Raw genomic sequence first — 230686 nt, 5'->3', positions numbered from 1 at the left:
TGCTCGGCAATTCGCTCGGGACTGATCGGCGACTGTGGAACGCCACGGTCGCAGCGCTCGGCGCGGACTTTCATATCGTCCGCTTCGATCCCCCCGGCCATGGCGGGCAGGCCGCGCTTGCCTTGACGTCGCTCGGCGATCTCGCGGCGGCATTGCTCGCCGCACTCGACGCCGCCGGCATCGACACCTTCCGCTACGTCGGCGTCTCGATGGGAGCGGCCATCGGCATCGAACTCGCGCTGGCGGCACCGCACCGGCTCGCCGCACTCGTGCTGTCGAATACCGCGGCGCAGTTCGCCCCGGATGCGGCAGCGCGGCAGTTCTGGCAGGGACGCATCGATCAGGCGCGCGCCACCGGCACGGCCGCGCTGGCCGAAGCCACGGTGGTGCGTTGGCTCACACCCGCGCATGCGGCAGCCAACCCCACGCTGCACCTCTGGCTCATCGATATGTTCGCCAGCACCACGGCGTCGGGCTACGTCGCGTGCGCCGGCGCGGTGATGCAATTCGACCGCACCGCCGCACTCGCGGACATCCGCGTACCGACGCTCGTCATCGCCGGCACCGACGACCTGGCCACCCCGCCCGCGCGCGGACAGGCCTTGCATCGGGCAATTGCGGGCAGCCGCTACCTCGAACTGCCCGCCGCTCACCTCGCACCTCTCGGCGCGCCCGATGCCTTCCATGGCGCGGTGCGCGCCTTTTTCTCTCATTCCACCACCTGACCCTGATATGGCAGACGAACGAACCGAAATTGACGCGGCGTGCCGCGACGTGCTGGACCGCTTTATGGACGCGCTGAATGCGCACGATGCCGACGCGATGGACGCGTGCATGCACTTTCCGCATGTGCGCTTCGCCGGCGGCAACATCAAGGTGTACGAAGCCGCCGGCAGCAATCCGATGGACCTGTTCCAGAAGTTGCGCGACGAAGACGACTGGCGCTACAGCACCTGGCGTGAACGTGAACTGGTGCAGTTCAACGGCAATAAGGCACACGTGGCGCTCAGCTACACGCGCTTTCGCGGCAATGGCTCGGTGATCGGCATCTATGAATCGCTGTACGTGCTGACGCGCATCGATGGCCGCTGGGGCATCCAGATTCGCTCGAGCTTCGGCCCCTGAAACTTCAATTCCCGAGGAGACATATCGTGAAAACATTGATCAAGACCACCGTGCTCGCGGCCTCGCTGCTGGCCGCCACGCTCATGGGCGCCGCCCCGGCCCGCGCCGAATTCCCCAACGGACCGGTACGGCTGGTCGTGCCCTTCCCGGCCGGCGCCGCGTCCGACGTGATTGCGCGCGCGCTCGCGCGCAGCGCCGCGGCCAAGCTCGGGCAGCCGATGATCGTCGACAACAAGGCGGGCGCGGACGGCATGATTTCCGCATCGGAAGTAGCACGCGCCAAACCCGATGGCCAGACCCTGCTGTTCGGTACCAACAGCGCGCTGTCGGCCTCGCCGGCACTGCGCGTCAAGGTGCCGTACGACCCGGTCAAGAGCTTTGCGCCGATCACCGAACTCGGCCGCTACACGTTCTTCCTGTATGTCAACGCGGCCAGCCCGGCCAAGACCCTGCCGGAGTTCATCGCCTACGCCAAGGCGCATCCGGGCAAGCTCAATTACGCCACCGGCAACACCACGGCGCTGGTGTCATCGCTGCAGTTCAATGCGATCTCGAAAATCGATCTGGTCCCGGTGGCCTACAAGGGCGAGCCCGCGGCGATCATCGATCTGCTCGATGACCGCGTGCAGATGATGTTCGGCAACCCGACGCTGGGCATTACGCATCTTTCTTCGGGCAAGCTGCGCGTGTTGGCCACCACCTCGGAAGCGCGCAGTCCGCTGCTGCCCGAAGTGCCGACCATGAAAGAAGCAGGCGTCAACGGCTTCAACATTACTTCGTGGGCCGGACTGTTTGCGCCCGCCGGTACGCCGGAGCCGGTGCTCGCGAAGATCCGCGAGGCCTTCACCGCTGCCCTGAAAGACCCCGAGGTGATCGCCGCGCTGGAGAAGCAGGGCTTTACCCCGACGCCGTCGACGTCGGCCACGCTGGCCAAACTCGTCGAGGAGCAACTGGTGCGCTATCGCACGACGATTCGCGCGGCGGGAATTCAGGCCGAGTGAGCTGGACGAGGAGGGACGGCGGCGATGAAGGCGTGCGCTAGAATAGCCGCGTCATCCCCCCTCTCCTCATCCCCTCCGCTTCAATGCATAAGCCACCCGATTCGCCACCCGACTCGCCACCCGACTCGGCCCGCGTCACGGATCCCGACAACGCCATCGGCCCCAACAACTTCGTGGACTCGTTCGCGCGCGGTCTCGCCGTGATCGAGGCGTTCGGCGACGATCGCGCCGAACTCACGCTGTCGGAGGTGGCCGAGCTGGCCAACGTCAGCCGCGCGGCCGCGCGGCGCCTGCTGCTGACGCTGTGCCACCTGGGCTATGCCACGCAGCAGGGCCGCATCTTCCGGCTCACGCCCAAGGTCATGCGGCTCGGCTATTCCTATCTGTCGGGCCTGACCGTGGCCGAGATCGTGGAACCGTACGTGGTGGCGGTCGCGGAGAAGACCGGCGAGTCGTGCTCGGTGTGCGTGCTGGACGATCTCGACGTGGTCTACGTGGCGCGCGCCTCGACGCGGCGCGTGATGTCGCTGAATCTATCGGTCGGCACGCGGCTGCCCGCGTGGGCCACCGCGCACGGGCGCCTGCTGCTGGCGGCGCTCGACGATGCCACGCTCGAGGACCGTCTGCGCCGCAGCGACCTGCGCGAATACACGCCGCACAGTACCGTCGACCGGGCAGAGCTGATGAAGTTGATCGTGCAGACCCGCACGCAGGGATATTGCTTCGTGAATCAGGAGCTCGAATCGAGCCTGGTCGCATTGGCGATGCCGCTGCGCAATCGCGCCGGCGATGTCGTCGCCGCCATCAACCTGGCCGGCCACGCGCAACGACTGTCGGAGGCGCAGATGATGGACGCGTTCTTCCCGATTCTCGAGTCCGCCGCGCGCGATATCAACGACGCATTGCGGGCGCGTCAGTAACGCCCGCAGCCGCGATAGCGTTAGCTGGCGTCTTCCCCATAGCGCTGGCCGAGCCGGCGCTCGATCTCGCGCACGGTCTCCAGCAGTTTCGGACGAATCTCGTCGCGCAGGCGCGCCTCGGGAAAGTACTGCGCCGCACCGGCCGCGCTCAGTGCCATCAGCGGCAGGCCACGACCCGGGTTCAGCGCGGTGGCCACCGCGTGGACCTCGCGCACCCAATCCCCCACCGAATACGCGCACTGGCCGCGCTGGAACTCGGCATTGGCCGCGTCGATGCCGCGCTGGACCTGCGGCCAGTTGCCTTCGTCGAGCGCGCGCAGGCGTTCCATCAGGCCGGTCCGCTCGCTCGGCGCCACCGCCGCCAGCAACGCGCGCCCCGCCGCCGAGGTGCCGAGCGGAATGCGCGAGCCGACGTCGAGGCTCAGCGTGACAATCGACGTGCTGCGGCAGCATTCCAGATACAGCATCGAGAGCTGGTCGCGCGCGGAGAGTGCGATGACCGCCCCGGTTTCCGCGGCCAGCGCCTGCATCAGGGGCCGCGCCACCTGACGGACGTCGAGGTTGGCGAGCATCGCGCTGCCCAGTGCCCCGGTGGCGGTGCCGAGCCGGTACTTGCCGCTCTCGGGCACCACGTGCAGATAGCCAAGCTTTGTCAGCGTATAGGTCAGGCGCGTGACGGTGGACTTGGGCAGACGCGTGCGGTCGGCCAGCTCGTGGTTGGCCAGGAAACTGTCGCCACTGCGAAACGCGCTGAGAACTTCGAGGCCGCGCGCCAGCGCAGTCACGAAATGCCGGTCCTGCGCGGAGTCTGCAAGAAGATCTCCCGCATCGTCGTCATCCTGCTGATCCTGCTGATCCCGCGCGTGAGACCGGTCATTGCGTCGTGTCATGCTGGCGAAGTCCATGGCGGCGTGTCATGAAGGAAATGCGGGCGCCGGCCGTGCCGCCGCGGCCAGCGCCCTGAGTTCGTGTTTGCGTATTTTACCCGTGGGGGCGGCCGGCAACTGCGCGAGGAAGCGAATCTCCGACGGCACCTTGTATGGCGACAGCCTTTCGCGCAGAAAGGCTTCCAGTTCTCCGACCCCGAGCGCCGCATTGGCGGCCAGTTCCACGAATGCGACCACCTCCTCGTTGTCCTGCACGTCGCGACCGACTACCGCGGACTGCACCACTGCCGGATGGCAGTTGATCGCCTGCTCCACCTCCACCGGATACACGTTGAAGCCCGACCGAATGATCAGCTCCTTGGTCCGCCCGACCACAAACAAGGCATCGTCGTCGTCCTGGCGCGCGAGGTCGCCCGTATTGAACCAGCCATCGCCGTCGATGACCGCATCGGTGAGTTCCGGCGCGCGATAGTAGCCACGCATCAGGCTGGCGCCGCGCACCCATAGCTCGCCCACCTCGCCGCGTGGCAGCGGCTGGCCGGTCGGATCGACGATGCGCACCTCGACGCCGGGTACCGGCTGGCCGACTGAGCAATCGGTGCGCGGGGCATCAAACAGCGTCTGCGCGACGGTCGGCGCCATCTCGGTCAGGCCATAGCCGTTGTGCAGCGGCTGATGCAGCAGGGCCTCGGTGTTGGCCTTGAGCTCGGGCGTCAGCGGCGCGCCCGCGGTGCCGGCAAAGCGCAGTCGCGTCTGTACCAGCGACACCGCATGACGGCGGCAATGATCGACGAGCCGCGCATAGATGGCGGGCACGCCGAGCAGGATCGTCACGCCGTCTTCCTGCAACGCGCGCACCAGGCTGTCCGGTTGATATCGTTCCTCGAACACGATCGAGGCACCGCTCGACAGCGCGCCGAGCAGTTGCGACGACAGCCCGACGATATGGGCCATTGGCAGCACGCCGTAAAAGCGGTCGGCCGGACCCAGCTGGCGCAGGCGCCGCGACAGCTCGGCCACGTGCAGCAGGTTTTCATGCGTGAGCATCACGCCCTTGGGATCGCCCGATGTGCCCGAGGTATAGATCAGCGCCGCCACCTGCTCGCGCGGATCGTCATGCACGGGCTCCGCCACCGCCTCGATGTTGAGCGGGCCCACGCCGATCCGGCCCAGCGCGTGCCACGGTTGGTCATCGGCGTGCACCCGCGCCGCATGCGCGCGCGCCTCGGCCGAGACTTCCGTCAGATAAAGCACGCGGCGCGCGCCCGAGTGCGCAATGAAGTTGTCGATCTCGCGCGGCGACAGTCGCGCGTTGACCACCGCCACCCACGCATCGATGGCGCTCGCCGCCAGCACCAGCACGCCCACCGCCACGCAGTTCTCCGCCACCAGCAGCACGCGATCACCACCGCGCACGCCCAGCGCGCGCAACTGGCTAGCGCCCTGCGCGACGGCCAGCGCCAGCTCGCCGTACGATAGACGCCCGCGCCGGTCTTCCAGCGCGGGGGCTGCCGGGTTGCGCTTGACCCACGGCAGGATGACTTCGTGGATACGGCGGGCGCGCACGTCGGTGGGGGATGCTGTCATCGAGGTCTCCGGATTGGTTGGATTGGTCGCAGCTCTGCGGACTGCTATGCAAATCAATATACTGCATAGCAGTCCAATACACCAAATTGTGACGGATAACACGTTGACTAGGCTGTAACTCCACCCCATACTGAACCGATATGCAGTTCATTATTCCAAAATCGGAGACCTCAATGGCTGACAAGAAAGCGGTGCTGGTGATTGGCGCGGGTGACGCGACCGGGGGCGCGATCGCCCGGCGCTTTGCGCGCGAGGGCTATATCGCCTGCGTGACGCGCCGCAGCGCGGATAAGCTCGCCCCGCTGGTGGCGCAGATCGAAGCCGAGGGCGGCGTCGCCCATGCGTTCGGCTCCGACGCGCGCAAGGAAGACGAGGTGGCCGAGCTGTTCCGCAAGATCGAGACCGAGATCGCGCCAATCGAGGTGGCGGTGTTCAATATCGGCGCGAACGTACGTTTCGATATCGTCGATACCACCGCGCGTGTTTACTACAAGGTGTGGGAGATGGCCTGCTTCGCGGGCTTTCTGATGGGGCGAGAATCCGCGCGCGTGATGTTGTCTCGAACGCCAAATCCTCGCGGCTCGATATTCTTTACCGGTGCCACCGCGAGCCTGCGCGGCCGCGCGGGCTATGCAGCCTTTGCCGGTGCCAAGCACGGCCTGCGTGCGCTGGCGCAATCGATGGCGCGCGAGCTCGGGCCCAAGGGTATCCACGTGGCGCAACTGATCGTGGACGGCGCGATCGACACCGAATTTATCCGCGAGACCTTCCCCGAGCGCTACAAGCTCAAGGAACAGGAGGGCATCGTCAATCCCGAGCACATTGCGGATACCTACTGGATGCTGCATAACCAGCCGCGCGACGCCTGGACGCACGAACTCGATATTCGTCCGTGGCTGGAGTCGTTCTAAACCACGCCGCACCTCAACGCGGGAAACTCAGCGCGGGAAGATCAACCGGAAGCGCGTCATTCCGTTCGGTTCCGACTCCACCTGCACGCTGCCGCGGTGCAGGTCCATAATGGTCTTGACGATCGCCAGCCCGATGCCCGACGACTCGCCCGAGTTCGAGCGGGCCGGGTCGCCGCGGAAAAAGCGGTCGAAGATCTTTGGCAGGTCCTCCGGCGGAATACCGGGCCCCGGGTTGGCCACCTCGATGCGCGTGGTGGTCGCATCCTGCGTCCCGGTCAGGAAGATGCGCTGCCCTGACGGCGTGTGACGGACCGCATTCGAGATCAGGTTGCTTACCGCGCGGCGCAGCAGCATGGAGTCCGCGGTAACCGCCCCCTTCGCATCCACGTTGAACGTGATCTGCTTGGCATCGGCCAGCAGCTCGAAATAGTCCGCCTGGCGGCTCAGTTCCGCGGCCAGATCGAGTTCCACCTCAGTGAGCGCCACGCGCGCATTGTCGGCCCGCGCGAGGAACAGCATGTTCTCGATCATGCGCGACAGCCGCTCGTACTCCTCCACATTCGACGCCAGTAGCGCCTCGTATTCCTCGACGGTGCGCTCGCTCGACAGCGCCACCTGTGTCTGTCCGAGCAGGTTGCCAATCGGCGTGCGGAAGTCGTGCGCCAGATCCGACGAGAAGCGCGACAACCGGTCATACGCTTCCTGCAGCCGCACGATCATCTGCTGCAGCGCGATCGCCAGTTCCTCGAGTTCGCGTGGCAGTTGTGCCGGGTCGATCGGCAACGCTACGCTCGAGAACGTGACCGACTCGGTGCCTGCCGCCATGCGGCGTAGCGGCGCCATGCCCGCGCGCAGCGCGACAAAGCCGAGCAACCCCACCGCCAGCGCGCCGATCCCGGCCGCAGCCAGCAGCTTCCACCGGTACGCGCGCATCAATTGCACACGCGAGCGCGCCACCTGATAGACCGTCACGCGCACCGTGGGCCCCTGGTCGGCCACCGCCGCATTCAGCGCCAGCCCTCGCACCGGATAGTCGTGCATGCTGCGCCAGAGATAGATCGCGTCGCGCGTAACGGGCGTGCCGAGCGGCACCGGCGTCATCTCGGGAAACTGGCTGCCGTCGGGATTGGCCTCGACCATCAGCACGCCTTCGCTGTCGCGGATATCGAGCCCGAACTCGTCGTTGCCGGACATCACGCCGCTGACCTCGCGCCAGCGATCGACCGGTGAAGTATGGTGAATCGCCAGTTCGGCGCGCACCCGCACGGCCTTGCGCATCAGTTCGGCGTCGTCACGATCGATGATCTGCGTGGCCAGCGCACGATAGAGATACGCCCCCACGCAGGCAAAGGCCACGCCGCCCACGAGCGAGAACACCAGCGCGAGGCGTAGCGTCAGCGAATGTCCGCGCCTCACGATCGGCGACTTTCGAGCACGTAGCCGATGCCGCGCACGCTGTGGATCAGCTTGGGCGCGAACTGATCGTCCATCTTCGCGCGCAGGCGGCGGATGGCGACGTCCACCACGTTGGTATCACTGTCGAAGTTCATGTCCCACACATGGGAGGCGATCTGCGTGCGGCTGAGCACCTCGCCGTGACGGCGCGCGAGGAAATGCAGCAGCGCGAATTCGCGCGGTGTCAGATCGATGCGCTGGCCGGCGCGCAGCACGCGATGGCGAATCAGGTCGATCTCGAGATCCTCGATCTCGATGCGCTCGGACTCGCGCACCGGACCGCGGCGCAACAGCGTACGCACGCGGGCCAGCAGTTCGACGAACGCGAATGGCTTGGCCAGGTAATCATCGCCGCCGAGCTCGAGGCCGCGCACGCGGTCGTCCACATCGTCCCGCGCGGTCAGGAACAGCACCGGCGTGTCCTTGCTCTCGCGGAGATTTTTGAGCACGTCCCAACCATTCATGCCGGGCAGCATCACATCCAGGATGACGAGGTCATAGTCGGTCTCGACTGCCTGGTGCAGCCCATCGCGGCCGGTCACGGCCAGATCCACCACGAACGCGGACTCGGTCAGTCCCTTGCGCAGGTACTCCGCCGTCTTCGGTTCGTCTTCCACCACCAGGATTCTCATCGCGCATCCGCCTTCGTTGCTTGGTACTGGCCGGTTCGCCGGCCCGCTGTTCAGGTTGACTCGATGATAGGGGTCGTGCACCCCAAAGTGCATGACAGAACTGTAATGGTTTTGTTCCCGAACGGCGAGGGGGCCGGTCACTAGACTCGCTTCCGGGCCTCCCCTCCGAGGCTCGCCCCCCGTCAAGACCCTCTCCCACCAGAGAGGTACGTAACTCACCGTTCGGAGTCCCCCGCATGTGGATCGTCCGGCTCGCCCTGGCGCGGCCTTATACCTTCGTAGTGCTCGCCATCTGCCTGCTGATCGCCGGGCCGCTGGCACTGCTGCGCACGCCGACCGATATCCTGCCCGCCATCGACATCCCGGTGGTCAGCATCGTGTGGAACTACAACGGGCTGTCCGCGGAAGACATGTCGCGGCGCATCGTCACGGTCTACGAGCGCTCACTCACAACCGATGTGGACGATATCGAGCATATCGAGTCGCAGACGGTGGCCGGCGTGGCGGTGGTCAAGGTGTTCTTCCACCCGGGCGCGGACGTGACACGCGCGATCGCGCAGGCCTCGTCGGGCGCGCAATCCATCCTGCGGCTGCTGCCACCGGGCACCACGCCGCCGCTGGTGCTCAGCTATAGCGCGTCCACCGTGCCGATCCTGCGGCTCGCGCTCGGCAGCAAGACGTTGCCCGAGCAGACCCTGTACGACCTCGGCAACAACTTCATTCGCACGCAGCTATCCACGGTGCAGGGCGCGGCGATCCCGCTGCCCTATGGCGGCAAGGTGCGCCAGATCATGGTGGACATCAACAACCCGGCGCTGCAGGCGCGCGGGCTGGCGCCGCTCGATGTGGTCAACGCCATCAACGCACAGAGTCTGATCCTGCCGGGCGGCACCGCGAAGATCGGCGCGCTCGAATATCGCGTCGATCTCAACGGCAGCACCGCCACCGTCGATGCGCTGAACGACCTGCCGATCAAGTCCGGGCCCGATGGCACGATCTATGTGCGCGACGTCGCGCACGTGCGGGACGGCTACGCGCCGCAGACCAATATCGTGCGGCGCGATGGCCACCGCGCCGCGCTGCTCGAGGTCGAGAAGAGCGGCAATACCTCCACGCTATCGATCATCGCCAATATCAAGACGCTGTTGCCGCGTATCACTGCGGGACTGCCGAAGGCGCTCGAGGTGCAGCCGATCGCGGACCAGTCGGTCTTCGTCCTCGCCGCGATCGATGGCGTGTTGCACGAAGCGCTGATCGCGGCCTGCCTCACCGCGACCATGATCCTGCTGTTCCTCGGTAGCTGGCGCTCGACGCTGATCATCGGCATCACCATCCCGCTGTCGGTGCTGGCCGCGTTGATCGCGCTCTCCGCGCTTGGCCAGACACTGAACATCATGACGCTTGGCGGCCTCGCGCTGGCGGTGGGCGTGCTGGTGGACGATGCCACCGTGGCCATCGAGAACATCACGCATCATCGCGAGATGGGCAAGCCGCTCGAGCAGGCCATCCTCGACGGTTCCGCGCAGATCGCGCTGCCGACGCTGGTCTCGACGCTGTGCATCTGCATCGTGTTCCTGCCGATGTTCCTGCTCAGCGGCGTGGCACGCTACCTGTTCGTGCCGCTGGCGGAGTCGGTGGTGTTCGCGATGATGGCGTCCTACTTCCTCTCGCGCACGCTGCTGCCCACCCTCGCCCACTACATCCTGCGGGGCGAGGGCAACCGGGCGCCATCGGGGTGGCATCAGCGCTTCGAGCGCGGCTTCGAGGCGGTGCGCGCGCGCTACACGGCCGTTTTGACTCTTGTTCTTTCCGCTCCCCGTCGCGCGGTCATCGGATTCGCGCTCGCGTGCGCGGCGTCACTCACGCTGGTGCCGTGGCTCGGGCAGGACTTCTTCCCAGCGGTTGACAGCGGCGAGATCCGCATCCACATGCGCGCACGCACCGGCACGCGCATCGAGGAAACCGCGCGCATCGCCGATCTCGTCGAAACCAAGATCCGCGGCGTGGTGGGCCCCACGCGCGTCGCCGGCATCGTCGACAACATCGGCCTGCCGGTCAGCGGCATCAACCTGACCTACGACTCGACGCTGCCGATCGGCACCGGCGATGCCGAGATTCTCGTCACGATGAAGCCCGGCAGCGGCGCCACCGCGCCCGATGTGGAGCGGCTGGCCGCGGCGTTGCCCAAGGCGTTTCCGGGCGTGAGCTTCTCGTTCCTGCCCGCCGATATCGTGAGCCAGATCCTCAACTTCGGCCTGCCCTCGCCAATCGATGTACAGATCGTCGGCAACAACCTGGACGCCAATCGCGTGATTGCCGAGCGGCTCGCGACGATGATGACGCGCGTGCCGGGCCTGGCCGACGTGCATATCCAGCAGCCAGCAGACCAGCCCGCGCTGACCGTCGACGTCGATCGCACGCGCGCCTCGCAGGCCGGCCTGACGCAACGGGAAGTCGCGCAGAACCTGCTGATCGCGCTGTCCGGCAGCAGTCAGACCACGCCGAACTTCTGGCTCAATCCCGCCAACGGCGTCAGCTATCCGCTGGTGGTGTCGGTGCCGCAAGCCGCCATGGGCTCGCTGCAGACGCTGGGCAATATTCCCGTCAACCTCGGCCCGAATACGGGTGCGAATGGCGGTGCCGCCGAGATCGGCCTGTTCGGCAACATCTCGCGCACCAACGAACAGGGCGTGGTCTCGCACTACAACGTGCAGCCAGTGCTCGATATCTTTGGCGCGGTGCGCGGGCGCGATCTCGGCTCCGTCGCGCGCGAGATCGATGGCATGGTCAACCAGATCCGCAAGGATCTGCCGCCCGGCTCGACCATCGTGGTACGCGGGCAGGTCAGCACCATGCAGCAGTCGTTCATTGGGCTGCTCACCGGCCTGGCAGGGGCGATCGTGCTGGTCTACTTGCTGATGGTCGTCAACTTCCAGTCCTGGCGCGATCCGGTCGCGATTGTCGGCGGTCTGCCCGTGGCGATGTCCGGCATGGCCTGGATGCTGTTCGTGACCGGCACCACCATCAGCGTGCCCGCGCTGACGGGCGCGATCATGTGTATCGGCATTGCCACCGCCAACAGCATTCTCGTGGTGAGCCGCGCGCGCGAACTGCTGACCGAAGGCACCGCGCCGCTGCAGGCCGCGTTGCAGGCCGGTATCGCGCGCTTCCGGCCGGTGGTGATGACCGCGCTCGCGATGCTGTTCGGCATGATCCCGATGGCGCTCGGTTCCGGCGGTGCCGGCGCCCAGAACGCGCCGCTCGGCCGCGCCGTCATCGGCGGGCTGGCCTTCGGCACCGTGGCCACGCTGGTGCTGGTCCCCGTACTGTTCGCGCTGCTGCATGGCGTGCGGGCCGGCGGTAACTCGTCCCCTGCTGCATCCCTCCCTGTTGCTCCTCAGAAAGGTCTCGCATGAACGCGCCCATCCACGACACGTCCAACGCGACGCCAACTCAACCGGCGGCGCCCGCGCGACGCAGCCACCGAGCCGCGTTCGCGGTCGGTGCCGTCGCCATCCTCGCGCTGATCGGCGTAGCGCTCGCCGTCGGTATCGTGCCGCGCCTGCGCGAGAAGACCGTGCTTGACGCGCGCACCGCGCTCAATGCCGCGCCAGTCGTCGCAGTCGTCACACCCCGCAAGGCGCCCGCCACCACCGACCTCACGCTGCCCGGCAACGTCCAGGCGTACGAGGACGCCGCCGTGCGCGCGCGCATCAGCGGCTATCTGCGGCGCTGGTACGTGGACATCGGCACGCCCGTCAAGGCGGGACAGCTGCTGGCGGACATCGATGCGCCCGAGATCACGGACCAGTTGCGTCAGGCACGCGCCGACGAGGCGACCGCCGCGGCCAATTATGCGATCGCGCGGCAGACCGCCACGCGCTGGCAGGACATGCTTGCCGCGCACTCGGTCGCGCAGCAGGATGCGGACCAGAAGACCGCCGAGATGGAAGCCGCGCAGGCACTGCTTGCCGCCGCGCACGCCAACAGCGCGCGGCTCGCGCAGTTGATCGACTACACGCATGTGCGTGCGCCGTTCGATGGCGTGATCACGGCGCGCAACGTCGACATCGGCGCGCTGGTCGATGCCGGCAGCAGCAACAACACGAGCTCGAGTACGAGCCAGAACCTGACGCAGGGTCAGGGCCATGGCGGCGAGCTGTTCCATCTGTCGCAGGGCGACCGGCTGCGGATCTATGTCCAGGTGCCGCAGGGCGACAGCGCGTTGCTCGATGGGAAGACCGAGGCATGGCTCACCTTGCCGCAATGGCCCGGCCAGAAGTTTCCCGCCACGGTCGCCCGCAACGCGGACGCGATCGACCCGGTCACGCGCACGCTACGCGTGGAACTCGATGCCGATGGGCAGCACGGCAGCATCCTGCCCGGCGCCTATGCCGAGGCCCATCTGTCGCTGCATGCGGCACAACCCGGCTTCGACCTGCCAGCGAGCACGCTGGTATTCCTGCCACGCGGCACGTTCGTCGCGGTGGTCGATGCCGCGTCGACGCTGCGTCTGCTGCCGGTCTCGCTCGGCCGCGACTTCGGCTCGCATATCGAAATTCGCAGCGGCCTGAAGGGCGACGAGCGCGTGGTGCTCAACCCCGGAGATGCGGTGGTCAATGGCACCGCCGTACGCGTGGCCGCCGATGGCGCGCGAGGAGGCTGAGATGCCAGCACGCACACTGCATGTTGCCGCGCGACTCGCGCCGCTGCTGGCGGCCGCACTGGCCACCATGATCGCCGGGTGCTCGACCGCACCGGTCTACCAGCGCCCCGCCATCGACCTGCCAATGGCCTATCGCCAGACGTATGCGGGCGCCCACGACAGCTATGCCGCAGCCGGTGCCACGCCCGCGCACCCGGGCGGCCCATCGAATATCGCACCCGACTGGTGGCGCGCCTATGGCGACGCCGACCTCGACGCGCTGGAAGCAGGCGTCGACGTGTCGAGCCAGACCGTGCTCAAGGCAGTCGCGCTGCTGCAGGACGCGCGCACGCAGGTGAGCGCCGCGCGCTCGCAGTACTACCCGACCATCGGCGCCGGTGCGAGCGTGACCAGCAATCATCTGTCCGCCAACGCGCGCGGCCACTCGCTCGCGGGACACACGGTGCCCGACCACGCGCTCGGCATCGCCGCCTCGTGGGAGCCAGATCTTTTTGGCCGTATTCACAACGAGGTGGATGCCGCGCAGGCCCGCGTCGATGCCAGTGCCGACGACGTGGCGGCGGTACGGCTCGGCGTGCAGGCCGATGTGGCCATCGACTACCTCGCCATTCGCTCGCTCGATCGAGAGGCTGAGCTGCTCACACGTACCGTCGACGCCTATCAGGCGGTGCTCGACCTTGTCACCAACCGCTATCGCAATGGCATCGCCATCGAGGGTGAAGTGGCACAGGCGCAGGCACAGCTCGACACCACGCGCGCGCAACTGGCGGAGCTGCAACTGTCGCGCACGCGGCTCGAGCATGCGCTGGCGACCCTGCTCGGCAAGCCCGCGAGTACGTTCACCGTGCCGGCACGCGTGGGTACAACTGACACGCAGACCGGCAGCACCGCTGGCTGCGATGGTAAAAATTGCAACGGCTACGATGCGGCGGCGGGACTCGCCGACATCCCACTCGAGGCCGGTGCGCGCATGCCCGCGGCGCCGCGCGCGGTTCCGTCGCAGCTGCTCGAACGGCGCCCCGATATCGCGGCCGCGGAACGGCGCGTGGCCGCCGCCAACGCGGACATTGGCGTGGCACGCGCGGCGTTCTTCCCCGATCTGATGCTGAATCTCGGCCTCGGCTTCGAAAGCTCGGGGCTCGCTGGGTGGCTCAGTGCACCGAGCCGCTTCTGGGCCGTGGGACCCGCGCTGGCCGGCACACTGTTCGACGGCGGACGCCGGCAAGCCGGCGAAGACAGCGCGCACGCGCGCTTCGATGCGAGCGCCGCCGACTATCGCCAGGCCGTACTGCACGCCATCCAGGACGTCGAAGACGGCTACGCCTCGGTGCAGGCCCTCCACGATGCGGAGGCGAGCGAACGCAGCGCGGCCGCGGCGTCCGCGCTTGCACTGCACGCCGGGCTCGATCGCTATCGCAAGGGCGCGGTGTCGTATCTCGAGGTCAGCGTGCTGCAGACCAACGCGCTCGCCGACGCGCGCGCACTCGAGGCCGTGCGGCGGCGCGCATGGACCGCCAACGTTGGACTCGTGAAGGCGTTGGGCGGCGGTTGGCTCAGCGATGACACACAACCATCGTCACCCTCGATGGCACCGGAGACGGCACAACGCGGACAGTAACCGCACGGTTTTTGTGGAAAGCACCTGCCGGCGCAAGCGTTTTGCATTACAGTCAAACGCTGTTCACGTGTATCTGCAGGAGTTCCGCCGATGTCCCCCGCCTCCCACGCCCCCGCTTCGTCTTCTTCCTCCGATGCGCCCCGCCTGCTGGCCGATCATCCCGCGCTGGATCTGTTGAACACGCTCGAGCGCGCGTTCGACGCACCAGTCGACCGCTGGCAGACCGATGACGATGTGTGGCGATGGCTCGAGCGCGTTGCGTTGCTGCCCAATGGCGAGTTACCCGCTGAGCGGCCCAAGGGCATGCTTGCCGCCGCGACCTCGCTACGCGAGTCGCTGCGTCAGGCCGTGAGCCTGCGCAAGGCAGGCGGCACTGTCGACGTGACATTGCTCAATGAATACCTCGCCGCCGACGCGTGCCGCACGTCGCTCGCGCCTGCGGACGATGGCAAGATCCGGCTTGCTCGTGTCTATCCGACCGATACGCCAATGCAATGCCTGGTGCCGCTAACGCTTGCCGCGGCAGAGTTGCTCGCGCACGGCGACTTCTCGCTGATCCGCAAATGCGAAAGCGAGACCTGCTCGATGTGGTTCTACGACCGCACACGCGCGCATCGCCGCCGCTGGTGCAGCATGGCGCTCTGTGGCAATCGTCACAAGGTGGCAGCCTATCGCCGCCGTGAGGCCAGCGCGAGCGCCGCGGCCGCCAATGGGTCGAACGAATCGAACACCGGCGGCGCAACGACCGCCAGCAACGCGAGCAACGCCAGCGACGCGGCCTGACCGAAGTCCCCCTCTCGCCCTCCTGAACCGTCTATCCCTGCATCGATCCCCACGCGCTCACGACTCAGCGAGCGCGTGCCGCTTGCGATAGTCGGCAGGCGTCACGCCCACCACACGCAGAAACGCGCGTCGCAGCGTGTCGACACTCGAGAATCCACATTCGGCCGCCACCTGCTTTGGCGCGAGGTCGCCCTGCTCCAGCAGCTGTCGCGCCGCGGCCACGCGTGCGGCCTCGACCCAACTGGCTGGCGTGATGCCAATCTCCTCGCGAAACAAACGCGTCAGATGACGAGCGCTCACACCGATGCGTTCAGCCAGTGCGGGCACATCGTGCCGCTCCGCCGGATGCGCCGCGACCCAACGTTGTAATTCCTGCAAGGCCGAGCGATTCTCCGCGGCCGGTGCCGCGCGCCGGCTGAACTGCGCCTGCCCGCCCGGCCGCTTGAAATACATCACGAGCTGGCTCGCCACGCGCATCGCCACCTCGCGGCCGAGATCCTCTTCCACCAGCGCCAGCGCGAGATCGAGCCCCGCGGTCACGCCAGCGGCCGTACGTAACTTGCCGTCGCGCACATGAATCGCATCGACGTCGATGGTCACCTCGGGATATCGACGCGCGAGCTCGTCCGCGACTGCCCAATGCGTTGTCAGTCGTTTGCCGTCCAGTAGCCCTGCGCCTGCCAGTATGAATGCGCCGCTGCAGACGGAGCCATAGCGCCGCACCGACGGCACCACATTGCGGAGCCAGCCGTCGAGCATGGCATCGGGGGGCGCTTCCGCGATATGCGGCGCGCCGGCAACGAGCATCGTGTGGACGCGCGGCAGGCGGCGTGCCTGCGGGTCGTCCTCGATTACCAGGTCCGGGAGCAGTCGTACCCGCGAAGACGCCTCGATCGGCCCGCGCCGGACGCCGATCACCTGCAGTCGATAGGCGTCGGTGCCGGACTGCGTGTTGGCCTCCGCAAAGACGTCGAGCGGCCCCGATACGTCGAGTAACTGCACCCCCTGCGTGGCGACGATGGCGATGGTGCGTGATGACATGACAACTCCCGGCGAGCGTCGCTGGGGCCTCGGTCCGCCCCTGACGCGTATGTCCCAATCAGTCGTATCACGACGATTGCAGCCATCTTACCCGGACTCCTACACTCGACTCAACCCCCAACACACATGACGCACCAAGGAGTCAGCCATGCAATTCTCAGTCAGCGGCATCGCCATCCCCGACAGCAAGCTCGCACGCGAGATTACCGAGCTGGTACGCGACACCGAGTCCACGCTGCTGTTCAATCATTCGAGCCGCGTGTACTACTGGGCCGCGCTCACGGGCAAGCGCATGGGCCTGCAATACGATGCCGAACTGCTTTATGCGGGCGCGATGTTCCACGATATGGGCCTGACCGAGCAGCACAGTAGTGCGGACAAGCGCTTTGAGGTCGACGGCGCCAATGTCGCGGCGGCGTTCCTGCGTAGCCGCGGTATCGACCAGCACGACGTCGACACGGTGTGGACGGCGATCGCGCTGCATACCACGCCCGGTGTTCCCGAGTTCATGCACCCGGTGGTGGCGTTGCTCACCACGGGCGTGGAGATGGACGTGCTCGGCATTCGCTACGATCAGTTCGGTGACCACGATCGCGAGACCGTGGTGCACCAATACCCGCGCACCGAGCACTTCAAGGAAGACATCATCCAGGCCTTCTACAACGGCATCAAGCACAAGCCCGATACCACGTTCGGCAACGTCAAGGCCGACGTCATCGCGGACAAGGAGCCGCATTTCCATCGCGGCAACTTCTGCAGCGTGATCCGCCAATCGGCGTGGAAGGGCTGAGCCGGCGACGTCGTCAGGTGAGATAAAGCTTGATCATGCCCGCGAGCGTGTCGAATTCGAGTGGCTTGACATGCAATTCGTCGAAGCCGGCATCCACGCAATGCACACGCTGCGTGGGCGTGCACGACGCCGTGAGCGCGACGATCGCGGTGCGGCGGTCCAGAGCGCCTTCGAACGCGCGGATGGTGCGCGCGAGCGTGATGCCATCCATGCCCGGCAGATCGAGATCGGTAATCACCAGCGAGGTCGGCGCATGCCGCCAGGCGCGCCACGCTTCCACACCGGACGCGCAGGTCACGAGGTCGAATTGACCGAGCGCGGCGAGATGGTGCTGCAGGACTAGCGAGCAGACGGGATGATCCTCCGCCACCACGATGCGCGGCGGCTGGGTGGCGGAGGAAGCGAAGTTGGTGGCGGGCTGGCGGAGGTGACGGGGTTCGGTGGACACGTGATGAGCAAGATCGGTTGGTAGTGGCTTCGATCATGCCAACACGCGCAGCGTCTGACTTGAGGAAATTTCCGCAGGAGCTGTAGGCTGCGTCTTCGTCTTGTGTAGGAAATTTCCGCAGCGCTAATTTGCCGCTCAGTTCACGACATTACGCATCGCCTCCCCACGGCTCCAGTTGCGCAGGTTGTCGAGGAAAATATCGACCACACGTGCGGCATTGCCATCGGAGAAGCCCGCGCTGTGGGGTGTGGCGATGACGCTCGGCAGCGTCCACAGCGGCGACGTTTCAGGCAGCGGCTCGTGCGCGAAAACGTCCAGATAGGCGCCGGCAAGACGGCCCGACTGCAGCGCGTCGATCAGCGCGGGTTCATCGACCACTTCGCCGCGCGACACGTTGACGAGCCGCGCGCCGTCGGCCAGGCCTTGTAACGCCGCGGCATCGACCAGCCCGCGCGTGTCGGGCGTCAGCGGGCACGCCAGGATCAGCCAATCGGTGCGTGGCAGCACCTTGCCGAAATCCGCGAACGTCACGGTCTCGCAGCCGGGGCCCGCCGAGGTGGCGCGCTGACGCACCACGATCAGCTTCATGCCGAACAGTTGCAGCACCGCGCCGATCTGCTGGCCGATCGGCCCCCATCCAACGATGGTTGCGGTCTGCCCCTGCAGATCGCGCGGCATGCCCGAGCGCATCAGCGGCGCCCAGCGGCGTTCGCGCTGGGCGTCGTACAGCAACGGCAGATGCCGCGCCAGCGCCAGCAATCCAGCCAACGCGGTCTGCGCGACCACGCCGGCATTGGCGCCCGATGACGTGGTGAGCGTCACGCCGCGCTCGCGCAATTGCACGAACACCGCACGGTCTGCCCCTGCCGAATGCACATGAGTCCAGCGCAGCGAAGGCGCTTCGAGCATCGCGGTATAGAAGCGGCCAGTGACCGGCTTGATCTCGTGCTTGGTTGACAGCCCGGTGACATCGCGCGAGACGAAGGCCACATCGGCATCGACCACGGTGCGATCATCCACCGCCGGCGCCAGCACCGGCACCCATGCGCGGCCGGCCAGCGCGGCATCGATGGCCGCGGCATACTGGCCGTGCGCGGCCTCGGACATCAGAATCCGCAGCGGCGCGGCATCAGACATGCTCTGTTCCTTTCCTCAATCGACTTAATCGACGGACGCGCCCGACGCGCGCACCACGTCCTTCCACTTCACGTATTCCTTCTGCGTGAACTTGCCGAACTGCTCGGCAGAGCCGCCCACCGGATCGGCGCCTTCACGGATCATCTGCGCCTGCAGCGAAGGCAGCGCTTCGTTGACGGCCTGATTGACCTTGGTGATCACCGCCTGCGGCGTGCCCTTGGGAGCGAAGATACCAAACCATGAGCCGGCCTCGAAACCGGGGAAGCCCTTCTCGGCCACGGTCGGCACATCGGGCATCGAGCGCGAGCGCTTGCCGCTGCTGACCGCGATCGCGCGCAGCTTGCCAGCCTGGATATGCGCCATTACCGACGGAATCGTCGCGAACATGAATTGCACGCGGCCCGTAAGCAGATCGTTGAGCGCATCCGCGCCCTTGTACGGGATATGCGTGGCCTGCGCGCCGATGCGCTCGGTCAGCATAAAGCCCGACAGGTGCGACGATGTGCCGACGCCGGTGGAACTGTAGTTGAGCTTGCCCGGGTTGGCCTTGGCGTAGGCCACGAACTCCTCGAAGTTCTTCACCGGCAACGACGGATGCACAACCAGCACGTTCGGTACATCGGCGATCTGCACCACCGGCACCAGATCCTTGAGCGGGTCATAGTTCAGCCGCTTGTACAGCGTCTGGTTGATGGCGATCGGGCCGACCGAATCGACCAGCAGCGTGTAGCCGTCGGCGGGCGAACGTACCACGAACTCGGTGCCGATATTGCCGCCCGCACCGGGGCGGTTGTCGATCACGAACGACTGCTTGAGCTTCTGCGACAGGTGCTGGCTGACGCTACGCGCGAGCATGTCGGTGGTACCGCCGGCGGTGAAGGCCACGATCATGCGCACAGGCTTGGTCGGATATTCATCGGCGGCGTGCGCCGCGACGGAAGTTGCCGCGACGGCAATCGCAAACGCCTGCAGCAGGCGCTGGGTAATTCGGGGCATGGAGTGTCTCCTGTATGTTTTTATCGAGGGCGCTGCCGTCAGAAGTCGTACAGCCTCGCCGGGTTCGTGACCAGCACACGCTCGCGCAGCGCCGCGTCGGGCAACCACCGCGCCAGCAGGTTGAACAGCACGCCGTCATCGGGCATATGCGCGGGATCGAAGTAGTTGATATGCGGCCAGTCCGAGCCCCACACCACCTGATCCGGATTGGCCGCGAGCAGCGCCGTGGCAAATGGATCGACCGAAGCGTATGGCGTAGCACCGGTACCGGCACCGGGCGCCAGCCGGTCGGCGCCGGAGATCTTGGTCCATGCGGCGCCTTCCGCGAGCAACGCGCACAAGGCCTGGAAGCCCGGATCATTTACGCCACGCGTGGTGGCCATGCGGCCCATATGGTCCACGACCAGCGGGATGCCGAGCTTCTTCAGGCGCGGGCCCATCTCCACGAGGTCTGGCGCATGAATCCAGATCTGCGCATGCCAGCCCCGCTCGCGCAGACGTGGCGCGATGGCTTCCAGCACGTCGATGCCGGCGCCATTGCGATAGACCGCGTGGCCATCCACCTGATACAGGTTGAAGCGCGCGCCGCGGACACCGGCCGCGTGCCAGGCGTCGAGGTCCTTGTCCGTCGTGTCCGGCGCGGGTACCGCAATCCCGCGCAGACGCGTTGGATACTTGCGCAGCGCGTCGAGCACCACCGCATTGCCAACGCCAGTGCCGCTCGCACTCGCGGTCACCAGCACGCCGCGTTCAAGGCCGAGCTGGTCCAGATGCGCAACGAACGCGTCGGCCGGATACGCGGCCGGCGTGTAGCTGCGATCGTCGGCCAGCGGAAAGCGGTGGTATGGGCCGAACACATGCGCATGGCTGTCGCAGGCACCAGCCGGCGCGCGGAAGGCGGGGGCGGTGAGGTGTTCCGGTACGGGCAGGCAGGGGCGTGTCATGAAAAGGTATCCGTATGCAAATGCGTGTGGCTCACTCGGCGGCCTTCAGGCGGCCGGAAGCGGCCAGCGTCTGCGCGCGCGCGTCTTCCTGCGCAAGCCGGTCCGCCACTTCCTTCGACGTCGAGGATCGCGCAATGCTGCCCACGGTCAGCAGGCGTTTCTTGACCTGCTCCTCGGCCAGCGCCTTGCGCAGCGCCGTATTGATGGTCTCCACCACGGCCGCGGGCGTGCCGGACGGCGCGAGCAGCGTGGTCGCCGTGGTCGCATCGAAATTGGCCAGACCCGATTCACGCAGCGTCGGCACGTTGGCCAACGAAGGATCGCGATCGCGCGACATCACCGCGATGGCGCGCAGCGCGCCCGACTGGATATGCGGCGCCGAACTCGTCAGCTGGTCCACCACCATGTCGATCTGGCCACCGAGCAGGTCCACCAGCGCGGGCGCCGAGCCCTTGTACGGCACCTGATTCAGCTTGATGCCGGCAGCGTCCTCGAGCTGCAGCGTGGCCATATGGTTGGTCGTGCCCGGACCCGCGTGACCCGAGGCCACTTTGCCCGGATTGGCCTTGGCGAAGTCGAGCAACGCGCGTACGTCCTTGAAGCGCGTATCGTTACCCTTGACCACGATCACCAGCGCGGTGGTCGACACCAGACCGACCGGGGCGAAGCTCGCGAGCTTGTAGTTGGTCTTGGTCATGCGTGGCAGCACGACGATCGCGTTGGGCGTGGTCACCAGCAGCATCGAGCCATCGGCATCGGCACGCGCCACCGCGCTCGCGCCAATCACGCCGCCCGCGCCGGGGCGGTTGTCGACGATCACGTTGCGGCCAAGATGCTGCTCGAGCGCGGGCGCGACGGCGCGCGCCACCACGTCGAGGTTGCCTCCCGGCGCGAACGGCACGATCAGCGTGAACGGCTTGTTGGGCAGTCCCTGCGCGCGCGCAGAGGTCATGATCATGGGGGCTGCGCCGATTGCCAGCATCTGCGCCAGCATGCGTCTTCTGTTCATTGCTTGTCTCTCGTATTTGTATTTACCCGTTCCCGCGACTTCGCTCCCGTGAGGGAGCGAGGAACCTCAATCCCGATAGCTAGGGTCGAGGCGGTCGAGCTTGCGCAGCAGCGCGGGCCACTCCATCACGCCGTACGGACGGCGCGTGCCGGGCTGGTAGTTGTTCCACGTGGCTTCCAGCACGTCCTGCGGAACCTTCTGCAGAGGCGAACCGCACGCCAGCGCGCCAATCTGCGCGCGGCACGACAGCTCCAGCCGATGCATCCAGTTGAACGCTTCGCCAACGGTGTTGCCGACGGTCAGCGCGCCGTGGTTGCGCAGGATCAGCGCCTCGCCGGTGCCAAGGTCGGCGATCAGCGATTCCTGCTCGGCGGTGTCCAGCACCACGCCCTGATAGTCGTGGTAGCCAATCTTCAGAAAGCGCATCGCGGTCTGCGTCAGCGGCTGCAGGCCATGCTCGAGCGAGGAGATCGCCATCGAGGCCCAGCTATGCGTGTGGATCACGCAGGCCACTTCGGGGCGCGCGTGGTGCACGGCGCTGTGAATCACGTAGCCCGCCTTGTTGACGCCGTAGTTCAGATCGCCGAAGTCCGGCTTCGACAGGATCGTGCCCGCGTGGTCCACCTTGATCAGGCTCGACGCGGTAATCTCCTCGTACATCATGCCGTACGCATTGATCAGGAACGCGCCATCTTCATCGGGCACGCGCGCCGAGATATGGTTGGCCATCATGTCGGCCATGCCATACAGCTCCACGAGCCGGTAGCAGGCGGCCAGGTCCACGCGCGCTTTCCATTCCGCCTCGGTGCAGCGGTCGCGCATCGACGGGATGTTCAGTACGCCGGGTTTCGTCATGGTGGATCTCCTTTGGTTTCTATCTAGTTCAATCAGAGCCAAGCGCCAGATCGCTGGGCCGGCGCTTCTCGATATTCCACTTGAGCAGCGCGGCGCTACGGAAGATGCCGTGCGCGAATTTGCCATACGGCAGCGTCAGGAACAGCGCCATGACAATGCCAAGGTGGATTGCCAGCAGCGCGGCCATCGCCGAGGTATCGCGGAACGCGAGCAGCGCGAGACCGCTCGCGCTGGTCAGCAGCAGCAGCGCGATAAAGCCACGGTCCATCGGGCGTTGTTCGAGATCCATCGTGCGCGGGTCGCGGCGCATGTTCAGCCACAGCAGTCCGGCCGGGCCGATCAGCAGGCCAATGCCGCCCGCGGTGCCCAGCAACACTGGCAAACTGAAGAACGGATACGGCGCGTGCAGGTCCAGCAGATAGTGATACAGCGTGGCCACCGCGGTGGCCGCGAAGCACAGCATGAAGCCGTAGAACGTGAAATGGTGAAACTTGCGGCGCGCGAGCGTGAATGCGTCGTCGTCATTGTTGCAGCCTTGGCCGTGCCCGCCGTCCAGGTACTTCAAGCGCAGCGCGTCATGAGCGGCACCACCGATCGCGGCGCCGCGCGCATCGTCCGGACGCTCGCCCGGCGAGACCTGTCGCCAGAAGCGCGTGACACCGATGCCAAGCGCCAGCACCGCGAACCCGAACACCACGCCGAACATCGCGGCCAGCAGGTTGTGCGGGAAGATCGCATAGAAATTGCCGGCCAGCGGCTCGTGCAGCAGCGTGCCGCGCATGCCGAGCACCATCAGCAGGAACAACGCGAGCCCCACCGCCAGCGCGAGCGCGGTGGTCAGGCCCGCGCGGCGATAGAGGCCGCCGAGCGCCGCCGGAAACGCGTAGTCGCCGTACGTCTGCACGCGCACCTTGGCCATGGCCTGCGGGATATTGACCGCGAATTCGTGCGGTGGTGCGTACTGGCACGCGTGGAAGCACGCGCCGCAGTTGTGGCACAGGTTGGACAGATAGTGAAGGTCGGCCTTGCCGAACTCCAGGCGACGCGTCATCGCGGGGAACACCGCGCAGAAGCCTTCGCAGTAGCGGCACGCGTTGCAGATCTGCAGCGTGCGGGCGACTTCGCTCTCGTCGGCGGTCAGGGTGCCGGCCAGCGTCAGCGCGCCCTCGCCCAGCGCCGCGGCCTCGCGCGTCAGCGCTTCAAGATGTTGCATGCTCGATGTCCTGTGATGCTTTGCTGGAGCGGGCAGTCGTGTTGCCTGCCTTCCCTGCCTTTACCGCCGCCGCTGCGTGAGCGGCTTCCGTGCCGGCGATGCGGCCAAACGTGGTGCCGATCGACATGCCGACCCCGGCCGTATAGCCCTTGCCGAGCACGTTGCCGGCCATCATTTCCCCGGCGACAAACAGGTTCTGGCTCGGCTGGCCGTCAAAGTGCACGGCGGCGCGGTCGTTGACCTTGAGGCCCAGATACGTGAACGTGATGCCGGGACGAAGCGCGTAGCCGTAGAACGGCGCGGTGTCGAGCGGGCGTGCCCAGTGCGTCTTGGCCGGCGTGACGCCTTCGGTATGGCAGTCGTCGAGCACCGTGTGGTCGAACTTGCCGACGCGGCAGGCGGCGTTGTATTCGTTGATGGTGCGCATGAACGTGGCCTCGTCGAGGCCAAGCTTGCGCGCGAGTTCGGGCAGCGTGTTGGCGGTGACGCCCGGGAACACCGGTGGCATAAAGCGGCCAACCGCCTTGGCGTCGATGATCGAGTAGCCGATCTGGTTCGGCTGCTGTGCCACCAGACGCCCCCAGATCGCGTAGCGCTTGGGCCAGAAGTCCTCGCCCTCGTCGTAGAAGCGCTCCGCCTTGTTGTTGAGCACCACGCCCAGCGACACGCAGTCGATGCGCGTACAGATGCCGCCGTCATACAACGGCGCGCGCGCGTCGATCGCCACGCAGTGGGACTGCGATGGATCGCCGATCGCATCGGCGCCGGCCTCGATCATGTACTTGAGCAGCACGCCCATATTGAAACGCGTGCCGCGGATCAGGAAGTTGTCGGCCGGCCATTCGCCGCGCTCGTTCTGGCCCCAGGCCTCGCGCAGCCATTCGCGGTTCGATTCGAAGCCGCCTGCGGCCAGCACGCAGGCGCGTGCCTCGATGCGCTCGCCCCCGATGCGCGCGGCCACGAAGCGGTCGCCATCGAGCTCGATCGCATCGACCGGCGCGTTGTAGCGAATCTGCACGCCGAGGTCTTCGGCGCTGCGATAGTACGCATTGACCAGCGCCTTGCCGCCACCCATGAAGAACGCATTGGTGCGCGCCACATGCAGCGCGCCCGACAGCGGCGGCTGGAAGTGCACGCCGTGCTTGCGCATCCAGTCGCGACAGTTCGACGACGCGCGGATCACGAGCCGTGCCAGATGTTCGTTGGTAATGCCGCCGGTGACCTTGAGCAGGTCCTGCCAGAATTCCTCTTCCGGATAGGCGTCGATCAGCACGTCCTGCGGCGCGTCATGCATGCAGCGCAGATTGCGCGTGTGCTGCGAATTGCCGCCGCGCCATTCGCGCGGTGCGGACTCCAGCAGCATCACGCTGGCACCAGCCTCGCGGGCCATCAGGGCCGCGCACAATGCGGCGTTACCGCCGCCAATGACAAGAACGTCGATCATGGCCGGACGTCCTTCATGGCTTGAGTGGGGATTGGGAACACAGTTCTAATCTTATGGAAGCGTGCCGGAACTGTACCGGTCACGCTTCCCCGTGCTAATCCCCTGCCCGGCATGGGGGCATCACGATTTGTGATACCCAGGCGGCCCTAAGCTTGTGGCTGCGATCGACCTCAAGAAAACGCTATGCGTCCAGCAGGCGGGCGCCGTGCCAGCCGCCGGAGCGGACCAGGCTGCGGGCGGTGTCGGCCAGCACCACGCGCAGGGCGAGCGCGGCCGGGGAGAGTTCGTCGTCGGAGAGGCTGCAGAGCAGGTTCTGGCGACCGACGTTGGGGTCGTCGATCTGCGCGAGGTGGAAGCGTTGTTCCGCGTCGGGGTAGCGACCGACCGCGGCCCATGGTTGCAGCGTGGCGCCGAAGCCCATGTCCACCGCATCCATCAGCATCGCAAGCGAGTCCACTTCCTGCACCACGCTCGGCACCACCTGCGCGCGCGCGAACGCGCCATCGAGCGTGCTGCGCAGGCCGTGCAGACCGGTAGGCATGATCAGCGGGATCTCGGCGAGGTCGACGATCGAAAGGCGTGTCGGCGGGTCAGCGCGGCCCTGTGGCAACGCCGCGCGCGAGCGGATCAGGAACAAGGTTTCCTCGAGCAGCGGCATCACGGTCCAGCGTCGCGCGGCGTTGGTGTCGAACAGCACCGCGAGGTCGAGCTGGCGCGCGTTGAGCATCGCGGTCAGATGGCCGGAGAGACTTTCCACCATGTGCAGGCGCACATCGGGATAGCGCTCGCGCATCGCGCGCATCAGCGGTACGCCGATCACCGATGCGGTGGTGGGCGCAAGCCCCACGCTGACGGTACCGGACAGTCGCGCCTGGTGCGCGGCACGCTTGGCCTGTTCCGCATGCCTGAGCGTGAGCTGCGCTTCGTGAAAAAACGCGAGCCCCGCCTCGGTCGGCGTCACGCCATGTGGCGCACGGCGCAGCAGGCGTGTGGACAATTCACTCTCGAGCCGGCTGATCTGCTGGCTGATGGCCGATTGCACCATGTCGAGCTCGAGCGCTGCCCGGCTCATGCTGCCGAGTTCGACGACGCGTACGAAGTATTGAAGCTGGCGCAGTTCCATGTCTCTCCCCTGTGCGCCACCTTATACCAGATCAGGCAGGGGGCACCGGGGGAGAGGCCACCTCAGGCTTCGTCAGCGCCGCTGTACCAATCCACCGTGTGGTCCGAATAAACCAGGCCCTTCGCGGCCAGCGCCGGGCGCATGTCGTACATATCCAGGCCCAGTACTCCGGAGGCCAGCATGTCGCGCTTCGATGCCTCCAGCGCCTCGCGTGCCGCCGCCTTCTTCGCGATATCTTCCGCCGCCGGCCGCGCCACCACCACCACACCGTCGTCGTCCGCCACGATCACATCGCCCGGCCGCACGTTCGCGCCCGCGCAAACCACTGGCACGTTGACCGCACCCACGGTCTCCTTGACCGCACCCTGCGCGGAGATCGCACGCGACCACACCGGGAAGCCCATCTGGTTCAGCACCGACACATCGCGCACCCCACCCTCGATGATCAGCCCGCGCGCGCCGCGCGCCTTCAGCGACGTCGCCAGCAGGTCACCAAAAAAGCCGTCCGTGCAGTCGCTGGTCAGCGCCACCACGAGCACGTCGCCCGGCTGAATCATCTCTACCGCGACGTGAATCATCCAGTTGTCGCCGGGATGCATCAGCGCGGTCACCGCGCTGCCCGCGATCGCCACACCCGATTGAATCGGTCGCATATACGGCTTCATCAAACCGGTACGACGCTGCGCCTCGTGCACGGTGGCCACGCCAGCCGCACCCAGCACTTCGATATGACGCGCCTCGGCACGCAGGATATTGCGATAGGCAATCGTCTTCATGCCAGCACCTCGCTAACCATCGGAAACACGCGGGCATAGCCTTCGCCATACTGGATCTTGCGATCGGAGTTGCGCGTGGCCTGCGCCCCACGCTGCAGTGCGACCCGCGTGTAGTACTCCCACAGATGCTCCTGCGCGGCCATTGTCGTGAACGCGCGCTGCTTCTTCTCCCATACCGACGAGATATCCAGCAGCACATCGGGCTTCCAGTTGCACTGCTCGGGCTGATGCGGCTCGAACAGAAACACTGGCGGCGCGCCGATCACCGGCACTTCGGGCTTGTAGCCATGTGCCTGCGCAATGACCCGCGCTTCCTGCGCTACATGCGTCGCCAGCGGGTGATCGAAGTTGTAGATGTCTTCGCGCGAATGGCTCAACACGAATTCCGGGCGCAACTCGCGATAGATATCCGCCAGCCGCAGCAGCGCTTCATCGGGAACCCGCATCGGATAGTCGCCGAGGTCGAAGCACTCGAGCGTGCCGCCGAGGATCGTGGCCGCGCGCTCCGCTTCCTCGCGACGTGCAGCCTTGACGCGATCCATCGTCATACCGGTCTGGCGCCACATCTTGGCGGACTCACCGCGCTCGCCAAACGACAGGCAAACAATGCGCACGTGATAACCACGCTCGGCATACAGCGCCACGGCGCCACCCGCGCGCCAGACAAAGTCTGCCGCGTGTGCGCTCACAACAAGGATGGAAGGCTTGGCTTGGATCTTGGACATGCTCGGAACGGATTGGGTACGGATAAGGGACGCGCGCCTGGCACCAGCCAACGCGCGCGCATGACGCTCGGCGGATAATCAGTCGGCCGTGATGTTGGCCTTGCGGATCACGCCAGCCCAGGTCGTCGTCTCGCTGCGGATGAACTGGCCGAACGCCTCGGGCGTACCGGACACGATCGTCACGCCCAGCTGCTCGAGCTGCTTGCGCACTTCGGCGTCGGCCAGCGCCGCATTGGCCGCGGCGTTCAGCTGCTTGACGATCGGTGCCGGCGTCTTGGCCGGCGCGATCAGGCCCCACCACACCGACGCGTTGAAGTTCGGCACGCCTTCCTCGCGCGAGGTCGGCACGTTCGGCAACTGGGCCGAGCGCTTGCCGCTGGCCACCGCGAGCGGACGCAGCGTGCCGGCCTTGATATGCGTGATCACTTCAAGCGGGTTGATCGGCATGAAGTTGATGCGCTCGCCGAGCAGATCGGTAATCGCGGGCGAACCGCCCTTGTACGGTACGTGCAGCACGTCGATGCCGGCCACTTCCTTGAACTGCTCGCCTGCCAGATGGCCCGAGCTACCGTTGCCGGCCGACGCGTACGCGAGCTTGCCCGGCTGTGCCTTGGCCTGCGCGATCAGTTCCTTGAGCGACTGGATCTTCGACTTGCCCGGCACCACGATCACCAGCGAGGCCTCGCCGATGCGCGCCACCGGCGCAAAGTCCGTGGCCGGGTTGAACGACAGCTTGCTGAACAGCGCGGCGTTGGTGGCCAGGCTGTTCGACGCCATCAGGATCGTGTAGCCATCCGCCGGGGCCTTCGCGGCCATATCGAGCCCGATATTGGTGCTTGCGCCGGGACGGTTGTCCACGATGATCGGCTGCTTGAGCGTCTCGCTCATCTTGTGGCCCACGGCACGGGCCACGATATCCACCGCGCCGCCCGCGGCGTAAGGCACGATCAGGCGAATCGGGTGATTGGGGTAAGCGTCCTGGGCCTGTGCGGCCACGCCGGTGAACGACAGCGCGGCGGCAAGGCCTGCCATCAGACCGGCCACGATGGTGCGGCGGGCTTGCGAAGGTGCGTGGGAACTGCTGCGTTGCATGATGGGATGCCTCATTGTTGTGCTTGTGCATGCATTCTCGGCACCGATCGTGATAGTGTCTAATATGTTTTCGACGTGCTGGTTATTGCGATTCGCTATAACCAACCAACCGCTCGGCCCTCACCGGCCTGCAAGCCGCCCCCATCATGGATTTCCGCCAACTGCGTTATTTCGTTGCCGTCGCCGAGGCGCTCAGCTTTAGTGAAGCCGCACGCAAGCTGCACGTCAGCCAGCCGCCACTTTCGATTCAAATCAAGGCGTTAGAGGACGAGTTGGGCAGTCCGCTGCTGGAACGCACGCGGCATAAAGTCTCGCTGACCGCCGCGGGCAGCCTGTTTCTGGAGAAGGCGCGCGCGGCCCTGGCCAACCTCGACGAGGCGCGCGATGTGGTGAAGCAGGTGGCCAGCGGCGAGACCGGCGAGATCCGCGTGGCGTTCACCGCGTCGGTGCCGATGCACGACGCGTTTCCGCGCGCGTTCCAGCGCTTTCGCGAAGCGCATCGCAACGCGATGCTGGAGCTCGTGCATATGTCCACGGGCCAGCAACTGCAGCAGATCGAACAAGGGGAGATCGACGTCGGCTTCCTGCGGCCCTCGCCACAGTTCCGGCCGCCGCCCACGATCGCCGTCAGAGAGGTGCTGGCCGACCGCCTTGTGGTGGTGGTGCCAACGTGGCACCCGCTCGCACGCGATACCGGGCATGCGGGGGGACCCGCGCAGGGAATCGCGGGGGGGATTGATATCGCCGACCTGTCGGGCGAGTCCTTCCTGCTGTTTCCCCGCGGGCTGGGCTGCGGTCTGTTCGACCATGTGACCACGCTCTGCAACCGCGCGGGCTTTGCGCCCCGCACGGTGCAGGAAGCCCGCGAAGCCACCACGATCATCGGCCTCGTGGCCAGCGGCGCGGGCGTGGCGGTACTGCCCGAGATCTATGCGCGCACCGGCATTCCGGGCGTGACGTACCTACCGCTGATCGGCCCCGACGCGGACAGCCGCGTATTGATGGCGCATCGCGCGGGGATGCTGTCGCCGATCATGGGCAGGTTTATGGGGTTCTTTTGACGCCGAGATGGCTGCTGCCTCAGCCCACCCTCACCACACAGTCCACGCCCACCACACCGTCCTCGCGCACGAACAGCGGATTCACTTCCGCTTCGGCGATTGTCACCTCCGTGACCGCCGAGAGGTTGGAGAACGCCACGATGGTTCGCGCCAGTGCATCCACATCGCCACGCGGCAGTCCGCGGAAGCCGCGGATCAACTGGGTCGAGCGGACCTCGCCGATCATCTCGTGGGCTTCGGCCAGCGTGACCGGCGCGGGACGCAGGCTCACGTCGCGATGCAGCTCCGCGGTCACGCCGCCGGCACTCAACATCACGATCGGGCCAACCAGCGGATCGTTGCGGTAGCCGAGCATCAACTCCAGCAGCCGGCTCTCCATGCGCTGCACGAGAATGCCGTCGATGCGCGCCTCGGGCACCGCGCCGCGTACGTTGGCGAACAGCTGGTCCGCCGCGCTCTCGAGCTCGGCGTTGTCGCGCACGCCGACCTTCACGCCGCCGACCTCGGTCTTGTGCAGAATGTCGCGCGAGCAGATCTTGGCCACCACCGGATACGGCACCGCATGCGCGAGCGAGGTCTCGCTGACGAGCGCCATCGGTGCGATCGGCACGCCTGCCGCCGCAAACACCTTCGCGGCCTCGAACTCGGACAAATCACCGGTGGTCGGCAACCCCCGCGGCCACACGATCGGTGCGGGCGTGGCCGTCACGGCATCGCGTGACCGCGCCGCGCGGAACAGACATGCCAGCGCATCGGCGCAGCTCTCGGGTGTGCGGAACGCCGGCACGCCCGCGGCCTGCAGCAGATCGAGCGACTGCGTGGCCTCCGGCGCGAGAAACGCCAGCAACGGCTTGCCAGTGCGATGCGACACCGCCGACGCCTCTACGATCGGACGCACCGCCAATTGTGGATGGAACTGCGCGGACGAACCCGCCACGCACAGCACCGCATCGCACCAGTCGCTCTCGAGGATCTGCTCGACCAGATCCTGGTATTGCGCGCTGGTCGCCGCCAGCGTGAGGTCGATGATCGGGGTCTGGCGAATCTTGACGTCGCGCGCGGCCATCTGCGCGATAAACGCATCGGGCGGCGCCACGGCATCCACATTGGCCAGACCGAGCCGATCGACCACGGTCGCGGCACCGCCGCCAGTGGTCGTGACCACCGCAATGCGCGGATGGCGGTCGAGCACGGGCACCGTCTTTGCATAACGGCGCGCCAGTGGCGCCAGTTCGAACAGCGCCTCCAGAAACTCCACGCGCATCGCGCCATGCTTGCGCAGGAATGCATCAACGGCGGCGTCGTTGCCCGCCAGCGCACCCGTATGCGATTGCGCCAATGCTTCGCCCTGCGCCGAACGGCCCAGCTTGTAGACCAGCACCGGCTTGCCCGCGGCCCGCGCACGACGCAGCGCGGGACCCAGCACGGCAGCATCGCGAATGGTTTCGAGAAACAGCAGGATGACTTCCGTGGCCGCGTCGTCCACCAGCACATCGACGAGCTCGCCCACGCCGATATCGCTCTCATTGCCCACCGACACCAGCTTGGCAAAACCGAGCCCACGCGCGGCGCCGCGCGACAGCAACGCGCCGAGCATCGAGCCGCTCTGCGACACCACGCTGATGCCCCCGGCGCGCAGGGAATCCATCTCGAGCACAGCATTGACCGAAAGAATCGCGCCGCTGTGCACATCGACCACGCCGATGCTGTTCGGCCCGAGCAGGCGCACGCCAAGCTCGCGCGCGCGTGCCGCCAATGCGGCCTGCGCGGCCACGCCGTCGCCACCGAGCTCGGCAAAACCATCCGAGAACACCGTCACCACGCTTGCCCCGCGCTCGGCGCACTGCTCGAGCACTTCAGGCACCTGGCGTCCGGGCACCATCACGAACGCGTGGTCGATGGTCTCGGGAAGGTCAGCAACGCGCGGATAGGCCTGTAGGCCCATGACCTCCGCGCGACCTGCATTGATCGGATAAATCGTGCCCTGATAGCCATGCTTGCGCATAAAGCGCAGCGGGCGCGCGGTGTTCTTGCTCTCATCGGCGGAGGCACCGACCAGCGCAATGCGCTGGGGCGTGAACAGGGCTTGGGCTAGCGCGGCGCCGGTGGCGTAAGGAGTCGTCTTGGTCATGAAGAAATGGTGTTCGGAGTGCGGGCGTGAGTTGCCCTCAACCCCGCCCCTCTCCCGAAGGAAGATGGGTGCAGGGTGGAGGGGAGCAGGCGTGAGGGAGAGCGCTCAGCCGGCTTTCAGGGCGGACAGCCCGAGCGCGCGCACGGGACGGTCGTCGAGCTGCCACAACGCATCGAGCAGCCGTGCGGCCGGACCGGCGCCAAGCACCGGCGCGCTCAACTCCATGAACTTGTCAGCCAGCGTCGCGTCGTCGAGCGGCGCTTCGGGATCGCCCTTGCGATACGGTGCGAAGTACGTGTGACACGCGCCGTCGACCATCTCGATCTCCACGCGCGCGGCGCGCTGACGCGGAAACGCGGCGGTCAGCTCCGCATCGGCCGTCAGCGAGACCTTCGTCATCAACTGACGAATCTGCGCGTCGACCATGCGCTCGGGCTGGAACGCATCGAGCCGCACTGCACCACGCAGGATGCCGTGCGCCACCACGTAAGGCAGGCTGAAGCGCGCCTCGAACGCGGTGGTAGGGTTGAAATTGCCGGTAACGTCGAGGGCCACCTGATACGTGGCCACGCGCACCGCCGCGATGCGGGCGGGATCGAGCGCGTGGTCGCGCACCAATTGCTGGGCCGCATCGATCGCGGCAAACGTATGCCCGCAGCAACCGTGATTCTTCTGCGTGATGCGCGTCACGTTGTAGTCGGTGCCAAGCCCTTGCGTCACGCCATCCCAGTCCGGCTTGCCACACAGCGCGGCGCCGAAGCCGGCATCGCCCTCGAGGATGTTGTACACACCGTTGACGCCATGCGCGGCGGCCTGCGCGGCCTGCACGCCCACTTGCGCGGCATGGCCGGCATGCAGCGCCTTGGTCATGGCATCGGAGCGGAACGCCTGTTGCAGCCCCGAGGCGAACGTTGCCGCCGTGGCCATCGCGTCGGCTGCCACGCGCGCATTGCCGGGCGCCACCAGCAATGCGCCGGCCGCGGCCGCGCCGAAGCAGCCGACCGTGCCGGTGGTGTGGAAGAAGCGATAGTGCGCGGGTTGAATCGCGGCGCCGATGCGCGTCGACACTTCATAGCCCGCGATCACCGCGCGCAGAAAGTCGGTGCCGGTCGCATCCACCTGTTCGGCCAACGCCAGAGCCGCCGCGATGGTCGGGCAGCCCGGGTGATACACCGCGTCGCGGAAGATGTCGTCGAACTCGGCCGCATGCGAGGTGCTGCCGTTGATCCATGCCGCCAGCGCGGGAAACGCATGCGTGCCGTGACCGATGATGGTCGAGCGGCCCACGCCGAGTTCTTCGCGATGCGCGGCCACCAATTGCTGACCCGGCGCGATCTGCACGCCGGCCAACAGCGCGGCGAACCAGTCGACGACCGCGCGGCGCGCATGATGCAGTGCGGCATCCGGCAATCGCGACGACGCTTCGCGTCCAACATAAGCGGCAAAATCTTCGATGATCATGGGTGGTGCTCCTCGTGGTGCGGGCGTCTGCGGCGCCCGTCGGCTAGCTGGAATGCTTCCCATGTTAGGCACGCCGCACGGGCCAGCTTTGACTTTTGGAGAAAGCTCGCGAGATTCCGCGGGATTCCATCAGTTCGGCCACAAGGTGCATACTGCGCACGCTGCCACCGTTACTGTCGCTCTCCCCCATGGACATTCCCTCGCTCCTGATCCTGATTGCCGCCGTCGAGGAGAAAAGCCTCTCGCGCGCGGCCGAACGCGAGAACCTCGTGACGTCCGCAGCCAGCAAGCGCATTGCCGAGCTCGAACGCCGCGCCGGCACCGCCCTGCTGCGCCGCCACGGCCGCGGCGTGGAACCCACGCCCGCCGGCGCGATGCTCTACCAACGCGCCAAGGCCATCGTGCGCAGCGTACAGCTGGCCCAGGACGCGCTCACGAGCTTTTCCACCGACGGCACGGCCAAGATTCGGTTGGCGTCGAACCGCTCTACCGTGCTGCAATTCCTGCCCACCGATATCAGCGGCTTTCTCAAGCGGGTACCTGAGGCGCGCATCGACCTGATGGAAGCGTTCAGCTTCGATATCCCACGCATGGTGTCCAACGGAGACGCCGATATCGGCATCTATCATGCGCGCAGCCCGAGCCCCGGTGTGTATTCGCTGCCCTATCGCAAGGATCGCGTGGGCCTGGTGGTGCCGCGCGGCCATCCGCTCGAGGCCAAAGGCTCGCTGCGGCTGGAAGAGGCGCTCGACTACGATTTTCTCGGCTATTTCCCGCGCCATACGTTCGATCAGTTCCTGACGCTGGTGTCGGGCACGATCTCGCGCCCGCTCACGATCAAGACACAGGTCTCGAACTTCGAGGCGCGTTGCCGCATGGTGCGCGAAGGCCTTGGTATCGCGGTGGTGCCCGAGGGGATCGCCAAGAACTATCTGCAGATGATGGGGCTGTCGCTGCTGACGCTCAACGACGAATGGGCCGTGCGCGAGTTCCACGTATGCGTGCGCGATCGCGACAGCCTGCCCGGGGCCACCGCGCAATTGCTCGAGTACCTCGCGCACTGCGCCGCGATGGAGCAGCATTTCCAGCGTCCGCGCTGAGGGCATGCACAGCGAGAGACCGCGGGATTACCCGCATCAGTTTGCCGCCTTGTTGGATACATTGCACGCGACGACACCATGAACGCAGCGTTTCTCTTTTTTCATAGCTGAGGCCGCATGTCTCCTTATGATGTTCATTAGAAAATTTCGAACATCGGAGACAACCTCATGCATACGATCATACGGCGCGTCGCCGTTGGCACGCTGCTTTGCTGCGCCGCAACGGCGGCCCTCGCACAAGGCAGCTTCCCCACCAAACCCATTCGCATGGTCGTCGCGTTCACCGCGGGCGGCACCACCGACATCCTCGCGCGCGAGGTCGCCGCCGAAATGTCGCTGACGCTCGGCCAGAGCGTGGTGGTCGAGAATCGCCCCGGCGCGGGCGGCAACATCGGCACGGAAATCGTCAGCCGCACCGAGCCGGATGGCTACACGCTGCTGGCCACGTCGGTCGGTCCGATCGCCATCAATCCCTCGCTGTATAGCAAGCTCAAGGTCAATCCGCTGACCGAACTCACGCCGGTGGCGCCGATGGCCGATGTGCCCAACGTGCTGGTGGTACCGACTTCGCTGCCGGTCAAATCGGTGAAGGAACTGGTCGCCTACGCGAAGGCGCATCCGAACACGCTGAACTTCAGCTCCACTGGCGTCGGCACGGCCGCGCATTTGTCCGGCGTGCTGTTCAACGAGCGCGCCGGCGTGCAGACCACGCACGTGCCGTACAAGGGCGCGGATGCGCTCAACGATCTGCTGGCCGGACGCGTGCAGTTCATGTTCGCGACACTGCCGTCGGTGATCTCCCACATCCGCGGCGGTACCCTGCGCGTGCTGGCCGTGGCCTCGAAGCAGCGCACTGGCACGCTGCCCGATGTACCGACCATGGCCGAGGCCGGCGTGTCCGGCGTGGAGACCGGCGCATGGTTTGGCCTGTTCGCGGCCAAGGGTGTGCCGAAGGACGTGCTGGCCAAGCTCAACGGCGCCGTCGTCACCGCGCTCGGCAAGGCCGAGGTCAAGAGCAAGCTCGCGCAGCAGGGTGCCGATGCCATGCGGCTCTCGCCCGATGCCTTCAGCAAGTTCGTGCTCAGCGAGAATCAACGGTGGAAGCCCGTGGTCGTGAGTTCCGGCGCGCGTATCGACTGAACGCCGCTGTCCCCTCCTGTCGCGCAACGCCCCGCCCCTCCGGCGGGGCGTTGTGCTTTTCGCATCCATGCTCGCGCCCATGCGGCATGCGCGGGGCCGCGTATCATTACGCTTTCGACCCGCACAACCTGGCGCGGCCGCTTCCCGAGCGCCCGCTGCCGCTGCTATCCGAGGACGTAACGCCGATGTCGGCTCCGCTCGCCCTGCTGGTCATCACCGCGGCGCTTGGCGCCATGATGCTGGCCATCGTCTGGTCGCTGCGTCGCTGCGGCCTGCCTGGCGTGCGCGACTGGTGTCAGGCCAACCTCATCGCCACCGTGGCACTGGTGCTGTTCGCACTGCGCGGGATGGTTCCGGACGTGCTGACGGTCGTCGTGGCCAATGCCGCGCTGGCCTGGGCACTCTGCATGTTCTACGCGGGCACCGAGCGGTTCTGCGGGACCACGCCGCCATGGCGCTGGTTGATCGTTGGTACCGTCGGCGTGGCGGTGGGCATCGCCGCACTGCGCTACGTCGTCGATGATTTCTCCGCGCGCGTGGCACTGGTCTCCGTGTTCCATGCGCTGCTCTGCGCGGGCATCAGTCTTACTTTGATCCGGCATCGTCCGCGCGACCGCGCCGCCAGCCATTTCCTGACCACCGCCACGTTCGCGCTGGGCTTTGCACTCGCGCATGCCACGCGCGGTGTGCTGGCGGCCATGTCGATGCTCGGTGACAGTCTTTCCGCGCCAGGTCTCAACGTGGTGTTTCTCACGCTCGGCGCACTGGTGATGCCCGCGCTGACGATGGGCGCGGTGCTGATGATCCATGACAGCCTGGTACGCCGGCTCGAGGCCATTGCCAATACCGACGCGCTCACCGGTGTGGCCTCGCGCAAGGCGTATGAAGACGAGGCCGCGCGCGAACTCGCGCGCGCGGTGCGCGGTGGTCCCTCGCCCGCGCTCGTCATCATCGATATCGATCGCTTCAAGAGCGTCAACGATACGTGGGGCCATGCGGCCGGCGATGCGGTGCTGCGAGAGTTTGCGCGCGTCGCGGCCGAGGAGATTCGCGCGACCGATCGGCTGGCGCGACTCGGCGGTGAAGAGTTCGTGATCCTGCTGCCCGCTACCGGCGAAGCCGAGGCGCGCCATGTGGCCGAGCGCATCCGCGCGCGCGCCGCGGCCAATCCGGTCGAGACCTTGCTCGGCAGCACCGTGCATTACACGGTGAGCGGAGGCGTGGCGACGTGGCGGGCCGGTGAAACGCTGGCGCAACTGTCCGCGCGCGCCGATGCCGCGCTCTATCGCGCCAAGCTCGACGGCCGCAATCGGACCGTCGGGCAGAGCGAACTTGCCGGCGGCGCGATGGGTGCGTCCGCCGCGGCCCGCACCACCGCGCCCAATACCACCACGGTCTGACGACGCGCCGACCGCTACCCGGTTTAAAGCTCGCGTTACGTCCAAACGTTACGACCGACGTTACGAGGTAACGATGTCGTAACGGCGCAAGGCGCGCTCGCGCGTGCTCGCACGCCCGCTTCAAGCGCCGACGATCTCCCTGCAAGCCAGCCGCGACGCGGCCCGCGCGTCCATCGCGGGCCATCGCGCGACCTCGCTTCCGGCCTGCCCGCGCACGGGCATGGCCGTTGCGGTTGTGAGGTGCTGCACTCGCAGAACATCACAAAGGAGAGGTCATCGTGCGCAATTCAAACTACTTGCTCGGGCTCGCGTTGGGAAGCCTGTTGCTGATGGGCGGCTGTTCCCATCATCACACCGGGCCGATCGGCCCGGCAGGTGCAACGGGTCCCACCGGGGAGACCGGTACCGCTGGCGCAACCGGCGCTACGGGTTCGACGGGGGCCACCGGCTCCACTGGGGCCACGGGCTCCGCAGGGGCCACCGGGGCCACGGGAGCGACCGGCGCCACCGGTGCGACAGGTTCCACGGGCGCAACCGGCGCTACCGGCGCGCAAGGTCCGGCGGGGCAGACCGGCGCGACCGGTCCCACTGGCCCTGCGGGTCCTGATGGCGCCACTGGCCCGCAAGGCCCTCAGGGTCCGCAAGGACCGACCGGCTCGACCGGATCCCAAGGTCCGCAAGGGCCGACCGGCCCTGCTGGCGCCGCGGGTCCGACCGTGCTGGAGCAGGTCGGCGGTGCGGTCAGCAGCGTCGGCAATACCGTGAGCGGTCTCGGCACCGGTCCGCTGGCCGCGGTCACCGCGCCGGTTGGCTCCGTCGTCAATCAGGCTGGCAACCTCGTCGGCAACCTCACACCGCAGCTTGCGGCCGATCCGGTCAATCAGATCCTGACCACGGCAAACCGGGCCATCGTGCCGTTGACCGCCGCGCTCGGCAACGCCACGCAAACGATTGGCGGCGCGACTGGACTTGGCGCCACGCTCAACAACCTGCTCGTCACGGTCGGCGGCGCGGTCAACAACGTGGGCGGTACGCTCAAGCAGACGCAGGCACCGGTGATCACGGAAGTCGGCGGCATCGTGCAGACCACGGGCACCGCGGTGGCCGCGCTCGGCGGCGCGTTGACTCCCGCCGGCGGCACGCCGGGTACCAACCCGCTGGCGCCCATCACGAATCTCGTGGGTGGTCTGACGGGTGGCCTCGGTGGCGGCACGGGCGGCACCAATCCGCTGGCACCGGTGACGAATCTGGTGAGCGGACTGACGGGTGCGCTGCCCGGTGGCGGCAGCGGTGGCACCAGCCCGCTGGCGCCGGTGACGAATCTTGTGAGCGGACTGACCGGTGGTCTCACCGGCGGCGGCACCGGTGGTACAAACCCGCTGGCACCCGTGACCAACCTCGTGGGTGGCTTGACTGGCGGCCTGACCGGCCAGCGCTAGCGTAGTAAACCTTGCGCCCCTCTCCCGAAGGGAGAGGGGCAACTCAAACCGCGACGCTTACGGCGTCGTCGGCTTGATCAAGCCATCGGCGCGGAACATCGCCTTGATGCCACGCACAGCCTGCCGAATGCGCGATTCGTTCTCGATCAGCGCAAAGCGCACGTGCTCATCGCCATAGTCGCCAAACCCAATCCCCGGCGATACCGACACCTTGGCCTTCGCGAGCAGCTGCTTGGCAAATTCAAGCGAACCCATCGCGCGATACGCCTCTGGAATCCGCGCCCAGATATACATCGACGCTTTCGGAATCTCCACGGGCCAGCCCGCCTCGATCAGCCCACGCGCCAGCACGTCGCGCCGCGACTGGTACTGCGCGGCAATCTCCTTCACGCATTGCTGATCGCCCTCGAGCGCGCTGATCGCGGCCACCTGCAACGGCGTGAACGTGCCGTAGTCGTGATAGCTCTTGATGCGCGTCAACGCGGCCACAAGGTCCGGATTGCCGACCATGAAACCAATGCGCCAGCCCGCCATGTTGTAGCTCTTGGACAGCGTGAAAAACTCCACCGCGATTTCCTTCGCCCTCGGCACCTGCATGATCGACGGCGCCTTCCAGCCATCGAACACGATGTCCGCATACGCCAGGTCATGCACGACAAAGATGTCATGCTTGAGCGCCAGCGCAATCACGCGCTCGAAGAAGTCCAGCTCCACGCAGGCCGCCGTCGGATTTGACGGAAAGCCCAGCACAATCATCTTCGGCTTGGGATAACTGCCGCGAATCGCCCGCTCGAGCTCGGCGAAGAAATCGATGTCCGTGGTCAGCGGCACCGAACGGATATCGGCCCCGGCGATCACCGCCCCGTAGATATGAATCGGATAGCTCGGGTCCGGCACCAGCACGGTATCGCCGCGATCGAGCGTGGCCAGCATCAGATGCGCGAGCCCTTCCTTGGAACCGATAGTCGCGATGGCCTCGGTGTCGGGATCGATCTCCACGCCATAGCGGTCGTGATACCAGTGAGAAATCGCGCGACGCAGGCGCGGAATCCCCTTCGACGCCGAATAGCCATGCGTGTCGGGCCGCTGCGCCGCGTCCACGAGCTTGGCCACGATATGCGGCGGTGTCGCGCCATCGGGATTGCCCATGCTCATGTCGATGATGTCCTCGCCACGGCGGCGGGCGGCCATCTTGAGCTCGGCGGTGATATTGAAGACGTACGGGGGGAGACGATCGATGCGCGCAAAGCGGCGCTTGCCAGAGGAAGTGGCAGTCATGAAGGTGGTGTCCTAAACGTAAGCGCCCGGATCCGTCCGAGCGACGTCGGTGGCCGTTGTCTCAGCCACCGTGGAGCGATATTACGCAGCCATCAGAATTTCCACAACTCCCACTTTCACCAGAACACGCCCGACGGCCGATATGGCCGATCGGCCGGCAACAACTTCACGATGCAATTGAGCGCGTCGGCGTTGACCTTGTCGCCGCCCATCGCGGCCTCGATCGAGGAACGGTACTCCGGCACGCTGATGCGCTGGTAATACAGTCGCGAGGTCTGGTCCAGCCAGTACACATACTCGCTATCGCTGTCGTCGCTGCCCGAGCGCAGCCATTCGCCGAGAACATGCGTGCCGAGCGTCGCGTCGGCGCAGCTGTTCTGGATCTTGTCCACATATTGGTTAAAGCCCTTGGCCTCGAAGTTGCGCACCGAGTCCGGCGCGCATGCGGCCAGACCCATCACGGTGGTGACAATCAAAGCGGCAACCAAGGCAAGCGGCAAGCGGGTGGCACGGGGAAAGCGCTGCAGCGGCATGGCATCTCCAGTCGAAGGGCGTGCTGCCAGTGTAGCCGCACGCCATCGCCATTGCGCTGCAAACGTACCCGAATCAATCGTCGATGGTTTCGTGCACGGCCGCGTTGCCGCGCTTCCAGTACGCCGATGCGCGGATACGCGACTTGTCGATGCCGCGCTCCTCCACCAGGTACTTGCGCACGTCGCGCATCGCCGCGCCCTCGCCGGCCGCCCACACGTATCCATCGCCCTCGGGCAGGCTGACCCAGCGCAGCGTGGACAGCAGCATGCTGCCTTCGGGACGTTCCTCGCGATAGACCCAGTGCACCTCGATGTCCGGACCGTTCACGAGCGGGATGCGCGAGCCCGCATCGCTGACCTCGAGCACGACCACCGCGCGTGCGCCGGCACCGAGTTCTTCGAGCCGGCGCCCGATGGCCGGCAGCGCGGTGTCATCGCCGATCAGCAGATGCCAGTCGTATTCGCGCGGAATCACGAACGAGCCACGCGGGCCGCCCACTCCGAGATACTTGCCCGGCTGCGCCTGCGCGGCCCACGTGGATGCGGGCCCATCGCCGTGCAGCACGAACTCGATATCGAGTTCCTGCGCCACCGGATCGAAGCGGCGCGGCGTGTAGTCACGCGCCTGCGGCCGCGTGGCACCTTCAGGGAAGGTAATGCCTTCCGGTCCGACCTGCGGCAGCACTGGCTGCTCCTGCCCCGGCGCGGGGAAGAACACCTTGATATGGTCGTCGAACGATGCCGACACAAAGTCCGCCAGGTCCGGGCCACCCAGCGTCACGCGCAGCAGCTGCGACGACATCTTGCGCACACGCAGCACCTGCAACAGGCGCATGCGCAGCGTATGGCGAACACGTTGAACCGTCAGATCTCGCATTGCATTCATGTAGGAATCTCTTTCAATGATGGGCTGGACCACGGCGCCTCAGCCCTTGTTCGCGATCTCGCGCGCGGCACGATCCAGGATCGCGATGATGCGGCGCTGCTCGTCGGGGCTGGCATCGGTTGCCAGCGCGAGCGCCTGCTTGATGCGCATGCGCGCTTCGACGAACTCGGGGAGCCAGCCGCCCTGCTCCGGGTCCTGTTGCGGCATGCCGCTCATCGCCCGACGCATCCAGTCCATCTTCCTGGCGACGTGGCGCAGCTTGCCGACCATCAGCGCCACGCGCTCGCGGTGCGTTTCCAGATAGGCAACGCCGGTATCGGTAATCCGATACAGCTTCTTGTTGCCGTCGGCATCGACGCTGGCGTAGCCCAGGTCTTCCAGGAACGTCAGCGCGGGATAGACCACGCCGGGGCTCGGCTTGTAGAACCCATTGGTGCGCGTCTCAAGCGCCTTGATCAACTCGTAACCATGCGACGGCTTTTCTTCGAGCAGCGACAGCAGCAGCAACTGCAGGTCTTCCGCACTGAACTTGCGCCCACGCCGCCAGCCATCATCGCCAAAGCCCTCACCACCGTCGGCGCCATCCCAATCGCTGCGGCCCCCGCCGCCGCTCCAGAAACCGCCATGGCGATGCATCATGTGCGCGCGCAGTTTGTGAAGGTGAGCATGTAAATGGTGACGCATTCGCCACTCCATATATCGTAAAACATATCTTACGATATACGCAGTGACGAAAAAGGTCAAGGCGACCGCGTCGGGAAGAGGATAGGAAAGGGGGAATCCCTCTCCGGACGGAGAGGGATAAAGACGTCTTAAGCGGCCAGCTTGAACGTCATCACCGCGGACGACAGTTGGTTGGCCTGGGCTTCGAGCGAGTCCGCGGCTGCGGCGGCCTGTTCCACCAGCGCGGCGTTCTGCTGGTTGACCTGTTCCATCTGCGACACCGCCGAGCTGACCTGCGCGATGCCCGACGACTGTTCGCCCGAGGCGGCCGAGATCTCGTTGACGAGGTCGGCCAGGCGGCGGACTTCGGACACGATCTCGCCGATCGTATTGCCGGCCTGCTCCACCTGCACGCTACCCGCATCGACCTTGCCGACCGACGAATCGATCAGCGCCTTGATCTCCTTGGCAGCACCGGCGCTACGCTGCGCCAGCGCGCGCACTTCGCCAGCCACCACCGCAAAGCCACGGCCCTGCTCGCCCGCGCGGGCCGCTTCGACGGCCGCGTTCAGCGCGAGGATATTGGTCTGGAACGCGATGCCGTCGATCACGCCGATGATATCGACGATCTTCTGCGAACTCGTATTGATCTCGCTCATGGTCTGCACCACGCCGCGCACCACGTCACCACCACGCGTGGCCAGTTGTGCCGCGCTGCTGGCCAGCTCGCTCGCGCGCGAGGCGCTGTCGGCATTGTTGCTCACGGTCGAGGTCAACTCCTCCATGCTCGCCGCGGTCTGCTCGAGCGCCGACGATTGCTGCTCGGTCCGCGACGACAGATCCGTATTGCCCGCCGCAATCTCGCGCGCGCCGATCGTCACCGCATCGGAACTCGCGCGCACCTTCAGCACGGTTTCGGTCAGGCCATGCTGCATGCGTGCGAGCGCGTCGAGCACCTGCCCGATCTCGTTGCTGCCTGCCTTCGGCACGTTCATCGTCAGGTCGCCCTCCGCCACGCGCATCAACAGGTCGGAGGCCTTGGTCAGCGGCGCCACCACGAGGCTGCGCAGCGCAAGGTGGACCGCCACGATCAGCGCGCCCGACAGCGTCAGGCCGATGATCACGAGCACGATCACGCGTTGATAGCGTTTCTGGCCCGTGGCCAGTTCCTCGTCATTGAGGCGCAGGGCCAGTTGCTGAAACCGCTCGACACCGGTCGAATGCTTGGTGCCGAAGCCGATGATGTCCTTGGCATTGATCGCGGTGTAAGCCGCGGTGTCATCCTTGCGCAATGCCTCCACCGCGCGCTGGCCGGCGTCGATATGCCCGCGCGCCACCGCGATGATCTCCTCGCGCGTGCTGGCGTCCTGCCCAGCGAACGGCGCCGCCTTCTCGAACGCGTCCAGTTCTTCCTTCGACTTGGCGATGAACTTCTCCGCGCTGCCGATGGCTTCGGTGCTCACGGTGCCGGTCTCCTTGCTGGCCGTGTACGCCCGCGTCAGCGCCGAACGTGCGCGCATCATGTCCTTGTAGGCGTCATTGAGCAGCAGCGCACGCGATGCCACCAGGTGTGCCCGTTCCAGAGAGGTGCGCGACTCGCGCAGTTCGAGCACGCCAAGGGCGGCTCCGAGAATCAGCATAAGGCCGAATATCGCCAGCGTTGCCAGCAGGCCGTGGCGGATGCTTACGTTTTGCATGGAAGTGTCAGAATCGATCGATCAGTCGGTACCGGCTTAACGACCGATCACCTCGAACCTTGAGGGACCATGCGCCATCATTTGCGTTACATCAAACTTCTGCGAATTGGCACTTGACGGCGTTAGCTACATATAGGCAATCAGCCGACCCGCGCAGATCACCAGTATCCACGTCGACAGCGAGATCCACGCACATGCACGCGCGCCCGCTGGGGGCCTGCCGCCCGCCTCCCAATCGCTGCCGGGGCGCAGCAGTTGACGATAGGGTCCGACGTGGAACCATGCCGCGTTGGCGAGTCCGAGCAGCACGAGCGCGGTCTTGGCAAGGAAGGCCCGATTGCCGATCAGTTCATCGGCATGCGCCATGAATAGCAGTACGCCGCTCGCCGCGATCAACAGAAAGCCGATGATCGAGAGCGGCAGCGCATGTCGCAGCAATATCGTGACCGGCAGTTGCCTGCCGAAGCCGGCCAGACGCATATCGACGACAACGATCGAACCGAACAGCAGCGCCATGCCAGCCAGATGGAAGATCTCGACGATGGGATAGGCCCATGCCGAGGCACGCAGCGCTGCCGACAGCGGCAACGCCGATAGCTGGGCCGCCCAGTCCGCTACCTCGGCAAAGACCGCCACCGTTAGCGCAACTCGACCGTCTTGCCGTCGAGCGTAATGCGCTCGACCCGCATTTCATCGGCCTTTTCCTTACTGGCGTAGCCCACCAACGTCACCTGCCGGCCAACGGCCACCTTCTCGGCGGTGGCGCCGCGCGACTCCATGCGCGAGATCGGCGCGAGCACCGCGAACCAGCGTTTGCCATCGGCTTCCACGCGGATGGTCGCGTGCGGGTTCTCGTAATGGCTCTCGACGACCTTGCCGGTGACGGTAATGGGCTTGGTGTCGTCATAGGTAGACCAGCCATGATGGGCCATGGCTGACAGGCTGACCGCCAGCATCAGCGCGGGAACCGAACGGACAATCAGACGACGGGCATGGTGCATGCAAACTCTCCTTGTCGAAACGAAAATGATTCGGTCAGGCATCGGGTGAGACATCGGGTGAAGCATCAAAGCCCGGCGATTCCGGTGACGGGCGAGGCCGCGGATCCGCCGTGGACATGCCACCGGGCTCACGCAACGCCCGTGCGCGCGACATCATCGTGCCGAGCGCGGGATTCATCGCCTTGAGCGCGGCACGTTCGGCCAGCAACGCATCGGCGAGGTTGACGCGCCCGGCCCGCAGCGCGGCCTCGATCAGCGTCAATGTGAACACGTCGCGCTGCGCATGGCTGCCACCGAAGCGATGACAAATCATGCGCGTTGGCATCAGTCGCGCGATCGACGCTTCATAGTCGCCGCGCTCGAAGGCAATCAACCCCTCCGCCATCGGCAGGCCTACTTCAGCCGTCATGGTGCCATTGGTACCGCCGCCCCCATGATTCGCCCTGCCCGCCGCCGCCGCACCCTGCATCGCCGCGCCCTGCATTGCCCCGTAAACCGCCGCCACATCGTCGATGCGGCCAGCGCCCAGGCACGCCATGATCGCATGCACATCGTTGAACGCATAGTAGCCCGCGGCCCCGCGCGACTGCCAATCGTCGGCCACATCGATCCAGCGATTGCCAACATCCACGCCGCGCAGATGCAGGCGCCACAGCAGCGCGGCCGCATCAACGAGGTCGAGCGCGATCGCTGGCGCGGGGCGCGCGACATGATCGTCATAGAGCGCAAGCACCGCGTCGTGCTGTTCGCGCTCGAGCAGCAGCAGCGCGAGATGCCACCAGTTGTGAACCGCCAGCATATTGTCTTCGGCCCAGTCTTCGCGGCGCGCGGTCAGCCAGTCGACGCCGGCATCGAGGCGCCCCTGCATCTCCATCACATGTGCCACCGCGTGAATCGCCCACGGATCGCGCGGGTTGAGCGCGACCGCTTCGCGGCCCCGCGCCTCGGCATCTTCATAGCGCTGCATCTCCTCAAGCCCAAACGCGTGCATGCCGAGCAGATAGCTGTAGCCGGGCAGGCTCGCATTCCAATGCGGCAATACCTGCGCGATGCGGTCGCGCAGCATGCTCGAATGTCCGAGCAGAAAGTCGCCGATATGCGCCACCTGAATCGCGAGGATATCGTGCGGATAGTCGACGACGATATCGCCATAGGCCTGTATCGATTGCGCAAACCTTCCGTCGAGCCAGGCCCGTGCCGCCGCGAAATGGCGGCGCTCACGCTCGTTGGCGCGCGCGCCCAGCGCCTCGCCGGCTTCCACGCTCTGCCGTAGCATCGGCTCGGCGGTGCCGTCGCCGGACGTCACCATCAGGCCCGCGCGCAGCGCGTGGCCCATTGCGAAGTCGGGGTCGTCGACGAGCGCGCCGTCGATCACGGACAGCGGATCGCCGTAGTAGCCATGCAGCAGATTGAGCGCGGCCTCGTAACGTTCGAGCGAGTGCGCGCTCGCGGGCGATACCTGCAAGCCCCTGAAGTCCGTCTGTGCCATCGCGTCCCCTCATTGTTATCCGCGCCGGATATTGCCCGCCGGACATCCCCGCAGTTCACCTGACATCGTAGTCAACGCGCGCGCCGACGCAAGCAAGGCGCCGCGTAACACACATGCGTGCGCGCGCATGCTACGCTCCCCGCTCGTCCACGCCACTGCCCTGTCCATGCGCTCCGTTGCCGCCCCCGCCGTGACCCTCACCCTCCCCGTCGCCGCCTGCCCCGGCCAATCCGTGGCCGACGTCGATACCCCCTCGCTGATGCTGGACCTCGATGCGTTCGAAGCCAACCTCGACCGCATGCAGGCCGCCGCCGACGCGGCCGGCGTCAAACTGCGTCCGCACGCCAAGGCGCACAAGTGCCCCGATATCGCGCTCGCGCAAATTGCGCGCGGCGCGGTGGGCGTGTGCTGCCAGAAGGTCAGCGAGGCCCTGCCGTTCGTCGCGGCCGGCGTGGCCGATATCCATATCAGCAACGAGATCGCCCTCAACCCGGCCAGCCCGGCCAAGGCGGACCTGCTCGCGCAACTCGCCCGCCATGCGCGCCTGAGCGTCTGCGTCGACGACCTGGCGCAGATCGACGTGCTGGCGGCGGCATGCGAACGCGCCGACAGCAAGCTCGATGTATTTATCGAAATCGACGTGGGACAAAACCGCTGCGGCGTGGCCGATGCCCCCGCCGCGCTGCGCCTGGCCGAACGTATTGCTACATTCGACCATCTGCATCTGCGCGGGTTGCAGGCGTATCACGGTGGCATTCAACATCTGCGCGACTGGAACGAACGCCGCGAGGCTGCGGCCGGCGCGGCATCGCGCACGGCCGCGGTGGTCGCCGCGCTGCGCGATGCGGGCGTGACCTGTGAAGTGGTGACCGGTGGCGGCAGCGGCAGCGTCGAGTTCGACCTGCAGAGCGGGGTCTACACCGAGATCCAGCCGGGCTCGTATGTGTTCATGGATGCCGACTACGGTAGCAATGCCTACACGGGCACGATGCGCTTTACGCACGGCCTGTTCATCGCCAGCACGGTAATGAGCGTGGCCGCGGGAGATCGCGTGGTGGTGGATGCGGGGCTCAAATCGATGGCTGTCGACTCGGGTCTGCCGTGGGTATGGGAAGAAAAGACGGCGGACGGTGCGCCATCGTCATCGTTGCAATATGTGGCGGCGAACGACGAGCATGGCATCGTCAAGCCAACCGGCGCCAATAGCGCGCTGCCGGCGCTCGGCAGCCGCGTGCTGCTGGTGCCGGGGCATTGCGACCCCACGCTGAATCTCTACGATGAGTTGGTCTGCGTGCGCGCGGGCGTGGTAGAGGCCGTGTGGCCGATCGCCGCGCGCGGGTTCAGCCGCTAGTTTTATTCGTCAGTTTCAGCGACTAGGCGAGCTGAGCCGCCAGTTCATGCAGGTCCGCGGCAATCCAGCCGCGGCCATTCCAGGCCTCGAACACGAGCTCGTCCACCGGTACGTCGGTGAGCGAACCGATCCAATCGGTGGGCGCCGCGCCACAGCGCAGCCCGCTCGCGACCATCGTCATGGCATCGGGTACGTCGATATCCGCCACGCGCGTGACGGTTGGCCACGGTAACAACCGGCGGTCGTCAGCCCGTAATCCGAATCGATAAAGTCCAAAGCGCGCATGCAGCGCCGCACGCGTGAGTCCACGCGCGTCCGCGCGCAGCTTGTCGTCCTTGCTGGCCGACGGATCCCATTGCTGGTTGCGTGAGAACCACAGAATTCCGTGGCAGACCTCGGCCGTGTGCTCGCAGGTGCCCCCGGCGCCGGGCACGAGTCGCCCCGAACGCGCAATGGCCGCCAGTGGCGTGCCTACGGTGTAGTGCCAAACAAAAGGTGAATCAGCATCCATATTCAGGCAGCTCCCTGCAAACGTCCCTTCCATAGCCACATTGGTATCAAAGGGCGTGTTTACAAGCAGGGCCCGGAGCGCGTCGCGCGCGTGCCGAATGTGCAGATATGCGGCTGCGATGCCACGTTCCAGACCCCTTTATCGCCCGCAAACCCAGTCCCGGCGCGGAATTTCAGACCGTAGGGCAAGACCTTATCCGATCTGCGCTCGTGCCGCGCCTGGCCCGTGTAGAGGGCGAAGTCTAAAAACCATAGCACAGGCATTGCTGCGTCGCAGCAGTTCATTTCATTTGACGGCGAGCTTTCCCACAAAAGCGCATCGCTCGTGTGTTTCTTGCATCACAAAAAACAACTCTCAAAAGCGCGAATACCGACATCGGTTTTCTTGGGGTGAATGTCATTGCGGCGAAAACGCCCCTTCGTACGCTCTGCGTCGTACGTCCCGTCCTCCGCCAGAGAGAGATCCACACCATGAGCCACGTTCTTCACACCCTTAGCCGCGCGCGCCCGCTCGCATCGCTGGCCGCCCTGCTGCTTTGCGCGACGCTCGCTGCCTGCGGCGGCGACTCCGACAGCAGCGCCAACCCTTCCACGCCGCCAGCCGGCGGTGGCAACACCCCGGACACGCCAACCGTCACGCCCCAGATGAAATGCGCGCCTTGATCGGCCGCAGCGTCCGGAATTCCCGGATCGCTCCGCGCGCTCTCCCGCTTATCGCACGCACTTCCACCCCATGCCTACCGGCAAGCAATCACATCGACTCGCCATGAACTCGAACAGCCGACGCAACTTTCTGAAGATGGCAGGCTCCGGCGTTGCCGCCACCGCCGCGCTCTCCGCATTTCCGCCGGCGATCCGCCGCGCGCTCGCCATTCCCGCCAACAACGCCACGAAGTCGATCCGCGACGTGGAATACGTGGTGGTCCTGATGCAGGAAAACCGCTCCTTCGACAACTACTTTGGCGCGCTGAAGGGCGTGCGCGGCTTCGGCGACCGTTTCCCGATCCCGCTCTCGGGCGGCCGCAACGTGTTCCAGCAGACGTATATCAACGCCAGCACCGGCGTCAATCGTACGCTCACGCCGTACCACCTGGACAGCAAGGTCGGCAACGCCCAGCGCGTCAGCGGTACGCCGCATAGCTTCCCCGACGCGCAGAACGCATGGGATCTCGGCCGCATGGGCCGCTGGCCCACGTTCAAGGCGCCCCAGTCGATGGGCTACTACACGGAGCAGGAAGTCGGGTTCCAGTACGCGCTCGCCAATGCCTTCACGCTCTGCGACGCCTACCACTGCAGCTTCCACGGCGGCACCAACACCAACCGTCTGTTCCACTGGACCGGCACCAACGATCCGACCGGCGCCAATGGCGGCCCGGTGATCGACAACAGCGGCGACTCGCTCGACGCCCTCGGTATCAATTACAAGTGGAAGACCTACCCCGAGCGCCTGCAGGCCGCCGGCGTGAGCTGGAAGGTCTACCAGAATCTGCCGGACAACTTCACCGACAATCCGCTGGCGGGCTTTCAACAGTATCGCGCGGCCAACACCGCGCGCGGCAATCAGCCTGACGGCGCGCCCTATCCCGCGTACACGCCGGCCGATGAAGCGGTGAGCCCGCTCATCAAGGGCATCGGCAACACCATGCCCGATGGCGGCTTCCTGCAGGCGCTGCGCGACGACATCGCCGCGGGCACGTTGCCGCAGGTGTCGTGGATCGTCGCCCCGGAAACGTACTCGGAGCACCCGGGACCGTCGAGCCCAGTGCAGGGCGCGTGGTACACGCAGCAGGTTCTCGATGCGCTCACGGCCAATCCGGACATCTGGGCACGCACCGTGCTGTTTATCAACTTCGACGAGAACGACGGCTTCTACGACCACGTGCCTCCGCCCGCGGTGCCCGCGCTCGATGCGAGCGGCCAGCCGATCGGCGCCGCCACCATGAGCACCGATGGCGAGTACCACACCACGAAGCTGCCGTATGGTCCCGGTCCGCGCGTGCCGATGTACGTGGTCTCCCCGTGGAGCCGCGGCGGCTGGGTCAACTCGCAGGTGTTCGACCATACGTCGGTGCTGCGCTTCCTCGAAGCCCGCTTTGGCGTGGCGGAAACCAACATCAGCGCGTACCGTCGCGCGGTGATGGGCGATCTGACCAGCGCGTTCGACTTCGTCAACCCGAACGCCACCGCGTTGCCCACGCTGCCGTCCATGCTGAAGGCCGATGCGGACAACCTGCGCGCTGCGCAGGCACTCCTGCCGCAGGTCGCGCAACCGACGGAAGCCGCACAGGTGCTGCCGAAGCAGGCCGCCGGTACGCGTCCGTCGCGCAAGCTGCCGTACACGCTGCACGTGAGTGGCCAGGAAGATCCGGTCAATCGCGCGATGTGGCTCAAGTTCAAGAACGACGGCACGCAGGCGGCGGTGTTCCACGTCTACGACAAGCTGCACCTCGACAGCGTGCCGCGTCGCTATGCCGTCGATCCGGGCAAGGAGATCGACGGCAAGTGGGACGTGTTCACGCTGCTGAACGGTCGCTACGATCTGTGGGTGGTCGGTCCCAATGGCTTCCACCGCTCGTTCTCGGGCGATGCCAGCACGCCGTCGGCATCGGGCGCATCGGCACCGGAGATTCGCGTCTGCTACGACGAGGCCAACGCCAACATCTACCTGACGCTGATCAACCGCGGCGCCAATGCGTGCACCTTCACGGTGACGCCTAACGCGTACCCGGGCTTCACGCCCGTGACCGTGGCAGTGCCTGCCGGCAAGTCCGTGGACAAGAACTGGGCGCTGGCCGCGCAGGGCAACTGGTACGACTTCACCGTGACCACGCCGCAAGGCGGCTTCACCCGCCGCTTTGCGGGTCGCCTCGAGAACGGCAAGGACGGTGTGTCCGATCCGGCGATGGGTGGTTAAGTACGACAGCGCCGGCCACAAGCTGACGCTCGACTGACGACGGATGCCCCGCTTTTCTCTTTCGGGAAAAGCGGGGCATCATGTCGCCTCGAAATTGTCATAATCGCGCGCTAAGCTCGGCGGCCGTCCCGCTTAGGATCAGACCATCATGCTTGGCGACCTGCTGGTGACCTTCTTTGAAGTCGCGCGCCAGGGCAGTATTACCACCGCTGCCCGTCAGCTTCGTATCAGCCAGCCCACCGTCACGGGCCGCATCCGTCAGCTCGAGGACATCTATGGTGTCGAGCTGTTTCATCGTCGCGCAAGCCGCGTTGACCTCAGCGACGTTGGCATCGCGCTGATGCCCCTCGCCGAACAGATGATGCAGCAGGAAGGCGATGCCGACTTCCTGTTGCGCAATGCCGGCAACCTGCGCTTCGGCAAACTGCGCATCGGCGCTACCGGTCCGTTCTATATCCTGCGTAGCATTGCCGCGTTTCGGCAACGCTATCCCGATATCGCCGTCACACTCGAGACCGGCAACTCCAAGACCGTGCTCGATGCACTGTTCGACTATCGCATCGATGCCGCGGTGTCCTCGCACGCGGTGGACGACGACCGCCTGACGCGCGTGACACTTGCCGCCGATGCCACAGTTGTCGTCGCGCATCCCGACCATGCGTTGGCGCGCGAAGCGCGCGTCGATATCGCCGAACTCGCGCGCCATCACCTGTTAGTACGCGAGCGCGGTTCGATGACGCGCGAGGCGACCGAGACCGCATTGGCCGGTGTGGGCCTGGAACTGCCGGCGCATACCGTGATCGGCAGCCGCGAGGCCATCTGCGAGGCCATTCGCCATAACCTTGGCGTGAGCGTGATGCCGGTGGGCGAGGTGCCCAAGGACAGCGCGTTGCGCGCGATTCCATTCGCCGGCCCCGCGCCGGTCATTCACGAGTATCTCTACTGTCTGCAGGCGCGCCGCGCCACCCGACTCGTCACCGCGCTGCTCGATTGCGTGGTGCTGCCCACGCCTGGGACGCCTATATTGAACGGATTGCGCGATCGAACGGTACCGCACAGTCCATGACCGCCACGGGCCCTGCCGGCTTTCCCGAGTATGACCAATTGATGACACTGCTGGAGCTGGGCGCGCCTTGGTTCGAGACGCGCGTGGCCTGCAGTGTGGATGTTGGCGAGCGCGCATTTGGCGTGCATGTGGCCACGCTCGGCACATCCGCGCCCGACGCGCCGGCCATCGGCATCTTTGGCGGCATTCATGGGCTCGAACGCATCGGCACACAACTGGTGCTCGACTATATGCGCGCGTTGCTGTGCCGTCTGCAATGGGACGAGCTGTTGCATCGCGAATTGCAGGCGGTGCGGCTGGTGTTTATGCCGATCGTCAATCCGGGTGGCATGTGGGCTGGCACGCGTGCCAATCCGCACGGCGTCGACCTCATGCGCAATGCACCGCAGAATGCCGATGCACGCGTACCCTTTCTTGCGGGAGGCCAGCGCATCGGGCCGTGGCTGCCATGGTTTCGTGGACGCGCGGGGGCGCCAATGGAGGCCGAAAGCGCGGCGCTGCTCGAGGTGGTCGAACGCGAGCTGTTGCCGCGGCCGCTGAGCTTCGCGGTCGATTGCCACTCCGGCTATGGCTGGCGTGACAGTATCTGGTTTCCCTATGCCCGCACGCGCGCGCATATGCCGAATCTGCCGGAGATGTACCTGCTGAAGACGATGTTCGAGCAAGCGCATCCGCACCACGGATACGCATTCGAGCCGCAGAGTCATCAGTACCTGCTGCATGGCGATCTGTGGGACTACGCGTACGATCGCACGCCTGCGCGGCACCTGTTCCTGCCGATGACGCTCGAGCTGGGCTCGTGGATGTGGATCAAGAAAAATCCGCGCCAGTTGTTCACGCGCGCGGGCATATTCAATCCGATCAAGGCGCACCGCACCGCGCGCGTGTTGCGGCGGCATGTCAGCCTGTTCGATTTTCTCGGGCGGATTGCGTTCTCGCCCGAACGCTGGCTGCCGGAGGGCGAGCGCCGCGCGCTGCTGCATGAGCAGGCACGCCGGCACTGGCAGGGGCCATCCGCGCCATGACCTCCTGGATCTTTTTGCGAGGCCTCACGCGCGAGGCACGCCATTGGGGCGAACTGCCGGCGCTGTGGCAGCAGCACGGGCTGGGGCGCCCGCTGACCCTCGATCTGCCCGGCAATGGCACGCAGCACGCGATGCCCGTGCCCGCCACGGTAAGCGGCATGCGAGACGCGGCGCGGAAGCTTGCAGCGGAAAGCGTGCAAGGCCCCTATCGCATCCTCGCCATGTCGCTCGGCGCCATGGTCGCCACCGACTGGGCACAGACATACCCCGAGGAAGTGGCAGGCCTGGTGCTGATCAACACAAGCATGCGGCCCTTCTGCGCGATCACCGAGCGCCTGCGCCCGGACACGTGGGCCGCGCTGCTCGGCATGGCAAGACACTGGCACGATCGCGTGCGCTGCGAACGCACGATCCATCGCCTCACTTGCGAGCGGCTCGACACCCGCGACACCGACCTCGCCGAATGGGTCACCATCGCGCAATCCGCCCCCGTCTCGCGCAGCGCGGCAACACGCCAGCTGGTGGCCGCCGCGCGCTTCCAGGCCCAACCCACCCGCCCCGCCTGCCCCACCCTGCTGATCTCCTCGACCACCGACCGTCTGGTCAACCCGATCTGCTCACACCACCTGCAATCCGCCTGGCAAGTCCCCCACACCCAACACCCCTGGGCCGGCCACGACCTCCCCCACGACGACCCACAGTGGCTCTGCGAAACCGTGGCGAAGCTCGACTGGGCTAGCGAAGCAACGCCTTAAAGAAAAACCCCCGCATGGCGCAGCGCCATGCGGGGGGTTTTGTTGTCTTGCCGGTCTGACTGTACTCAGGCTACCGCGTTGGGGCACTTGACGTTTTCAAGCGCGCCGAGCAGCGTGTGTGCGGCAGCTTCCACGCGTTCCTGGTTGCCGAACAGTCGTGCCGCGATCAGACCGCTTTGCAGCGCGCCGTAGACCACCTGCGCAAGCATGGCGGGCGGCACCGGGTAGGGCATGTCGCGTTCCGACTGGCCCTTCTCGAGCAACTGCGTCAGCCACGCCTCGTTGATCGCGTAGAAATCTTTCAGCACCTTGTGCACGCACTCGGGCAGGCTCAGCACTTCGGTGGAAAGCATGCCCGCGAGGCAGATCTGGTCCGACCCGCATGTGGCACGGATCGGCTCCAGATACTGGCGCGCCTGCTCCATCAGCGGCAGCTCCGTGCTGATGTTGCGCATGCGTTCGGTAATTCGCGCACTGTATTCCTTCACCGCTTCCAGGACCAGATCGTCCTTTGACGGGAAGTAATAGTGGATGCTCGAGGTCTTGACCCCGACCAGTTCAGCCAGATCGCGGTAGCTGAAGCCGTTGAACCCGCGGCGGCGAATCAGTACCAGCGTGTGTTCGAGCAGTTGCTCGCGAACAGGTTGCGTTTTCATAGGCGCGATAAAGCTGAAGTCATGCCGCGAAGTTTATCTACACGAAGATAGATAGACAACCGGGAATTTCCCGAATCTGCCTGATAAACCTCAGGCCGGCAGCGTTTGTGCCACCAGCATGACGGCCGAGCCACTGATCAGGCTGAGGGCTACCCACCCGCCAAGGATCAAAGCGCTGTTCCGGATACTTCTCATGATGAAACTCCTTTTGTTTTTCTGCTTTTAACAAGTGAAGCAGGAGCCCTCATGAGGCCCCTGCCAGATCTGCCGGAATCGTTGGGAAACATCGCTGCGCGAGGAGAGAGGGTTCGCGCAGCGGATGTGTCCTTACGGCTTCGGCGTTTCAGGCAGGGGACCGGATACGTTCCCTGCCGTCAAATCTTGCCCTCAGGCATTGGCACCATCGGTGAACACGTCGAACTTGCGCGACGGTTCGGCCGACACGCCAGTGCGGTCCAGCCCAGCTACCGTACGAGCACCGTCGCTGTAGACATCGCGCTGACGCGCACCGTCGTAGAACGGGCTGCGTTGGTCGCGGACGTCACGGGCACCGTCGAGGTACGGATCAACCTTGCGGCTCGGTTCGGCCGAGACACCGGTGCGATCCAGACCAGCCACGATGCGCGCACCGTCGGTGAAGGGATCGGCCTTGCCGACACGGGCGCCGTCGGTGAACGTGTCGAACGTGCGATCGGTGTAGCCATCGCGGTTGCTGATACGGGCACCGTCGGTGTACGTGCTGCGCGGTTCGCTGATGGTGCGGGCACCGTCCAGGTACGGGTCACGCGAACCTTGTGCGGCTTGGGCAGCACCACCAATGAAGGCGGCGGCAAGGGCGGCGGCGGTGAGGATGGTCTTGGCGTTCATGATCTAGCTCCGTTTCGTTTGGGCGCTTTACGATCGCCCGCAATCTGTTGTGTGCGGTCTTTTTTACCGTTTCTACCTACATCTACTGGTAGGTAGAGATCAGGTGCTAAAAAAAAGACCGGCTCCCGGTACTGATTGACTGCTGTGCTGCTGGTCTCTTACCGCGTTTGCCGGGGCTTTCTTTGCTTGCCGGTTCACTGCGTTGCGACCATGGACCGAATAATATCTACTACTAGATAGATAAGCAAGGCGTTTTTTGTGATGCCGCACTAAATTGTTTCTATCGATGCGATAGCATCGGCCTACAACACTTCCCCGCTCCTGGCATCCACCATGGTTTCGACCGATTCGCGCCCATCACCGTCCCCGCCCGGGCCCGGCAAACGGGGCTTGCCCGCCGGTCGCGCCGCGGCCTGGCTGGCGCTGCTGGCCGCCGCCGCGGTCGGACGGCAACTGCTGCTCCGCTCGGTGGAGCGGGCCGCGTTCAATACGTGCCCCGACCTGGCGGTGACACCTGAGCAGATGGGGGCGCCCTCGGTATCCCTCAAGTTCGCCAGCGAAGATCGCACGCTGCATGGCTGTTTCGTGCAGGCCACGGCCCTCGACGCGCCGGCGCTATGCGTGTTTCACGGCAATTCGGAATGCCTGTCCGACTGGGCGCCGGTGCAGGCTTTGCTGCATGCGGCCGGCATTTCATCGTTTGTATTCGACTACAGCGGCTATGGCTCCAGTACCGGTCGGCCGACCGTGCGCAACCTGCGCGCCGACGCGAAGACGGCCTACGCGCACTTCCGCGCGGCCACGCCGCGCGCGGCGCGCCATTACGTACTGGGGTACTCGCTGGGGTCGGGGATTCTGCTCGACGTGCTGCATCGGCTGCAGCCGGCACCGGTGGGCGCGGTGATTGGCGCCGGATTCTCGTCGGCGCGCGCGGCGGCGGTGGCCACCGGCCGCGTACCGGGATGGATGGCGTGGATGCTGCCCGACCCTTGGGATAACGCGGCGCGGGTCTGCCGGCTGCGCATGCCGCTGATGCTATTGCACAGCCGCATTGACGCGACCATTCCTTATAGCCACGCGCAGCAGCTGGCGCGCGTGGCGCGCTGTGCCAACCGACTGATCACGTTCGAGGATCTGCCACACGACGCCGCGACCAATCCGGACTGGCTCGCGGCGTTCTGGGCGCCGGTGATACCGTATCTGCGTTCGGACCAGCTTGAGGAACCGCCCGCTTCGGCCTGAGCGGGCTCAGGCTCGGGCTTGATATCAGGCGTGTGCCAGCGCGTGCCGTGGCCGCCTGGCTTCTGGCTCATCCTCGAGCTTGAACTCGCCCACCACGCTCTGCAGTTGCTGCGCCTGACCGGCCAGCGCCGCCGACGCGGCCGCCGCCTGCTCCACGAGCGCGGCATTCTGTTGCGTGACCGCGTCCATCTGCGCCACGGCTTCGTTGACCTGCGCGATACCGGCGCTCTGGTGATCGGACGCGGTGGCGATCTCGCTCAGGATCTGGGTCACGCGGCGCACGGCCTGGACGATCTCCTGCATGGTGTCGCCAGCCTGGCCGACCAGCGTCGAGCCGCTTTCCACCTGACGCGCCGAATCGCTGATCAGCACGTTGATTTCCTTGGCGGCGGCGGCGCTACGCTGCGCGAGGGTGCGCACCTCGCCGGCCACCACGGCAAAACCGCGGCCCTGCTCGCCCGCGCGCGCCGCTTCCACGGCCGCGTTCAGCGCAAGAATATTGGTCTGGAACGCGATGCCTTCGATCACGGCGATGATGTCCGTGACCTTGCGCGAGCTCGTGTTGATCGCCTCCATGGTCTTGACCACGCTGCCGACCAACGCGCCGCCGCGCTCCGCGATGCCCGAGGCGTCGCCTGCGAGGGTGTTGGCGGTACGGGCGCGATCGGTGTTCAGCTTCACCATCGAGGTGAGTTCGCTCATGCTCGACGCGGTCTCCTCGAGCGTGGCGGCCTGCTCCTCGGTGCGCTGGGACAGATCGGTGTTGCCGGCGGCGATCTCGTGCGATGCCACCGAGATCGCATCCGTTGACGCCTTGATGCGCGTGACGAGGTCGGTCAGCATGTCTTCCATCTCGCCCATCCCGCCCAGCAGCCGGCCGAATTCCCCGCCACGATCGGTTTCGAATTCCTTGCTGAGGTCGCCGGCTGCGACGGTTTCCGCGATATAGACCGCTTCCGCGAGCGGCGACTCGATGCCGCGCACGATGCTGATGGCGGCCACCACACTGATAAGCAGCGCGAGCACGCCGAGACTGTAGACGATGGTGCGTGTACTGTCGTCGGCTGCGGTGCTGACCGTTTGCGAAGCGGGAGGTTGCGCGGCCAGCTTGTCCTCGAGCTGTGCCACGCGGCTCAGCGCCACGGCCATCGTGATCGCCATCACGATCAATAGCGCGCCAAAGGCAATGCCTATGCGCGCGCGAATGCTCAAGTTCGTCAAAGCCATGGTGCTCCCGCTCCTCTGTTGCCCTCGCGTGGGGGATCCCGCGGGGCTTTCGTCGTTTGATCACTGCCCTAACGGCAACCATGGGGCGAACCTTTAGCGCAATCGATCGTGCGGCGCGGCAAATCGTCAGCCACGGTTACGCGGGCCACGTACGCGTGCCATCATTGTGGTTTTTCACGCGACCATTCCCCCTCGAGGACCCCAGCGATGAGCACCCCCATCCGATACGACTTCCGCAGCGATACCGTGACCCGCCCGACGCCCGCGATGCGCGCGGCCATCGCCGAGGCGGTGGTCGGCGACGACGTATTTGGCGACGATCCGACCGTCAAGCAACTCGAGGCGCGCGCGGCCGCGATGCTCGGCAAGGAAGCCGCGCTGTTCGTGCCGACTGGCACGCAGTCGAACCTGATCGCGTTGATGGCGCATTGCGAGCGCGGTGACGAATATATCGTCGGGCAGATGGCTCACTGCTATCGCTGGGAGGCCGGTGGCGCCGCGGTGCTGGGCAGCATCCAGCCGCAGCCGCTGGTGAATCAGCCTGACGGCACGCTGGCACTGGGCGATATCGAAGCGGCGATCAAGCCCGACGATTCGCACTTTGCGCGCACGCGCCTGCTGGCGCTGGAGAACACGATCGGGGGACGGATTCTGCCGCAGGACTATGTGGTGGCGGCCACCACGCTGGCACGCGAGCGTGGGCTGGCGTGTCACCTCGATGGGGCGCGGTTGTTCAATGCCGCGGTCGCATCGGGAGTATCCGCGGAAGTGCTGGCGCGACCGTTCGATACGGTGTCGGTGTGTTTGTCGAAGGGGTTGGGGGCGCCGGTGGGTTCGGTGCTGGTGGGGTCTTCGGCACTGATTGCCAAGGGGCGCCGTCTGCGCAAGATGCTGGGGGGTGGAATGCGGCAGGCCGGCATTCTCGCAGCGGCTGGCGTCTATGCGCTCGAGCATAACGTCGCGCGGCTGGCGGACGATCATGAGAATGCGCGGCGTCTTGCTGAAGGCTTTGCTCAGGTAGCGGCGTTGAAGGTGGTGCGGCCTGATACCAATATCGTATTCGTGACAGTGCCGGCGGAGCATGCGGCGGCGCTGGCGGCTCACGTTGCGGCGCAAGGGCTTGGCGCGACTTCGGCGTATGGGGCTACGCAACAGCGTTGGGTAACCCACCTCGACGTTGACCGCGCGGCGGTGGAGATGGCGGTGGAGGTAGTGCAGGGATTTTTTGCCGGGCGTTGAACGACCGCGCGATTGGATACGCAGTAGACCCTCACCCCCGGCCCCTCTCCCTAAGGGAGAGGGGAGCAAGCAATAGGTAGGCTTAGTTGCACCCTCTCCCCCGACCCCTCTCCCTCAAGGGAGAGGGGGGCACACCATCCCCATTTGCTGTGCCATCGGTTTGCTCCCCCTCACACTCGAGGGAGCGGGGGGCACACCATCCCCATTTGCTGCGCCATCGCTTTGCTCCCCCTCGCACTCGAGGGGGGGCGGGGAGCACACCATCCCCATTTGCTGTGCCATCGGTTTGCTCCCCCTCGCACTCGAGGGAGCGGGGGGCACACCATCCCCATTTGCTGCGCCACCGGTTTGCTCCCCCTCGCACTCGAGGGAGCGGGGAGCACACCATCCCCATTTGCTGCGCCATCGCTTTGCTCCCCCTCGCACTCGAGGGAGCGGGGGGCACACCATCCCCCATTTGCTGCGCCACCGGTTTGCTCCCCCTCGCATTCGAGGGAGCGGGGGGCACACCATCCCCATTTGCTGCGCCACCGGTTTGCTCCCCTCTCCCCGGCGGGGAGAGGGGCTGGGGGAGAGGGGGGATAAGACATACCTCTTGTTTTCTCCCCTCTCCCTCGGGGAGAGGGACCGGGGGTGAGGGCATGCGGCGCTTGAACTTGCCCTCTACGGTGCCGGCAGGTATTCCGCGTCCCAGCTAGTTGCCAGCATGCGGCAGCGACCCAGTGGCAGGGCGTGGCGTTCCATGTCGACGACCACCACGTGGTCGGCCCACGCAGGGCGCGGAGGTGCGTCGTTGGTGCGGCCATCAGTCAGCACCCACAACCAGCGCTGCTGGGCCGGGGCATGTTGCGCGTGACGGGCAAGCAGTTGGTCTGCGCGTGCCATACCGAGGGTCAGCGGCGTGCCCCCGCCGCCCCGGATCGGGCGGATCCAGTCTTCGTTCCATGGCCGCGCGCGGGACGGTTGCAGGCGCACTTCGGCGCGGCCTGCCGCGAAGCACAGTAGCGCGACGTCGCTGCGCGACTGATATGCGCGTTCCAGCAACCGCAGCAATACGCCCTTGGCGAATGCCAGTTGTCGCGCCTGCAGCATCGAGCCGGAGCAATCGAGCGCGAAACAGTGCAGCACGCCCGCGCGCGCATCGGTGTGGCGATAGCGCAGGTGTTCCGCGGCGAGCGCGTGCTGCTGCTTGCGCGCAAGGGTGCGGGGCCAATGCACCCGAGCGCTCGGTTGAAGGCCGCGCGCGTCGGCGCCGCGCTGGGCATGCCACCGCTTGCCGCCGCGCCGCGCGGCTGTGGTGGCGCGGGGCGACAAGCGGTGGCCTAGGCTTTTTTTGGCGGTGGCTTCCCGAATGGCCGCAGCGGTTTGACGTGCGCCACAGCGGTGGCCTGCGCGGACGGGGGCGGTAGCGCACCCCAGGACTCGTCCGAGGCGTCGGCGGACGACGCGGCCGGCGCACTGCCAGACCACGGGCCCGACGATATGCCTGGACGCGAGTGCGAGGCACCCGACGCACCCGATGCGCCCGACGAACGATTCTCCTCGCCGGTCCCTGCGCCATCTTGCGGTGGCATCAACGCGTCCGTCGGTGCGTGCCGCCGGTGGTACAGCACAAGGTCCGCCACCGCGTCCACGTGCGCCGTGGTCAGCGCCGGTGCCATGTCCCACGCAGCGAGCGCGCGTGCCGCGCGCAGCATCACGAGGTCAGCGCGGACGCCGTCCACGGCGGCCTCGATGCACAGCGTGCTGACATGTGCATGCACGGCGTCGTCGAACGTCAGCGACGCCAAGACAGCGCGGGAGCGCACCACGCGCTCCGCAAGCGCGCGCTGCGGTTCGACTACGCTCGCGCGGAATGCCTGTGGGTCGGCGTCGAACGCGAGCCGCGCACGCACGATGGCCTGCCGCGCGGCGGGGTCATCGTAGTTGCCGATGGCAAGCGCGAGGCCAAAGCGGTCCAGCAGCTGCGGCCGCAGGTCGCCCTCTTCCGGATTCATCGTCCCGACCAGCACAAACCGCGCATCATGCTGATGCGACACGCCATCGCGTTCGACCACATTGACACCACTCGATGCAACATCGAGCAACTGATCGACCAGCGGATCGGGCAACAGGTTGACCTCGTCCACATACAACACCCCCTCATGCGCACGCGCCAGCAGGCCCGGCGCAAAACGGACCTGCCCTTCCTGCAGCACGTGACCGAGATCGAGCGTGCCGGTCAACTGCTCTTCGCTCGCGCCGAGCGGCAGCGTCACGAAGTGGCCATGCGGCAGCAACTCCGCCAGCGCGCGCGCCGCAGTGGATTTGGCGGTGCCACGCGGGCCCGTCACCAGCACCCCGCCGATGCCGGGATCGACGGCCGCAAGCAACAGCGCGAGTTGCAGGCGCTCCTGGCCAACCAGCGCGCAGAACGGAAAAATCGGTCTTGCCGAGAGTGTCATGACTGTCCTTCGAGCCGTTGCTCGTTGTCGAGCAGATGCGCTTCGATGCGCGCGCGTTGCGCGCCGGGTTCCTGCCACAGACCACGATCCATCGCTTCGAGCAGGCGCTCGCAGATGCCCTGCAGCGCGCGCGGATTGTGCCGCGCGATCCAGTCGCGCGTGGCGTCGTCGTTCACGTACGCGTCGGCCACCAATGCGTATTGGTGGTCCGCCACCACGCGCGCGGTGGCATCGTAGCCGAACAGGTAATCGACCGTTGCGGCCATCTCGAAGGCACCCTTGTAGCCGTGGCGTTTGACGCCATCGATCCATTTGGGATTGACCACGCGCGTACGGATGACGCGGGCGATTTCCTCGCCGAGCGTGCGCACGCGCGGCGCGGCGGGGTTGGCGTGATCGCCGTGATAGATCGCGGGCTGAGTGCCGCCCAGATGCCGGACGGCTGCGACCATGCCGCCCTGAAACTGGTAGTAGTCGTTGGCATCGAGGATGTCGTGCTCGCGGTTGTCCTGGTTCTGGATTACCGCGTCGATCTCCCCGAGCCGCGTGGCAAAGCTGTCGCGCGCGTCGATGCCGTCGGCGCGCTGGCCATAGGCGTAGCCACCCGCGTGCAGGTAGGCATGCGAGAGATCGGCATCGTCCTGCCAGCGGCGGCTATCGATCAGCGCCTGCAGGCCGGTGCCATAGTCGCCGGGACGCGCGCCGAACACGCGCCATGTTGCCCGCTCGCGGGCGGTGTCTTCATCGACGCCGGTCGATTGCAACCGTGCGCGTTCGGCCTGCACGCGGGCGCGAATGGGATTGATGTCGGCGGTCTCGTCGAGTTCGGATACGGCGCGTACGGCGGCGTCGAACAGCGCGACGAGGCCGGGGAACGCGTCGCGGAAGAACCCCGACACACGCAGCGTCACGTCGATGCGCGGGCGATTGAAGGTGGTCACCGGGAGGATTTCGAAGTCCACCACGCGGTGACTGCCGGGGGCCCATTTGGGGCGTACGCCGAGCAGGGCCATGGCCTGGGCGATGTCGTCACCGCCGGTGCGCATGGTGGCGGTGCCCCATACGGACAGGCCGACAGCGTTCGGGTATTCGCCGTGCTCCTGCAGGTGGCGCTCGACGAGCTGGTCGGCGGAGCGCACGCCGAGCGTCCATGCGGTGCGGGTGGGGACGGCACGCGTGTCCACCGAGTAGAAATTGCGGCCCGTCGGCAGCACGTCCGGGCGGCCACGGGATGGGGCGCCGCTGGGGCCCGGAGGGACAAAGCGTCCTTGCAGGCCGCGCGCTAGCTGCAACAACTCTTGCTCGCCGCAGGCGTCGAGTTTGGGCTGGAGGTGGGTGGCGATGTGTTGCAGCGTCTGAAGTGTGCGAGGAAGTGTGAGAGCCAAGGGCGTGCCCTCACCCCCGGCCCCTCTCCCCGAGGGAGAGGGGAGAAAACAATTGGTAGATTGACTTTCACCCTCTCCCCCAACCCCTCTCCCTGAGGGAGAGGGGAGCAAACCGGCGGCGTGCGAAGCGCCTGCGCGGCTCCCCTTGCCCTTTGGGAGAAGGTGCAGGGTCAGGGCAGCGGCCGCATCGTCGGCGGCGCCGATCACTGTGCGCGGCGTGCCCTCTCCCCCAACCCCTCTCCCTGAGGGAGAGGGGAGCAAACCGACGGCGTACGGAGCGCCTGCCGGGCTCCCCTCCCCCTTTGGGAGACGGTGCAGGGTAAGGGCAGCGGCCGCGTCGCCAGCGGCGTCGGTCGTCGAAGGCGGCGTGGGCACATCGATACCGCCGCCAAACATCTCGCCCTCCAGCAACCGCAGCGCCAGCAGCTCCAGTCGCTCGCGCGTGTCGCCGTGGTGGCGCCAGGGGCCTGCATCCATCTGCATCAGCAGTGCCGGGCGTGGTCCTTGCCATGGTGCGGCCCAGTCCGCGTCGAGGGGGTTGAAGCCTAATTCGAGGTCGTCGGCCAGCGCGTTGAGCAGGCCACTGCCCTCGCCTGCCGGGAAGCGCGCGAGGGCGGCCAGGGTGTCGCGGCGTTGCGTGCCGCGCGGCGATTCGCCGAATACGTGCAGGCCATCGCGAATCTGCGACTCCTTGAGTTCGCATAGCCACGCATCGGTGCGGTTGAGCAGCGCGTCCTCCTCGGCAACAGCGGCGGCACCACCGCCCGGTGCCTCGAAGCCGAGCTCCCGGTGCAACTGCTGGCTCACGATCGTATCCAGAATCGAGCGACGCAATAGCTTCGCACGACGCGGATCGACGGTCAGCGCTTCGTAGTATTCGTCCACCTGCCGCTCGAGGTCCTGCAGCGGCCCGTAGTTCTCCGCGCGCGTGAGCGGCGGCATCAGATGGTCGATGATCACCGCCTGCGCGCGGCGCTTGGCCTGCGCGCCTTCGCCGGGATCGTTGACGATAAACGGATAAAGATGCGGCAGCGGCCCGAGGATCGCATCGGGCCAGCACGCCGCCGACAGCGCCACGCTCTTGCCCGGCAGCCATTCGAGGTTGCCATGCTTGCCCACATGCACCACCGCATCGATGGCAAACACCTCGCGCAGCCACAGATAGAACGCGAGGTAACCATGCGGCGGCACGAGCTCGGCATCGTGGTAACTCGCGTAATCATCCACGCCATACGCCCGCGCTGGCTGGATGCCAACAAACAGATGGCCGCTGCGCACCCCCGCAATCATGAAACGGTCCGCGCGCACCATCGGATCCTGCTCAGGCTCGCCCCAGCGCGCTATGACAGCATCGCGACTCGCCTGCGGCAGCTGCGCAAACCACGCGCGGTACCGCGCCATCGCCAGACTCTGGAACGCGGGCCGCAGCGCATGCTGCTCGAGGTCGTTGGTCACACCTTCCGTCAGCGCGCGCATCAGCGCATCGCCATCGGCAGGCAACGCGTCCACGGCGTAGCCCTCGGCCGCGAGCAGCGAGAGAATGCGCACCACCGATGCCGGCGTATCGAGCCCCACCCCATTGCCGATGCGCCCCTCGCTGGCCGGATAGTTGGCCATGATCAGCGCCACGCGCTTGTCCGCGTTGGGCAGCGCGCGCAACCGGCACCACCGGCGCGCGAGTTCGGCCACAAAGCCAACGCGCTCGACATCGGGCTGATAGCGCACCACATCGGCCTCGGTATGCGGGCAGCGATAGGCGAGCCCCTTGAAGCTGATCGCGCGCGTGATGATGCGGCCATCGACCTCGGGCAACGCGACATGCATCGCGATATCGCGCGCCCCCAACCCCTGGCTGTCCGCGAGCCAGTCCTCGCGATTGCCACCCGACAGAATTACCTGCAGCACCGGCGCATCGTTGGCGATCACCACGCCATCGGCCTCGCCATGCGTGCCGCCATCTGGCGAGCCCGCCGAGAACGCGGTGGTATTGAGCACGAGCGCCACCTCATGCGCATCGCACAGGCGTTGCAGCACTTCGCGACAGATCGGTTCCTTGAGCGAAGTAAGCGCGACCGGCAACGGCCGCAGCCCCGCCTCCATCAGCGCGGTGCACAACGCGTCGAACACCTCGGTATTGCCTGCCTGCAAATGCGAGCGATAGAACAGCACTGCGACCACGGGCGCATCGGCCAGACCACGCAGGGCCCACTCGCGCTGCCAGTCCGCAATGGTCGCCACGCCATGATCGCGATGATAGAGCGCGGCCTGCGGCAGCACCTGTGGCGGCAGCGCAGGCTCGCCGATCTTGAACGCGTGATGACCGAGGCAGCGGAAAAACTGCTCGGCGTTGCCCGCCCCGCCTTCGCGGAGATAAAGCCAGAGCTGGTGACTCAGCGCGGCCGGCGCATTACCGTGACGCGCGAGGTTGTCGTCTTCGGCAAGGTCGCCCGAGCCCATCACCAGCAATTGGTTACGCGCACGCGCCAGCTCGGGCAATCGTTCGAGCCCATAGGCCCAGTCGCTCGCGCCACCCAGATGATCGACCACCACCACGCGCGCATGCCGCAGTACCTCGTCAACGTACAGATCAAGCGAGGCAGGCTGGCGCAGATACATCTGGTTGGCCAGGCGCACCGAGGGGAAATCGTCGCCGAGGCGCGGCACCGCGCTCGCGAGCAAAGACAGCGTGGTATCCGCCGCGCTCAGCACCACGATGTCGCCCGGCGTCTGCTCGATGCGCAGCACGACGGCGTTGTCCTCGACAAAGCCGCCGGGCCGGGTGGACAGCAGATGCATGGATCAGGCGCGCGCGGACGTACCGAGTTCGGTATCCAGCGCGGCTTGCAAGGTGGCGTGATCGAGCTCCTGCCCGATCAGCACCACGCGCGTGCGACGCGCCTCGTCGGCACGCCAGGCACGGTCGAAGTAGCTATCGAAGCGCTGGCCCACGCCATGCACGACCAGTCGCATCGGTTTGCCAGGCAGCGCCACAAAACCCTTGATGCGATAGATCGTGTGCGATTGCACCAGCTTGCCGAGCGCGGCCACCAGACGATCGCGATCGACATCGCCCACCTCTACCACCACCGAGTCGAACTCGTCGTGATGATGATCGGGATCGTCGCCATCGCCATGATGATCGACGCGCAGATGGATCGTGTCCTCGGACGCACGATTCAGGCCGAGCAGCAGGCCCACGTCGATGCGGCCGCCCTGCGCGGGAACGATCTTGACCTCCGCCGGAATCTCGGGCCGCACCAGCGCTTCCACCTGCGCGCGCTGCGCGTCGTCCATCAGGTCGGTCTTGTTGAGAATGACGAGATCGGCGCTGCCGAGCTGATCCTCGAACAGTTCGTGCAGCGGCGATTCGTGATCGAGATTCGGATCCGCGCGGCGCTGCGCGTCCACCGCGACCGGATTGGCCGCGAACTGGCCCGCGGCGGCAGCCGGGCCGTCGACCACGGTCACCACGGCATCGACCGTGAACGCATTGCGGATGCTCGGCCAGTGGAACGCCTGCACCAGCGGCTTGGGCAGGGCCAGGCCCGAGGTCTCGATCAGCACGTGATCGATCTGGTCACGGCGCTCGAGCAGCTTCTCCATGACCGGATAGAACTCTTCCTGCACGGTGCAGCACAGGCAGCCGTTGGCCAGCTCGTACAGCTGGCCGGTGGGCTCCCCCGCGTCGTCGCAACCGATGCCGCAACCCTTGAGAATCTCGCCGTCGATGCCGAGTTCACCGAACTCGTTGACGATCACCGCGATGCGGCGGCCATTGGCGTTATCGAGGATATGTCGCAACAGCGTCGTCTTGCCGCTGCCGAGGAAGCCGGTGACGATGGTTGCCGGGATTTTGTTGGTTTGCATGCCGGTCGAATGGTTGTGCCGCGAAGGGTTTCGCAAAGACGACCAGCATAGCAGAGCAGCGGTATTCCCTCCCCGCGCTCCTACTCTGCCCTCAGCCCCCGTCCGCTCTCCCGGTGGGAGAGCGGAACGGGAGTTTAATCATGCACGACGATGGACAACTGGGTGCCAGCGGGCACGCGCACGGTCTCGCTATAGGTACCACGCACCGCCTGACGCACGATCGGCAGGCTGGCGTAGGCCTGCAGCGTCTGCGGCACGGCCGTCGTCAGCGTGCGCCGGCCGGCATAGGAAGCCGGATCGATCAGCGGCAGCACAAAGCCGCCATCCGCGCGCACCGGATAGCCGTAGCCGGGCGGGCTGGCGCTCGCCGGCATCAGAGAGGCGGCGGTAGCGCTCCACGCCGCGAACTGCTGCGTGAAGCCCGAGCCCGGCAGCACCGAGCGGATGGCCGAGTCGAGCACGCCGATCGACGTCGTGGTGCTGAAGTTGGTAAGCAGGTTGCGGTAGAACGCCAGGCCGAGCTGGCGGTTCAGGAAGCCACCGAACGCGCCCGAGACGGAGTAGCTGTCGCAGACGTTGGCATCGAACGGGCGCCAGACCGTGAGGTTGCAGTTGTACGAGCCCGCGCCATAGGCGACGTAGTCGCGGAAGCGCACGTCACGAATCGCGTTGTACGACGGATCGATGGTGAAGCTCGCGAAGTCTTCCATCATCATCGCGGTGGCTTCCTCGAGCCACGTGTCGTACATGTAGACGCTCGACTGCTGCACGCCGCGGCGGTAGAAGTTCTGCATATGCATGCCTTCGTGGGCCATGGTCATGCGCATCTGCTGCATGCCGGCCGCACCGGCCAGATACAGCGTTTCCGCGTCGAGGTACAGCGAGATCGATTCGTTGCTGAACGGCTGACTCGACTGCTTGAAATTGTTGCGCGCGTAGAAGTAGCCGACGAGGTCGTAAGGCTGGCCATTGTGATCGAAGTTCAGGATCACGATGTCGATCGGCTGGCCGCTGCCGCTGATCAGCGTCGGGAACGACTGCGCACCCCACATGACGCCGCCAACGGACTTGAGCATGTCGTAGATGCCGCCGGCGTTTGCGTAGGCGGAGGCCAGGCCATCAAGGATCGTCGAGTCGATCTTGCCCGTCCCTTCCTCGCCATTCTCTACCCAAAAGTTGACCGTGATGCCGTCTGTCGTGGTCACCTGCTTGCGCAGGGTCGCGGTGCGCGCGCTGTTGTCCGCGTGATACCACGTGCGCGAACTGGTCAGCGTGGTGAAATTCGGTGCCTGAGGTGCGATCGTCGAGAACGATTGCGGACGCTTGTCGCCAACCAGCGTGGCCCAGCCGTCGCGGTTGAAGTCCGCGATGCGGCGCTTGGTCGCTTCCGCATCCTGTGTGCCGTTATCGAGTTGCAGGCTCTGCAGTGCGGCGGGGAAGCGCGAAGCGGTCAGCGAGATGCCGGGCATGGCCTGCGCGGCGGCGCCGTCGTTGGTGAACACCAGCGACACGTCCTGGCCATTGAGGCCGGCGATGTGAACAGGCACATCGGCCGCGGCGAGCGAGGTGTTGCTGGCCTCCCAGACACCAGTGCCGCTGCCGGCGTAAGTGTTGGCATCGATCGCGGCGCAGCCGCCGCAGGCGGATGCCACCACCACCGTGGGCGTGGTCGGTGTGCTGGGTACGACCGGGTTGGAGTTGGTGGCGGGCGCGCCGGCGCTGGCCGGCGCACCGCCGTCATCGCCACCGCCGCCACATGCCGCGAGCGCCGCGCTCAGTGCGCACGCGGCCATTACCTTCCAGCTGGTTGTATTGCGCCCGCCCATCTTCTTTCCCCGTTCTTCGTATGGCTTGGTAATGCTTCGTATTGGATTTGGCGGTCGCTGCTGGCAGGCAGGACCATGCGTCAATATCGGCAGCAAGTGCTACGTCTGAAGCCCTCCCGCCGGGGGATGCGGGGGACTTCGGTGGGACTTCGATGGGGCTTCAGCGGGCGGCGCGGCTCCACGCGGCGAGCGCGCCGGCTAAGAAGACGAGCGCCATAAGCGCGGCCGCGCCCAGGCGCCACGGCGCGGACAGCGCGGTGGGCGCTGCGGTCTTCGTAGGGACGGGTTCGAGGCGGATGCCGTGGATGGCGGCTGGCGCCGGAGGGGATGTCGCTTGCGGTGCGGCATCTTGCCGCGGCGGGGTGGGCATCGGCGCGGCGCGCGCCGGGGCGGCGGGTTCGGGACGCACATGCGACGGGGGTGCCGATGGTGTGGCCGGTGGTGTGGCCGGTGGTGTGCCCGATGCCGAGACCGGTTGCACGACTTTCGCGGCGGCGAACTGCCGGCCGACGTCGCGCAGCATGGCCGGGTCGATGTGCGCGGCCTGCGCGGCCCGCGCGATATGGGCCATCAGCACGGGGTTGCCACAGGTATTCGCGGTGCACGACAGGCCGTCGCGTTGCACAGATGTTGCGTAGCGGCGCAACAATTCCGTGCGTTCCGCATCGCTGAAGCGATAGCTGCCCTGCCGGTCCACTTCGATCAGTCTTGCCAACATGGCTTGCTGTGCGTGTGGATTGGCGGTGCGGAAAAACTGGTCCGTCCCGAGGTGCAGGCTGTCGGCCACGTAGACGTCGTACGTGCGTTGCCAGAACGTGCCCGACATCTGCTCGGGCACGGTGGCCTGAAAGCCGTAGAGATGCTCGATCTCGCGCTGGATCTCGCGTGCGCCGGCGTAGCCGGAGCGCTGCATCGCGGTGATCCACTTCGGATTCCAGTGGCGCGCATTGAGTTCGGTGGCGAGCCACGCGCGGGCATCGACGGTGCGGACTTCGCCCGCTGTACGCAGGTTATGCAGCCAGAGCGGCGGCGCCTGCCCGGTCACCGCGCGCGTGGCTGCGACGAGGCCGCCCGCGTACTGATAGGTGTCGTCGTTGTCGAGCGCGCCGTAGAGTGTGCTGGTGCGGGAGAACAGTACGGTCTGGTTTGAACGCAGATGGCTGGCCAATGCGCCGGGGGCGCTCTCGCCCCAGCCTTCGGACGAGTAGGCGTGGTTCATGGCATGCAGGTAGAGTTCGGCGAGCGGCGAGCGGTCGGGGCCTTGAGCGCCTTGGCTGCCTTGGCCGCCTGGCTGCACGTCGCGGCTTTGCTCGACCATCTGCTGCACGCCGATCGCATAGCTGCCGGGGCTGGCGGCGAACACGCGTGCCCGCGCGAGGCGCGCGGCCTGCACGGGGTCCGTGCCGCGCGCGACCAGCGCGGCTGCCACCGCGCGATCGTGCCGACTGAGCGCGTTGTCGCCCGCCGCGGCCGCAAGGCGCGCCGCCTTGTCGAGTAGCGCCACCTTGTCGCCGAAACCATCGCGGTAGATGCCCGAGATCGTCAGCACCACGTTCACACGCGGGCGGCCAAGCTCCGCGTCGGGGATCAGCCGCACATCCTCCACCGCGCCGCGGGCGTTCCATACGGGCATGACGCCCATGAGATACAGCGCTTCGGCTTCCATCGCGCCCTGATGCCGCTCGGTCTCGCCGTACCAGAGCACCATCGATACGGCTTCCGGCGCCGCGCCGTGCTCCTGTCGATAGCGCTCGAGGGTCTGCGCGGCCATGGACTTGCCGAGCTCCCACGCGGCGCGCGTGGGCATCAGTGCGCCGTCGAAGGCGTGCAGGTTGCGGCCAGTGGGCAGGGAGTCGGGCGTACGCACGGGGTCGCCGAGCGGACCGCTGGGCAGGTAGTTGCCATCGAGCACGGTGACAAGGCCGTCGAGCTCGCGCGCGGGGGACGCGCGCAGGTCGGTCAGCCAAGCGCGGCCCGTCGCAATCGCCGCGCGCGCGGACTCCACCTGCACGGCGGGCACGCCGTCGAGCGACGGCTCGCGCGCGGCAACCATATCGGCCGCCCATTCGCGCAGGCGTGCCGTCCCGAGCGCGCGTACCGTCTCCTGCCGCAGCCGGCCCACCAGCATCGTTGCCAGTGCGTCCTGCTGTTCGGCCACGGGCGGCATCGCGCCCAGCGCGTGAATACCGAGCGGCACCGGCTCCGCCTCCACGCGGTGGAGAAACGCGTGAATGGTCGGCTCAATCGCCTCCCATGGCGCCGAGGCATCAAGCCCAAGCTGGCGGTCGAGCCCCAGTTCGCGGATCTGCGCGAGCGCTTCCGCGCGGTAGCGGCGCGCGAGTTCCGGCGACGCGTCGCGCGTGGCCTCCTCCTGCTCGATGGCCGCATCGAGCCGCGCCAGCGCCGGCGGCTGGCCCGCGTCGGCAAGCAGTGGTGACAGATGGCTGACGAGCACCGCCGCACTGCGGCGCTTGGCCTGAATCGCCTCGCCACCGCCGTCCTGAATATAGACGTACGCATTCGGCAGGCCACCGAGCAGCACTTCCGCACTGTCGTCGCCAGCCAGCGCTACCTGTTTTCCGGGCAGCCATTCGAGCGTGCCATGGCGCCCCACATGCACGACGGCATCGGCGCCGAACGCGTGGCGATACCACAGATACGCCGCGATATAGGAATGCGGCGGCGGCGTGAGCAGATCGTGCGAAGTGTCCTGCGCGCGTGCAAACGTCGTGCGCAGCGGCTGCGGGCCGACGAACACATTGCCAAAACGCAGGCCCGGAATCACGAACGCAGGTTCGCCGGACACTCCAGCGATATCCGCACGCACCAGCATCAACGGATTGCCTTCGGGTGGCCCCCATGCGCGCGTCACCGCTGCGCGGAACGCGGGCGGCAGTTCGTCGAACCACTTGCGGTATTGCGACACAGGCAGCAGCGTCACGTGGCCCGCGCGGACCATTGTCTCGAGCTCGCCGGGCGACCAGGTCTCGACGTTGCGGCCATTGGCCTCGAGCAGCCGCGTCAACGTGGCGGTGTCGGGCAACGTCGCCCCGGTGCGGTAACCCGCTGTGCGCAATCGTTCGAGCATCGCCGTCAGCGACGGCAGCGTCGCCAGATAGCTCGCACCGATATTGCCGCGCCCAGGCGGGTTGTTGTAATAGAGCACTGCCACGTGCCGCTCGGCGGCAGGCTTGCCGCGCAGCGCAAGCCACTGCCGCACGCGCGCGACGATCGCGTCCACGCGCTCGGGCACCGCGCTGCTGGCGCGCGCGCCATCCACGTCTTCCTGCGTCGCGAACAGCATGGGCTCGGTGGCACCGCTACGCTCAGGCGCGGTCAGCAGCAGCGGCACGCGATCGCCCGCGATGCCGCGCACATCGCCGGCCCACGTCGCCCGGCTGTCACGCGTGGCAATCAGGTTGATCACGCGAATACGATGCGCCGCCAGCCAGTCCTTGTCCTGCGCGCGCGGAATCGTGAGGTTCAGCGACAGCAGCAGCGAGATCGGCGCAGCCGATGCATCCGCCGCGCTGCCATCAGTCGTCAGATATGCATCCAGACTCGACAACGGCCAGCCGAACACCGGCACCACACCAATCCCCTGCCGCTCAAGCGCCGCCACCAGCGCATCGATATGCGCAAGATCGCGCTGGCGATAACTCGTGGCATAAAACGCGAGACCCACCAGCGGTGCCTGCGCCGACATGCCACCCCCATCACGGCTGCGATACCACTGCAGATACGCCGGCAAACCATCGAACGGTTGCGCCGCGCGCGGATGGTAAATGCCCGCGACTGGCGCGGGGCGCACCGCCGGCACCGCGATCGCCGCGCCACGCTGCGCCGCCGCATACGCAAAAAACGCCGCAAGGTTGTCGGTGCCACCCGCTTCCCAATACTGTCGCGCGGCCTCGTTGCGCGCGGCATCGAGCGACACGCCCCACGCCGCCTCGGCATCTGGCGTGGGTGTGGCCAGCAACAATGCCCCCCGTGCGTGCGCGGCCCGCATCGCCGGCGCGAGCGTGCGCTGCATCGCCGCAGGCAGGTACCAGGTCTGAATCACATCGGCGCGCGCGATACGCGCGGCATCGGGCGGCGTCGCCGAGAAGTCGATCTCCGCCACCTCGTCGCCGCGAGCCAGCGTGGCACGGAACGCAGCTTGCGCGGCGGGCAGCAGATGGGTATTCGGCGTGATGACGAGAATGCGCACCGGCGCGGCATCCGCCGCACGCCCCATGGTCAGCAGCAGGCACGCAAGCAGCAGCCAGATGGCAGTGTGCATGCCGGTACGGACAAGACGAAAGACGGACATAGGGCGTGGGAGCGCGCGAGGGGGCGGACAGGCAAGCGCAGCATTCTACCCTTGACGACTCGGCACACACCCGACGCCATCGCTCACCCTACGCGCGCGGGGTGAGGCCCCTTTAAACGGTCGTTGCAACGTCGCAAGACTTGTTGTTTTTTGCGCAGCCGGGTTAACGCGCCTCGTCGTCATGCCGCAGTGTGTCAAACGTGCGCACATGACAACTGCACCCTCTGCACGGAAGTAAAAATGACAATCGCATGCAGAAGTGATCGATCCTTCGTGCAAGGCAAGGCACTTCGATTGGCGTGCCCCCGGACCGGCGGACAATCTACACCTCCACCCGGAGAGCGGCAATCGTTCTAGTGGGCGAGCCCACATGTCTCATGGTGACCCATCGTGTACCTCCCGTTCCATCGACTATATTGATGCTCATGGCAAGGCATTTGCATTAACTGTAGAAGTCGTCACCTGGAGGTCACTGCCATGCGTTCTCTTGCAAACTTGTTCAGTCCACCGACGCCCGAGAAGATCGCTGAAAAGGAACTGCAAGACATGCGGCTGACGCTTTTTCAGGCAGAACGCCGCCTGCTGGAAGCGCAGATGCAGGTGGATTACTACCGCAACATGATCTCGTTCCTCGAAGAGGTCGGCACGAGCGGTGTTGAAGGCGTCGCCGACCGGCGCCGCGCCACCGCGATGGCATCCGACGAACGCCGAGACGAACGCACGGAGCTGCCGCAGGTACCGCAGGTCACGCAGCCCACACGCGTGGCGCCCGGGCTGACCACAGTACCGATCGTGCCGTCCGCCGCCTGAAGTAAATCGAACACGCAAGCGCGCAGTCCCGGGCCGGTCACGCCGGCTCGCGTGATGAGCCTGTGCGATACTCGCGGCCGTGCGCAGGCGCGGCCCGGTTCCGGTGTCGGGACGCCATGCGTACCCCAAACCTTGGAACCAGCCTCATGACCGCCGCGCTGCTGCCCGCAATCGAATTAGAAACCGCGCCAAATCCGGCGTACTCCGTCATCTGGATGCATGGCCTTGGCGCCGACGGCAGCGACTTCGTGCCGGTCGTGCCGGAACTGGGCCTCGACGACGCGCCCGCGATCCGCTTTATCTTCCCGCACGCCCCCGCCATGCCCGTGACCGCAAACGGCGGCTACGTGATGCCCGCCTGGTACGACATCCTCTCGTTCGATGAAGTGGGCCGCCGTGGCGACGAAGCCGGCATTCGCGTGTCGCGCGACGCCATCCGCGCCCTGATCGCGCGCGAGAACGCGCGCGGCGTGCCAAGCGAGCGCATCGTGCTGGCCGGCTTCTCGCAAGGCGGCGCCATCGCCTACACGGCAGGCCTTACGCACCCCGAGCGCCTCGCCGGCATCATCGCGCTGTCGACCTATATTCCCGCACCCGCTCTCGTCACGGCCGAGGCCACCCCTGCCAACGCGGACACGCCGATCTTCGCGGCGCACGGCACCGGTGACGATGTCGTACCGCTTGCACTCGGCGAGCAGGCCCGCGACTTCGTGCGCGCGCGCGGTCACGCGCCGCAATGGCACACGTACCCGATGCCGCATTCGGTGTGCCTCGAGGAAATCGCCGACATCGGCGCGTGGCTGCGCGCTCAGTTGCCCACACCGTTCGCATGATTCCGCAAACCCCACCCGCGCGCATCGACTTCAACACACGCAAGGCGCTCGTGTTCGCGCTCGCCGCGGAGCGGCTGTCGGCCTATTACGAGCATCGCAGCTGGATGACGGATGCGCAGGGCGCAACGCTGGCAGGCATGTGGCTGTCGCGCTCGAAGCTGCAACTGGCGCTGGCGGAACGGCGGCTGTTGTCGGAACTCAGCGACCAGCTGGCACGTCAGCTCGCGGAGACGCTGTCGCGCGAAGCAGGCCTGTACGCGGCACACGAGATGATGGAAGCGCTGGATCCGAACTACCAGTCCGCATTCGCCCACGACATGCTGGACGAATGCGAACGCCTGTTGCGCGAGAACGGCGTGGAAGAGTGATCAGCGGGACTCAGCGCGCCGCCGGGTCAGCAGCCGGCGCCGCGCGGCGCGGCCGCGTCAGTTCGGCGATATCGAGCCGGCGAAACACCAGCGCGGAGAGCATCGTGATGAGGCCCACGCTGACGAACGCGAGCCGATAGGCCGGCGCAGCCACCCCAAGCTTGACCGAGAACAGGCTGACGAGCGTGCCGCCGATCGTCACGCCGAGGCCGATGGCCAGCATCTGCACCATCGAGAACAGGCTATTGCCACTGCCCGCATCCTCGCGCGACAGGTTCTTCAGCGTCACGCTGTTCATCGCCGCGAACTGCATCGAGTTCGACGCACCGAAAATCCCCAGTTGCAAGATCGACAGCGCGAGCGGCCAGCCAGGCGACATGGCCGCAAACGACGCAATGGAACCGCCGACGATCAGCGTGTTGACCACGAGGAAATTGCCATAGCCGAAGCGGTTGACCAGCGGCACGATCCAGCGCTTGGCCACCGCGCCCGTCAGCGCCACCGGCAGCAGCATCAACCCCGAATGGAACGGCGTGTAGCCGAGTTGCAGCTGCATCAGCAGCGGCAGCAGGAACGGCACCGCGCCCGAGCCGATGCGCGCCACGAGATTGCCGATCAGCCCGGTGGTGAAGTTTGGCTCGCGGAACAGGGCCAGACGGAATAGCGGCGTGCGATGGCGCCGGGCGTGCGGAATATAGAGCAGCGCGGACACGACGCTGAGCGCCGCCAGCGCGATGCCCAGCGCCGGACCGCCGGTGCCATGCGAGGCATCCAGCGCGAGCGAGAACGACACCATACACAGCGAGAGCAGCCCGCAGCCGAGCCAGTCGAATGGCGGCGCCACACCGGACTCGCCGGCCGGCAGGTAGCGGCGTACCGCGAGCAAGCCAATCAGGCCCACCGGCACGTTGATCAGGAAGATCCAGTGCCACGACGCGCTCTCCACGAGCCAGCCGCCGAGCACCGGCCCGAAGATCGGCCCGACCTGCCCCGCCACCGACACGAACGCGAGCGCCGCGATGTATTGCTCGCTGGGTACATTGCGCAGCACCGCGAGCCGGCCGATCGGCAACAGCATCGAGCCACCGATACCCTGCAGCACACGTGCAATGGTCAGTTCGGTCAGCGTGTGCGCGGTAGCGCAGAACACCGACCCCAGCACGAAAATCAGGATTGCCGTGAAGTACACGCGACGCGTACCGAAGCGGTCCGCCAGCCAGCCGGAGGCCGGTGTCAACATGGCCATCGTCAGTGTATAGGCGACGATGACCGGCTGCAGCGCGAGCGGCTTCTCGTTGAGGCTGTGGGCGATCGACGGGAGCGCGGTATTGAGGATCGTCGTGTCCAGGGCTTGCATGAAGAAGCCCGCGAACACGATCCAGAGCATGGCTTTCTGCGAAGCGTCTGCGCGACCGGCGGCGGTGGGGGATGAAGCGGCAGTCATTGCACGGTTTTGTAGCGAATGCTGAAATGTTAACGATCTCATCGCCTATCGGGAACCCCTCTGGAGCTATTGACTGCAATCGGAAACGCCGATGACAATGCGGCCATGCTCAATCCCGTCTGGATCCAGACCTTTTCCACCGTCGCCACGGCGCGCAGCTTTACCGACGCGGGCCGCCAGCTCGGGCTGTCCCAGTCGTCGGTCAGCGACCATATCCGCCGCCTCGAGCAGAGCGTGGGTCGCCGCCTGTTCGTGCGCGACACCCATTCGCTGGCGCTGACGCCCGATGGGGAGGCGCTGCTGGTGCATGCGCGCCTGATTCTCGAGTCCATCGCACGCGCGGAAAGCCAGTTCAGCGCGCCACGCCTGCAGGGGCGCGTGCGGCTCGGCACATCGGAAGACCTGGCGCAGGGGCCGCTGCCGAATGTACTGGCGGCGTTTCGCGATGCGCATCCCGACGTCGAATTCGAGATCACGATCGGTATGACCGGCCGCCTTTACGAGTTGATGGATGCGGGCTCGCTCGACCTGATGGTGGGCAAGCGGCGCGAGGGCGACCGGCGCGGTGTGCCGCTGTTTCGCGGGCAGCTGGGCTGGCTCGCGCGGCCCGGCACCGTGATCGACGTGCGGCAGCCGCTGCCGCTGATCCTCGTGCACGAACCGAGCGTGACGCGCTCGGTGGTGCTCGACGCGCTCGCCAAGAGTGGCTGGCGCTGGCATATCGTCTGTTCGAGCAGTAGCCATTCGGGTTGCATCGCCGCCGCGCGCGGCGGGCTGGGCGTGACCGTGCGCGCCCAGAACCTGTCCGGCCGCGGCCTTGTGCCGCCCGTGAATCACGCGGAGTTGCCGGCCCTGCCCGATGTGGAATTCGTGTCGCTGTCGGCGCGCCGGCTCAGCAAGCCCGCGGAAACGCTGCTGCGCCTGCTGCAGAAGAGCGACCTGCGCGCATCCCGCGAAGACTGAGCCGCGCTTGTTCAACGCTCAGCGCAACCTTCAGCGCCACGACCGCAGCGCCTCGTAGGCAGTGAGCAGGTGATACGGCGTGGTGGACGGCATCTCGGCGCGCAGTACGCTGCCATCGGCCGCCAGCACTTCATGCCAGCCGCGCGGATGCAGGAAACGGATGCGAAAACTGGCGATCCAGGCTTCTAGCTGCGCCAAAGCGCTGGCATCGCCGCCGATCGTGCCGCGCAGGCCCAGCGCGCGCGCAAATTCTGTCTGCGCCCAGATGCGCTGCGTGGTATCGATCTGCCGCCCTGCCCCGTCGAGCGCCGCGCACACCCCAAGCGTGTCGGCATCGCCGAGGCCGTGCGTGCGCGCGAACGCGAACGCCTGTTCGAGCGTCTCCGGCAGCGGCGAGTCCGCGAAAACCTGCGGCGCCATGGCGACCAGCGAATACCACTCGAACTGATGACCGGGCTCGATGCGGTTGCCGACCGTGCCCTGCGGCAATTCGGCGATGCATCCATTGAGCGGATCGACAAACGTCACATGCACCGCGCGCGCCAGCACGCGCAGCCGCGTCTCGAACCATGCGTCGCCGGTGGCTTCCAGCGCCGCGAGGTAGGCCTCGGTCAGATGCATGATCGGGTTCTGCAGCACGCCCGCGCCGCTGTCGCCGAAATCAGCAGTGAGCGCCGCATGATAGAGCCCCAGGCCGTTGGCAAAGCGCTCTTCCACCACAGCCACGGTACGGCGCAGCAGTGCGAGCGCTTGAGCATCCGACGACGCGCGGTAGTAATGCGCGGCCGCGAAGATCACAAAGGCATGGGTATAAAGATCGCGCGTGGCGTCGAGCGGCGTGCCGTCGGGGCCGACGCTATAGAGCCATGCGCCATTGTCCTGACTGTCCTCGCCGCTGCCGCCGAAATAGCGCCGCAGCGACGCAAACAACGCGCCGGCATGCGTCAACTGGCCCGCCCGTGCGAACACAAACAACTGGCGCGCGCACGCCATCGCACGAAAACGCTGGTCCGGTCGGGGCTGTCCACTGGCCCCGTCGAGTGCCTCGTGCGCAAGTTGCCGCGCGGCGTCCCAGCCGGCGCCGGTCCACGCCGGCAGCACGGTGGTGTCGTAGTGGACAACGAGCGCGTCGATCGCGCGGACGAGGGAGGACGGTACGGACATGAAGTCGGGTCAGGTAAAGAGCGGCAACAATACTGGAAATGTGCCGCCAACGGAATGGGATTATGCCGCCTGCACGGTGGGATATGCCGCCAGCAGCATGGCACCGGGCGGTTACGCCAGATTGCAGTATCGGTAACTGGCATTGCTGCACAGCGGTGCTATGGTAAAAGTCCGACGGCCCCGCCGGGGTTCGCGGCACGGGAGCGCATCATGGCCCTGCAACCCCATATCACCCCCACTGCCCCGACGATGCTCAGCGACAAGCGTCGCACGCTCGTCATGCATGTGATGGAAGATCCGCCGGGACGTTATTCCTGGCGCATTGTCGTCGAGGAGCATTGTGGCGGTGCCGATTGCGACAGCACCATCGAGTCCTCGATGCATTACGCGTCGATGGCGGAAGCCGAAGCGGCCTGCTGGGCCTGCGGCAACGGCATGCTGGACTTGCCACGCACCGCGGGTGGCCATACCAGCCCAAGTTCGCGGCATCACTGACTGAGGCCGCTCTCCAGCCAGTTTCAAACGATTGCACGGCTTTTGCCGCTTCGCACGGATTGGCCTAGGCTGTTTACTCCCTTCCCCCTCCTCCTCCACGCGCCTCGCTGCCGCGAGCGAGTGGGGGCGTTTTCGGAGAAAGCGATGGACAAGCAGACTGTCAGCCCCCGCCGCTTTGTCGAACTCCTGAACGAGCGGCTGGTTATGCATCCGCTGTATCGCGAAGGGATGCACGTCTACGCGATCCCCGCCCATGCCGAGTACCCGCGCGGCCTGGTCTGCGTGGGTCCGCGCGGCACCGAGGGCATCTGCGCCACGATCGAGAATATCGTACGTGGCGAATGCGAGGTGGTGCCCGATATCTCGCAGGAATGGACGCGCGGCACGCCCGACCGCACGCATGCGGTCATGCGCTGACTCACGCCGGCCCCATCGGCAGAAACTACACGGTGCGCAGCTCGGCTGCATAGCGCGCGCTCCGTCGTTACAATAATCCCGCAAAGCCACGCGGGAGAACCGATGAGAAGGATTTCAAAGGACGGGATGGCAGAGGACAATGTTGCCAGCATCCCGGATCAGCATGGAGAAACTACTGCCGAGGCCCGCGCGGTCGCGGTGGCTGCGACCATCGCGCGCAAGGCGGTCGAACAGGCCGACCACGCGATGCGCAACTGGACCGACCCGACACCGGGTCCGATCCATATCGGGTCCCCCGAGCATCTGCGCATGTTCAGCAACATGCTGCTGCAAACCCACAACCCCTACAAACCCGCCGTCATCGACTGGCCGCAACTCGCGCCGGACGCGTTGCGCCGTGTGACCTCGCTACCGATCTGGGACATCGCCGTACAGACCGAGGGGCGCGCCTCAGTACGCGTGCATGCCTTCGCGGGCACCGTGCGTGATCCGCTGCTGCGCAGCGCGCTCGAGATGGATGGCGATGAGGAAGCGCGCCATAAGGTGGTGCTGTCGAAGCTGGTGCAGGCCTATGGCATTCCGCTCGAGCCCGAGCCCGCCTACCCGGTGCCGGCGGACCCCGAATGGGGATGGCTGGCCACCGGTTACAGCGAATGCATCGACAGCTTTGCCGCCTTCGGTCTGTTCGCGGCGGCCAAGCAGTCAGGTTTCTTTCCCGAGGCGCTGGTCGAGACGTTCGAGCCGGTGATTCAGGAGGAAGGCCGGCACATCCTGTTCTTCGTGAACTGGGCGGCGTGGTATCGCCGCAGTCTGCCGTGGTGGCGGCGCCCGTTCTACACGCTCAAGGTGTGGCGCGTGTGGGTCCATCTGATCCGCGAACGCATCGGCATCGCCAAAGGCATCGACACCGGCGACAGCGTGCAGGACGCCAACTTTCCGATGAACGCGTCAGGCGCGCTGACCGAGTCGCTGACGCCCGGGGCGCTGATCGACCTGTGCCTGGTCGAGAACGAACGGCGCATGGCAGGGTATGATGCGCGCCTGCTGCGGCCCGACTTCGTGCCACGTATCGCGCGTCTGGTGCGCCGGTTTGTGAAATAAGCGGTGGAGTGAGCCGCCACCACCGGGCTCCGATTCTGTCCCCATATCGAAATGAAGATGATGTTTGCTTTGTCTTTGCTGACACTGGTGATCTGGTGTGTGCTGGTATTTGCCCGCGCGGGCTTCTGGCGCGTGAGCAAGCCGGCCACGTCGCCGCGCCCGGCCGACTGGCCGGCCGTGGTCACGGTGATCCCGGCCCGCAATGAAGCCGATGTGATCGGTCGCGCCGTCGGCGGCGTGCTCGGCCAGCGCTATGCGGGGCCGCTGCATCTGGTGGTGGTGGATGACCACAGCACTGACGGCACCGCCGATATCGCCCGCGCGGCCGCAGTCACGCTGGGACGCGCCGATGCGCTGACCGTTATCGGCGCGCGCGATCTGCCCGCTGGCTGGAGTGGCAAGGTATGGGCGCAGTCCGAGGGGCTGGCCGCCGCCGACAAGGCGATGCCGGACGCGGGTTTCGTCTTCCTGACCGATGCCGATATCTGGCACGGGCCCAACGTGCTGACGGAACTCGTGGCACGCGCCATCGACGAGCGCCGCGATCTGGTTTCCCTGATGGCCCGCCTGCGCTGCGAATCGTGGTGGGAACGCATGATCGTGCCGGCATTTGTCTTCTACTTCGCCAAACTCTATCCGTTCCGCAAGGTGGCTGACCCGCGCAGCCCAGTGGCGGCGGCCGCGGGCGGCTGCATGCTGGCACGGCGCGAGGCACTGGCCCGTATCGGCGGATTCGAGGCCATTCGCGGCGAGTTGATCGACGATTGCAGTCTGGCGGCGCAAATCAAGAAAGGCGGCTCGATTCGCCTGGATCTGGCCGACGACAGCCTGTCGCTGCGCCCATACGACGACTGGTCGAGCCTGTGGAACATGATCGCGCGCAGCGCCTACACGCAGCTCCACTACTCGCCATGGCTGCTGGCCGGCGCGACGCTCGGCATGCTGCTGACGTATATCGCTCCGCCCGTGCTGGCGCTCGCCGGTGGCGCGGCGACATGGCCCGCGTGGCTGGCGTGGATCATGATGGCGGCCAGTTATCGGCCAATGCTGCGTGAATACCGCCAGCCCGCATGGCTGGCACCGCTGCTGCCGGTGACCGCGCTGTTCTACCTGGGCGCCACGCTCGACTCGGCGCGCCGTTACTGGCTCAAGCGCGGCGGCCAATGGAAAGGCCGCGCGCAGGCGCCAGTCAGGTCCTGAGCGGATGGCGCGGCCTCATGCCGCGCCGCCTCCGCGCCATCCCCGTCCTCCGCCTTCAGCGCCTGTCGAGGTACCCCGCCTGCCTGAACCACGCGAGCGCGTCGCGCAGTCCCTCCTGATAGGGGCGCGGCGCGTAGCCTAGCTCGCGCTGCGCCTTGGCGGACGTGAAGAACATCCGATAGCGCGACATCTTGAGCGCATCCACGGTCACGAACGGCTCCTTGCCGGTAAATCGTGCGATGGTTTCCGCGATGCGTGCCACCGGATAGAGCGGCCAGCGCGGCAGCTCGATGGTCGGCGCGCGGCGATTGGACATGTCCGCGATATCGCGCAGCATTTGCCGCAGCGGCACGTCCTCGCCGCCCAGAATATAACGCTCGCCGATGCGGCCGCACTCGAGCGCCAGAAAGTGGCCGGTGGCCACGTCATCGACATGCACGAGGTTCAGGCCCGTATCGACGAAGGCCGGGATCTTGCCGGTGGCCGCCTCCACGATCACGCGGCCGGTCGGCGTCGGCTTGACGTCGCGCGGGCCGATCGGCGTGGATGGGTTGACGATCACCGCGGGCAGGCCTTCGGCGATCATGCGCTCCACTTCGCGCTCGGCCACCACCTTGCTGCGCTTGTAGGCGCCGATCGCCTCGTCGGCGGCCAACGGCGCGGTTTCGTCCACGGGCGCGGTGGCGCCGGCCACGCGCAGTGTCGCCACGCTGCTGGTGTAGATCACGCGCTCCACGCCGGCGGCGCGGGCGGCTTCCATGACGTTGACGGTGCCGATGCGGTTGTTGCGCACGATCTCTTCCGGATCGGGCGCCCACAGGCGGTAGTCGGCAGCGACGTGGAACAGATAGCGCACGCCGGCCATCGCGCGGGTCATGGACGCGGCGTCGCGCAGGTCGCCTTCGACCAGTTCGACGGGCAGCCCTTCGACGTTGGTGCGGGGGCTGGAAGCCCGAACGAGCACACGGACCCGGAAGCCGCGCTCAAGTGCCTGTCGCATCACAGACGAGCCCAAAAAACCGGAGGCGCCGGTCACCAGAATCGAATCGCTAATTTCAGTTCCCCTGTCATCAAAATGCCGCATCCAAGCGTTGGCACATACCAACGTATCAGACAAGAAAATCGGCACCGGTATATAGTACCCACCGCGCGTCCAAAAAGTGATGCAGAAATACCTATTAGACGATGAAAAAATGTTTGAGAGTCGGGGGGCCGTCTCTATGCAGGTAATACTTGCCCAGCCAAGGGGCTTCTGTGCCGGTGTCGTGCGCGCGATCGAGATTGTCGACCGTGCGCTGATCAAGCATGGCACTCCTGTTTACGTTCGCCATGAAATCGTCCACAACAAGCATGTGGTCGAAACCCTGAAGAAAAAGGGTGCGCGCTTCGTAGAGGAGCTGGACGAGGTACCCGGCGGCGCCGTGACGATTTTCAGCGCCCATGGCGTGGCGCGTACGGTCGTGGCCGAGGCACGCGAGCGCGAACTGCATGCGATCGACGCCACCTGTCCGCTTGTGATCAAGGTGCATACCCAGGGCCGCCAGTATGCGGCGGCTGGCCGTACGGTGCTCCTGATTGGCCATGCCGGCCACCCCGAGGTGGAAGGCACGATGGGCCAGATTCCGGGCAACGTGATTCTGGTGCAGAACGAAGCGGAGGTCGGCAAGCTCGATATCCCCGCGGATGCGCCCGTGGCTTATGTCACGCAGACCACGCTGTCGGTTGACGACACCCGGAATATCATCGCCGCGCTGCATCGGCGCTTCACCAATCTGGTGGGGCCGGATACGCGCGATATCTGCTATGCCACGCAGAACCGCCAGAGCGCGGTGCGAGAAATGTCCGCGCTGGTGGACGTGATTCTGGTGATTGGCGCAACCAACAGCTCCAACTCCAACCGTTTGCGTGAGATCGGTGCCGAAAGCGGCGTGCCGAGCTATTTGGTCGCGGACGGCAGCGAGCTCGATCCCGCCTGGGTGCGTGACGCCCGCGTGATCGGCATCACCGCCGGGGCGTCCGCGCCCGAGGAGATGGTAGAGGACGTCATCGCGGCACTGCGCCGCCTCGGGCCAGTCGAGGTGTCGACCATGGCAGGCCGCGAGGAGCATGCCGAATTCCGCCTGCCGGCCGAACTGGCTGACCCGAAGCTGGCGTCGCGAAAGGCGAGAGACACCGACGCGCAACTCACGGACGCCCGACAGGCCGAGACGCAAGCCTGAGCCATCGCCTGCCGGTGGCGTTTCGAGCGAACAAAAATGGCTGCGAGCAATCGCAGCCATTTTTGTTGTGGGGCACGTGTAGCCAAATAAGCTACGATCGTAGCCAATTATGCTACACCCACTCCCACAACTCTTATTCGGCGAGTATCGCCGCCGCATTCTGGATCTGCTGCTCCTGAATCCAGAACGCTCCCTCCATGTCCGGGAGATTGCGCGCCTGACGGATACCTCGCCGGGCACGCTGCATAAAGAGTTAGCCAAGCTTGGCCTCAGGTAAGAATCACGCTTTCAACGATATCGATGTCATGTTGATTGGCGATGTCCTCTTCGCGGACGCGGTTCGATGCCTGTACAACGCACAACAGACCTTGAAGCGCGAGATCAATCCGAAAATTTATTCGTTGTCGGAGTGGCAATCCGCAATCGCGGCTGACGAACCGTTCTTGCGTGAGGTGCTCGCACGACCGAAGCTGTTTCTGATCGGCAATAGCGATGACCTTGGAAATCAAGGTCATCGCATAGCACTCGCGCCTTAGCTGATCTGATACTTCTCGCGGACAAGGTGACCGATGCCGAGGCGGTCGAGGATGGGCATGGGGCATAGGAACGTTACGCGGACCGTGCCGGGTAGGCGGCTGATTTCGATTGAGCCGTTGATGGTCGCGCGGTTCAGGACTTCGTCGTAGGGCAGGCCCGTTACATCCGCGGCGCGTTGCAGGCCGTTCTTGGTGGCGGCGTTCAGGTCTGCGCCGCTGCCAATAAACGTGATGGGGCCGCTCTGCTCGATCTCGCGCTGGCCCCAGCGTTCGCCGAGTTCCACCACTTTCTGGCGTTGCGCCGCCGTCATCGGCCGGGCCATCGGTGGCAGGTCGTCGAGGTTTTGCAGCAGGATCGGGCCATCGATGGTCAGGTGCTTGATGACTTCGACCGTCAGTTCGGTCTCGCCCGATACGTCGGTGGCGTGGCCCGCGATTTCGCCGTTGCCCTGTTGGGCGTGCATGTCGCCCATATACACGCCCGCGCCTGGGACCTTGACCGGGCAGATCAGGATGCAGCCCTCGCGCACGGAGTTCGTGTCCATATGGCCATCGGTCTTGGCGGCGTGCAGCTCTGCTTCCGTCAGGCCGAAGCGGTGCGGTGCGCCGATCAGGTGTTGGCCGAAGTCCGCGCAGTTATGCGAGTCGGGCAGGTCGCGCGAGGGTGTGGTGCCGATGTTGCCGAGGAACGGGCGCATATGTGCGGCCACGCCCGGAATGTCCGCGCGCGCGAGCGACAGGATCGAGTGTTGCGCCGCGAGTTCGGGCAAGGCTGACATTTCCGACGCCTTGCCGGCGAGGCGATCGGCAACCTGCTGGTTGACGGTAAGGCTGACCGCATTCTCGGCGTCGAGCACGATTACATAGCCATGGCTGAAGCGGAACGCGCTGACTTCCGCGCCGCAGGTGTTGCAGCGGATTGCGTCTTCGCCGATGCCTTCGACATGCGATGCAGGATGCTCGGTGCCGCAGTTGGCGCAGAACTTGGCGACGAACGGGTCGCCGTTGTAGCGGCCTTCCACGAAGCGCATCACGCCCGACGAGGTGGCGGCCGAGGTCACGCGCATGCGGCGGATATTGAGCGCGACCGCGTCGCCGACTTCCGCGCCCGCAACGTACACCGGCTGCGTGACCTCGTGCCCGCCTTCGAACGCGGGCGTGATCATCGGGCCCCAGCAGCCAGGGGGCGTGCCGGTAACGAGCGTGCCGCCATCGGCTAGCGGGCCGAGCATGGGCTGGCTTGGGCCGATGATGCCGTTGGTGTAGGCGTCTACGCGCAGGTATGCCACGGGTTCGTTGGTGGTCGTGCTCATGTAAGTCTCCTCGTTTGTGGGGGCAATTCGATGTTCACGTGCGCCACTTGCCTTGGCGGACGAGCGTAAGCGCGGCTTCGGTCCATGCCGACGGGTCGTTTTGAGGCAGGACGTCGAGCGTGACGGCGGGTCGTGCGGATGGCGCGGCTTGCGCGATCTTGCGTTCGGCTTCGGCGTGATCGGCGTGGCCGGGTTCGCCTTCGAACTGATGACGCAGGCCCTGCACTGTCACCGCGACGAAATCGCGGTGGTCGAATGTCTTCGCGGAACGGTCGAACAGGTCGTCGTCGTATTGCACGAGCTGATCGCGCCAGATCATGCGCGCGATGCCGCGGCGGTGCCGCGCCAGGCCCGCGCGGCCGCGTTCGGTGAGCAGGTAGAAGCGGTACCAGTGGTCCCACTCGGTGCGCGGCGGTTGTGGTACGCGCAGCGCGGCGCGATCGGCCACGCGGTCTTCGGTGGACGCGATCAGGCCGACGCAGCGCGTCGGGCGCAGTGCCGCCGCAGCACTGGCCGCGCGACCGCCCGCGTCGAAGCCCGCGAGCACGGCTTCGGGGATATGCAGCACGTCCATCAAGTCGATCACGTCCTGACCAAGCGCGGCACGCTCGCCGGTGCGCGGGGTCGCGCTGTCGAGAAAGCGCGTCGGCCCGTGGCCGCGCAGATACGGCACGATGATGCGCGTGCCCTGCGCCGCGAGCCGCGGCGCGATGGCGTCGAACGCACGCGCATCGTAGGGGAAGCCGTGCAACAGAATCACGGGACGACCCTTGTCGTCGCCGACCGTCAGGTAGCCAATATCGAGCTGGTCGGTTCGCACCTGGCGCACGCGTGCGGTAGCTGGCTGTGTCATCGAGGTATCTCCACGTCCGCGCCGACAATCAGTGCGCTGCCGATCCACTCTGCCAGCCATGCGCCCGCCTGTGCCACCCCCTCCTCTTCGCCCAGACGCTCGGCCAGTAAATCGCACAGCGCGGCGAAGCTGCCGTCGCACTGCAGTTCGGCCAGCGCCTCCAGTTCGAGCAGCGACACTTCACGCAAACACGACGTGTAGTCCTGCCGCCAAACCACCAAGCCGGCGGGCACGGCCAGCGGCGCGGCATCGCCGCCGTCATGCCACACACGCTCCGCGTTGGTCGTGACCTCGCGCATGCGCAGGGCCGGTGACAGGACCAGACGCGCGTGGTCCCAGTCGAGCGCGGCCAGGTCCGCCGCGGCGAGCGGCGTAGCGTCGGCCGCGACGAACGCGGTGGCGAGCGCATGCTCGATCCATGCAAGCTCGGAAACGTCAGGATGCTCGGGAAATATCGCTTCCAGCGTGCCGTCGAAGCCCTCGGCATACGCATCGAGCGTCCACGCATGCGGTGGACAGGCGTCAATATGCGTGATGGCCGCGTTCAGGAACGCCTCGCTGCCGATACGATCGCGCGTCTTTGGATACGACACCTCAAGGCAACCGACGAGCTGCGCGCGATAGTTGTTCTGATACACCGCAAGCCCCGGATGGTCGAGCCCGGCCACGCGCGCGGCGGCTTCCGGCGAGGCCTCGACAAGCCATGCGCGAAACTCGCGCTGCAGTTCGGCCAGTCTCATGCGGCCTCCCGCAAGGTATGTGCGGGCAGGCGGCCATGCGCGCGCGCCACGTCGAGCTCATCCAGCAACTTGCGCAGCGGCGGCACATCGGCATCGCGCTCGATCATGGTCGCCACCGGACCCACCAGCGCGCGCGCCTGCGCATAGAGCGCCCACACTTCCGCGCACACCGCGGTGTCGTGCGTGTCGATCAGCAGATCCTTGCCCGCACTGTGCCCGGCCAGATGAATCTGCCGCACGCGGTCGGCCGGCACGCCGGCCAGGAACGCGTGCGCGTCAAAACCATGATTGGTCGCGCTGACGTAGATATTGTTGACGTCGAGCAGTAGATCGCAGCCGGTGCGACGGCACATCTCGGCGAGAAATTCCCATTCGGTCATCGACTCACCCGCGAACGCGATATAGCTCGAGGGATTCTCGAACAGCATCGTGCGGCCGAGCGCGTCCTGTGCCTGCGCGATGTTCGCGCAAACGAGATCGAGCGCCTCGTCGGTATAGGGCACGGGCAGCAAATCGTGCGAGTTGAAACCTTCGATCCGCGTCCAGCACAGATGATCGGACACGAACAGCGGATCGATCTCGTCCGCGAGCGCGCGCAGGCGGCGCAGGTACTCGCGGTCGAGACCATCCGCCGAACCGATCGACATCGACACACCATGCAGCGCCACCGGATGACGCTCGCGGACCTGACGCAGGATGTGCCGCGGTTGCCCGCCCTCGACCATGAAGTTCTCGGAGATGACCTCGACGAAGTCGACGGGGACATCGGTCTCGAGAAAGTCGCGGTAATGCTCCTTGCGCAGGCCGAGACCATAGCCGGAGAACAACGTGTTGGTCGTATTGGGCATGTTGGGATGTGGCATGACGATAGGTTCAGCGGAGGTTAAACAGCATGCGACGCCATGCGGCTTACTGCTCGGTCAGCTTGCCGCCGGCCTTGAGGCATTCGCTCTTCGACTTGACGACCACGCCCTTGCCCTTGCAACTGTTGAGGCCCTTGCAGTCGTTGCTGGCCGTCGCGCACAGGCTTTCGCCCTTGCAGCTGTTGACGCCATAGCAGCGCACCGGCTCAGCCTTGCCGGCGGCATGGGCGGGCACGGCAATAGCGGCGGAGGCGAGCGCGAGCAGCGCCGCGGCGGTGGCCAGGCTGGCACGCGATTTGTTCGATACGGTCATGTCTTGTTCCTTGGTATTTGGGAGGTTGTGCGGGAGAGAGGACGCGATGTACGCCGCAGCCATGCATCGAGCGACCACGCGCCACCGCCCTGCGCGAGCAGCGGCAGCAACAGGCCGGCCCAGCTCAGGTGCGTGGACCACGCGTCGGGATAGACGAAGATCTCGATCACCGCGGTCATGCCGAGCAGCGCCAACGCGGCCGGCCGCGTGCACAGGCCGAGCACCAGCAGGATCGGAAACAGATGCTCCGACACGGTGGCCAGTTGCGCGGCGAGGTCCGGCGGTATCAGCGGCAGCGCGTACTCCGAGCGAAACAGCTCGTAGGTGGTGTCCTTGATGGTGAACAGGCCTTCCACCTTGGTGCGGCCTGACAGGAAGAACACCGACGCGATGCCGAGCCGCGCAACCAGTAGTTGCAAACCCGGCTGCAACACACGCGACAGAAAGCGTGTCATCGCTTGATCGGCGTCAGCGAGCCCGGACCCTTGGGCGTCTTGATCTCGGTGCAGGTGCCCTTCTCGACGAGCTTCCAGGCATCGCCCTGGTAGTTGCGCTTCGAGGTGGCCGCGCACGTGGTGCCCGCGCCGGCGGCGCAGTCGTTCTGCCCGGCGAGCGCGACGCCGTAGCATTTCTCGGTGGCTTTCTTGCCGTCAGCGTGAGCAACGTTAGCGAGCGCGGCCAGGGAGACCGCGAGGGAAGCCGCGAGAGCGGCGCGCTTGTTCAGCATGTGTTCTCCTGATTGGGATCGGGGCGGCGCCGGCGGGAATCGCCGTGCGCCAACCTGGCAGGAGAACAACGAGGAGGATGTCGGACGTTTCGCGCGCTCCCGTCAGGTGTCGGGATTTATAGCGGTAGACGAAATGCGCCGTGTTTCGTACTGTGTCCGGTATCGGAGGCGATACACAGTGTTTAAAAAATGGCGCCCCGCGGGGCGCCATCGATACAAAGCCAGATACAAGCGGATGCCGCTGTCAGGTTGCGCCGCGTGCGTTATGGTTCGTGAGGTACTTGACCAGCCCATCCACGCCGTCGCGCGCGACGATATCCGCGAACTGCTTGCGATAGACCTCGATCAGCCACGCGCCCATCATATTGATGTCGTAGATTTTCCAGCCGTCAGCGGTCTTCGTCAGGCGATAGTCGATCAGCATTTCGTCGCCGTTGTTGAGCACGCGGGTGCCGACCACCGAGTCGTTGGCACTGCTGCCGGCCTGCGGCGGCTGGTAGCGGAACTTCGGGTTCTGGTCGCGCAACTGCGACAGCGACACGGCGTAGCTGCGCACCAGCAGTTGCGTGAACTGCTCCTGCAGCGTCTTCTGCTGCTCGGGCGTGGCGGTCTTCCAGGCCGCACCGACGGCGAGCCGCGTGGTGCGGCCAAAGTCGGTGTAGGGCAGGAACTGGCGCTGGACCACGGCGGTGATCTTGGACAGATCGCCGCTGCGCGTCTCGGGGTTGGCCTGAATTTGCGCGATCACGCCCTCGACTGCGGCGCGAACCAGGCGATCAGGTGCGGCCTTGGTGTCGACGGCCTGCGCGTGAACGGCGGAAACCATCACCACGGCGGCGATGGGGGCGAGTGCGACGGGATGGAAACCGGAGAGCTTCATGGGCGACTAATAGAGACGAATAAGCAGCAACTGAGACAGATCCTGCCGTGGCAGACCGGCAAGCCGAATGACGAACCAGTATATAGCGGATCGGGCCGGTGTCAGCAGGGTGATCCCTAAGCCATCCGCGGGTAGCGTCAGCGTCAACCGCTATACTCCGGGCTGCCGCGCGAAATTCGCGCTACGGCGCCGCTAATGCCACATCCGGCCGCATCCAACCGACCCCCAATGCTGAGACCGCTGCTCATCCGTACCGTCAAGTTCGCTACCCGTCACGCCTGGGGCGTGCTCGCGGTATCGCTGCTGCTCACCGCGCTGAGCGGACTTTATGTGGCGCGCAACTTTGCGATCAATACCGATATCAGTCGCCTGCTTGAATCGGACGCACCGTGGGCGACCAACGACAAGGCCATCAGTGCGGCATTTCCGCAACGGGACAATCTGATTCTCGCGGTGGTGCAGGCCCCGGCCAAGGAACTGGCCGACGCCGCCGCCAACGAACTGGCCGTCAAGCTGCGCGAGCAGACCAAACGTTTCAATGCGGTGGACCAGCCCGGGGGTGGTCCGTTCTTCGAGCACAACGGGCTGCTGTTCGCCGACACCACCACGGTGCAGGACATGGGCGGCAAGCTCACGCAGGCACGTCCGCTGCTCAACAATCTTGCGCACGACCCCACGCTGCGCGGCCTGTCGGATCTGCTGACCACGACGCTCGCGCTGCCGCTGCAGCTGGGGCAGGTCAAGCTGTCGGACATGGAGAAGCTGCTCGGCGCGAGCGCAAAGACCGTGGATGGCGTGCTCGAGAAGAAGCCGGTGGCGCTGTCGTGGGCCGGGCTCGTCGACGACGAGCTCAAGCCCGATGCGCAGGGCCGCGCGTTCAGTTTCATCACGGTGTCGCCGGTGCTGGACTTCAGCGACCTCCAGGCCGGCTCGGCCGCCAGCGACGCCATCCGCGCCGCCGCCACCGAACTCAAGCTTGCCGAACGCTATAACGCCGTGGTGCGGCTGACGGGCTCGCAGCCGCTGGCGGACGACGAGTTCGCCTCGGTCAGCGAGGGCGCCGCGCTCAACGGCATCCTGACCCTGTTCGTGGTGATCGGCATCCTCTGGATGGCGCTGCGCTCGGCGCGGCTGATCATCGCCGTGCTGACCAGCCTGATCGCCGGGCTGCTGATCACGGCGGCACTGGGCCTTGCCATGGTCGGCGCGCTCAACATGATCTCGGTCGCGTTTGCGGTGCTGTTCGTCGGCCTTGGCGTGGACTTCGGCATCCAGTACGGCGTGCGCTATCGCGCCGAGCGCTGCGAACATGGCGACCTGGTGCTGGCACTGGAGCTGGCCGCGCGCGACGTGGCCACGCCGCTGTCGCTGGCGGCGGCAGCCACCGCGGCGGCGTTCTTCTGCTTCCTGCCCACCGACTACCGCGGCGTAGCCGAGCTCGGCAAGATCGCGGGCGTGGGCATGATCGTGGCGTTTGTGACCACGTTCACGATGCTGCCAGCGCTGATCCGCGTGCTGCGGCCCACCGGCGAGCGCGAGGCGCCGGGCTTTGCCTGGCTCGCTCCGGCCGACGCGTTTTTCGAGCGCCATCGCAAGTCGGTGCTGCTGGCTACCTGCGCGATCATCGTGGCCGGGATTCCGCTGCTGATGCACCTGCGCTTCGACTTCGATCCGCTGCACCTGAAAGATCCGAATTCCGAGTCGATGTCCACGCTGCTCGCGCTCAAGGACTCGCCGCAGGCTGGCACCGACAACGTGAGCGTGCTGACCCCCTCGCTGCCCGCCGCGCAGGCGCTCGCGGGCAAGCTGTCGGCACTGCCCGAAGTGTCGCGCGTGGTCACGCTGAATACGTTTATCCCGACCGACCAGGCGCCCAAGCTGGCCGCCGTCGCCGAGATGGCCAAAACGCTGATGCCGGTGCTGACGCAGCAGCCTTCGGCCCCGGCCGACGACACGCGCCGCGTGGCCTCGCTGCGCAACGCGTCACGTCAGCTCGAACTTGCCGCCGAAGATCACCCGGGTCCGGGCGCGGAAGCGGCCGCGCATCTGGGCCGCGCGCTCGGCAAGCTGGCCGCCGCCGATGCCGCCACGCGCGACCGAGCCGAGGCCGCGATCGCGCTGCCGCTGCGACTCGCGCTGGCCAAGCTCCGGCTCGCCCTCTCGCCGTCGCCGGTCACGCGTGACTCGCTGCCGCCGGAACTCGTGCGCGATTGGCTGGCGCCCGACGGCCAGGCACTGATCAGCGTCAGCCCGAAAATGTCTGCCGCGGCGCGCAGCGACGAGGATGCCCGCGAGGCGACACTCGAGCGATTTACGGGGGCGGTGCTGCACGTGGCACCGGGCGCCACCGGTGGCCCGATCGCGATTCAGGGCTCGGCCGATACGATCATGACCGCCTTTGCCCACGCGGGCATCTGGGCGGTGATCTCGATCGCCGTACTGCTCTGGATCACGCTACGCCGGATCAACGATGTGCTGCGGACGCTGATTCCGCTGCTGGTCTCGGCGATCGTGACACTCGAGTTGTGCGCGGCCCTGGGAATCGCACTGAATTTTGCCAATATCATCGCGCTGCCGCTGCTGCTCGGCATCGGGGTCGCGTTCAAGATCTATTACGTGATCGCCTGGCGCCACGGCAAGACCAAGCTGCTGCAGTCGAGCCTGACCCACGCGGTGCTCTACAGCGCGGCCACCACGGCCACCGCGTTCGGCAGCCTCTGGTTCTCGCATCACCCCGGTACAGCGAGCATGGGCGAGTTGCTCGCGCTGGCGCTGGTGTGCACACTCGCGGGCGCGGTGTTCTTCCAGCCAATCCTGATGGGCCGGCCCCGTCGTCGCATGGCGGCCGACGCGCACGGTCCATCGATGCCCCCTGTCATGGTGGCTACACAACTGGCAAAATCGGCCGATAGTTCACAAAGGCCCGATCAAGGCAATACCAGGCGGTAGCCCGCTCGCAGGAATACTGTGTTGCCGCGCTCGCACTATGATGTTGACGAGCGCGCACGCTAGAATTCTGCACGCTGGAACCCCATAACAATAAATCACCGATCCTCGTGTACTCCATGCCCGCCCGTCTCTTGCCCATCCAGCAGTCTGCTGCCCTGCTCCCTCGCCCCCTCGGTGCTGCCGCACTGACGGCCGCCGTCATCTTCGCATCGGGTTGCGCGACCGGCCCGCAGGCCAGCAAGGACGACCCGCTCGAGCCGATGAACCGCGTCGTGTTCAAGGTCAACGACACCGTCGACCAGTACGTCGCGGTGCCGATCGCAAAGGGCTATCAGAAGGTGACACCGGAGCCGGCGCGCACAGCGGTGACGAATTTCTTCTCGAATCTCGCGGACGTGGGCAATTTCGCCAATAACGTGCTGCAGGGCAAGGGCGTGGCCGCCGCGGAAACGCTGATGCGCGTGGCGATCAACTCGGTGTTTGGCATCGGCGGTCTGATCGACATCGCCACGCCTGCCGGTCTCCCCAAGCACTCGCAGGACTTCGGGCTGACGCTCGGCGTCTGGGGTGTGCCCTCGGGCCCGTATATCGTGTTGCCGCTGTTCGGCCCCAGTTCGGTCCGCGATGGCGTGGGACTCGGCGCGAGCTTCTACCTCGATCCCGCGCATTACCTCGATCCCGCCTGGCGTAACTCGCTGTTCGGCGTGAACGTGGTGAGCACGCGCGCCAACCTGCTGGGCGCCACCGACCTGCTCTCGCAGGCCGCGCTCGACAAGTATGCGTTCGTGCGCGATGCCTATACGCAGCGACGTCAGTACCTGATCGACAGCGGCAGCGGCAAGCTGCCCGCCTATGAGGACGAGGACGACGACGCCAAGTCGGACGCCGATGCATCCCCTGCCGCTGGCGCATTCGGCGCGACACCGGCTCCGGCACCCGCCCCGGTGAAGTCGACCAGCCCTCCGGTGGACGCCCCGGAACCTCCGAAGCAATAAGCACAAAAAAAGTCCCGACAGCACGACGGGAAAACGCTGCCGGGATTGCAAAGTAGACGAAGGACATCGGGCAAAGCTCCCGGTGTCCAACGACATTCTCGGCGCAACCTGCCGCACCCCTCCCTTCCTTTTGACAACTTGAGATTTGGCGTGGCAACGGCAATCTAAAGTTGTCGCAAGCACGCCCGACGCACGCAGACCTTCGCATAGGCTCGACTCCGATTCGATGCCCTATTCATGCGAGGTTAATCCGTGTCGTCATTCCTGCCGGTCCCCTTGCGCCGCCACACGATGGTCGGCGTTGACATTGGCGCGTCCAGCGTCAAGGTTGTCGAGATATCGGCCGCGCGCGGTGGGCGCGCCCTTACGCTGCACCGCTGCGCCAGCGAACTGCTGGAGAAAGGCACTGTCGTCAACGGCAGCCTCGTCGATCTTCAGGCCGTGTCGAGGGCGCTGTCCAGCGCGTTGCGCAAGGCGCGCATTCGCTGCCCCACGGCCACCCTGGCCCTCCCTCACTCGCTGACGGAATACTCGACGTTGTCGTTGCCTGACAACCTCACGCACGATGAACTGAGCGTCGAGATCGAACACGAAGCGCAGCGGCTCTATCCGCCATCGGAGCGCGTCAACTTCGACCACGGCGTGATCGCCCACAATCGCGACGCAAAAAGCGTGACGGTACAGGTCGTGGCCGCGCGGCGCGACAGCGTGGACGAACGCGTTCTTGCAGCGGAGATGGCCGGCCTCAAGCCGGTTGCCATCGAGGTCGAGGAGATGGCCATCCATCGCGTGATGGCGACGCGCACGCTCGTCGTGCCGGACGCCGCCGCGCGACCAGGCATCGAGGTACTGATCCACCTCGGCGCCACGCGCTCGACCGCCATGTTCTATCAAGGCACCGCCCCGATGCACCGGGAGCAGATCAACAGCACCGGTGATCAGTTGACGGAGAACTGTGCGCGCGCGTTTCGCCATGACATGCCAAAGGCGGAAATTCACAAGCGCAAGAACACCCTCCCGCGCGAGTGGCGCACGCAGATCCTCAAGCCCTCGCTGGAATTGCTGGCGATGGAGATCCAGAGCGCCATCAGCGGCTTTGCGGCACGCTCCACGCTGGGCGCCGTAGAACGCATTCTGCTGTGCGGTGGCCATGCATCGTTGCCCGGCCTGGACGAAACCGCGCAGGCGCAGACGCGTATCGCCACCGAAGTCTTCAATCCCTTCGCTCACATGGCGGTTGGCAGGCAGGTCAATCCGCGCTACTTCGAGCGCGACCTGCCGGCGCAGGTCGTAGGCGCCGGTCTGGGCCTGCGGGGAGCGGTGCAGCCATGACGGAGACTCCCACCGTTGCCCGGGAGCGGGCAGCCACACCGGCCTCCGCGCCCACGTTCCTTATCGCCGGCAGCATCAACCTGCTGCCATATCGCGACCAGCGCCGCCAGGCGCAACGGCGCGATGCGGCCATGACGCTCGCATTCGCGGGATTTATCGCCATTGGCGCGCTGCTTCTGTCGCAAGGCGTGATCAAGCATCAGACCGGCAACGTCGCGCATCTCAATCAGGTGATATCGAGAGAACTGGAGGAAATCGACCACCAGGTCGGCGAGATCCAGACGCTCGAGCAGGAAATGCAGGTACTCATGGCCCGCCAGAGCGCCATCGCCGTGCTGCAACGCGAGCGTATGCAGGCGTCGCGCCTGTTGGCGCAACTCGCGGACCTGGTCCCGGCCAACATGTACGTGTCCAGACTCGGCAAGGAGGGCGCCGTGGTCACGCTGACCGGCGTTGCCGCCTCCAACCAGGACATCTCGGCGTTGCTCGCCAATCTCGGCCGGCCCGCGTGGATCCGCAATCCTCAACTGCTGGAGTCGCGCACGCGCGCCGCGGAAGGCAGTGCGGACGCGCGGCCGGTACGCCGCGCCTACTTCGATTTCACCATCAAGTTCACCTACGACGAGCCGCAGAACGCTGCGGAAGGCGCCCGCATGGCTGCCGCCGGCACGGATATCACGTCATGAGAATTCCACCCAATATTGCCGCCCCTGTCGCGGAACTGGTCGCGCAGTTCCGCGACCTCGATGTGACAGATCTGGCGAGCTGGCAACGCGTGCCCCGCATGCTGCTGTCCCTTGCCGCGGGCCTGACCTGCTTTGCCGCCGGCTGGATGGCGCTGATCGGCGACGACATGGACACGCTGCGACGACAACGCGCCGAGCACGAGGCGCTGCTCGAATCGTATCGCGTGAGGGTGAAGCAGGTGACCAACCTGCCTGTCCTGCGCGCGCGCAAGGAGGAAGTAGCGCTGCGCGTGGCGGCCGCCGAGCGTCAGCTACCGGGCCGCACGGACATGGATGCGCTGCTCGCGGATATCAATCATGCCGGCCTGCTGCGCAGCCTTCAATTCGAGCTGTTCAAGCCCGAATCCGCGCGTGCGGGCAAGAGCTTTGCCGAAATTCCAATCCGGATCCGGGTAAATGGCCGCTTCACCGATCTTGCCGGCTTCTCCGCGGACCTTGCCACGATGTCACGCATCGTATCGATGCGCGATCTGAACATGCAACAGGACAAGACCCGTGGTCTTGCCATGGAGGCCGACGTGATCGCCTACCGTCTGCTCGATGCCGCCGAAAGCGCGGCAAAGCCCGAGGATGCCTCGACGACAGTTGCCGGAGCCAGGAAATGAGCGTGAACCTGCCCCCCCGGCACTGTGGTCCGCTCGCGCTGCTCGCGATGTTCGCATTGACCACGCTGACCGGCTGCGGCCAGAGCGATGAGGCGACGCTGCGCAAATGGATTCGGGACACCCAACGTGCATCCGCCGGCGCGCCCGCGCAGCTGCCGGCCCTGCCTAGCATCACGGCCTCCCCCCCGCCCACCATCACCGATGTGGACCCCTTTGCCCATGTGCGCATCGCGGCGCCGGCGCGATCGGCGGTGGAGCATCCGGAGGCCGGCCGCCGCCGCGATCCGCTCGAGGACATTGCGCTCGAGGCCATGCAGATGGTCGGTGTGCTGGAGCGCAAGGACAGCAAGGTTGGCGTGATCCGAATCGGCGATCAGATTCATCACGTCAGTGTTGGTCGATACATGGGCCTGCGCCACGGCCGTGTCACCCGCATCACGGATGGAGAGATCGTGCTGCGCGAATTGGTTCTCGATGGCGAAACTGATTGGAAGGAAGAAATGACTAGTCTGAAGCTGGAGGCATCATCATGAGATCCCGTCGCTGGCGGCGCGCGCTTGGTACAGGCGCCGCCCTCACTCCCGCGCTGGCCGTGCACGTCGCGCTCGCACAGAGCAACTTCGTCCGGCAGGTCGACTCCACGGTGAGCGGCGGACAGACGACGCTGGTCATCGAGATGCAATCGCCCATCGTGGGCAAACCGCTGGATTTCGTCACCGACAAGCCGGCGCGCATCGCGTTCGACTTCGACGACACTGGCTTTGCGGCCGGCCGCGCGCGCTACAACTACGATGGCCGCGTACTGAAGGGCGCCGACGTGATCGAGACCGGTGGCCGCACGCGTGTGGTGCTCGATCTCAAGCGTTCGATTCCCTATCACGCCGCGGTACAGGACAATAAACTCATCGTCACGCTCGATCCGCCCGCCACTTCGCCCACCGAGTCGTCCGTCGCGGCGACGAAGTCAGCCGGTACCACGGTAACGAGCAGCGAGCCCGCATTGCGCTCGACGTACGACGGGCAGCGCATGTCGCTGAATTTCCAGAACGTCTCCGTACGCTCGCTACTGCAGGTGTTCGGTGAATTCACCAGCCTCAACATCATCACCAGCGACTCGGTGCAGGGCAATGTCACACTGCGCCTCAACGACGTGCCGTGGGACCAGGCGCTGCAGATCGTGCTCGATGCAAAGGGACTGGATTCCCGTCGCAACGGCAACGTGATCTGGATCGCGCCGAAGACCGAACTGGCGGAGAAAGAGAAGCTCGATTTCGAATCCCGCCATCAGGTCAGCGAACTGGAGCCGCTGCGCAGTGAAGTCTATCGCCTGAACTACCAGCGCGCGGAAGATGTCCGTCGCATGCTGGTTGGCGAGAGCGGCGCGCAGGGTGGCGCCCTGCGCATGCTGTCCAAGCGCGGCGCAATGACTGCCGACGTACGCACCAACCAGCTGTTCGTGTCGGACGTGGCGAGTAAGCTCGAGGAGACGCGGGCGTTCATTGCGAAGATCGATATCCCGATACGCCAGGTTCTGATCGAGGCGCGCATCGTGGAGGCCAACGATACCTTCAGCCGAGATCTTGGCGTGAAGCTCGGCTTCTCGGCGCGCTCGAAGGGCGCAAACGCTGGCAGCGACTATGCCAGTGTGCTGCCCGGCTTCGCCTCGGGTAATAATGGCGGCAACCTCGCCGCCGTGCCGGCCATCAGCCTGCCCGCTTTGCCAACCGTTGGGACGCCCGCGACGCTCGCACTGAGCCTGTTCAACTCCAACGCGAGCCGCTTCCTGGCACTGGAACTTTCCGCGCTGGAAGCCGACGGCAAGGGCAAGATCATCTCGAGCCCGCGCGTGGTCACGGCCGACAATATCAAGGCGCTGATCGAGCAGGGCACCGAGCTGCCGTATCAGGCCGCGACCTCGAGCGGCGCCACGTCGGTGAGCTTCAAGAAAGCCAACCTGAAGCTGGAAGTCACGCCGCAGATCACACCAGAGGGTAAGGTCATCCTCGATGTGGACGTCAACAAGGACAGCCGCGGCATCAACACGCCGAGCGGCTTCGCCATCGACACCAAGCATGTGCGCACCCAGGTGCTGGTGGAGAACGGCGGTACCGTGATGATTGGCGGCATCTTCTCGGAAGAAGAGACCACCGATGAGTCCAAGGTGCCGTTGCTCGGCGATATCCCGGTATTGGGCTATCTGTTCAAGAACACTTCTCGTGGCAAGGACCGCAAGGAGTTGCTCGTCTTCCTGACCCCTCGTGTTCACGTGGACCTGGACGTGAAGCCCGCGCTCGCCAGCGCCCGCTAGGCGAAAAAAAAAGCCGATAGCGGAAATTGCATTCTCCGCTATCGGCACCCCATCCTCCCCTGAATTTCCTTAGAGCGCGTCGTCCTTTCTATGGACTGGCAGCTGGCGCTGACGTCTCCGAGCAACCCGGCGGAACATATGACTTGCGCCAGGCCGAGCGATCGGAGGGTGCCGCTATCGTGCAGCTCCACGTGCCCATCGCGTCGCGGGTAAGCCGGATGCGTGTCCCGTTGATCGCAGTGCTAGCATTCCCGCCTATGATGACTTCGAGATAGCCGGTGTTGCTGGCTTTCGTGTAGGTCCACAGACCGCCCGCGTTGATGGCGTTGGTGAGATTGGACTGGACGTAACCCAGCTCCTTCGCGTAGATCGTGGTCTTGCCCTCGATCAGGAGGGTTTCCACGCTAGTCTTGTAGGCGGAGATTTCCGCCACCGCGCGCGTCATCTGCGTGCGCGACGAGTATTCCTGATACTGCGGTACGGCGAATGCTGCAAGGACACCAACGATAGCTACGACGACCATCAACTCGATCATCGTGAAGCCTGCCTGCGCCTTACGCGTGCGGCTCGGAAACATAGAGACTGGCCTTTCGCAAGGGGTAGTGGAATCGGTGACACGCCACGGCGCGCGCGCGTGTCACCTTGCGCGTCGCCGTGGCGTTGTCAGGCCGATGGCGACCTAAGGCGCCGGCGCGCAAGAAAAACCCTGCCTCCGACTTAGGCGCAAATGGCGGGCTTGTACGAGTCTTTCCATCCGCCCGTTTTGGCGCCCACGATGGCGCAAGTCCAAGTACCGGTCGCGTCGCGACTCAGCGTGACCACTGTGCCGCTGACCGCGGTGCTGGCATTCTGGCCCATGGTCACCGCGAGCTTGCCAGTCTTGGCGGTCGAGTCGTAGGTCCACAGCGTCGTGCCCGCCGGCTTGTATTCGATAGTGATATTTGATTGCACGTAGCCGAGGTCCGAATTAACGATCGTGGTCACCCCGCGCAACAGGTGATCCTCGACACCGGTCTTGTAGGCAGACAGTTCACCGACCGCACGCGTCATCTGCGTACGAGCCGTATAGTCCTGATACTGGGGCACGGCAATCGCCGCGAGGATGCCGATGATGGCCACCACGACCATCAGTTCGATCATGGTGAAGCCCTTCGAACGCTTTTGAAGTGTCTGCGCGGAGCGAGTGGTACGGCTGAAATACATGATGCTGACCTCCCTGTTCGATCAATGAATTGACCGATCGGCACGATGCCGATCGGCAGCATTCATGACATCACGCGAGGGGGCCGGGTATCTCGTAATTGGCAAATCTTGATGATTGCGGCGCGCTTTACCAGCACTGCGAAGCGGCCGGAGAAGCCGCTCGAGTTGACTGCTGGCCAAGGTCGTCGAGTACGAACACGCCACAGCGATCGTCGCTTTGGCCGTTGACGGGTTGCGCCGTCGCTTCGAAACCCTGCCCCTGTCGCGTGAGCGTGACGGACACGCGGTACCAGACGGCTTGCTTATCGGATGCCTTTGCACGGGACAGTCGGCCACCGACGACACTCAAAGGGAATTGGGTCCCTTTCAGCTCAGGATCCAGGTCCACGGCATCGGATGTGTATGCACCGTGCATCGTCATATGGCGGGCCTGGCGGGCCGCGATATCGAGCAGGGCCGCGCGCGCGTCGGCGCGGCGCACGGCCGCCACATGCTCGCGATAGTTGGAGACGGCGATGGCTGCAAGGATCGCCACGATGGCTACGGCCACCATCAACTCCATCAGCGTGAAGCCGCGCCGCGGCTGCCACGTAAGCCGCTGGGGCAGGCGCTTGCGTCCTGTCATCGCATCGACCACGGCGCCGCTCATCGCAGCTTCGCCCAGTTGATACGCGCGCCCTTCTTGTCGTCGGTCTCGGGACGGATCTGGGTCAGCTTGCCGCCGCCTTCCTTGTTCTGCTGGACCATATAGGTCTTGCCATTCCTGGTGAACGTCACCGGTGTACCGACGCCGTCCAGACCCATGCCACTTACGATGGACGTAGCAGGCAAACCGGGAGCGTCGAAGAATGAGCGCGCGTTTGCCCCACCACTATCCAGGCGTACCGCCATCGTGAAGCCCTTCGTCTCGGGCGTGGTGCAAGACAGCACGTTCGACGCAATAGGCGCCGGCGGTATCGTGGTATTGAAGACCAGCATGCCACCCATCATCGTCGGATCGTGCAACACCTGTTCGTCCTTGCCGGGTAGCGTCAGACGCCAGCCCGACTGGGCCTGCGGGCACCCCGCGCCCGCCTTCCAGCATACGGCGCCGTTGCTCACGGCACGTAGCGCCGGCCCGCCAACGGAACCGGTCAGCGCGCTGGCAGTCTGGGCGAGCAGGTCCTTGGCCCGCAGCGTGCGCGGCGCGGGCAGCGACGCGTAATGGAATATGTGCAGTGCACGCGCATTCCAGGCGTCGAAGCCCGAATCCCATACACCATGAACGGCATGTTGCCCGCGCGCATACTCGCCGCCGGCCTGTAGCGTCTGCTCGTAGCGCCGACCCGTGCCGAAGTTCAGCATTACCCGCGGCCGCCCTCCCGGCTGCGGCACGGCAGCGGCCACGACGCTGGTGGAGATAGGCATGCCTTCCGTCGCGTAGATCGGTGTCGCCGACGCGCCCCCCGACGCTCCCCCCGACGCTCCCCACTGCGCCGGATCCTGATCGGTCAGGTCGAAACGCCACACGTTGCCGAACAGGTCGCCGGCATAGACGTAGTCAGTGATGCGGTCTTCGTCGAGATCGGCGGCGGTCACCTCGACGATGCCGTTCCTGCGCTGGGTCTTGAGCGGATCCTGTGCACGGCCGTGGCCAGTGTCGAGATAGCGGAACGTCGCCGCGCCCGCCCCTTTGTCGGGGTCGACGATCATGACGAACAATCCCGCCGAGCCGCGCTCGCTATTGGCGCCGTTGCCGAACAGAACTGCCCATTTGCCGTTGTGCAGTCGGCGGATCAGCGGCTTGCCCTGCACCATGCCAAGATGGCCGCCGCAATTGGCCACATTGCATACGCCCGGCTGGTTCAGGCGTGCCGACGACCATTCGCCGAGCACGATGCGTTGTGCGTCCTTCTCGCTGAAGGCGTCGGGATCGGTGACGTCGAGCGCGTAGATCATGCCGGCAGATGGCGTCGTATCGTCGGCAATCGGCCCCTGGTCGCGCGCGCCGCCGCCCAGCCCGCCCACCAGCCAGGTGTGCCAGGCGCCGCCATAGTAGAGATCGCCGGTACCCGGTGTGCCATCGACAAACAGGTTGTGCGCGTATTGCGGCGACGTCAGGTCGTACTGCGTCGTCTTCGCGCGCACGACGTCGACGACCGGTGAAGGCATGTACGCCAGTATCTCCACGCCGTCGTTTCGGATCGCCTGCCCGCCGCCGGCGCGGAATCCGTGCAGCAATCCGTCATTCGCGCCAACATATGCGACGTGCTGGCGTAATGCGCCGCGTACCTTGAAAGCGGCGTAGCTTCCCACTGGCTCCTTCGCGCGGCTGGTCGGGTAAAGGCGGTCCTGCATATCGGCGCCGAACGACGCATCAGGCGCACCGACCCACACCGGGCTCGAATGCATGATGTCGCCAAGCAGCCCCTGGCGCTTGCGCAGTGTGCCTCCCGTTGGACTGTCGAGTTCGTCCTCACGCGCACCCCGCAGGTAGTTCAACGCCCGCTCTCCGGAAACGCCCCCTGCCGCCGTGGGGCCGAGACTGCGCTGCTGCGATGCCGATAGTGATGACCACCGTAACGGCACGCCTTTCGCACCATCCCATGTCAGCATCGTGCGCGCGGACGCAGCCAGCCCGTTCGACGACGCGCCCGTCGCCGCGCAGGTCCCTGCGGTCAACGCACAGGCCGCGTCCCATCGTGGCTGGGATTCAAGTTCCACGTGTCCATCCTGACGGGAAGCGACCCCATACGCGGTCAGGCGACCAGTCCAGAAGCGTTCGTCGTACGCGCTGAAGTAGAACTGCGGACCGCCATCTGTACGCCTTGCCGGGTCCTGTCCTACCGCGGCGCTGGTCTCCGCGCGGCTTGCCGGCTTGGCCTTGAAGCAGGTGATCTCGTGTACGTTGCTGCCGGCACCGGTACTCGCCGCAAAGCCAAAGCGCAGCGTTGCGGGCGGCTTGCCGTTGATGGCAACGATATCGACGTCGTCGAACATCGGTGTCGCCACGCCACCGTTGTAGCTGTAATGCAGGCTGAGCCGGCCGTTCTGCGTTAGCCGCATCGCGTAGGTGATCGGCAACGCCTTGTCGCGCATGGGTCGATCTTCGCCATGCTGTTTCGCCATGGGCCCCGGCAACGTGCTTCCTCGCAGGAAACGGTAATTGGGTAACGCACCCGCCGCGTGCGTCCAACCGCTCTGGCACGCCGCACTGATGATGGCGTCGCGCATCCCTGCATTTGCCGACGAATAAAGCTGTGGAAACTGTCGCGTAAAGCCTTCCCAGTTGGTGTCGCCTGCGCCGCGCACGACGATACGGTTCGGCACGAAACCGTCCCCGCTGCTGGTCGTGTCGGAAGGACTGGAGAAATTGCCGTACTCATCGATGCCAATACCGAGGTAGGCACCGGCCACGCCGTCAGGTGGAGTCGCGCCGTTCGAGCAGTTATATCCAAGCGCCCCTCCGGCGGCACCGATCGAGGGCGACCGGGCCCCGTCGGCGAGGAAAAAGCTCAAACCGTCGGCACCCCTGCGCTCGTAGCCATCGCCGCCGTAGGTGACTGTGGTGAATGTCAGGTCGATGCCTTCGTGGTTTGGAAACGTGAACTTCGACACCACCGCCCCGCGCTGATTGTCGCTATTGTTCCCGGTGCCCCACCCCTCGTACTCAAAGTCGCCATTGGTCAGTCGCAACGCCCCCGAGCCAGCCGGATCGGGCAGGCGGCCATTCTTGCCGCCCACCTGCACCGTGCCGTTGTAATAGCGCAGGGTCTTGCAGGCGGGAATCGTTCCAGTGCCATCCCCCGCGGTAAGGCAGGCACCGTCGAAGGGGATCCAGTCATAGCGCGACGAGGTCCCGGTCAGGTCGTCATCAATGAACTGCACACTGCCCGAGCTCGTCGCACTCGACTGCGCTCGGGCCGCCCCGCCATTTATCAGCAGCACGAGTGACGCGAGGGAGATCAACGATCGACGAAATTGCATTAAGGCACTCCAAGGTTGCGCGCGGCGGTGCCGAGCTTGAAGGTACTGCGCAGGACCGCTACGGCGCCGGCGCCGGGGGTACCTGTCTCGCCGTATCCCACTGCGGTAATCTGGTAATAGCGAGTCAGGCCGTTGCCGGCCACGCCGACTTCCGCGATATGTACCGCGCTGGGTGGCGCCGTGTTGCCCGGCAACTGGCCTCCCGGCCGTGGCAGGTTCTCGGTGCGCTCGGGCCATGGCAGTTCCGATGGGTTGCCTAGCGCGCTACTGCAGACCCGCAGCCGCCCGCTCTTGCTGGCATCGGTCACGCCGGTGCATTGCACCGCGACGTCGCCCTGTTCTCGCACGAGCCAGGTCTCGGCATACTGCAGTGCGTCCTCCGCGACCCGCAGTGCGCGTTGCTTGTCGATAGCGTTACCGGCTACACGCTCGCGCACCGACGCGCCGCGCAGCATGGCGACGCCGAGCGCGCCAAGCACAATCGCAAGAAACAGCGAGAACAGGAGCACAAAGCCGCGCTCGCGCGCTCGAATGGGTTCAGTCACGGTTCATCACCTTCACCACATGCGTGAGTGTCTGCGGTGGCTCGCCGGCTCGCAGCCCGTGGGCGAGCGTGAGCGCGAATTTCACCGTTGCGACACGGGTCCACGCCCGTGCCTTGTCCACGGCGGTCGCGTCGAGGTACTGATCGACGTTGCCATCGGCATCGTCATCCACGCCGTAGCTCACCAAGAAGCCCGTTACGGATTTCGCCAGCGAGTAAAGCTTCGTCTGTACGCCGGACGCGTCGTACACCGCGCACTCGAGTTCACCGGCGTTGTTGACGCTCAAGGCCTGCGCGAACATCGTCGCCGCGCCCGGCAACTCCAGCGCGCCACCGCAATCGCGAATCTGTTCGCGGCCATCGATACGGAATCGCGTGCGGAAGATGCTGGCGACGAGCCCGTTGCCCGAAGTGCCGCCCAGCGCCTGACCCGCACTCCAGTTCGGGGCCGAGGCAAATAGCGTGCGTGGCATGCCGTTGTACTCGGTGAATGGATAAAAGCCCGCGGTCTGAACGGTATGGGTAAGCGAGTCCATCAGCCGCAACTCGATCGCGGTCAGCCTGGCAAATCGCACTTGCTCGTTGAACGAAGTCTTCAGGCTGTAGTACATCGCGGACATCGCGCCCAGCATGATGACGCCGAGCGTCAATCCCACCAGCAATGAGATCAGCGACTGGCCGCTTTGCGTTGGGCGGACACGCATCGAAGCACCGGTCATGGCGTGAACCGCAACGCCAATTTCGATCGTGCCGACGGTGCGGCCCCGCGCTCTTGCCACGAAAGCTCGATCTTGCACACCGATATGCCCAAGTCGTCCTGACATGCCACCGTTGCCTCTGGGGCGCTCAGCCTGAGCGCAAGGGTTGCGCCCCAGCGCGCGATGTCGTACTGCGCAAGTTGCGCCGGATTGCAGCGACTCCGCTCGCAATCGGGTCCCCCCGTCGGCGACTGAAGATTGAGGGTTACCGGCACTGCGGACTTCGAAACCCAATACGCTGGATTCACGGACACCGCCGCGGCCATGCCTTGCATCTGATGGATGGCGAACGCGCGTGTGCGCGACTCCTGCGCCCGGTGCAGCTGCAGCCCGGCCATCTTCATGAACACCAACATGAGGAACGACGAGATGACCAGCGCCACGAGCGCTTCGATCAGCGAAAAGCCGCCGGCATGCGGCACGCGCACCACCGAGCTCATGGACATTCGCGCTTTCCTCTGCCAAGCGCCATGTACTCGCTCGCGAAATTGCTGAACCTGACACACCGGACGACCTCGGCGAATGCGTCCGGATAATCGAAAATCAGGCGAGCACCAGAGGGAAGTCCAGTGAACATGCCTTCCGGGTTGAGCGTCAGCCGTTTCAGCTGCGCGCCCCCGTTTGTGGCGCGCGCGCTGATCGTGACACCAGCGCCCCACGCTGCGCGACGCCGGACGAGTACGTCGCCCTTCTCGAGCGCGCCATTCCCGTTCACATCCACAAACACCATCCAGTCATCCTTCCATGAGCCGCCAGCATCGCACGTGACCCCCGTGCGATCCGCCGGGCATACCGTGACCGTCTGCCCGCGGCGTGTTGCCTCGCTGATCGCGAAATCCACATCGGACATGGCATCGCCCGCCATGGCTTCCAGCCGGTTGCCCTGTACCAGCGCTCCGAGCCTTGGCATGGCGACGACGGCAAGCATGGCCATGACGGCCAATGCCACCAGCAGCTCCGTCAGCGTCAGGCCAGATTCGTCGTGCATCGCAGGGTCGTCCCCAAAGTTCCAGGATGGCCAGCGTAGATCGCGTTCGGTCCGGTCGGCCCGACCTTGAGAAAACTTGACTTGCACGCGCATGCCCGCGCGCCGGGCGCCAACGCGAACGGAAAAGCAAAGAAATCTCCGTGCCTGCCGATCGACCTCGCATTACGTCCACAATGACAAGGCGCCCCCATCCTCCCTGCAAATTCATCATGTCCATTCGAACCATCGAACAGGAGTCCGGGCCGCGCGCCTGGTCTGGCAAATACCCGGGCTCGCCAAGCCGCTTCCAGTTGCGCCATCCTCGCCTGCCGCGCGACGCGGTTGCCGTGTGCGACGACGATATCGATTGCATCGTTGGCTACCAGCGTGTCTTCGGCCAGATCGCCTATGCGCTCGACCTGCAGGGGCAAGCCGCCAGGATCTGGCGGCTGCGTGGCGACGAGGTGTTCGCTGGCGCCGGGGAGTCGCGGCTCGTGATGGGGGAGTTGTGGCAGCCCGGCGTGCGCGCGCGCACGCGAGCGGGACAATGGGGGTATGGGGCCCTGCTGGAGAAAGATGCCCGCGCGGCTCTGCGGCGACGCTTCGCTGAACTGGGCGGCACGCCGCTGTTGCTGGCACCTGTGGCATTCGAGCGCATGGAGCAGCCAGAGACTTTCGTTCCACTGCATATTCTTCGGCTCGCGATCCTGACCGGACGACGCACGATCAGATCAGAGGGGCTCGAGTTCTCCACCGTGATCATCGTGAGCGACGGCAATACCACGGGGCAGACTCATCTCATGCTGACGCTACAGATGAATCATGCCGCCAGCGTCATTCGCGATTTCGAGACCAAGCCCATCCCGTCGTGGATGATTGACGTCTAGCACGTATTGCCGCGCGCGGGCGCGCGGCGCCCCCGCCGTGCGCGGGAGAAATCCACCCGCGCTTCCTGTGGCAGGCTGTCGCCCAGCACATCCTGCACCATGTTCCAGACGCCAATACTCTGCCAGTAGCGCAGGCGCCTCCAGCAACTGACACCGGAGCCTGCGCCAAGATCGCGTGGCAATGCGTTCCAACGGATGCCGGTGCGCAACACATACAGAATGCCAGTGATGGCCGCGCGATCGGATACCGGCTCACGCCCGCCACGAGAAGCCTGAGGCTTGCTGAACGGCGTTACGATCGGCGCAATGCGTGCCCACAGCGCGTCGTCCACAAATTCCTCGTTCATGATCATATTCCCTTTGTAGTGGCAGAAAAAAGGAGGCCATGTCGCCATGACCTCAATCCCCTCTCGCTCCAACAGGACCCGTCGTCAAAGTGTTCTTGTCATCTGACGACGAACGTCCTGCCGCACTATGCGTGCGCCGGTTTTCCCGTGCGACATTCTTGACGCACCTTGATGTTTCAACGCGCTGCCTGTGACCATCTAATACAGTCGCGTCGTGGAGATCCACGGCAGCATCTGTTAAAACACTGTGATGAACACGGGTTCCATGCCGTCATACAAGGGGCACCACTCTCACATCGATGGAGAAGTCATGCGTGGCCGTCTGTTTATCGCTTTGCTGGAAGATGACGTCACGCAGGCAAGCCTGCTCACCCGATGGCTGAATGGCGCGAATCACGATGTCGCGACGTTCGGCACAGGGCGCACGTTCATCCGCGCGCTGCAGACCGAGAAATTCGATGCGCTGCTGCTCGACTGGATGCTGCCGGACATGTCCGGCATCGACGTCCTCGCGTGGGCCAGAATGCGACACCATCGCTCCACCCCCGCAATCATCCTGACGCAGAAGAACGAGGGCCGGGACGTCGCCACGGCGTTGCGATCTGGCGCAGACGATTTCCTGCGCAAACCCGTCGATCGCGATGAACTGCTGGCGCGTATCGAATCGGCAACGCGCCGCAAGGGCCTCGATCCGCAATCGAGCATCACGATTGGCACGTTCACGCTGGACCGCGTCTCGGGCGCGGCGCGACGCGGCGAGCATGAGGTGCATCTGACCGCCACCGAATTCGCGCTGGCATGGGAGTTGTTCGACAACGCTGGCCAGATCGTCTCGCGGGAGCGACTTCACGTCGCGGTCTGGGGGCGCAACCATACCGTGCAGTCGCGCACGCTCGACGCCCATATCAGCAATCTGCGCGTGCGCTTTGGACTACGCGCGGAGAACGGCTTGCGTGTCATCTCGCTATACAACCACGGGTATCGCCTCGAGATCCCTCAGGTGTCCAGCCACGATTTGCCGCGATGATCAGACTGCCGTCGAGGGGCAACTACTGGTGGCTCGCCATCATGGTGCTCGGTCTGGCAAGTCTGCCGATCATCTGGACGATTCAATCCGAAACCACCCAGTACATAAACCTACGGAAATCCCGTGATGCCATGCGGCTGTTCGTATCGCTGTTGCATGCGTACGAGGCGGCTTCGGTCGAGCGGCAGGCCAGTACCGCATTGCTCGGACGCATTCCACCGGGACAGGCCGCGCAGCGCCGCGAGCAACTCGAACTCGCGCGCCGGGTGACGAATGAGAAAATTCGCGATCTCCAGCGCGCGCTCGACCAACCAGACTGCGCGCGCTGCGCAACCATGTCCGCCTCGCTGAAGCAGGTGCGCGCGCGCCTGGTCCCGGCACGCGCCGAAATGGACAGACTGCACGCGGATGTGGAAACGCAGGCGGTGCACGATGCCACGCTCGATGCCATCCACGGTATGATCGCCGCCAACGAGCCGTTTCAGCCGATGCTCAATCAATCCGCGCTGTTGGTCGCCGAATTCAGCGGCACTGCCGCGCAACACCTGCTGCTCGCCCGCAACATCGCCGACATGCGCGAATACGCGGTGCGCTTCGGCTCGCTGCTGATCGAGCCGCTGGTAATGAGCCGGCACCTGACCCGCGCCGACCGCGAACGCGTGGCGATCATGGAAGGGCGCGTGCTGCAACTACGCGATCTGGTCGGACTACAGCTTGCCAGCAAGTCCTATCGCGAACTGTTGCAGGACGACGCGGATGCCGTCACGGACACGTACTTCCACAATGCCTATCTGTACGCGCGGCAGTTCATCGACGCGGGCGACCGCGCGATTCACGAAACGATGCAGCCTGCCACATTCGTCGACGTCTACCGTCAAGGCACCGATGCGATCGCACGTTTTCGCGACGCGGCTCTGGAGCCGGCGACAGCGCAGCTAGAGATACGCATCGAGGCGCACCGGCGCAAGCTGCTGTTGATCTCGATGGTCAGCGCACTGATCCTGGTGGCGCTCGCGGGAATCCTGGTCCTCTTTCGCGGACACTACGTATCGCCGCTCGAACGATTGGCCCGCGCAATCCTGTCCCTTGGCGGCCATCGCGGCGAGGCCATGATGACGAGCCTGTCGCACGACATGCGCTCGCCCCAGGCCTCGATCCTCGCATTGCTCGACATGGCCCGCACCAGCGCGATGTACCAGACCGAGCCCGACCTGTTCACCAAGATCGAGGCGCATGCGCGGCGTACGTTGACCATGGTCGACGACTTCGTACGACTCAGCGAACTGCATGTCCTGGAATATCGGCCTGCGGATGTGGACGCCACTGGCATCGTGCTCGATGCCATCGACGCCATGACGCCGACTGCGCAGCGACGCGGCATCTCGTTTCGGCTACTGGAGTCGGACGGTCAGCTCTGTATCGTGCGCGCCGAACATGACAGCCTGTTTCGCGCGATCACGAACGTGCTGGACAACGCGATCAAGTACGGGTCGGCCAATGACACCGTGCAGTGTCGTGTGCGGCGGGTCCGGCGGCATGTCGAAATCGCGATCATCGATCGCGGTCCGGGCATCCGGCCTCAGGACCTGCCTCACATCTTCGAGCGGTTTCGCCGGTTCGCCACGGCGGCGGGTGCCGAGTCCGCGACCGGCAACGGCCTGGGGCTGGCTTTCGCGTACGCCGCCATTCGCAAGGCACAGGGACAGATTCGCTGTAGCTCAACGTTGGGCGTCGGTAGCGAGTTCACGATTGTCTTGCCGGCCTGCCCGCCGCGTGCGAGCGGCCCGGCGTGGTGTTGGTGGCAATGGTGGGGAGTGAAATAACGTGCCCGCGCCAGAACTGCATGACGGGCTGGCGCGGGCACAAAGACTACGGATGCGGAGTCCGCAGCGCCTGAGATGGTAGGCAAGTTCGAGCGATCGGATTGCCAACAATTGTGTCCGCGCGGGAACCATTACGGGTGACACAAACATGCGTCAACGCGTGTCGCGTGTCGTCCGTTAATGCCACCCCGATGCTTCAGTTCACTGCTTCAGTTCACTGCATCCGTGCGGCTGCTCACGGAGAGCGCGTCGTCTTGCGTGGGCTCACCGCGCACCGGCAGCAACAACGCGAACGTGGCGCCACGGCCCACGTCGCTCTGCACGGTCACGCGGCCACCGTGACGCTCCGCCACGGTCTTCACGAAGACCAGGCCGAGTCCGCTGCCAGCAGGAGCTTCGCCGCCGCCCTCGTGCACACGACTGAATGGGCGGAACAAGCGCGCATGATCGGCCCGCGCGATGCCGGGACCTTCGTCGGCCACCTCGATCGCGACATGACCACGCCCGCGGCGCAGCCGCACGTCGACCGGATGCCCCTGTGGGCTGAACTTGATCGCGTTGCTGACCAGATTGGCGATCGCGCGCACGAGCAGTGCCGGTACGACGCGCAACTGCGGACAGTCCGGCTCGAGCTCGAGGCGCAGTTCGATGCCGCGCGCTTTGGCGAGCGCCCATAGTTCGTCCGTGGCATCGAGGACCAGCCCCTGCAGATCGGCCGGCGTGAACGACAGCGTCTGCGACTCGGCCTGCGCCAGTCGAATGAAGTCGTCCGCGAGTGCAAGCGTGCGGTGCGCGAGCTCGCCGATACGCGCGAGCAGTACCGCCTCCGGCAGCGCGCGCTCGGGGCGCGACTGCAGATCGATCAGCGCGAGGATCGATGCCTGCGGCGAGCGCATATCGTGCGACAGGAAGTGCATGGTCTGTTCGCGCTGCCGCTCGGCGCGTCGTACCGCGGTAATGTCGATAAAGCTGACGATCGCGCCCGCCGGGCGTCCGGTCTCGCCGTGCAATGCCGCGCCATGTAGCAGGTAGCGTCGATCGCTCTCGGTGGCAAGCTCCACGCCATGCGAATCGGCCGACGACACCACCGGGGCATCGTCCTCGAGCGTCGCGCACAACGCGTCCCAGTAAGCGAGACCCGGGCCCGGCACCGGGAACAGGGCCTCGACGACGTCAGGCAGCGCGGGCGGATCGAGGCCATCGCCGGACTCGCGTGGATCGCGCGAGTTAATGCCGGACAGCACCGCGGGCACCAGCGCCACCGCGCGCCGGTTGGCCACCAGGATCACGCCATCGGCATCGCAGATCACGGTTGCCTCGGGCAGGCTCTCGAGGCCATCGGCGAGGAACCTCCGCATATCGCGCAGCTGGGCGGTCATGCCGTAGACCGCCTGCATGCTGCCGTCGAGCGTGCGATCGCGCGGCGGCCGTGCGGCATGCAGACCCGGCTCACGCGACAGTCGTTCCACCTCGGCGCTCAAAAAGCGCAGGGCGGCCTCCTGCCGACGCCAGCTCCATAACGGATAGAACAGCAGGCAACCGAGCAACCCGGTCGCCGGCGCGAACCAGGCATCGGCACAGGTAACGGCCCCCACGCTGGCGCCGAATAACGCGGCCATCAGCACCATGGTCGATAGCAGTGCGCCACGAGGCGTGAGCCGCAGCGCCGCGTAGGCGGCGAGCCACACTGGCACGAGCGTGCCGGCCCAGAACCATAGCGCACCGACGGTGTCGATGCCGCCATCCTCCTCGGCGGCATGCAGGCGCGGCACCACCGCGACATCCATGATCGCGAGGTCTACGCGCGCGCTCCAGTTGAAATGCACGGAGGCCACCATGGCCAGCGTGACGACGGCGAGAAGCAGCCCCCATTCGAGCAGCGTGCGCTGCCGGAATCGCGCGGGCTCACGCATCGGCGCCCCCCGCCTCCTCGAAGCGGTAGCCATGCGAATAGACGGAGGTCAGGCGTACGCCGTTGTCTGGCCGCAGCCCGAGCTTGATGCGCAGGCGCGAGATATGGGTGTCGAGCGTGCGCGAGCCCGCGTCCATGGTGCGGCCCCAGACCGCCTGCTCGACCACGTCGCGCGACAGCAGCCTGCCGATGTTCCGGAACAGGAACAACGCGAGGTCGAACTCGCGGGGTGACAATTCGACGGGTTCGCCCGCCAACGTGATCGCACGCGCGCGCGCATCGAGCAGGTACGCGCCATGGCGGATCAACTGTTCCTGCTGGGCCTCCGGGTACGCGCGACGCAACAGCGCGCGCACGCGCGCGACCAGCTCTCCCGGGCGAATCGGCTTGGCCATGTAGTCATCGGCACCGACCGCAAGCCCGGCGACAATATCGCTTTCCTCGGCGCGGCTCGTGACGAACAGCACCGGCGGCAGGCGGCCGGACTGCTGGCGCACCCAGCTCACGACCTCGTGGCCGGTCATATCGGGCAACTGCCAGTCGATCACCAGCAGGTCGAATACCTGGTCGCGCAACGCCCGCAGGAACGCGGACCCGGTCGCAAAGCTCGTACAGGTGAAGCCGGCTTCATCGAGAAGCGTCCGAATCTGCTCGGCCTGACTTTCGTCGTCCTCGACTGACGCGATTCTCATTACATCCCTCTGCGATACAGCTGCCTCTCTCTGGCGGGCACGGCCAAGCGGTTAAATCGGTTAAATCGGTTAAAGCGGTTACCTGGTGAAGCACGGGAGACATAGGCCGCAAGCAAGGGCCCGAAAACGCCGATGCCGCGTCATGTTACCTAATCGCAGCACCGCAAGTCGAGCCTGCGGCGCGGCCAAGCGAGCGTATTGTTGCGGAAGTGCTGCCCCGGAGCCGAATCGAAAGCTATTCGAAAGGTGCCACAAAGAAAAACGCCCGCGGGGTGCGCGGGCGTCGGGAACACGGAGGGGCGGGAAACCGCGCATGCGGCGCCCGGCACACCAGTATTACTGGAGCATGTAGGTTTCGTACTCGAGGCGGTCGAGCTTGCGGTCGAGCAGGTACAGGGCCAGCGCCACCACCAGCAGCAGCGACACCGCGAAGCCATAGCCGTACCAGGCCGGGCCCAGTTCGAGCGTCAATCGGGTCAGCACGAAGTTGAGCACCACGAACGTACCGGTCAGCAGCAGTACCTCGCGCCGACGGTCCAGGTAGAAGTAGATGTTCAGCACACCGAGCAGCACCACCTGCAGGCTGGCGCCAATCACGTCCACATACAGCAGTGGCAGATAGAGTTCGGAGATGCCGAGCACGTCGAGCACCCAGCGGCCGATCACGAACAGCACCAGCGCCGCGATGGCCTGCACCTTGACGATCTCGTACAGCCCGAGGCGGATGGTCTGGACCATCGTGTTGCGCATGTCCTCGATATGCTCGAGCGAGCTGCCGCCGCGCACCGCGTTGTAGAACGCATCGTAGTACTCGACGAAATCGGTCTCGATGCGCACCAGAAACACGGCCATGCCTGGGATAATCGCGAGATACGCGAGAAACACGGGAATGTCATAGATCAGCGACGCGTGCAACGGACCGATCACGAGCTGCCCCGTGGACGGCGCGTACCAGAACATGAACTTGTCGAGCCAGATACCGAGGTTGTACAGCAGGCCGATGATGACCAGGCTCGGATACAGGTTCTTGCGCTGGAACACCTCGAACGACATGAACCGCTGGCTCGTGTAGTTGCGGTAGATCAGCGTGATCATGCCCACCAGCAGACACAGCTGGCCGACCACGAAGCCGCCCAGCAGGCCCTCGAGGCCGCGGCCGCGCAGCAGCAATGCCGCCAGCACGGTAATCGCATAGCCGACGAGGAAGGTCCAGACGATGGCCTTGTACTGCTTCATCCCCGACAGGAAAATCACCGCGATCCAGATGTTGCTCATGATCACGAAGCCCGCGACCATCAGCAGCCGGTACAGCACCGATTGCTCGGGAAAGAAGAACAGCGCGCATGCCACGCCGATCGCGCCCGACAATACCGTCACCAGCAGCGCCACCGCATGGAAGTTCGACAGGATCAGGTGGTCCTTCTTCTCGAACAGACGGTCCGACGTGAAGCGCGTGAACGACAGCTGCATGGGCCCGGTCAGGATCAGGCTCACCGCTATCAGGTAAGTCACGGACACCTGGAACTGCGTGATCAGCAGCCCCGGCACCACAAAGCCGATCGACAGCAGACCGATCAGCAGGATGCCGACGATCGACAGCACCCACGGGCCGGAACTGATCACGCCCGCATAGGCATAGGCGCTCAGCATGCCCGTCAGGCTGTCCCGACGCAGCATCTTGCGTAACTCGAAACCGATGCCGGCCATGTCAGTGTCCTCCGTGCACCGGGCAGCGCGCGGGATTGCCGCTGCCGCCGGAGCTGTCTTTACCGTGGTCCGGCTTGTCCATCAGCGACGTGTAGAGCTCGCGATAACTGCCCACCATCCGTTCCTGCGTGTAGTAGCGTTCCACACGCGCAATGCCGGCCGCCTGCGCGTTCTGCCAGCGCGTGGGGTTGGCCAGCAACGCGAGCGAGGCCTCGGCCAGCGCGGCCGGATCGGCAATGCGCACCACCCCGCCGGCGGCGCCCAGATCGGCATCCTCGCCGGGCAGGCCGAAGATCAGCTCGCGGCACGAACCGACGTCGGTCGTCACGCACGGCACCCCCGCGGCAAAGCCTTCGAGCACGACCAGCGGCAATGCCTCGGAAATCGAGCTGAGCACCATCACGCCGACCTTCGGCAGCAGTTCGTCGATGCGCTGGAAGCCGAGGAATTTCACCTTCTCGCCAAGGCCGAGACTCTCGGCCAGGCTGCGGCATTCGCGCGCGTATTCCGGATCTTCATCCTCCGGACCCGCGATCCAGCCTTCGGCCTCCGGATATTCGCGCACCACGGTCAGCATCGCGCGGATAAATGTCTTGATGTCCTTGATCGGCACCACTCGGCCGATCAGGCACATCACCGGCGGCACACCGGGCGCGCGCTTGTCGCGCAGCGCGGCCAGCCGCGGCAGGTTGATGCCGTTGGGAATATTGCGCGTGCGTTCGGCGCGCGCGCCATCCTGTACCTGACGGCGGCGGTTACCTTCGTACAGCGCCACGATCTCGTCGCCCGCGTCGTAGCAGACCCGTCCCAGCGTTTCGAAGAAGCGCACCCACAGTTCGCGGAAGTAGCTGATCTGGGAGATGTCGCGTTCGAACACGTTGCGGTTGTCGCGGATCCACTGGCTCTGGAACAGATCGATCTTGCGTTCCTTGGTGTAGATGCCGTGTTCCGACACCAGCAGCGGCCGCGCATTGCGGTAGCGCAGCATCGCGCCGAGAAAACCCGCATAGCCGGTGGACACCGTGTGATAGACCTTGGCCGGAATCAGGTTGTCCGCAATACGCACCAGCTGCCACAGCGGCTTGTGCATGATGCGGATGGTCCAGAAGTAGTCGGTGAACGACGGGTCCGTGCAGAAGCGGCGGTACTGTTCCGTGATGGTCTGCCACGCGCGCTTGCTGTACAGAAACGCATCCTCGGACAGCGCCCCACCCTCGCGCAGCGCGGGCATCAGTTCGCGGATCAGTTCACCCGCGCGTGCCTCCTGGCCGGGCTCGCGCAATATCTCGTGCAGCTCGTCGGCACGCGCGAACGCCCGCTCGTCGCCGGGGCTGCCATGGACTAGCGGCGGCGGCGGAAAGTCATACAGGAAGTGCGTTTCCAGATGGACCACGTTGTCCGGCAACGTGTAGGCCATGTCGCCATAATCTTCGCGCCGGCTGCCGATGAAGACGATGCCGAAACGGATATCCGGAAACGCCCGGATCATTTGATTCACCCAGCTCGACACACCACCGCTCACATAGGGGAAGGTCCCCTCGAGCAGCAGCATGACGTCGGCGGAATCGCCCTTGACCAGAATCTCGCTCATGATTGCCAGTACCGCAGCAGGGGCCGCACCAGCGGGAGCGGCGAAGGACTGTCGAATGCCGTCATCAGCTTGCGGACGGCGGCGTAATCGCGTTCGAGATAGGCGGCCTCGGCGAGCAGCGGCAACACGCGATCGCGGGGGAACCCCAGCGACTCGGCACGTTGCAGCCATTCGCGCGACTCCGAGGGGGCATTGCGCGTGAGCGCGAGGCGCCCCCGCATGTACCACAGCGAAGCGTTGTCGGGCTGGGTCTCGAGCGCCGCGCTGGCGTAGCGCTCGACCTGGCTCGCGGTGTAACGATACACATCGCCCTGCACAAGGTTCTGATAGATCAGCTCCCAGTACAGATCGGCGAGGCGCTTGTTGATCTCGCCGCGCGCCTGCGGCGTGTCGGCGGCCTCCAGGCGCGGCAGCTCGGCAAGGATCTGCTGCGTGAGCTGCTTCTCGGCGCCATCGAGCATGCCGTAGGCCAGCAGGCGGATATCGTCGGTGCTGTCGGCCAGCAGTTCACGCAACACGGGGCTCGAAGTGCGCGCGGGCATCGACTGCATCGCCACCAGCGCGGTCATGCGCTCCGGCAGCGGCGCGCGCGTGTTGCCCAGCTGCGCGCGCAGCCGCGCGCCACCGCCATGCGTGACGCGCGAAATCAGATGTGTAACGAACTCGGGCAGCGTCACCGAAGCGATGCCGGTGGCATCGTGCCGGCCCGGGAACAGCTTCGCGAACAGCAGGCTGCCGAGGCAAACCAGCACGCCGCCGAGCGGCACCAGGAAGCAGAACAGCGTCAGGTACGCATACGTCCAGCCAAACGGTACGCGAAACCGCCGCGGCAGCAGCAGGTACAGCGCGAAACCTAGCAGCAGCGCGGCCACGGCCTGCAGGCCGAGGAACGTCAGCAGCAGACCCAGATCCGTCTGCGTGCCGCCCATCACGCCCCGGAACAGCAGCGCGAGCGCGGCGATCTGGGCGGCCGTGCCGCCGATGGCGAACTTAAACATTGGCTTGGCCTGTTTCGATGCCCGTCGCGCTCGCCGCGGCGTCGTCGAGCTGGCAACGCTGGAGCAGACGGACCAGTGCCTCTTCGGCGCCCGTGGCGGGCACCGGGAGACTGTGCACGGCAATATGCGCGGTGGAGAAGTCCACGCCGAACTGCGCGCGTAGCATGTCCTCGATCCGCACCAGATAAGCGGACACCGCCGCGCTGTCCGACAACGGCATCAGCGTCAGCATCGCGCGATGGCTCGGGCTGCGCGCGGGCCAGGCCACGTCGAGCGCGCGACGGCTGCGCACCACCTGTTCGAACAGCGCATCGCGCGCTTCATCCAGGTCGAACACCAGCGCGACCACCGAACTCTCGATGCCGGTCTCGCGACGCAGGCGCGAGAGGCGTGCATAGTCAAGCGCGAACGGATACGGGCACGCCGGCAGCAGCGCCTGGATGCTGTGTGTGGCCGGCGCGTGCTCGACGCCATCGGCGTAGTAGCCCATCAGCACCATCAGCAGCTGCAGGTTTTCATACGTCAGCGACAGGAACGGCATGCGCTCGACCACGAGCACGCCGATCAGACGGTCCGAGCCCGCGAGCACCGGTGCCACCGCGACGTAGCGCGTTTCCGCGTCCTGCTGCAGACCAGTGGAACGCAGATGCGCGAGCGCACGCGTGTCCAGGCAATGCTGCACCAGCGGATCGTTGACGTCGAGATCGAACGACGGACCGATGCGTGCCGAAGCCTGGGTCGAGACCGACTCCCCATTGACCGCGTACAGCGCGGCTGCCTCGACCTGACATGCCTGCGCCACCACCTGCAGCATCGGTTGCGCGCCCATCAGCGTGTCGCGCGCACCCGGCGCCCTGGCGATATCTTCCAGCGCCACCGCGCGCAGTTGCGACAGCGTGTCGCGCAGCGTGGTCGGTCGTGCCAGCAGGTCGTTCTCGAGGCGCGCGTGCGAGATGCGCAGCAGATAATGGTTTTTCGTCAGCGCCGCCAGACGTTCGTCGAGGTAGCGATTGACGGCGCGCGCGCGGGCAAGGCGTGTGCCCCAGATGTCGCCGAACTGTCCCGCCACGAGCACCATCAGCAGGCCGCCCAGGAAGAACAGGCGCGGAAACGCCTCGGTACCCGCATGCAGGCTGTCGAAGAAGAACCAGCCCCCCAGCAGCATCAGCACCGCCCCCACGCCGATCAGCGTGCCGTAGCGCAGCGCGAGCACCAGTGGCAGCAGCCAGGCCCACGGGAATCCCATGCCGAGCAGCAGCGGGTTCTGCGGCAGCATCGCGTAGGTAATCGCCATCGCCACCACCATGATGACGATGAGTTCCACTACGGCGGCGCGGCCGCTTACCGCGGGCGCCAGCACGCGCGCGTAGCGCCCGCCGAGCCCGATGCCCTGCCCTTGCCGGGTCTTTGCCGTGGAATTGGCCACGTTCGTCCCCTTCTTCAGAATCAAACCGGAATCAACCCTGCGTCAGCGGAGCCAGCAGGCGGCGCAGCAGCTTCTGCGCGGTGCCGGACAGCGACTCACGGCTCCAACCACTGTCGCTGCCGGTGGCCGACCACACCACGTCGCCGCTCGACACGTCGATCAGTTGCAGCGAGATGCCTACGGCCGGTTCGCCGTCCACACCCACCTTGTAGCGCCATTCCTGCACGGCACCGGTCAGGGCGTAACGCGCGCGTTCGCCGCGTGCCCATTCAAGCGCCTTGCCTACCGACTCGCGCTCGGCCGGCTCGAACAGCGTTTCCGGATTCAGGCTGGCCGGGTAGCGCTTGACGCTGGCGATGCCATTGGTCTTGAGCAGCGATTCGGTAATCGCTTCCGCGCGCAGGCCAGCCTGCGGCGTTTCCGTGTAGTTCACGATCGGCAGCATCGCCACCGTATCGCCACGCGCGATCGCGGGCGCGCGGCCCACGTCCGTTACCGCGCAACCTGCCAGCCACAGCGCCGCGCCGAGCGCGCCGCACCATGCCGCCAGGCGGCCCATGCGAGTCGTCATCCGCTTGTTCATTTCATTCTCCCTGTTTTCTGCTGAAAGCAATCATCGTGATCAATGGAACCAGCCCAACAAAGCCAGCTCAATACAGCCAACGGTAGCGCAGGCCAACTTCGGTCAACGGTGTACCGCCATTGCGGGCGGCCGTTTCATGCGACCAGTACACCGCCAGGTGGTCGTTGCCGAACACCCTGCCGGCAATGCCGAGACGCGCGCGGAAGTTCTGGCCCGCGCGCGTGTCGCGCAGCAGACCCACTTCCGCGAACGGACGGAATTTCTTGGTGTAGTCGTCGAGCAACTCGGTACCGAAGTCGAACACCACACCCGCCTGCGTGAATCCGCGCGGCATGAAGAACGACGACGTGGTCTCGTCGTCATCGGGCGGCACCAGGCGCTGCAGACGCGGCGACAACGTGTTGCCGTTGGCGCTGTAGTTCGCGTGCGTACCGACCAGGCGTACGGTGTAGTCCGGATACGAGGTACGGATGCGATAGCCGGCCTCGATGTCGTACACCATGCCGTGGCCGAGTACCGTGCGGTCCTGACCGTAGAAGTGATCGTACTGAACGCGACCACCGATGAACTCGCGCAGGCTCAGGCGATACTGCGCGCCGAGGGCGAACGTGTCCTTCGCACCGCCGACGCGCAGGTACGGCGACTCGTCGGCCTGCTGGTTGTAGCCAGCCAGCGTGGTGAACGTGACGCGGCCATCCTGGTTCCAGTCGCCGAGGAAGCGCGCGGTGGTCATGTTGTCGAGACCATCGCGACGGCCCACGCCAATCAGGTAGCGCTTCTGCGAGTCGCGATAGTTCAGCGCGAGTTCGGCGCGGCGATCCTGCGACGGCACGTTGACGAGCTGCGTCTGGTCAGTCGAGCGCTGATCGCGCCACGTACCACGCAGGTTCAGCGCGTAGCCACCCCACAGACGCGCGCCGCCGCCCAGGCTGTACTCGTAGTACTCCAGCGGCTTCTGGTGCATGAACGTCACGCGCGGCTCGATGGCCTGCGCGTCGAACAGCAGCGCGTCCTGCAACGTGTCCTGCAGCAGGTCGTCGGTGCGCGCCAGATCCTGCGCGTTGAACGCGAGCGTCTGTGCGGCGCCGATGCGGTCGAGTGCGCGATTGGCCTCGATCCGGCTCGTCACCGGCACGCGGCCCACCTGACGCTCCAGAATGCGGTCGATCGCATTGAGATCGTTGTTGTCCAGCGCGATCGAGATCTCGGCATAGGCCGGACGCTGGAAGCGCTGCACATACTGGCGCGCGAGCCACGAGCGTGCCAGTTCGTTGGACTCGGACGACATCGCCCAGGCCAGTGCCACCTCGCGGCTCTCCGCCGAGATCGCGTTCTGACGGCGGCGCTCGCGCTCGGTCAGCGCGGCGGGCGGCTTGACCTCGAGCTTCGGCAGGCCCGGTACATCGCCGAGCAGCGACGGTGACTTCGGGTCCGTCGGCGAGGCCTGGCGCGCGGCGACGATTGCGCGGTCGCGGCGCAACATCTCGATCACGAGCGTGCGGGACACATCGCCCGATGCAAAAGTCTGGCCGAGCGACACCATCTGGCGCTGCAACTCGTTGCGCGACGGCAGGCCCTGCTCATTCTCTTCGTCTTCGTCATCCTCGTCGTCGTTGACCTCCGCCCCCTTCAGACCGCCCTGCGCCCAGTTGTGATGCAGATCGATCCACGCCTGACGGCGAATGCGCCAGGCCATGTCTTCCTGGCCGATCGCCTCGTACGCATCGGCAGCCAGACCCAGCCACAGCGGATCGGCCGACTTGCCCACGGCCATCTTGCGCAGGTAATGCAGCGCGGTGCGGCCATCCTGGAAACGCATCGAACCGGCGGCGTACGCACCCCACAGACTCGGATCGTCCTCGGCTTCGTTGCGCAGGCGCTGCATCACTGCCCGCACCTCGTCGTCGGTGCCCATGTCGACCAGCGCCCACAGCAGGCCGGCAAACGTCTCGCTGTCCGCGTCGGGCAGGCTCACCGCGTGACGCAGCTCGGCCAGCGACTTGTCGCGCTGACCGGTGGCGCGGTAGTACTCGGCGCGGCGCATGACGAAGCGCGCCGACTGGTTGGCTTCGCGGCGCTCCTCGGGCGTCAGGCTCGCGAGCAGACGCTCGATCCGGATCCACGCGTGGGCGCGCGTGTAGTAATACACCGCGAGTTCGAGCTGCGAGATCTTGTGATGCTTGTTCCATCCCGCCTCGGCGATGCGGCCCGCATCGATCGGCGTCTTGTCGTAGTACGCGATCAGGTTCGAGAAGTCGGCCTCCTCGGTGTCCCGCACTTCGGACAGGCAGTCGTTGCGCGCGGCACCGGCCGGCATCTTCATGCACTCGGCGTCCTGCGGCTGGCCCACCGAGATCAGCATCTGGCGATAGGCGTCGCGCAACAGCTCGTCGCGCTGCGTCAGCTTGGCGAGTTCGGTGAAGGTGCGCCAGTACAGCGTGTCCTTCGGGCCCGCCTTGGCACGCGCGGGCAACATCGCGTCCATGGCCTGCGAGATGCGGCCCTTGACGTACAGCATGTTGGCACGCTTGACCGCGTACTGCGGACGCGCGCCAAAACGGCGTTCGAGCTGGCCATAGAGATCGAATGCGCGGTCGTCACGGCCCGCGCGCTCGGCCAGCTCGGCATTGCGCTCCATCACTTCGCGCGCATGCGGACCATTGCTGAGACTGTCGAGGAACGCCATCGCGGCCTCGGGCTCGCCGAGACGCTCGTAGGCGGCTACCACTTCGTCCACGGTCTTCAGGTCGCCGCGACTCGCGCGATGACGCAGTGCCTGCAGGTAGGCGCGATCGTCGGACAGGCCCGGCGCGAGGCGCAGCACGTTGTTCCATGCGCGTTCGTCGTTGGTCGCCTGCGCGTACTCGAGCCAGCTCTGCAAGGCGATGGTCGGTTGGCGATTCCATTCCGCGACCTGTGCCAGACGCTCGCGCCAGACCATCTGGCCAGGCTGCTTCTGCACGGCGGTCTGCGCCACGCGCATGGCCTGATCGAGATTGCCCGCCGCGAGAAACACGCGATACGCGAGTTCATAGTCGTCGGCATTGAACGGTTTGCCTTCGGCGGTGGCCGTCGCGACGTCGGCCTTGGCCTGCGCCTGAGCCTGAGCTTGCGACGGCGCGGCGGCCTGGGGCGCAGCCTGTGCGAGCTGCGTCGGCTGTGCGGCCTGCTGTACGACTTGCGGTGAGGTGCCCGTGTCAGCGACGCGGCGCATGCCGAAGGCCTCGCCCATCGCCTCGCGGCGCGCCACACCACGTGGGCCGTCGAGATAGACGAATTTGCGCGCAAGCCACGGCTCGGTATCGGAAACGCGACGCACGCCCGCCTGCGGCAGTACGTTCGGACCGACCACAGGCCCGATCACGGTACCGTCGGCGAGATGCTGGCCGGTGCCGAGCGACGACAGCTTGAGCAGGCGCTCCACGTAGCGCGACGCCACGTCTGGACGATTCGCCGCCAGCGCGAGCTTCGTCAGGAAGCGCAGCACGTCCGGATCGTTGAGCAACTTGCCGCCGCGACGGTCCGCCTGAATCAGCGCTTCCTCGAGCAGGTTGCCTGACTGCAGCGTCTGCAGCGCCTGCAGGAACAGCTTGCGCTGCTCCTCGGGATTGCTCGTACGCGTCTGCGCTTCGAACAGGGCGTTGGCGGATTCGCGATAGTCACCGCTGCCGAGCGCGATGCCCGCCAGTTGCTTGTTGTAGAAGTCCGCATGCGCGGGGTCGCGGGTGGCGAGCGCGCTGTACAGCTTGCTTGCCGGCTCCGTGGCACCAGCCTGACTGGCCTGCGTGGCAAGGCCCTGCAGCTCCGCCAGTGTCCAGCGCGACAGTTGGCGCTGCTCGGTGGCGGTCGCGAGCAACGTCTTCATATGCGCCATGTACTCGGCACGCTCGGGCGTGTCGGGCTGCGCCGCATAGGCGCGCTGCAGCGTGATGTCGATGCGCGTGCGCAGGATCGGACCCGAGGCGTCGATGCCCTGCACGGTCTGCATGCGATCGAGCATCTTCTCGGCATCGTCGAGGCGGCCGCTGCGTGCGTATTGTTCCGCCAGCACGCCCAGGAAGTTCACATCGTTGGGCGCGACGCGCGACCACGCCTCGAGGTAGGCGACGGTCAGGCCATCGACGGTGCGCCCCTGGCCGAGCAGACGCTCGCGCAGGGTCTCGCGCGGAAACATGAGGCCGAGGCCGATCCCCACCATCGCGGTGAAGGTCAGCACGAGCGCGGGCGGCAGCAGCCGCTCGCGCTCAACCGGCGCAACGGACTTCGACGGATTGCTGGACATTGATGGGATCGGTTACCGCGGGAAGGTCGAAGCGCACCGTGTTGCGATCGCGCGTGCCCGTCACGGGCTTGCCATCGATCGTCACGCTGCATTGGCCGGCGTTGGCGAGCCGGAAGAAGGGCTTGAAGTAGCCGGCGAAGGTGAAGCGCGTCACACCGCCATCGCGCTTCCAGTCGCGCACGAGGCCGTTGGCCTCGGCGAGCTCCGGCACCACCGCCGTCGGCGTCGCCACCGTGGTGAAGCGCGCGTCGCCGCCCGACAGCTGGACATACACGCCACCGCCCGGTGCCGGCGAGCTGCCGGTGACGCCGCGCGCGCTGGCCACATCGGGCTTGCCCTCGCCGGTCCAGCGCAGATTGCGCAGGTTGCCATCGCCACGCACGACCCAGGCGCCGTTCGCGGGCGCACCGTCGTCACCAGTGCCCAGCTCGCGCGCCACCGCCATGCTCTGCCAGTCGAGCACCTTGCGCACGTAGTCGGTCGAGTGGATCGGCATAAACGGCTGCGACAGCACGTAGTCGTACACCTTGCGCAGCGCGCGCAGCGATGCCGCCTTGGTACCCGAATAGCTGTGGTAGTAGATGTTGACGGGCTTGAAGCGGTATGGCTTGTCGGTCAGCTCGTAAGTCTCGATCACGCGTTCGAAGCCATAGAACGGGCCATGCCACAGGTTCGTGTAGATGTTCTCGTTCTGGTTCGTCGCGAACACCTGGAACGTGTTCTCGGCCTTGTGGATGCCCAGCGGCGCGACCGCGGTCCACGACGGATTGCTCCGCGTGATCATCGTGTCGCCACCATTCATGTTCAGCACGCCCGCCTGCTGGGTCAGCTTCAGCGCCTCGGGCGGCGCCTGGCAGTCGCCCGGCCACAGCAGCATCTTGACGGGCTTGCCCGGGGGCGCCAGCACGCGGTTGATATAGTCGATCGAGCCACCGATCTCGCGCGGGAGGCTCAGCTTGTAACCCGGAATCGCCAGATGATAGTCGTCGTCGCCTTCGGCAAAGCGGGCATTGCTCTGCTGCGGCTGGACCGTGCGCGTCCACTCGAACGGGTGCGAGTACGTGTGGCTGGCCACTTCAACGTACGGCTGCGCGAAGATCTTGCGCGCAATCGGCTCGAGCTCCGGCGCCAGCTTCGGGTACATGCCGGTCTTGGCCACTTCGCCCTCGATCACCGACATCGTCATCGGCAGCTTGTAGCGGTCGAACACCTCGCGGAACAGCACCTCGCCCGAATAACCGCCACCGGGAATCTCGGCCTTCGAGGCAAAACCGTCACCGTCGATATGGATCGTCAACAACCGGCGGCCGCTTTCGGTCGTCGTGTCGGGAACCGGCATGCGCGGCAGGCGCAGCGCTTCCGTCAGGAATTTCAGCGGCTCCACGACCCAGCGGTCCTGGTTCGTCGCCGTGTTTTCGCGCACCGCGTACGGGCCCATCACGTAACCGCCCCACGGCATGATCGCCGCGGCGTCGTACGTGAGCGAACCGGACTTCAGGCGCAGCAGCGAACGCGCACCGGCGGTGTCGGGCACCTGCACCGAGATCGCCTCGGTACGGTCCGGCGCCACCGGCGTCTCGAAGCCCATCATCTTGTCCTGCGACACGATCTGCACCGGGCCCGCGACGCGGCCCTTGACCGGCTTGAGGCTCAGCATGCGCGCGAGCGAGCCGCCGACCTGCGCGCCGAAATCGTTGAGAAACACTACTGGCACGCCCTGCGCGATCCGCTTCTCCACCCACGCGAAGAATCGGCCCGGGTCCTTGGTCACATTACCGTTGAGCCAGACCACCACACCCGCGTAACGGTCGGGGCCGATCTCGGGCAACGGATCGCGGGTCTCGGCAAAGTCGACGCGATAACCAAGGTAGTTCAGCGGCATCGAGACGAAGCGCACGCCGGCGGTATCGTCGACCACCACGTCGGATTCACTCTCCTGCACCACCAGCACGCGGCGCGGCATGACCTCGACGCGGCCAATGCCGATGGTCTGCAGGCCGGGGTCGGTCACGTACGGCGTGATGCCGAGCGCCGAGATGCGGCGCGCGGTATCACGCGCACACTTGCGGTCGAACGGGGGGCAATAGTCGATGGACACCACCGGCAGGCGGTACTGCTCGCGCACGATGCGTGCCTGGTTCAGCAACCACTCGCGGTCCTTGTCGCTGACCTCGGTATAGCGAGTACCGGCCTGGTCCCAGCCACGGAACAGCGATTCGAATACGACCGCATAGGCCAGGTCATGCACCTGCGGCAGGATCTCGAAGCCACGATTGAACACCAGCTTGGCTTCCGGATAACGCGCCTTGACCGCGCGCAGCACCTTGACCATGCCGGCTTCCTGACGCGCGCGTTCGGCGTCGGTCTTGGCAATCAGATGATAAGAATCGAGCGTATCGAGGAAGAAGCCGCGATAGCCGCGCTCCCACAACGGGGTGATGACCTTCTCGACGTAGAACTCGGCCCAGCCGTCGGCGGCCTGGTCGACCACGCGGGCCTGCCAGGCGTCGTTGTTGCCCTTGAGCCAGCCGGCCGGAATGTCTTTGTAGTAGCCACGCGACGGCAGCACTTCGCCCACGCTGACATAGGCGAACCATGCGGTGTGCGGCGTATTGGCGGTACGCGGATCGAACCCGCTATCCGGCTCGACCACCGCGGCATCGAATGCCTGCAGCGCGTCCACCGGCGGCTTGGCACCGTAGTGGAACGCTATGTCGAGCGTACCTTGCGCGGCTGCACCGGTCCCGAATGCGGACAGCGCGATGGCAAGGGAAAAGCAGGAAGAAAGGCGCGACCACAGACGCGCCCAGGCCGTTCTGATTGTTGGCTTCACTGGCGGTTCCGCTTCTTCTTTCTGTTACGGCATCGCGCTATGAATGCCCGCCCCGTTGCGGAGATTCACTTTGCGCTGACCCTGCTCGATGCCGGCTTGGGCGACACGGTACCGGAAAACGGCCGTGGCGCAAGCAGGCAGGATGCTAGGCCATTCGTTTCAAACAGATTGTCAAAAATTGTGGCTGGCCATTTGGCGTGCCACGACAACAACGTCGAAGTAACTGGAATGTGGACGGAATAGTCCAATCAAGGTCGCGGCGAGCGCTATGCCCCCCGGTTTTGCGTGACTTGCATGATGTTCCCCGGTTACTTCGAAAGCGCCAGTCGGGCGGGTGCCAGCGGCGCGAAAAACTGGTGTTGCGGCTTTCTGCCTTGTCGTGAGCCCATTGTCACGGCATGCCGTGACCAAGGCCATAGTCCATAAGGAGTAAGAAAGAAGGAGTAAAGAAGGATGAGTCCTGCATCTGCCCTCACTTACTTTTGCTTATCGACCGTCTACTCTTATGTACGAATTTCATATATCGAAACGAGAGGTAACCTACCACTGATTTAATGGCTGCGATGTCAGACAAAAACCGATTCGAAGTCAATAATCTTTATATCTGTCCTTTGCAGACGTAAACGACTTTCGTGTTCGCCAAGGGGTTTGGTGGATTGACACGTCGGAAAAAACCGGCAGAATGATTCCCGCAAGCGAGTCGTTCACGGCGATTTTCGCCACCGTTCTTTGTGCAGTTTTTTGACCGCTTCGGCCGAGCCTCGGTCCACGCCAGGCTCATAAGCCGGGCTGTTAGAAGACAGCCCGTTTGATGACTCATGCAATCCGGGCAATCACGCTCATCTGAAATTCAAGGTTGGATAGGAACATGGAAACCGGTACTGTCAAGTGGTTCAACGACGCGAAGGGCTTCGGCTTCATCACCCCCGATGCGGGTGGCAATGATTTGTTCGCCCATTTCTCCGCGATCGAGGGCAATGGCTTCAAGTCGTTGAAGGAAGGCCAGAAGGTTCGCTACGTGAAGGCCATGGGCCAGAAGGGCGAACAGGCTACGAAGATCCAGGCAGTGTGATACCGGTCTGTCTATCTCGGCCAAAATTGTAGAAGAGGCCCCGCGAATCGCGGGGCCTTTTTGTTTGGGTAGCCGTTTTCTTTCGGCGCTGCCTCGCGACGCGCCCCGCGCCCGATATGGCCGCCCCGCCACAAAGGCACCCCTTCGGTGAAGTTGCTATAATCGCCCGACTCAAAAATCCAGCGCCGTCCTTGCGGCAACCCCATTAGCGTGCCGAGGAAATCAGTGGCCGGTACAGACATCGCAACGCCTGGCGGCCCCATCACAGGACCCGCCGCATCATCCGGCAGCTCGTTCCATACGGCGCTGCGCATTCTGCCGCCTTCGCAGCGGCAGGCCATGTTCGAGATCTACGCGTTCTGCCGTGCGGTGGATGACATTGCGGACGACGGCGATGCCCCCGAGCAGGAACGGCTGGACGCGCTTCAGCAATGGCGTACAGATCTCGCCGCCTGCTATGCGGGCAGCGCGCCCGCACGGCTGCGCGCGCTCGATGTGCAGATCCGCGCGTTCCAGCTCAAGCAACAGGACTTCCTGGACGTGATCGACGGCATGACCATGGACGTGGTCGCCGATATCCAGGCGCCGCCCGCGCAGACGCTCGATCTGTACTGCGACCGCGTGGCCAGCGCCGTGGGCCGCCTGGCGGTGCGCGTGTTCGGCCTCGAGGAAGCGCCGGGCATCGAGCTCGCGTACCATTTGGGCCGCGCGCTGCAGTTGACGAATATCCTGCGCGACCTCGACGAGGACGCGGCCATCAATCGGCTCTATCTGCCGGCTGAAGGCCTGGCCGCCGCGGATATTCCGCTCGGCACGCCGCACGCGGTCATCGATCATCCGAATATCGACCGCGTGTGCATCGCGATCGCACGCGAGGCCCAGACGCATTACGATGCATCGGCCAAGATCATGGCGCGCTGCCCCTCGAAGCTGGTGCGCTCGCCGCGCATCATGTTCGATGTGTACCACGGCATCCTGACGCGCCTGCTGGCGCGCGGATGGCGCCCGCCGCGCACGCGTGTGCGCGTGCCCAAGGCGCGACTCGTGTGGATCCTGTTGCGCCACACCCTGTTCTGACCACAGAAACCATTAGATACAGATTACAGATCGCAGATGAGATGGGTCGCCCTCGGCGGCCGACGCGGTAATCGCGATCATCGCCTTACCGCATGTCCATCGTGTGACCGCCCCCGAATAGATGAACCAAGCTGCATTGTCTTCCCGTCCCGTTACCGCGTCGCCACCGAAGCCCGGCGTGTCCCTTCCCTCCGCGCTGCCGGACCCGCTCGACGCTGGCATCGCCAGCGCCGTCGATGCACTGCTGGACCAGCAGCAGGCGGATGGTCACTGGGTCTACCAGCTGGAAGCCGACGCGACGATTCCGGCCGAGTACGTGCTGATGGTGCATTACCTCGGCGAGACCGCCGACCTCGAACTCGAACGCCGCATCGGCCGCTACCTGCGCCGCATCCAGAGTGCCGACGGCGGCTGGCCGCTGTTCCATGACGGCGCCGCCGACGTGAGTGCTTCCGTCAAGGCGTACTTCGCACTGAAGATGATCGGCGACGATGTCCACGCCGAGCATATGGTGCGCGCGCGCAAGGCCATTCACGCGCTGGGGGGTGCCGAGTCCAGCAACGTCTTCACGCGCACGCTGCTCGCGTTGTTCGGCGTCATGCCGTGGCGCGCGGTGCCGATGATGCCGGTGGAAATCATGCTTCTGCCGGAGTGGTTCCCGTTCCATCTGTCGAAGGTCTCGTACTGGGCGCGCACGGTGATCGTGCCGCTGCTGGTGCTAAACAGCCTGCGCCCGCGCGCGCGCAATCCGCGCCAGATCGGTATCGACGAACTGTTCCTCAAGCCCGCGCGCACACTGGGCCTGCCGGGCAAGGCACCGCATCAGAGCCGGCTCTGGTTCACGGTCTTCAGCGCGCTGGACGGCGTGATTCGTCGCGCCGAACCGCTGTTCCCGCGCAGCGCGCGCAAGCGTGCGATCGAACGCGCGCGCACCTTTACGGTGGAGCGCCTGAATGGAGAGGATGGCCTGGGCGCGATCTTCCCGGCCATGGCCAACTCGGTGATGATGTTCGACGTGCTCGGCGTGCCGGCCGACGATCCCAATCGTGCCATCGCGCGCAAGTCGATCGACAAGCTGCTGGTGATCGACGAAGCCGCGGACGAAGCCTACTGCCAGCCGTGCCTGTCGCCAGTGTGGGACACCTCGCTGGCGGCCCACGCGCTGCTGGAAGCGCGCGAGCCCCGCGCGGTCGCGGCTGCCGCGCGCGGTCTCGACTGGCTGGTGCCGCTGCAGGAGCTGGACCTGATCGGTGACTGGGCGGTGCGCCGTCCCAACGTACGCCCGGGTGGTTGGGCCTTCCAGTACCGGAACGCGCATTACCCCGATGTCGACGACACCGCAGTGGTGGCCGTGGCCATGGATCGCGCCGACAAGGTAGTAGAAGGCAAGCCGCGCTACGACGAGGCGGTGGCACGTGCCCGCGAATGGGTAGTCGGCATGCAGAGCAGCAATGGTGGCTGGGGTGCATTCGAGCCCGAGAACACGCACCTGTATCTGAACAACATTCCGTTCGCCGATCACGGCGCGCTACTGGATCCGCCCACCGCCGACGTTTCGGCGCGCTGCCTGTCCATGCTGTGCCAGATCGGCGAGATGCCCGCGACCAGCGAGCCGGCGGCGCGTGCGCTGCGCTATCTGCTCGACGAACAGGAAGCCAACGGCAGCTGGTATGGCCGCTGGGGCACCAACTTTATCTACGGTACGTGGAGCGCACTGTGCGCGTTGAACGCGGCCGGCATCGGCGCCGATGCGCCCGAGATGCAGCGCGCGGCCGCATGGCTGATCGGCATCCAGAACGATGATGGCGGCTGGGGCGAGGGTGGCGAGAGCTACAAGCTCGAGTACACGGGCCACGAGCACGCGCAGAGCGTTGCGTCGCAGACCGCCTGGGCCTTGCTGGGGCTGATGGCAGCCGGCAAGGGCAACCATCCGGCCGTGGCGCGCGGCGTCGACTATCTGCTGCGCACGCAGGCCGCGCACGGCTTGTGGGATGAGGCGCGCTTCACGGCGGTCGGCTTCCCGCGCGTGTTCTATCTGCGCTATCACGGCTATGCACGCTTCTTCCCGCTGTGGGCGATCGCGCGTTTCCGCAATCTTCAGCGCGAAGGCAATCGCGCGCTGACCTGGGGTATGTGACCGATGGCGGAAGCCACCGTGCTGGCGGTCAGCGGGATGACGTTCGAATCCCGCATCGCCGCAGGGCCGGGCGTTGCCACGCTGCATGGCTTTCGCGACCGCGCGCTGGAAACCACACTGGCTGAAGTGCTGGGGCGCGAGCGGGTATGGGACGGCGTGATCAGCATCGGCGTGGCCGGTGGACTCGCGCCGCAACTGGCGCCCGGAACGGTGATCGTTGCCGCGGGCGTGCAGGATGGCGACGTGCTGCTGCCGTGCGATACGCGCTGGCAGGACGCATTGCGCGGCGCCCTGCCGCATGCGATGTCAGGGTTGATCGCGGGTGTGGACGCAGCCGTCACCACGGTGGCGGACAAGGCTACGTTGCATGGGCTGCGCGGCGCGCTGGCCGTCGATATGGAATCGCATATTGCCGCGCGTGCGGCAATTGATCATGGCCTGCCATTCGCGGCGCTGCGCGTAGTGGTCGATCCGGCCGAACGTCCGGTGCCGCCGCTTGCGGTGGCGGGCATGGCTGCCGATGGCAGCACCGATATCCGTGCCATCTTGCTTGGTCTGCTCAAAGCACCGTGGGAACTCGGCGGTCTGATCCGCCTCGGCCGTGACGCGGCGGCCGCCAAGACCGCGCTGACGCGCGCGCGCCAGTTGGCCGGCCTTGCGCTTCTCGCTCCGCTCTCCCTGCGGGAGAGCGGCCGGGGGTGAAGCCAGCTACCTCTTAGCCGAACTTGCGCATGGCATCGCGGGCCAGACCCGAGCCGATGCCGCCGAACAGATCGCCTTCCACGCGGCGCGCATGCGGCAGCAGATGCGCGAGCCGCTCGCGCAGCATCGGCACGCTGCTGGAACCGCCGGTGAACAGGATTGTGTCCACCTTGTCGCCCGTCACGCCGGCGTCGGTCAGCATGTTGCGCACCGCCGTTTCCGTCTTGGTCACGAGCTTGTGGATCGACTGATCGAAGTCGTCGCGCGTGATCGTCAGCACGAGGTCCGGCGCAATGCGGCCCAGATCCACGCCGGTCTCGTCGCTCTCCGACAACGCAATCTTCGCCGCTTCCACCTGAATGGCCAGCCAATGGCCCGCGCGGTCCTTGATCAGCCGGATCAGACGATCGAGCTTCTCGGTTTCGGCCGCATCGCGGTAGTTGTCCATCACCACCGACCAGGCCTTGCGCGTGTAGACGAGGTTGATCGTATGCCAGCTCGCGAGGTCGAAATACTGGCTCGACGGCATCTCCTTGCCATTGCGCAGCGTGCTGCCAAGCCCGAGCAGCGGCATCGCGCTCGCCAGACTCAATGCGCGATCGAAGTCGGTGCCGCCGATATGCACACCGCCATTGGCCAGAATGTCCTCATGTCGGTCCAGACGCCTGGCGCGCTCGGGCGATAGCCGCACCAGCGAGAAGTCGGAGGTACCGCCGCCGATATCGGCCACCAGCACGAGTTCTTCGTGCGTGATACCCGCTTCGTAATCGAACGCGGCCGCAATCGGCTCGTACTGGAACGCGATGTCCTTGAACCCCGCCTTGCGCGCGATATCCGCGAGCGTGTCCTCGGCCAGCTTGTCGGCCACCGGGTCCTCATCGATGAAGAACACGGGCCGGCCCAGCACCGCCTGCGTGAACGTGGTGCCCGCGGCCTGCTCGCCGCGGCGCTTCAGTTCGCCGATGAAATGCGCGAGCAGGTCGCGGAACGGCATCGCGCGGCCCATGACCTCGGTGCTGTCGTCCATCATCGACGTGCCCAGCAGGCTCTTGAGCGAACGCATCAGCCGGCCTTCGTAGCCGGCCAGATAGTCCGACAACGCGGCGCGGCCGTAGGCCACGAGCGGGTCCTCGGCGTGGAAGAAGATCACGGACGGCAGCGTGGACTTGCCGTCCTCGAGCGGCAGCAGGACCGGATGACCGGGGCGCAACCAGCCCATCGTGGAATTGGACGTGCCGAAGTCTAGGCCGCAGGCGTGTGACATGAGGGAGAAACAGAATGGGAGGTGACGGGGCGCCATTGTAGTGGACTGGAACGGTCCGACGCGCGCGGCGATAAACGGAATGTGCGCGAATGCGTGGCGATGCGGGGTCAGATTGCCCCGCTTGACATCGGGGCAGCTCCGCTCATATCCTGCGTTGGTTCTTTCTTTAAGATCGTTGTTCTATCTTATAGAACGCAAAATAATGCTTCCCGGAGACCATTCCATGCGCCCCACCTCCTTTCATGCCCCCCGTCGCGCCGCGCTGCGCCGCCTGAGCGCTCTTACCGGCACCACCCTCGCCGCCCTCGCCGTCCCGAGCCTGCTGACCCCGATCGCGTCCGCCATCGCCGCTGGCTATCCGACCCAGCCGATTCGCCTCGTGGTGCCGTTCCCGCCTGCGGGCGGCACCGACGTGCTGACGCGCCTCGTCTTCGACAAGGTGGCCCCGGCCGCGCACTGGACCGTGGTGGTGGAAAACCGCGCGGGCGCCGGCGGCAATATCGGCCTCGATGCGGTGGCCAAGGCCAAGCCCGATGGCTACACGATCGGCATGGGCCAGACCGCCAACCTCGCGATCAACCCGACGCTGTACCCGAAGCTCCCGTTCGATCCGCTCAAGGACTTCACGCCGGTGGTGCTGGTGTCCGCGCAGCCGGTGGTGCTGATCGTGCGTCAGGACGCGCCGTTCAAGTCGCTGGCCGACTTCGTGGCCGCGGCCAAGGGCAAACAGATGTCGATGGCCTCGGCCGGCACTGGCACGGTTGGCCATCTGACCGGCGAAATGTTCCAGCGCCGTGCTGGCTTCAAGGCGCTGCACGTGCCGTACAAGGGCGCATCGCCCGCGCTGACCGACCTGATGGGCGGTCAGACCGATTTCTACTTCGCCACGCCGCCGATCGCGCTGCCGATGATCAAGGCCGGTCGCCTGCGCGCCATCGCCGTGACGTCGCCCAAGCGCCTGGCGCTGCTGCCGAATGTGCCGACCGTGGCCGAGCAGGGTTTCGCTGGCTTCCAGGCGGAAGACTGGAAGGCGCTCGTGGCGCCGGCCGGCACGCCAGCGGAGGTGGTCGCGCGACTCAACGAGGAAGTCAACAAGCAGCTCAAGCAGCCGGACACCATCGCGCGCCTGCGCGAGGAAGGCAGCGAGCCGCGCGGTGGTACCGCGCCCGAACTCGGTGCCTTTATCAAGAGCGAGAACACGCGCTGGGGCGCGATCGTGCGCGAGTCCGGCGCGCGGGTGGAGTAAGGAGGGCCATTCGATGCAGAAGCCGCTACGCAATATCCGTGTACTCGACCTGACCAACGTGCTGGCCGGCCCGTTCTGCTGCCACCAGCTCGCGCACATGGGGGCCGAGGTGATCAAGGTGGAGACGCCGGGCACCGGCGACCTCGCGCGCCAGCTCGGCGCTGATGCCGAACTGAACAAGCGTCTGATGGGCGTGTCGTTCCTCGCGCAGAATCCGGGCAAGCGTTCGATCACCGTCAACTTCAAGCACGCGCAGGGCAAGGAAGTGTTCCGCAAGCTCGTACGCAGTGCCGACGTGGTGGTCGAGAATTTTCGTCCGGGCGTGATGACGCGCCTGGGGCTCGGCTACGAGGAACTGCGCAAGGAGAATCCGCGCCTGATCTACTGCGCGATCTCCGGCTTCGGCCAGGACGGCCCGCTCTCCGATCTGCCCGCGTATGACCAGATCATCCAGGGCATGTCCGGCGTCATGAGCATTACCGGCGATGCCGAGACCGCGCCGTATCGCGTTGGCTACCCTGTCTCGGACACGATCGGCGGCATTACGGCGGCGTTCTCGATCGCCGCGTCGCTGGCCGATCATGAACGCACCGAGGGCTACTTCCTCGACGTCTCGATGCTCGAGGCCACGCTCGCGACCATGGGCTGGGTGGTATCGAACCATCTGATCGCGGGCAAGAATCCGTCGCCGATGGGGAACGTGAATATGACCGCGAGCCCGTCGGGCACGTTCCGTACCGGTGACGGCCCGCTCAATATCGCGGCCAACAAGCAGGAACAGTTCGAAGCGGTGTGCCGCGTGATCGAGCGGCCCGACCTCGCCACCGATCCGCGTTTTGCCGAACGCCAGGCGCGTCTGGCCAATCGCGCCGAGCTCACGCAGGCGCTCGAAGGCGAGCTCGCGCGCAAGTCGGCGACCGAATGGTGGCAGTTGTTCAACGACGCGGGTGTGCCGGCAGGGCCGGTGATGGATGTGCCCGACACGCTCGCGCATCCGCAGGTGCGCGACCGCGGCATGATCGGCCATTTTGCCGACGTGCCCGGTGTGGGCCGCGACATCCGGCTCGTGCGCACGGGCTTCAAGGTCAATGGCGAGGCACCGTCGGTAGACCTGCCACCGCCGCAACTGGGCGCGCATACCGACGAGATTCTCGCGCAGCTCGGCTACGACGCCACGGACATTGCATCGCTCAAGGAGGCACGCGCGGTATGACTACGGAAGACAAGAAGGCCATGGACGCCGGCCAGCAGGCGTCGCAGGACTGGTGGCGCACCGAGATCATCGATATGAAGCCGGGCGAGATTCGCTATCGCGGCTACCCCATCGAGCAGCTGATCGGACGCGTCTCGTTTGCGCAGATGATCTGGCTGATGCTGCGCGGCGAACTGCCTGCGCGCCGCGAAGGAGAGCTGCTCGACGCCGCACTGATGGCGGCGGTCGATCACGGCCCGCAGGCGCCGAGCATCGCGATTGCGCGCATGGCCGCCACTTGCGGCGTTGGCCTCAACAATGCGATGGCGTCGGCGGTGAACGTGCTGGGCGACGTGCATGGCGGCGCTGGCGAGCAGGCGGTGGAGCTGTACCAGGACGTCGCGCGGCGCATCGATGCGGGGGCCTCGCAGGATGACGCCGTCGCGGCGGCGCTGCAGGAATATCGCGATCTGCACGGCAAGTTCGTGTCGGGCTTTGGGCATCGCTTCCATCCGCTCGATCCGCGCGCGCCGCGACTGCTCGAACTGGTCGATGCTGCCGCGAAGGATGGTGTGGTGTCGGGCCGCTTCGCGGGCATCGCGCGCGCGGTGGAAGCGGCGCTCGGCGCGGGCCGCAGCAAGCCGATTCCGATGAATATCGATGGCGCTACCGCGGTGATCTACGCCGAGCTTGGCTTTCCCGCCCCGCTCGCGCGCGGGCTGTTCTGCCTGTCGCGCTCGGTGGGCATCCTGTCGCACGCATGGGAACAAACCCAGCAGGGCGGCCGCAACAAGGGGCCGATTCCGCGTCAGTTCCTGTGGACGTACGACGGCAAGCCGCAGCGCGACGTCGAGGTTTGAGCTACCGCAGCGCTGGATACCCGGCTACTGGTTCCAGCAGCACGTCGTACGCCGACACATCCGGCACGACGAAGCGATCGACGCGGACGTCATCGAGCAACGCGCGATAGCGTGCGTCCTCGGCGAGCGCCACCAACTTGTCTGTCAGTCGCTGGCGGTCCGCGACGGGCAGGCTGTCGGCCGCGACCAGCAGCGGATTCGGCGTCCACGGCGTGACGCCGATGGTCCGCAGGCCTTCCAACGCCTCCGGCGCGTGACGGCGCAGCAGGTCGAGGTAGAAGCCATCAAGCGCGGTTACGTCGATCTGTCGCCGGCGCAATGCGTCAAGGGTGCGGGCCGGTGTATCGAGCGGCCCGATCGATGCGCTAAATAACGACTGTCCTTCGCTCGCGTAGGACGCCAACGCGCGCCGTGCCGCGTGATATCCCGACTGCGAATGCTCGGCCATCCAGCCAAAGCGATGCCCGAACGTGTCTTTCAGCGTGTGCCATCCGCTGTCCGCGCGCACGAGAAATTCCGAGCGGTAGCGCGCATGACCGTCGAGCACAGGCGCAACGAGCGGAACCACCGGCGCCGCACCGCGCACGAACGGCAGTCCGCACATAAAGCCACACACGAGGTCGCGCCGCTGCCAAAGGTCGGTCAGTGGCGCGGGCCACGCATGCGGGATGACTTCCACCGGCCAGCGCAGGTCCGCGAATATCCGCACGAACAGCGCCCGCCACGCGGACTCGACCGCCGGCGTGGCGTTGTACATGCGGAACGATGCAATGCCGCTGGCCATGTGCACGCCTACGCGAAGCGCAGCGACTGGCCGATGCCGAGCCCGCGCGCCTTGGTCAGCATGGCGTGGCCGAGCGCGATATCGGTGGTCGACAGGCCGCGGTGCCAGAACAGGATGTTCTCGTCATCGCGCTCGCGCCCCGGTTTGAGCCCTGCAATGATCTGACCCAGTTCCGCATGCAGGTTCTCCTCGCTGAGACGCCCGCTGTCCACGTGCTGCCGCAATGCGCCAAACGGCAGCCCCTTGCGGCACTGCCCCCAGTCATCGACGACCATCTTGCTCATGATGTCGGTCAGCGACAGTTCCACCGCGCTCATGGTGCCGTACGGAATGACGAGCGCGCCGGGCTTGATCCATTCGGTCAGCAGCATCGGCTGCGGCGCGGGCAGGCGCGACGCCTCCACCACGATATCCGCGCCACGCACGCACGATTCCCAGTCGTCGGTTACGATCACGGGCTTGCCGAGGTCGCGCGTCAGGCGCGCGGCAAAGGCTTCGCGGCTCTCGGGCCGGCGCGAATGCACGCGGATCTCGTCGAAGTCGAAGATCGAGTCGAGCAACCGCACGTTCCAGTACGACGTGCCACGCGCGCCGATATGCGCAAGCACCTTGCTGTTCTTGCGCGCCAGATGACGCGCGCCGAGCGCGGTCACCGCCCCGGTGCGCATGTCGGTGATGGCGGTGGCGTCGATCATCGCGAGCGGCACGCCGTTGTCGGGATCGAACAGGTTCAGGATGGCCATCTCCGACGGCAGCCCCTGCTTGTAGTTGTTCACATAGTCCGACACCACCTTTACACCGGCCACGTGCAGCGGGCGGATATAGCCGCGCAGCACGTTGAAGTGACCCTTGTCCGACGACTCGGGCACCAGGTGCACGCGTGGCTCGATCACGGTCTCGCGGCGGCCTTGCGCGGCCAGCGCGGACTCCACGGCGGCGAGGATCTCGGCATCGGTCAGTGCCAGCGCGGCCACGTCGGGACCGTTGAGGTAGGTCAGGTGAATCTCTTTATGTTCCACTTGGGGGGTCTCCTTACTGCAGGGGCGGAATATTGGCGCGGTGCACGATTGCGCGCCATTTGAGTGTTTCGGTCGAGATCGTGGTGCCGAATGCCTGCGGCGTGCTGCCGACCGCTTCGAGGCCGAGCGCGTCGAGCTTCTCGCGCACATCGGGCTGGCGCAGCACCGCGGCCACGTCGGTCTGCCACTTGCGCACGATCGCGTCCGGCGTGCCTTTCGGCGCCACCAGGCCGTACCACGACGTGACATCGAAGCCGGGGTAGCCAGCCTCGGCCACAGTCGGCACGTTGGGCAGTTGCGGCAGGCGGCGCGGTCCGGCGATCGCGATCGGCACCAGCTTGCCGGTACGGATATGCTGCAGCACGGTCGAAATGCCGCCGAACATCATCTGCACCTGCCCGCCGAGCACGTCGTTGAGCGCGGTGGCCATGCCGTTGTAGGGCACGTGCACGGTCTTGACGCCGGCTTCCAGATTGAGCAATTCACCCGCCAGATGGGCGCCGCTGCCATTGCCCGGCGAAGCAAAATTCAGCTCGCCCGGATGGGCCTTGGCATAGGTGACGAGGTCTTTGAGCGTGCGCGCGTGCACGGCTGGATTGACCACGAGGACGTTGGGCGAGGCCGCGAGCAGCGTCACGGGGACGAAGTCGCGGACGTCGAAGCCGAGCTTCGGGAACAGGATCGGGTTGACGGTGAGGTTGCCGGCCGGGGCCAGGCCCAGCGTGTAGCCGTCGGGCGCGGCGCGCGCGACCTGCTCCATGCCGATATTGCCGGCGGCGCCGGGCTTGTTATCGACGACGATCGACTTACCCCATTGTTCGGACAATTTCTGGCCGATCAGGCGCGGCAACGCGTCGGCCACGCCACCGGCCGCAAACGGCACCACGATGCGGATGGGTTTCGATGGATACGCGGCGGTGGACTCCCCTTGCGCCTGCGCGCCGGACATCGTGGCCATGACGGCCCCCGGCAGCATGAGCCATGCCGCCACCCTGGATACAAATCGATTCACGCTGAAGCTCCCCGAGTAGGCAAAAAACGGCAGCCGTCGCAACCACGCGGCCATCGTTGTGGCCTCGCATGTTAAGCAGCTTGTCTAACACTGTATAGACAGCTTTTCGCAAATCGAAAAGCGTTTTTCGCATAAGGGTGTTTTGCGGCGGATTGGCACCGGATTGGCGCGCGATGCACGCCGGCATGATTTGCTGTGGTGCAGCGTTACACCGTGATGGGGATGATGGTGGGATCACCCAGATTGAGCTGCGGCTCGACTTCAGGTGATGCCTCGGTGTCGGCATCGGCCACGCGCGAGGCGATCACGAATTGGTCGCGGCCGCGTTTCTTGGCGATATAGAGCGCGCGGTCCGCCTCGGCGAACAGGCCGCGCCAGATCACCTCGCGCGTGCCCGCGCACGCGCGCAGCTGGGCCACGCCGATGCTCACGCTGGCATGGCGCTCATGGCCCGGCAGCGGAATCGCGCGCACCTTGCGCAGGATGCGGTTGGCCAGTGCGGTGGCCTGCTGCTCGTCGGTGTGGGGGCAGAGGATGCAGAACTCCTCGCCGCCGTAACGTGCGGCGATATCGGAGGCGCGCCGCGAGTGATCGAGCGCGGCGGCGATCTCGCGCAGGATGCCGTCGCCGGCGTCGTGGCCGAACGTGTCGTTGACCTGCTTGAAATGATCGACGTCGATGACGAGGCAGGACAGCGCCTCGCCGTCGCGCTGCCAGCGCGCGATCAGGCCCGCCGCGGAATGGTCGAGCGCGCCGCGGTTGAGCAGCCCGGTCAGCGCGTCAACCCGCGCGCCGGTTTCGTTGCGCGCGATGATCTGCTCGGTGGCCATCATGCAGAAGCCGAACAGGCCGAGCAGCACCGCCATCATCGCGGCGACCATGGGTAGCAGCGGCCAGGCCATGCCGGACGATTGCATGAAGAACGGCGTCATCGCCGCACCGTCGCGAGAGATCGGCGAGGCGAACGATGTGAGTGCGATGACCTGACCGGCCAGCAGCGCGAGGTGGGAGACCATGACGACGGGCCCACCGATACCGGTACGGCCGCGTGTGCTGCGCAGCATGATGACGATGGTGCTGAACGAGACCATGGCCAGTACACCGTAGGCCAGCGCGTGGACCAGCAGCCGTGCGTCGGCCAGCCCGGTGGCGATCACGAGCAGCGTGACCACGACGAGGCCGAACATGCGCAGGGGCACCGTATGCTGTGACAGGCCGTAGAACGTGCGGACGCCGCGGTAGATCGTAAGGCGGCCGAGGATGTAGCAGCCGGCCGCGAGTGCACTCAGTTGCAGTGCACCACGTGGCAGTGGGCCGCTATGCGTGTCGCCGAGATGGAGCAGATCGTAGCCGGCCGTGCAGGCCACCACCAGCAGCCCAGCTGCCGAGGCGACCACATGCCCGCGTGCCCACAGCCGTCCCGCCTCGCTCGCGCGCAGCGCGAACACCAACCCTGCCGACATCAGCAGCGTGCTGGAGAACACGACCATCATGACGACGACGATCGTCTGCTGGGCCAGTTGCACGGGTTTCCTCGACGCGCGAAAACGCGAATCATAACGGCCATGTCTTAGGGCAGGCACCCCCGACAAGTGGGCATTCGCGTCTGTGCAACGGAGGGGGCCCTCTCCCCCGGCCCCTCTCCCCGCGGGAGAGGGGAGAAAACAATTGGTAATTAAGCTTTCACCCTCTCCCCCAGCCCCTCTCCCAAGGGAGAGGGGAGCAAACCGTTGGTGGGCGATGCGCCCACGCTACCCCACGAGGGAGAGGGAGCAAACCGTCGGCAGGCGATGCGCCCGCGCTACCCCGAGAGGGAGAGGGAGCAAACCGTTGGTGGGCGATGCGCCCACGCTACCCCGAGAGGGAGAGGGGAGCAAACCGTTGGTGGGCGATGCGCCCACGCTACCCCGCGAGGGAGAGGGAGCAAACCGTCGAGGCGATGCGCCCGCGCTACCCCGCGAGGCCATTGGTGGGCGATGCGCGCGGGCGTTAGTCTTCGCGCGTGGCGGTGGTGGCGGCGCTTTCGGTCAGGGCTTCGGAGGTGGCGGGGACGAACGTCGGGAAGGTGCCGCCCAGTGCCAGCGTGAGTTGCCGCGCGGCGTCGAGGACCTGGTCGCGGAAGGCGGGCGAGAAGCGAGGGGTTGGGCAGGTCAGGGTGAGCGCGCCGCGCAGGTCGCCGGCGGGGCCGAAGACTGGGGACGAGACCCCCGCGATATCGGGACTGCGGTCGCCGATCAGGGCGATCACGCCCTCATCGCGGATGCGTTGATAGATTTCGCCGCGCGCGCCCGCGAACGCGCGCAGCACGCGTCCGCCCGCGCCGCGGTTGCGCGGCAGCACATCGCCGGCGCGGATATGGTCGCGTACCGGTTGCGGGGAATCCACGCGATACAGGCACAACCGGTGCTCGCCCTGCTCGATATGGAACGCCGCCGACTCGCGCGTGGCCTGCACCAGCTGGCGCAGCGCTGGCATGACCACGGCCTCGAGCGAGAACGATGCCGCGTACACGGCGTTCAACCGCGCGACCTCGGCCCCCAGCCCATAGCGCCCGTCCGGCAACCGCTGCACGAGGCGCGCGTGCTCTAGCGAGGCCAGCAGCCGCAGCAGCGTGCTCTTGTACAGGCCGCTGCGCACCGCAAGCTCGGCCAGACCGAGCGCGCTATCGCCCTCGCGGAACACCGACAGGACGAACAGCGCCCGATCCACCGCCACGGCCCCGCCTTCGGCGGCGTGCTTGTCGGCTTCGGAGAGTTGAGCGGCTTTACGTGGCATTGGCTTGCATCGTTGGCGTCGTTGGTGGCTTGCGCATCGGTTGGCTGTGCGACTGCATCGCCGGCAGCATCGTGAGAGGGGCTGGCGACAACAATGGCGTGGGGCTGTCCAGACACACTATGTCAGTACCGGCTTCGCCGGAGGAGCGCACCAGAAGCGGCTTGCGCTGCATGTTGGAACGTTTGCCCACCGTATAGAACGGTGTGTGGCTTGTCAATCGCTGACCGCATGCGGCGTGCGCGACACCGGCGGCAGCGTTCGAATAATCCCGGTATGATGACGTTTTTGCGGGTTTTCCCTTAGCTGCGCCGCCGCATAAGAGGCGCGCCCCGCACGCCAGTCCCCGCCCGTCCCTGACCCGATGACCGCCCCCTCTCCTTCACTGGACGCGTCCGCGCACGAACATCCCGACGATCGCCGCGTCATGCGCCGCATCCTCAGCGTCGTGTTCTTCAACTTCGTGGCCTATCTGGCTGTGGGTCTGCCGCTCGCGGTCATTCCCGGTTTCGTGCACGATCACCTCGGCTACAGCGCGGTGGTGGCCGGCCTGTCGGTGAGCATCCAGTATCTGGCCACACTGCTGTCGCGCCCATGGGCCGGCAACCTGTGTGATGTTCAGGGCCCGAAGCGGTCGGTGCTGACCGGTCTCACCCTGTGCGTAGGCAGCGGCGCGCTGACGCTGATGGCCGCAGCGTGCGGCGACACCGCGTGGCTTGGCCTGACCGTGCTGTTCGCCGCGCGGCTCGTGCTCGGCGCGGGCGAGAGCCTGGTCACCACGGGCACCATCGCCTGGGGCATCGGCAGCGCCGGCGCGCGACACACTGGCAAGGTCATCTCGTGGAACGGCATGACGACCTACGGCGCCCTGGCCGTCGGCGCGCCGCTCGGCGTGGTGCTCTCCGACGTCGGCGGACTGATGTCGATCGGCGCGGTGACCATGCTGATTACCGCCATCGCGCTACTGCTCGCGCGCCGCAAGTCACCTTCCGCGATTATCAAGGGCGAACGCCTGCCGTTCCGCCGCGTATTCCGCGCGATGACGCCATTCGGCATCTGCCTGGCGCTCGGCTCGGTCGGCTTCGGTTCGATCACCGCGTTCATCACGCTGTATTACGGCAGCCGTGGCTGGGACCACGCGGCCTTCGCGCTGACCTCGCTCGGCACGTGCTTTATCCTCTCTCGTCTGTTGCTCGCGGACGCCATCAATCGATTCGGCGGGTATCCCGTGGCGATCGCCTCGTTCGCAGTGGAAGCCGCGGGGCTGGCGATGCTGTGGCTCGCACAGTCGCCGTGGCAGGCGCTTGCTGGCGCGGCGGTGACGGGCTTCGGCTTTGCGCTCGTGTTTCCGTCGCTCGGCATGGAAGCGGTCAAGCGCGTCCCGCAGACCAACCGCGGCTCCGCGCTCGGCGCCTATTCGTTATTCCTGGATTTCGCGCTGGGGCTGACCGGCCCGCTGGCGGGCCTGATCGTCAAGCATGCCGGCTACGCGCCGGTGTACCTGTTCGCGTCGCTGGCCGCGATCATCGCGCTCGTGATGAGCCGCGTGATCGCCGTGCGCTACGGTCAGGACAACCGTTCGCAGCAGTACGCTTCCGTGCGATAGGGGAACGAGACCGTGTCCTGACCCTTGAGGGCCGGGTCATGCGCGATCACCTCGTGCAATTGCTGGCGCACCGCGTCCTGCTGGGCCGGCTGCAGCGAGGCAATAAAGCTCACCGACATCACGCGATCCACGATCACCTGCTCGGGCGCGCCGGTATGCGTGTATGGCAGGCTGGTCAACGCGAGCGGACCAAATCCTTCCGCGGGAAACACCTTGCGCCAGTCGCCGCGATGGAAGCGCGGCGCATCGCCTTCGAACGGTTTCATGATTTCCGTCAGACGGGCCACCCAGCCCACTGACTCGTCACGCACGTTCCAGATCAGACCAAGCCGGCCACCCGGACGTAGCACACGGCGAATCTCGCGCATGGCGGCCGTGTTGGCGAACCAGTGAAAGGCCTGCGCGCAGACCACCGCATCGACGCTGGCATCGGCCAGCGGCATCGACTCGGCGGTGCCCTCCACCACCTGCACGGCGGGCAGCTTGCTGGCGAGCTGCGCGCGCATCTGCGCTACCGGCTCCACCGCGATGAGGGTCGCACCGGTCGGCTGCAGCAGCTGCGTGAACTTGCCGGTGCCGGCACCAAGGTCGACCACGGTCCGTCCGGCGGACAGACCCACGGTCTCGCGCAGCCACGTGTCAATCTCGGCGGGATAATCGGGACGCCCGCGGGCGTAGGTGTCGGCCTGGCTGGAGAAGCCCTGCGCGGCGGCATGGTGAATGGCGGTCATGGGAATTGCGTGGTGGCGTCGTGGCGTTGTAAGTCGTTATTCGATAAACCTGCAGCAAACCGCCTCGTACATTACTCCCGTCGCACGGCGCCAACAAGTCTCAACCGTTCTGCATGCCCCATCGTCGCACGGTCAGTCGCTCCAGCGACGAGAATACGATGCCTTCCACCGCCAGCCCGATCAGGATGACCGTGGCCAGCCCCGCGAACACGCGGTCGGTGTAGAGCTCGTTGCGGTTCTGGAAGATGTACCAGCCAAGCCCGCCCTTGCCCGACGAGGCGCCGAACACGAGCTCGGCGGCGATCAGCGTGCGCCACGCAAAGGCCCAGCCGATCTTGAGGCCGGACAGAATCGCGGGCAACGCGGCCGGCACGAGAATCAGGACCACATACCGCAGACCGCGCAGGCCATAGTTGCGGCCGGCCATGCGCAGCGTCTCCGGCACGCCACGGAAGCCCGCATAGGTATTGAGCGCGAGCGGCCACAGCACGGAATGGATCAGCACGAAGATCAGGCTGCCCTTGCCGAGGCCGAACCACAGCAGCGCCAGCGGCAGCAGCGCAATGGCCGGCAGCGGATTGAACATCGCGGTGAGCGTGTCCAGCAGATCGCGGCCGATACGCGTCGACACCGCAAGCGTGGTCAGCACGAACGCGAGCACGATGCCCGCGAGATACCCTTGCAGCAATACCGACAGCGATACCGCGGCCTTACCCGGCAGTTCACCGTCGGCGATGCCGTCGAAGAACGCGCGCGCGGTGGCGCCGAACGTCGGCAATAACAGGTCGTTGTCCTGCACGCGCGCGACCACCTCCCAGATCACGGCCAGCGCGATCAGGATCAGCAGCTTGCGCAGCCAGCCTTGCCGCAGCACGCGGCTTTGCCACGGCAGCGGCCGCTCCACGGGCGCGGCCGTGAATGGTGCGAGTTCGCGCTCGTATTCGGGACGGATGGTCAGGGTTTCGGACATGGTCAATACGTATGTTGTGCGCGTAGTGCGCGCGCCGTTCCGGCATTTGCGATATTCGCAGCGTTTGCGACCGGTTCGGGCTCGTCGAACAACATCCGATGGATGCGTTGTGCCGCGTGCTGAAACTCGGCGCTGCCCTGACTGGCCAGCGTGAATTGATGACTGTTCAGTTCCGCGCGCACGCGGCCCGGATGCGGGGACAGCAGCAGGATGCGGCTACCCACCACCAGTGCTTCCTCGATGGAATGCGTGACGAACAGCAACGTGAACGCGGCGTCCTCCCACAGGGCCAGCAACTCCTCCTGCATGCGACGGCGCGTGAGCGCGTCGAGCGCGGCGAACGGCTCGTCCATCAGCAGCACCTTGGGACGCATCGCCAGCGCGCGCGCAATGGCCACGCGCTGCTTCATGCCACCCGACAGCGTATGCGGATAGGCATCGGCAAACCCCGCGAGGCCCACCTTGTCGAGAAAATGCATCGCGGTGTCGTTGGCTTCCGCGCGCGACAGACCCCGCGCGCGCTGCAGCGGAAACATGACGTTCTGACGCACGGTCTTCCACGGCGGCAGTTGATCGAACTCCTGAAACACGACGATGCGATCGGGCCCGGGTGCGTGCACACGCTGACCGTCGAGCCGAATCTCGCCCTCGGCTGGCGGCACAAAACCCGCCACGGCCTTGAGCAACGTCGACTTGCCGCAGCCCGAGGGTCCCAGCAGCACGAAGCGATCCGCCGCATGCACGTCGAAGCTCACCTGGTGCGTGGCGCGCACCACGCGGTCGGGCGTGCGGTATTCGAGCGATACGTTATCGACCTGCAACAGCGGCAGGCCGCCGGATACCACTCTCAGATGCTCGTGCGTTGCCATGCTCAACTCCCCTGCGCGGTGGCCGGGTCCTGGAAGAAATAGTCCTGCCACGACTTCGGTGCGTTCTTGATGGCGCCCACACGGTGCATGAACTCGGCCAACGCGAATGTGTTCTGCGGCGCCACCTTGAACTGGACCTGCGGGTTCTTGAGGATCTTGACCAGCAGCGCGCGGTCGATCTTCGCCTTGTTCACGCGAATATAGAGATCGGCGGCAGCTTCCGGCTGCTTGGTCGCGAAGTCCGCGGCCTCCGCCAGCGCATCGACGAACGCGCGATAGGTCTTCGGATTCTCGTTGCGGAATTTCTCGGTGGCGTACAGCACCGTGGCCGAGCTCGGGCCGCCGAGCACGTCATACGAATTGAGCACGATGCGCGCGTTCGGATTGCCGGCCAGTTCCTGATCCTGGAACGGCGGGTTGCCGAAGTGGCCCGTGATCTCGGTGCCGCCCGCGATGATCGCGGCGGCGGCATCCGGATGCGGCACCGCGACGGTCCACTTGTCCAGGCGGTTGAACTCCTTGTCACCCCACTGCTTGGCTGCCGCGAATTGCAGCACGCGCGACTGCACCGACACCGACACCGCCGGCAAGGCGATGCGGTCCTTCTCCGTGAAGTCGGCGATCGTCTTTACCTTCGGATTGTTGCTGACGAGGTAATACGGGAAGTTGCCCAGCGACGCCACGCCCTTCACGTTCTGCTTGCCATGCGTGCGGTCCCACAGCGTGAGCAACGGCCCCACACCGGCGCCAGCGATATCGATCGAACCCGACAACAGCGCATCGTTGACCGCGGAGCCACCCGACAGCTGCGTCCATTCGACCTTGACGTCAACGCCCTGCTGCTTGCCGTGCTTCTCGATCAGTTGCTGGTCACGCGCGATATTCAGCAGCAGATAGACCACGCCGAATTGCTCGGCGACACGCAGACGGCCTTCGGCGTGAGCGGTACCGGTCAGTGCGAGACCCGCGACGAGCATCGAGACAGCCGCGCGACGCGACCAGCGGGAGGTGAACAGGGACATTGCAGATGGCTCCGATATAGGTGGAATTCAGTGAGGCAGATCGCCCTCGATGGTGGTGCGGTACATCACGCGGCGCTCGGTCTCGGGCGTGCCCGCGGCCAGATGCATCAGCGAGCGGTTATCCCAGAACACGAGGTCGTGCTCGCGCCACTGATGGCGATAGACGAACTCGGGCTTGACGCTGTGCGCGAACAGCTCGTCGAGCAGCGCGCGGCTCTCGTCCTCGGGCAGGCCGACGATGCGCGTGGTGAAATGCTCGCTGACGAACAGCGCCTTGCGGCCATTCTCGGGATGCGTGCGCACCACGGGCTGCAGCGCGGGTTTGACCTGCGCGATCTGTTCGGGCGTCAGGTCGGGGCGCCACGGGCTGCGGCGCTGCAGCTCCTTGTACTTGGCAAGGTAGGTATGTTCGGCGCGCAGGCCTTCCACCTTGCGTTGCAGTTCGGCCGGCAGCGCATCCCATGCGGCATGCATATTGGCAAACAGCGTGTCGCCGCCTTCGCGCGGCAGTTCACGCGCATGCAGCAGCGAGCCGAGGCTCGGCTTTTCCTTGTACGACAGGTCCGAATGCCAGAAGTGGCCCGCGTCGCCGAGGCCGATCGGCTTGCCGTTCTCGCGCACGTTGGACACGATCAGGATTTCCGGATGCCCGGCCAGCTGGAACTGGTGCAGCACGTGAATCTCCAGCGCGCCGAAGCGGCGGCTGAAGTCGATCTGCTGCGCGGGCGTGATGCGCTGATCGCGAAACACCACGACATGATGGTCGAGGTGCGCGCGATGGATGCGCCGGAAGTCTTCTTCCGCGAGCGGTTGCGACAGGTCGAGCCCGATCACTTCGGCACCCACTGCGGCATCGAGCGGGCATATTTCGAATTTCTGTGGGTGGAAATCCTGGAGGACGGCGGTAGTCATGGCGTGTTTTGTTTTGCTTGGGGGAAAGCAGTGCAAGGGAACCACTGTAGACACCGCAGTGCGCGCGGACAACGAATCAAAATGCGGGGCGATATGCGTCGAGCGCATATGCATCGGCACGGTGCCCCGCAGATCGATATAGCCAAACGCAATATGCATATATGCATATGCACATGCGGTTTCCTTCGTTCCGCGCGTGGAGGCCACGCAATAGCCTGTGCGCTTTCCCATTGCTGCCCCTGCCACCATGACCATCAACGCCCATCGGCGCGCGCTGCTCGCGGCCGGTCTTGCCCTGCCCTCGCTGTCGTTCGCCGCGGGCGAAGCAGAAACACTGCGCATCGGTTATCAGAAATCGTCGACGCTGATGATCTGGCTGAAGTCGCGCGAGACGCTCGAAAAAGCACTCGCGCCGCTCAACGTGCGCGTGCAATGGCACGAGTTCACCTCGGGCCTGCCACTGCTGGAATCGCTGAATGTGGGCAACCTCGACCTGACCGCCGACGTGGCTGATGCGGTGCCGCCGTTCGCGCTGGCCGCGGGCGCGAATCTGACGTACTACGCGATCGAGACGCCGTCGCCGACCGCGCAGGCCGTGGTGGTGAAGCAGGACTCCGAGATTCGCTCGATCGCGCAATTGAAGGGCCAGCGCGTGGCATTCGCCAAAGGCGCGGGCGCGCACTATCTGCTGCTCGAGGCATTGGGTGAGGCCAAGCTGTCGCTGCGCGACATCGAGCCCGCCTACCTGACGCCCGCCGATGCACGCGCCGCGTTCGAGCGCGGCGCCGTGGCCGCCTGGGTGATCTGGGATCCGTTCCTTGCGGCGGTGCAGCGACAGGCCAACGCGCGCGTGCTGCGCGACGGCACCGGCCTGGCCAGCTATCGCCGCTTCTACCTCGCGGCCACGCCGTACGCCAAGCGTCGCCCCGACGTGCTGGCCAAGGTCTATGAAGAGTTGCGCAGTGCGGGCACGTGGATCAAGCAGAATCCCGGTCCCGCCGCCGCCTGGAATGCGCCGCTGCTGGGTCTGGACGCGCCCACGGTGGAAGCCGCCAACGCACGTCGGACCTATCAGGTACAGACCGTGGACGCCGCATCGCTCACCGAGCAGCAACGTATCGCGGACGCCTTCGCGGCGCAGTCGATCCTGCCGCGCAAGGTGACCGTGGCGCAATCGCCGGTCTGGAAGCCGGCCTGATCCGGGCGCGCGCCCGCCCCTCACATCGAATGGCGGTTTTTTCCGTTGCAGTTTCTATACTGGATGCGCTCCGCAACCCGCGGACGCCATCCAGAACTGACAAGGAGACCGACCATGGCAATTCGATTAGGGGAGACGGCGCCGGATTTTTCGGCGGATACCACGGAAGGCAAGATCCAGTTCCACGAGTGGATTGGCGATGGCTGGGCCATCCTGTTCTCGCACCCCAAGGATTTCACACCGGTCTGCACCACCGAGCTTGGCTACATGGCGCGGCTCAAGCCCGAGTTCGACAAGCGCAACACGAAGATCATCGGCCTCTCGATCGACCCCGTGGACGACCACAATCGCTGGGTCAAGGACATCGAGGAGACCCAGGGGTGCAAGGTCAACTATCCGATGATCGGCGATGCCGACCTGCATATCGCCAAGCTCTACGACATGATCCATCCGGAGGCTGGTGCGGGTCCGCGCACCGCGGTGGACAATGCGACCATCCGCTCGGTGTTCATGATCGGCCCCGACAAGAAGGTCAAGGCGATGCTGGTCTATCCGATGAGTGCGGGGCGTAACTTCGATGAAGTACTTCGCCTGCTCGACTCGCTGCAACTCAACGCGAAGCACACGGTAGCCACACCCGTCAACTGGAAGCCCGGCGATGACGTGATCATCCCGACTTCGGTCTCTGACGACGATGCAAAGAAAAAATATCCGCAGGGCTTCAAGACACTCAAGCCCTACCTCCGCACCGTCGCGCAACCGCGCTGATTCTATCCACAGAGTTAGTGGATATCCTGCCTATTGACTTCCCTGCAAGCCGCGCCAGCTCTGGAAAGAGCTGGCGTGCCTAATTTGTGGGCAATCGCGTACGTATACGTTTGCCACAGCGCCCTCAGGGGTGGCGCGCGAGCACACCGCGAATGGTGTCGGCCAGGTCCTTGGCAAGAAATTTTGATACGTACGCATCGGCGCCGACCTTGCGCACATGCTCTTCGCTGGCCTCGCCCGACAGCGACGAGTGAATGACCACGGGCAGCGACTTGAGCCGCGCGTCGGCCTTGATCTTGCGCGTGAGCGTGAAGCCGTCCATCTCGGGCATCTCGAGGTCGGTGAGCACCAGCGCGATCTCGTCACGCACGGTCTTGCCGCGTCCCGCCGCGCCCTCGGCAATGCTGCCGAGCAGGTCCCACGCTTCCTGACCGGTCTTGGTCATCACGACGTCCACGCCCATCGCCTTGAGGCCGTTCTCGATCAGTCCACGCGCAAGCGCGGAGTCATCGGCGGCCAGCACCTTGGTGCCGGGACGCAGCGTCAGTTGCGGGCCCACCGTCGCCGGGTCCACGTCGGGCTGACGCGAAGGCAGCACGTCGCGGAGAATCTGCTCCACGTCGAGCACCTGCACCAGGCGCGGATTGTCACCGCCCACATCGAGCTTGGCGATGCTGGTGACCAGACCACCCTTCACGCTGGTTTCCGCCGACACCACCTGGCTCCATTCGAGCCGCACGATTTCCTCCACGGCTTCCACGGCAAACCCCTGGGTGGAGCGTGCGTACTCGGTCACGAGCATGATGTTGAGACCGGTGACCGGCTTGCACGACAACAGCCGCGGCAGGTCGATGACCGGAATAACCTGGCCGCGGATGTCGGCCATGCCGAGGATCGCGGGTTCGGCGCCGACCACTGTGGTCACGTTGGGCATGACCAGAATCTCGCGCACTTTGAAGACGTTGATGCCGAACAGTTCGGACTGTCCGCTGCTCTCCGCGTCGCCAAGTCGAAACAGCAACAACTCGAACTGGTTGTTGTTGGTTAGGTTGGTGCGCTCGTCGATTTCCCTCATCGCGCTGGTCATGCTCTGCTCCGCTCGCCTGGCTGGTGGTTGATATGTACAAGGACTGCCATGCGACTAACGGCGCCCGCGCCCAAAAATTTAGCGGCCGGGGGGTACCTAAGGGGGGCGGGGGGGGTGTTCAAGATACGTGACCGCCACCCCGAAGCCACAACCAGGCCGGATCGAGGGAAATCCCTGAGCCCGCGCGACCCGGGAGCCAGCGTGGATATTCCCGCTGCGAGATACCGCGCATGTGGGCGCGATGATGCCGGCCACGCCTCGCTTCACTAGCCTTGAGCCTCGCCGGATCTCGCCCACAGAGGATGCGACCGGCAAGCCGGCGCCAGCGCCGGTCACCGCCGAGGACAGAGACGCCCACCCCCTTGCCCGATGCGCCGGGCGCGTCGTCCTTGCACCGAGAACCGAGAGAGACAGCACCGACGCCGGCGTACGCGACCGAGCACGGACCGCTGCAAGGAGGTAGACATCATGATCGACCAGCCCTACGAACGCCCCGTCATGTCCCCGGTGGCGGACCTCGAAGTCACGCGCCTGCCACCGGCCGATCGCATCGACCGGTACTTTCAGATCTCCGCGCGCGGCAGTACCACGCGGCGCGAGGTCGTGGCCGGCACCACCACGTTCATGGCCATGGTGTACGCGGTCTTCGTGGTGCCGGGCATGCTCGGCAAGGCCGGTTTCGACACCAGCGCGGTGTTCGTCGCGGTGTGCCTGACCACCGCGTTCGGCTCGCTGCTGATGGGGCTGTGGGCCCGCCTGCCGATCGCCATTGGCTGCGCGATCTCGCTGACCGCGTTCATGGCATTCGGCCTCGTGCTCGGTCAGCATCTGTCGCCGTCCGTCGCGCTGGGCGCGGTGTTCCTGATGGGCGTGGTCTTTACCGCGATCTCCGTAACCGGGGTGCGCGCCTGGATCCTGCGCAACCTGCCGGCGGGCGTGGCGCACGGCGCGGGCATCGGTATCGGGCTGTTCCTGCTGCTGATTGCCTCGAACGAGGTCGGGCTCGTGGTGAAGAACCCCGGCGCGGGGCTGCCCGTCGCGCTCGGTCACATCACCGCGTTTCCGGTGCTGATGTCGGTGCTGGGGCTGGCCGCGATCTTCGGGCTCGAACGCCGGCGCGTGCCCGGAGGCATCCTGCTGGTGATCGTCGCGATCTCGGCGCTCGGCCTGGCCTTCGATCCCGCCGTCAGGTTCACGGGGGTATTCGCGCTGCCGTCGCTGTCATCGCCGGGCCAGGCCTCGCTGATCGGCGCAATGGACGTGCGTGGCGCCCTGTCGGCGGCGGTCCTGCCGAGCGTGCTCGCGCTGGTGATGACCGCGGTGTTCGATGCCACCGGCACGATTCGCGCGGTGGCGGGTCAGGCTGGCCAGCTCGATGCGGATGGCCGCATCCACAATGGCGGCCGCGCGCTGACCGCGGACTCGGTGAGTTCGATCTTCTCCGCGCTGTTCGGTGGCGCGCCGGCAGCGGCCTATATCGAGTCGACGGTCGGCGTAGCCGCCGGCGCGCGCACCGGACTGGCCGCCGTCATGGTCGGCGTCCTGTTCCTCGCCGTGATGTTCTTCTCGCCGCTGGCCGCGCTCGTGCCTTCCTATGCGACCGCACCCGCGCTGATGTATGTGGGCCTGCTGATGTTGTCGAGCGTCAGTCGCCTGCACATGGACGACCTGGTCGATGCGATGTCTGGACTGGTCTGCGCCGTATTTATCGTGCTCACATGCAATATCGTCACCGGCATCATGCTCGGCTTCTGCACGCTGGTGATCGGTCGCATCGTCTCGGGGGAATGGAAAAAGCTCAATATCGGCACGGTCGCCATTGCGATTGCGTTGGCCACGTTCTATGCCGGCGGATGGGCGATTTGACGATGGCTTGATGGCATCTTGAAGGATCGGGTTAAAAGGCCGGCATTGCGCCGGCCTTTTTTCTTTTCGGCGGCAGATTCCACGACAGCCGCGCGGTGAGTGGGAAGCGAGTAGCGGAAAGCGGCAACGTGACAAAAATATCAGCGATGACAATCATGCCGGTTACAGCGATACGGGAATTGACGCGATTCGGAAATACGCATCGGCAGCCTTAAACATTGAGAAGAACTACGGAAATTACGATGCTCCTCCATTCGGTCAACCATAGCGCCACGAAATGCGTTTAAATCGTGCATTCTCAGTATTATTTTGTAAGATTAATTCTGCTGGCATGCGATGATTTCTTGTAACATGCAGTCCAACACTGAACGGGGATCCAATATGCCGACCTACAAGCAACTGCTGGCCGAAAAAGAAGCACTGGAAGCCAAGCTCAGCGAAGTCCGCGCCAATGAAGTGTCGAGCGTGATCGACCAGATTCGTCAATTGATGGCGGATTACGATCTGACGGTTGACGATATTGCGCCCAAGCGTCGTCGTGGACGCCCGGCCGGCAGCGGTGCCGGTGTGGGTGCCGCACGCAAGACGTCGTCGCTGCCGCCGAAGTATCAGGATCCGAAGACTGGCAAGACGTGGTCGGGTCGCGGTCGCGCGCCGGCATGGCTCGGCAAGCGTCCGGAACGTTTTCTGATTGAACAGGCAGCCTGATTCGTTAGCCTGATTGGCTGCAGTAACTGCCGTATCAAACGAGCGTGCGTATTGTTGTCATGATGCCGATGCCATTGATGTCGCTATCATTGGTGCCGGCGTCATTGATGGCATCGGACAGGTTACGCACGCTCGCGTCTTATTTTTTGCTCCGCTCGCCTTCCCCGCCGTACTTCTCCCCGCGCTTTTCCCGCTCTCACTCCGCTCGCTCGCAGATATAGTCGCGACGCAGCGCACGAAATCCCTGTTGAGTCGTTTCCTGATATAGCGCGGCACCGCCCTCGGGCTTGGCTTCGACGCGCAACACGCGCGCGGAACATTGACCAGCGGCTTCGTCGCGGGCGTAACGAATCTCATACTGCCCGCCCGCCTGCGGCACGAACGACACGCCCGCCGCGCAGCGCATCTCCGGCAGTGGTGGTGCCGCCGTCGATGACACCGCGATATAGACCCGCCGCCCGGCCTCCAGCTTGCGCTCGCGCGACCGAGAAGGCGGCTCTGGGGAAGCGCCGGCCATGCCCAGGCTTGGCTCCCGGCCCATCGCGGCCAGATTCTTGCCAGTGCCCGCGAGCACCCGGGGCCGTGCGGGCGTCGGACATCCCCCCGGGTCGGCAACGGTGAACACGGTGTTGTCGTCGGTCGTGGTGAGCAACCGCACGGTAGCGCTGGGCGCACCGGACGGGACGCGATATTGCGGCAGACAACCGCTCAGCCCAAGGCCGAGACTCAGGGCGAGCAGGGTCGCGAGGTGGCGTTTGGTGTGGCTCGGCCAGATCGGCTGAACCGGGGGACGTGAGGACATACGGGAGCGCGTTGGTAGCATGGCGTAAGTCACACGGGGACGGTTAGCGGGCGCCAGCCGACGACGGTAGACGACGGTAGACGACGGTAGACGATGGCAGACAATGACAGACGGTGGCGGCCGTACGGAACGAGTGGATGCCTGAGGATACTCGTTCGGCTCCCGCACCGACATAGCGAAACGTGCACTTTCCCACATCGCCCCCCATTTTCGTGCGGTCGCGCTTTTGCGTCACACACTGTCCACAGATATCCACAGGATCTGTGGATATCCTGAGCTTTCCTGCCGCCGGACGCCCATATGTGCGCTACCGCACTGGGATGCTCAAAATTTAAGCACTTTGCGATGCCCAAGCCTCGCCGACAGCTTGTCCGCGAGGTCTCGCACGCGTGGGCCGACCCGTACGGCTGTCGCCGTGTCGATTTCATTGCTCAGGTAACTCACGGCGATCGCTCCCACCGCCTGGTGTCCGCTGGTGTCGAATACCGGCGCGCCGAAACACGTCATGCCTTCGCGCATCTGGCCATTGTCGGTGGAATACCCCAGCGCCCGCACGGTATCGAGCTCGATGGCAAGCGCGTCCGGAGTGGCCACACTGGCACGCGTGAGCGGGTCCGGCCAGCGATCCACGAGTAACGCGCGGACGACCTCCGGCGGCAGCGTGCTGAGGATGGCCTTGCCGGTTGCCGTGTACGGCGCGGGCAGACGCATGCCGATGCGGAACGTGACGCCGAGCGGCCGGTTGCCATTGCGGCAGGCCAGATAGACCACCTCGGTATCGTCGAGCATCGACAACGTGACCGTGGCCTCGCCGAAGGCCTCGGTGGCTTCCCACAGCGTGCGGAACTCCTCGGTGATCTGGGTCTGGGACAGGAATGCGTTGGCCCAGCCCATGACGTGGGGGCCGAGCGCCATGGTGCCATCCGGCAGGCGTTTCACCAGATGCAGGTGCACGAGGGTTTCGCACAGGCCGTGCAGAGAGCTCTTGGGCGCGCCGGTGGCCCGGGCCAGATCCGCCAGTGACACCGGCTGGGGCGCTGCCGCCAGCGCGTCCAGCACCTGCACCGCCCGTACGACCGCCGGCGCGGTGGTCTTGAGCGGCGGCTGACCCGGGGCGCTTAATGGATCGTAAGAAGACTTGGGCATGGCGGCGGCTTGGTGGCTTGGTAGCTTGGTTAACCACGGAATAAGTTATAGACTCTCGAACATGACGTTCTATATGCGGAATGATGTTCCACCTATTGAACGATGTCAATGTCGCGATAACAATATCGCTGTAAAACCGAATATCACCTCCATGACCCAACCCATTCAACTCAAAGACGCCTCGCTCCTCAAGCAGCTAGCCTTCATCGACGGTCAATGGGTCGGTGCCGACAACGGCGAGACGTTGCCCGTCAACGATCCCGCCACCGGCGAGGTCATCGCCCAGGTGCCGAACCTGGGTGCCGCCGAAACCGAGCGCGCGATTGCCTCTGCCGAGATCGCGCAGAAGAGCTGGGCCGCGAAGACCGGCAAGGAGCGCGCGGTCATTCTGCGCCGCTGGTTCGATCTGATGATCGCCAACACCGATGATCTCGCGTATCTGATGACGCGCGAGCAAGGCAAGCCGCTGGCCGAGTCGCGCGGCGAGATTGCCTATGCGGCGAGCTTTATCGAATGGTTTGCCGAGGAAGCCAAGCGCGTCGATGGCGAAGTGCTGGCCTCGCCCGCCGCGGACAAGCGCCTCGTCACGCTGCGCCAGCCGGTGGGCGTGTGCGCGGCCATCACGCCGTGGAATTTTCCCGCAGCCATGATCACGCGCAAGGTCGCGCCGGCGCTGGCCGCCGGTTGCGCGATCGTAATCAAGCCGTCCGAACTGACGCCGTTGTCGGCGTTCGCGCTGGCCGAACTCGGCGCGCGCGCGGGCATTCCGGCAGGCGTGGTGCAGGTGCTGACCGGACATTCGAAGCCGATCGGCGGCGTGCTGACCGCCAGCCCGATCGTGCGCAAGCTGTCGTTCACGGGATCGACCGAAGTCGGTCGCCTGTTGATGGCGCAGTGCGCGCCGACCATCAAGCGCCTGTCGCTCGAACTCGGCGGCAATGCGCCGTTCATCGTGTTCGACGATGCCGACGTCGATGCCGCGGTGGAAGGCGCGATCGCCGCCAAGTACCGCAATGGTGGTCAAACCTGCGTCTGCGCAAACCGTTTCTATATTCAGGATGGCATCTACGAGGCGTTCGCCGAGAAGTTCGCGGCGCGCGCGGCCCAGTTGCAGGTGGGCAATGGCCTCGAGAACGGCGTGCTGATCGGACCGCTGATCGAACCGAAGGCCGTGGACAAGGTGAAGTCGCTCGTCGATGACGCAAAGGCCAAGGGCGCGCGTGTGATCACCGGTGGCGCTGCCCACGCGCTGGGCGGCACGTTCTATGCGCCGACCGTGATTGCCGATGCCACTGCCGACATGCGCATGGCTCGCGAAGAGATCTTCGGCCCGGTGGCACCGCTGTTCCGCTTCAAGGACGACGCGGAGGCCATCGCCGCCGCCAACGCCACCGAGTTCGGTCTGGCCGCCTACCTGTACACGCGCGATATCGCGCGCGCATGGAAGACCTCGGAAGCGCTCGAGTACGGCATGGTCGGGCTCAACACCGGCCTGATCTCCAACGAGGTGGCGCCGTTCGGCGGTATCAAGCAATCGGGCGTGGGCCGCGAGGGTTCGCGTCACGGCATCGAGGAATACCTCGAGATCAAGTACCTGTGCCTGCAGATGTAACGACCACCCGTTTGGGCCGGCCGGCGCATACTGTGCCGGCATGCCCGATACGGCAATGTCCAACGAGAAAGTCATTGGAGACAGCATGAACCCATTTCGCTTCCAGACGGTGCCGAGCATCGTCGTTGAATACGGCGCGGCGCGCCGGCTTGGCGCGCTGCTGCGCGAGTCATGGCCCGCCTTGCGCCGCCTTGTCGTGGTGACCGACGGCTTCCTGTCGAAGAGCGGCCTGCTGGTGCCCGCGCTCGAGGATCTTGCGCGTCACGGGTGGGAAGTGACCGTCATCGACGACGTGGTCGCCGATCCGCCCGAGCACGTGGTGCTGGAGGCAACCGAGCGCGCGCGCGTCGCGCGGGCCGAGGCCGTGCTCGGTCTGGGTGGCGGCTCGTCGATGGACGTGGCCAAGCTGATCGCGGTATTGCTGCCGGCCACGCAGTCACTCAAGGACATGTATGGCGTGCGCAAGATCACCGGCACGCGATTGCCCCTGGCACAGATCCCGACGACGGCGGGTACCGGTTCCGAGGTCACGGCGGTGTCGATCGTCACGACTGGCGAGACCACCAAGATGGGCGTGGTGGCGCCGCAGCTGTATGCCGATATCGCGATCCTCGATGCGGAACTCACGCTTGGCCTGCCGCGCGCCGCCACTGCGGCGACGGGCATCGACGCGATGGTGCATGCGATCGAGGCCTACACCAGTGCGCATCTGAAAAATCCGATCTCGGACATGCTGGCGCTGCGCGCGCTGGACCTGCTTTCGCGCAACGTGATGCTGGCCTGCGAGAACGGCCACGACCGCGCCGCGCGCGAGGCGATGCTGGTGGGCGCGATGTTCGCCGGCCAGGCCTTTGCCAACGCGCCGGTGGCGGCCGTGCATGCGCTCGCGTATCCGATCGGCGGTATCTTCCACGTGCCGCATGGTCTGTCCAACGCACTAGTGCTGCCGCATGTGATGAAGTTCAACGCGCCTAACGCCAGCAAGCTTTACGCGGAGCTGGCCGATGTGATCGTGCCAGGCACCACCGGTAGCTGCGAGACCAAGACCGCGGCCCTGATCCGCCACGTCGAAGGTCTGATCGAAGCCACCGGCATTCCGCGCACGCTGCGTGAAGTCGGCGTGCAGGAAGGCGATATCTCGCGGCTTGCGCGCGATGCGATGCTGCAGACCCGTTTGCTCGTGAACAACCCGCGCGAGGTGACCGAGCGCGACGCGTTCGAGATCTATAGCGCGGCATTTTGACGCTGCGCACGGAAACGACGTGTCACCGCGTGACGCGTCGTCTTATTCCTACACCGTAATCAGCCCCTTCCCGCCTCTTTGCCGCGTGTCGCTGCCCTACTCTTAAGACAAGACAAAAAAAGGAGAGCGTTCATGGGAATCGGCACCATCCTTCTTATTATTCTGATCCTGCTGTTGATTGGCGCGCTGCCCGCGTGGCCGTACAGCACTGGATGGGGATACTGGCCAAGCAGCGGCCTGGGGCTCATCGTCGTGATCGTGGTTCTGCTCGTGGTATTGGGCAGGATATGACGGTATAGGGACCGGAGACGGACCGGAGACGACGAGCCAGCGACGCCCCGCACAAGCGGGGCGTTTTTTGTTCTCAACCTTCTCGCGTGCCGCAACTGCCGATATAACCGGGCAATTTGCGCGCCTTGCGGCTGCGCGCCAGTTCGATCGCCAGCGACAGCGCGCGCCCGAAGCCCGCGATGCTGTGCATATCCTCTCGCAAATGCCGGTGCAGAAAGCGCGCCCAGCTGAAATCGCCATAGGCGTTGCCGGGCTTGCGATAGGCGCCGGCGTCGCGCGCGAACGCTGCCAGGCTGCGATATGGATCGTCACGCATGCCCAGCACGGTCGGCGGCAGCGCCTCGTGGCCCTGCCGGTTGCCATGTTCGTCGTACGCATTGACGTGCCCCAGTTCGCTCATCCGCTTCCAGAACGCATTGGGACCCAGATCGCTGAGGTCCGCGTCCACTGACACCGGCGCGCGGCGCCAGCCGAGTTCGAGCCACGCGCGTGCCCAGTGATGATGATCGGCGATATACAGCGCGCCGCCGGGGCCGCGGATCGTGCGAATGCGATGCCCACGCAAAAAGCGGCGCAGACCGCCGGTACTGCGCGGCCGCGAAGATACGTCCATCTTGTGGCGCACCTGATAGAGCCCGAGCGTCAGTTGCGTGGGACGCAGCGTGGCAAGGTCCGCCATCTCGTAGTCGGGCTTTGCCATGGCGCCTCAACTATTCTTGGTGACCTGATGGTCAACGAAATGTTCGAGTTCGCTGCCGGGATCTTCATTGCCGGTGCTCTCCACCGCGACCGCTTCTTCGGCGACAGGCTTTGCATGCGGATCACGCTTGGCGTCGCCGGCTTTGTCTCCCGACCCCTTCGAGACTGGCGCGGGCCACGGTTCGCCTTCGGGCTCGGCCCTGGCCGCGGCACCGAAGTCGGTCCACTGCCCGCCCTCCCACTTCCCCTCAGCATGAGCGACGTCTTTACCCCCGCCCGCGTTTAGCACGTCGGTGGCTTCCTTGCGACGCTCGCCTTTGGCATGCGCCGCAAGCATGACGCCTTCATCCGCGAGCGCCATGATGGAAACGTCCCACACCGAAAAACCGCGTTCATACAGTTTGCGTGCCACTTCCTCCGCATCCGCGGTGGACGCGAAACGTCCCGCTACGATCGATGACATGATGGGTCTCCTCTGGTGACGACTTGAATGACGGTGTCAGGCATTGACGATCTCGCCGCCGTTGATATGCAAAATCTGGCCCGTGATATAGCTGGCCGCATCCGAGGCCAGGAACACATAGCCGGATGCCACTTCATAAGGCTGGCCTGGGCGTCCCATCGGCGTCTTCTTGCCGAACTCGGCTACCTCGTCGGCTGTGAAGGTCGATGGAATCAGCGGCGTCCAGATCGGTCCCGGCGCCACGCCGTTGACGCGAATACCGCGCTTGACGATCTGGAGCGCCAGCGACCGCGTGAACGCGACAATGGCTCCCTTGGTCGAAGAATAGTCGAGCAGATGCGCACTGCCGCGATAGGCGGTGACCGACGTGGTGTTGACGATGGCGCCACGCGCGCGCAGATACGGCAGCACCGCGCGCGTGACGTGGAACATCGAGAAGATATTGGTGCGAAACGTCGACTCGAGCTGCTCGACATCGATGTCCTCGATCGACTCCTGTGGATGTTGCTCGGCCGCGTTGTTGACAAGGATGTCGAGTTCGCCAAAGCGCTCGAGAACTTGCGCCACCATGGCATCGACGTGAGAGATCTCGCCAATGTCGCCGGCGATCGCGAGCGCCTCGCGGCCCGCCGCTTCGATCAGGCGCACGGTTTCCCGCGCGTCCTCGTGCTCGTCGAGGTAGGCGATCGCCACATCGGCGCCTTCACGCGCGAACGCCACCGCGATGGCGCGGCCGATGCCGCTGTCGCCGCCTGTGATGAGCGCGCGCTTGCCTGACAGCCGGCCGCTACCCACGTAGTCGTCGGCACCGCTGTCGGGCTTCGGCGACATCCGGGCCTCGATGCCGGGCTGGCGGTCCTGATGCTGCGGCGGAATCTTGTCGGGTGTGCCCATATCTGTGGTCCTCCGAGGGGTCGGTCCGTAGAGGCCTGCGCAAGTATCGTGCCGCGCCGACGCTCTACTACCGGGCTGTCCCCGCGGACGCTGACTGGGTAACCGTTACAACGCGCGGCAATCATTGCCGCGCTCAGGGCGTGCGGAACCTCGGTCACGTGGGGCATGCTTTTTGCAGCAACTTGGCGAACGAAACGCTCAATCCAAGCCGACGCATGCCTACTCACCTTCGCAAGGGCGCCTGCCTTCGTGTTCCCGTCGATCATCTGCGGCCAACGCAGATCACGATTGGTGCGTACCACGTTTCACAGAAGATCCATGTTACGCGCCGCCTGCCGCGTGAGCGGCTCGGAGCGTTTCTCGATCGCCATCGGATCCATATCGTGATTGGCCCCGAGCACAGCATGTTCGTGGTCGACCATCATCACTGGGTACGCGCGTGGCATGAGATGGGCATCTCGACCGTTCCCGCCATCGTGCGCGCGGATCTCAACCATCTGTCATGGCGTGCGTTCTGGGTGCATATGGTCGAGCATCACCTCGTGCATCCCTACGACGAGCATGGCCGACGCCAGCCCATCAAAGCGCTGCCGCCGGATATTCACGGCATGCGCGACGATCCGTACCGCAGCCTCGAAGCGTTCGTGCAATTGGCCGGCGGCTATCGCAAGGTCAAGACTGCGTATCCCGACTTTCGCTGGGCCGACTTCTTCCGGCGGGAGATCGACGGGCCGCTGGACTCGCACCACACGTTCGCGGTGGCACTCGCGCGCAGCGTGCGGCTCGCGCATAGCCCGAAAGCGCGCAAGCTGCCGGGCTACCTGGGGCCTTGCCCGGCACGCGTGAAGGGGCGCTGAGTTACGCCAACGGCGTAATGACAGCGGGAACCGGGACCAAAGCGTCAACCGAGCGCGCACGGCGGGCCTGATCGCGCGCATGCGTCAGCACGCAGCACAGCAGGAGATAGGCGCGCTTGAACTCGCCGGCCGCCTCGCGCGTGCTGCCCGCCTGCACGTGCTCGAACGCCGCGTCCAGACGCGCTTCGATCCCGCTTTCGACATCGGGCTGCGTGAAGATTTCTCGCGGTCTGTCGTCCCACAGCGACATCATGTCGGCACGGCGGCCAGCCAGCACGGCGGCGTTCTCCGCCGCATGCTGTCCGCCCAGTTCCAGACGCAGCGAGCAGAGGGCATGCATCAGCACGCGCGTCTGGCGCAGGTCGGGACCACGCAATGGCTGCACACCATGGCGGCCACGGCGCCCCATCTGGGGCAAGGTTGCGAGTCGATGCAGTCGGGAAGGTTCAGCGGTGGCGGAAGCCTGAATCGCTTCCGCGGAGCCCGTTGCGGCGCAGCTGACTGTTGCCTGCGCGCAAGGGAAGATGTGTTGTTCCACTTGAGGCCTCGTACTACGTATGTTGTCGTTATTTGAATGGTCACCGCATCGTTGGCGGCTTCCTCCGACCTATGCGATGCAATTGCCATGCCCAGCGGTGCGTGCCTTGGGACGGAGCTTCAGGCAGCCTTGCGCGTGACCACGCGCGGCGCTGCGGACGCGGCCACGCTCGCCTCCAGCAGCGCGAGCAAGCGCGCTTCGTCGGCGCGCAGACGCAGGCCCGCGCGCGGCTCCGGCAAGGCATCGAGCGTATCGGCCATGAACGCGGCCAGCACGTCCGGATGCACGTAGCACTTGCGGCAAACCGCGACCGTATTGCGCAGCCGCTGCGCCACCGCCTTGATGACCGCCACCACCGCCTTCTTGCGCGCATTCTCGCCATCGGCCGGCGTCTTGCGGAGCAGCGCCAGCGCATGCACGCTACCGGCCCAGGTGCGGAAATCCTTGGCGGTGAAATCGCCGTCGGTAATCTCCTGCAGATAGGTGTTGACGTCGGTCGAGCCGACCTGGCGAATTTCGCCGTCGGTGTCCTTGTACTTGAACAATTGCTGTCCGGGCAGATCGGCGCAATTGCGCACGATGCGCGCAAGCCGCGCGTCGTTGACCGAGACGTCGTGCGTCACGCCGCTTTTGCCGGTGAACTGGAACCGCAGCCGGCTGCCGCGCACGGCGACGTGGCGCCGCTTGAGCGTGGTCAGCCCGTAGGTGCGGTTCTGCTCGGCGTAGCGCGGCGTGCCGACGCGCACCAGCGTGGCATCGAGCAAGGTCACGACGGCGGCCAGAATCTTCTCGCGCGGCATGCCGTTGCGGCGCAGGTCGCGCGCGATGCGGCTACGCACACGCGGCAGGGCAAAACCGAACGCCAGTAGCCGCGCATATTTGTCGGTGTCGCGCAGGGCGGTCCAGTCATTGTGATAGCGATACTGCTTGCGTCCGCGCGCATCGCGGCCAGTGGCCTGCAGATGGCCGTTCGGATCGGCGCAAATCCACACGTCTTCATAGGCCGGCGGAATGGCCAGCGCGTTGATACGCTCGATCGTGGTGTCGTCGTCGACTCGCCCGCCATCGGCATCCACATAAAAAAAGCCGGTGCCCGCGCGTTTGCGCAGGATGCCGGGCTCGGTGTCATCGACGTGACGCAGGCGGACAGTGGTGGTCATGCCGCAGCGCTACGCATGTCTCGTGCCATCGGCGTGGGCGTCATCGTGGACGTCATAACCGCCGCGCGATCACCGCATAGCGAGAGTCCGTTTGCAATTTTTGCGCGCGCCCGATGCAGAAACGGCGTGCGCGGACATTTGCTACAAACCCCTCGCCTTGTTCATGTCAGGTCGGGAATGCTTCTTGCGCCAACGTGTACACACAAGGGCGCATCAGGGGCGCATCACATCGAACCAGGAGTCTTCGCCATGCAGCCGAATCGAAATGACATGTCACGGCATCCGGCCTTACACGTCGCGGTGTGCGCGATGCTGATCGCCTCCCTTGGCTCCGCCCAGGCGCTCGCCCAGCCATCGGCATTCGTGCCGCTGGAAGTGCTGGTGTCGACCGATGCGCCCGCGCCGTCGACGGTGCCGCCCAACGCCGCACCGACCAAGCCACCCTCGTCGTCGCTGTCGACCGATGATCTGCGCTTTGTCGATGAAGCGCTGATGGCCAGCGAGATGGAGATTGCAGCCAGCGAACTCGCGCTGAAGGTCTCGGCCGACGCAAAGATTCAGGCATTTGCCCGCCAAATGATCAAGGACCATAGCGCGGCTGCCGAAGCGCTGCGCCGCATTGCTCGGGAGCGCGGCGTCACGCCGCAGAAGCGCGTGCCGGAGTCGCCCGAACTGGCACGCCTGCGCACGCTCAAGTCGCCGCAGTTCGAAGAAGCCTATGTGCGCACGGTGGCCGTGGACGCGCACGAGCAGGCCGTGCTGCTGTTCCAGAATCAGGCCACGCGGGGTAGTGACGCAGCGCTGCGCGGGTACGCCGAGAGAATGCTGCCGACCCTGCGCGAGCACCTGAAGATGGGGCGCGCGATGGAGGGACGCGTGACCGCCAGCGCCAGTTGAGTGTGCGTACTGAGCGCGCGTACTACTCGGCCGCGCGCGCGGGCGCGGCGGCGATGACCTGCGGATCGTTCTCGTCGTCGTTTTCGATGGTGACCGGAGGTGTGGTCTCCGCCGTGGGCAGCGACGGCGGCTCAAGCCCGCCATCGGCGCTTGCCTCCAGCGCCGCCGACGCGGATTTGCCCGGACGCGCGGAGATCGGCGCACCGGCCCGTGCCTCGGTAATCATCTCGCGCAGCCAGCCCACCAACAGTTTGCCGTAGGCCCGCTGGCTGTCCTCGCTGGAAAGTCCGTGATCGGCGTTCTTCAATTCGCGATAGGTAATTGAAGAAGCCTGCACGCAGGCATCGACGTAACTCAGCACCGCGGTCTTCGGCACAATGGCATCGTGCTCGGACGAGACCACTAGGATGTCGCCCTTGAAGTTCGTGCATGCGCGCAAGGCGCGGTTGGTGTCCGGCGCCACCACCTTCCGGCGATAGGCGACGAGGTCCTGATCCTTGTGCAATTGGCGCTTGGGCGAGTCCCAGCCACTGTCCATGTACAACGCGGGCGCGCGGAATGCCATCCATCGCACCGGTCGCAACTCGCTGAGCACTGCCGCGAGATAGCCGCCGTAGCTACTGCCGACCACCGCGATTGCATTCCGGTCGACTTCGGGATGACGGATCAGCATGTCATAGGCGGCGAGGACGTCAGCGAGGTTGCGGTTGCGGCTGACGGTTTCGTACTGTGCCGACGTCCCGGCATGGCCGGTCAGATCGAACGTCATGCAGACGCACCCGAGCGCCGCGACTTCCCGCGCGCGCATATGGTATTGCTGTTGACTGCCGCCCCAGCCGTGCACGAACAGCACGCCGGGCAGTTTGGTGGCGGGCATGATCACCGTGCCCGCGATGGTCCCTCCCTCGGTAGGGATCTGGATCGATTCTTCATGTGTTGCCATCGGAACTGGACTCCAGCATTGCGAATTTGACGAGCGCGCCGACATTGCGGTCTTCGCCCGCAAAGTAGACATCGGCGCCCGGAGGAATCGTGGCGTTCGCGTCGTAGCGCTCGCAGGTGGATGCGGTGGCGCGATTGCAGCGGGGATCGTCGCGGAACGCCTTCAGCACCGCGAGCTCGGCGCCCGAGGCACCGCCGGCGCGCCACGACTGCTCGAGCACACCGAGCCGCTGCCGGCCGTTGTCGGTGCCCATTGCGACATCGTAGTTGCAGCGCGAGATCAGCATGCCCGGAAAGCAGTCGATCGCGGCCGCGTGATAGTCGATGGCCGCGCGCACCGCATCGCGCAGATGCGTCTCGATCGGATGCGCCAGCAGGTCTTCGAGGGTGCCACGCACCGCGCGCAGCGTGGAACCACCATAGACCATGTTGCCATCGTGATTCTTCGTCAGCGTCTGCGTGCCGCAATAGCTCGCCCGCAGCCCGCCGAGTTCCACCTGCCCCACGCTGAACGTGGTCACGTCCTCGAGGTTGCGCTCGAGCACCACACCCTCGGCCTCGATGCGCGCAATGTCGATCGCCTCGAGCGCCGCGACCAGTTCGGCTTCGTTTCTGGCCACCTGCTGGCCGAGCCCGCCGATACCGCACGGCTCTTTGACGCGTACCGCACCGCCTTTCAGCATTTCGCGCCCCGCCGCGAGGGCATCGTCGCGATCGAACGCGGTATAGCCGGGCAGCACGCAATCGCGCACGCGCGCGGCAAACGCTTCGCTCCACCCTTCCGGCGCGCGCGCGTCGGGACGAATCAGCCCGTGCGAGATGGCCTTGGTGGCGATGAACGCCTGCGGCACCACACCACCGAACAGGTCCTCGATACTCGTGATGCCGAGTTGCTTCGCGCTGTCGACGCCCACGAGCGTGTCCGCCGGCACGAAGTACATGCGTGCGCTGGCGCCGGTGGGCCCATTGCGCACCGCGTCATAGCTGCCCGCAAATGTATAGCCGGCGATCTGCGCCACGTTGCGTGCCACGTGTGCCAGCGTGGCGCCCTGATGACTGCCGGGATCGTCGACATCGGCCCGCCCGTAGGCGACGACGCATACGTCGCGGTGAAGCGCGCGCGAATTGGGATCCTGCGCGGGGTCCTGCGCGGGAATACGCGCGGCCTGCGGAGCGGCAGAGGAAGTTGCGGTAGTCGCCATGGTGAGCTCCTGTCGGAAGTTGCGCCGGTCTGCTACTGCATGAACTGCATGATGTCCATTGCCTCCCCTGCCAGAACCATGCCAATGACCGCTAAGCCGGTTCGTGCTTCCGGTGCGTACCTCCCTCGCGCTGCAGACGTTCGTGCAACGCACGCGATTTGTCAGCGTGAATCTCGTTGGCCTCGTCGATCGAGTGGCTGCATTTGACGCCCCCTTCCCGGTCGGCCAGTTCCGCCAGGTGCCGGTAAAAACGCACGAGTTGACGCAGTTCGTCCTCGTCCAGATCCTCGATCGAAATCAGATGGTTGCTGGCCTGCTTGTGCGAAGCAATCAATTCGTTGAGCTTCAGATGGACCGCGGTCGAGTCCTTGTTCTGGCTCTGCTGGATCAGGAACACCATCAGGAACGTGACGATGGTGGTACCGGTGTTGATCACGAGTTGCCAGGTTTCGGAATAGCCGAACAAGGGGCCGCTGATGGCCCATGCGAGCACGACGAACAGTGCCAGGGCAAATGCCGCAGGCGAGCCGGCCTGACGCGTGGCGGCCCCCGCGAAGCGATCGAAAAGATGCATGAGGCTGTGGCGTGGGAAGTCCATGACGGCGCTCCGGCGGGTTTAGCAAATGTTCTGCGTAAATTCTACGAAGCGCGCGTCGCAATGGTTAGCCGGTGCCGTCCTACATGACGTGCCAGTGCAGATGCTGTGTCGGTGGGGCACGGTACGTGCTACGTTGAAGACATCCGTCGACAACGACGACCTGGCAACGAAAGGAGCCGTGATGACAGACAACGATGACGAGATGCTGCGGGAGCGGGTGGGAACCTGTATCGCGGAGGTGTGCGGTGGGGATATGCCGGACACGGTGACCGTGCACGTGGTCGATCGGCGCGTCACGCTGAGCGGACGGGTGGAGGACATCGATCTGTCGCAGCGGCTGGAGAAGGCCGCGGCCACGCCACCGGGTATTCTCGGTGTGTCAAATCAACTGACCACGCGGGTGCCGCCGCCGGTAGAGCCGCCGGGCCAGCCAGCGGCAAGCGGCATGCGCGCCGATCCGATGGAACGGCCCGCCGGCCAGATCAATCACAAGGTCTAGAACAAGGTCTAAAACAAGGTCTGAGCGCGGACGAAACACACCCGATCCGGCGCTGGCGCCAGACCGGGGGCGGCACAGGCATGTTTATGCCCACGGATCGTAGCGATCCGACTCCCAGTACGGCGAGATGCCGTAGTACTCGTGGATGCTCGTGCCCCATTCCGAGTTGGCCATGTTGGGCCAATGCTCCTTGTCGAAACCGGGCGAGGCCTTGATCCGATCCTTCTCCACGCCGAGCACGAAGCATTTGCGCCGCGTATCGAGCGTGAGGGCCGACCATGGCAGCGCGTGGAGCTTCTCCCCGATACCGAGGAATCCGCCCATCGCCAGCACAGCGTAGGCAATCCGCCCACCGACCACGTCGAGCATGATGTGGTCGATGGTGCCGATCTCCTGGCCCGACGGATCCACCACCTTGTTGCCCTCCAGCGTGTCCGACGCCATCACGAACGGCCCGCATCCCTGAGGGTTCTGGTCCGCGCCACCGATGATGGCTGCGCCGCGCGGTGGCACGCTCGATGGCGCTTGCGGGTCATTGACGTTCATGGACTTCTCCTGAGGTAACAGCGTCGGGGTCAATTGAAAGGGGCGGAAGGGTACCAGCATGTCAGCGCGTCTCCATGGGCGTTACGCCGGGCTCGGTGGCCCCCTTGGGGGCCACCCCGGCGAGTTTTGGTGGCGCCAGCGGATCGAAGTCTTCCCAGCGGCCATTGCGCCACTGTCCTTCGGCGTGTTCGACTTCCTCGGCACCGCCGGTGCGCAACAACTCGGTGGCCAGCGCGGTGTTATCGACGGAGACATGCGCGGCGAGCAATACGCCAGAGCTGCGCACACGCGGCTCACCGGTGCGCGGATCGCGGCGTTCGCTGCCGGTCATGTTGAGGGCGCCGATCAGCGAACCGAGATACGCACCTACGCCGGTGGTCAAGGCCAGCGTCAGCACCATCAACCAGCTTTGCAGCGGGGCCTGCATCCACGCGCGCATCGCGACACACGCGCAGACGCCCACGCCCACACCGACCGCCGCGCCGAACATGATGCCGCGGCCGGCGCCCTTGCCTGTCTCGCGCGCGGCGGGGTCGACCGCGCGGTCGCCACCGATCGGATAGGTGCCATGCTGGCCCGGGGGATTCACGTAGAACATGCTCAGATCATCCTGACGGAAGCCCTGTGCAAGCATGCGGTTGGCAGTGTTCTCGGCATGGGCGAAGGTTTCGAAGCGTCCTGCAATGATCGTAGACATCGTTTCCCCCCTTGTTCAAGGCTTGCCGCTTTTTGCCGCGCTTTTTGCCGCGCTCTTTCCGGGACTCTTCCTGGCACCCTTCCCGCCACTCTTTGCAGCGCTCTTCGCAGCGCTCTTCGCGGAAGGCTTGCCGGTCGTACCCTTGCGCTCGGCCGCCGGCTTTTCGCCCGCGGGCTGATGCTCGCTGCCACGCTTGAGCGTCCAGTCGACGTCATCAGTGTGCGTCTGCGTCTGCCGCTCCGCATGTGCGGCAGCGCCCGGAGAAATCGGGTCGCTGGCCGGGAAAGTCATATCGAGCGACTCATCGACGGCCGACTGGTACGTATCGGGTTTCGACTTGCTTTTTCCGGATGTCTTCTCGTGAGCACCTGCCGAGGGCTTCTGCGATCCCTTGCTGGCCTGTGCGGAAGCTTTGGCTTTTTGCATGGCGGTCTCTCCTTCGGTTTCGAGCCATAGTGGCTCTTCCTCCATCATGCAAACTGCGCGCCAGATCCATAGCGGAGACCCGCGCGCGCACGCGTGTGGCGCCGCACGTCCACCGGCATGCACATTGTGCGCGAGACCGGTAAGAAATGCGCGCGAGGTGCGCTGCGGGGGATAAGGAAAGGAGGCGCGCGCAGTGCGCGCGCGGCGCTCAGCCGTGGGCGTACGACGGGGTGCGCGGGAAACGCACGGCGATGCAGACGGTGACATTGTCGGCATCGCAGTTGATGTTCTCGGCGGTCAGTTCCGCGCCCTGCATCTCGACGATGCGGCGCGTCAGCAGCAGCGCGGTACTCTGGCGCGGGGTGGGCGTGCCATCCACCGGCGCGCGACGCCCGAAGAAGTCTGTCAGTGTGGCCAGCCGGCTGGCGCCGCGCGAGCGATCGACGGGCTGGCTTTCGGAGATGCGAAATTTGACGTAGGTCGCCTCCGCGGTCAGGTGCACGGTCACCACGCCGCCGGCGGGGGCGCGCCAGACGCAATGAATCAGCAGATGGCGCAGCAGCGGCGCCAGGCGCAGCACATCGCCCTGCACCACGAAATCGTCACCACCGGCAAGCTTGCAATCCAGCGGCATCAGCTGGACGCCGCGCGCCTCCGCGGCGATGCGCTTGTCAGCCACCGCCTGTTCGGAGGCGACGCTCAGATCGGTGGTTTCCCACGTGGGCTGGGCCTCGTCGAACAGCAGGCGGACCGCCTCCTCCATTTCCTCGATGAGCGCGAGTTGCTGCTGCATGCCCGAGCGCATGCCTTCGAGCGCGCGCTGCGCGGGCGGCGGCAACGCATCGACGGAGCGGTCGAGCACATAGCTCCAGCTCTGGATGGCATTGAGCGACGAACGCAGGTCATGCGCGGCCTGCTCGATCAGCGTGGAGATTTCGGCGGCGCTCTCGATATGCGGCGGTGGGGTGGGATTCGGTGCGTCAGCCATCGTGTGTTCTTGCGTTCCAGCCCGTTGACTCATGCGGTTCCTGCCAGCCCGCTCGCAGGCAGCAGCACTTGATACAAAGATGCATCAAGCAAGAACCGTGCTTCGCTCGCGACGGGCCATCGGCACCATCGGATCTGACCGCGTTCACGCGGCCGGCGAGCTGTTATCGCCGTTACGCGAGGCTCGCAGCCATTCCGGCAATTCGCCTTTGGCTGCATAGTCTTCCAGCCGGTTGTACAACGTCTTCAAGCTGATACCGAGAATCTCCGCGGCGTGCTTCTTCACCCCCGCGCACTGCTCGAGCGTCGCGAAGATCAGTTGACGGTCCGCGTCCGCGAGCGACATGCCCACGGGCACCGATACCACCGCCGTGCCCGGCGACGGCGTGGCCGCCACCTGCAGCGGAATCTGGACTTCGGTGATGATGTCCTGATCGGCCAAAATGTAGGCGCGCTGCACAAAGTTGCGCAGCTCGCGGACATTGCCGGGCCATGCATGCATGCGCAGGCTCTCCAGCACATTGGAGGCAAAGCGGCGCTGCGTGCCCTGCTCTCCATTGAGCTGCTCGAGCATGGTGTTGGCGATCTGCACCACGTCGTCGCCGCGCACCCGCAGCGGCGGCAACTCGATCGGGAACACGTTCAGACGGTGATAGAGGTCGGCGCGCAGCTTGCCTTCGGCCACGGCTTCCTCGGGATTGCGGTTGGTTGCCGCCAGCACGCGCACGTCCGCATGGCATTCGCGGTTGGTGCCCACGCGCATGAACGTGCCGGTCTCCAGCACGCGCAGCAGCTTGACCTGCAGCTCGAGCGGCATCTCCGTGATTTCGTCGAGGAACAGCGTGCCCGCGTCGGCGCGTTCGAAGTAGCCCTTGTGCTGACGGTCGGCGCCGGTAAAGCTGCCGCGCTCGTGGCCAAACATCTCGGATTCGATCAGCGTCGGCGAAATCGCGCCGCAGTTCACCGCGAGGAACGGCTGGCGTCGGCGCGACGACAACTCGTGCACGGTCTGGGCGGCCAGTTCCTTGCCGGTGCCCGACTCGCCAATCAGCAGCACGGTGGCCTCGGTCGGGCCGACCTTGCTGAGCTGGTCATAAACGGCCTGCATGGCCTCCGAACTGCCAAGCAACCGGCCGAAACGGCCATAGCGGCGCAGTTCGCCGCGCAGCGAATGGATTTCGGCCTTCAGTTCACCGGTCGTGGCGATACGCTTGAGCACCGCCTGCAGGCGGGTCACGTTGATGGGCTTGACGAGGTAATCGGTGGCGCCCATGCGCAGGGCTTCGACGGCGGATTCGACACTGGCATAGCCAGTGGTCAGGATCACCTCGACCCCGGCCGAGCTCACTTCGGCAAACAATTCCATGCCGCTGCCGTCGGGCAGCCGCAGGTCGGCAAGCACCGCATCGGGCATGCGCCAGCCAATTTGCAGGCGCGCTTCGCGCAGGTTACCAGCCGTTGCCGACGAAAACCCTTCGATCGCGACAATCTCGGCCAGTGCGGCGCAAGCGTTCTCGTCGTCGTCAACGATCAGGATATGAGGCATGGTCTGAATGGGATGGCGGCGGGCGCAGGTCGGAAAGAGTACCCGAAGTGTACGGGTGCGGTCAGAGGCCTTATGCCAGTGTCCGTCTGACACGGCTGTCGGACCTTGCCGCGATTCATGCGCAGGCAGTAGCCACTGCCTGTGTCAACAGATAGCATAAGAGGCATCAACTACCAATGCCGACGCGATTGCGCCCCTCTTTCCGATCATCAACGGGGGCGTGCCGGTCAAGGCGACACCCGTGTCCACTACCGTCACCAGCCCGCCCAGTCGTACCGCCCCGCCGCCACGTGCTCCGGCGCGCCGTGCCGTGCCCGGTCAGGTCTCCCTGCTGTGGGAGTCCACCTCGCCCGCGATGCAGCGGCTGATCGGTCAACTCGATCGCGTGGCCACGACCGACATCACGATGCTGGCAGTCGGAGAGTCGGGTGCGGGCAAGGAAGTGGTGGCCCGTGCCGTACACGAACGCAGCAACCGCCGCACCGGACCGTTTGTCGCGGTGAACTGTGGCGCCATCGCGCCGACCTTGATCGAATCGGAATTGTTCGGACATGAAAAGGGCGGCTTCACGGGTGCGCTCGAGCAAAAGGCGGGCTATTTCGAACAGGCGCAGGCTGGCACGCTGTTTCTCGATGAAGTGACTGAAATGCCACTTGAGATGCAGATCAAGCTGCTGCGCGTTCTCGAGAGTCGGACGTTCCAGCGTGTGGGCGGCGACACGCTGCTGGTCAGCGACGTGCGCATCCTCGCCGCGACCAATCGTGACCCGATGGATGCCGTGCGCAGCGGACATCTGCGCGAGGATCTGCTGTATCGCCTGGCAGTCTTTCCGCTGCAGATTCCGCCGCTGCGGGAACGCACCGAGGACATCGTGCCGCTCGCGCGCCATTTCCTCAACGAATTCAACGCCATGGAGCAGACCGACAAGGCCTTCTCCGCGGGTACGCTCGAACGCCTCGTGCGCTACGACTGGCCCGGCAATGTGCGGGAATTGAAGAACGCCGTGTACCGCGCGTACATCCTGGCCGACAAGCTCGTGGAGATCGGCAACCCGAACCTCGCCAACCAGCCGCCGCGGCCGACCACGGTCGATGGCGTCGTCAGCGTGCGCGTGGGCACCACGCTTGCCGACACGCAGCGCGAGATCATCCTCGCCACGCTATCGCGTTACGACGGCGATAAACGCCAGGCCGCGCGCGCGCTCGGTATCAGTCTCAAGACGCTCTACAACCGTCTCGACGTGTATCGGGCGAACTAACGAGCGAACTGACGCCACGCTCACTCTGAAGCAAAGACGCGCGCCTCCCGTGTAGGAATTACATGCGAGGCGCGCTTCGTTTTGTGCATCGCACTTTGCGATCCGTTGCCTTGCAAGGGCATCCGGGTTTTTGGCCCACCCTCCGCCGATCTGGCACAGCCTTCGCGTGCCTCGTCCAATCTATGCCGGCCCAAGGACAAGTCACGTGCGAATTTGCCAACTGAATCCGACCGACTCACGACCGATCGATGACGCCGCGCTGACGCGCGCCGCCACGCTAGGGTTCGATCATGTGCTGCTGGCAGGATGGTCGGTGCCGCACAACCGCGCCGAATCCCTCTCCGCGGTGGCCGCCCAGTGCCGCCGCCATGGCCTCGGCCTCCTGCTCGACCTTTCACTCGATCGCTTTCCGCAAGACGCCGCGGCCCATCACGATGGGTGGCTCGACCATGCGCGGCCCGGTGGCGCACCCGATGCCACCGACCATCATCTGCCTGGCGTGCGGCTGCGCTGGCACGATCCGGCAGTGGCTACGGCCGCGCTGGGCTGGTGGGCCACGCAGATCCGCGACGCGCTCGACACCGGTGTGAGCGGTTTCTGCTGTCGTGCACCGACGCGTGTACTTGGCGAACACTGGGCGACGCTGCTGGGCGAAGTCCGGCGCGGTGGCGCCGCGCAAGGCATCTTTCTCGCCTGGACGCCCGGCAGCACACCGCAGCAACTCGATGACCTTGCACAGGCGCCGTTCGATGGCGCGTTCTCGTCGCTGCCCTGGTGGGACTATCGCAGCGCGTGGCTGACCGAGGAAATCGCGCGACTGCGCCGCTTCGGCAGTGTATTCGCCGCACCTTCGCTCACGCCCAATGGGCTCGATGTGCTGGCGGCCCGCCGCGCGTTGTGGACGGCTGCGGCGATCGGCGACGGCTTGCTGGTGCCGGCCGGTTTCGAGACCGGCGGCCTGCCCGAACTCGACGATACACATGATGCGCCGTTCGATCTCTCGCATGAGGTGATGGAAGTCAACGCGTGGATCAGTGCGCAGCGCGCACCGGGCGCGGTGGCGCTGCGCCAGCTCAGCGGGCCCGATGCACCGCTGACCGTGCTGGCGCGGCTGCCGCGCCATCTCGCCAACGGTCATGAAGCCAAGAGCGACGCCAGTGGTGAGTCCAACGCCGCCGCGCTCACCGTGGTGCTCAACCCCTGCACCGACAACCCCGCGTCATTCGGCGCGGATCGTATCCTGCAAGGCCTGCCCCAACCGGCCGCGACGCTACGTCCGAGCACGGGGGGACCCGGCAGTGCGCTGGCCCCGCAGGAGACGCTCGATCCATGCGGCGCCATTACGCTGGCGCCCGCGGATATTCGCATCTACTGCGCACTGCCCGCAGTGAACGCGCGCGCGGCGACTGAAAAACCGAAGCGCGGCGCCAAGGCCAAGGCCGGATCCAACGGTGCGAAGCAACCTACAGTGACGATCGCTGACGCCATGGCCGCGCCGCGCGTGGCCATCGAAAACCTCGCGCCCAGCTGCGATGCCGGCCGCTTCGCGGTGCGGCGCGTGGTCGGCGAGCGCGTCGAGGTCAGCGCCGATATCTGGATGGACGGTCACGACAAGCTCGCCGCGGCGGTGATCTGGCGCGCACCGGGCGAGTCGACGTGGCAATCGTCGCCGATGGTGCCGATCGTCAACGACCGCTGGCGCGGCAGCTTTCCGATGGTCGCGCTGGGGCGTCACGAATACACGATCGAGGCGTGGAAAGACAGCTTCGGCAGCTGGCTCGATGAAGTCGGCAAGAAACGCAAGGCCGGCGTCGATGTGACCCTCGAGATCGAGGAAGGCGCGCAGTTGGTACTCGCCACGCTGGCGGCGCCCGAAGGGCACAACATCGAAGACGCAACCTCTATCGTCGCGGATCTGGAGGCCGCGCGCGGTGACGACGCGCTGCGGCTCGAGATCCTGCTATCGCCGCGCACCGACGCCGCGATGCGCGCCGCGATGGCGTATCCGTCGGGACGCCCGTTCCTCAGCCGTTTCCCCACCACGATGCCGGTGGAGGCAGACCGCCTCGCCGCGCGCTTTTCGAGCTGGTACGAACTGTTCCCGCGCTCCGAAAGCGGCGATACCACGCGCCACGGCACCTTCGCCGACGTGATTCGCCGCCTGCCCGAGATCCGCGCGATGGGGTTCGACGTGCTCTACTTCCCGCCAATCCACCCGATCGGCATCGAGCACCGCAAAGGCAAGAACAACAGCCTCAAAGCCGAACCCGGCGATGTCGGCAGCCCTTATGCGATCGGCGGCGCCGAGGGCGGACACGATGCGATTCACCCCGAGCTTGGCACGTTGGAGGACTTTCAGCGCCTGCGCAGCGCCGCGGCCGATCTCGGCATCGAGCTCGCGCTCGACTTCGCGATCCAGTGTTCGCTCGACCATCCGTGGCTAAAGCAACATCCCGAATGGTTCCAGCATCGTCCCGACGGCACGCTGCGCTATGCCGAAAATCCGCCGAAGAAGTACGAGGACATCGTCAACGTGGATTTCTACGCAACCCCCGGTGGCGAGGCACTCTGGCAGGCCCTGCGGGATGTCGTGATGTTCTGGGCCGAACAGGGTGTGCGCATCTTCCGCGTGGATAACCCGCATACCAAGCCGCTGCCGTTCTGGGAATGGATGATCGCGGACGTGCGTGCGCGCTATCCGGACACGCTGTTCCTCGCCGAGGCCTTTACGCGGCCGAAGATGATGGCGCGCCTGGCCAAGGTCGGCTTCGCGCAGTCCTATACCTACTTCACGTGGCGCAATACCAAGGCCGAGCTTATCGAGTACATGACCGAGCTCACGCGCGGGCCGATGCGCGAGATCTATCGCCCGCACTTCTTCGTCAACACGCCCGATATCAATCCGTACTTCCTGCACGAAGGCGGCCGACCCGCGTTCCTGATTCGCGCGGCGCTCGCCTCGCTGCTGTCGGGCCTCTGGGGCATGTACAACGGTTTCGAAGTCTGCGAGAGCGCGCCACTGGTACTCAACGGCGTGACCAAGGAGGAGTACCTCGACTCCGAGAAGTACGAGCTGCGCACACGCGACTGGCGTCAGCCCGGCAATATCGTCGCCGAGATCTCGCGGCTCAATCAGATCCGTTCCAGCCATCCGGCGCTGCAGAACCATTTGGGCCTGCGCTTCTATCACGCGAGCGACGACTCGGTGCTGTACTTCGCGCGCTTCGTGCCGAGCGGCGCGGAACAGACGGGGGCCTTCGGTGACGACGTCCTGCTGGCCGCCATCAGCCTCGATCCGCGCACGCCGCGCGAAGCCGATATCGAACTGCCGCTGTGGGAATGGGGCCTGCCCGACGATGCGTCGCTGCTCGTGGAAGACCAGATGTTCGGCCACCGCTTCACGTGGCAAGGCAAGACACAACATATCCGCCTGAATCCATACGAGCTGCCGTTTTCGCTCTGGCACGTCAGGCCACAACCTACAACAACGTCCGGAGACACGGCATGAAGCGTCTAACCGATCGCGCCAACGCCGCCCTGCTCAACGCCGACCCGCTCTGGTACAAGGACGCGGTCATTTATCAACTGCATATCAAGTCGTTTTTCGACGCCAACGGCGACGGCGTCGGGGACTTCGCGGGCCTGCATGCCAAGCTCGACTACCTCGTCAACCTCGGGGTGGACACCATCTGGCTGCTGCCGTTCTATCCGTCGCCGCGCCGCGACGATGGCTACGACATCGCCGACTATCGCGGCGTGCATCCCGACTACGGTACGCTGGCCGAAGCCAAACGGTTTGTCACCGCAGCGCACGCACGCGGCCTGCGCGTGATCACCGAACTCGTGATCAACCACACGTCGGACCAGCATCCGTGGTTCCAGCGCGCACGCAAGGCCAAGCCCGGCTCGGCCGCGCGCAACTACTACGTGTGGTCCGACAACGACCAGTCTTACGCGGGCACGCGCATCATCTTCTGCGATACCGAAAAATCCAACTGGAGCTGGGATGCCGAGGCCGGCGCGTACTTCTGGCACCGGTTCTACTCGCACCAGCCCGACCTCAACTTCGACAATCCGCAGGTGCTCAACGAGGTGTTGTCGGTCATGCGGTACTGGCTCGATATCGGCATCGACGGGCTGCGGCTCGATGCGGTGCCATACCTCGTGGAACGCGAAGGCACGAGCAACGAGAACCTCCCCGAGACGCATGCGGTGATCAAGCAGATCCGCAAGCATCTCGACGAGCACTATGAAGGCCGACTGCTGTTGGCCGAGGCCAATATGTGGCCCGAGGATGCGCAGCAGTATTTCGGCGGCCAGAGCGGCGGCGCCACGGCGGACGTGACCGGCGCGGCAAGTCCAGACGGGATTGCCGGCGACGAATGCCATATGTCGTTCCACTTTCCGCTGATGCCGCGCATGTACATGGCGATCGCGCGCGAGGACCGCTTTCCGATCACGGACATCATGCGGCAGACCCCCGAGGTACCGCCGAACTGCCAGTGGGCGATTTTCCTGCGCAACCACGACGAGCTCACGCTCGAGATGGTGACCAGCAGCGAGCGCGACTACCTGTGGGAGGTCTATGCCTCCGACCGCCGCGCGCGCATCAACCTCGGCATTCGCCGCCGCCTGGCGCCGCTGATGGAACGCGATCGTCGCCGCATCGAACTGATGAACAGCCTGCTGTTCTCGATGCCGGGTACGCCCGTGATCTACTACGGCGACGAAATCGGCATGGGCGACAACATCCACCTCGGCGATCGCGACGGTGTGCGCACGCCGATGCAATGGTCGCCGGACCGCAATGGTGGCTTTTCGCACGCCGATCCAGAGCGGCTGGTGCTGCCGCCGCTGCAGGGGCCGCTGTACGGCTATGAAGCGGTCAATGTGGAGGCGCAGAACCGCGACCCGCATTCGCTGCTCAACTGGATGCGCCGCATGCTCGCGCTACGGCGTCAGCATCGCGCATTCGGCCGTGGCACGCTGCGCTTTCTGTTTCCCGGCAATCGCAAGATCCTCGCGTATCTGCGCGAGTACGACGGCGAGCACATCCTGTGCGTCGCCAATCTGTCGCGCGCGCCGCAGGCGGTGGAGCTCGACCTGTCCGCGTTCGCGGGCCGCGTGCCCGTGGAGATGCTCGGCGCCACGCCGTTCCCGGCGATCGGCCAGCTCACGTACCTGCTCACGTTGCCGCCCTATGGCTTCTACTGGTTCGTGCTCAGCGACAACGCGCAACCTCCTTCGTGGCACGTCGATGCCCCCGAACAGATGACCGACCAGATCACGCTTGTCGTGCAGAACGTGGCTGGACGCTCGGAGCTCACCGAGTCCGCGCGCCGCGCGCTCACCACCGAAGTACTGCCCCACTACCTCGCGCGCCGTCGCTGGTTTGCCTCGAAGGGCGAAACCATCGAGCGCGTGAACGTGGCCTATGCATGGCCGTTCGCCAAGTCCGGCACGAGCGAGGAAGTGTTCCACTGCGAAGTGGAGGTGGTGCTGCCCACGCGGACCGAGTGCTATCAATTGCCGGTGGCACTGCTATGGGACCGCGAAGGTCAGGACGGCTTGTCACAGCTCGCCTCCGGCTTGTCGATGGCACGCGTGCGCCGTGGCGCGCGCGTCGGCATCGCCACCGACGGCTTCGTGATCGAGCCGTTCGCGCGCCAGGTCGTCGCGTCGTTGCGTAGCGGCGCCGAAGTCGAGACCGCGCGCGGCGTCATCCGCTTCCGTGCCGAGCCCGGCCTGGCGGATGTTTCGCTCGAGCACGAACCGGTGCAATGGATGTCCGCCGAGCAGTCCAACAGCTCGCTCGCCTACGGCAACTATGGTGTGCTCAAGATGGTGCGTCGCATCGCGGGTGGCATTCATCCCGAAGCGGAAATGACGCGCTACCTGACCAGTCATGGTTATACCCACTCCGCGCCATTGCTCGGCGAAGTCGTGCGCACCAATGCGGAGGGCATGCCCTACACGTTGATGCTGCTGCAGGGCTACATCCTCAATCAGGGTGATGGCTGGGATTGGACGCTCGACTACCTCGGCCGCACGATCGACGATGCGCTGCATGTCGAGCGGGGCGAGGATGAATTCGACGAGGCGCTGAGCGGCTACGCAACCATGATCGGCACGCTTGGCCGGCGCATGGCCGAGCTGCATGCCGTGCTGGCGCAACCCAGCGAAGACGCATCGTTTGCGCCCGAGGTGGCCGCCGACGCGCAGGCCGACGATTGGGCGCAGGAGGCCCTGGCCTCGCTCGAGGAAGCGTTGGGTCTGCTCGAGGCGCGACGCGCGGACGCGCGCGGCGCCTTCGCCGACGACATCGATACGCTGTTGAGCGCGCGCGCCGAGCTGCCGCGCCTCGTGGCGCGCCTTGCGGCCGCCGCGCCGGGCAGCCTGCAGACGCGCATCCATGGCGACTTTCATCTGGGCCAGGTCCTGATTGCGCAGAGCGACACGTATATCGTCGATTTCGAAGGCGAGCCGCGCCAGCCGCTGGCGTTCCGCCGCCGCAAGACATCGCCGCTGCGCGACGTCGCCGGCCTGCTGCGTTCGCTCGACTACGCGGCCGCTACCGTCGGCACCGATCGCCGTGAGCGTACGCACGTGACGCTGCCCCCGGCGCTCGCGGAACGCCGGGCGGGCCTGCTCGAACGCTTTCATAACGCGGCCGGCGGCGCGTTCCTCAATTGCTACCAGCAAACCATGCGGCAGGCCGAGCGCACGTGGGTAGAGCCAGCGCAGTTGCAGCCGCTGCTCGACCTGTTCCTGCTCGAACGTGCCGCCTACGAGGTCGGCTATGAAGCCGCCAATCGCGTCGCGTGGATCGATCTGCCGACCAGTGGCCTCGCTCGCCTCGTGCGCAAACTGCTGGGAACCGGAGCCATCGATGGCCAGTCATGAACTCGCGGAGTCGCCCCTGAAGGCCGACCCGCCCACTCTTCCCGCGCCTGTGCTGGAATCTCTGCTGGCCGGTCGGCTCGCCGATCCGTTCGGTGTGCTCGGTCCCCATCGTGACGAGCACGGCGTGCTGATCCGCGCGCTGCTGCCCGGCGCGAACGCGGCCTTCCTCACCGATGCCGACGGCAACTCGATCGTCGAAATGACCCGGCTCCATGACGCTGGCGTATTCGCGGGCCGTCTGCCCGGCTTCGGCAAGAGCCCGCCTGTGCCGCGCGACTACCGGTTGCGCATTCGCTGGCCCGACGGCGGCGAGCAGGTCACCGCCGATCCCTATGCGTTCGGCCTGTTGCTCGGCGAACTCGATCTGCACCTGATCAACGAGGGCCGTCATCTCGAACTCGGCAGTTGTCTGGGCGCGCAATGCATGACCGTCGAGGGCGAGGTCGGTGTGCGTTTCGCGGTATGGGCGCCAAATGCCCAGCGCGTGTCCGTGATCGCCGATTTCAATGGCTGGAACCCAACGCGGCATCCGATGCGTGTGCGGCACGGCTCCGGGGTGTGGGAACTGTTTATCCCGTCCGCGCTCGGCGCAGGCCCCGGCTCGCGCTACAAGTTCGATCTGATCGGTGCCGATGGCTCCGCGTTGCCCGACAAGGCCGATCCACTCGCGCTCGCGACCGAAGCGCCGCCGGCTACCGCGTCGGTCGTCGCGTGCGCGGGGCACAGCGCGCCGCCGTTCGGCTGGAACGACGACGAATGGATGCGGCAGCGCGCGGCGGCCAATCCCTATGCGGCACCGATGTCGGTCTACGAACTGCACGTCACCTCGTGGCAGCGCGCCGCCAACGATCCCGAACGCGGCTGGGAAATCCTCGCCGATCGGCTGGTGCCGTACGTGCGCGATCTCGGCTTTACGCATATCGAATTGCTGCCGGTGACCGAGCATCCGTTCGGCGGCTCGTGGGGCTATCAGCCGTTGTCGCTGTTCGCGCCCACCGCGCGTCTGGGCCGGCCCGAACAGTTCGCGGCGTTCGTCGATCGCTGTCATCAGGCCGGCATCGGCGTGATGCTCGACTGGGTGCCCGCACACTTTCCGACCGACCCGCATGGCCTGGCCCGCTTCGACGGCACCGCGCTCTACGAGCACGAAGACCCGCGCGAAGGGTTCCATCAGGACTGGAACACGCTGATCTACAACCTCGGGCGCAACGAGGTACGTGGCTTTCTGCTGGCCGGCGCACTGCACTGGCTCGAACGCTTCCATATCGATGCGTTGCGCGTGGATGCGGTGGCGTCGATGCTCTATCGCGACTACAGCCGCGAAGCGGGGGAATGGGTACCAAATCGCTACGGCGGCCGCGAAAACCTCGAAGCGGTGGCGTTCCTGCGCGAACTCAATACCGTGGTGCACGAACGCTGTCCCGGCGCGCTGACCATCGCCGAGGAATCCACCGCATGGCCCGGCGTGACCGCGAGCGTGGAGTCGGGCGGACTCGGCTTCAACTTCAAGTGGAACATGGGCTGGATGCACGACACGCTGAAATACATGGCACACGCGCCGATCCATCGACCATGGCATCACTCGAATATGACGTTCGGCATGGTCTACGCGTGGTCGGAGGCGTTCATGCTGCCGCTGTCGCATGACGAGGTCGTGCACGGCAAGGGCTCGATGATCGGTCGCATGCCCGGCGACGACTGGCAGCGCCTGGCCAATCTGCGCGCCTACTACGCGTTTATGTGGACCCATCCGGGCAAGAAGCTGTTGTTTATGGGCGGCGAGTTCGCGCAGTGGCGTGAGTGGAATCACGACGACGAGCTCGACTGGGCGCTGCTGGACCAGCCCGCGCATCGCGGCGTGCATTCGCTGATTCGTGACCTGAACGGTCTCTATCGCGCGCTGCCCGCGCTGCATGCGATGGACCATCACCCCGAGGGCTTCCAGTGGGTGGTCGGCGACGACCATCAGAACAGCGTGTTCGCGTATCTGCGCAGCGCCGGCCGCGGCAGCCGTGAGGTAGTGCTGGTGGTGGTCAATATGACGCCAGTGCCGCGGCCCGATTACCGGCTCGGGGTGCCGTTCCCCGGTGTGTGGGAGGAATGTCTGAACTCCGACGCCGCGTACTACGGTGGCAGCAATCTCGGCAACGGCGGGCGCGTGGAGGCAGGCGACACGCCTTCGCACGGGCAACCGGCCTCGCTGACGCTGACGCTGCCGCCGCTGGCGACGTTGATCCTTCGCTACGCGGGGTAACTGGTGGTGAATGCAGCCTGGCGACGCGCCCAGAATAAATTTCAGAACAATCGCGACATCACAGGAAGGAGCCTTCTTCATGGCGAGCGCCCCCATCGACCGCCTGCTGCCCGGCAAACCCTATCCGCTCGGTGCCCACTGGGACGGACTGGGGGTCAACTTCGCGGTGTTCTCCGCCAATGCGAGCCGCATCGACCTGTGCCTGTTCTCGGCGAACGGCCGCCGGGAGATGCAGCGGCTGCAGTTGCCCGAATGCACCGACGAGATCTGGCATGGCTACCTGCCGCACGCACCGCTCGGTACCACCTACGGCTATCGCGCGTTCGGCCCGCACGAGCCCGCGCGCGGCCATCGGTTCAACCCGCACAAGCTGTTGCTCGATCCCTACGCGCGCCAGTTGAGTGGACCGGTGCGCTGGTCCGATGCGCTGTTCGGCTATCGGCTCAACAGCCCGCGCGCCGACCTCACGCCCGATCGCCGCGACAGTGCGCCGATGATGGCCAAGGGCGTGGTCGTCGACGAAAGCTTTCACTGGGGCGACGATCGTCCGCCTGATGTTCCGTGGCCGCGGACCACGATCTACGAGGCGCATGTGCGAGGCGTCTCGATGCTGCGCGAGGATCTGCTGCCGCATGTGCGGGGCACGTTCGCGGCCCTCGCCGATCCGCGCTTCGTCGATCATCTGCATGCGCTCGGCGTAACGGCGGTGGAGTTGCTACCGGTACACGCGTTCCTGCAGGACCGCTTTCTGATCGAGCGTGGCCTGCGCAATTACTGGGGCTACAACTCGCTCGCGTTCTTCGCGCCCGAGCCGCAGTATCTGTCGACGAATCAGCTGCATGAAATGAAGGTGGCGATCCGACGGCTGCACGCGGCAGGCATCGAAGTCATTCTCGACGTGGTCTACAACCACACGTGCGAGGGCAACGAACTCGGTCCCACCGTATCGTGGCGCGGGCTCGACAACGCCAGCTATTACCGTCTGATGCCCGGCGACGAGCGTCACTACATCAACGACACCGGCTGCGGCAACACGCTGAACATGTCGCACCCGCGCGTGCTGCAGATGGTGATGGACTCGCTGCGCTACTGGGTGCAATGCTTCCACGTGGATGGTTTTCGCTTCGACCTCGGCAGCACGCTGGGGCGCGAGGCACAGGGCTTCGATCCTGGCTCGGGCTTTTTCGATGCGCTGCTGCAGGACCCGGTGTTGTCGCGCGTGAAGCTGATCTCCGAGCCGTGGGACCTCGGGCCCGGTGGCTATCAGGTTGGCAATCATCCGCCCGGTTTTGCCGAGTGGAACGACAAGTTCCGCGACAACACGCGCCGCTTCTGGCGCGGCGATGCGGGCCAGCGCGGCGAGCTTGCGGCGCGGCTGACGGGTTCCGCGGACCTGTTCGATCGGCGCCATCGCAAGCCGTGGGCGAGCATCAACTTCATTACCGCGCATGATGGCTTTACGCTGGCGGACCTCGTGAGCTACAGCCACAAGCACAACGAAGCCAATCGCGAGGACAATCGCGATGGCAGCGACGACAACGCGAGCGCGAACTGGAGCCCCGACGGCAGTGTCGAGGGGCCAACCGACGATGCCAGGATCCTCGATACGCGCGGCCGCGTAGCGCGCGCGCTGATGACCACGCTGCTGCTCTCACAGGGCACGCCAATGATCACGGCCGGCGATGAGTGGGGCCGCAGTCAGAACGGTAACAACAACGCGTATTGTCAGGATGGTCCGATTTCCTGGCTGGACTGGAACGATGCGGCCGATCCTGCCAATGCCGCCAATGCCGCAATGCTCAGCTGCGTGCGACGGCTGCTGGCACTTCGCAAGCAACTGCCGGTGCTGACCGAGAACCGCTTCGTGCACGGCCGCACTCGCCCCGCGCCCGGTCTCGCCGATATTGCGTGGTTCGACCCGGACGGCAATGAGCTGAGCCCCGACCAGTGGGCCAATCCCGAAGAGCGCACACTGGCGCTGCGGCGTGCCGCGCATGGCAACCATACCGATGACGACACGGTGCAGGTGATTCTGCTGTGCCTCAACGCGGGCGGCACGGACGTCGAGTTCCGGCCACCGCCCCCCGGCACGCAGTGGCGCGTGCTGTTCGATAGCACCGCGCCCGATAACGATGAGGCGCCCGTGCGCAATGGCGCGGACGGGCGGGCCGCGCAGCGCGTGCCCGCACATGGCGCGGTACTGCTGGCCGCGAACGTATCCAGGGACGAGAACGGTTGACCATGACGACATCGCATAGCTCCGATGCACTCGATGCACTCGACGCACTCGAGGCGCTGGCCACACAGGCGGGACTCCAGACGCGCTGGGACGATGCATGGGGCCATCCGCAGGTGCTGTCACCCGAGGCGATTCGTACCGTACTCGCGGCGATGGATCTGCCGTGCGCGGACGCAAGCCAGTGCGAGGCCTCGCGCGCGCGCCTTGTCGCCGACGATGCCGCGCATGCATTGCCCCCCTTGATCACGGCCGACGTCGATCACCCCGTGCATGTGCCGTGGCGCGATGCGCTCGCGCAGCGGCCGTATCGGCTCGAACTCGAGGACGGCAGCGTGGTGGAAGGCGTGGCGCGGCGTATCGAGCCCACCGCCAGCGCGGGTACGCTCGGCACCAGTGAGATCGATGGCGGCGGCCTGCTCGCACTGCCGCCGATCGCGGTAGCCGGCTACCACCGGCTGCTGATCGGCGATCTCCATACGATCATCGCGGTGGCGCCGGCGCGCTGCTATGGCGTGGCCGATGCGCTGGCTGAGCGCATCGACGTCGGAATGCGAACCGCCGAAGGCAAGCCATGGGGACTCGCGGTGCAACTCTATTCGCTGCGGCGCGACGCCCCCGCCGGCCTTGGCGATCTGACCGCGCTCGCCGAAGTGTGTGAAGCCGCGGCCCGCGCGCAGGCGCAGGCGGTGGCGATCAATCCTCTGCACGCGGGCTTTGCCGCGCTGCCGTCGCGCTACAGTCCTTACTCACCTTCGAGCCGGCTGTTCCTGAATCCGCTCTATGTTGACCCCGCCGCGGCGTTCGGCGAGGAGGCCGCGGCGGCCGCGCGCGATGCGCTGGCATTGAACGATACGTTCCAGACTGCCGACGCACGCGATGAGATCGACTGGCCGACGCTGTCCACCGCGCGCTATGCGGTGCTGCGCTGGCTATGGGAGCGGCACGCGGAGCTGCTGCCACCGGAAGCGCAGCAACGCTACTCGGCGTTCCGCGCGCTGGGCGGCAATGCACTGCACGCGCATGCCTGCTTCGAAGCGCTGCAGTATGTCCAATTGCAGCGTGATCCTGAGGCCGGGGCCGACTGGCGCAAATGGCCGGCGGCATTGCACGACCCGCACGGCGCGGGCGTGGCCGAGTTTGCGCGCGATCATGCCGATGCGGTGGCCTTTCATACGTTTCTGCAATGGCTCGCCGCCGATGGCCTGGCCACGGCCCAGCAACGTGCGCGCACCGCCGGCATGGCCATTGGCGTGATCGCCGATCTCGCGGTGGGTACCGACCCCGGCGGAAGCCATGCCTGGACGCGCCAGGCCGAAGTACTCAACGGCTTCCATGCGGGTGCGCCGCCGGATGTGTACAACCCGCTGGGGCAGGACTGGGGCGTGGCGGTGTTCTCGCCGCGCGGCTTGCGGCAGCATGGTTATGGCGCATTCATCGAGATGCTGCGTGCGAACCTTGCGCATGCGGGTGGCCTGCGCATCGATCATGTACTTGGGCTTGCGCGCATGTGGCTCGTGCCCGAGGGCGCGTCCGCGCGTGACGGTGCGTACCTTAGCTATCCGCTCGACGATCTGCTGCGGTTGGTTGCGCTGGAGTCGTGGCGACATCGCGCGATCATCATCGGCGAGAATCTCGGCACCGTGCCCGCTTCGCTCAACGCGGCGCTGGCTGCGCGCGGGGTGCTGGGCATCGACGTGCTGTGGTTCGAACGCGAGGCACAGCCCCTGGTCGGCACCACAGCACGCTTCACGCCTGCCGCCGAGTGGCCCGCGCAGGCGGTGGCCACCACCACCACGCACGATCTGCCGACCATCGCCGGATGGTGGGCCGGGCGCGATATCGCCTGGCGCGCGCGGCTGTCGCAACTGGCGCCGGACGAAACCGAAGCGGGCGCGATGGCCGTGCGCGCGGCCGATCGCGCAGCGTTGTGGCAGGTGTTGGTCGAGGCGGGCTGGAGCGAGGGTGGCGAGGGTGGCGAGGGTGGCGAGGGTGGCAAGCGTGACACGCCTCCCGAGGCCGCGCCGATCGAGGCCATCCTGGCGTGGCTCGGCCGCACGCGCACGCCGCTGCGACTGGTGCCGATCGAAGACCTCGTCGGCGCGGACGAGCAGCCCAATCTGCCGGGCACGACCAGCGGGCATCCCAACTGGCAACGGCGGCTCGCGGGAGATGTGCGCGAGATATTTGTGCGCGACGATGTCAGCGCGCGCATCGCGGCGCTGCGGAGTGGGGATGTCTGAGCTACGCTCGCAATGCGCCGGTCAGCAATTCCACCGTCAGTGGCTTGACGAGGTGTTCGGCGAAGCCCGCGTCGAGCGCGCGGCGGCGGTCGTCGGCGGTGCCACGGCCCGTGAGGGCAAACACGCGCGCGCGCAGGCCACCCGCGCGCATGGCCGCCAGCACCTCGTAGCCGTCCATATCGGGCATCTCGAGGTCGAGCAGCACCACGTCCGGCACAAAGGCGCGCGCCACTTCGAGCGCCTGCGCCCCGCCATACGCGGCACGGGCCTCGTGGCCGAGCACCGCGAGCAGTTCCACCATGCTGTCCGCCGAGTCGGTGTTGTCATCGACGATCAGCACCCGACGCACAACGCTGTCGTCGGGCGCCTCGGGTATCACGGCGGCGCCATCCATCTCCACCTCCGGCAGGATCACGGTGAACGTACTGCCCCGGCCTTCGCCCGGGCTGCTGGCCTGGATCGCCCCGCCATGTGCCTCCACCACGGCGCGCGCCAGTGCCAGACCTATACCCAACCCACCCGCCAATCCACCACGCTGCCCAACCGCGTCGCTTTCCTGCGCAAACAGGTTGAAGATGCGGTCGATTGCCTCCGGCGCGACGCCCTGCCCAGTATCGGCAATGGTAGTGATCACGTTGCGCCCGTCAGTGGTCACCTCGACCGAGATCGCACCGCCGCGCGGCGTGTACTTGGTGGCGTTGCTGAGCAGATTCGACAGGACCTGTCCGAGCCGCCCCGAATCCGCGTTGACGAAGACGGGGTCCGTCGGCAACGTCACCGTAAGCCGCTGACCAGCCACATCGAGGACGGGGCGAATGGCTTCGAGGCTCGTGCTCACGATCTCGTTGTACATGGTCGGCGCGAGTTGCACCTTGAGCTTGCCGGTCGTGACACGACCCACGTCCATCAGATCCGTGACGAGGCGCGTAAGCAGATGCACCTGCCGTCCGATGATGTCCGCGCAATGGCGAATGCGTCCTTCTTCCGGCGAGGACAGCCGAATCACATCGACCGCATTGCGAATCGGTGCCAGCGGATTGCGCAGTTCATGCGCGAGAATCGCGAGAAACGCCTGCACCCGGCGACCGGCCCCTTCGAGTTCCTGCAACCTCGCCGCGTCGCTCATGTCGCGCGCGGTCCAGAGGATGCCGATCGGGCAGGCGGCCGCATCGCGCGTCAGCGCCTGCCTCAGACGACAGCGTACCAGCGTGCCGTCCTTGCGCTGCAACCGTTCCTCGCCACTCCACTGCCCTTGCGCGCGCACCGCGTCATGCGCGGCCAGATCGTTGCCGGCCGCGATATCCTGCCGCGAATACAGCAGCGATACGGGTTGCCCGATCGCTTCGCTGGCGCTGTAACCGGTCAACGCGGTCGCGCCATCGCTCCATTCGAGAATCATGCCGTCGAGGCTCAGCTCGCAGACCGCATGGTCATGCAGCGCATTGGCGAGCTGGGCGCGGCGCGCCTCGGCCTGCCCGGCACGCTCTTCGGCCGCATGGCGCACGGTCACGTCGTGGCAGGCCACAGCCAAGCCCTCGGCATGCGTCACCGCGTTGAGGTGGGCGTAGAACACGCTGCCGTCACGACGCGCGCACCAGCCGCGCCATTCCGCGCTGGCCTGCGCACGCGCGGCATCGAGCCATTGCGCGCAGGTCGCAACGATCGCTTCGTCAGGCTGATCGGTCGGGCTCGTCGCCGCCGAGGCGTGGTGCACACCCGCGGCAAGCAGCTCGCCGTCAGGATCGCCGCGCGCCAGCAGGCACGACACATGCCGGCCAACGACTTCGTCGTCCACATAACCCAGCACACGCCGCGCGGCCTCGCTCCATTGCTGAATGTGCCCGTCGCTCGCCAGATCGAACACGGCAACATCCTGCAGCGCGTCGAGCCACGCCGGGTGAGACGGATATGGCGCCGCGCCGCGCGGTACCACCCCCGCGTGCGTGCCTGCGGAAACTTCACGCGCCGATTGCAAGACCGGCGTCTGCCGCTGCCACATGAGTTGTCCTTCTCTTATTGCGAGAACGCTGCTTTTCTTGGAAGCCTGGGGACGCGCGCAATGTCACCGCGCTTACTCATCATAGACGGTCGTTTCCGCAGGTCGACGACCGCCATGGTAAGGAACGCGCGGATACATTTCGTCCGAGTGAAAAAACTACAACCGCGCTCAGGTCGAGGGCGGCTTCTGCTGCTTCTCGGGCAAGTCGCGCGCGGGCTTGTCGCCGCGCTCCTTATTGTGGTCGGGGCACTGATCCGGCCGATGATCCGGGCGGCGGGCGGGTTCATGCGGAATATGAGTCGCCATGGCGGGTCTCCGGAGCGATGGGATCGGAAAGTTTTGCACGAATGCGCACAGCACATTCCATACCAGTCGCATGTTTCATACCGATCGTAGCGGTACGCGGTAGTTCTTTTCTAGCATGGAGGCTGATATTTCCCTCCTCGATTCAGGAGCTTTCACCGATGAACGAACCCACACGGCTGCGGGCCACGCCCGCGGCAAGCACGGATCACGGCGACGACACCCGCACCGCGATGTCGGGCGCCACCATCCGTCGGGCCTTTCTCGACCATGTCTTCTACACGCAGGGCAAGCTGCCAGGCCATGCCAGCGGCAACGATCTGTACCAGGCGCTGGCCCACACCGTGCGTGACCGCCTGGTGCAACGCTGGATCAGTACCGCCGAAACGTACCAGAGCCAGCCCTCGCGCACCGTCGCCTATCTTTCCGCCGAATTCCTGATGGGCCCGCATCTCGGCAACAACCTCGTCAACCTCGGCATCTTCGACGATGCGCGCGCCGCGATGGCCTCGCTGGACCTCGACCTCGACGAGATTCTTGCGCAGGAAGTGGAGCCCGGCCTCGGCAACGGCGGTCTGGGCCGGCTGGCCGCCTGCTTCATGGACTCGCTCGCCTCGCTGGAAATTCCCGCGCTAGGCTACGGCATCCGCTACGAATATGGCATCTTCCAGCAGAGCATCATCGATGGCATGCAAGTGGAGAGCACCGATACCTGGCTGCGCAACGGCAATCCGTGGGAGATCCAGCGCTCGGAATGGGCGGTGCAGGTGCGACTGGGCGGCCACACCGAGCACTACACCGACGATCGCGGCCACTACCGCGTGCGTTGGGTGCCCGCCAAGACCGTGCACGGCGTGCCCTTCGATTCGCCGATCCTCGGCTATCAGGTCAATACCGTCAATACCTTGCGGCTCTGGCGCGCGGAAGCGACCGAGGCCTTCGACTTCCACACCTTCAATCGCGGGGATTACCTTGGCGCGGTCAACAAGAAGGTGACCTCGGAGAACCTGACCAAGGTGCTCTATCCCAACGACGAGACGCAGCAGGGCAAGGAGTTGCGGCTCGAGCAACAGTATTTCTTCGTCGCCTGCTCGCTGCAGGACATGCTGCGCCTGCTGTCAAAGCAGGGCCTGCCGGTGACGAGTTTCCACGAGAAGTTCGCGGTACAGCTCAACGATACCCATCCTGCCATCGGCATCGCCGAGCTGATGCGCCTGCTCGTGGACGATCACGGCGTGGCGTGGCCGGAAGCCTGGCACGTCACGCGCCATGCCTTTGCCTATACCAATCACACGCTGCTGCCGGAAGCGCTAGAACAATGGCCGCTCGAACTGTTCGGCCGCATCCTGCCGCGCCATCTGGAAATCATCTACGAGATCAACGCGCGCTTCCTCGACGAGGTGCGCATCCGCTTCTATGGCGATGAATCGCGTCTGACGCGGCTGTCCCTGATCAACGAGCACGGCCAGCGCAACGTACGCATGGCCAATCTCGCCTGCCTCGGCAGCCACACCATCAACGGCGTGGCGGAGCTGCATTCGCGGTTGATGCGCGAGGATGTGCTCAAGGACGTCTACGAGATGTGGCCTGACAAGTTCACCAATGTCACCAACGGCGTCACGCCGCGCCGGTGGATCGCGCTCTCCAACCCGCGCATGACGCGCCTCGTGACCGAAGCCATCGGCGATGGCTGGATCCGTGACCTCGACCAGATCCGCGCGCTCGAACCGTATGCCGACGACGCCGCGTTCCGCGAGCGCTGGTATGACGTGCGGCGCGAGAACAAGCGCGATCTGGCCAAGCTCGTGCGCGAGAACACCGGCGTGGTCATCGACCCCGATTCGATGTTCGACGTGATGGTCAAGCGCATCCACGAGTACAAGCGCCAGCATCTGGCCGTGCTCCATATCATCGCGCTGTATCACCGCATCAAGTCCGATCCGCACGCCGACATCACGCCACGCACGTTCCTGTTCGGTGGCAAGGCCGCGCCCGGCTATCACTACGCCAAGCTGATGATCCGCTTCGTCACCTCGGTGGCCGACGTGGTCAACAACGATCCGCAGGTGCGCGACCGGCTCAAGGTGGTGTTCCTGCCCAACTTCAACGTCACCTACGGCCAGCGCATCTATCCGGCCGCGGACCTGTCCGAGCAGATCTCGCTGGCCGGCAAGGAAGCGTCCGGCACCGGCAATATGAAGTTCGCCATGAATGGCGCCATTACGATCGGCACCATGGACGGCGCCAATATCGAGTTGCGCGATGCCATCGGCGCCGACTTCTTCTTTCCGTTCGGCCTCAACGCGGCCGAGGTCTATGCGCTCAAGGCGGCCGGCTACCGGCCGGCCACGTTCTACGAGAGCAACCCCGAGCTGCGCGCGGTGATCGACCTGATTCAGCACGGGTTCTTCTCCAAGGGCGATGCCGCGGTGTTCCGGCCCCTGTTCGAAGGGCTGCTCCAGCATGATCCGTACATGCTGCTGGCGGATTTCGCCTCGTACGTGCATTGCCAGCAGGATGTCTCCCACGCCTATGGCGACCGCACGCGCTGGCAGCGCATGTCGATCCTGTCGAGCGCGCGCTCTGGACGTTTCTCCTCGGACCGCGCCATCCGCGAGTACGCGGATCGCATCTGGCGCGTGGAACCGGTGCCGGTCTGCCTGCTGCATCGGGCGAGCGGGCAGGTGCAAGGCGCACAACAGGCCGGCGAAGGCGGCTTCAGCGAGCGCTGCGGGTCATGACGATATGAGGAATTGGTCCGGATTTGCCGACCGGCCGTACGGCTTTTCCGGGCGCGGTAGTTTCTACAACTGCCGCGGCAGCTTGTACATGCAAGCATGACAACCCGACGGCCCGCTACGACCCGCCGCACGCGGGCCGCAGCGGTTTTCACGCACTGCACAAGGCTGGCACGGAGTTCGCATTGCTGATCCGCGCGCATTTTGGCGCGTCATGTCAGAACCAAGCGAATAACAAGAACGCGCCCTTGATCAAAAGGCGCCCGTTCATATCCATCCGGAGTTCAACCTTGAACGCGAACATCCTTTTTGTCGCGGCGGAAGCGCAGCCTCTTGCCAAGACCGGCGGCCTGGCCGATGTCATCGGCGGCCTGGCCGGCGCCCTGCATGCGCGCGGTGCCAACGTATCGGTGCTTATGCCCGGTTACCCGCGCGCTGTCGCCGCGGCACGCGGCGTGCGCAGCCTTGGCGCGGTGCGGCTGCCGATGGTGTTGCCACCGGGGCATAGTCCCGCAAGGTTGCTCGAGGGCCACATGCCGGACAGTGGCGCGCGCGTGATTTTTCTCGATTGCCCCTCGCTGTACGATCGTCCGGGTTCACTCTACGTGGATGCCACCGGCCGCGATTTCTGCGACAACGCGCAGCGTTATGCTGCGCTCGCACATGCCGCCGCGGCTATCGCCGCCGGCGAGACGCCGCTGCCAGCGCCCGAGCTCGTCCATGCCCACGACTGGCATGCGGGACTGACGCCGCTGTTTATGCGCATGCGCGGGCTGAAGACGCCGACCGTCTGCACCATCCACAACCTCGCCTTCCAGGGCGTGTTTCCGATGGAACTCGCGGACGTGCTCGGCATTCCGCATGAGTACCTGGCACCGGACGGCATCGAATTCTGGGGCAAGCTCAATTTCCTCAAGGCCGGCATCCGCTACGCCGACCGCGTCACCACCGTGAGCCACACCTACGCGCGCGAGATTCGCACGGCGCACTTTGGCCACGGACTCGACGGACTGCTCGACTATCGTGCCGACGTGCTCGGCGCGATTCCCAATGGCGTGGACACTGCCGCGTGGGACCCCGCCACCGACCGTCTGCTGCCGGCGCGCTACGACGCGCGCACCATCACCGGCAAGCGCGCATGCAAGACCGCGCTGCAGGCACGCTTCGGATTGCCGCAGGACGCCGCCGCCCCGATCGTCGCGATGGGCAGCCGGCTTACGCATCAGAAGATGGCCGACGTGGCGCTCGACGCCATCGAGAAGATACTGGCCGCCCATGCGGATGTGCAGTTCGCCATCCTCGGCTGCGGCGACCGCAAGCTGGAGGCCGCGTACACGGCGCTGGCCGCGCGGCATCCGCAGCGCGTGAGCGTGGCCATCGGCTATCGCGAGGAAGACGCCCATTTGCTGCATGCCGGCGCGGACGCACTGCTGCACGGTAGCCGCTTCGAGCCGTTTGGCCTCACACCGGTCTATGCGATGCGTTACGGCACGGTGCCGATCGTGTCGCGGGTGGGCGGTCTGGCAGATACCGTGCGAGATGTGGGTCATGAGGCGTTGCCAGCCGCGCGCGCCAATGGGATCATCTTCGACGGCGAGGGCGCGGAGGAGATGGCGGAAGCCATCACGCGCGCGCTTGGCTGGATGGACAAGGCGAGGCACTGGCGTGCGATTCAGCGCGTCGGCATGCAGACCGACTACAGTTGGGACAGCCCGGCACGCCAGTACATGGCGCTGTATGGCGCGCTGGCACCGGCGCTGGCCATTGCTCCGCAACCGCTTGCGGAAGCTTTGGAAACGTCGATGGAGCGCGACAATGCCCTGGCAGCCATTGCCACGACGCCGGCCAGGGCGCCGAGAACCCGCAAGCCCGCACGCCCGGCACCGGTTGCCGAGTCTCAGGGCGCGAATGTGGAGATTGTGGCTAACGTGGTGAACGCCACGCTAGCCTGACCGGGACGGGTCATGATGCAGACGATGCCGATGGAGCCTGCTGCGGCCCCCGCGCCGCCGGGGGTCAATTGGGAAACGCTCGGCGGCGATGTACGCGCGCTGCCGTGCAATGCGGATGGCGAGGCGGTGTACCGCTTCGGGCCCGCGATGCTCGCCGATGGCCGCGTACGCTTTCGCTTGTGGGCGCCCGATGTCGCCGCGCAGGGACAGATCGTCCGACTCGAGATCGCGGGCGTCCCGCCGATCATGATGTCGGCGGTCGAGCACGGCTGGTTCGAGGCCGTTACCGCTTGCTGCCACGGTGCGCGATATTGGTTTCGCCTCGATGACGGCACCACGATTCCCGACCCCGCCGCGCGCGCGCAGGCTGAAGACGTGCATGGCGCGAGCGTGTTCTGGCATCCCCCAGAAGAGTCCGCTTATCACTGGCGGCACGTTGAATGGCGCGGGCGTCCGTGGCATGAGGCCGTGATCTACGAGATGCATATCGGCATGCATGGCGGCTTCGTCGGTGCGCTGAAGCTATTGCCGCGTCTGGCCGCGTTGGGGATTACCGCGGTCGAACTGATGCCGCTCGCCGAGTTTCCCGGCGCGCGCAACTGGGGGTATGACGGCGTGCTGCCGTTCGCGCCCGAGCATGCTTACGGCACCCCGGACCAGTTGCGCGAGTTTATCGACACCGCGCATGGTCTCGGCATGATGGTGCTGCTCGATGTGGTCTACAACCACTTCGGCCCCGAAGGCAATTACCTTCCGACCTACGCGAGCCCGTTCTTCCGCGAAGATCGCCAGACGCCGTGGGGACCCGCGATCGATTATCGCCAGCCCGAGGTGCGACGCTTCTTTACCGAGAACGCACGCTATTGGCTGGAGCAATTCCACTTCGACGGGCTGCGCCTCGACGCCGTGCATGCGATCGACGATGAAGGCTGGCTGCCGCAACTGGCCGAATACCTGCGCCACTGCCTGCCGAATCGCCATCTTCATCTGGTACTCGAGAACGACCACAACGACGTGTCGCTCCTGCGTGGCGGCTACGATGCGCAGTGGAACGACGACGCCCATCATGCGCTGCATGTGCTGCTGACCGGCGAGCACGACGGATACTACGGCGAGTTCAACGGCGACTTGCCTGCGGCAGAGCACGCCGGCACCGGCACGCCCGCACTGCGGCATCTTGCACGTGTGCTTGGTGAAGGCTTCGCATGGCAGGGCGAGGTGTCACCACACCGCACCGGTGAGGTTGATGGCGAGAGCGATGGTCCGTTGCAGGGCCGCGAGGTCCGTCGTGGCCAGCCGAGCGGCGGGCTCGATGCCACCGCGTTCGTGATGTTCCTGCAGAACCACGACCAGACCGGCAATCGCGCGTTCGGCGAGCGCCTGACCACGCTGACCGATCCCGACGCATTGCGCGCCGCGGTGGCATTGCAACTGCTGAGCCCGCAGATCCCGCTGATCTTTATGGGCGAGGAAGATGGCGCGCGCGAACCGTTCCTGTACTTCACCGATCATCCGCCCGCGCTGGCCCAGGCCGTGCGCGACGGCCGGCGCCGCGAGTTCGGTGCGGCCACGGCGTTCAGCGATGAACGCCGCGCGGCGAGCATTCCCGATCCGAACGCGCCCGAAACCTTCGAGGCATCGCGCCCGCATTGCGACGATACGGACGGCTACTGTCGCGCATGGCATCACTATTACAGCGAGCTGCTGTCGATCCGCCGGCACGAGTTGGTGCCGCGCCTGGCCGGTACGCGCAGCGCGGGCGTCGAGATTCTCGGTGATCGTGCGCTGGTCGCGCGCTGGACGTTAGGCGATGGCAGTGTGCTGGCGATATGGCTCAACTTCGGCGACGTGCCGGTGCCGGCCCAATGCGAAGCATCGACCGCGCTGCATTCGAGCCTGACGCCCGGTGGCATTGCCACGCTGACCGGCGGCACGCTGCCGCCATGGTGCTGCGTCACGTGTCTGCATCGGAGCGATACACATGTCGCGCTCACTCACTTATGACCGATCTCGATGTTGCCGGCGTGCCGCGCGCCACGGCGCGCATGCAGATGCATGCGGCCTTCACGTTTGCCGATGCCGCGGCGTTGGTGCCCTACCATGCGGCGCTTGGCATCAGCCATCTCTACCTGTCGCCGATCACGTGTGCACGGCCCGGCTCGACACACGGCTATGACGTGACCGACTGCACGCGCATCAGCCCCGAACTCGGCGGCGAGGATGGCTTTTACGCGCTGTGCCGCACCGCGCGGGCTGCCGGCCTTGGCATCGTGCTCGATATCGTGCCGAACCATATGGCGGCGAGCGCGACGCATAACTACTGGTGGCGCGATGTGCTGGCGCACGGCCGCGACAGCCGCTACGCCGACTACTTCGATATCGATTGGGATTCGCGCGATCCCGCGCTCGCGGGCAAGGTACTGGTGCCGATTCTCGGCGAGCGCTACTGGGAAACGCTGGCTTCGGGCGCCCTTTCGCTCGAACGCGATGCGGACGAGCGGCATGTCTTGCGCTACGGCGATCATGTGCTGCCGCTCGCCGCGTCGCCCGCATCGATGCCCGCGGCAGCGCCCGGCAATGCCGAAGCCTGGCATGCGTTGCTCGAACGTCAGCACTATCGGCTGGCGTGGTGGCGCACCGCCGCCGCCGAACTGAACTGGCGCCGCTTCTTCGAGATCAGCGAACTGGTCGGCGTGCGTCAGGAGCGCGCGGAGGTGTTCGAGGACACGCATGCGCTGGTGTTTCGGCTCTACCGTGAAGGCTGGATCGATGGCGTGCGCGTCGACCACGTCGACGGCCTCGCCGATCCGGCCGGCTATTGCCGCCAGTTGCGCGAGCGCCTCGATGCGCTGCGCCCGGGCCGCCCCGGCGATAAGGCGCGCGAGCATCCGTGGATCGTGATCGAGAAGATCCTCGCCGAGGACGAACCGCTGCCGGCGGACTGGCAGACCGATGGCACCACCGGCTACGACTTTATGAACGACGTGGCGGCGGTGTTGCACGACGCGCAAGGCGCACGTACGCTCGACGCGTTGTGGCATGACATGAGCGGCGACCGGCGCGACTATCCCGCCTATGTCACCGTAGCGCGCGAGCGTATTCTGTCGCACCACCTGATGACCGAGTTTGGCGGCGCGTGCGCGCGGCTCTACGCGCAGGTGCGCGCCACGCCCGTGCAGCGCGACATCACGCTGGCCGCGCTGCGGCATGCGCTAACGGCGTTGCTGTTGCAGATCCCGGTGTACCGGACGTATTACGTGGCCGGAGAACGGTTGGGAGACAGCGCAACCGATGACGCCCTCGTCGCGGCCGCCACCGCCCGCGCCCACGCAACGCTGGCGCCCGACGAGCAGGTCGCTCTCGACTTTATCGTCGCGGCCCTGCGCAACACCTCCCCGATCGGCACGCCCGCTGGCGACCTGCGCACGAAATTGCAGCAGGTCATGCCCGCACTCGCAGCCAAGGGCGGGGAGGACACCGCCTTCTATCGCTACGGTCGATTGCTGTCGCGCAACGAGGTGGGCAGCGACCCCACCATCCTCGCGCTCACCCCCGCGCAGTTCCACGCGCGACTGGTCGCGCGGCCTCCGCAGGCGATGCTGGCGACGGCAACCCACGATCACAAGCGCGGCGAAGACGCGCGTATGCGGCTGGCGGTACTCAGTGAACTGGCGGACGAATGGCGCGATGCGGTCCACGATTGGGAGGCGCGTCTCGCACCGGTGCTGACGGCTTCGCCCCATGGCCCCGATGGCGTCGATCGCCTGATGCTGTACCAGACCCTGCTCGGTGCGTGGCCGGCGGATCCGCGCGCGCTGCAGACCGAGCCCGCGCAGAAGGACTTCATCGCGCGCGTGCTGGCATGGCAGACCAAGTCGATTCGCGAAGCCAAACGCCATGGCAGCTGGACCCATCCCAACGAGGAATACGAAACCGCCTGCGAGGTCTTTGTCGCGGCACTGGGCGAGGCCGGCGCCGATGGCGTGCTGGAGCGCATCGGGCAATTCGCCCATCGCCTCGGCCCCGCGGCCGCGTTGAACAGCCTCGCACAGACGCTGCTGCAACTGACCGCGCCGGGTGTGCCCGACCGCTATCAGGGCAATGAAGGCTGGGACTTCAGCCTGGTCGATCCCGACAATCGTCGCGCGCCCGATTACGAGCGACTGCGCGCGCAATGCGAATGCACCGCCGGATGGGCGCACTGGTTACGCCACTGGCGCGACGGCCGCATCAAGCAGCAATTGATTCGCGCGGTATTGCAGTTTCGCCGCGAGCACGAAGTATTATTCACGGCAGGGTCGTGTCATGCGCTGGCGACCACCGGCGATCTGGCCTCGCACGCACTCGCCTTCGCGCGCCAGTGCGGCGAGCTGGAAACCATCACGATCGTCACGCGGCATGCCGCGCGCCATGTCGAGCCGGAGCTGCCGCGCATTCCCGCGCAATGCTGGGGCGATACCGCGGTCCGCGCGCGCGATGGTGGCGCCTGGGTCGATGTGCTCACGGGCCGGACCATCGCCGTGCATGCGGGACATCTGCGACTGAAGGATGTCCTGCAGCAGTTACCAGTGGCCCTGCTCGCGCGCGGTGGTTGATCAACGTCGATTGCGTAATAGCGCAGTAATCGCGGCGGAGGCACCCACCACCAGCATCGTCGTCAACACCGGATGCTTCGCCGAAGACGTATAGGGACACGAGCGCAGCGCGCGCCGGTGACCGGTGCGTTCGATCAGGCTGTTGCCACCGTCATACAGCGCGTTGTCCTCGCGCGGTCCCGCCGGCATGCTGGTCTGCTGCGCACGGCTCATAAAGCGCTGCATAAAGCGATCGAACGCATGCGGGGCGTGATAAGCGGCCGCCGAGAACGCCTTGGCTGCGCCGCCGACGAACAGGTCCCGGCGTGGATGCTCGGCCGCAAACAGGATCGCATCGGCCGCCAGCGCGGGATCGTAAAGCGGCGGCGCCTGCTTCGGCTCGAAGTGGAGGAAGTTCTTGGCGTGCGTCACCATCGGCGTCTCGAGGCCCGCCGGCTTGATCAGCGTGACCGAGATCGGCGCCTTCTCCTGTTCGAGTTCGAGCCGCAGCGTATCGGTGAAGCCCTTGATGGCATGCTGCGACGCCGTATAGGCGCTCTGCAGCGGCATCGGCCCATCGGCGGCCTCGCTACCGATATTGATGATCGCGCCACCCCTTTCCCGCAAATGCGCCGCCGCCACCAGCGAGCCGTGCACCACACCCCAGTAGTTGGTGTCGAACAGACGTCGCTGATCTTCGAGCGGCACGTCGCCATGACGGCCGAAGATCGTCACGCCGGCATTGTTGATCCAGGTATCGAAATGACCGAAGCGCTCGATCGCGGTATGCGCCACGCGCGCGACATCCTCCTGATTGCCAACATCGGCCTTCACGGTAATGACTTCGGTGCCATGCTCGCGTAACTCTTCTGCCAGTTGATGCAGCGCTTCCTCGCTGCGTGCGACCAGCACGAGACGCGCGCCACGCGCGGCCGCCTTGCGCGCGGTAATCAATCCCACGCCGCTGCTGGCGCCCGTGATCACAATCACCTGGGAACCAAGCTTCTTGAGTTCGACCTTCTTTGTGGATTCCATTGTGTTGCGTCCTCCAGAGGGTGACGAATCAATCCGGTGTCGCAATTCCCGTTCCCGCCGCGCAACGTGGAAATTGTGCCCATCCCACCCCCAAGCGGTAGTTTAGAAATTACAAAGCGCGTCCGCCACGCGAGAAAAATGTAGGACGGTCGCTTATTTCATGGGCGTCGATTGCTGCATAAGCTAAGTCATACACCGCCAACGAGGGAACCCATCATGGCCAGAACGTCTTCCAGCGCCACGCAGACACCCTCGCCACTCGGCAAGTACCAGACCATGCGCGACTTCAGCGCCACGCCTGAACCGTCGGGACGGACCGCTCGCGCCAAAGGCAAGCGTGCCGCCAAGGCGCTTTCGTTTGTCATTCAGAAACACGCGGCGCGACGCCTGCACTACGATTTCCGGCTCGAACTCGATGGCACGCTCAAGAGCTGGGCCATTCCGAAGGGCCCGAGCTACGATCCCGCCGACAAACGCATGGCCGTGCACGTCGAGGACCATCCGCTCGACTATGCAGGCTTCGAGGGCGTGATTCCGGCTGGCCATTACGGCGCCGGTACCGTGATCGTGTGGGATCGTGGCGTATGGATTCCCGATACCGACCCCGAGCAGGGCTATCGCGACGGCAAGCTCAAGTTCGAACTGCGCGGCGAGAAGCTGCAGGGGCACTGGACGCTCGTGCGCATGGGCGGCAAGCGGCAGCGCGATCAGGACGCGTGGCTGCTGATCAAGGAGCGCGATGAACTGGCGCGTCCCGCATCGGACTTCGACGTGGTGGAAGCGCTGCCGGACAGTGTGCTGGCCGGCAGCGCGAAGGCCCCTGCCAAATCACGGGTCAAGTCGCCCAAAGCAGCGGGAAAGAAAGCGGCCCTGCCATTGACGCTGGCCCCGCAGCTGGCCACGCTGGTGGACGCCCCGCCCGCGCAGGGCGAATGGCAGTACGAGGTTAAGTTCGACGGCTATCGCATCCTCGCGCGCATCGACGGCGATGACGTGCGCCTGTTCACGCGCAACGGCAACGACTGGACCAGCAAGCTGCGTTCGCTTGCGGCCGAAGTGCGCGCGCTTGGGCTACCCGATGGCTGGCTCGACGGCGAGATCGTGATGGTCGATGCCAACGGTGTCACCGACTTCCAGTCGCTGCAGAACGCGTTCGAAACCGCGCACGTCGATGCGATCCAGTATTACGTGTTCGACCTGCCGTATTACGCAGGACGAGATTTGCGCGCGATGCCGCTGATCGAGCGGCGCGCGGTGTTGCGACAACTGATGGCGGAAAAATCCACATCGCGGCTGCGCTTCAGCGAGAGCTTCGAGACCGAACCACAGGAGATGCTCGAGGCGGCCTGCCGCATGAAGCTCGAAGGCGTGATCGGCAAGCGCGTCGATGCGCCCTATGTGAGCACGCGCGCGAATACCTGGATCAAGCTCAAATGCACGCTGCGGCAGGAGTTCGTGATCGGCGGCTTTACCGATCCCAAGGGTAGCCGCAGCGGGCTTGGCTCGCTGCTGCTCGGTGTGCACGACGCGCAGGGCAAGCTGCGCTATGCGGGCAATGTCGGCACCGGGTTCGATACGGCGATGCTCGACAGCCTGCGCAAGCAGCTCGATCCGCTCGTGATGGACAGCGCGCCGTTCGCGGAGCTGCCGCGCGGCATCAAGGGGCATTGGGTCAAGCCCAAGCTGGTCGCGGAGGTGTCGTTCGGTGCGTGGACCAACGAGGGCCGCGTGCGGCATTCGGTGTTCCACGGGCTGCGCAGCGACAAACCCGCGCGCGCGGTATCGGTAGAGAAGCCAGTGGTAGAGAAACCAGCGGCGGAGAAACCCGTGGCAGCCAAGAAAAGTACGCCAACCAGAAAGACCGCAACCAGGAAGGCCCCCACCACGCTCGGCAAGATCACCATCAGCCATGCCGACCGCGTGATCGATGCCTCGACCGGGCTCACCAAGGGCGACCTCGTGCGCTACTACGCGAGCGCGGCGGGCCTGATGCTGCCATTCCTCAAAGGCCGCCCCATTGCACTGGTGCGCGCGCCCTCCGGCATCGACGGCCAGCAGTTCTTCCAGCGCCATGGCGACACACTCAACATCGACGGCGTCAACGCGCTCGACCCCAAGCTGTGGCCCGGGCACCCGCCGCTGCTCGAAATCGCCTCGGAAGCGGCCATCGTTGCCGTGGCACAACTGAACGTGGTGGAGTTCCATACCTGGAACGCGCGCGCCGCCAAAATCGACAAGCCCGATCGCATCGTGTTCGATATCGACCCCGGTGAAGGCGTCGCATGGCCGCAGATTCAGGAGGCCGCGCGCCTGACCAGAACGTTGCTGGACGCACTGGGCCTGCAGAGCTGGCTGAAGACCAGCGGCGGCAAGGGCCTCCATGTGGTGGTGCCGATCGCGGCGCGCGCGGGCTGGGACGAGGTCCGCGACTTTGCGCAGGACGTGGTCCGGCATATGGCCACCACGATCCCCGACCGCTTTGTCGTCAAGAGCGGCCCGAAGAATCGCATTGGCAAGATTTTCATCGATTACCTGCGTAACGGTGTCGGTGCTACCACCGCGGCCGCGTTTTCCGCACGCGCGCGGCCGGGCCTCGGCGTCTCGATTCCCGTGGCGTGGGAAGAACTCGACGATCTCACCTCGTCCGCACAATGGACCATCGCCAATGTCGCCGAGCGGCTCGAGGCGCTCGCAGCCCATGATCCATGGGCCGGCCACGATAAGGTCCGCCAGACCCTCACACGCGCCCGCAAGCTGCTGGCTGAGGTCTGAACACCGGCTATCGCGATCTTTTTACACGCGCTTGTAACGTTGTCGGCGTTCGTCTGTCAGCCGGTCTGCCGTGCGCGGCACGCTTCTTGCCACTCCGGTCGGAAAACGTACATTCGTTTCCGTCCACGCAACGAGGCGACGCCATGAGACATCCATCGATCTGCCCCTTCGCCAGCGCGCTTATCCGCCAGGTCAGCGCATTGGCAGCCGACGCACAGGCGCGCGCGATGTCGCATGGCAGCGTCCCAAAAATTACAAAGTAACGGTGCACCATGCGGGTAATTTTTACAATTTCGACCGACCCGAGCGGTGCTTTGTGCGCACCAGCTCGGTCCACGGCTTTGCCGAATGCCTTTGACGTGACTTTTACCAATCTGAACACTGCTCGCCGATTCCCGATCGTTGCTCAAGCCACCGCGGTGTTCCATGCCGCCTGCCTGCCATGAACGCGCCCTTGAATCCTCCCGCCCGCCGCCCGCTGATCCTCCATGTCGAGGACCGTGAAGGGCCACGCTACGTCAAAAGCCGGATCCTTCATCGTGCCGACTTTACGGTGCTCGAGGCTTCCACGGGACAAGCCGCGCTGTCACTGGTGCGCCAGCATTCGCCCGAACTCGTGCTGCTTGGCACGCGTCTGCCCGATATCGATGGGTTGGAGGTGTGCCGGCTGATCAAGGCCGATCCGCAGACCGCGCGCACGCTCGTCCTGCTGACCTCGCCCGGCATGACAGATTCCCACCGCCGGGCTCAGGCACTCAATGGCGGCGCCGACAGCTTCCTCGTCGAACCTGTGGAACCGGAGGAACTGGTCTCGAGCATCCACGCGCTGCTGCGCATGCGCGGCGCCGAGGACGCTTACAGCCGCACCTCGCAGGCCCTGCACGAGAACGAGGATCTGTTCCGCCAACTCGCCGAGGCACTGGCCGATGTGGTCTGGGTCTTCGACCCCGCAGCGCGGCGCTTCCTGTTCGTCAGCCCGTCCTTCGAGGCGCTGTGGGGCCGCCCGGCCACGGCCGTGCTGAAGGAACCCAAGCGCTGGGTGGATTGGGTCGTGCCCGAAGAGCGCGATCGCATGAGTACCGAATGGGACACCATGCTGCGCGATGGGCGGCTCGACACGGAGTTCCAGCTCGAACGTCCGACCGGCGAGATTCGCGAGGTCCATATGCGCGCGTTTCCCGTGCGCGGGGCCGATGGCCGCTGCCTGCGCGTGGCCGGCATCTGTCAGGACGTGACGCGCCACAATCGCGCCGAACGCGCGCTGCACAACGAGGAACGCCGCAAGGACGAGTTCCTCGCCATGCTCGCGCATGAACTACGCAACCCGCTGGCGCCGATGCGCAGTGCCGTGGACCTGCTGCAACGCGGCGCGCCGTCGCGCGAAGATATGTTCCGCGCGCGCGACATCATCGGCCGTCAGCTGCGTCACCTCACCCGCCTGGTCGACGATCTGCTCGACGTGTCGCGCTTCAACCAGGGCAAGATCACGCTGCGGCGCGACCTCGTGGAACTGCGCAGCGCGCTGAACACGGCCGTGGAAACCGTGCGGCCGCTACTCGATATGCGCCGCCATACGCTGCGTCTGTCGCTACCCGAGCAGCCACTCCCGGTATGTGGCGACATGGTGCGGCTGACGCAGATTTTCGCGAATCTGCTGCACAACGCCGCCAAGTACACACCCGAGGGCGGCACGCTGTCCGTCACCGCGACCGTCGCCAGCTCCGCCACCGGCGACAAGGTGGCGGTGCGCGTGGCCGACAACGGCGCGGGACTCTCCGCGATGCTGCAACGTCAGCTGTTCGACCCGCTGGCGCCGGCCGTACACGATGTTGCGTCAGCCGAATCGCAGGATGGGCACGACGCGCCATCGCATGCCGAGCACGACGACCAGCTTGCACCGGACGCGCTGTCCGACGACGATGGCCACCCCGACAACCTTGCCGCGCGCGAAGGTCCCGGCATCGGACTCACGCTCGTGCAGAAGCTCGTGGTGCTGCATGGCGGTCGCGTTTCGGCCGAAAGCCCGGGCCGGGGCCAGGGCAGCACGTTCATCGTTGAATTGCCGGTGGAACCGTGGCAGAACTGGCAGCCATCGGCCAGCAAGCCGCGCATGCAGGCCGGTACCGCCCACACGATCATGCTCGTCGATGACAACGTCGACGCCCTCGAAGCGATGACGATGACGCTGCAGACGCTGGGCCATACCGTGGTCACCGCGTCGGACGGCCAGACCGCCGTGGATCAGGCCGCCTCCGTGCGACCCGACGTGGTGTTGCTGGACCTTGGCATGCCCGCGATGGACGGCTTCGAAACCGCGCGGCGCCTGCGCGAGATTCCCGAACTGCGCCATGCGCGGCTTGTCGCGTTGACCGGTTTCGGTCAGCCTGACGATCGCCGCCGCACGCGCGCCGCCGGATTCGACCTGCATCTGGTCAAGCCGGCCGACCTCGATGCCATCACCCGCCTTCTCGATGAACTCGATGCGTGACCCGCATCTCTCGTAAGGAGCCCGATTTGCATATCACCCCCGAACCCGACATCATCACGCCCCCGCCGGAGGTACCGCCACTGGACCCGCCCCCCGGCCCGCCGGAGCCGGTCAGCGATCCGCCCCCGGGCGATACACCGCCACCGCCGCCGCAACGCGCATAGAGGGCCGCCATGTCGCGCATCATCTGGAAGGGCGCCATCAGCTTCGGCCTGGTCAATATCCCGGTGGTCGTCAAACCGGCCTCGCGTTCGCACACGCTGGATCTGGACATGCTCGACAAGCGCGACATGGCGCCCATCGGCTATCAACGGATCAACAAGCACACCGGCAAGACCGTCGAGAGCGACAACATCGTCAAGGGGTACGCGTACGAGAAGGACGAGTACGTCGTGCTGAGCGACGAGGACTTCAGGCAGGCCAATGTCGAGGCCACGCAAACGGTCGATATCGTCAGCTTTGTCGAGGCGGCGAGCATCCCGCCCTACTACTTCGAAACCCCCTATTACCTGGAACCGGACAAGCGCGGCGAGCGCGGCTATGCGCTGCTCCACGAAACCATGCGCCGCACCGGACGCGCGGCGCTGGCGCTGGTGGTGCTGCGCAATCGCCAGCATCTGGCGGCCCTGCTGGTCTTCGGCAAGGCGCTCGTGCTCAACACCATGCGCTTCGCCGACGAGGTGCTGCCGATCGAGGAACTCAGCCTGCCCAAGGGCGGCAAGCAGGGGGCCTCGCCACGCGAAGTCGACATGGCCAGGAAGCTCGTCGACGACATGAGCGAGGAGTGGGCGCCCGAACAGTTTCGCGATACCTATCGCGACGATCTGTTGAAGCTGATCGACGCCAAGATCAAGTCCGGCAACACCCACTTGCTCACGCCGGCGAGCAAGGACAGTGCGCCGTCCAGCAAGGGCGCCAAGGTCATCGACATGATGGCCTTGCTGCGCGACAGCCTCGGCAAGCGAGGCAGGCGCGCGGGAGCGGAGGCGCCGGCGGCGAAGAAGGCCCCTGCCAGGAAGGTTGCTGCAAAGAAGGTGGCCACAAAGAAGGTGGCTACAAAGAAGGCAGCTACAAAGACGGCGGCAGCGAAAGCCGCTACCAGGAAGACCTCGGCCGCGAGGAAAACGCCCGCAAAACGAAGCACGGCGAAGAAGGCTGCCTAATTGGTGTCCGGGATGCAACACACTGCGTCCCTCCTCCCCTCTAGTCATCGCTCCTGACCCCACCTAGCATTTCCCGCATCGAGGGCTACCCCCCCGGCTGAGGGCCCACACCCTCGCCGGAGCGTGGACGACCGGTCCGGACTCACCACGGCACATAACATGACAACCCTGAAGCCCCCATCGATTGCGCTGCTAGAGCGGTACCGGGGGAAGGATTTCAAGCCGCTCTACGTCACCCGGGTCACGGTGACGGGCGGCGAAAGCGAGCATGGGCGGGCCTCGGGCCGCGCGCGTTCGGATGACGGCATGCTTGAACTCGCCCTGCGCATGCCGCCAGAACTCGGGGGCCCCGGCGGGGGTACCAATCCGGAGCAGCTGTTCGCGGCCGGTTACGCCGCGTGCTTTCATGGCGCGCTGCACCTGCTGGCCACGCGCGCCTCGATTGCCGTGCCAAACATGACCGTCGGCGTCACCGTCACGTACGGGCGCGACCCCGTGGACGGCCTCTACATGCTGACGGCGGACGTGGAAATCAGCCTCCCCGACCTCGATGTCAATATCGCCGAGGAACTCGTGCGCAACGCGGAGCGCGTCTGCCCCTACGCCAAGATGACGCGGCAGGGTATACCCAATGTCACGCTGGCGGTCCGGCCGTTAAGCGTTGTGAAACGTCGTTAGTCGCATACCGCATGGTGCAGTGCACCGGCAACAATCGCGCGGATACTCCTGTCGATGTGCCGGTACCCATGAGAATCATTGAATCCTCGCAGCATGCCGCGCCGAGCGCGGGCACCGATGCATTGTCGGCCAGCTTCGCGACCAGCTACGCGGGTGTCATGGCGTTTATCGCCGTGGTACGCGAAGGCAGCTTCGCCAAGGCCGGCGAGCGCCTGGGCATCGGCCGCTCGGCGGTGAGCCGCAGCGTGCAACGACTGGAGGACCAGCTCCATACCCGGCTGTTCCTGCGCACTACGCGTTCCACGCAACTGACGCGCGAAGGCGAGGTGTTCTTCGAGAACTGCCATCAGGGCGTGGAGCGCATCGTCGAGGCGATGAACGATATGCGCGAACTGCGCGAGGGTCCGCCCTCGGGCCTGTTGCGCATCAGCGCCACGGTCGGCTTCGGCCGCAAGGTGGTGGCGCCGTTGCTCGCCGAGTTCCGCAGCAAATATCCGGATATCGCGATCGACCTCCTGCTCGACGACCGGCATACCGACTTCGCCGCCGACCGTATCGACGTGGCGTTCCGCAACGGCCGCATCGAAGACTCGAGCATCATCGCGCGCCAGATCATTCCGATGCAGATGGCCCTGTGCGCCTCGGCGAAGTACGTCGCCGAGCACGGCCTGCCTGAGACGATCGACGACCTGAGCGATCACAACTGCATCAATTTCCGCTTTGCCAACGGACGCATTTTCGAGTGGGAGTTCAAGGTCTCCGGCGAAGCGCGCAAGTTCCAGCCGCGCGGCACGCTCACATTCAACGACGCGGACCTCGTGCTACAGGCGGTGCTCGACGGCCATGGCATGGCGCAGATGGCTGGCTACCAGATCTGCGATCACCTCACCACGGGCGCGCTCGTCATCGCGCTGGCCCGCCACGCGCCCGACGATCGCGGCCACTATATCTGCTACCTGAGCCGGCAGCATCTGCCCACGCGTATCCGCGTGTTTATCGACTTCGTCACCGATCGCATCCGCTCGCTGAATCTCGCCTGCCTCAGCGATTACGATCCGCTCTACCCGCCTACCTGGAGAAAGATTTGAGTCTCGCCGCATGGCTGTGCGCACTTGGCGCCATCGTCCTCTGGGCCGCGTTCGCCTCGATGGTCGGACAGGCACGCGAGGTACCACCGTGGCTGCTCACCGGCATCTCGCTGTGCATCGGCAGCCTGGTCTCGCTGCCGCGCGTGCGCGCGTGGCGCGTACCCGTGCGCACGTGGGCATTCGGTGCCGGGTGCCTGTTCGTCTATCACGTGTGCCTGATCGGCGCGTTCCGGCTGGCACCGGTGGCCGAGGCCAACCTGATCAACTACCTGTGGCCGTTGCTGATGGTGATGCTGTCTGGTGTGATCGCGCAACGCTCGTCTCGCTCCGCGGCTTCCGCGCCGCCACGCCTGCGCGCGTGGCTCGGCTGCGGCATCGCGTTCGGCGGTTGCGCGCTCGCACTCCAGCCCTCGGCGGTCAGTGCCGATTTCACGCTGACGCAGTTCGCTGGCTACGCCGCCGCGGCCATCGCCGCACTCACGTGGGCCATCTATTCTCTCGGTTCGCGGTGGCTGCCGCCCTATTCGTCGTGGGCGGTCGGTGGCTTCTGCCTGGGCGCGGGCCTGCTGGCGCTCGCGGGGCACTTCGTATTCGAGCCACGGTATGTGCCAACCGCCGCGAACTGGGTCGCCATGGCCGCGATCGGCCTTGGCCCGCTCGGTTATGCATTCGTGTTGTGGGACCGCGCGATGCGCGCCGGCGATGCGGCCAAGATCGGTACGGTGGCCTATGCCACCCCGGTACTGTCGATGATTGGCCTCGCGCTGACCCTGCACGATGCACACACCAACTGGCCGCTGATCTTCACGGCCAGCGCGCTGATCGTGCTGGGCGTGCTGGTCGGCACGCTCGAGCCGCGCCGTCGCGAACAGGCCTCCTGATACCGCTTCAACCGGCCTCGGCGAGCGGCGCCGGTCGTGCAACCTTCTGCGTGACCTTCTCCGTGACCTTCTGCGTCACCTTCTGCGTAACATAAGCACGTGTGACTTCGGGCAGCCGATAGCGCACCGATTCATCCTCGATCTGCGTCGCCGCCAGCAGCGATTTCGCCACCAGGCTGTCGATCGCATCCACCGCCTCCGCGCGCTCGCTGTCCGCGTCGCACACGGCGTCGAGCGCGGCCTCGAGTGCAAAGGCATCGCCGAACACCGCCAGACGCGTGAACACCTTGCGCTCGAAGTCGGAGAGCAGGTCATGACTCCAGTCGAGCAGGGCCCCCAGGGTCTGATGGCGCAGCGGCGCCGTGCGGCGTCCCTGCCATTGCAGCAGAAAGCGCGTGTCGAGCAATGCCACCGTGCCATCGATGCCGAAGGCGCCCACACGACCGGCCGCCAGCTCGATCGCGAGCGGTACGCCATCGAGCCGCCGGCAAATCTCGGCGACCTGCCTCGCATCGCTGTCCGTCAGCGCGATCGGATGACCATGCGCCTCGGCACGTTCGAGAAACAACTGCACCGCCGGATAGGACTGTGCCTGCGCCGCGGTGCACGTTGCATCGGGTGGGGGACTCGCCAGCGGCGGCAGGCGATAGACGTGCTCGCCTTCGGCGCGCAGCGCCTCGCGGCTGGTGGCCAGCACGTGCACATTGGCCGACCGCGCGACGAGCTGCTCGGCGAACAATGCCACTGTCGACAACACATGTTCGCAGTTGTCGAGCACGAGCAACAGCGGTGCATCAGGCAGTGCGTCGGCAAACGATTGCAATGCGACGCGCAATGCGTCGCCATCCGACTGCAGCCCGAGGTCGATGAAGTAGGTCGCCGCACCGCACCCCGAGTCAACGCCATGGGCGATGGCCACCGCGACCGTGGTCTTGCCGATACCGCCGGGGCCCACAATCGACATGAACCGGTGCACCGGCAGCACGGCTGCGATGTGACGCACCGCCTCGTCGCGGCCCACCATGCGTGCGAGCGGCGCCGGCATCGGCTGGCCCGACACTGCGAGTGCGGCAGGCCTGCCATTGTGCGCATGCGCGGCCGAGCGAGACTCGCCCTGCGCGTCATGGGCATGAAAAACTTCTGGATGAAGCGGACGCTCGCGCGTGATCTGTCCCACGAAGCAGTAGCCGCGCCCCGGCACATTGGTCACGTAGCGCGCGCCACCATCGCCGTCGTCGAGCATGCGACGCAGCCCGGCGATATGCACGCGCAGGTTGCTGTCATCGACGACCATATTGCGCCACGCGCGTGCAATCAGCTCGCGCTTGTCGATGACATCGCCGGCCCGCTCGAGCAGCGCGATGAGGATGTCCATCGCGCGGCTGCTCAATGGCACGCACAGGCCCTCGCGCTCGAGCCGTCGCTGCGCGGGAAACAATCGGAACGGCCCGAAGGCAATGATCTCGTCCCCCGCGACGGCCGTCTGCGGGCGCTGGACGTCCAAGCCCCCCTCGATCCGTTGCACGGACGCGGTCATCGGAACACCCCCTTTTTTCGCCACCTTGTCGGGTTGCCCCGGCTGGCGGATATCTGTCTTGCACTACATGCGAATCATTCTGCTAATGCATTCGCACAAAGGCAATGTCGCGCACGCAGGTTGGCAGAAATTCAGGGGTATCGGTCAGCGTTGCGCTGTGATCGACACCGAAGGGGCAACGACACCGTCTTGGCGGTACTCAGACGGCGACAATCCCATATGCCGGCGAAATGTCACCCTCATGCGCTCCTCGTCGCCGAAGCCGCACGCATGGGCGATCTGGTCGATCGAGCGGCCCGATCCGCGCAGCAGCCGGCACGCGGCTTCCAATCGAAAATGCTCGACGGCCTTGGCCGGGGTACGGCCGATCTTCTCCTTGTAGGCGCGCGCAAAGTTGCGCGGACTCATGTTGACGCGGGCCGCCATCCGATCGACTGTCAACGCTTCGTCACCAAGGTTATCCAGAATCCAGAGGTGCAGCGCATCGAACGCGGGGGTATCGCGCGACTGGGCCTTGAGCATCTCACTGAACTGAGGCTGCTCGGCGGGCCGCTTGAGGTAGACCACCAGTTGCCGGGCCACGCCCAGCGCAATGTCGTAACCCAGATCGGCTTCGACCAGCGCCAGCGCCAGATCGATGCCGGCCGTCACGCCCGCGGAGGTCCAGACGGGGTCCTGCTGCACGAAGATCGCGTTCCGATCCACCGTGAGCGTCGGGAAACGTGCCGCCAGATCGTCGATATTGATCCAGTGCGTGGTGGCACGGCGTCCGTGCAGCAACCCCGCTTCGGCGAGAAAGAACGCGCCGGTACATACCGAAGCGGTGCGGCGCACGTTGGCGGCGCTCTGCCGCAGCCAGTGCACGAGCGCGCCGGAGGCATCGACCACGTCGAGAATATCGGGCGTGCCGGGCACGATGATGGTGTCCACATCGCGCGCGGGAAACGTCTCGGCGTCGTCGGTCTGCACCACGACGCCCTCGACGGACCGCACGGCACCACCGCCGATGCTGACCGTATGACAGTCATAGCCAGGCAGCCCACGCTCCTGGGCGAAAAGATTGGCGCACCAGAACACGGTCTGCGGCCCGCTCAGGTCGAGCAGGCCGAACCGCTGGAACGCGACAAACAGGATTCTGCGCGGCAGAACAGGTGCCGACGGAGGAAGGATGGACATGGCGGGACGGGCAGGGTTGTCTGGATCGTAGGCCAACGAAGGAAGATTCTGCAAGTTCGAGAGCATCTTGCCGCACGCGGCGCGTCTGAGCGAGTCAACCATAGGTGTGATAGCAACCGCGCGCCGCGACTCCCACAATGGATCGCATCGTGTCGGTGTGCGCCACCACGGAAGGTGAGGCGTTGCCCGCGATAGTTGCATCACCTAAGTGACTCCACCCTGAGGACCGTTACCCATGGAAATCAAGACGATCCGCGAACGCGCGTTTGCCGCGCCGTTCTGCAGCCCTGCCTACCCGATGGGCCCGTATCGCTTTATCAATCGCGAGTTCTTCGTCATCACCTACCGCACCGATCCCGCCCTGTTGCGCGCGGCGGTACCGGAACCGCTCGAGATTACCGATCCGGTCGTGCACTATGAGTTCATCCGCATGCCGGACTCCACCGGCTTCGGTGACTACACCGAGTCTGGCCAGGTGATTCCGGTGAGCTATCAGGGCCGCGCCGGCACCTATACGCATGCCATGTTCCTCGACGACCATCCGCCGCTCGCGGGCGGCCGCGAGTTGTGGGGCTTTCCCAAGAAGCTGGCCAGCCCGAAGCTTGCCGTGCATACCGACACGCTGGTCGGCACGCTCGACTACGGCCCCGTGCGCGTGGCCACCGGCACCATGGGTTACAAACACCGTGAAATCGACAAGGAAGCCCTGGGCCGGACGCTCTCCGAGACCCCGAACTACCTGCTCAAGATCATGCCGCATGTCGATGGCAGCCCCCGTATTCTCGAACTCGTCTGTTACTTCCTCAAGGACGTCCAGATGAAAGGCGCATGGACCGGCCCCGCGGCACTGTCGCTGGCCCCGCATGCGCTCGCCCCGGTGGCGTCGCTGCCGGTGCTCGAAGTCATCGGCGCGAAACATTACGTCGCCGACCTCACGCTCGGCCTCGGCGAAGTCGCGTTCGACTACCTGGCGTGACTGCCTGCATGACCCGTTCGCTTCACCCTCTCCTTCCGAAGGTAAAAACATCATGAAACTCCAGAACAAGTCCGCCATCGTGACCGGCGCCGCCAGCGGCATCGGCAAGGCCATCGCCGAACTGCTCGCCCGCGAGGGCGCGGCCGTTGCCATCGCCGACCTCAACCTCGACGCCGCGCGTGCCACTGCCGAGGAGATCGAACGCGCGGGCGGCCGCGCGTTGCCGATCGCCATGGACGTGACCAACGAACAGGCCGTGGACGAAGCCACCGACAAGGTGGCCGAAGCGTTCGGCGGCATCGATATCCTGATCTCCAACGCCGGCATCCAGATCGTCAATCCGATCGAGAAGTACAGCTTCGCGGACTGGAAGAAGATGCAGGCGATCCACGTCGATGGCGCCTTCCTGACCACGCGCGCCGCGCTGCGCCATATGTATAAGGACACGAAGCGCGGCGGTACCGTGATCTATATGGGATCGGTCCACTCGCACGAAGCCTCGCCGCTCAAGAGCGCCTACGTCACGGCCAAGCACGGCCTGCTCGGCCTGGCACGCGTGCTGGCCAAGGAAGGCGGCGAGCGCAACGTGCGTTCGCACGTGATCTGTCCCGGCTTCGTGCGCACGCCGCTGGTGGACAAGCAGATTCCCGAGCAAGCCAAGGAACTCGGTATCAGCGAAGAGGAAGTCATCCGTCGCGTGATGCTGGGCGGCACCGTCGATGGCGTGTTCACGACCGTCGACGACGTCGCGCAGACCGCGCTGTTCCTGTGCGCCTATCCGTCCAACGCGCTGACCGGTCAGTCATTCGTGGTGAGCCACGGCTGGTTCATGCAGTAACTCGCCCCATATCAGGCATCCGGGGCCGCACGCCTGCCATCTCGCGCCGCGCGGCGGCCCCCCACGTCCCAGGAGCATCCATGTCAATGGTCCAACCACGACCGCCACGCGCGGCCGCGGCTGCCGCCGCATTGTCCAAATCGCCTGAAGCAGCCGTCGCGCACGACAACTACCCCGTCCGCGCGCTCGTTCTGCAAGGCGGCGGCGCACTCGGTTCCTATCAGGCTGGCGTCTACGAAGGCCTTGCCGCCGGCGGCATCGAACCCAACTGGGTGGCCGGCATTTCGATCGGCGCGCTCAATGCGGCCGTCATCGCGGGCAATGCGCCCGAAGACCGCGTTAGCAAGCTGCGCGACTTCTGGACGCACATCTGCCGGCAACCCTGGCTGCCGAGCCTGTTCCCCTACGACCTGATCGCCGATGGCGCGGCGCACTGGCCCGATCCGCTACGCGTATGGTTCGACGGGCTCGAAGCGAGCCGCGCGCTGCTCGAGGGCCAGCGCGGCTTTTTCCATCCGCGTGCCTGGCCGTTGCCATTCGCATCCGGGCATGGCGCCAATGGCGCGAGCTACTACGACACCGCGCCGCTCAAGGCGACGCTCGAGCGCTTTGTCGACTTCGACCGCATCAATCGCCATCACGAAATGCGCGTCTCGGTGGGCGCGGTCAACGTGCGCACCGGCAACCTGACCTACTTCGACAACACCGAGATCCGTCTGCGCGCCGAGCATTTCATGGCGTCAGGCGCGTTACCTCCGGGATTCCCCGCCGTGGAAATCGACGGTGAGCACTACTGGGACGGCGGCCTCGTCTCCAACACGCCGCTGTCCGAGGTGTTGAGCGCCAAGCCGCGCCGCGATGCGCTGATCTTCCAAGTGGATCTGTGGAGCGCGCGCGGCCCGCTGCCCGACAACCTGATGGACGTGGCGACACGCCAGAAGGACGTGCAGTATTCGAGCCGCACGCGCGCCATCACCGACTACATGGCCGAACACCAGCGCTTCCGCCAGATGCTCAGCGACGTGATGGCGCTGGTGCCGCCGGCCAAACGCGACAGTCAGGGCTATCGCGATGCGGCGGACTACGCGTGCACCGCGCGGCGCAACGTGATCCAGATGATCTATCGCGACAAGCCGTTCGAGGGCAACGCCAAGGACTTCCAGTTCGGTCCGCTGACGATGCGCGAGCACTGGCAGAGCGGGCTCGAGGATATCCGCGAGACGCTACTGCATCCGGAGTGGCTGGCCATGCCGACGCACGAGCAACCGTTCGTCACACACGACGTCCATCGCGCGCGTCATCGCTAGACGCCGTTCAGCCTGCCATGCGCGCCGCCGGCATTGCCGCGGCGCGCGGCACGGAGAATGCAAGCTCGCTGCGGACCACCGCGTTATCGAGCTCGTGCGCCATCTTGACCAGATCCGCGAACGTACGCGCGGCCATCTTGCGCATGGCCTTGCTGCGATGGATCTTGATCGTGACCTCGCTGATGCCGATACGGCCGGCAATCTGCTTGTTCATCAGCCCTGACGCCGCCAGCAGCATCACCTCGCGCTCGCGCTCGCTCAACGTCGCGAAGCGTGTACGCAGGTCCATGCCGCAGCGTACCGTGGCGCGCTGGCAGCGATCGACCTCGAGCGCGCCGGAGATCGCGTCGAGAAACACCTGATCGCGGAACGGCTTGGTCAGGAAGTCGTGCGCACCGGCCTTCATTGCGCGCACGGACATCTCGATGTCGCCATGCGCGGTAATGAAGATGATCGGCAGCTCGACGCCATGCTGCTTCAGATGCTCCTGCAGATCGAGGCCATTGGCGCCGCGTAGCCTGACATCCAGCACGAGGCAGGCCGGCACGTCGTCGAGTTCGTATTGCAGAAAGTCCTGGGCCGAGAGAAAGCTGCGCGAGGCAATGCCCACGGACCTGAGCAGGTCCGCCAGCGCGCCATTCATATGGGGATCGTCATCGACGATATAGACAAGCGAGACGCGCGCATCGGGCAGCGCGCGTTCGCGAGGCGGAAGGAGAAACGAGGGATTCACGGCGAGACTCCGGACGGTCGCACGACTTGCGGTGCGATGGATTAGTCGATGGGAGTCTATGTAGCGTGAAAAAACGCGTCAAGACGGAAACCGGGACGTCCGAGTTTCCGTCCGCGCAACAATGGGGTTGCCCTCACCCCAACCCCTCTCCCCGAGGGAGAGGGGCGCCAATCGCTTAACCGTACACGATCATCGGATTGCCGGCGGCGAGTGCCTCGGCCTTGACCGGTGCCGGCGGGTAGATCCACTGCGTGTTGATCTCGATCTTGCGCTGCTTGCCTTCGCCGTGCGTGAGCTTGACCTTGCGATCCCAGCCTTCGGTGTACACCGCGCCCCATTCGCCGAGGTCCAGGCAGGTCGCATAGAACTCCTGACGGTACGCGAGGGTGTCCTGGCCCAGCAGGTCCGCCGCCACGTTGTGGCCCGCAAAGCGGCCCATGAACAGCGCATGCTGGCACGACATCAGCGCGTAGTGGCCTTCATCGTCGGTCAACACGCGCACCACGTCGCCAGCGCCGAACACGTGATCGGTGCCCACCACGCGCAGGTCCTCGGTGACTTCCATGCGACCCTGGCGATCGAGGTCCGACGACACCTGCGCCGTCAGCGAACTGGCGACCATGCCGCCGGTCCAGATCACCGTGCTGGTGTCGATACGCTCGCCGGAAGCCATCACCGCACCCTTGGCATCCACCGACACCACGCCGGAACCCACACGGGTCTCGATGCCAATCTGCGCGAGCGCCTGCTCGATCTGCGGACGCGGGCCCGGGCCGAGGTCCGGGCCGATCACGTCGTTGCGCTCGATCAACACGATGCGCGGCTTGACGGTGTCGCCAAGGATTGCGCGCAGGCGAATCGGCAGCTCCGTGGCCACTTCAAGGCCCGTGAAGCCGCCGCCAACCACCACGAACGTGTTGCGCGCCGCGCTCTCCGGCTGCTGCGCCAGCGACTCCAGATGGCGCTTGAGCTTGACCGCGTCCTCGAGCTGGTCCACCGCGAATGCGTGCTCGACCAGACCCGGCAGCGGCGGGCGATGCAGCTTGCTGCCGCTGGTCAACACCAGACGGTCGTAGGGCAGCGTCACGGTGTGACCCTGCGCGGTGAAGACTTCGACGCAGCGATCGCCGGTATGAATGCGCTCGACGGCGCCTTCGATGAAGTTCACGTTGACGGCCTTGAGCAGCGGCAGCAGCGGCGCCGCCATTTGCTCGGGATTCGCTTCGTGCAGACGCGGTCGCACGTGCAGCGACGGACGCGGGGAGATCAGCGTGACTTCCACGTCGGCGGCGGCTTCGCCGGCGGCATCGAGGACGCGCGCGGCGCCCAGCGCCGTCCACACGCCCGCAAAACCACCACCGACAATCAGGATTTTCCGTGCCATGACATTTGCCTTTCAAGAGGAGATCGGAACTCGCCGGCCATGCGGCGAAACGTCAGCCAAATCTAGCAGCGCGACGCGCGCGTGACTGCCGTGCGATAGGCGGAGGGCATAAGACCTGTGGATAGTGGTGACTCCGCGCGTATCTTGGCTACACTGCAACTCGCGCGACGGCAGAAATTCAGGGATAACTGTCATTTACCGGCCGTCTTGCGCGCTCTTACCATCGGCCGCACTACAACTTCCCCCAGTGGACTGGAGGCCGGCATGCCCACCACGACTCGATCGATGCTTGCACCCGAGGAACGCGAGCGCCTGCGCGGCGCGCGGGTAGCGCTGTTGGGCGAGCTCTGCGCGACCGTGGTCCATGATGTGCTGCAGCCGATTTCGGCCAGCATGATGCGCGGCCATGCGGCGCTGCGCTGGCTGCGCGGCGATCGGCCCAACGTGCCGGAGGCAATTGCGGCGATCGAGCGAATGATGGTCGATGCCGATCGCGCCATCGAAGTGGTGACGCGTTTCCGCGCGCTGGCGAGCGATGCGCCGGCCGCGCCGGAGATGCTGGTACTGAATACACTCGTGCGCGATTGCCTGACGTGGCTCGATCACGAACTCGACCGGCACTACATCGCGCTGGAGCTCGACGTGCCGGCTACGGACATGCGCCTGCTCGGCGAACGCGTGCCGCTGCAACAGGTGATGGTCAACGTGCTGATGAATGCGATTCAGGCGATGAGCCCGGCCTCGATGGGTAACGCCGCGGGCGGGGCCTGCAACGATGACGCGCGCCTGCTGCGCGTGACGCTCGCCCGCATCGGCCGCGAAGCCGAGATCACCGTGCAGGACACCGGCCCCGGCCTCAGCGATGCCGTCATGGCACGCATGTTCGACGCGTTCTACACCACGCGGCCCGACGGCATGGGCATGGGCCTGGCGATCTGCCAGACCATTCTCCATGCTCACGGTGGCCAGATCCACGCGGAGCGCCCAAGCGAAGGCGGCGCGCGCATCGTGATGCGCCTGCCGCTGCTTGCCATGTCCTGAACGCGGTCAGCGCTCAAACCGTGGCATGCGCCGCGAGGTAAGTGTGGATCTGCGAGACCACGGCCGCGCCCTCGCCTACCGCGGTGGCCACGCGCTTGGTCGAGCCCGAGCGGACGTCGCCCACCGCAAAGATGCCCGGCACGCTGGTCTGTAGCGAGCCGTTGCTCCCCTGCGCCTGATCGAGATCGAGCCCCGTCAGTACGAAGCCCTTCGCATCGAGGCCGATATCGCATTCGCGCAGCCAGCCGGTGTTCGGCTCGGCACCCGTGAACAGAAACACGTGATGCACAGCCAGATGCGTGCGCACGTCGGTGTCGCGGTGACGCAGGGTCACGTCGTCGAGCACGCGCGCGCCACCCAAAGCCTCAACCTCGGTATGGCAATGCACGGTGATGTTAGGCTGCGAGGCGATACGATCGATCAGATAACGCGACATGCTCTGCTCGAGCCCAGGCCCGCGAATCACCACATGCACATGCGCCGCGTGGGTAGCCAGGTACACCGCCGCCTGTCCCGCCGAGTTGCCGCCACCGACCAGCACGACCTCCTGCTTCGCGCACAGGCGTGCCTCCACCGGCGAGGCCCAGTAGTAGACCCCGCGCCCTTCGAATTCAGCGAGTCGCGGCAGGGGCGGCCGGCGATAGGCCGCACCGCACGCGATGACCACCGCACGCGTGCGAATGCTGCGTCCGTCCTTGAGCATCACCTGATGCGTGTCGTCGTTTCTGCCACTGCATTGCAGGCGCTCCACTTCGAGCGGAATCGCGATATGCGCGCCGAATTTCTGGGCCTGTGCGAACGCGCGACTCGCCAGCGTCTGTCCGGAGATGCCGGTCGGAAAGCCCAGGTAGTTCTCGATGCGGGCGCTGGCGCCCGCCTGTCCGCCTGGCGACAGCGAATCGAGCACCGTCACGCACAGACCTTCCGAAGCCGCATAAACGGCCGACGCCAGACCCGCCGGGCCCGCGCCCACGATCACCACGTCATAGACCTGCTCGGGCTGGAATTCTGGCAACAGGCCAAGGCATGACGCCAGTTGGCCCGTATCGGGACGACGCAGCAGGTTGCCGCCCGGACACACGACCAGCGGCAGGTCACGCGGTGCGCATGTATCGGCCGCGAACATGCGCGCCGCTTCGGCATCCACGTCGATATCGAGGACCGTGTGCGGATGATTGTTTCTGCGCAGGAACGACTGCAGCAGCGACATGCGCGAATCGTCGCTGCGGCCCACGAGGATCGGGCCGCGTCCGCGCTCGATCAACGCCGCCCGGCGCAGGATCAGCGCGCGCATGATGCGCTCGCCAAGTTCGGCTTCGGCCACCAGCAGCGCCCGCAGGCGTTCTGGTGGGATCACCACGGCATCCACTTCGTCGAGGGCCAGACCATCGACCAGTTCGGGACTCCCCGAGAGCTGGCCAATCTCGGCCAGGAAGTTGCCGGGTCCGTGTTCGGTAACTAATGAGGAGCGCTCGAGCCCATCACGCTGCAGCACGCGCACATGCCCGGCCAGCACGAGGATCATGCCCATGCCAGGGCCGCCGGTGCGCACGACATAGTCGTCCGCGTGCCATTGGCGCCGCGTGCCAAACGTGCTCACGCGTTCGATCTCCGCCTGCGTCAGGCACGGGTACATCTGATGACGCCGCAACATCAGCGGCGAATAGACCGCGCCCTCTTCCGTGGCGATGACTCCATCGGCCGCATCGGTAGATCTATCCGCGGCTCGTATGGCATCGGGCACGTGGCTAAGGTTTTGACTCATGACGGTTCTCCGGTTTCTTGATGCGCACAAGAGGCACAAACCGGAGATCGGGTGCTACTGCCTTTGGAGGCCAGTGCCGGCTGTGTCGTAACGCTTGATGTCATATTGCGTCATGGCAGCCGACATGAATGGTGTTTTCGCGGAAACACCATTGCTCAACGAAGGCAAAAAAAAAAACCGCAACACCAAACGCGCTTGTTACTTACATGGCGCGCGTGTTGCGGTATCGCGGCATGTTTCGCCGCGCATCAAGGATACGACCAGATTAGCGTGCCGACACCTTGAGCGAGTCCTTCACCGAGGTCACGCCCTCCACCGAACGTACCGTGTCGAGGGCCAGCTCATGCTGTTCCTTGGACGGTACCGTACCGGTCAGATTCACCACGCGATCCTTGGTCTTCACGTGGATGCCCGTGGACTTGAGATCCTTGGTGGCGAGCAGCTTGGTCTTGACCTTCGTCGTCAGCGCACCGTCGGTGACGCCCTGCTTGGCGTTGTCGGCCGTGTTGTCGACCTTGTTACCGAGCTGCGCATCGGTGGTAGCGGCAGGACGCTTTTCCTTGTCGCCCTCGGTATGGCCCGGCATGCCCGGCGCGCTATTGGCCGGCGGCGCATTGGTGTTGTCGGAGGTCGTAGCGACCTTGATCAGGCGACCGCCGCTCATGTCGAGCGCGTGGGCACCGCCAGCGAAGGCGAGTGCGGCGGCAACGGCGGCAATACGTGCAATACGTGAAATACGAAGGGTCTGTGCAGTCTTCATGGCTCTCTCCTGAGTGCTGATTGGCGTTTGTTCGTAACGACGGTGCGAGACCGTTACAGCCAATACTGCAAATCCCGGGCCACCCCATGCGACATGGCTTGCTATCAGGCCCAGACACGTTGTTCGCATGTGCCGGCAAGGCAGCGCCGCGCCATCCATGTAAAAACACCGCACCGGTTGTAAAACGCGCCGCGCACCATGCCGCGCATGCGTAACCCCGGCACTACCTATGGTGCTGTCAGATGGAAGAGGACACACATCTTCCGCATGGCACGACGCTTGCGACAACTGGGGAGCGGCATGCTCGCCGCGTCAGTCATGGAGACAGCTATGGGACAGCAGCAACCCGGAAACAATCAATCCCAGTCGGGCCAGAAGCAGCAGGAGCAATCGCAGCAGCCCGGTGAACGCAATCAGCAAGGCGGGATGCCGGACCAGCAGCGCCAGGGCGGCGGCCAGATGGGCAATCAGGACAAGCGCTCGGATCAGTCGCAGCAGCAAGGCGACAAGCAAGGTCAGCAAGGCCAGAAGGATCAACGCGACCAACAGCAAGGCGGCAAGCAGCAGTAAGCCCGATAGCTCCCCGGGCCTCGTGGCGGCATTCTCCACGGTTGTCGCCTCAGTTGTCGCATCACGCCAGTCAGTCATGGCGTGATCATTGAAGCGGGGCCCACGGCCGGGACATCCTCAGCGGATGTCCCGGCTTCTTTTTGTGGGCTAGGTTCAGGTGGGCTGCGTGGTCTGTGGAGTTTGTGACGTGTGATCGTTGGCCGTGCGCTCCGCCCGCGAGCGCGCGAGCATCAGCGCGGCAATCACACCCGCCACGCAGCAGATCGCCGGCAGCAGGAAAGCGCGACCGCCGATGCTCGCAAACAGAAAGCTGCCGAGGTACACGCAGCCCGCGGTCAGTAAGCCTGTAAAGGCCGCATAGACCCCGGTGCTGCTCGACAGCACGTTGGCCGGCATGCGCGTGCGCATGTACTCCGCGGCGCCCAGCTGCGTAAAGCCGAGCGTGGCACCCTGCAACAGCTGCGCGAAGATGGCCACGTCCATACGCGGCGCCATGCCGATAAGCGTCCAGCGTAACGCGCTGGCGGCGCATGCGATGGCGATCAGCCGCGGCGCGCTCGCGCGCGCGACAATGCGCGCGCCCACCGAGAACACCACGATCTCCGCCACCACACCGAGTGCCCACAGGTAGCCGATGGTCGCGCCCGAGAAGCCTTCGCGCTTCCAGAACAACACGCCGTAGCTGTAGAAGAAACCGTGGCAGGCCTGCGATACCGCCGCGCTGCACAGGAAGAGCATAAAGCCCGGGCGCCGCAACACCTGCATGATCGGCCCCTTCACGCGCTGCCCCACGCGTACCGCATCGCCGGGCAGGGCGAGGCCAACCACGCCTTGCGCCACGTATGCCGCGAGGAACACGATCGCGATGATGTCTGTGCCGGCGCGATCGACCAGCCAGCCGAGCACGATCGACATCGCCACCACGGCCATCGACCCCGCGCTGCGCAGCCTGCCGAAATTCAGGCCGTGGCGGGCCACGCCGGCAATCGCGATCGACTCGCTCAGCGGTAACAGACTTGCCGAACACGCGCGCGTGGCCAGGAACACCAGCAGCACGCCAACGAAGCCATCGGCCAGCATCAGCATGGCCGCGCTCATCGCCGACGCGGCCACCATCGCGAGCAGGATGCGCTTGCGGCTGCTGGCCTGATCGGCCATAGCGCCGATCATCGGATTGACCAGCACCGCGAGTCCCGCGCCGAGCGCGAGGACCAGTCCGGTCTCCTGCTCGCTCAGCCCCTGCGCGCGAATCCAGAGCGGAAAGAAGCTGATGGTGATGGCCACGGGCGCGTATAGCGCGACGTAATACAGATAGAAGGCCGCACTAGTGCGGCGGGAAAGCATGGGCAGGGACACGTCAGGCAGGACGGGGGTTGGTCACGGGAATTTCGCGCGGCACGAGTTCACGCACGCAGGCATCGCGCGCCTGGCCGCCGGCAGCCACGATGTACGGCGTAATCGAACGCATCAGCCGCGCAAAGCCGTTGTCGCGCAGAAACGCCGCGATTTCGGGCGATTGCGCAAAGCGGTTCATCTCCTCGACCTCATCGGCGGTAAAGCTGCTGCGATCGACGGTCTTGTTCTGGATGACCATGTCGATGAGCTTGGTGCCGAAGCGCGATTCGAATACCACCGAGAGCTCGATCGGCAAGGTCGGCTCGCTGAACGTCAGTGCAAACGCGGGCCGCACTACTTGCTCCAGCATCTCGGGCGTGAGCTTGGAATGGGCACAGGCGGCCAGCTTGTCTTTCGGAATCGGGCCCACCTTCTCGGGCATGCGCGCGAACGCGCGGTCCATGCCGACGATCATCAGCCGGCTGACGTTCATCGCGCGAATCAGACGCGTAAGCGCGGCGTTCATGTCGATCACGGTCACGCCGTCCGCGGACGATGGCGGCTGTGGTGAAGGGGCTGGTACGAGGGGGATCGACGGCTCGGCAGCCTGATCGGTCGGCTCCCCGGTCTGCGCATGCGCGGACATCTGGAGCGACAGGCAGGCGCAGGCAAACACCAGGCTTGCCAGCCCGGAAACCGCACGGCGAACGATGCCCCACATGATTGACCCCGTCTTGCGTGACCGCGGCACGCGCCGCGGCATCACAATGGCGATTGTAGAGAGGATTCGGCCAGTTGTGCGCGAGCGAACCCGGGCGGGCCGGCTCAGGCGATCCGGTGGGACACCAGCGCCACGGCCTGGCGCCAGACCTCGCGCTGCCGGTCGAGGTATTCGACAGCCCGCGCGCCGGTCAGCCCCAGCGGCTCCGCGCCGTCCTGGCCCAGACGACGCTGCAGCGCAACATCGTGCAGCAACCGTTGAAAGCGGCGCGACAGCGCCGTGCACTGAGCGCCCGTCACACTCGGCGCCGCCAGTACGCCATACCACGCGGCCTGCGACATGCCGCCGATGCCAGCCTCGGCAAAGGTCGGGGTGGCTGGCGCCAGTGGACTACGCGCGCGGCCGGTGACGGCGAGCGCGCGCACCCGACCCTGACGCATCAGTGGCAATGACGCCTGTAGCGTGCTGACCAGCATCGCCACATGTCCGCCCTGCAGGTCGATCAGCGCCCGCGCGCTGCCCGGATAAGGAATATGGGTCATCGTCACGCCGGCCTCGTGACACATCAGTTCGCCCACCAGATGGGCGCTCGAATGGATGCCGAGCGAAGCGTAGGCCAGCTCGCCAGGCCGCTGCCGGGCCTGCTCGAGGCGCGCGCGCAACGCGGCGCGGGCTTCCGTATCGCCGATGCGCGTGCCGTCGCCGCCTATCAGCAACACATGAGGGGTGCTCGCCACCACGGCAATCGGTTGCAGCCCCGCCTGGCCGCGCTCGCCTTCGCCGCTCTCCGCATTGATCGCATTCACTGCGTTCACCGCTGGCAGCAACGGGCTGATGCTGACCGACCCGACGGTGCCGAGCAGCAGCGTCTGCCGCTGCGGGCCCGCGCGTACCGCCTCGTTCAGCGCGATCTGCCCGGCGGCGCCGGGCCGGTTCTCCACCAGCGTCAACGCGCCATCGCCCGTCAGGCTGTCCGCGAGCAGCCGCGCGATATGGTCGGCTCCGCCGCCCGCACCATAGCCCACCAGCATGTGGATGGCCGCCTCCGCCGCGCGCGCCTCCGACCAGCCACGCGCGAGCGGCAGGCAGGCGAGCGCGGCCAGCAGCCGGCGGCGCACGACCTGATGGGTGTCAGGCGACGGGCTCACGGCGGAAGGGCTCTCGGTGGAGCGGAGATATGGCGGGGCGGGATACGTCTTGGTGCGACGGTCGGGGCCGGGCCACCCGGGAAAAGACATGAGGCTGGACCAAGGGCTGATGCTCGCCGCATGGTAGCACCGCCCTTTTGCCCCCGCCTCCGGGCAAACCCGTCTGGCGCGTTCAGGGTTGCGGCGGCCCCACAGGACGACATGCCGCGCCGTGCGGGTTGGCCGCTGGATCCGTGCCAAACACTGCCTGCGCGCCGCACTGCGAGCCGAACATGCGCGACTGGTTATGGCCGACGCCGATCACCTCGAACGCGCTGTGATCAATGACCTGACCCGGCGCGGCCAGAAAGCGCTCGTAGCGCAGGTAGGCGCGCGCGCGTTGCAGGCGCGTCGGGCCCTCGGCTTCCGCGCCGCACGATTTATCCAGCACGCGGTGGTTCGGATCGTTGTCGTCGGCACCGACCAGATAGGTCACCTGCCGGCCGATATAGCGCGTGTACAGCGCCTTGCCATCCGCGCCCCGGGCGTACGGCACCATGTTTTGCATGCCATATCGATACCTGTCGTAGTGCGCGCAGACCGCGGTGTTGTACGGCGCAAAGCGCTCGAACTCGGGCGCGACCGGCCGCTCCGGCGTGAAGTACAGGTACGAAGATGGATTGGCGACCACGTAGCGCAGGTTCACGCCGCTTGCGCGGATGCGCTCGTCCACGTTGTTGAGCACCGCGTAGCGGTGCACCAGTTGCGCCCCGGCCGAATGCCCGGCCACCACGACTTCGCGTACGGCAGGCAGGCGCGCGCGGTCGGTGGCGAACGCGACCAGATCGTCGAGCACCTGCAGCGAACTCAGGGGCGCGGCCACGCCCGCCACGGCATCGCCGCCACTCATCCAGCCGCCCGTGGTCCACTGCGGCACATCGACGAAGCCCTTGACGCCGTCAGATATGGCCGAGAAGTGGGGAGCCACCAGCAGCACCTCATCGGGATTGCGGCCACTCGCCTTCAGCAGCGCGGCGCCCGCCGCAAAGTAGCGCTCGGCGTCGCGTTGCAGGCCATGCTGGATAAATACGACGTCCCGAATGCTATGGAGATCTCCGTCGAGCGCATGGGTGGCGTAGACGGGAAAGTCATAACCAGCGCCCGCACCCAGATGCAATCGCTGCCATTGAGGCGTGTCCGCCGCGAAGGCAGGGGCGCCAAGCACGGCGAAGCCGACCGCCACAGCCACCGCATTGAGTAAGCGCATCGGAGTTTTCTTGTCATTTCCGCCTATACGAGAGAGACAACGTCCATGGCGGGTACCGCGCCGACAGAACAACATAGTGCCAGCAGAATATATACTTTGTGCCTCTCGTATATTTATCCGGTATGTACCTGCCATGGAGCTGAGACACCTGCGCTACTTCCTCGCGGTGGCGGAAACGGGGTCAGTCACCCGCGCTGCCGAGCAACTCGGCATCCAGCAGCCGCCGCTCTCCCAGCAACTCAAGGCGCTCGAAACCGAGCTCGGCGTGACGTTGTTCGAGCGACAGCCGCGCGGCGTCGCGTTGACGCCGGCCGGCACCGCGTTGCTCGATGACACGCGAGACCTGTTCGCGCGCATCGACCGCATGCGCACGCGCATGCAGCGCATGGCCCGTGGCGATGAGGGCGCGCTGGCGATCGGTTTTACGAGTTCCGCCGCCGCGCACAAGCTCACGCCCGAAGTCTTGCGCGCGTGCCGGCGCCAGTTTCCGCGCGTCGCGCTGTCGCTGTCCGAATGCAATGCCGCGGAGGCCATCGAGCAACTGGCCGACGGCAAGCTCAGCGCCGCGTTCGTGCGCGCACCGGTGCTGTATCCCGATGGCGTGCAGTTCGATCTGCTGCTCGAGGAAGAACTCGTGATCGCCCTGCCGCTCGATCATCCGCTGCTGCGCAAGCGCAGCGCGGCGGGCGTCGCGGCGCATACGCCGGTGTCGCTGCGCGAGCTCGCTGACGATCCCTTTATCCTGGTGCGCCGTCCCGGTGCGCCAGGCATGTACGGCGACCTGTTGCGCGAGTGCGAGGCGCTCGGTTTTTCGCCGCGCATCGGTGCCGAGGTGGAGCGCATGCTCACCAACCTGAATCTCGTGGCCGCCGGCGCCGGCGTGAGCGTGGTGCCCGCCTCGATGGCTGGCCTCAACCGCCACGGCGTGGCCTACTGCCGCATGGTGGAGGTGGACCGCCTGCGCGCGCCGCTGACGCTCGGCTATCGGGCGGCCGATCAGGACCCCGCGCTGGCGGCACTGGTGGCGCTGACGCACCGCATAGCCACACGGCACCGCAAGCGCGGCGAGGAAGCTATCAGCCAATAAAAAGGGGCCCCGCAAGGGGCCCCAGTGTTTTCAACTTCCGCGATTTGTCGTTGTTATCCGGGTGTTTCGGCCTTAGTTCAGCAGGCCGATCTCGAATTTGTTGTTGAAGGTGCCGAACAGCAGGCCACCGTTGTTGAGATAGGTCGCCGCGACGCCGCCGCCCGACTGGATCACGCCCAGCACCGGCAGGTTGTACGCAAGCGTACCCGCGGTGCCATCGCGCGTGATCGACGTGCCGGCGAGCACCGCCGCAAACTGCGAGCCATCCGTCGACATCATGCGGAAGTTGCCGTCCGCCGAACCGGTGATGGTCGTGGTTTGCTTCGCATACACGCTCATGCCGAACGCCGTGGCGCTACGCGTCAGGATCAGCGGCACGGGCGTGCCATTGACCAGGCCGCCCACTACCGAGCCGATCGCGGTACCGCCGGTCGTGCCGGTGGTGGCGCCGGTGTCGAAGGCATCGAACGCATTGCGCGTGGCATTCCAGGCGATGTAGCCCTTGGTGGTCGGGGTGCAGGCCGCGTCGTAGACGATATAGCCGTTGACCGGATCCTTGCAGGTTTGCCACGTGGCCGCCGACGAGCGCATGCGCGCGGAGCCATTGACCATCGACACCGTGCCGCCCGTGTTCAGGATGCCGTTGACGTTGTAGATGTCCGCCACGGCCTTGAAGTCCGCCGTGGTGTTCTGGAACGCCACCAGCGGCAGAAAGCCACCACCCGCGGCCGGGGCCACGCCGCCGGCGAGCACGCCGCCACCGGTCACCGTGAAGCGCGCGCCATTCTCGTCGCTGTTGTACGTGCAACCGCTTTGCAGCACCAACTGGCCGCTGCGCACGGTGCCGGCAGCACGCTGCAGGCTCGCGTCGATCGTCACCGTGTAACCGAGCGTGGCCGGATCGATCCGCACCGACAGCTCTTCGCCGTTCGTGTTGCCGCCCTTCCACGTGGTCGGCGTGGTCGGCATGTTCAGGCAGGCCTGTACCGCGCCGGAAGCGCCTTCACACGTGTAGTTGATCGCGGCATCCGCGCTGCCCGCGCCCTTGAACTTCGGCCATGCCGGATACTGGCACAGCGGCCGCGTGCGGCCATACGTCTGCGCGTTGGAATCCATGACCTGCATGGTGCCCGGCGCCACGCCCATCTCCACCCAGTTCTCGAGCGCGGTCAGCGAATTCCACGCCGGCAGGAAGCTGCCCGTGCCATGGCCCATGCCCGGCACCGTGTAGAAGCGAATGCCCTGATCGACGGCCGCCTGCCCCACCGTGCTGGTCACCGCCTTGAACCACGCGATGGTCGAATTGGGGCTGATCACTTCATCGGCCAGGCCATGCAGCAGGATCAGCCGGCCGCCGTTGGCGAGGAACGGCGTGATGTTCGGATTGGTCGCATCGGTCTGCGCCGATACGTCCTGCACGCGCGAGGTCCAGGTGCCGGGACTCGCGGGATCGAACGTCAGGGTGTCGATCGTCGCATTGCGCGTGACGAAGTACTTGGTCCACTGGTCGCCGGTCAGGTACATATTGGCGTCCGCCGTGGTGGCCGGATTGCCCGGCACCGCACGAGTACCGAGGTCACGCGTGGTGAACGGTCCCGCCACCAGCGCGCCCTCGAGAATGTTGTAGCCACCCGCCACCGTCACGCCGTTGGCGAGCGGATACGTCAGCTGCAGCGGCTGCTCGATGACCTTGACCGTCGCGATCTGGGCCAGCGACAGACAGGTGTCGCCGGTATCGGTGCCGCCCGGGCACTGCAGGTTCTGCAGCACCTGCATCGAGCTCAGCCGGCAGCCTTCGACGTTGCTGATGACCTTGTCGGCCACGCCGTCGAGCGTGTCGCACGCGGACATCACCGCGTTCTGCACCAGCAGCGTCTTGTTCAGGTTGAGCCAGCCCGCGCCGCCGTTCAGATACAACGCGCGGCCCAGCGCCACGTTGGACAGGCGCGTGCCGGTGTAGTTGAGCGCCGGCTCGTTGGCGATCACGCCTGTGTAGTCGGTCGGCCAGCGCTGGATATAACTGAGCGCGTCGCGGCCGCCGGTGGACGTACCAAGGAAGTAAGCGCGCGTGGGCGCCTTGCCATAACGCTGCTGGATCAGCGCGAGCGCAACGTCGTGCGTCTTCTTCAGTGTGTCGCCGCCGTAGTTGCGCAACTGTTCATCGTTGGTCGCAAAGCGGCCATCGGTGATGCTTGTGCTCTGGTGACCGGAGTCGTCGCCCCAGGTCGCGTAGCCGCGCGACAGCGGTGCGGGATCGTCGGGCAGCGCAAAGCGCACCGTCTCCGTACCGTCGATCAGCGTGCCGTCGAAGCCGCCGCCACCGAACTGGATCCCCTTGCCGTTCCACTGCGTGGGCAGGTTCACCGCGAAGTTGATGCTCTGCGATGCCGGATCGATCGGCGCGATGGTCCCACGCACCTGGCAGTACTCACCGAGCTTGTTGCCCGTGGCATCGGCCGCGATCAGCGTCGCCGCCCCCACCTTGGCCCCACCGGTGGCGAGCGCAATCTTCGACGCATCCACCGCCGCACCGCCCAGCGCGGCGCAGGCTTCCTGCGCGCTGAGCGCCGGCGGCGGATTGCCAGCCCCGTTACCCGGGTCAGACGGGTTACCGCCAGCAGGCGGAGGTGTCGTATTGCCGGCCGAAGCAGGCGCGTCATCGCCCCCGCCACAGGCACCGAGCAACAAGGTAGCCGCAAAAGCGGCAGCCAGCAGCGCGTAGCGCCGCTGGCCGGATGTTCCGGTCGTCATGATCTGGTCTCCTCCAACGTATCCGGTCGAACTGGCCGGTTTACTTGGAGCGTGACGGTATCACCGGCGAGGTCGCACGTAAAATATATGTTTAGCTATGTACCGATACTTAATACATATGCATAACGCCGTCCGTAGCGGTGTATTTGCGCGTCTTTTTCCCAACCGATGGCCCCTTGATTCGTGACGCGATCGTGCTACCGTTCTGAAAGCGCACGACACGTCGCTCGACTGGGCGGCGACACCATCTTGGACGACGACAATCTTTTTCTCATCGGATTTATGGGCGCCGGCAAGACGACCATCGGTCGGGCGGTCGCGCGTCGGCTGGAGCGGCCGTTCTTCGATACCGATCACGAGATCGAATCGCGTTGCGGCGTGCGCATTCCGACGATCTTCGAGCTCGAGGGCGAAGAGGGCTTTCGGCTGCGTGAGACACGCATGCTCGACGAGCTCACGCGGCAGCGCGGTATCGTGCTGGCCACCGGTGGCGGCGCGGTGCTGCGGCCCGAGAATCGCGAGATGCTGCGCACGCGCGGGCGCGTGGTCTACCTCGATGCGTCGTTGTCCGAGGTATGGCGCCGTACGCGACGTAATCGCAATCGGCCGTTGCTGCAGGGCGAGAATCCGCGCGCGCGCATCGAAGCGCTGTACCGCGCGCGCGAACCGATCTATCGTGAACTCGCGCACCTTGTCATGCCCGCGCATCAGGGCAGCGTGGAACAGGCGGCGACGATGGTGCTACGGCTGCTTGGGCTGGAACCGCCGGGGCCGACACCCTGCGGCTTCGGGTAGGGGCCTCGGGTCGCGCGTTGAACTTTGCACAGTACGGATCACTCTGACAGTGATCGGCACTCATGCGAAAGGGCTCACATGCGACTGCAGGGAAAGACCGCGCTCGTCACCGGCGCCGCTGCCGGGATCGGTCAGGCGATTGCGCTGCGTTTCGCGCAGGAAGGCGCCGATGTCGTCATCGCCGCGCATCGCGACAATGCCGAGGCCGAACAGGCCGTCGCGCAGATCCGCCAGACCGGCCGGCGTGTGTTCCTCGTCAGTGGCGACGTCGGCAAGGTCGCCGATGCACGCGCGATGATCGCGGCCGGCGTGCAGGCTGCCGGCCCGCTCGACATTCTCGTCAACAACGCGGGCGTCGAAGTGCGCGCGCCATTCGTCGACGTGTCCGAGGCCGACTACGATCGCGTGCTCGACACCAATCTCAAGGGCCCGTTTTTCCTCACGCAGGCGTTCGTGCAGCACCTGCAAGATCGACAACCAGCGCGACAACCAGGCGACCAGTCCGGTAGCCATCCCGCAGGCCGCATCATCAATATCAGTTCGGTCCACGAGGAACTGCCCTTCCCGCACTTCACGAGTTACTGCGCAAGCAAGGGTGGCCTGCGCATGATGATGCGCAATCTCGCGATCGAACTCGCGCCGCTTGGCATCACCGTCAACAACATCGCGCCCGGCGCCATCGAGACGCCGATCAATCGCAACCTGATGTCCGACCCGACCGAACTGAGCGCGCTGCTGCGCAACATTCCACTCGGCCGCCTTGGGCAACCCGGCGACGTCGCGGGGCTGGCCGTGTTTCTAGCCAGCGCCGACGCCGATTACATGACCGGCACCACGCTGTTCGTCGATGGCGGCCTCCTGTGGAACTATGCAGAACAATAATCCCGCGCGACTCGAGCACGGCGACGCGCCACGCCATGCCCACTACCACGCCCTGGCGCCATCGGTCACGCATCTGCCATGCCCGGAGCCGCGCTCGCTGCATGGTTGCCCCTCCGCCGATGCGGTGTCCCCCGCCGAACGCTACGCCGAACTGTTCGTCGACATCCAGTCGAGCGGCCTGTTCGCGGACAGCAAGACGTTTCCCGACTGCGCCCCGCTTGCAGCGCCCGAGATCATCCTCGCGCGTTATCGTGAGCAGCGCGACGCGCCAGACTTCTCGCTGAAAA

General features: G+C 65.8%; 194 protein-coding genes (2 of these 194 only partly in view). 84 read left to right on the top strand and 110 right to left on the bottom strand.

What is annotated here, in order from left to right:
* The 4 genes from LDO41_RS12365 to LDO41_RS12350 all read left to right on the top strand — a co-directional run.
* A protein-coding gene (locus LDO41_RS12365) for an alpha/beta fold hydrolase (protein WP_223988424.1) crosses the window boundary here: on the top strand, positions 1-725 show its 3' portion. It extends 79 nt beyond the left edge of the window; 725 of the gene's 804 nt are visible here — the last part of the coding sequence; the start codon falls outside the window, past its left edge; its stop codon occupies positions 723-725.
* Positions 726-732: 7 nt separating this feature from the next.
* Positions 733-1125: a nuclear transport factor 2 family protein gene (locus tag LDO41_RS12360; RefSeq protein WP_223988423.1), complete on the top strand. Its 393-nt coding sequence runs from the start codon at positions 733-735 to the stop codon at positions 1123-1125.
* 26 nt (positions 1126-1151) lie between these two features.
* The gene (locus LDO41_RS12355) at positions 1152-2126 is read left to right on the top strand and encodes a Bug family tripartite tricarboxylate transporter substrate binding protein (RefSeq protein ID WP_223988422.1); all 975 of its coding nucleotides are present in this window, start codon (positions 1152-1154) and stop codon (positions 2124-2126) included.
* 83 nt (positions 2127-2209) lie between these two features.
* On the top strand, positions 2210-3046 hold the full coding sequence (locus LDO41_RS12350) for an IclR family transcriptional regulator domain-containing protein (RefSeq protein WP_223988421.1): 837 nt from the start codon (positions 2210-2212) through the stop codon (positions 3044-3046).
* A gap of 20 nt (positions 3047-3066) precedes the next feature.
* Here LDO41_RS12350 and LDO41_RS12345 read toward each other — a convergent pair whose 3' ends face one another.
* Together LDO41_RS12345 and LDO41_RS12340 are read right to left on the bottom strand one after the other, a co-directional pair.
* Positions 3067-3936 carry an IclR family transcriptional regulator gene (locus LDO41_RS12345; protein WP_223988419.1) on the bottom strand — a complete coding sequence of 290 codons (870 nt, stop codon included), beginning with the start codon at positions 3934-3936 and terminating at the stop codon, positions 3067-3069.
* Between the two features lie 24 nt (positions 3937-3960).
* The gene (locus LDO41_RS12340; RefSeq protein WP_223988417.1) at positions 3961-5520 is read right to left on the bottom strand and encodes a class I adenylate-forming enzyme family protein; all 1560 of its coding nucleotides are present in this window, start codon (positions 5518-5520) and stop codon (positions 3961-3963) included.
* A gap of 173 nt (positions 5521-5693) precedes the next feature.
* Here LDO41_RS12340 and LDO41_RS12335 point away from each other — a divergent pair, with 173 nt between their 5' ends.
* The gene (locus LDO41_RS12335) at positions 5694-6431 is read left to right on the top strand and encodes an SDR family oxidoreductase (protein ID WP_223988415.1); all 738 of its coding nucleotides are present in this window, start codon (positions 5694-5696) and stop codon (positions 6429-6431) included.
* Between the two features lie 27 nt (positions 6432-6458).
* On the opposite strand, the gene LDO41_RS12330 is transcribed toward LDO41_RS12335, so the two are convergent.
* Together LDO41_RS12330 and LDO41_RS12325 are read right to left on the bottom strand one after the other, a co-directional pair.
* On the bottom strand, positions 6459-7847 hold the full coding sequence (locus LDO41_RS12330; protein ID WP_223988413.1) for a heavy metal sensor histidine kinase: 1389 nt from the start codon (positions 7845-7847) through the stop codon (positions 6459-6461).
* The gene (locus tag LDO41_RS12325; protein WP_223988411.1) at positions 7844-8518 is read right to left on the bottom strand and encodes a heavy metal response regulator transcription factor; all 675 of its coding nucleotides are present in this window, start codon (positions 8516-8518) and stop codon (positions 7844-7846) included. Before LDO41_RS12325 ends, LDO41_RS12330 begins: the two co-directional genes overlap by 4 nt.
* A 236-nt stretch (positions 8519-8754) precedes the next feature.
* Here LDO41_RS12325 and LDO41_RS12320 point away from each other — a divergent pair, with 236 nt between their 5' ends.
* The 4 genes from LDO41_RS12320 to LDO41_RS12305 all read left to right on the top strand — a co-directional run bounded on the left by LDO41_RS12320 (position 8755) and on the right by LDO41_RS12305 (position 15585).
* Entirely contained in the window at positions 8755-11934 is a 3180-nt protein-coding gene (locus LDO41_RS12320) for an efflux RND transporter permease subunit (protein ID WP_223988409.1), read from the top strand.
* Positions 11931-13184, top strand: coding sequence for an efflux RND transporter periplasmic adaptor subunit (locus LDO41_RS12315; RefSeq protein WP_223988407.1), 1254 nt, complete (start codon positions 11931-11933; stop codon positions 13182-13184). Before LDO41_RS12320 ends, LDO41_RS12315 begins: the two co-directional genes overlap by 4 nt.
* Before the next feature lies 1 nt (position 13185).
* Complete coding sequence (locus tag LDO41_RS12310) at positions 13186-14802, top strand: TolC family protein (protein ID WP_223988405.1); 1617 nt, start codon at positions 13186-13188, stop codon at positions 14800-14802.
* 90 nt (positions 14803-14892) lie between these two features.
* Complete coding sequence (locus LDO41_RS12305; protein ID WP_223988403.1) at positions 14893-15585, top strand: CGNR zinc finger domain-containing protein; 693 nt, start codon at positions 14893-14895, stop codon at positions 15583-15585.
* 57 nt (positions 15586-15642) lie between these two features.
* On the opposite strand, the gene LDO41_RS12300 is transcribed toward LDO41_RS12305, so the two are convergent.
* On the bottom strand, positions 15643-16626 hold the full coding sequence (locus tag LDO41_RS12300; protein WP_223988400.1) for a GlxA family transcriptional regulator: 984 nt from the start codon (positions 16624-16626) through the stop codon (positions 15643-15645).
* A 148-nt stretch (positions 16627-16774) separates the two neighbouring features.
* On the opposite strand from LDO41_RS12300, the gene LDO41_RS12295 reads away from it, so the two are divergent.
* Positions 16775-17416, top strand: a complete 642-nt coding sequence (locus LDO41_RS12295; protein ID WP_223988398.1) for an HD domain-containing protein — start codon at positions 16775-16777, stop codon at positions 17414-17416.
* Between the two features lie 13 nt (positions 17417-17429).
* Here LDO41_RS12295 and LDO41_RS12290 read toward each other — a convergent pair whose 3' ends face one another.
* The 12 genes from LDO41_RS12290 to LDO41_RS12235 form a co-directional block, all read right to left on the bottom strand.
* The gene (locus tag LDO41_RS12290) at positions 17430-17864 is read right to left on the bottom strand and encodes a response regulator (protein WP_223988396.1); all 435 of its coding nucleotides are present in this window, start codon (positions 17862-17864) and stop codon (positions 17430-17432) included.
* 135 nt (positions 17865-17999) lie between these two features.
* Positions 18000-19001: a D-2-hydroxyacid dehydrogenase gene (locus LDO41_RS12285; protein ID WP_223988394.1), complete on the bottom strand. Its 1002-nt coding sequence runs from the start codon at positions 18999-19001 to the stop codon at positions 18000-18002.
* Between the two features lie 24 nt (positions 19002-19025).
* Positions 19026-19997: a Bug family tripartite tricarboxylate transporter substrate binding protein gene (locus LDO41_RS12280; RefSeq protein ID WP_223988392.1), complete on the bottom strand. Its 972-nt coding sequence runs from the start codon at positions 19995-19997 to the stop codon at positions 19026-19028.
* A 38-nt stretch (positions 19998-20035) separates the two neighbouring features.
* Positions 20036-20941: an amidohydrolase family protein gene (locus tag LDO41_RS12275; protein WP_223988390.1), complete on the bottom strand. Its 906-nt coding sequence runs from the start codon at positions 20939-20941 to the stop codon at positions 20036-20038.
* 31 nt (positions 20942-20972) lie between these two features.
* Positions 20973-21950 (bottom strand): Bug family tripartite tricarboxylate transporter substrate binding protein, encoded by a 978-nt coding sequence (locus tag LDO41_RS12270; RefSeq protein ID WP_223988387.1) that lies wholly within the window; start codon positions 21948-21950, stop codon positions 20973-20975.
* 66 nt (positions 21951-22016) lie between these two features.
* Positions 22017-22805 (bottom strand): class II aldolase/adducin family protein, encoded by a 789-nt coding sequence (locus tag LDO41_RS12265; protein WP_223988385.1) that lies wholly within the window; start codon positions 22803-22805, stop codon positions 22017-22019.
* Between the two features lie 28 nt (positions 22806-22833).
* Positions 22834-24018: a tricarballylate utilization 4Fe-4S protein TcuB gene (tcuB, locus tag LDO41_RS12260; RefSeq protein ID WP_223988383.1), complete on the bottom strand. Its 1185-nt coding sequence runs from the start codon at positions 24016-24018 to the stop codon at positions 22834-22836.
* Positions 24005-25462 (bottom strand): FAD-dependent tricarballylate dehydrogenase TcuA, encoded by a 1458-nt coding sequence (gene tcuA / locus LDO41_RS12255; protein ID WP_223988381.1) that lies wholly within the window; start codon positions 25460-25462, stop codon positions 24005-24007. The genes tcuB and tcuA overlap by 14 nt, the downstream gene beginning before the upstream one ends.
* A gap of 181 nt (positions 25463-25643) precedes the next feature.
* Complete coding sequence (locus LDO41_RS12250) at positions 25644-26585, bottom strand: LysR family transcriptional regulator (protein WP_223988379.1); 942 nt, start codon at positions 26583-26585, stop codon at positions 25644-25646.
* 62 nt (positions 26586-26647) lie between these two features.
* Positions 26648-27361 (bottom strand): 4-carboxy-4-hydroxy-2-oxoadipate aldolase/oxaloacetate decarboxylase, encoded by a 714-nt coding sequence (locus tag LDO41_RS12245; protein ID WP_223988377.1) that lies wholly within the window; start codon positions 27359-27361, stop codon positions 26648-26650.
* Positions 27358-28086 (bottom strand): PIG-L deacetylase family protein, encoded by a 729-nt coding sequence (locus LDO41_RS12240; RefSeq protein WP_223988375.1) that lies wholly within the window; start codon positions 28084-28086, stop codon positions 27358-27360. The genes LDO41_RS12245 and LDO41_RS12240 overlap by 4 nt, the downstream gene beginning before the upstream one ends.
* A gap of 78 nt (positions 28087-28164) precedes the next feature.
* Positions 28165-29178, bottom strand: a complete 1014-nt coding sequence (locus LDO41_RS12235; RefSeq protein ID WP_223988373.1) for a tripartite tricarboxylate transporter substrate binding protein — start codon at positions 29176-29178, stop codon at positions 28165-28167.
* A gap of 146 nt (positions 29179-29324) precedes the next feature.
* Here LDO41_RS12235 and LDO41_RS12230 point away from each other — a divergent pair, with 146 nt between their 5' ends.
* The gene (locus tag LDO41_RS12230; protein WP_223988371.1) at positions 29325-30239 is read left to right on the top strand and encodes a LysR substrate-binding domain-containing protein; all 915 of its coding nucleotides are present in this window, start codon (positions 29325-29327) and stop codon (positions 30237-30239) included.
* Between the two features lie 19 nt (positions 30240-30258).
* On the opposite strand, the gene LDO41_RS12225 is transcribed toward LDO41_RS12230, so the two are convergent.
* On the bottom strand, positions 30259-32370 hold the full coding sequence (locus LDO41_RS12225; RefSeq protein ID WP_223988368.1) for an acetate--CoA ligase family protein: 2112 nt from the start codon (positions 32368-32370) through the stop codon (positions 30259-30261).
* A gap of 105 nt (positions 32371-32475) precedes the next feature.
* Complete coding sequence (locus tag LDO41_RS12220; protein WP_223988366.1) at positions 32476-33831, bottom strand: MmgE/PrpD family protein; 1356 nt, start codon at positions 33829-33831, stop codon at positions 32476-32478.
* Between the two features lie 188 nt (positions 33832-34019).
* On the opposite strand from LDO41_RS12220, the gene LDO41_RS12215 reads away from it, so the two are divergent.
* The 4 genes from LDO41_RS12215 to LDO41_RS12200 all read left to right on the top strand — a co-directional run bounded on the left by LDO41_RS12215 (position 34020) and on the right by LDO41_RS12200 (position 38910).
* On the top strand, positions 34020-34931 hold the full coding sequence (locus tag LDO41_RS12215) for a LysR family transcriptional regulator (RefSeq protein ID WP_223988364.1): 912 nt from the start codon (positions 34020-34022) through the stop codon (positions 34929-34931).
* Between the two features lie 168 nt (positions 34932-35099).
* A complete protein-coding gene (locus LDO41_RS12210) occupies positions 35100-36071 on the top strand; it encodes a Bug family tripartite tricarboxylate transporter substrate binding protein (protein WP_223988362.1) in 972 nt (323 codons plus the stop codon).
* 185 nt (positions 36072-36256) lie between these two features.
* Positions 36257-37471, top strand: a complete 1215-nt coding sequence (locus LDO41_RS12205; RefSeq protein ID WP_223988360.1) for a GGDEF domain-containing protein — start codon at positions 36257-36259, stop codon at positions 37469-37471.
* Between the two features lie 278 nt (positions 37472-37749).
* Positions 37750-38910 (top strand): collagen-like triple helix repeat-containing protein, encoded by a 1161-nt coding sequence (locus LDO41_RS12200; protein WP_223988351.1) that lies wholly within the window; start codon positions 37750-37752, stop codon positions 38908-38910.
* A 57-nt stretch (positions 38911-38967) separates the two neighbouring features.
* Here the strand turns inward: LDO41_RS12200 and alaC are convergent, their stop codons facing one another.
* From alaC to LDO41_RS12160, 8 genes are all read right to left on the bottom strand, one after another.
* Positions 38968-40188 (bottom strand): alanine transaminase, encoded by a 1221-nt coding sequence (gene alaC / locus LDO41_RS12195; protein WP_223988349.1) that lies wholly within the window; start codon positions 40186-40188, stop codon positions 38968-38970.
* 116 nt (positions 40189-40304) lie between these two features.
* Complete coding sequence (locus LDO41_RS12190; RefSeq protein WP_223988347.1) at positions 40305-40721, bottom strand: hypothetical protein; 417 nt, start codon at positions 40719-40721, stop codon at positions 40305-40307.
* A gap of 73 nt (positions 40722-40794) precedes the next feature.
* On the bottom strand, positions 40795-41607 hold the full coding sequence (locus tag LDO41_RS12185) for a siderophore-interacting protein (RefSeq protein ID WP_223988345.1): 813 nt from the start codon (positions 41605-41607) through the stop codon (positions 40795-40797).
* A gap of 39 nt (positions 41608-41646) precedes the next feature.
* Entirely contained in the window at positions 41647-42303 is a 657-nt protein-coding gene (locus LDO41_RS12180; RefSeq protein ID WP_377741594.1) for a PadR family transcriptional regulator, read from the bottom strand.
* A 116-nt stretch (positions 42304-42419) separates the two neighbouring features.
* Positions 42420-43967: a methyl-accepting chemotaxis protein gene (locus tag LDO41_RS12175; protein WP_223988341.1), complete on the bottom strand. Its 1548-nt coding sequence runs from the start codon at positions 43965-43967 to the stop codon at positions 42420-42422.
* Between the two features lie 126 nt (positions 43968-44093).
* Complete coding sequence (locus LDO41_RS12170; protein WP_223988332.1) at positions 44094-44603, bottom strand: hypothetical protein; 510 nt, start codon at positions 44601-44603, stop codon at positions 44094-44096.
* Positions 44604-44605: 2 nt separating this feature from the next.
* A complete protein-coding gene (locus tag LDO41_RS12165) occupies positions 44606-44968 on the bottom strand; it encodes a DUF6152 family protein (protein WP_223988330.1) in 363 nt (120 codons plus the stop codon).
* 34 nt (positions 44969-45002) lie between these two features.
* Positions 45003-46457, bottom strand: a complete 1455-nt coding sequence (locus LDO41_RS12160) for a tetratricopeptide repeat protein (protein WP_223988321.1) — start codon at positions 46455-46457, stop codon at positions 45003-45005.
* Positions 46458-46623: 166 nt separating this feature from the next.
* Between LDO41_RS12160 and LDO41_RS12155 the strand changes: the two genes are divergently transcribed.
* The gene (locus LDO41_RS12155; RefSeq protein ID WP_223988714.1) at positions 46624-47808 is read left to right on the top strand and encodes a DSD1 family PLP-dependent enzyme; all 1185 of its coding nucleotides are present in this window, start codon (positions 46624-46626) and stop codon (positions 47806-47808) included.
* Between the two features lie 22 nt (positions 47809-47830).
* Here LDO41_RS12155 and LDO41_RS12150 read toward each other — a convergent pair whose 3' ends face one another.
* The gene (locus LDO41_RS12150) at positions 47831-48319 is read right to left on the bottom strand and encodes a hypothetical protein (RefSeq protein ID WP_223988319.1); all 489 of its coding nucleotides are present in this window, start codon (positions 48317-48319) and stop codon (positions 47831-47833) included.
* Positions 48320-48789: 470 nt separating this feature from the next.
* On the opposite strand from LDO41_RS12150, the gene LDO41_RS12145 reads away from it, so the two are divergent.
* The 5 genes from LDO41_RS12145 (at position 48790) to LDO41_RS12125 (ending at position 54078) form a co-directional block, all read left to right on the top strand.
* Positions 48790-48981, top strand: a complete 192-nt coding sequence (locus LDO41_RS12145) for a hypothetical protein (RefSeq protein ID WP_223988317.1) — start codon at positions 48790-48792, stop codon at positions 48979-48981.
* Between the two features lie 103 nt (positions 48982-49084).
* Positions 49085-51232 (top strand): phosphocholine-specific phospholipase C, encoded by a 2148-nt coding sequence (locus LDO41_RS12140; RefSeq protein WP_223988315.1) that lies wholly within the window; start codon positions 49085-49087, stop codon positions 51230-51232.
* 148 nt (positions 51233-51380) lie between these two features.
* Positions 51381-52298: a LysR substrate-binding domain-containing protein gene (locus LDO41_RS12135; protein ID WP_223988305.1), complete on the top strand. Its 918-nt coding sequence runs from the start codon at positions 51381-51383 to the stop codon at positions 52296-52298.
* Positions 52295-53323 (top strand): M14 family zinc carboxypeptidase, encoded by a 1029-nt coding sequence (locus tag LDO41_RS12130; protein ID WP_223988303.1) that lies wholly within the window; start codon positions 52295-52297, stop codon positions 53321-53323. The genes LDO41_RS12135 and LDO41_RS12130 overlap by 4 nt, the downstream gene beginning before the upstream one ends.
* Positions 53320-54078 carry an alpha/beta fold hydrolase gene (locus LDO41_RS12125; protein ID WP_223988301.1) on the top strand — a complete coding sequence of 253 codons (759 nt, stop codon included), beginning with the start codon at positions 53320-53322 and terminating at the stop codon, positions 54076-54078. Before LDO41_RS12130 ends, LDO41_RS12125 begins: the two co-directional genes overlap by 4 nt.
* Before the next feature lie 65 nt (positions 54079-54143).
* On the opposite strand, the gene LDO41_RS12120 is transcribed toward LDO41_RS12125, so the two are convergent.
* Positions 54144-54734 (bottom strand): TetR/AcrR family transcriptional regulator, encoded by a 591-nt coding sequence (locus LDO41_RS12120; RefSeq protein ID WP_223988299.1) that lies wholly within the window; start codon positions 54732-54734, stop codon positions 54144-54146.
* Positions 54735-55121: 387 nt separating this feature from the next.
* Complete coding sequence (locus LDO41_RS12115; protein ID WP_223988297.1) at positions 55122-55601, bottom strand: copper resistance protein CopQ; 480 nt, start codon at positions 55599-55601, stop codon at positions 55122-55124.
* A gap of 390 nt (positions 55602-55991) precedes the next feature.
* Between LDO41_RS12115 and LDO41_RS12110 the strand changes: the two genes are divergently transcribed.
* On the top strand, positions 55992-56843 hold the full coding sequence (locus tag LDO41_RS12110) for an alpha/beta hydrolase (protein WP_223988295.1): 852 nt from the start codon (positions 55992-55994) through the stop codon (positions 56841-56843).
* 24 nt (positions 56844-56867) lie between these two features.
* Here the strand turns inward: LDO41_RS12110 and LDO41_RS12105 are convergent, their stop codons facing one another.
* Positions 56868-58070 (bottom strand): methyl-accepting chemotaxis protein, encoded by a 1203-nt coding sequence (locus LDO41_RS12105; RefSeq protein WP_223988293.1) that lies wholly within the window; start codon positions 58068-58070, stop codon positions 56868-56870.
* Between the two features lie 207 nt (positions 58071-58277).
* Between LDO41_RS12105 and ltaE the strand changes: the two genes are divergently transcribed.
* Positions 58278-59309: a low-specificity L-threonine aldolase gene (gene ltaE, locus LDO41_RS12100; RefSeq protein ID WP_223988291.1), complete on the top strand. Its 1032-nt coding sequence runs from the start codon at positions 58278-58280 to the stop codon at positions 59307-59309.
* Positions 59310-59972: 663 nt separating this feature from the next.
* Here the strand turns inward: ltaE and LDO41_RS12095 are convergent.
* From LDO41_RS12095 to LDO41_RS12070, 6 genes are all read right to left on the bottom strand, one after another.
* Positions 59973-60527, bottom strand: a complete 555-nt coding sequence (locus LDO41_RS12095) for a vWA domain-containing protein (protein ID WP_223988289.1) — start codon at positions 60525-60527, stop codon at positions 59973-59975.
* A gap of 104 nt (positions 60528-60631) precedes the next feature.
* Positions 60632-61753 carry an ATP-binding protein gene (locus tag LDO41_RS12090; RefSeq protein ID WP_223988287.1) on the bottom strand — a complete coding sequence of 374 codons (1122 nt, stop codon included), beginning with the start codon at positions 61751-61753 and terminating at the stop codon, positions 60632-60634.
* Positions 61750-65934: a cobaltochelatase subunit CobN gene (gene cobN, locus LDO41_RS12085; protein WP_223988285.1), complete on the bottom strand. Its 4185-nt coding sequence runs from the start codon at positions 65932-65934 to the stop codon at positions 61750-61752. Before cobN ends, LDO41_RS12090 begins: the two co-directional genes overlap by 4 nt.
* A gap of 3 nt (positions 65935-65937) precedes the next feature.
* Entirely contained in the window at positions 65938-67005 is a 1068-nt protein-coding gene (cobW, locus tag LDO41_RS12080; RefSeq protein ID WP_223988283.1) for a cobalamin biosynthesis protein CobW, read from the bottom strand.
* Between the two features lie 134 nt (positions 67006-67139).
* Positions 67140-68831 (bottom strand): M30 family zinc metallopeptidase, encoded by a 1692-nt coding sequence (locus LDO41_RS12075; protein WP_223988282.1) that lies wholly within the window; start codon positions 68829-68831, stop codon positions 67140-67142.
* Between the two features lie 160 nt (positions 68832-68991).
* The gene (locus LDO41_RS12070) at positions 68992-73113 is read right to left on the bottom strand and encodes a cobaltochelatase subunit CobN (protein ID WP_223988280.1); all 4122 of its coding nucleotides are present in this window, start codon (positions 73111-73113) and stop codon (positions 68992-68994) included.
* 507 nt (positions 73114-73620) lie between these two features.
* Here LDO41_RS12070 and LDO41_RS12065 point away from each other — a divergent pair.
* The 3 genes from LDO41_RS12065 (at position 73621) to LDO41_RS12055 (ending at position 75154) form a co-directional block, all read left to right on the top strand.
* Positions 73621-73953: a hypothetical protein gene (locus LDO41_RS12065; RefSeq protein WP_223988278.1), complete on the top strand. Its 333-nt coding sequence runs from the start codon at positions 73621-73623 to the stop codon at positions 73951-73953.
* Positions 73954-74099: 146 nt separating this feature from the next.
* Complete coding sequence (locus LDO41_RS12060) at positions 74100-74786, top strand: alpha/beta hydrolase (RefSeq protein ID WP_223988276.1); 687 nt, start codon at positions 74100-74102, stop codon at positions 74784-74786.
* Positions 74783-75154, top strand: coding sequence for a hypothetical protein (locus tag LDO41_RS12055; protein ID WP_223988274.1), 372 nt, complete (start codon positions 74783-74785; stop codon positions 75152-75154). Before LDO41_RS12060 ends, LDO41_RS12055 begins: the two co-directional genes overlap by 4 nt.
* 10 nt (positions 75155-75164) lie before the next feature.
* On the opposite strand, the gene mdtD is transcribed toward LDO41_RS12055, so the two are convergent.
* Positions 75165-76541, bottom strand: coding sequence for a multidrug transporter subunit MdtD (mdtD, locus tag LDO41_RS12050; RefSeq protein ID WP_377741593.1), 1377 nt, complete (start codon positions 76539-76541; stop codon positions 75165-75167).
* A 162-nt stretch (positions 76542-76703) separates the two neighbouring features.
* On the opposite strand from mdtD, the gene LDO41_RS12045 reads away from it, so the two are divergent.
* Positions 76704-77561: a LysR family transcriptional regulator gene (locus LDO41_RS12045; RefSeq protein ID WP_223988270.1), complete on the top strand. Its 858-nt coding sequence runs from the start codon at positions 76704-76706 to the stop codon at positions 77559-77561.
* 30 nt (positions 77562-77591) lie between these two features.
* Here the strand turns inward: LDO41_RS12045 and LDO41_RS12040 are convergent, their stop codons facing one another.
* Entirely contained in the window at positions 77592-78725 is a 1134-nt protein-coding gene (locus LDO41_RS12040; protein ID WP_223988268.1) for an AGE family epimerase/isomerase, read from the bottom strand.
* Between the two features lie 210 nt (positions 78726-78935).
* Between LDO41_RS12040 and LDO41_RS12035 the strand changes: the two genes are divergently transcribed.
* From LDO41_RS12035 to LDO41_RS12020, 4 genes are all read left to right on the top strand, one after another.
* A complete protein-coding gene (locus LDO41_RS12035; RefSeq protein ID WP_223988266.1) occupies positions 78936-79220 on the top strand; it encodes a hypothetical protein in 285 nt (94 codons plus the stop codon).
* 144 nt (positions 79221-79364) lie between these two features.
* Positions 79365-79637, top strand: a complete 273-nt coding sequence (locus tag LDO41_RS12030) for a hypothetical protein (protein WP_223988256.1) — start codon at positions 79365-79367, stop codon at positions 79635-79637.
* A gap of 126 nt (positions 79638-79763) precedes the next feature.
* On the top strand, positions 79764-80738 hold the full coding sequence (locus tag LDO41_RS12025; RefSeq protein WP_223988712.1) for a ferritin-like domain-containing protein: 975 nt from the start codon (positions 79764-79766) through the stop codon (positions 80736-80738).
* A 51-nt stretch (positions 80739-80789) separates the two neighbouring features.
* Positions 80790-81938, top strand: coding sequence for a glycosyltransferase (locus tag LDO41_RS12020; protein ID WP_223988255.1), 1149 nt, complete (start codon positions 80790-80792; stop codon positions 81936-81938).
* A 55-nt stretch (positions 81939-81993) separates the two neighbouring features.
* Here LDO41_RS12020 and hpnA read toward each other — a convergent pair whose 3' ends face one another.
* A complete protein-coding gene (gene hpnA, locus LDO41_RS12015) occupies positions 81994-83022 on the bottom strand; it encodes a hopanoid-associated sugar epimerase (RefSeq protein WP_223988252.1) in 1029 nt (342 codons plus the stop codon).
* A gap of 136 nt (positions 83023-83158) precedes the next feature.
* On the opposite strand from hpnA, the gene ispH reads away from it, so the two are divergent.
* Positions 83159-84157: a 4-hydroxy-3-methylbut-2-enyl diphosphate reductase gene (ispH, locus tag LDO41_RS12010; protein ID WP_223988710.1), complete on the top strand. Its 999-nt coding sequence runs from the start codon at positions 83159-83161 to the stop codon at positions 84155-84157.
* 269 nt (positions 84158-84426) lie between these two features.
* Here the strand turns inward: ispH and LDO41_RS12005 are convergent, their stop codons facing one another.
* The 9 genes from LDO41_RS12005 to LDO41_RS11965 all read right to left on the bottom strand — a co-directional run bounded on the left by LDO41_RS12005 (position 84427) and on the right by LDO41_RS11965 (position 90382).
* A complete protein-coding gene (locus LDO41_RS12005; RefSeq protein ID WP_223988250.1) occupies positions 84427-84672 on the bottom strand; it encodes a hypothetical protein in 246 nt (81 codons plus the stop codon).
* 17 nt (positions 84673-84689) lie between these two features.
* The gene (locus LDO41_RS12000; protein ID WP_223988248.1) at positions 84690-86006 is read right to left on the bottom strand and encodes an acetamidase/formamidase family protein; all 1317 of its coding nucleotides are present in this window, start codon (positions 86004-86006) and stop codon (positions 84690-84692) included.
* Positions 86007-86040: 34 nt separating this feature from the next.
* On the bottom strand, positions 86041-86859 hold the full coding sequence (locus LDO41_RS11995; RefSeq protein WP_223988246.1) for an alpha/beta fold hydrolase: 819 nt from the start codon (positions 86857-86859) through the stop codon (positions 86041-86043).
* Positions 86856-87599, bottom strand: a complete 744-nt coding sequence (locus LDO41_RS11990) for an HvfC/BufC N-terminal domain-containing protein (RefSeq protein WP_223988244.1) — start codon at positions 87597-87599, stop codon at positions 86856-86858. The genes LDO41_RS11995 and LDO41_RS11990 overlap by 4 nt, the downstream gene beginning before the upstream one ends.
* Positions 87596-88462, bottom strand: coding sequence for an MNIO family bufferin maturase (gene bufB / locus LDO41_RS11985; protein ID WP_223988242.1), 867 nt, complete (start codon positions 88460-88462; stop codon positions 87596-87598). Before bufB ends, LDO41_RS11990 begins: the two co-directional genes overlap by 4 nt.
* A gap of 46 nt (positions 88463-88508) precedes the next feature.
* Positions 88509-88775: a BufA2 family periplasmic bufferin-type metallophore gene (gene bufA2, locus LDO41_RS11980; protein WP_223988240.1), complete on the bottom strand. Its 267-nt coding sequence runs from the start codon at positions 88773-88775 to the stop codon at positions 88509-88511.
* Positions 88772-89230, bottom strand: a complete 459-nt coding sequence (locus LDO41_RS11975) for a DoxX family protein (RefSeq protein ID WP_223988238.1) — start codon at positions 89228-89230, stop codon at positions 88772-88774. Before LDO41_RS11975 ends, bufA2 begins: the two co-directional genes overlap by 4 nt.
* The gene (gene bufA1, locus LDO41_RS11970) at positions 89227-89502 is read right to left on the bottom strand and encodes a BufA1 family periplasmic bufferin-type metallophore (protein ID WP_223988236.1); all 276 of its coding nucleotides are present in this window, start codon (positions 89500-89502) and stop codon (positions 89227-89229) included. The genes LDO41_RS11975 and bufA1 overlap by 4 nt, the downstream gene beginning before the upstream one ends.
* Before the next feature lie 244 nt (positions 89503-89746).
* Positions 89747-90382: an MlaC/ttg2D family ABC transporter substrate-binding protein gene (locus LDO41_RS11965; protein ID WP_223988234.1), complete on the bottom strand. Its 636-nt coding sequence runs from the start codon at positions 90380-90382 to the stop codon at positions 89747-89749.
* Between the two features lie 228 nt (positions 90383-90610).
* On the opposite strand from LDO41_RS11965, the gene hpnN reads away from it, so the two are divergent.
* The 7 genes from hpnN (at position 90611) to LDO41_RS11930 (ending at position 99317) form a co-directional block, all read left to right on the top strand.
* Positions 90611-93331, top strand: a complete 2721-nt coding sequence (gene hpnN, locus LDO41_RS11960) for a hopanoid transporter HpnN (protein ID WP_223988231.1) — start codon at positions 90611-90613, stop codon at positions 93329-93331.
* A 116-nt stretch (positions 93332-93447) separates the two neighbouring features.
* A complete protein-coding gene (locus tag LDO41_RS11955; RefSeq protein ID WP_223988229.1) occupies positions 93448-94326 on the top strand; it encodes an MlaA family lipoprotein in 879 nt (292 codons plus the stop codon).
* 291 nt (positions 94327-94617) lie between these two features.
* Positions 94618-95658 (top strand): type IV pilus assembly protein PilM, encoded by a 1041-nt coding sequence (gene pilM, locus LDO41_RS11950; RefSeq protein ID WP_223988707.1) that lies wholly within the window; start codon positions 94618-94620, stop codon positions 95656-95658.
* Entirely contained in the window at positions 95655-96344 is a 690-nt protein-coding gene (locus LDO41_RS11945; RefSeq protein WP_223988227.1) for a PilN domain-containing protein, read from the top strand. Before pilM ends, LDO41_RS11945 begins: the two co-directional genes overlap by 4 nt.
* Positions 96341-97009: a type IV pilus inner membrane component PilO gene (locus LDO41_RS11940; RefSeq protein WP_223988225.1), complete on the top strand. Its 669-nt coding sequence runs from the start codon at positions 96341-96343 to the stop codon at positions 97007-97009. The genes LDO41_RS11945 and LDO41_RS11940 overlap by 4 nt, the downstream gene beginning before the upstream one ends.
* The gene (locus LDO41_RS11935) at positions 97006-97542 is read left to right on the top strand and encodes a pilus assembly protein PilP (RefSeq protein WP_223988223.1); all 537 of its coding nucleotides are present in this window, start codon (positions 97006-97008) and stop codon (positions 97540-97542) included. Before LDO41_RS11940 ends, LDO41_RS11935 begins: the two co-directional genes overlap by 4 nt.
* Positions 97539-99317 (top strand): type IV pilus secretin PilQ, encoded by a 1779-nt coding sequence (locus LDO41_RS11930; RefSeq protein WP_223988221.1) that lies wholly within the window; start codon positions 97539-97541, stop codon positions 99315-99317. The genes LDO41_RS11935 and LDO41_RS11930 overlap by 4 nt, the downstream gene beginning before the upstream one ends.
* 88 nt (positions 99318-99405) lie before the next feature.
* Here the strand turns inward: LDO41_RS11930 and LDO41_RS11925 are convergent, their stop codons facing one another.
* The 8 genes from LDO41_RS11925 to LDO41_RS11885 form a co-directional block, all read right to left on the bottom strand.
* Complete coding sequence (locus LDO41_RS11925; protein WP_223988219.1) at positions 99406-99894, bottom strand: pilin; 489 nt, start codon at positions 99892-99894, stop codon at positions 99406-99408.
* 140 nt (positions 99895-100034) lie between these two features.
* Complete coding sequence (locus LDO41_RS11920; protein ID WP_290370881.1) at positions 100035-100520, bottom strand: pilin; 486 nt, start codon at positions 100518-100520, stop codon at positions 100035-100037.
* A 127-nt stretch (positions 100521-100647) separates the two neighbouring features.
* Complete coding sequence (locus LDO41_RS11910; protein WP_223988217.1) at positions 100648-101169, bottom strand: type IV pilin protein; 522 nt, start codon at positions 101167-101169, stop codon at positions 100648-100650.
* Positions 101166-104486 carry a pilus assembly protein gene (locus tag LDO41_RS11905; protein WP_223988214.1) on the bottom strand — a complete coding sequence of 1107 codons (3321 nt, stop codon included), beginning with the start codon at positions 104484-104486 and terminating at the stop codon, positions 101166-101168. Before LDO41_RS11905 ends, LDO41_RS11910 begins: the two co-directional genes overlap by 4 nt.
* Positions 104486-105031 (bottom strand): pilus assembly PilX family protein, encoded by a 546-nt coding sequence (locus LDO41_RS11900; RefSeq protein WP_223988212.1) that lies wholly within the window; start codon positions 105029-105031, stop codon positions 104486-104488. The genes LDO41_RS11905 and LDO41_RS11900 overlap by 1 nt, the downstream gene beginning before the upstream one ends.
* Positions 105024-105734 carry a PilW family protein gene (locus LDO41_RS11895; RefSeq protein WP_223988204.1) on the bottom strand — a complete coding sequence of 237 codons (711 nt, stop codon included), beginning with the start codon at positions 105732-105734 and terminating at the stop codon, positions 105024-105026. Before LDO41_RS11895 ends, LDO41_RS11900 begins: the two co-directional genes overlap by 8 nt.
* 11 nt (positions 105735-105745) lie before the next feature.
* Positions 105746-106234 (bottom strand): type IV pilus modification PilV family protein, encoded by a 489-nt coding sequence (locus LDO41_RS11890; protein ID WP_223988203.1) that lies wholly within the window; start codon positions 106232-106234, stop codon positions 105746-105748.
* Positions 106225-106869, bottom strand: a complete 645-nt coding sequence (locus tag LDO41_RS11885; protein ID WP_223988201.1) for a GspH/FimT family pseudopilin — start codon at positions 106867-106869, stop codon at positions 106225-106227. The genes LDO41_RS11890 and LDO41_RS11885 overlap by 10 nt, the downstream gene beginning before the upstream one ends.
* Before the next feature lie 116 nt (positions 106870-106985).
* Between LDO41_RS11885 and LDO41_RS11880 the strand changes: the two genes are divergently transcribed.
* Positions 106986-107642 carry a hypothetical protein gene (locus LDO41_RS11880; protein ID WP_223988199.1) on the top strand — a complete coding sequence of 219 codons (657 nt, stop codon included), beginning with the start codon at positions 106986-106988 and terminating at the stop codon, positions 107640-107642.
* Here LDO41_RS11880 and LDO41_RS11875 read toward each other — a convergent pair.
* Positions 107639-107989, bottom strand: coding sequence for a transposase (locus LDO41_RS11875; protein ID WP_223988196.1), 351 nt, complete (start codon positions 107987-107989; stop codon positions 107639-107641). The two genes, LDO41_RS11880 and LDO41_RS11875, sit on opposite strands and share 4 nt — an antisense overlap.
* A 310-nt stretch (positions 107990-108299) precedes the next feature.
* Between LDO41_RS11875 and LDO41_RS11870 the strand changes: the two genes are divergently transcribed.
* Both LDO41_RS11870 and LDO41_RS11865 read left to right on the top strand, forming a co-directional pair.
* The gene (locus LDO41_RS11870) at positions 108300-109016 is read left to right on the top strand and encodes a response regulator transcription factor (protein ID WP_223988194.1); all 717 of its coding nucleotides are present in this window, start codon (positions 108300-108302) and stop codon (positions 109014-109016) included.
* Positions 109013-110839 (top strand): sensor histidine kinase, encoded by a 1827-nt coding sequence (locus LDO41_RS11865; RefSeq protein WP_223988192.1) that lies wholly within the window; start codon positions 109013-109015, stop codon positions 110837-110839. Before LDO41_RS11870 ends, LDO41_RS11865 begins: the two co-directional genes overlap by 4 nt.
* Positions 110840-111048: 209 nt before the next feature.
* Here LDO41_RS11865 and LDO41_RS11860 read toward each other — a convergent pair whose 3' ends face one another.
* The 9 genes from LDO41_RS11860 to LDO41_RS11820 all read right to left on the bottom strand — a co-directional run bounded on the left by LDO41_RS11860 (position 111049) and on the right by LDO41_RS11820 (position 126794).
* Positions 111049-112752 carry a sensor histidine kinase gene (locus LDO41_RS11860; RefSeq protein ID WP_223988175.1) on the bottom strand — a complete coding sequence of 568 codons (1704 nt, stop codon included), beginning with the start codon at positions 112750-112752 and terminating at the stop codon, positions 111049-111051.
* Entirely contained in the window at positions 112745-113443 is a 699-nt protein-coding gene (locus tag LDO41_RS11855; protein ID WP_223988172.1) for a response regulator transcription factor, read from the bottom strand. The genes LDO41_RS11860 and LDO41_RS11855 overlap by 8 nt, the downstream gene beginning before the upstream one ends.
* A 336-nt stretch (positions 113444-113779) precedes the next feature.
* Positions 113780-115150, bottom strand: a complete 1371-nt coding sequence (gene pelG, locus LDO41_RS11850) for an exopolysaccharide Pel transporter PelG (RefSeq protein ID WP_223988170.1) — start codon at positions 115148-115150, stop codon at positions 113780-113782.
* Between the two features lies 1 nt (position 115151).
* Positions 115152-116741: a GT4 family glycosyltransferase PelF gene (gene pelF, locus LDO41_RS11845; RefSeq protein ID WP_223988167.1), complete on the bottom strand. Its 1590-nt coding sequence runs from the start codon at positions 116739-116741 to the stop codon at positions 115152-115154.
* On the bottom strand, positions 116738-117739 hold the full coding sequence (locus tag LDO41_RS11840) for a tetratricopeptide repeat protein (RefSeq protein ID WP_223988164.1): 1002 nt from the start codon (positions 117737-117739) through the stop codon (positions 116738-116740). The genes pelF and LDO41_RS11840 overlap by 4 nt, the downstream gene beginning before the upstream one ends.
* Positions 117732-119165 (bottom strand): PelD GGDEF domain-containing protein, encoded by a 1434-nt coding sequence (locus LDO41_RS11835; RefSeq protein WP_223988148.1) that lies wholly within the window; start codon positions 119163-119165, stop codon positions 117732-117734. Before LDO41_RS11835 ends, LDO41_RS11840 begins: the two co-directional genes overlap by 8 nt.
* Positions 119166-119196: 31 nt before the next feature.
* Positions 119197-119748 carry a penicillin-binding protein activator LpoB gene (locus LDO41_RS11830; protein WP_223988145.1) on the bottom strand — a complete coding sequence of 184 codons (552 nt, stop codon included), beginning with the start codon at positions 119746-119748 and terminating at the stop codon, positions 119197-119199.
* A 67-nt stretch (positions 119749-119815) separates the two neighbouring features.
* Entirely contained in the window at positions 119816-124030 is a 4215-nt protein-coding gene (locus LDO41_RS11825; RefSeq protein WP_223988141.1) for a tetratricopeptide repeat protein, read from the bottom strand.
* Positions 123993-126794, bottom strand: coding sequence for a bifunctional glycoside hydrolase 114/ polysaccharide deacetylase family protein (locus LDO41_RS11820; RefSeq protein ID WP_223988703.1), 2802 nt, complete (start codon positions 126792-126794; stop codon positions 123993-123995). Before LDO41_RS11820 ends, LDO41_RS11825 begins: the two co-directional genes overlap by 38 nt.
* Positions 126795-127731: 937 nt before the next feature.
* Between LDO41_RS11820 and LDO41_RS11815 the strand changes: the two genes are divergently transcribed.
* The 4 genes from LDO41_RS11815 (at position 127732) to LDO41_RS11800 (ending at position 131851) form a co-directional block, all read left to right on the top strand.
* Positions 127732-127935, top strand: a complete 204-nt coding sequence (locus tag LDO41_RS11815; RefSeq protein WP_039009350.1) for a cold-shock protein — start codon at positions 127732-127734, stop codon at positions 127933-127935.
* A 225-nt stretch (positions 127936-128160) separates the two neighbouring features.
* Positions 128161-129012: a presqualene diphosphate synthase HpnD gene (hpnD, locus tag LDO41_RS11810; RefSeq protein ID WP_223988138.1), complete on the top strand. Its 852-nt coding sequence runs from the start codon at positions 128161-128163 to the stop codon at positions 129010-129012.
* 121 nt (positions 129013-129133) lie between these two features.
* Positions 129134-131149, top strand: coding sequence for a squalene--hopene cyclase (gene shc, locus LDO41_RS11805; RefSeq protein WP_223988135.1), 2016 nt, complete (start codon positions 129134-129136; stop codon positions 131147-131149).
* A gap of 3 nt (positions 131150-131152) precedes the next feature.
* The gene (locus LDO41_RS11800) at positions 131153-131851 is read left to right on the top strand and encodes a phosphorylase (RefSeq protein ID WP_223988132.1); all 699 of its coding nucleotides are present in this window, start codon (positions 131153-131155) and stop codon (positions 131849-131851) included.
* 13 nt (positions 131852-131864) lie between these two features.
* On the opposite strand, the gene LDO41_RS11795 is transcribed toward LDO41_RS11800, so the two are convergent.
* On the bottom strand, positions 131865-133115 hold the full coding sequence (locus LDO41_RS11795) for an Hsp70 family protein (protein WP_223988130.1): 1251 nt from the start codon (positions 133113-133115) through the stop codon (positions 131865-131867).
* Between the two features lie 223 nt (positions 133116-133338).
* Here LDO41_RS11795 and LDO41_RS11790 point away from each other — a divergent pair, with 223 nt between their 5' ends.
* The 3 genes from LDO41_RS11790 to LDO41_RS11780 are packed head-to-tail and all read left to right on the top strand — an operon-like array spanning position 133339 to position 136413.
* On the top strand, positions 133339-134361 hold the full coding sequence (locus LDO41_RS11790) for a Bug family tripartite tricarboxylate transporter substrate binding protein (protein WP_223988126.1): 1023 nt from the start codon (positions 133339-133341) through the stop codon (positions 134359-134361).
* Positions 134362-134374: 13 nt separating this feature from the next.
* A complete protein-coding gene (locus tag LDO41_RS11785; protein WP_223988123.1) occupies positions 134375-135574 on the top strand; it encodes a CaiB/BaiF CoA transferase family protein in 1200 nt (399 codons plus the stop codon).
* Positions 135571-136413, top strand: a complete 843-nt coding sequence (locus LDO41_RS11780) for a citryl-CoA lyase (protein ID WP_223988121.1) — start codon at positions 135571-135573, stop codon at positions 136411-136413. Before LDO41_RS11785 ends, LDO41_RS11780 begins: the two co-directional genes overlap by 4 nt.
* A gap of 1 nt (position 136414) precedes the next feature.
* Here the strand turns inward: LDO41_RS11780 and LDO41_RS11775 are convergent, their stop codons facing one another.
* The 5 genes from LDO41_RS11775 to LDO41_RS11755 all read right to left on the bottom strand — a co-directional run bounded on the left by LDO41_RS11775 (position 136415) and on the right by LDO41_RS11755 (position 142003).
* Complete coding sequence (locus LDO41_RS11775) at positions 136415-137197, bottom strand: phosphate/phosphite/phosphonate ABC transporter substrate-binding protein (RefSeq protein WP_223988118.1); 783 nt, start codon at positions 137195-137197, stop codon at positions 136415-136417.
* 8 nt (positions 137198-137205) lie between these two features.
* The gene (locus LDO41_RS11770; protein WP_223988115.1) at positions 137206-138216 is read right to left on the bottom strand and encodes an ornithine cyclodeaminase family protein; all 1011 of its coding nucleotides are present in this window, start codon (positions 138214-138216) and stop codon (positions 137206-137208) included.
* 13 nt (positions 138217-138229) lie between these two features.
* Positions 138230-139228, bottom strand: coding sequence for a Bug family tripartite tricarboxylate transporter substrate binding protein (locus LDO41_RS11765; protein WP_223988112.1), 999 nt, complete (start codon positions 139226-139228; stop codon positions 138230-138232).
* Positions 139229-139434: 206 nt separating this feature from the next.
* Positions 139435-140754, bottom strand: coding sequence for a GGDEF domain-containing protein (locus LDO41_RS11760; RefSeq protein WP_223988109.1), 1320 nt, complete (start codon positions 140752-140754; stop codon positions 139435-139437).
* Between the two features lie 463 nt (positions 140755-141217).
* Complete coding sequence (locus LDO41_RS11755; RefSeq protein WP_223988106.1) at positions 141218-142003, bottom strand: IclR family transcriptional regulator; 786 nt, start codon at positions 142001-142003, stop codon at positions 141218-141220.
* Positions 142004-142364: 361 nt separating this feature from the next.
* On the opposite strand from LDO41_RS11755, the gene LDO41_RS11750 reads away from it, so the two are divergent.
* Entirely contained in the window at positions 142365-143606 is a 1242-nt protein-coding gene (locus LDO41_RS11750; RefSeq protein ID WP_223988103.1) for an MFS transporter, read from the top strand.
* Here LDO41_RS11750 and LDO41_RS11745 read toward each other — a convergent pair.
* The 5 genes from LDO41_RS11745 to LDO41_RS11725 form a co-directional block, all read right to left on the bottom strand.
* On the bottom strand, positions 143567-144337 hold the full coding sequence (locus LDO41_RS11745; protein ID WP_223988100.1) for a class I SAM-dependent methyltransferase: 771 nt from the start codon (positions 144335-144337) through the stop codon (positions 143567-143569). The two genes, LDO41_RS11750 and LDO41_RS11745, sit on opposite strands and share 40 nt — an antisense overlap.
* A gap of 100 nt (positions 144338-144437) precedes the next feature.
* Positions 144438-145307, bottom strand: a complete 870-nt coding sequence (locus LDO41_RS11740; protein WP_223988097.1) for an ABC transporter permease — start codon at positions 145305-145307, stop codon at positions 144438-144440.
* Between the two features lie 2 nt (positions 145308-145309).
* On the bottom strand, positions 145310-146176 hold the full coding sequence (locus tag LDO41_RS11735; RefSeq protein ID WP_223988094.1) for an ABC transporter ATP-binding protein: 867 nt from the start codon (positions 146174-146176) through the stop codon (positions 145310-145312).
* A gap of 2 nt (positions 146177-146178) precedes the next feature.
* Positions 146179-147198: an ABC transporter substrate-binding protein gene (locus LDO41_RS11730; RefSeq protein WP_223988078.1), complete on the bottom strand. Its 1020-nt coding sequence runs from the start codon at positions 147196-147198 to the stop codon at positions 146179-146181.
* Between the two features lie 27 nt (positions 147199-147225).
* Positions 147226-148110, bottom strand: coding sequence for a TauD/TfdA dioxygenase family protein (locus LDO41_RS11725; RefSeq protein ID WP_223988075.1), 885 nt, complete (start codon positions 148108-148110; stop codon positions 147226-147228).
* Positions 148111-148357: 247 nt separating this feature from the next.
* On the opposite strand from LDO41_RS11725, the gene LDO41_RS11720 reads away from it, so the two are divergent.
* Together LDO41_RS11720 and LDO41_RS11715 are read left to right on the top strand one after the other, a co-directional pair.
* Positions 148358-149308, top strand: a complete 951-nt coding sequence (locus LDO41_RS11720) for an aliphatic sulfonate ABC transporter substrate-binding protein (protein WP_223988072.1) — start codon at positions 148358-148360, stop codon at positions 149306-149308.
* A 114-nt stretch (positions 149309-149422) separates the two neighbouring features.
* The gene (locus LDO41_RS11715) at positions 149423-150076 is read left to right on the top strand and encodes a peroxiredoxin (protein ID WP_223988069.1); all 654 of its coding nucleotides are present in this window, start codon (positions 149423-149425) and stop codon (positions 150074-150076) included.
* Between the two features lie 124 nt (positions 150077-150200).
* Here LDO41_RS11715 and LDO41_RS11710 read toward each other — a convergent pair whose 3' ends face one another.
* Entirely contained in the window at positions 150201-151163 is a 963-nt protein-coding gene (locus LDO41_RS11710; RefSeq protein WP_223988066.1) for a chemotaxis protein, read from the bottom strand.
* Between the two features lie 498 nt (positions 151164-151661).
* On the opposite strand from LDO41_RS11710, the gene LDO41_RS11705 reads away from it, so the two are divergent.
* Positions 151662-153029 carry an NCS2 family permease gene (locus LDO41_RS11705; protein WP_223988701.1) on the top strand — a complete coding sequence of 456 codons (1368 nt, stop codon included), beginning with the start codon at positions 151662-151664 and terminating at the stop codon, positions 153027-153029.
* Between the two features lie 31 nt (positions 153030-153060).
* Here the strand turns inward: LDO41_RS11705 and LDO41_RS34205 are convergent, their stop codons facing one another.
* Complete coding sequence (locus LDO41_RS34205) at positions 153061-153186, bottom strand: hypothetical protein (protein ID WP_290370880.1); 126 nt, start codon at positions 153184-153186, stop codon at positions 153061-153063.
* Between the two features lie 224 nt (positions 153187-153410).
* Here LDO41_RS34205 and LDO41_RS11700 point away from each other — a divergent pair, with 224 nt between their 5' ends.
* On the top strand, positions 153411-153737 hold the full coding sequence (locus LDO41_RS11700; RefSeq protein ID WP_223988063.1) for an H-NS histone family protein: 327 nt from the start codon (positions 153411-153413) through the stop codon (positions 153735-153737).
* Between the two features lie 196 nt (positions 153738-153933).
* Here the strand turns inward: LDO41_RS11700 and LDO41_RS11695 are convergent, their stop codons facing one another.
* A complete protein-coding gene (locus tag LDO41_RS11695; protein WP_223988060.1) occupies positions 153934-154539 on the bottom strand; it encodes a hypothetical protein in 606 nt (201 codons plus the stop codon).
* A 324-nt stretch (positions 154540-154863) separates the two neighbouring features.
* Positions 154864-155685 (bottom strand): IclR family transcriptional regulator, encoded by an 822-nt coding sequence (locus tag LDO41_RS11690; RefSeq protein WP_223988058.1) that lies wholly within the window; start codon positions 155683-155685, stop codon positions 154864-154866.
* Positions 155686-155836: 151 nt separating this feature from the next.
* Between LDO41_RS11690 and LDO41_RS11685 the strand changes: the two genes are divergently transcribed.
* The 3 genes from LDO41_RS11685 to LDO41_RS11675 all read left to right on the top strand — a co-directional run bounded on the left by LDO41_RS11685 (position 155837) and on the right by LDO41_RS11675 (position 158831).
* Entirely contained in the window at positions 155837-157297 is a 1461-nt protein-coding gene (locus tag LDO41_RS11685; protein WP_223988054.1) for an NAD-dependent succinate-semialdehyde dehydrogenase, read from the top strand.
* A gap of 85 nt (positions 157298-157382) precedes the next feature.
* Complete coding sequence (locus LDO41_RS11680; RefSeq protein ID WP_223988014.1) at positions 157383-158540, top strand: iron-containing alcohol dehydrogenase; 1158 nt, start codon at positions 157383-157385, stop codon at positions 158538-158540.
* Positions 158541-158672: 132 nt separating this feature from the next.
* Positions 158673-158831: a DUF3309 family protein gene (locus LDO41_RS11675; RefSeq protein WP_223988011.1), complete on the top strand. Its 159-nt coding sequence runs from the start codon at positions 158673-158675 to the stop codon at positions 158829-158831.
* A 73-nt stretch (positions 158832-158904) separates the two neighbouring features.
* On the opposite strand, the gene LDO41_RS11670 is transcribed toward LDO41_RS11675, so the two are convergent.
* From LDO41_RS11670 to LDO41_RS11660, 3 genes are read right to left on the bottom strand one after another with little or no spacing between them, the layout of a single operon-like run.
* Entirely contained in the window at positions 158905-159531 is a 627-nt protein-coding gene (locus LDO41_RS11670; RefSeq protein WP_223988008.1) for a ParB-like protein, read from the bottom strand.
* 6 nt (positions 159532-159537) lie between these two features.
* Positions 159538-159993, bottom strand: coding sequence for a hypothetical protein (locus LDO41_RS11665; protein ID WP_223988005.1), 456 nt, complete (start codon positions 159991-159993; stop codon positions 159538-159540).
* Positions 159994-160029: 36 nt separating this feature from the next.
* Complete coding sequence (locus tag LDO41_RS11660) at positions 160030-160887, bottom strand: SDR family oxidoreductase (RefSeq protein ID WP_223988002.1); 858 nt, start codon at positions 160885-160887, stop codon at positions 160030-160032.
* 215 nt (positions 160888-161102) lie between these two features.
* Here LDO41_RS11660 and LDO41_RS11655 point away from each other — a divergent pair, with 215 nt between their 5' ends.
* Positions 161103-161744 (top strand): ParB-like protein, encoded by a 642-nt coding sequence (locus LDO41_RS11655; protein ID WP_223987999.1) that lies wholly within the window; start codon positions 161103-161105, stop codon positions 161742-161744.
* A gap of 1 nt (position 161745) precedes the next feature.
* On the opposite strand, the gene LDO41_RS11650 is transcribed toward LDO41_RS11655, so the two are convergent.
* Together LDO41_RS11650 and LDO41_RS11645 are read right to left on the bottom strand one after the other, a co-directional pair.
* Complete coding sequence (locus LDO41_RS11650) at positions 161746-162282, bottom strand: hypothetical protein (protein WP_223987981.1); 537 nt, start codon at positions 162280-162282, stop codon at positions 161746-161748.
* A 119-nt stretch (positions 162283-162401) separates the two neighbouring features.
* Entirely contained in the window at positions 162402-163442 is a 1041-nt protein-coding gene (locus tag LDO41_RS11645) for a DNA topoisomerase IB (protein ID WP_223987978.1), read from the bottom strand.
* Between the two features lie 249 nt (positions 163443-163691).
* Between LDO41_RS11645 and LDO41_RS11640 the strand changes: the two genes are divergently transcribed.
* On the top strand, positions 163692-164339 hold the full coding sequence (locus LDO41_RS11640) for a DUF4142 domain-containing protein (RefSeq protein WP_223987973.1): 648 nt from the start codon (positions 163692-163694) through the stop codon (positions 164337-164339).
* A gap of 22 nt (positions 164340-164361) precedes the next feature.
* Here the strand turns inward: LDO41_RS11640 and LDO41_RS11635 are convergent, their stop codons facing one another.
* The 3 genes from LDO41_RS11635 to LDO41_RS11625 all read right to left on the bottom strand — a co-directional run bounded on the left by LDO41_RS11635 (position 164362) and on the right by LDO41_RS11625 (position 167081).
* On the bottom strand, positions 164362-165282 hold the full coding sequence (locus tag LDO41_RS11635) for an alpha/beta hydrolase family protein (RefSeq protein WP_223987970.1): 921 nt from the start codon (positions 165280-165282) through the stop codon (positions 164362-164364).
* Positions 165269-166483 (bottom strand): DUF3182 family protein, encoded by a 1215-nt coding sequence (locus LDO41_RS11630; protein ID WP_223987967.1) that lies wholly within the window; start codon positions 166481-166483, stop codon positions 165269-165271. Before LDO41_RS11630 ends, LDO41_RS11635 begins: the two co-directional genes overlap by 14 nt.
* Positions 166484-166574: 91 nt before the next feature.
* A complete protein-coding gene (locus tag LDO41_RS11625; RefSeq protein ID WP_223987948.1) occupies positions 166575-167081 on the bottom strand; it encodes a low affinity iron permease family protein in 507 nt (168 codons plus the stop codon).
* A 181-nt stretch (positions 167082-167262) separates the two neighbouring features.
* Here LDO41_RS11625 and LDO41_RS11620 point away from each other — a divergent pair, with 181 nt between their 5' ends.
* Positions 167263-167580, top strand: coding sequence for a BON domain-containing protein (locus LDO41_RS11620; RefSeq protein WP_223987945.1), 318 nt, complete (start codon positions 167263-167265; stop codon positions 167578-167580).
* Between the two features lie 84 nt (positions 167581-167664).
* Here LDO41_RS11620 and LDO41_RS11615 read toward each other — a convergent pair whose 3' ends face one another.
* The 5 genes from LDO41_RS11615 to LDO41_RS11595 all read right to left on the bottom strand — a co-directional run bounded on the left by LDO41_RS11615 (position 167665) and on the right by LDO41_RS11595 (position 171782).
* Complete coding sequence (locus tag LDO41_RS11615; protein WP_223987931.1) at positions 167665-168126, bottom strand: PRC-barrel domain-containing protein; 462 nt, start codon at positions 168124-168126, stop codon at positions 167665-167667.
* Between the two features lie 61 nt (positions 168127-168187).
* Positions 168188-168823: a hypothetical protein gene (locus tag LDO41_RS11610; protein WP_223987927.1), complete on the bottom strand. Its 636-nt coding sequence runs from the start codon at positions 168821-168823 to the stop codon at positions 168188-168190.
* 15 nt (positions 168824-168838) lie between these two features.
* Entirely contained in the window at positions 168839-169297 is a 459-nt protein-coding gene (locus tag LDO41_RS11605) for a hypothetical protein (RefSeq protein ID WP_223987922.1), read from the bottom strand.
* Positions 169298-169457: 160 nt separating this feature from the next.
* Positions 169458-170237, bottom strand: coding sequence for a sensor histidine kinase (locus LDO41_RS11600; RefSeq protein ID WP_223987904.1), 780 nt, complete (start codon positions 170235-170237; stop codon positions 169458-169460).
* A 144-nt stretch (positions 170238-170381) separates the two neighbouring features.
* Positions 170382-171782 (bottom strand): sigma-54-dependent transcriptional regulator, encoded by a 1401-nt coding sequence (locus tag LDO41_RS11595; protein WP_223987901.1) that lies wholly within the window; start codon positions 171780-171782, stop codon positions 170382-170384.
* Positions 171783-172023: 241 nt separating this feature from the next.
* Here LDO41_RS11595 and LDO41_RS11590 point away from each other — a divergent pair, with 241 nt between their 5' ends.
* The 6 genes from LDO41_RS11590 (at position 172024) to malQ (ending at position 186676) form a co-directional block, all read left to right on the top strand.
* Positions 172024-173040, top strand: coding sequence for a sigma-54 interaction domain-containing protein (locus LDO41_RS11590; protein ID WP_223987898.1), 1017 nt, complete (start codon positions 172024-172026; stop codon positions 173038-173040).
* 205 nt (positions 173041-173245) lie between these two features.
* The gene (locus tag LDO41_RS11585) at positions 173246-176548 is read left to right on the top strand and encodes an alpha-1,4-glucan--maltose-1-phosphate maltosyltransferase (RefSeq protein ID WP_223987895.1); all 3303 of its coding nucleotides are present in this window, start codon (positions 173246-173248) and stop codon (positions 176546-176548) included.
* Entirely contained in the window at positions 176545-179943 is a 3399-nt protein-coding gene (treS, locus tag LDO41_RS11580; RefSeq protein WP_223987892.1) for a maltose alpha-D-glucosyltransferase, read from the top strand. Before LDO41_RS11585 ends, treS begins: the two co-directional genes overlap by 4 nt.
* The gene (gene glgB / locus LDO41_RS11575) at positions 179930-182197 is read left to right on the top strand and encodes a 1,4-alpha-glucan branching protein GlgB (protein ID WP_223987834.1); all 2268 of its coding nucleotides are present in this window, start codon (positions 179930-179932) and stop codon (positions 182195-182197) included. Before treS ends, glgB begins: the two co-directional genes overlap by 14 nt.
* 79 nt (positions 182198-182276) lie before the next feature.
* Positions 182277-184436, top strand: coding sequence for a glycogen debranching protein GlgX (gene glgX / locus LDO41_RS11570; protein WP_223987804.1), 2160 nt, complete (start codon positions 182277-182279; stop codon positions 184434-184436).
* A 2-nt stretch (positions 184437-184438) separates the two neighbouring features.
* Positions 184439-186676 carry a 4-alpha-glucanotransferase gene (malQ, locus tag LDO41_RS11565; protein WP_223987801.1) on the top strand — a complete coding sequence of 746 codons (2238 nt, stop codon included), beginning with the start codon at positions 184439-184441 and terminating at the stop codon, positions 186674-186676.
* Position 186677: 1 nt separating this feature from the next.
* Here the strand turns inward: malQ and LDO41_RS11560 are convergent, their stop codons facing one another.
* Both LDO41_RS11560 and LDO41_RS11555 read right to left on the bottom strand, forming a co-directional pair.
* Entirely contained in the window at positions 186678-188675 is a 1998-nt protein-coding gene (locus LDO41_RS11560) for a PAS domain-containing hybrid sensor histidine kinase/response regulator (RefSeq protein ID WP_223987786.1), read from the bottom strand.
* A gap of 168 nt (positions 188676-188843) precedes the next feature.
* Positions 188844-188981: a hypothetical protein gene (locus LDO41_RS11555; protein WP_223987771.1), complete on the bottom strand. Its 138-nt coding sequence runs from the start codon at positions 188979-188981 to the stop codon at positions 188844-188846.
* Between the two features lie 158 nt (positions 188982-189139).
* Between LDO41_RS11555 and LDO41_RS11550 the strand changes: the two genes are divergently transcribed.
* The 4 genes from LDO41_RS11550 (at position 189140) to treY (ending at position 198263) form a co-directional block, all read left to right on the top strand.
* Complete coding sequence (locus LDO41_RS11550) at positions 189140-191719, top strand: glycogen/starch/alpha-glucan phosphorylase (RefSeq protein WP_223987768.1); 2580 nt, start codon at positions 189140-189142, stop codon at positions 191717-191719.
* Positions 191720-192006: 287 nt separating this feature from the next.
* A complete protein-coding gene (gene glgA / locus LDO41_RS11545; protein WP_223987765.1) occupies positions 192007-193668 on the top strand; it encodes a glycogen synthase GlgA in 1662 nt (553 codons plus the stop codon).
* Positions 193669-193680: 12 nt separating this feature from the next.
* Positions 193681-195672 carry a malto-oligosyltrehalose trehalohydrolase gene (gene treZ, locus LDO41_RS11540; RefSeq protein WP_377741592.1) on the top strand — a complete coding sequence of 664 codons (1992 nt, stop codon included), beginning with the start codon at positions 193681-193683 and terminating at the stop codon, positions 195670-195672.
* On the top strand, positions 195669-198263 hold the full coding sequence (treY, locus tag LDO41_RS11535; RefSeq protein WP_223987750.1) for a malto-oligosyltrehalose synthase: 2595 nt from the start codon (positions 195669-195671) through the stop codon (positions 198261-198263). The genes treZ and treY overlap by 4 nt, the downstream gene beginning before the upstream one ends.
* Here the strand turns inward: treY and LDO41_RS11530 are convergent, their stop codons facing one another.
* Positions 198264-199277 carry an SDR family oxidoreductase gene (locus tag LDO41_RS11530; protein ID WP_223987748.1) on the bottom strand — a complete coding sequence of 338 codons (1014 nt, stop codon included), beginning with the start codon at positions 199275-199277 and terminating at the stop codon, positions 198264-198266.
* A gap of 216 nt (positions 199278-199493) precedes the next feature.
* Here LDO41_RS11530 and ligD point away from each other — a divergent pair, with 216 nt between their 5' ends.
* From ligD to LDO41_RS11500, 6 genes are all read left to right on the top strand, one after another.
* Complete coding sequence (gene ligD / locus LDO41_RS11525; protein ID WP_223987746.1) at positions 199494-202049, top strand: DNA ligase D; 2556 nt, start codon at positions 199494-199496, stop codon at positions 202047-202049.
* 454 nt (positions 202050-202503) lie between these two features.
* A complete protein-coding gene (locus LDO41_RS11520; RefSeq protein WP_223987744.1) occupies positions 202504-204537 on the top strand; it encodes a hybrid sensor histidine kinase/response regulator in 2034 nt (677 codons plus the stop codon).
* A 173-nt stretch (positions 204538-204710) separates the two neighbouring features.
* Positions 204711-205700 (top strand): non-homologous end joining protein Ku, encoded by a 990-nt coding sequence (gene ku, locus LDO41_RS11515; RefSeq protein ID WP_223987741.1) that lies wholly within the window; start codon positions 204711-204713, stop codon positions 205698-205700.
* Between the two features lie 159 nt (positions 205701-205859).
* Positions 205860-206378, top strand: coding sequence for an Ohr family peroxiredoxin (locus LDO41_RS11510; RefSeq protein ID WP_223987739.1), 519 nt, complete (start codon positions 205860-205862; stop codon positions 206376-206378).
* Between the two features lie 68 nt (positions 206379-206446).
* Positions 206447-207466 carry a LysR family transcriptional regulator gene (locus LDO41_RS11505; protein ID WP_223987737.1) on the top strand — a complete coding sequence of 340 codons (1020 nt, stop codon included), beginning with the start codon at positions 206447-206449 and terminating at the stop codon, positions 207464-207466.
* Positions 207463-208347, top strand: coding sequence for a DMT family transporter (locus LDO41_RS11500; RefSeq protein ID WP_223987735.1), 885 nt, complete (start codon positions 207463-207465; stop codon positions 208345-208347). Before LDO41_RS11505 ends, LDO41_RS11500 begins: the two co-directional genes overlap by 4 nt.
* A gap of 7 nt (positions 208348-208354) precedes the next feature.
* Here the strand turns inward: LDO41_RS11500 and LDO41_RS11495 are convergent, their stop codons facing one another.
* Together LDO41_RS11495 and LDO41_RS11490 are read right to left on the bottom strand one after the other, a co-directional pair.
* Positions 208355-209884, bottom strand: coding sequence for an ATP-binding protein (locus LDO41_RS11495; protein ID WP_223987732.1), 1530 nt, complete (start codon positions 209882-209884; stop codon positions 208355-208357).
* Positions 209885-210028: 144 nt separating this feature from the next.
* Positions 210029-211060, bottom strand: a complete 1032-nt coding sequence (locus tag LDO41_RS11490; protein ID WP_223987730.1) for a GlxA family transcriptional regulator — start codon at positions 211058-211060, stop codon at positions 210029-210031.
* Between the two features lie 235 nt (positions 211061-211295).
* Between LDO41_RS11490 and LDO41_RS11485 the strand changes: the two genes are divergently transcribed.
* The 3 genes from LDO41_RS11485 (at position 211296) to LDO41_RS11475 (ending at position 214181) form a co-directional block, all read left to right on the top strand.
* Positions 211296-212036, top strand: a complete 741-nt coding sequence (locus LDO41_RS11485) for an acetoacetate decarboxylase (RefSeq protein ID WP_223987728.1) — start codon at positions 211296-211298, stop codon at positions 212034-212036.
* 52 nt (positions 212037-212088) lie between these two features.
* Positions 212089-212874, top strand: a complete 786-nt coding sequence (locus tag LDO41_RS11480) for a 3-hydroxybutyrate dehydrogenase (RefSeq protein WP_223987726.1) — start codon at positions 212089-212091, stop codon at positions 212872-212874.
* 80 nt (positions 212875-212954) lie between these two features.
* Entirely contained in the window at positions 212955-214181 is a 1227-nt protein-coding gene (locus LDO41_RS11475; protein WP_223987724.1) for a DUF3734 domain-containing protein, read from the top strand.
* A gap of 7 nt (positions 214182-214188) precedes the next feature.
* On the opposite strand, the gene LDO41_RS11470 is transcribed toward LDO41_RS11475, so the two are convergent.
* Together LDO41_RS11470 and LDO41_RS11465 are read right to left on the bottom strand one after the other, a co-directional pair.
* Positions 214189-214914 carry a response regulator transcription factor gene (locus tag LDO41_RS11470; protein ID WP_223987722.1) on the bottom strand — a complete coding sequence of 242 codons (726 nt, stop codon included), beginning with the start codon at positions 214912-214914 and terminating at the stop codon, positions 214189-214191.
* Positions 214915-215089: 175 nt separating this feature from the next.
* The gene (locus LDO41_RS11465) at positions 215090-216298 is read right to left on the bottom strand and encodes an NAD(P)/FAD-dependent oxidoreductase (RefSeq protein WP_223987720.1); all 1209 of its coding nucleotides are present in this window, start codon (positions 216296-216298) and stop codon (positions 215090-215092) included.
* Positions 216299-216562: 264 nt separating this feature from the next.
* Between LDO41_RS11465 and LDO41_RS11460 the strand changes: the two genes are divergently transcribed.
* On the top strand, positions 216563-217339 hold the full coding sequence (locus tag LDO41_RS11460) for a sensor histidine kinase (RefSeq protein WP_223987718.1): 777 nt from the start codon (positions 216563-216565) through the stop codon (positions 217337-217339).
* 13 nt (positions 217340-217352) lie between these two features.
* Here the strand turns inward: LDO41_RS11460 and LDO41_RS11455 are convergent, their stop codons facing one another.
* The 7 genes from LDO41_RS11455 to LDO41_RS11425 form a co-directional block, all read right to left on the bottom strand.
* On the bottom strand, positions 217353-219104 hold the full coding sequence (locus LDO41_RS11455; protein WP_223987715.1) for an FAD-dependent oxidoreductase: 1752 nt from the start codon (positions 219102-219104) through the stop codon (positions 217353-217355).
* 265 nt (positions 219105-219369) lie between these two features.
* Complete coding sequence (locus LDO41_RS11450; protein WP_223987711.1) at positions 219370-219864, bottom strand: BON domain-containing protein; 495 nt, start codon at positions 219862-219864, stop codon at positions 219370-219372.
* Between the two features lie 312 nt (positions 219865-220176).
* Positions 220177-220512 (bottom strand): hypothetical protein, encoded by a 336-nt coding sequence (locus LDO41_RS11445; protein WP_223987708.1) that lies wholly within the window; start codon positions 220510-220512, stop codon positions 220177-220179.
* A 75-nt stretch (positions 220513-220587) separates the two neighbouring features.
* Positions 220588-221778 (bottom strand): MFS transporter, encoded by a 1191-nt coding sequence (locus tag LDO41_RS11440; RefSeq protein WP_223987705.1) that lies wholly within the window; start codon positions 221776-221778, stop codon positions 220588-220590.
* A gap of 13 nt (positions 221779-221791) precedes the next feature.
* Positions 221792-222490 carry a hypothetical protein gene (locus LDO41_RS11435; RefSeq protein ID WP_223987703.1) on the bottom strand — a complete coding sequence of 233 codons (699 nt, stop codon included), beginning with the start codon at positions 222488-222490 and terminating at the stop codon, positions 221792-221794.
* 104 nt (positions 222491-222594) lie between these two features.
* Positions 222595-223638, bottom strand: coding sequence for a tripartite tricarboxylate transporter substrate binding protein (locus LDO41_RS11430; RefSeq protein ID WP_223987701.1), 1044 nt, complete (start codon positions 223636-223638; stop codon positions 222595-222597).
* 172 nt (positions 223639-223810) lie between these two features.
* Positions 223811-224884, bottom strand: a complete 1074-nt coding sequence (locus LDO41_RS11425) for a hypothetical protein (protein ID WP_223987699.1) — start codon at positions 224882-224884, stop codon at positions 223811-223813.
* A gap of 133 nt (positions 224885-225017) precedes the next feature.
* On the opposite strand from LDO41_RS11425, the gene LDO41_RS11420 reads away from it, so the two are divergent.
* Positions 225018-225971: a LysR family transcriptional regulator gene (locus tag LDO41_RS11420; RefSeq protein ID WP_223987697.1), complete on the top strand. Its 954-nt coding sequence runs from the start codon at positions 225018-225020 to the stop codon at positions 225969-225971.
* Positions 225972-226043: 72 nt separating this feature from the next.
* On the opposite strand, the gene LDO41_RS11415 is transcribed toward LDO41_RS11420, so the two are convergent.
* A complete protein-coding gene (locus LDO41_RS11415) occupies positions 226044-228722 on the bottom strand; it encodes a tannase/feruloyl esterase family alpha/beta hydrolase (protein ID WP_223987695.1) in 2679 nt (892 codons plus the stop codon).
* Positions 228723-228971: 249 nt separating this feature from the next.
* Here LDO41_RS11415 and LDO41_RS11410 point away from each other — a divergent pair, with 249 nt between their 5' ends.
* The 3 genes from LDO41_RS11410 to treF all read left to right on the top strand — a co-directional run.
* Positions 228972-229517: a shikimate kinase gene (locus LDO41_RS11410; RefSeq protein WP_290370878.1), complete on the top strand. Its 546-nt coding sequence runs from the start codon at positions 228972-228974 to the stop codon at positions 229515-229517.
* 78 nt (positions 229518-229595) lie between these two features.
* Positions 229596-230399, top strand: coding sequence for an SDR family NAD(P)-dependent oxidoreductase (locus tag LDO41_RS11405; RefSeq protein WP_223987678.1), 804 nt, complete (start codon positions 229596-229598; stop codon positions 230397-230399).
* On the top strand, positions 230386-230686 hold the 5' end (the start) of the coding sequence (treF, locus tag LDO41_RS11400) for an alpha,alpha-trehalase TreF (RefSeq protein ID WP_223987675.1). The gene runs 1415 nt beyond the window's last position; only the first 301 of its 1716 coding nucleotides appear in the window; it begins with the start codon at positions 230386-230388; its stop codon lies off the right edge, out of view. Before LDO41_RS11405 ends, treF begins: the two co-directional genes overlap by 14 nt.

This window comes from Cupriavidus pampae, from assembly GCF_914271485.1.
Taxonomy (GTDB): domain Bacteria; phylum Pseudomonadota; class Gammaproteobacteria; order Burkholderiales; family Burkholderiaceae; genus Cupriavidus; species Cupriavidus pampae.
This window is presented reverse-complemented; position numbering and strand designations above follow the sequence as displayed.

Excerpts from the sequence above, each read along its gene's own strand:
- LDO41_RS12360 (WP_223988423.1), top strand. The coding sequence starts at position 733 with ATGGCAGACGAACGAACCGAAATTGACGCGGCGTGCCGCGACGTGCTG.
- LDO41_RS12350 (WP_223988421.1), top strand. The coding sequence starts at position 2,210 with ATGCATAAGCCACCCGATTCGCCACCCGACTCGCCACCCGACTCGGCC.
- LDO41_RS12345 (WP_223988419.1), bottom strand. The coding sequence starts at position 3,936 with ATGACACGACGCAATGACCGGTCTCACGCGCGGGATCAGCAGGATCAG.
- LDO41_RS12340 (WP_223988417.1), bottom strand. The coding sequence starts at position 5,520 with ATGACAGCATCCCCCACCGACGTGCGCGCCCGCCGTATCCACGAAGTC.
- LDO41_RS12335 (WP_223988415.1), top strand. The coding sequence starts at position 5,694 with ATGGCTGACAAGAAAGCGGTGCTGGTGATTGGCGCGGGTGACGCGACC.
- LDO41_RS12325 (WP_223988411.1), bottom strand. The coding sequence starts at position 8,518 with ATGAGAATCCTGGTGGTGGAAGACGAACCGAAGACGGCGGAGTACCTG.
- LDO41_RS12320 (WP_223988409.1), top strand. The coding sequence starts at position 8,755 with ATGTGGATCGTCCGGCTCGCCCTGGCGCGGCCTTATACCTTCGTAGTG.
- LDO41_RS12315 (WP_223988407.1), top strand. The coding sequence starts at position 11,931 with ATGAACGCGCCCATCCACGACACGTCCAACGCGACGCCAACTCAACCG.
- LDO41_RS12310 (WP_223988405.1), top strand. The coding sequence starts at position 13,186 with ATGCCAGCACGCACACTGCATGTTGCCGCGCGACTCGCGCCGCTGCTG.
- LDO41_RS12305 (WP_223988403.1), top strand. The coding sequence starts at position 14,893 with ATGTCCCCCGCCTCCCACGCCCCCGCTTCGTCTTCTTCCTCCGATGCG.
- LDO41_RS12300 (WP_223988400.1), bottom strand. The coding sequence starts at position 16,626 with ATGTCATCACGCACCATCGCCATCGTCGCCACGCAGGGGGTGCAGTTA.
- LDO41_RS12295 (WP_223988398.1), top strand. The coding sequence starts at position 16,775 with ATGCAATTCTCAGTCAGCGGCATCGCCATCCCCGACAGCAAGCTCGCA.
- LDO41_RS12285 (WP_223988394.1), bottom strand. The coding sequence starts at position 19,001 with ATGTCTGATGCCGCGCCGCTGCGGATTCTGATGTCCGAGGCCGCGCAC.
- LDO41_RS12280 (WP_223988392.1), bottom strand. The coding sequence starts at position 19,997 with ATGCCCCGAATTACCCAGCGCCTGCTGCAGGCGTTTGCGATTGCCGTC.
- LDO41_RS12275 (WP_223988390.1), bottom strand. The coding sequence starts at position 20,941 with ATGACACGCCCCTGCCTGCCCGTACCGGAACACCTCACCGCCCCCGCC.
- LDO41_RS12270 (WP_223988387.1), bottom strand. The coding sequence starts at position 21,950 with ATGAACAGAAGACGCATGCTGGCGCAGATGCTGGCAATCGGCGCAGCC.
- LDO41_RS12265 (WP_223988385.1), bottom strand. The coding sequence starts at position 22,805 with ATGACGAAACCCGGCGTACTGAACATCCCGTCGATGCGCGACCGCTGC.
- tcuB (WP_223988383.1), bottom strand. The coding sequence starts at position 24,018 with ATGCAACATCTTGAAGCGCTGACGCGCGAGGCCGCGGCGCTGGGCGAG.
- tcuA (WP_223988381.1), bottom strand. The coding sequence starts at position 25,462 with ATGATCGACGTTCTTGTCATTGGCGGCGGTAACGCCGCATTGTGCGCG.
- LDO41_RS12250 (WP_223988379.1), bottom strand. The coding sequence starts at position 26,585 with ATGGAACTGCGCCAGCTTCAATACTTCGTACGCGTCGTCGAACTCGGC.
- LDO41_RS12245 (WP_223988377.1), bottom strand. The coding sequence starts at position 27,361 with ATGAAGACGATTGCCTATCGCAATATCCTGCGTGCCGAGGCGCGTCAT.
- LDO41_RS12240 (WP_223988375.1), bottom strand. The coding sequence starts at position 28,086 with ATGTCCAAGATCCAAGCCAAGCCTTCCATCCTTGTTGTGAGCGCACAC.
- LDO41_RS12235 (WP_223988373.1), bottom strand. The coding sequence starts at position 29,178 with ATGCAACGCAGCAGTTCCCACGCACCTTCGCAAGCCCGCCGCACCATC.
- LDO41_RS12230 (WP_223988371.1), top strand. The coding sequence starts at position 29,325 with ATGGATTTCCGCCAACTGCGTTATTTCGTTGCCGTCGCCGAGGCGCTC.
- LDO41_RS12225 (WP_223988368.1), bottom strand. The coding sequence starts at position 32,370 with ATGACCAAGACGACTCCTTACGCCACCGGCGCCGCGCTAGCCCAAGCC.
- LDO41_RS12220 (WP_223988366.1), bottom strand. The coding sequence starts at position 33,831 with ATGATCATCGAAGATTTTGCCGCTTATGTTGGACGCGAAGCGTCGTCG.
- LDO41_RS12215 (WP_223988364.1), top strand. The coding sequence starts at position 34,020 with ATGGACATTCCCTCGCTCCTGATCCTGATTGCCGCCGTCGAGGAGAAA.
- LDO41_RS12210 (WP_223988362.1), top strand. The coding sequence starts at position 35,100 with ATGCATACGATCATACGGCGCGTCGCCGTTGGCACGCTGCTTTGCTGC.
- LDO41_RS12205 (WP_223988360.1), top strand. The coding sequence starts at position 36,257 with ATGTCGGCTCCGCTCGCCCTGCTGGTCATCACCGCGGCGCTTGGCGCC.
- alaC (WP_223988349.1), bottom strand. The coding sequence starts at position 40,188 with ATGACTGCCACTTCCTCTGGCAAGCGCCGCTTTGCGCGCATCGATCGT.
- LDO41_RS12190 (WP_223988347.1), bottom strand. The coding sequence starts at position 40,721 with ATGCCGCTGCAGCGCTTTCCCCGTGCCACCCGCTTGCCGCTTGCCTTG.
- LDO41_RS12185 (WP_223988345.1), bottom strand. The coding sequence starts at position 41,607 with ATGAATGCAATGCGAGATCTGACGGTTCAACGTGTTCGCCATACGCTG.
- LDO41_RS12180 (WP_377741594.1), bottom strand. The coding sequence starts at position 42,303 with ATGGAGTGGCGAATGCGTCACCATTTACATGCTCACCTTCACAAACTG.
- LDO41_RS12175 (WP_223988341.1), bottom strand. The coding sequence starts at position 43,967 with ATGCAAAACGTAAGCATCCGCCACGGCCTGCTGGCAACGCTGGCGATA.
- LDO41_RS12165 (WP_223988330.1), bottom strand. The coding sequence starts at position 44,968 with ATGCACCATGCCCGTCGTCTGATTGTCCGTTCGGTTCCCGCGCTGATG.
- LDO41_RS12160 (WP_223988321.1), bottom strand. The coding sequence starts at position 46,457 with ATGGCACAGACGGACTTCAGGGGCTTGCAGGTATCGCCCGCGAGCGCG.
- LDO41_RS12155 (WP_223988714.1), top strand. The coding sequence starts at position 46,624 with ATGCGCTCCGTTGCCGCCCCCGCCGTGACCCTCACCCTCCCCGTCGCC.
- LDO41_RS12150 (WP_223988319.1), bottom strand. The coding sequence starts at position 48,319 with ATGGATGCTGATTCACCTTTTGTTTGGCACTACACCGTAGGCACGCCA.
- LDO41_RS12145 (WP_223988317.1), top strand. The coding sequence starts at position 48,790 with ATGAGCCACGTTCTTCACACCCTTAGCCGCGCGCGCCCGCTCGCATCG.
- LDO41_RS12140 (WP_223988315.1), top strand. The coding sequence starts at position 49,085 with ATGAACTCGAACAGCCGACGCAACTTTCTGAAGATGGCAGGCTCCGGC.
- LDO41_RS12135 (WP_223988305.1), top strand. The coding sequence starts at position 51,381 with ATGCTTGGCGACCTGCTGGTGACCTTCTTTGAAGTCGCGCGCCAGGGC.
- LDO41_RS12130 (WP_223988303.1), top strand. The coding sequence starts at position 52,295 with ATGACCGCCACGGGCCCTGCCGGCTTTCCCGAGTATGACCAATTGATG.
- LDO41_RS12125 (WP_223988301.1), top strand. The coding sequence starts at position 53,320 with ATGACCTCCTGGATCTTTTTGCGAGGCCTCACGCGCGAGGCACGCCAT.
- LDO41_RS12120 (WP_223988299.1), bottom strand. The coding sequence starts at position 54,734 with ATGAAAACGCAACCTGTTCGCGAGCAACTGCTCGAACACACGCTGGTA.
- LDO41_RS12115 (WP_223988297.1), bottom strand. The coding sequence starts at position 55,601 with ATGAACGCCAAGACCATCCTCACCGCCGCCGCCCTTGCCGCCGCCTTC.
- LDO41_RS12105 (WP_223988293.1), bottom strand. The coding sequence starts at position 58,070 with ATGGCTTTGACGAACTTGAGCATTCGCGCGCGCATAGGCATTGCCTTT.
- ltaE (WP_223988291.1), top strand. The coding sequence starts at position 58,278 with ATGAGCACCCCCATCCGATACGACTTCCGCAGCGATACCGTGACCCGC.
- LDO41_RS12090 (WP_223988287.1), bottom strand. The coding sequence starts at position 61,753 with ATGACACTCTCGGCAAGACCGATTTTTCCGTTCTGCGCGCTGGTTGGC.
- cobN (WP_223988285.1), bottom strand. The coding sequence starts at position 65,934 with ATGCATCTGCTGTCCACCCGGCCCGGCGGCTTTGTCGAGGACAACGCC.
- cobW (WP_223988283.1), bottom strand. The coding sequence starts at position 67,005 with ATGCAAACCAACAAAATCCCGGCAACCATCGTCACCGGCTTCCTCGGC.
- LDO41_RS12075 (WP_223988282.1), bottom strand. The coding sequence starts at position 68,831 with ATGGGCGGGCGCAATACAACCAGCTGGAAGGTAATGGCCGCGTGCGCA.
- LDO41_RS12070 (WP_223988280.1), bottom strand. The coding sequence starts at position 73,113 with ATGCACACTGCCATCTGGCTGCTGCTTGCGTGCCTGCTGCTGACCATG.
- LDO41_RS12065 (WP_223988278.1), top strand. The coding sequence starts at position 73,621 with ATGCGTTCTCTTGCAAACTTGTTCAGTCCACCGACGCCCGAGAAGATC.
- LDO41_RS12060 (WP_223988276.1), top strand. The coding sequence starts at position 74,100 with ATGACCGCCGCGCTGCTGCCCGCAATCGAATTAGAAACCGCGCCAAAT.
- LDO41_RS12055 (WP_223988274.1), top strand. The coding sequence starts at position 74,783 with ATGATTCCGCAAACCCCACCCGCGCGCATCGACTTCAACACACGCAAG.
- mdtD (WP_377741593.1), bottom strand. The coding sequence starts at position 76,541 with ATGCTCTGGATCGTGTTCGCGGGCTTCTTCATGCAAGCCCTGGACACG.
- LDO41_RS12045 (WP_223988270.1), top strand. The coding sequence starts at position 76,704 with ATGCTCAATCCCGTCTGGATCCAGACCTTTTCCACCGTCGCCACGGCG.
- LDO41_RS12040 (WP_223988268.1), bottom strand. The coding sequence starts at position 78,725 with ATGTCCGTACCGTCCTCCCTCGTCCGCGCGATCGACGCGCTCGTTGTC.
- LDO41_RS12035 (WP_223988266.1), top strand. The coding sequence starts at position 78,936 with ATGGCCCTGCAACCCCATATCACCCCCACTGCCCCGACGATGCTCAGC.
- LDO41_RS12030 (WP_223988256.1), top strand. The coding sequence starts at position 79,365 with ATGGACAAGCAGACTGTCAGCCCCCGCCGCTTTGTCGAACTCCTGAAC.
- LDO41_RS12025 (WP_223988712.1), top strand. The coding sequence starts at position 79,764 with ATGGCAGAGGACAATGTTGCCAGCATCCCGGATCAGCATGGAGAAACT.
- LDO41_RS12020 (WP_223988255.1), top strand. The coding sequence starts at position 80,790 with ATGAAGATGATGTTTGCTTTGTCTTTGCTGACACTGGTGATCTGGTGT.
- hpnA (WP_223988252.1), bottom strand. The coding sequence starts at position 83,022 with ATGCGGCATTTTGATGACAGGGGAACTGAAATTAGCGATTCGATTCTG.
- ispH (WP_223988710.1), top strand. The coding sequence starts at position 83,159 with ATGCAGGTAATACTTGCCCAGCCAAGGGGCTTCTGTGCCGGTGTCGTG.
- LDO41_RS12005 (WP_223988250.1), bottom strand. The coding sequence starts at position 84,672 with ATGACCTTGATTTCCAAGGTCATCGCTATTGCCGATCAGAAACAGCTT.
- LDO41_RS12000 (WP_223988248.1), bottom strand. The coding sequence starts at position 86,006 with ATGAGCACGACCACCAACGAACCCGTGGCATACCTGCGCGTAGACGCC.
- LDO41_RS11995 (WP_223988246.1), bottom strand. The coding sequence starts at position 86,859 with ATGACACAGCCAGCTACCGCACGCGTGCGCCAGGTGCGAACCGACCAG.
- LDO41_RS11990 (WP_223988244.1), bottom strand. The coding sequence starts at position 87,599 with ATGAGACTGGCCGAACTGCAGCGCGAGTTTCGCGCATGGCTTGTCGAG.
- bufB (WP_223988242.1), bottom strand. The coding sequence starts at position 88,462 with ATGCCACATCCCAACATGCCCAATACGACCAACACGTTGTTCTCCGGC.
- bufA2 (WP_223988240.1), bottom strand. The coding sequence starts at position 88,775 with ATGACCGTATCGAACAAATCGCGTGCCAGCCTGGCCACCGCCGCGGCG.
- LDO41_RS11975 (WP_223988238.1), bottom strand. The coding sequence starts at position 89,230 with ATGACACGCTTTCTGTCGCGTGTGTTGCAGCCGGGTTTGCAACTACTG.
- bufA1 (WP_223988236.1), bottom strand. The coding sequence starts at position 89,502 with ATGCTGAACAAGCGCGCCGCTCTCGCGGCTTCCCTCGCGGTCTCCCTG.
- LDO41_RS11965 (WP_223988234.1), bottom strand. The coding sequence starts at position 90,382 with ATGAAGCTCTCCGGTTTCCATCCCGTCGCACTCGCCCCCATCGCCGCC.
- hpnN (WP_223988231.1), top strand. The coding sequence starts at position 90,611 with ATGCTGAGACCGCTGCTCATCCGTACCGTCAAGTTCGCTACCCGTCAC.
- LDO41_RS11955 (WP_223988229.1), top strand. The coding sequence starts at position 93,448 with ATGCCCGCCCGTCTCTTGCCCATCCAGCAGTCTGCTGCCCTGCTCCCT.
- pilM (WP_223988707.1), top strand. The coding sequence starts at position 94,618 with ATGGTCGGCGTTGACATTGGCGCGTCCAGCGTCAAGGTTGTCGAGATA.
- LDO41_RS11945 (WP_223988227.1), top strand. The coding sequence starts at position 95,655 with ATGACGGAGACTCCCACCGTTGCCCGGGAGCGGGCAGCCACACCGGCC.
- LDO41_RS11940 (WP_223988225.1), top strand. The coding sequence starts at position 96,341 with ATGAGAATTCCACCCAATATTGCCGCCCCTGTCGCGGAACTGGTCGCG.
- LDO41_RS11935 (WP_223988223.1), top strand. The coding sequence starts at position 97,006 with ATGAGCGTGAACCTGCCCCCCCGGCACTGTGGTCCGCTCGCGCTGCTC.
- LDO41_RS11930 (WP_223988221.1), top strand. The coding sequence starts at position 97,539 with ATGAGATCCCGTCGCTGGCGGCGCGCGCTTGGTACAGGCGCCGCCCTC.
- LDO41_RS11925 (WP_223988219.1), bottom strand. The coding sequence starts at position 99,894 with ATGTTTCCGAGCCGCACGCGTAAGGCGCAGGCAGGCTTCACGATGATC.
- LDO41_RS11920 (WP_290370881.1), bottom strand. The coding sequence starts at position 100,520 with ATGTATTTCAGCCGTACCACTCGCTCCGCGCAGACACTTCAAAAGCGT.
- LDO41_RS11910 (WP_223988217.1), bottom strand. The coding sequence starts at position 101,169 with ATGAGCGGCGCCGTGGTCGATGCGATGACAGGACGCAAGCGCCTGCCC.
- LDO41_RS11905 (WP_223988214.1), bottom strand. The coding sequence starts at position 104,486 with ATGCAATTTCGTCGATCGTTGATCTCCCTCGCGTCACTCGTGCTGCTG.
- LDO41_RS11895 (WP_223988204.1), bottom strand. The coding sequence starts at position 105,734 with ATGCGTGTCCGCCCAACGCAAAGCGGCCAGTCGCTGATCTCATTGCTG.
- LDO41_RS11890 (WP_223988203.1), bottom strand. The coding sequence starts at position 106,234 with ATGTCCATGAGCTCGGTGGTGCGCGTGCCGCATGCCGGCGGCTTTTCG.
- LDO41_RS11885 (WP_223988201.1), bottom strand. The coding sequence starts at position 106,869 with ATGCGCGTGCAAGTCAAGTTTTCTCAAGGTCGGGCCGACCGGACCGAA.
- LDO41_RS11880 (WP_223988199.1), top strand. The coding sequence starts at position 106,986 with ATGTCCATTCGAACCATCGAACAGGAGTCCGGGCCGCGCGCCTGGTCT.
- LDO41_RS11875 (WP_223988196.1), bottom strand. The coding sequence starts at position 107,989 with ATGAACGAGGAATTTGTGGACGACGCGCTGTGGGCACGCATTGCGCCG.
- LDO41_RS11870 (WP_223988194.1), top strand. The coding sequence starts at position 108,300 with ATGCGTGGCCGTCTGTTTATCGCTTTGCTGGAAGATGACGTCACGCAG.
- LDO41_RS11865 (WP_223988192.1), top strand. The coding sequence starts at position 109,013 with ATGATCAGACTGCCGTCGAGGGGCAACTACTGGTGGCTCGCCATCATG.
- LDO41_RS11860 (WP_223988175.1), bottom strand. The coding sequence starts at position 112,752 with ATGCGTGAGCCCGCGCGATTCCGGCAGCGCACGCTGCTCGAATGGGGG.
- LDO41_RS11855 (WP_223988172.1), bottom strand. The coding sequence starts at position 113,443 with ATGAGAATCGCGTCAGTCGAGGACGACGAAAGTCAGGCCGAGCAGATT.
- pelG (WP_223988170.1), bottom strand. The coding sequence starts at position 115,150 with ATGGCCGGCATCGGTTTCGAGTTACGCAAGATGCTGCGTCGGGACAGC.
- pelF (WP_223988167.1), bottom strand. The coding sequence starts at position 116,741 with ATGAGCGAGATTCTGGTCAAGGGCGATTCCGCCGACGTCATGCTGCTG.
- LDO41_RS11840 (WP_223988164.1), bottom strand. The coding sequence starts at position 117,739 with ATGTTTAAGTTCGCCATCGGCGGCACGGCCGCCCAGATCGCCGCGCTC.
- LDO41_RS11830 (WP_223988145.1), bottom strand. The coding sequence starts at position 119,748 with ATGAACAAGCGGATGACGACTCGCATGGGCCGCCTGGCGGCATGGTGC.
- LDO41_RS11825 (WP_223988141.1), bottom strand. The coding sequence starts at position 124,030 with ATGTCCAGCAATCCGTCGAAGTCCGTTGCGCCGGTTGAGCGCGAGCGG.
- LDO41_RS11815 (WP_039009350.1), top strand. The coding sequence starts at position 127,732 with ATGGAAACCGGTACTGTCAAGTGGTTCAACGACGCGAAGGGCTTCGGC.
- shc (WP_223988135.1), top strand. The coding sequence starts at position 129,134 with ATGAACCAAGCTGCATTGTCTTCCCGTCCCGTTACCGCGTCGCCACCG.
- LDO41_RS11800 (WP_223988132.1), top strand. The coding sequence starts at position 131,153 with ATGGCGGAAGCCACCGTGCTGGCGGTCAGCGGGATGACGTTCGAATCC.
- LDO41_RS11795 (WP_223988130.1), bottom strand. The coding sequence starts at position 133,115 with ATGTCACACGCCTGCGGCCTAGACTTCGGCACGTCCAATTCCACGATG.
- LDO41_RS11790 (WP_223988126.1), top strand. The coding sequence starts at position 133,339 with ATGCGCCCCACCTCCTTTCATGCCCCCCGTCGCGCCGCGCTGCGCCGC.
- LDO41_RS11785 (WP_223988123.1), top strand. The coding sequence starts at position 134,375 with ATGCAGAAGCCGCTACGCAATATCCGTGTACTCGACCTGACCAACGTG.
- LDO41_RS11780 (WP_223988121.1), top strand. The coding sequence starts at position 135,571 with ATGACTACGGAAGACAAGAAGGCCATGGACGCCGGCCAGCAGGCGTCG.
- LDO41_RS11775 (WP_223988118.1), bottom strand. The coding sequence starts at position 137,197 with ATGGCCAGCGGCATTGCATCGTTCCGCATGTACAACGCCACGCCGGCG.
- LDO41_RS11755 (WP_223988106.1), bottom strand. The coding sequence starts at position 142,003 with ATGCCACGTAAAGCCGCTCAACTCTCCGAAGCCGACAAGCACGCCGCC.
- LDO41_RS11750 (WP_223988103.1), top strand. The coding sequence starts at position 142,365 with ATGACCGCCCCCTCTCCTTCACTGGACGCGTCCGCGCACGAACATCCC.
- LDO41_RS11745 (WP_223988100.1), bottom strand. The coding sequence starts at position 144,337 with ATGACCGCCATTCACCATGCCGCCGCGCAGGGCTTCTCCAGCCAGGCC.
- LDO41_RS11740 (WP_223988097.1), bottom strand. The coding sequence starts at position 145,307 with ATGTCCGAAACCCTGACCATCCGTCCCGAATACGAGCGCGAACTCGCA.
- LDO41_RS11735 (WP_223988094.1), bottom strand. The coding sequence starts at position 146,176 with ATGGCAACGCACGAGCATCTGAGAGTGGTATCCGGCGGCCTGCCGCTG.
- LDO41_RS11730 (WP_223988078.1), bottom strand. The coding sequence starts at position 147,198 with ATGTCCCTGTTCACCTCCCGCTGGTCGCGTCGCGCGGCTGTCTCGATG.
- LDO41_RS11725 (WP_223988075.1), bottom strand. The coding sequence starts at position 148,110 with ATGACTACCGCCGTCCTCCAGGATTTCCACCCACAGAAATTCGAAATA.
- LDO41_RS11720 (WP_223988072.1), top strand. The coding sequence starts at position 148,358 with ATGACCATCAACGCCCATCGGCGCGCGCTGCTCGCGGCCGGTCTTGCC.
- LDO41_RS11715 (WP_223988069.1), top strand. The coding sequence starts at position 149,423 with ATGGCAATTCGATTAGGGGAGACGGCGCCGGATTTTTCGGCGGATACC.
- LDO41_RS11710 (WP_223988066.1), bottom strand. The coding sequence starts at position 151,163 with ATGACCAGCGCGATGAGGGAAATCGACGAGCGCACCAACCTAACCAAC.
- LDO41_RS11705 (WP_223988701.1), top strand. The coding sequence starts at position 151,662 with ATGTCCCCGGTGGCGGACCTCGAAGTCACGCGCCTGCCACCGGCCGAT.
- LDO41_RS34205 (WP_290370880.1), bottom strand. The coding sequence starts at position 153,186 with ATGATTGTCATCGCTGATATTTTTGTCACGTTGCCGCTTTCCGCTACT.
- LDO41_RS11700 (WP_223988063.1), top strand. The coding sequence starts at position 153,411 with ATGCCGACCTACAAGCAACTGCTGGCCGAAAAAGAAGCACTGGAAGCC.
- LDO41_RS11695 (WP_223988060.1), bottom strand. The coding sequence starts at position 154,539 with ATGTCCTCACGTCCCCCGGTTCAGCCGATCTGGCCGAGCCACACCAAA.
- LDO41_RS11690 (WP_223988058.1), bottom strand. The coding sequence starts at position 155,685 with ATGCCCAAGTCTTCTTACGATCCATTAAGCGCCCCGGGTCAGCCGCCG.
- LDO41_RS11685 (WP_223988054.1), top strand. The coding sequence starts at position 155,837 with ATGACCCAACCCATTCAACTCAAAGACGCCTCGCTCCTCAAGCAGCTA.
- LDO41_RS11680 (WP_223988014.1), top strand. The coding sequence starts at position 157,383 with ATGAACCCATTTCGCTTCCAGACGGTGCCGAGCATCGTCGTTGAATAC.
- LDO41_RS11675 (WP_223988011.1), top strand. The coding sequence starts at position 158,673 with ATGGGAATCGGCACCATCCTTCTTATTATTCTGATCCTGCTGTTGATT.
- LDO41_RS11670 (WP_223988008.1), bottom strand. The coding sequence starts at position 159,531 with ATGGCAAAGCCCGACTACGAGATGGCGGACCTTGCCACGCTGCGTCCC.
- LDO41_RS11665 (WP_223988005.1), bottom strand. The coding sequence starts at position 159,993 with ATGTCATCGATCGTAGCGGGACGTTTCGCGTCCACCGCGGATGCGGAG.
- LDO41_RS11660 (WP_223988002.1), bottom strand. The coding sequence starts at position 160,887 with ATGGGCACACCCGACAAGATTCCGCCGCAGCATCAGGACCGCCAGCCC.
- LDO41_RS11655 (WP_223987999.1), top strand. The coding sequence starts at position 161,103 with ATGCCTACTCACCTTCGCAAGGGCGCCTGCCTTCGTGTTCCCGTCGAT.
- LDO41_RS11645 (WP_223987978.1), bottom strand. The coding sequence starts at position 163,442 with ATGACCACCACTGTCCGCCTGCGTCACGTCGATGACACCGAGCCCGGC.
- LDO41_RS11640 (WP_223987973.1), top strand. The coding sequence starts at position 163,692 with ATGCAGCCGAATCGAAATGACATGTCACGGCATCCGGCCTTACACGTC.
- LDO41_RS11635 (WP_223987970.1), bottom strand. The coding sequence starts at position 165,282 with ATGGCAACACATGAAGAATCGATCCAGATCCCTACCGAGGGAGGGACC.
- LDO41_RS11630 (WP_223987967.1), bottom strand. The coding sequence starts at position 166,483 with ATGGCGACTACCGCAACTTCCTCTGCCGCTCCGCAGGCCGCGCGTATT.
- LDO41_RS11625 (WP_223987948.1), bottom strand. The coding sequence starts at position 167,081 with ATGGACTTCCCACGCCACAGCCTCATGCATCTTTTCGATCGCTTCGCG.
- LDO41_RS11620 (WP_223987945.1), top strand. The coding sequence starts at position 167,263 with ATGACAGACAACGATGACGAGATGCTGCGGGAGCGGGTGGGAACCTGT.
- LDO41_RS11615 (WP_223987931.1), bottom strand. The coding sequence starts at position 168,126 with ATGAACGTCAATGACCCGCAAGCGCCATCGAGCGTGCCACCGCGCGGC.
- LDO41_RS11610 (WP_223987927.1), bottom strand. The coding sequence starts at position 168,823 with ATGTCTACGATCATTGCAGGACGCTTCGAAACCTTCGCCCATGCCGAG.
- LDO41_RS11605 (WP_223987922.1), bottom strand. The coding sequence starts at position 169,297 with ATGATGGAGGAAGAGCCACTATGGCTCGAAACCGAAGGAGAGACCGCC.
- LDO41_RS11600 (WP_223987904.1), bottom strand. The coding sequence starts at position 170,237 with ATGGCTGACGCACCGAATCCCACCCCACCGCCGCATATCGAGAGCGCC.
- LDO41_RS11595 (WP_223987901.1), bottom strand. The coding sequence starts at position 171,782 with ATGCCTCATATCCTGATCGTTGACGACGACGAGAACGCTTGCGCCGCA.
- treS (WP_223987892.1), top strand. The coding sequence starts at position 176,545 with ATGAAGCGTCTAACCGATCGCGCCAACGCCGCCCTGCTCAACGCCGAC.
- glgB (WP_223987834.1), top strand. The coding sequence starts at position 179,930 with ATGGCCAGTCATGAACTCGCGGAGTCGCCCCTGAAGGCCGACCCGCCC.
- glgX (WP_223987804.1), top strand. The coding sequence starts at position 182,277 with ATGGCGAGCGCCCCCATCGACCGCCTGCTGCCCGGCAAACCCTATCCG.
- malQ (WP_223987801.1), top strand. The coding sequence starts at position 184,439 with ATGACGACATCGCATAGCTCCGATGCACTCGATGCACTCGACGCACTC.
- LDO41_RS11560 (WP_223987786.1), bottom strand. The coding sequence starts at position 188,675 with ATGTGGCAGCGGCAGACGCCGGTCTTGCAATCGGCGCGTGAAGTTTCC.
- LDO41_RS11555 (WP_223987771.1), bottom strand. The coding sequence starts at position 188,981 with ATGGCGACTCATATTCCGCATGAACCCGCCCGCCGCCCGGATCATCGG.
- LDO41_RS11550 (WP_223987768.1), top strand. The coding sequence starts at position 189,140 with ATGAACGAACCCACACGGCTGCGGGCCACGCCCGCGGCAAGCACGGAT.
- treZ (WP_377741592.1), top strand. The coding sequence starts at position 193,681 with ATGATGCAGACGATGCCGATGGAGCCTGCTGCGGCCCCCGCGCCGCCG.
- treY (WP_223987750.1), top strand. The coding sequence starts at position 195,669 with ATGACCGATCTCGATGTTGCCGGCGTGCCGCGCGCCACGGCGCGCATG.
- LDO41_RS11530 (WP_223987748.1), bottom strand. The coding sequence starts at position 199,277 with ATGGAATCCACAAAGAAGGTCGAACTCAAGAAGCTTGGTTCCCAGGTG.
- ligD (WP_223987746.1), top strand. The coding sequence starts at position 199,494 with ATGGCCAGAACGTCTTCCAGCGCCACGCAGACACCCTCGCCACTCGGC.
- ku (WP_223987741.1), top strand. The coding sequence starts at position 204,711 with ATGTCGCGCATCATCTGGAAGGGCGCCATCAGCTTCGGCCTGGTCAAT.
- LDO41_RS11510 (WP_223987739.1), top strand. The coding sequence starts at position 205,860 with ATGACAACCCTGAAGCCCCCATCGATTGCGCTGCTAGAGCGGTACCGG.
- LDO41_RS11505 (WP_223987737.1), top strand. The coding sequence starts at position 206,447 with ATGAGAATCATTGAATCCTCGCAGCATGCCGCGCCGAGCGCGGGCACC.
- LDO41_RS11495 (WP_223987732.1), bottom strand. The coding sequence starts at position 209,884 with ATGACCGCGTCCGTGCAACGGATCGAGGGGGGCTTGGACGTCCAGCGC.
- LDO41_RS11490 (WP_223987730.1), bottom strand. The coding sequence starts at position 211,060 with ATGTCCATCCTTCCTCCGTCGGCACCTGTTCTGCCGCGCAGAATCCTG.
- LDO41_RS11485 (WP_223987728.1), top strand. The coding sequence starts at position 211,296 with ATGGAAATCAAGACGATCCGCGAACGCGCGTTTGCCGCGCCGTTCTGC.
- LDO41_RS11480 (WP_223987726.1), top strand. The coding sequence starts at position 212,089 with ATGAAACTCCAGAACAAGTCCGCCATCGTGACCGGCGCCGCCAGCGGC.
- LDO41_RS11475 (WP_223987724.1), top strand. The coding sequence starts at position 212,955 with ATGTCAATGGTCCAACCACGACCGCCACGCGCGGCCGCGGCTGCCGCC.
- LDO41_RS11465 (WP_223987720.1), bottom strand. The coding sequence starts at position 216,298 with ATGGCACGGAAAATCCTGATTGTCGGTGGTGGTTTTGCGGGCGTGTGG.
- LDO41_RS11460 (WP_223987718.1), top strand. The coding sequence starts at position 216,563 with ATGCCCACCACGACTCGATCGATGCTTGCACCCGAGGAACGCGAGCGC.
- LDO41_RS11455 (WP_223987715.1), bottom strand. The coding sequence starts at position 219,104 with ATGAGTCAAAACCTTAGCCACGTGCCCGATGCCATACGAGCCGCGGAT.
- LDO41_RS11450 (WP_223987711.1), bottom strand. The coding sequence starts at position 219,864 with ATGAAGACTGCACAGACCCTTCGTATTTCACGTATTGCACGTATTGCC.
- LDO41_RS11445 (WP_223987708.1), bottom strand. The coding sequence starts at position 220,512 with ATGACTGACTGGCGTGATGCGACAACTGAGGCGACAACCGTGGAGAAT.
- LDO41_RS11440 (WP_223987705.1), bottom strand. The coding sequence starts at position 221,778 with ATGCTTTCCCGCCGCACTAGTGCGGCCTTCTATCTGTATTACGTCGCG.
- LDO41_RS11435 (WP_223987703.1), bottom strand. The coding sequence starts at position 222,490 with ATGTGGGGCATCGTTCGCCGTGCGGTTTCCGGGCTGGCAAGCCTGGTG.
- LDO41_RS11425 (WP_223987699.1), bottom strand. The coding sequence starts at position 224,884 with ATGCGCTTACTCAATGCGGTGGCTGTGGCGGTCGGCTTCGCCGTGCTT.
- LDO41_RS11420 (WP_223987697.1), top strand. The coding sequence starts at position 225,018 with ATGGAGCTGAGACACCTGCGCTACTTCCTCGCGGTGGCGGAAACGGGG.
- LDO41_RS11415 (WP_223987695.1), bottom strand. The coding sequence starts at position 228,722 with ATGACGACCGGAACATCCGGCCAGCGGCGCTACGCGCTGCTGGCTGCC.
- LDO41_RS11405 (WP_223987678.1), top strand. The coding sequence starts at position 229,596 with ATGCGACTGCAGGGAAAGACCGCGCTCGTCACCGGCGCCGCTGCCGGG.